Source organism: Mucilaginibacter calamicampi, from assembly GCF_042676765.1.
In the GTDB taxonomy this organism is placed as follows: Bacteria; Bacteroidota; Bacteroidia; order Sphingobacteriales; family Sphingobacteriaceae; genus Mucilaginibacter; species Mucilaginibacter calamicampi.
Window position 1 is genome coordinate 57672 of sequence record NZ_JBHTHU010000001.1, and the last position, 230686, is coordinate 288357.

Below are 230686 nucleotides of genomic sequence, written 5' to 3' on the forward strand. Positions count from 1 at the left end.
TCCTAATTCCCGTAAGGGCTTCTATATGGCTAAAAGATCCGTTAATAAGGACACCGAAATTCCGGCTTCAACACCTGCTAAAACTACCAAGCCTAAAGCAACTAAAACAATAAAGGAAATGCTGCCCGAGCAGCAACAGCCATTATCAGCCGTTGAACCTTACAGCCGTTTTACTGATTTTGATGTTTCGCTTTTTCAGTCGGGTAAGCATTATAAGCTGTATGAAAAATTTGGCTCGCATGTGGTAGAGCATAAAGGTGTTGTGGGGACTTACTTTGCTGTATGGGCACCTAACGCGCAATACATTTCTGTTATAGCAAACTTTAACGGGTGGAATAAGGGGTCGCATCCTTTATATGTCCGTTGGGATGGCTCGGGCATTTGGGAGGGTTTTATCCCGAATGTGGGCAATGGAGAGGTTTATAAATATTTTATTAAGTCATCAAGCGGGGAAGAACTGGAAAAGAGCGACCCATACGCTTTGCGTTGGGAAGTAGCGCCGCTTACCGGCTCAATAGTTGCCGATACCTATTATGAGTGGAATGACTCGTTATGGATGTACACCCGCCATAAGCATAATAATCTGGCCCAGCCTTATTCGGTTTACGAAGTGCATATTGGCTCCTGGGCGCGCAATATAGAAAGCCCTGACGATTTTTACACATACGAGCAGTTAGCAGACAGGCTGGTGCCTTACGTTAAAGAAATGGGCTTTACGCATGTAGAGTTTATGCCTATAGCAGAGCATCCTTATTACCCAAGCTGGGGTTACCAGGTGAGCGGATATTTTGCTGCATCATCACGTTACGGTACACCTCAGCAGTTGATGGAGCTGATAGAACGTTTTCACCAGGAAGGCATAGGCGTTATTTTAGATTGGGTGCCTTCACACTTCCCCGGTGACGCGCATGCATTGTACCGTTTTGATGGTACGCATTTATATGAACATGCCGACGTTCGCAAGGGCTTTCATCCCGACTGGAAATCGTATATATTCAATTACGGCCGTAACGAAGTACGTTCATTTTTAATAAGCAATGCTATTTTTTGGTTGGATAGGTACCATATAGATGGTTTACGCGTTGATGCCGTGGCATCCATGCTATACCTGGATTACTCGCGCAAGCATGGCGAGTGGGAACCCAACATGTTTGGCGGGAATGAAAACCTGGAAGCGATATCCTTTTTAAAGGAATTCAACGAGGCCTGTTACAGCCACTATCCTGATATACAAACTATTGCCGAAGAGTCAACCTCTTTCAGCGGGGTTAGCAGACCGGTGTTTTTAGGTGGTTTAGGTTTCGGTATGAAATGGATGATGGGCTGGATGCATGACACCATTAAATATTTTGGCGAAGATCCTATCAACAGAAAATATCACCACAACCAGTTAACTTTTAGTTTGATATACGCCTTTACTGAAAACTTTATGCTGCCTTTCTCGCATGATGAGGTGGTTTATGGCAAAGGTTCCATGCTGCGTAAAATGCCCGGCGATGAATGGCAGCAGTTTGCCAATTTGCGCTTAGTATATAGCTACATGTTTACCCATCCGGGCGCTAAACTCATGTTTATGGGCAGCGAATTTGGCCAGGGCACAGAATGGAGCTATCAGCATTCGCTGCCATGGCATGTACTGGAGTATCCTAATCACGTGGGTATAAAAGAAACTGTAAAAGCGCTTAATGCGCTTTATAAAAGTGAACCGGCCTTGTACGAAAGGCAGTTTGAAGGTGATGGGTTTGAATGGATAGATGGCGGCAACGCGACCGACTCAATAATGATTTTTGGCCGTAAAGGAAATGATGCAGCTAATGATCTGGTAATTGTTTTGAACATGACACCTGTTACGCGCCATAATTTCAGGGTAGGCGTGCCGTATGCAGGTAACTGGAAAGAAATATTCAACTCTGATGCTACCGGTTTTTGGGGTAGCGATGTAAAGAACAGCATAGCTGTAAAAAGCGAAGGCGTAAACTGGCACGGGAGGGAAAATAGTATTAGCGTAACTGTTCCGCCTTTGGCTGCTACTGTGTTTAAAAGAATAAAGTAATAAAAAAGCGTGCTGTCATCCTGAGCTTGTCGAAGGATATACGGGGGGCTCTGTACTCAACCCTTCGGCAAGCTCAGGATGACACCCGTCGCGCGCTATTTATTCACTCTTAATCAGGCACCGATACCTGTTCGTCTTTTTTTGAAAGTTCTTCGCGTTTAAAGCCGCGGATGATAAGCCGCGTACCACCGTTATTGCTAAAATAGCTACCTACCCAGTTAATAAATACAACAATTTTATTACGAAAACCCAGTAACGATATAAGGTGAACGAACATCCATATCAGCCAGGCAAAAAAGCCTTGAAATTTGAGTTTCCCTAAATCTGCAATAGCCTTGTTGCGCCCTATAGTGGCTAATGATCCTTTATCATTATACTCAAACACTTCGGTAGGCTGACCTTTTAAAATATGCAATATATTTTTAGCGGCATGCTGGCCTTGTTGTATGGCCACTTGCGCCACGCCGGGATGGCCCTTGGGTGTTTTATCTGTTATCATTGCCGCCACATCCCCAATGGCAAATATGTTATTGTAGCCGTTAAGGCGTAATGAACCGTCTGTACGTATCCTGTTGCCTCGCTCTAAATTATCTTTACTTAAACCTTCAGGAACAACCCCCATCACACCGGCAGACCATATCACGTTCCTGGTTTTAATGCTCTTCCCGCCTTCAAACTTTATCTCTTTACCGTCATAGCTTTCCACTTTCATATTCAACAGCACTTCAACTCCCATGCCTGTTAAAAATTCTTTGGCTGCGTTTGATCCTTCGTCAGAGAATGGCCCTAAAACTTTCGGCAAAAAGTCAACCAGGTAAACTTTCATTTCTTCTTTTTGCAGTTCGGGGTAGTCTTTCGTTAAAATATGGTTTCTAAGCTCTGCAAGCGATCCGGCCAGTTCCACGCCTGTAGGGCCTGCTCCAACCAAAACAAACGAAAGCAGGGCAGCTCTATCATCTTTATTGGTAGTTCTTACGGCCTCCTCCAGGTTTTGCAAAATCAGGTACCTAAGGTTAAGTGCTTCGGGTATTGACTTCATTGGCATGGCAAACCGTTCAATTTCCTTGTTGCCAAAAAAGTTGGTTGTTGATCCCGTAGCTATAATTAAATAATCATATGCTATGGGGCCTATTGTAGTATCCAGTAAATTATTTTCGCTATCAATGGCTGATACTTCGGCAATGCGGAATCTGAAGTTTTTTTGCCCGCTGAAGTTTTTCCGAAGAGAGAAGGCTATAGATTCTGCTTCTAAGCTGCCTGTAGCAACCTGATATAACAGCGGTTGAAAAGTGTGATAATTATGCTTATCAAGCATTAATACTTCTACAGGGGCATCAGCCAGTTTTTTAGCTACCTCAAGGCCGCCAAAACCGCCGCCGATGATAACCACTAAAGGGAATTTTGATGTGTTATCCATGGTAAGGAATTATGTAATTATAGTATAACAAAAAAGGCTCCAAATATTCTTCGGAGCCTTTTTTGTTGTTAACTGATTGTCAGTTTATCTCAGGTCTTTCTTTCCGAAGTCAACTATAACCGGGGTAGCTACACAAATAGACGAGTAGGTACCGAATATTATACCGATCAATAACGCGAAAGAGAAGCCACGAATAACGTCACCACCAAATATGAATAATATTATCAGCACAAATAGTACTGTTAAAGCGGTAATAATGGTACGGCTTAACGTGCTGTTAATTGCTGTATTAATAACTTCTTCCGGCTTATCAGCTTTTGAGTGATGTAAATGCAGGTGCTCGCGGATACGGTCAAACACAACCACAGTATCGTTAATTGAATAACCAATAACTGTCAATACGGCAGCTATAAATGCCTGGTCTATTTCTAAGAATGGAATTACATTTCTGAATATTGAGAAGAATGAAAGTACCATCAGCGCATCATGAGCCGTAGCTATCATTGCAGCCACACTGAAATGCCATTTACGGAAACGTAACAGAATGTACGCGGCGATAATTAATATGGCGAATAACACCGTCCACACAGCTGATTTTTTCAAACCGTCTGCAACAGTTGCCTGCACTTTTTGTGAGCTCAAAATGTCTTTTTTAGACATTTGTGTTACAGCTTTTTTATTTAAGGCTTCAATTAACGTTTGCTCTACCTTCGTGTCGGTAGCGGTTGTGTTTTCTTCTATCAGGTAGTTGGTTGTGATGCTGAACTTATCTGTTCCGTAAGTTTTAACCTGCGTACCACGACCTAATACATCTTCAACAGCGCCACGTACATCTTCATCCGTTACATTTTTGTTTTCGAAATGAACAACGTAGCTGCGGCCACCCTGAAAATCTACACCATAGTTAAAGCCTTGTGTAAACATGGATACAAAGCCTGCTGCAATAAACAAACCTGAGAAAATGTAGAACTTGCTACGATTTTTTACGAATGCGTAGTTAGCATTTTTAAAGGTATGTGAGCTCCATGGATTTGAGAATTTGATATCGCCGCCTTTATCAAGCAGCCATTCAAACATCAGCCTTGAAATTAATAGTGAGCAGAACAATGAAGTAACAATACCGATCATTAACGTTGTTGCAAAACCCTGGATAGGGCCGCTACCAAAAATGAACAGGATAAGTCCTGTAAGGAAGGTACTGATGTTAGAGTCCAAAATGGATGAAAGCGCGTGTTTAAAACCATCGCTTACTGCAAGGCGTAAAGATTTGCCTAAAGCGAGTTCTTCCCGCACGCGTTCGTATATCAACACGTTAGCATCAACAGCCATACCCAATGTAAGTACTATACCTGCAACACCGGGCACTGTTAGTACCGCGTGTAAGCTGGTTAGAACGCCCATCAGAAAAAATACGTTTATGATAACCGCAATTACGGCAATGGTACCCGCACGATTGTAATAGGCAATCATAAATACCAACACCACAATGAAACCCAGCAAACATGATAGTAAGCTGTCCTGAATTGATTGCGCGCCTAATGAAGGGCCCACTACGTCTTCCCCAATAATACGGGCAGGAGCATCTAACCTACCTGCTTTTAATACGTTGGCCAAATCTTTTGTATCATCAACAGTAAAGCTTCCCGAAATAGAAGATATACCACCTGATATTTCGTTTTGTACGGTTGGGGCAGAGTAAACATTATCATCTAAGACAATAGCGATAGATTTTTTTGGAGTTGTCGCGGCAGCTTCGGCAGTTATAACACGCCACTTTTGGGCACCTGTAGAGTTCATGGTCATCTCCACTTCAGGATTACCACGTTGGTCGGTAACACTACGGGCATCATTAATAACATCGCCTGCTAAAACAGGTCCGTTTTCAGCACCGGTCAATTTAATTGCGTACAGTTCAAATGTTTTGCTTTTTTCGCGTGGTTTAACTCCCCACAAAAGCTTCATATTACGCGGAATGATATTTTTAACTTCAGGGCTGTTAAGTAAATCATTTATTTTAGAGATGTCCTTTTGCTCAGCCAGTCCCGCTATTGCTCCCGGCGCTAATTGCTGCTGACCGTTGGCATCAGCATAAACAGGTGGCACAAGCATACTAAATAAAGGGTGATCGCTTGCCATTTTTGACCTTAAAGCGCTTGCTGAAGTGTCTTTGGCATTTTTCTGAACTTTATTTAATAACGCAAGTCCGTCTTTTTTGGTAGTATCAGTAGCAGTAACTGCTTTTGCTGTGTCTTTTGCGTTTGCTTTGTTCTTTGCTGCTAATAAATTATCAATGCTGCTAAGTAACGGATAAACTTCCTGGCTTTGGAAAGTTTCATAGAACTCCAATTTAGCAGTTCCGGATAATAACTTACGTACACGGGCAGGATCTTTAACGCCCGGAAGCTCAATTAAAATGCGGTTTGTCGCTTTCTCTCTTGAGATGTTTGGCTGTGTAACACCAAACTGGTCAATACGGGTATTTAATACTGTATATGATTGTTGTACAGCAGTTTCTGATTCTGATTTAAGATATTTTTCAACTTCGCTGTTAGATGCGTTGTATTTTAAGTTAGCCTGATTATCCTTTGTTGAAAATATAGCCGCCAACTTACCATTAGGGGCAAGTTTCTCGTACTCTTTTACAAACAGCGTTACATAATCAGTCTGGCTGGTTTTCATCGCCGCTGTTGCGTTTACAAGCGCCTGGTTGAATACCGGATCAGGATTTTTATTAGATAGCGCTCTAACCACTTCTTCAAGTGATATCTGCATGGTAACATTCATGCCGCCTTTAAGGTCCAAACCAAGCGCAAGTTCGTTTTCCAAACAATATTGATAAGTATGCCCAAGCACCGGATAAACGGGCTGAGTTGAAATTGAATCCAGATAGGCTTTTTCAACGGCAGTATCACCCTTGGCGTATATATGGGCATCGTTTTCAACCTTATGTGCCACCCACGTAAACGAAAGCTGATATATACAGGCCAAAGCCAGTATTATAGCAAAAAATTTAATAACCCCTTTTCCTTGCATTGTGGTATTTTATATAAATTAATTAGTTTATAGCTGTTTATAGCATTTTTAACAAGACGGCAAATCTAACAAAATTTTATTAGCATGAAATTTTAAATTAAAACAAAATAATGACAGTAGCTGTTACCTCCGCTCCATGGTAACGAAAGAGTAAGGGAGCTTGTTTTTTTCGTCGGGCTGGTAATCTTCGCGCTCAATTTCAATCCAGGTATTTTCTTCTATATCAGGGAAATAAGTATCTCCGTCAAAATTTTGGTGTATTATGGTAAGATATATTTTATTAGTTACTGCCATAGCCTGCCGGTAAATTTCGGCACCGCCTACAATAAACACTTCTTCTTCTGTTTTACACAAAGCCAGCGCATCCTCCAATGAATTTACCACCTCGCAACCCGCTATATCCATTTGCTGCCTTGTGATAACAATATTGCGGCGATTAGGCAATGGTTTGCCCACAGAATCGTAAGTTTTTCTGCCCATAATAATGGTGTGCCCGCTGGTTATGGTTTTAAAATGCTTTAAGTCGTTTGGCAGGTACCACAAAAGCTGGTTATCCTTGCCAATCGCATGGTTTTGGGCTATGGCTACTACTATGGAGATGGTCATTTGATTTTGACATTGATTATGTAAGTCATTGCAGGTGCGAAGCAATTGCTACTATGCATGCGGGCTTTCTACCTGCGATTACTTCTTACCCGGCAATGACAAGTAAATATTAAACTGCAACCGCACCCTTTATATGCGGCCACGGATCATAATTTTCCAAGGTAAAATCCTCAAACTTAAAATCGAAAATATCCTTTACTTCCGGATTGATCTTCATGTTGGGCAATGCCCGCGGGTCCCTGCTTAATTGCAGGCGGGTTTGTTCTAAATGGTTATTATAGAGGTGCGCATCGCCAAAAGTGTGTATAAAATCGCCTGGTTGCAGGTTGCAAACCTGTGCCACCATCATGGTAAGCAATGCATATGATGCTATATTGAATGGTACGCCCAAAAATATATCGGCACTACGTTGATACAACTGGCAAGACAACTTCCCATCCGCCACATAAAACTGAAAAAGCGAGTGGCAGGGCGGTAATGCCATTTGGTTAACATCGGCCACATTCCATGCCGATACTATTATGCGTCGCGAATCAGGATTGTTTTTTATTTGATGGATGATCTGCTTTATCTGGTCGATGCTTCCGCCATCAGGCGTGGGCCATGATCGCCATTGATAGCCATAAACCGGCCCCAGGTTGCCATCAGTATCGGCCCACTCATCCCAAATGCGAACGCCGTTATCTTTTAAGTATTTAATATTTGTATCGCCCTGCAAAAACCATATCAGTTCGTGAATGATGGATTTAAGGTGCAGTTTCTTAGTTGTAACCAACGGAAAGCCATCCTGCAGGTTAAAGCGCATCTGATAGCCAAAAACGCTGATGGTGCCCGTTCCGGTACGGTCATGCTTTTGTGTGCCGGTTTCCATTACATGGCGCATTAGGTCGAGATACTGCTTCATAGCTTAATTTTGAATGATTGAATTAGTGATTGAGTGAATGTTTATTTCGCGCAATTCTATTTCTGCACTACAAATAAAAATAAACTAATTTTGGTATCCTACGGATGTTTAAAAATAGGCACCGTGTTTACCATTTTATGATATTATTCCCAAACGCTAAAATTAACATCGGCCTTAACATAACCGAACGCCGCGCCGACGGTTACCATAACCTTGAAACTATTTTTTATCCCATAAAAATAAATGACGTGCTGGAAGTTATTGAAGCCGATAGTTTAAGTTTCACCTCATCAGGATTGGATATTCCCGGCAGGATGGAGGACAACCTTTGCGTTAAGGGCTATCATCTTTTAAAAAAGGATTTTAACATACCTCCGGTAAGTATTCATCTGCATAAACACATCCCAATTGGTGCGGGTTTGGGGGGCGGATCATCTGACGCGGCGTTTTTTATTAAGCTGATGAATGGCAAGTTTAATTTAGGCCTGAACATAGAGCAGCAGCAAGATTATGCCCGCACACTTGGCGCCGACTGCGCTTTCTTCATCGAAAATAAACCAGTATTTGCTTTTGACAGGGGCGATGAGTTTGAGCCTATAAAGCTCGACCTTTCTGCCTACCATATAGCGTTGGTGATGCCGCCGGTACATGTATCAACTTCGGAGGCTTTCAGAGGGATACAGCCCGCGCCGGTAAAAGATTCATTATACGACCTGATCTACGAACCTGTGCGCGAATGGAAAAAATACATCAAAAACGACTTTGAAGCCAACATCTTCAAAAACCACATAGAGATACGTTGGGTAAAGGCTGCCCTGTACGAGGCCGGCGCGCTATACGCCGCTATGAGCGGCAGCGGGGCATCGGTGTTTGGGATATTTGAGACGAAACCGGATCTGAGTGCTCTGGAAACTGATAACCAGGTATTTTACGGCGTCTGATTATAGCAACTCATTAGCCAGGTTAGCCAGCTCGCTGCGTTCACCTTTTTGCAGGGTGATGTGCGCGTAAAGGGGGTGGCCCTTAGCTTTGTCAATTAAGTAAGACAGGCCATTGCTCTCTGCATCCAAATAAGGCGTATCTATCTGGTAAATATCACCGGTGAACACGAACTTACTGTTCTCGCCCGCGCGGGATATGATGGTCTTCACCTCATGCGGGGTAAGGTTCTGTGCCTCGTCAACAATGAAGAAGATCTTACTCAGCGTGCGTCCCCGGATAAAGGCCAGTGGCGCTACCGAGATCTTTTCGTTAACCACCAATTCGTCCAGCTTGGCTTGCATCTTGTCGTCATCGGCAAACTGGTCTTTAATGAACTTCAGGTTATCCCATATAGGGGCCATGTAAGGGTCGACCTTTGACTTTACATCGCCGGGGAGGAAACCGATATCCTTGTTGCTTAGCGGCACTATGGGGCGGGTAACAAAGATCTGCCGGTAGTTTTTGCGCTGCTCCAGCGCTCCGGCCAGCGCCAGCAGCGTTTTGCCCGTACCGGCGTTGCCCTGTATGGTTACCAGTTTAATATCCGGGTTTAGCAGGGCATGGATGGCAAACGCCTGCTCGGGATTTTTGGGGAAGATGTTAAATATAGGCTGATCAGTTATACGCTCCAACTGCTGCTGCTGACTGTTGTAGAAAGCGGCGGCACTGCTCTTCTTGCTTTGCAGCAGGTAAAAGTGGTTGCCGCTGTAGTTTAGCGGTACGGCACCGGCGGGTAGCACATCCTGCTTGTTTAGTTGGGAGATCAGCTTGTCGGTAACGGATATGCCGGTTTTGCCGCTGTATAGCTCCTCTACGTTCTTCACCTTGCCGGTTTCGTAGTCTTCGGCGTGCAGGTTAAGGGATTTGGCTTTGAGGCGCAGGCAGATATCTTTAGATACCAGCACCACCTTTTTATCCGGGTACTCCTGCTGCAGGCCCAGGGCGGCGTTCAGTATGCGGTGGTCGGCTTTGTCTGAGTTGAAGATGGTAATGGCATCGTTAGCCAGGTTGGGCGGATCAAGCACCACTTTAAAACTGCCCTTGTTATGGCCGTTTAGCGGTTGCCACTGGTTAATGAGGTCCTTACGCGAGATCTCGTCTATCATGCGGATAAAGCTGCGCGCCTCGAAGTTGCGGGTATCGTTGCCGCTTTTCTTGTCGTCCAGCTCCTCCAGTACCTGTATGGGTATGGCTACGTCGTGCTCCTGGAAGTTCTCGAAAGCGCTATGGTCATACAATATAACCGAAGTATCCAGTACAAAGATCTTCTTCCTGCCGTTGGCCCTGCCTTTATCGTCCTTTTGCATAATTGCTAAGGTAGTGAGTTTAGTTGATTAGTATGGCTTGATTAGCGATTAGTTGCTGTTTTGTCCCGCGTGAGTGTGAGACAAAGTGAGACAGGGTGGGACAGAATTTTTAGTAAGAAGTTGGTAGTGAGCAGTTTGAAGTTTTGGGTTGGGACAAAGTGAGACTACTTATTCGTCAGGAAGTTTAGCTGTGAATTTTGGTTAATTAATTGATAATCAGATGTGATATGAAATAATGATTTTTTTGTCCCATTTCATAATTTTTCAGGCGCGTAAATAAATGCTTTTGCCGGTCGCTGGGTGAGGCGTTTACGCGCTTGGCTTGCCCCGCTATGGCCGCGGAGGCCTTAGTTCTTTTTTCTTGATAAAAAAGAACCAAAAAATCAAGTCAGCAGAGAGGCTTCTTTGCCGCACGTGGCCTTTGCGCCGCAAAGCAGGAAAACCACGGGCTGTAAAATTTTGCCCTGCTGTCGCTCGCACAGGCCATACGCTTCAGCAAAAAATTACTATGCCCCTCCCGCGCACGGGCCATCAGTTTTTCCTGCTTTCACCCGAAGCTTATCTGCTGACGAATTTCGTTTCAATAATAATCCTGGTTCAGACAATTGCGCGGAGTTTCTTACGCGCCTGGCTTGCCCCGCTAGGGCCGCGGAGGCCTTTGTTCTTTTTCTTGATAAAAAGAACCAAAAATCAAGTCAGCAGAGAGGCTTCTTTGCCGCACAGGGCCTTTGCCCGGCAAATCAGGTAAAACCGCGGGCTGTAAAATTTTGCCCCGCTGTCGCTCCCACCTGGCCTACGCTTCAGCAAAAAATTACTATGCCCCTGCCCACGCAAGGGCCATCAGTTTTTCCTGCTTTCATCCGAAGCTTATCTGCTGACGTTCCGATCCAAACGATAATATTGCAAAATTAAAGGAAGCGTAAAGGCCCGCCAAGGTGCGCGGCCGGGAGTCTGGCCTGTGTAGTGGCAGCGATCAGCTTGGCTTGATCTTTTGGTTACTTTTGGATCAAGCCAAAAGTAACAGCCACCGCGGCAAATGAGCGGGGCAAGCCAAGCGCGTAATTGCCTGCCGATGCAGGTAACCAAGCGACAATAGAAGCACAACTCCCTGATAACCAAATACTGACAAAACACTGTCACCACTTCCCACAAAAAACCTCCGTACCTTGTAACCATCCCAGTCACAACCTAAATCCCGCAACCTACAACTTACAACCTACAACCCACAACTTTCAACTCAAAAAAATGAACTACGACCAACTCACCAATCACCGCCCTGCCGAGATAGAACTTATTCGCGATATGGCCCGCGGCGCCTTAAGCGCCAAACAGAAAAAGAAGATGGAACAGGAAATAGAGCGTCCGCCCGATACCCGCGAGGCCTTTATCATCAAACCCGCATCGCAATGGCTGCAAAGCGACGAGCAACCGCACGACAACCAATGCCTGTTTGGCGACTTTTGGTACCGCGATGAACTCTGCATCCTGTTTGCCGATACCAACGTGGGCAAATCCATCCTGGCCGTGCAAATTGGCGATGCCCTAAGCAAGGGCGAACCTTTGCTGCATCCCTTTGAAACCCCGCCCCAGGCGCAAAAGGTGTTGTATTTTGATTTTGAGCTGAGCGCCCAGCAGTTCGAAAAACGGTACAGCACCCGGCATAGCCGCTATGTTTTTAGTGATAATTTTTACCGGCTGGTGTTTAACCCCCACGCCACCGGGCAAAAGCGCTTTAACAGCTATGCCGAGTACATGAACAACGCTATAGAAAATGTGCTGGTAAGCACCGGCGCGCGCACGCTCATTATTGATAACATTACCTGCCTGCGCACCGGTACCGAAGCCACCGCCGGGGCCGTAAGCCTGATGCGCAACCTGCAAACCATTAAGCAAAAATATGGCCTCAGCATTTTGGTGCTGGCCCACACCCCCAAGCGCAACCCCGCCCGGCCCATTACCCGTAACGATTTGCAGGGCAGTAAAATGCTCATCAACTTTGCTGATAGCGCCTTTGCCATTGGCGAAAGCCAAACCCAGGCCGGCCTGCGCTATTTAAAGCAGATAAAGCAGCGCAGCGGGCAGCAGCTGTATGGCACCGCCAACGTGTGCCTGTTCCGCGTAGTTAAGCCGCTTAACTTTTTAAAAATGGAGTTTATTGATAACGCCGCCGAAGCCGCCCACCTGATGGCCTATACCGAGCAGCACCGCCGCGATACCGAACGGCACATTCAACTGCTGCACAGCCAGGGCCGTAGCATCCGTTTTATTGCGGATGAAATGGGTGTATCGCGCATGGCGGTGCATAGGGTGGTGAAGAGGCTAGGGGAGGAGATGTAAAAATAAAAATATTATATATACACTATTGTATATATGCAAAAATGTATATATTTGTATTAAATTATTTTTCATGAACAACATTACTGGTCCTCCTGTAGAAGGGGATAATTTTTATGGACGAGAACCGGAAATTGATTACGCCTGGGGGAGAATTTCTACTGGTAACAATCTAATTTTACCGTCTCCAAGGCGCGTTGGGAAAACTTCTTTTGCCCTCAAGTTGTTGGATATCGCAAAAAGAGAAGGGTGGGATACTATTTCAATTAACTTAGAAAGAATTACTTCAGAACAAGCCTTTATTGAAAGGTTTGTAGAAGAGTTAAGAAAACTATCTTGGTGGGACCAAGCTTCAACCCAAATAATCAATTTTTTATCACTATTTAAGCAGCTTAAGCCATCATTCAAATATGGAGATGTTGAAATGGAGTTAAGTTGGGAGGAAAACAAAATAGATATTTACAAGCAACTTGCAGATATACTTGATCACCGCAAACCGACGCTTATATTTTTTGACGAATTGACCGTTTTGCTCAACGTAATATTAAATGCAGATGAAAATGGCAAAAGAAACGTATCTGCTTTTTTGCATTGGCTGAGAAGTCTGAGAATTGTTGGACGTTCTCGAATAAAATGGATTTATTGTAGTTCGGTAGGAATAGAAAATTTTACACATCAACATGGTATTAGTGACACAATGAATGACATCAGTGATTACCGTTTAAAATCATTCTCGCATAATGAAAGTATAGGTATGTTGCTTAATCTGGGAAGATCAAATAATTTAGATGTTACTAAAGAAATAGCTAAAGATGTTGTGGGATTATTAGATTACTGCCTCCCTTTCTTTTTACAAATCATGTTTGACAAGTTAAATTATTTGGTCAATATAGAGAATGTACCTATTGATAGAAAAATTTCTCAGTATGCTTATGCTCAAATAATAACGGAAAATCATTTCAATACGTGGATTGAGCGTATCGAAAATCAGTATGGTTATCAAAAGAAATACGTTTTCGCTTTATTAAAATTAACTTGTCAGGATAAAAGTGGCGTTTCTAGGGCTAATCTAATTAATGCAACAACGGCATCTGGACTTGATATAGACGATGCTGAAGAAATTGTGCGTAAGCTAATTTATATGTTAAAAAATGATGGGTATTTGGTTGAGGATAATGGATTATACCGGTTTCGCTCACCATTACTTAGAGATTTTTGGTTCGAAAGATTTGTAAGATGAAAGTATTACACCCACTTAATAAAATAGGCTTTTTTAACCCAGGTAGATTATCTGACCGTGAAATTGAAGATATATTTGTCGCACGCATACCTTTTTTTAATCTGCTGTTAAAAAAAATAGTTTCAGAAACACCTGATTCTATTCCGCAACATTATTTAATAATAGGGCAGCGTGGCATGGGTAAATCGTCATTGCTTAGCAGACTTGCTGCTGAAATACGTAAACCATCTTATCAAAATAATTTCATTCCCTTATCTTTTCCTGAGGAGCAATATAATATTGACCGATTATCGAAATTTTGGTTGAATTGTCTAGACGCACTTGCTGATGCTTTAGATAAAGAAAGAAAGACAAATCAATTAGTAGAATTAGATAACGATATTAGTGTATTGTCAAGAGACCCCCACTTGGATCAAGAGATCGCCTATAAGATGTTTGACGATTGGGCAAGAAAAATTGGCCGGAGGCCTGTTTTGTTAGTCGACAATCTTGATCTGATTTTTTCGAAAATAACGAAGGAAGATCAACACCAACTGCGAGCTATACTTATGAGCAAAGGCGCTCCAATTCTTGTAAGCGCAAGTTCATCTACTGTAGACGCCACTGTAGACTACCAAGCGCCTTTTTATGATGCCTTTCAAATTAGTTATCTAAAAAAGTTGACATTTGAAGAAAGTCTTGACGTGTTATCTAACCTCGCTAGGTTGACAGGTAATGAAAAAATATTAAAGGAGATTTTTCAAAAAAAGGCACGCCTACACGCACTTTATCAACTCACAGGAGGAACTCCAAGGACTCTAGCAATTTTGTTTCCGTTAATACAAAGTGGTTTTAGCGATGAACTGCAAAACGATCTTGATGCCTTATTGGATTTGGTAACCCCACTTTATAAAGCACGCTTTGATGAGTTGTCTCCACAATTGCAAGTGGTTCTCGACGCAGTCGCTCTAAATTGGGACCCTATGACATTAAAGAAACTTCGTGAAGCAACTATGCTTGATAACCCACAATTATCGCCCCAGACTAAAAGGTTGATCGAGATAGGTTGGTTACAAAAAATAGATGCATATAAATCAAAAGGTGGTGCCTTAGAAGTAAGCGAACGTTTTTTTAATATTTGGTATTTAATGCGACGCAGTAGTCGGCGCCAAAAAAGAGAGCTTTATTGTCTAACAAAATTTTTAGAGTCCTTTTATGGAAGTGACCTGAAGGAATTGGCGCTGTCGCGCATGTCTTGTAAAAGCAGGAATGCAGACCATATTGCTTTGGATTTAGCACTTGCTGACGCAATGAACGATACCGATCTGCGTTCTAAATTGAGGAGAAAAGGCTTTAACGAGCTATTTGAAATGTCATTACACGACAAGAATTTATTGAATGAATTCTCAATTCCGGAAGACATAACCTTAGAGCTTTTTAACGAGTTGAATACGTCCTTAAAAAATCAGCAAGCTGATAATGCGCAGGCCGTATTACAAAAATTGTTAAGAATAAATGATCAGAACATTTCTTTATGGATAACATTTGGTCAATTGCAATTTTATATTAAAGGAGACTTAATAGAAAGTGAAAAAGCTTTTAGGAAAGTATTGACTATTGATCCGGATAATGCACTAGCATGGAGTGGAATAGGAGAAATTTTGTACGAGCAAGAAGACTTGGAAAGCGCACAAATTGCATTGAAGAAGGCGATAAGTTATAATAAGGAGTTAACTAACGCGTTGAGTTCTTTAGCAAACATTTATATTGATAAAGAAGAAAACCTGGAGGAGGCCGAAAATCTCCTAAAGCGCGCAATAGAAATTGAACCTGACGAAGGTAATTACTATACAGATCTTGGGCGGTTATACCAGTATTGTCTTAATGCTTTTGACAAAAGCGAGGTTGTATTTAAAAAGGCAATTGAAATTAACGATGATGACTATATTAATTGGTATCATTTGGGTATACTTTACAGATACCGAAAGAATTTTACTTTATCTGAGGACGCTTTTATTAAAGCTCTTAAATTGTCTAAAGATACATGGAGCATATATCTACAATTGGGTTTGCTTTACATGTATGATTTGAAAGTTTATAAAAAGGCAGAAAGCATCATAAAAAAAGGCCTTAAGCTGGTTCCTCAACAGACTGAGTTAATGACTTCGCTTGGTTATTTATATTTATATTTTTTGCCGGATGCTCAAAAAGCGGAAGATCTGTTCAAGAAAGGGATTGCCTTGCATCCTAAGTATGCATATAATTATATCGGAATGGGTGAGCTAAAATCAAAAGATTCTAATGCGACAATAGAAGCAGAAGATTTCTTTCAAAAAGCTGTGCAACTTGACTCTAAATCCGCAAGCGCCTGGAACAATTTTGGTGTATTTTATGTCTTAAGAAATCGGTATCAAGACGCTGAGCAAGCATTTCTAAAAGCTGTGGAGCTAAATAAAAACAATGCAGATGCTTGGAGAAATTTAGGATATTTATATGCCGAAAGTTTGGGTCTATATGATAAAGCAAAACACGCATTGACATCCGCGGTAAAATTGGACCCGGAAGATCTGAAATTATGGATAACGTTGGGTAACATTTATATGAATAATATAGGAGATTATTTACAAGCAGCAGACTGTTTCAATAAAGCGTTGAAAATTTCTCCGAACAATTGTACACTTTTGAATATTGTCGGCAATCTAAATAGTGACTATCTCAAAGATTATCAACTGGCAAGGAAATCGTATCAAAAAGCTATTGAGATCGATTCAGTTGATGAAATAGCAAATTATAATCTTGTCTTTCTGTTGCGAGACAAGATGGATAATTTGGAGGAAGCGAAAGAATTATTCAAAAGACTAAAAGAAGGAAGAGAATTAAGAGATAGTTACCTTTTGAATAAGGCGTTATTTGCATATTATGATAAAAATCAGGGCATAGCAGAGAAATATCTAATTGAAGCATTAGAATTTGTCGATGAAACTATTCCTGCTCAAACAATTGACGATTGGTATAGAGCGGTAGCAGTAATTATTAAATTAAATTACGGTGAGGGTTTATTAAATATCTTTCAAAAAACAGGTTATGACATTACTTTTAAGCCCTTATATGTTGCAATTCAAGCAATCGTTATTTATAATGATGCTAACTTTTTGAATAGTGTAGCAGTTGAGGTCCGCGAACCAGCTGAAAAGATATGGAAGGCAATTCAAAATCATATGAGTTAATTCTAAAGCCCGCTGTCGTATTGAGAGAAATTGACGGCGGGTATATTATGAACTATTTTGCGTAAAGGATTAAAGCGGATACCGGCCTGCGCCTAAGGCCTGCAGGCGTATGAGCGGAAAGCCTGACCCGCAGGGAAACGCCCATCTTGTTTGGACTATATTTTTAAGATAATTACGAGATACGCAACAAAAGGGCCTGCCCGCTATGGTTCGACAGGCTCACCATGACAACCCACCTGCTGTCACAGCACCTTCAAAGTCGCGCTGCCGATTGTAAAACCCGCCACGATGAATTGTTAGCAAAACAAACCTTTTATTTCCCCAGTTCTTTAAGTTCTGTTATATTTGTTTAATTATTAATAAAAAACTTAAACCTCCGTATGAAATTCGGCATACTACTTACCGCCTTTATAATATTTGGCCTTTCGGGCTGTAAAAAGGATGGCAACTCTAACTCATACAAAAAAATAAGATCTATTACCGGCTACATGGTACCTGCTGAAGGGCCATCGTACGGACAAAGGTTTATTGCTGATGAGGAGGTTTTTGACGAGGAGGGGAGATTGATAAGTTCGGTAAAAGGAGCGTTAATATACAACCAGTCCAATTATTTTAATCCCAAAACCTACACTTACCAGGATGGCCGTTTAATTGAAACCAAGGATGCGGGCGAAACGCGGAACGAATATAAATACACCAATAATTTATTAACGCAGGTTGATATTTATTATGGTGATAATTACATGGTAAAATCGTTAGCAGGAAAGGAAGTATACTTTTACGATAGCCAGAACCGCAAAATAAAGGCGACGTTTTTTAGCTACAGGCCGGGCTATGGACGCAACCCGCCTCCGCCAAACCCCAACGGCTACACCTATACCTATGAGTATAATGCCGCCAACTTACTGACTAAAGAAACAGACGAGGGTGGATCGGTTAACGCCTATGAGTACGACGCGCATAAAAACCTTACCAAAATTACTTATAGTAATACTTATACGCCCGGTACCGTTTACGTAAACGAAACCCATACCTATAAATACGATTTTAAAGACCGGGTAATAGAAGATATACAAACTGACTACCTGGGCGCTTCAGTTAAGATAGAAACCGTATTTGATTTTGACGGAAGGATACAAACCAAAAACGTTTTTAAAAGCTTTAGCGGCCAATACTACCTGGCAAGCGCCATAACCTACGAATACAAGTATTATTGATAATAACATTACCGCGCCGGTGCAGGTAAGTAGGGAGGGATAGTGTGCAATTACTACTTGTGCTGCGTAAGCTGCAGGTATCAGATCGCTTCGAAAAGATTTCTCTTTCGCGCCGCCGCTTAAGCTCTCCAGGCTCTATCGAAATGACAAAAATGGTTGGGTTGGTACGGATTACTCGGCTACCTTTTCTTTCACTACCACAAAAACATCCTCATTGTCTTTGCGCATAAGGTATTTTTCGCGGGCAAATTTTTCAAGTTGCTGGGGGTTTGAGGTAAGCTCGTCAAGGTCTTTACTTACTTTGTCGGTCTCGGTTTTGTAGAAATCGCGTTCCTGCTCCAGCTTGCTTACCTGTTGCTGATATTGGTATTGAGACAGCAGATCGTTTTTATCAAAAAATGTCATCCACACAACAAAGGCAACTGTAACCAGGAAGAATTTATTTTTAAAAAGATCTATCAGGCGTTTCATTGTTGGTATGTATATTTCGATATAAAATTATTTAATAAAATTGATTGCTGCAAGCGTTGTTTTACTCACATATTAACATGGCAGATAAATAATACTATCCAATTTGTCATTTAGAGCGGCAGCGAGAAATCTATACAGCTATATTGCGTGGTGCTTAGCATGTGTATAGATCTCTCCTTAGGTCGAGATGACAATAATCTTTAATTACAAGTACCTTCTTTTCAGCACAGCGTAAAACTTGGCTACGGTATCTGCCTTGCTTTCCCAGTTATTTTTGGCGATATAATTTTTGCTTAAAAAGCGTTCAGCATCTGCAAAAGAGCCAAGCCGGTTCAATATCTCAATGGCTTCGCTATAGGCCAGGTTATAGCCGTTAAATAGGTCTTTTATATAAAGCAGCTTATCATTTAAACTGATGGCCTGCTTAAGGTCGGTTACCGGCTGTCCGGCAGGCTGGTCTGTAACGCCGCCCTTGTTTAACTGTGCAGACATGCGCTGATTAATGGTCAGCACTTCGTCTTTATCTTTAGGCTGCTCTGCGGGTGGCGCGGCAGGCTCCGGCGTTGGTTTTACCGGCTCGGGCAATGCTGCAACCGGCTCAACTACTTCTGGTTCTGCATCGGCAGGTAAAATTTCTTCCTCCTCGATAGTTATTTCCTCTATCGGTTCCTCTTCAATTGCCGTTTCTTCCTCGTCCCAATCGGGTATTTCTTCAACATCAAGTTCGTGGCGTATAATTTCAGGTTCTTCATCAGCAATTAGTTCTGCCGATGGTTCGATCTCAAAATTTACTACAGGCAGTTCCTCTGCCTTGTTATTTGCCGCGCTTTGTTTTTTTGAAGGCTGGCGCACTACGGGTTCAAAATATTTTTCTTCGGATATTGGTTCTTCCTTTTTAGGCTCTTCCTTTTTAAGTTCCTCTTTCTTCGGCTCTTCTTTGGCAGGGGGCAGCGCTGGTTTAGTGTTAATTATTTGCAGGTTGAGTTTATTGAGTATTTCGGCATGGTCTGTCAAAAAATGAGCATTGGCAACAAAAAGTTCCAGCTCAAGGCTGTTCATGTCATCCGGATTAACCTCAAGGTATTTGTACTGGTCGTTAAGCTCTTTTAAAATTACTCCTATTTTATTGAATACGTCCTTTTGCCTCATAGCGTGTATTGTGGAAAATCTATCAAAATTAAGCATTAAATTCTGATATTAGGCCCACACAAACCATTGGAATGCAGCTTAGCGACGAGATTTTTAGCAGGAAGAACGAATCAGGAGGGGGGATTGAGGTGATATGCGGCTCTATGTTTTCTGGGAAAACGGAAGAGCTAATCCGCCGCATAAACCGTGCGCGCTACGCCCGCCTGAGCGTAAAGGTTTTTAAACCCCTGCTTGATGTCAGGTACGATGAGAACGACGTAGTATCTCATAATGCCGTAGCTGCGGCCTCAACCCCTGTTGATAAGGCCGAGAAAATATTATTATTGGTGGGCCATGCCCAGGTGGTTGGTATTGACGAGGCGCAGTTTTTTGATGCCGGCCTGCCCGAGGTTTGCACCTCATTGGCCAACAAAGGTGTAAGGGTTATAGCAGCCGGCCTTGATATGGATTTTAAGGGCCGCCCCTTTGGCCCCATGCCTGCGCTGATGGCCATTGCCGAGACTGTAACTAAAGTACACGCCGTATGTGTTAAATGCGGTAATCCCGCGCTGTACTCCTACAGGCTGGTGCCGGGCCGCGAAAGGGTGTTGCTGGGCGAAAAGGAAAGCTACGAGCCGCGTTGCCGTTTTTGCTATAATAACAAAGGCTAAATTTTAGCATAATCAAAAACAATTTTCTGCTGTAAAGGGTTATTCAATTAATACCGTTGATACCCCGAAACAAACGTGTATTAGGCTTAAACTACTATGGCGAAGAAAATTTTAGTTATTGAGGATGATAGAGACATCAGAGAAGCTATCCAGTATGCGTTGGAGGAAGGCGGTTATGATGTTACAACTTCTGAAGATTCCAGGATACTTAAATCGTTTAGCAAGATAGCGCCCGATATGGTGCTGCTGGATAACTGGCTTACCGAATGGAAAAGCGATGTTAACGGTCAGCAGATAAGCCGGGAGTTAAAAAGCAATGCCGATACCAGCCACATCCCGGTAATTATTATATCAGCGGTAAGCAACATAAAGGAGATTGCCGAGGCTGGCCTTGCCGACGGCTACCTGCACAAGCCTTTTGACCTTGAAGTGCTTTTGGCACTGGTTAAAAAGCATGTGGGCGAGTAAGCCATTGCTGGTCGCCAATTAATTATTTTTCTTTTCTTGAAAATAACTTAATAAAGTAAATAACTTTAAACCAGTTGTTTACATAAATAGGTGCTATAAATGCTATTTTTTTAATGTTTAAACGCAGTTTTTTTATTTTATCAAATAAAATTATTTGTAGATTTATAAAATAACACTCTGTTATTAAACTATATTAAAGCCTTACGCAATGAAGACAAGACAACACCATTTTGTTGGCAATAGCTGGAAGGATTTTCCTTCAGATCTGGATGCCGGAAAGAGCCAGTTGGTTTTAGTGTTTGGATCATCTGATACGATAAAAAAGCCTGAGATCTATGGTCATTTAAAATCGGCCTATCCAAATGCTGATATTGTGTTTTCTTCAACAGCCGGCGAGATATTAGACAATGCCGTTTATGATGATAGCGCGGTAGTTACTGCTATTCAGTTTGAAAAAACCACTATAAGTTCTGTTAAAACAAACATTAAGCACCATGCTAACAGCTTTGATACGGGTGTGTTTTTAATGGACAAGCTCTCTGGTGCTGATCTGAGCTGCGTGTTCATTATATCTGATGGTACTTTTATAAACGGCAGCGAACTGGTTGCGGGTTTAAATAAAGACAACAAACACCAGGTGCCAATTACCGGCGGTTTGGCCGGCGATGCCGCCAGGTTTGAAAAAACCTATACAGGCATTAACCAGGTGCCTTCGCAGGGTAACGTAATTGCTATAGGCTTTTACGGTAAAAATATTAAGGTGGGGCATGGGTCTGTTGGCGGCTGGGACGAGTTTGGCCCTGAGCGTACCATCACCAAATCAAGTCAGAATATTTTATTTGAGATTGATGGCGATAACGCGCTTGACCTGTATAAAAAATACCTGGGCGATTATGTGAAAGAATTGCCGGGCTCTGCCTTGTTGTTCCCTTTATCATTGCGGATGAACGGCGATGATAAAAATGTGGTAAGAACGATTTTAAGCATAGATGAGGAGCAAAAATCTATGACTTTTGCCGGTAACCTGCCTGAAGGGAGCAAGGTAAGACTGATGAAGGCTAATTTTGATAAGATAATTGAGGCATCATCCAAAGCGGCAAACAACGCGTTTGCTGACATAGAGAACAGCAAGCCCGAGCTGGCTATTTTGGTAAGTTGCGTGGGACGTAAACTCATATTACAGGAGAGAACGGATGAAGAGCTGGATGCTGCCAAAGAAATTTTGGGACAAAACGCAACCATTACCGGGTTTTATAGCTATGGCGAGATCTCGCCGTTTAATGAGAGCGTGCAATGCGAACTGCATAATCAAACTATGACAGTTACTACCTTTACCGAAGTTTAACCTGATCTGAATTTTACAGCGCCGCACCGGGATGGAATACCATAATATATTAAGCAAACAGATAAAAAAATTCATACCTGATCATGATCTGAATGATGAGGCTTTGCAGAAATTTCTGGAAAGTGTAAGTAACTCGTATAACTCCTTTGAGAAATCAAAAAAGCTGTCTGAGCATGCATTCACGGTTAGCGAGCGCGAGTACCAGGAGGTTAATAGCTTTTTGCTTAAAGAGAATGAGATAAAGCATAAATCCATATCCGAAATTAAAAAGGCCATAAGCGCGCTTACGCCTGATGCTGTTGCCGATGTGCACCAATCAGACGATGACCTGATAACCATTATCAAGTTTTTGCAGTTGCAGATAGAAAAGGCAAAGGAGCTGGAAGCGCAACTGATAGAGTCAAAGGACGTCGCCGAAAAAGCTGCCATGACCAAAGCGCAGTTTCTGTCTACCATGAGCCATGAGATACGCACGCCCATGAACGCGGTGATAGGCTTTACGCATTTGTTGCAGCAACTGAATCCTCGCGAAGATCAGATGGAGTATATAAAAATGCTCAAATTTTCGGCAGAGAACCTTTTGGTGCTGATAAACGATATTCTGGATTTTAGTAAGATAGAGGCAGGACGGATAGAATTTGAAGAGGCGGATTTTAATTTGAAAGAGCTCATCAGCAATATCAGATTGGCCCTGCTGCAAAAGGCATCTGAAAAAGATATCCAGATAAAACTGTTCATAGACGAAGATCTGCCCACTGCTATTAAGGGTGACCCGGTAAGGTTGGGGCAGATACTCACCAATCTGATAAGTAACGCGGTTAAATTTACTAAAGCGGGTAAGGTGACAATTACAGCCTCGCTTACCAGTAAAACAGATAGTATTACTACTATTGATTTTGAGGTTACCGATACCGGCATTGGAATTGAGCCTGAAAAAATTGACCATATATTTGAGAGCTTTACACAAGCCAGCTCGGCAACTACCCGCAAATTTGGCGGAACAGGCTTGGGCCTTACCATAACCAGGCGTTTGCTGGAGTTAATGGGGAGCCAGATCAAGGTGAGGAGCGAATTTGGACGCGGGTCTACTTTTTACTTTAGCCTGGATATGAAGAACAGCGAAAAGAACTTTGCTGATCATAAAAACAATGAGTATAACGTTGAGACCAAAAGCCTTAAAGGTGTTAAGCTGCTGATAGCCGAAGATAACCAGATAAACGTTATACTGGCTAAACAGTACATGAGATTGTGGGACATTGAGTGCGACGTTGCCGAGAATGGCGAGATAGCACTTATGCTGGTGCAGAACAGCGACTATGACATGGTATTAATGGACCTGCAGATGCCCGAAATGGACGGCTATCAAACAACAACCGCCATAAGGAACCTGCCCGATGAAAAATATAAAAAGCTGCCTATAGTTGCACTTACAGCTTCTGCAATGCTTGACATTAAAGACCAGGCATTTATTGTAGGCATGAACGATTATATAAGCAAGCCCTTTAACCCGGACGAGTTATATCGAAAGATAGCGCAATACACAAGAGGAGCAGAGGTATAGGTGGGGGTTCGTGGTGAGCCATTCCAGAATTGTCATCTCGAACGATAGTGAGAGATCTATACATATTTTATTCCGCCATGCTAGCGCGTGTATAGATCTCTCCTTAGGTCGAGATGACATGAGCTAAATATCGGGTTTATGAATTCCAACTACAGCCATCCTTTACAACGTACTCATATCAATAACAAAGCGATATTTAACATCAGCTGCTAATGTACGCTCGTATGCTTCGTTAATTTGGTCCATGCTTATCACTTCAACGTCTGATGTAATATTGTGTTTGGCACAGTAATCCAGCATTTCCTGGGTCTCTTTTAAACCACCTACTAATGACCCTACCAGGCTTCTGCGTTCCATAAGCAAAGGGAAGGCAGACACAGGGATAGGTTTTGCGGGGGCACCCAACAAAATCATTACGCCATCAGACTTGAGCAGGTTAAGGTATTCATTATAATCATGATCGGCAGATACCGTATCAATTATAAAATTGAATGTTCTGCCCACCGTAGCCATTTGGTCCTTATCGGTGGTTAAAACAAAATGTTTGGCCCCAAGTTCGGCAGCATCCTGCCTTTTGCTTTCAGAGCGGCTTAGCATAGTAACTTCGGCACCAAATGAAGCCGCCAGTTTAACGGCCATGTGGCCCAATCCGCCTAGACCTACTACGGCCACTTTATCGCCCGCTTTAACGCCCCAGTGTTTCATGGGCGAGTAGGTTGTAATACCTGCGCATAATAAGGGTGCTACGTTGGCTAATGGTAGTTTATCAGAAATATTTAGTACAAAGTGTTCCCGCACAACTATGTGGCTGCTATAGCCGCCCTTGGTAATGGTTTTCTTATCCTGACTGGGGGCGTTGTAGGTTTGTGTGTTGCCGTTTTCGCAATACTGTTCCAGGTCGCCCTCGCAGTTGGAGCAATGCATGCACGAATCTACAAAACAACCAACGCCAACAGTTTGCCCAACTTTAAAACGCGTTACATCAGCGCCTGTACGGGTTACTGTGCCTACAATTTCGTGGCCGGGTACAGCCGGGTATACGGTACCGCCCCATTCGTTGCGTGCCGTATGAATGTCTGAGTGGCAAACGCCACAATACAATATTTTTATTTCCACATCATCGGGGCCGGGTTCGCGGCGTTCAAACGAGTAGGGAGCAAGTGCTTGATCTGCGGCTTGCGCCGCGTAGGCTTTAACAAGTGTCATAAACAGATGGTTAGTTTTTTTACAAAAGTGCCAAACAGCCATCACAATATTTATCGCTATTACTATAATTATTTAGTTAGCGTTAGTGTGATTAATTAAAGCTGTTGATATTGAGGGGTTATCACATCAGACATCTGATGCAAGTCGTTAAAGTAAATTTCAGCCAGGTGCTCCCATTTAAAATTTGAACTAAAATTGAGGCTCTCTTCTGCAAATTGTCGCCTTAGCGCTACGCTTTGCAATAGCATTTTTATTTTCTCTATGTAGTCTGAAGCATCGTGCGGGATGCACTTAAAGCCATTCTCTCCGTGTGTTATAAAATCGCGCGCGCCGCCACCATCGGCCACAATGCAAGGCAGGCCTGAGGCCATGGCTTCCAGCACTACATTGCCGTATGTTTCTGATACGGACGGAAACAAAAATAGATCAGCAGAGGCATAAAGAACCGATAATGTCTCGTGGTCAACCTTGCCGGTAAAAACAGCATCGGGCATGCTTTGTACGCACGCGCTTTTGGCAATACCATCGCCAACTATTAAAAAGTTAACCTTTAATGCAATATGCCGGGCGTGGTTATAAATGGCAATAAGGGTTTCCAGGTTTTTTTCCCAAACCAGCCGGCTTGCAAATATAATAGTGGGGTAGGTGTTTCCCGTAACTCCGTAAAGCAAAGCCGTATCGCGTTTCGCAGGCGAAAATAAACGGGTGTCTATCCCCCGTTTCCATATCGTCATCCGGTGCGCCTCAACACCCAACGCTATAAGTTCGGTTTTTATAGTTTCGGCCGGCACATATATTTTATCGCAGTTATTATAAAACGCCCGTTGTCCGCCGGCGGTTAAGGATTTTGCCGCCTTGATAAGGAACGGCGCATGTTTTAAATAATAATCAATGTAGGCTATAAAGTGCGTGTGATAAATGGAAATAACGGGTATTGCGCGTTGGGCAGCGTACTTAGCCGCAAAACTGCCCAGCAGTGATGGGGTAGCAATATGTATTACATCAGGATTAAATGCTTCCAGCTTGTATTTCAGTTTGTAATAATACAGGCCGGGCAAGGCCATGGAGTAGCCTGAGTTGATAGGTAAATTTACTGTAGGTATTTTAAAGCATTCAAAGCCATATAATTCATCGGGACCTACACCGCAAATAAATAAAAACTCAAAGCGGCGCGGGTCTATCCGCTTTATCAACTGAAACATGGTGCGTGTTGCACCGTCCAGGTCCTTTTCTAATATTTCGGCAAAAAATGCGACTCTTATCCTTTTCATTAGCCGTTGTTAAGGAACATTTAATTGAGGGCAATTTACCGCCTCTATTTGTAGATGAGGTTAGCAAAGCATGAAAAAAAGGGCACTTATATTATGTTTCTGTTAATATGGCGACTGCATTCGTTAGGTCAGAAATAATATAAACGTGTTTGGTAAGACGCTGTTTTTAATTGTTAAGGCCTGTTAATGCCAGGAATTTTTTGCCTATCTGCAGCAACAAGCCACGGTCGTCTTTGGCTTCGTCAAAATTTTCTTTTAATAGCTGATCTACAGCTTCGTTATTTAATTTTGAACCAGTAAGCCGCAACATTTGAAAGGATGTAGCTTCAATACTTTCGATATTTTGAAGGTAAAATATCAGTGAAAGATCGCAAAGTGGTTTATCAACTTTATGTGTGTCTATACCCTCAAACATCTCCTGTAACAAGGCGGTCATGCCAACGCAACCTTCATCATTGCGTTCAAGCTTCAGCAAGGCATATATCTCGTTCATTCTGTCTATCTGGTTGCGTACATCGTCGCGCAACTCTAAAATAGCCAGTTTAAGGTCGTTAAAGTGGGCTTGGTTGGCAAGGGCGGGCAAGCTATCAACCAAGTGTTGTTTGCCACAGTAAATGCGGTCTAAATGGTCGGCGAAAAATTTAAGCAGGGCGGTTTGGGAAGTGTTACTCATGGGCAAAATTTACACCATAACAGCAGGCCCACGTTTTTTGTTTATAATTAGTATAGGTATATAAGTAAAAATGCCCCTGGTTGGGGCATTTTATTAATAACTGTTGATATTAGCATCCATCCACGCAACCCGCTGCGTCATAAACGCCTTATAGTATTGCACTTCCTTATCATATGTACCCAGCCACACCACATTTGGCCATACGTATTGATCAAGAGTGGGCCATTTTTTAAAGTTTTGCGCTGCAGATAATTGAAGATATTTTGAATAATAATCTATATCTGAAAATATCTGCGAGGTTGCTTTGGGGCGTTCTTCTGCCCATTTGGCCCGCCATTTAAAGTTCCAGGCCGGATCTTGCGCTAAGCGTATCATCCACAGGCCATTCCGGGTATACCAGTCTATAAAGTACTGACTCGGAGAATAATTGCAATTACCGCCGCTCAGGTCAAAATCCCAAACCGGGCCCATGCTTAATTTACCGTTTACATTCTTGTAATAAAATACACTGCTAAAATCCCACGAATCCTGATTTTTTACCGTTTCGTTCACCATGTACCAGCGCATAAACGATTCGGCATCTATATACTTCGCGTAGCCAATATTGGGATCTTTCCAGTCGGCAGAATATAGCGCTGCCTCGGTTTTGTTCATGTAATCCTTTATATAAGCTAACTGAGGGGCGGTGATTTCCTCAGGCTCTTTAATGGTCATTGGCAGGTTTTTTAAAGTGGTTCTAAACCAGTTGGTTTCATCCAGTTTGCTGTCTATTTCAACCAGGTAACCACCTGTTATATCCGTTGATGCCGCTTTAAGTTCAGTTATATTAACCCTGTTTTCTTGTACTTCTACCTGGCTGGTTAGTAAATAATTTCCTAAAAACTCGCCATTCATTACCACCTCTACAAAGCGGCTTTGTGGTGCAAAATCTGATTTTATACGCCGGGCATATTCAAATGCAATTTTTGTACGCATTAACGTTTTGTCGTCATAATTAGCTAACAAAACCCAGTTTTTGGCGGCAGGCATACCCAAAAAGGCAGCTTTGGCATCAAACTTTAAACGGTAGGGTTTTTTAGGAAACAGCACCCAGGTTGAATTACCGCGGCCTTTTATTTGTAATGATATATGATTAATGGGTTGCTCCACATCAACATTAGGGTCAATATCGATCTTGCCTTTAACATAGGTGTCTTTTGAAACTACAGGGCCTGTGGTAGTTAAATAGAGTACAGGTAAACCTGTAAAAACCCTTAGTTTAACGGTATAATTTTTAACCGCGCCGGTGGCTGATGTAAGCGAATAAATTACCGGCCTTGAAAAATCGGTAACTGTTGTGCCGCTGGTTTGTAAAGTATCATTAACCTTTACAACAGTGCCCGTTTTTTTTGTGTCAAAAGTAACTACCCATTTGTTATTCTGGGTCATTTCCGGAACAATAGCTATTATGGAGTCGCCGGTAACGGTGCAATTTAAATCAGCTGCAATTTTGCCGCTGTTGTTTTTTGCCTCAATTTTAAACGAAGCGAAACCTGCGCTATCAACAGCTGTAGGGGTAGGAGTAGGTGTTACTTTATCTTCAGGACCGTTTTTTGAACATGACCATACACACATGGCTATTAGCAACAGTAACAATAATTGTTTTCTCATTCTCATCTAAATAATAGCCACAAAGATAATTATTTTACTCTCAGGTAATTGCAAAAAACAAATTACTTCATTAGGTTAATAAAATCATCAAACAGGTAGCGGCTGTCATGCGGTCCCGGAGATGACTCAGGGTGATATTGTACCGAGAATGCTTTTTTACCTTTAACGCGTATCCCTTCTATTGACTGGTCGTTCAGGTTAACATGGGTTATCTCCACTTTATCAGATGCACGTACAGCATCAGGCACCACGCCAAAGCCGTGGTTTTGCGATGTTACTTCGCAATGGTTAATTATGATGTTTTTAACCGGGTGGTTCAAACCACGATGACCGTTAAACATTTTTTTAGTTGGAATGCCGTTAGCCAGTGCCAGCAACTGGTGACCCAAACAAATACCGAACAGGGGTTTGTCAGCATCTAATATCTCTTTTACGGTATCTACCGCGTAAGGCATAGCAGCCGGGTCGCCGGGACCGTTTGATATAAAGTAACCGTTAGGTGCAAAGTCTTTTTCCATTTCGCCGAAAGTGGTTTTCGCGGGATAAACTTTGGCATACACCTCGCGACTGTCAAAGTTGCGGAGGATATTCTTTTTTACACCCAGGTCAAGCACAGCAACACGGTAAGGTGCTTTTTCATTGCCTATGGTGTAAGTTTGGGTTGTGCTTACTTTAGATGAAAGTTCCAACCCATCCATTGATGGTACCTCGGCCAGTTTAACCTTAAGTTCCTCGATATCCAGTATCTCTGATGAGATGATGGCATTCATAGCTCCCTTATCGCGGATATGGCGCACCAGTTGACGGGTATCAATATCAGAAATACCTACAATGTTTTGCTCCTGAAAATAATCCTGTATAGACTCGTCGGCCTGTTTGCGGCTGTAGGCTATGTTGTAATTTTTACAAACCAAACCGGCTATCTGGATATTGCCGGATTCAACTTCCTCATTGGCTATGCCATAGTTACCAATATGCGCGTTGGTAGTTACCATTATCTGCCCAAAGTAGGATGGGTCTGTAAAAACCTCCTGGTAGCCGGTCATGCCGGTATTAAAACATATTTCGCCGGCGGTTGTACCAATTTTGCCTGCGGCTTTTCCATAAAAAACAGTACCGTCAGCCAATAATAATATGGCCGGTAATTTGGTGAAATAAGTCATTTATTAAGTAAATTGAATGGTTAAAAACGCGGCTTATCCGGTGCGGTGCGCCGTGAAAATAGGATGGGAAAACGGTGTTGTTAAGTCCCTTGTTCACGCCGCAAAAGTAGTGATTTATTTCGGATTTCGGAGGTTGGATTTCGGATTTTTTCAACACTACTAATTACAGCGCTTATGCTACATTTTGCGCTCCAGGTCTGATATAAGTTTAATTAGCGTTTCGCGGCTTTTTGCCGCTTTCATCCAATCAGGTAATTTTTCAACCATCGGCAAGCCTGCAAAAAGGAAATAAATCCGAAATCGAACATTCGAAATTCGAAATCAAATTATCCCTACATTTGCCAATTCAAAACTGATCAACCATGTCGGTAAATAAAGAAATAAAAAGGGTAACCACGCATACCCTCCAGGATATGAAAGGCCGGGGCGAGAAGATAAGCATGCTTACCGCTTACGATTACTCTATGGCAACCATTGTAGATGCAGGGGGAACCGATGTAATATTGGTTGGCGACTCGGCATCAAATGTTATGGCGGGCCATGAAACTACGTTGCCTATTACGTTGGATCAAATGATCTATCATGCGTCGTCTGTAGTCCGTGCAGCCAAGCGCGCGCTTATTGTTGTTGATCTTCCTTTTGGTACCTACCAGGGTAACTCAAAGGAGGCTTTGAACTCGGCCATCCGCATTATGAAAGAGAGCGGCGCACATGCTGTAAAACTGGAGGGCGGTGTAGAAATAGCCGAATCAATTACGCGCATTCTTACCGCGGGCATTCCGGTTATGGGGCATTTGGGTTTAACGCCGCAATCTATTTATAAATTCGGCACTTATACCGTACGTGCTAAGGAAGAAGCAGAAGCTGCAAAATTGAAGCAGGATGCTTTAAAGCTGCAGGAATTGGGCTGTTTTGGTATTGTGATAGAAAAGATCCCGGCTCAATTGGGGAAAGAAGTGTCTGAAAGTTTGAGCATTCCAACAATAGGTATTGGTGCCGGGCAGCATTGCGACGGACAGGTGCTGGTTATACATGATATGCTTGGCCTGAACAAAGGGTTTAAACCACGTTTTTTACGCCAATACGCTAATTTGTATGAAGATATGAACAAAGCCATACAAAATTATGTTAGCGATGTAAAGGGAGGCAGTTTCCCTAACGAGAAGGAACAATATTAATTGGGGTCGATAGTCGATGGCCCATAGTCCATAGCAGAAAGCTAATACTATGGTCCATGGACTATGGTCTATCGACTAATTATGAAGCAGCAATTTACCTACATCCCAAAAGAGATAACCGATGCCGATGTGCTGTATGAGGATAACCACCTTATTGCGGTTAACAAGCGTGCGGGTGATATTGTGCAGGTTGATGAAACCGGGGATGAGCCACTGGACGAGAAAGTTAAAAAATACATTGCTCAAAAATACAATAAGCCCAACGGCGCTTTTTTAGGCGTTGTGCACCGGCTTGACAGGCCGGTAAGCGGCGTAATTTTGTTTGCCAAAACCAGTAAGGCATTAGAGCGGATAAACAATATGTTTAAAGCGCGGGAAATGCATAAAACCTACTATGCAGTGGTGCGCCAGCGCCCTAACCCCATAAGCGGCACCCTTGTACACTGGCTGCTAAAAAACCCTCAGAAAAACGTTACCAAAGCGCATGATAAGGAAGTAAAGGGAAGTCAACGCTCTGAGCTGCATTACAAACTGGTTGGCGAGCTGGATGGATATTACTTGATTGAAGTAGATCCGATAACCGGCCGGCCACATCAAATACGGGTGCAACTATCAACCTTAGGTTGCCCAATAGTTGGCGATAATAAATATGGTTATCCGCGTGGCAGTTTGCGTAAAAGTATTTGTTTACATGCCCGGCGGTTACAATTCATGCATCCCGTTAAAAACGAACCTGTGTTAATAACAGCCCCTGTACCTAAAGATGGTTTTTGGGAAAGGTTTGAGGCGATGATGGGGTAGATTTATTCTCCTTGGTGTATCCAGATATATTTTTTACCGTTCCAATAAATTAATCCGCCGGCAGTCTGCGAGCCATCTTCAACATCATGTACATATATTGCCGGTCTTACAAGCTGAATTTTCTTACTGCCTAATATATCACCATCTTTACTAAAAGTAGTTTCGTATGCGGTTTTATCTTTAAACAAACTCCAGCCTCGCATCCATTTAAAGTCGTCAGATCCACTACCAAATTTATTTCCTGCGCCAAAAACAAAGTATTGATTACTGCCACCATGTATCAGCAAAACTCCACGCTTTTTAGTTGTTTTTTTAATTATCAAAGCAGCCATATCTTTAATGCCGTCTTTGTTAAAATCAGATTGTAAGTATGAGGTCTTTAAAAAGGCAACGGGTTGATATTTTACAGATAAATTCAATCTTTTAAAAGCGCTGTCGAACTCCTTTGGAAGCTTGGATTGGCCAGCCACAAGGTTCGAGATAAAAATCATGAAATATGTGATGCAAGCGGTTTTCATATTTTAGGGTTTAATTTGTTTAAAGGGCTCTCACCTCCTCCCAAATCTTTTCATCCACTAAAACACCCTCATCTAAACTTTTAGCACGGGTTTTCAATGTGTTTTCTCCGGGATATAATACCGGCTCATTCGCTCTGGCAGATGGGCTGCTTTTTGTAAATGCAATAATTTGGTTTACAATAGATTCCGTTTGCTCATTATCACCGGGTTTTATGGCGATGAACAACTGCGATACTCCGGCCTCGGTTTTCTCCTCGGTCATGTCTTTTACAGCCCTTCCCTCGCTTAAAACAGCAACCAGCAGATCAAGCATCATAGATAGGCCCGATCCTTTCCAAAAGCCAATGGGCAATAAACGCATGGATGCTGCAACCGCCTCCGAGTCGGTAGTCAGCACACCTTCACTATCATATCCGCCCTGAAACGGCAGCGGTTGGTTATAACTTTTATACTGTAATACTTTACCGTATGAGTATTGCGATACCGCCATATCCAAAACAACATGCCCTTCTTGGCGCGGCACTGCAATAACCAGCGGGTTGTTTCCCAAAGTAGAGGTGGTACCACCCCATGGTACAGTGGTAGCTGTGGCGTTAGTAATACAAATACCAATAAGCCCCGCCTCGGCCGCCTGCCAGCCGTATGACCCGCCGCGCATCCAATGGTTGGTATTTTTTAAAGCTACACAGGCAATGCCGTTCTGTTGGGCCAGCGTTATAGCGCGGTCCATACAAAAACGGGCATTAATAACACCTGGTCCCCAATTGCCATCCCAGCGTTCAAGCGCGCCCAAACCATTAACCAGGGTGGGCATGGCATCGCGGTTTATCTCGCCCGCTTTAATAGATTTAACAAATTTCGGGAAGCGATTTAACCCGTGCGTGTAAACACCATCGCGGCTGTTCTCTGCAAAAGCAAGCGCGCATAGGTCGGCTTTTTCTTCAGCGAAGCCAAGTTGCAGCAAAATTCGCTTAAATTCAGCTACCAGTTGTTCAAAAGGAATCCGCATAATGGCAAATATAACAGCATAGCTGCAGGCTGCTAAAATAATAGTAAATAAAAACAGTTATTATTACGGTCCGTTAACTTGTCATTAAATATGGATTTATATTTTTGTTGCATCTGATGAAGAATATACCGTTCCTGTTTATTTTATGCCTGGTAGGGCTTAGTGTGCTTTGTAACTCTTGTAAAAAGGTAAATCAGAGCTCAATAGAGAGCCTGTTCTCTCAGGGTAGCTGGGAACTTGCCACTGTAGTGGTAACTGTTTCAGTAGGCACCAACCGCGAATCTGAAGATACCCTTAACACCATGTGCGATAAGAAACAGATCTTTACTTTCAATTCAGCAAGTCATACCTGTTCCTACACCAATTTCCAATGTAAAGATCAACCGGTGGCCTCGGGAACATGGTCGCTGTCGCAAGATCAGCTTTATTTAAAATCTGACATAGTTTGCCAGGATACTTCTAAGCTGGGCACGGGTACTTTAATGCCTTTTGAAAATGCGCAGATACAAACCCTGGGGCAATACGCTATGGTATTGGTAACGGGCGATATACAAAACTATTCGGCAACACAACGCAGAACGGTAAGGCGGTATGGTTTTGTTAGGCAAAAAGTTGCTACGCGATAAAAACAAAGCGTTAAAAATTTATATTTGACAAGTAATCAATCAAATTACCTGTGATTTTGAAAAAACGAATAGCCATTTTTGCGTCCGGATCGGGATCAAATGCTCAAAAAATAATGGAGTATTTTAAACGAAGTCCCGACGCTGAGATTGTACTGATACTCACCAATAATCCGCAGGCATACGTGCTGCAACGCGCCGACAACTTTGAAGTTCCATCGCATATATTTAACCGGCAGGAGTTTTATCAAACCGACGAGGTGATAAGAATATTAAAAACCCTGCAGGTTGATCTGATAGTACTGGCGGGCTTTTTATGGCTGGTACCGGCATCATTACTAAGTGCTTTCCCCAATAAAATAATTAACCTGCACCCGGCACTGCTACCAAAATATGGCGGCAAAGGCATGTATGGCGATAATGTACATAAAGCGATATTGGAAGCCGGGGAAGAAGAATCTGGCATTACCATTCATTTTGTTAACGCTGAGTTTGACGAAGGCGAGATCATTCATCAGTCGCGCTTTAAAATAGATGCTTCGGATACCCTGGAGATGGTAAAATTTAAAGGCCAGCAACTGGAACATCAGCATTTTCCTAAAGTGATAGAAAGTTTGCTTAAAAAAATGAAGAGTTGATGGTTAGAGATCAGTTAATTAGTGATTAGCGATTAGTTACTTTTAACCTGCCCGCTGCCTGCAACAGTTAATTTAAAAAAAAACTTAAAAAAACCAATCACTAATCAACAAATCTCTAATCTCTAATCCCTACCTTTGCGGCTCAAAATTTCCCATATAAATGAGTCAGCCTGTTACGATAAAAAATGCCTTAATTTCAGTTTATTACAAAGATAACCTGGAGCCTATTATTCAAGAGTTAAACCGCCTTGGTGTGAATATTTATTCAACCGGCGGGACGGAAACTTTTATACGCAGCCTTGGCGTTGACGTGATTGCGGTTGAAGATCTTACTTCGTACCCATCTATATTAGGCGGACGCGTAAAAACCCTGCACCCTAAAATCTTTGGTGGTATTTTAAATCGTCGTAATTCAGACAGCGATCAGCAGCAAATAGCGCAGTACGAAATACCTGAGATAGACCTGGTGATAGTTGATCTTTATCCGTTTGAAGAAACGGTAGAATCAGGAGCAGGGCATGATGATGTTATTGAAAAAATTGACATTGGCGGTATCTCACTTATCCGCGCGGCGGCTAAAAACTTTAAAGATGTTGTAATTGTCGCTTCAAAGGATGATTATGTTGAATTGGATGGATTGCTGAAAACTCAAAACGGCGCTACTACCATTGATCAGCGCAAGCGTTTTGCCCAAAAGGCTTTCAATATCACTTCAAATTACGATACGGCCATCTTCCAATACTTTAACCGCGACGAGCCAATGCCTGTATTTAAGCAGAGCATTTTAACCAGTCAGGTTTTGCGTTATGGCGAAAACCCGCATCAAAAAGGTGTATTTTATGGTAACCTGGATGCTATGTTCAATAAATTGAACGGCAAAGAATTATCTTATAACAACCTGGTTGATGTGGACGCCGCTGTTGCGCTGATAGATGAGTTTACCAATGAGCCTACAATAGCTATACTTAAACATACCAATGCCTGTGGTATTGCCAGTCGTCATACTATTAAAGATGCATGGTTAGATGCATTGGCCTGCGATCCGGTTTCGGCATTTGGTGGTGTTATTATTGCTAATGATGAAATATGCGCTGCAACGGCTACAGAGATTGACAAATTGTTTTACGAGGTGTTAATTGCCCCGGCTTATTCTGACGAGGCTGTGCAAATATTAACTGCTAAAAAGAACCGCATAGTGCTGGTTAGGCAACCGGTTGAACTGCCCGCAAAGCAATTTAAAACATTATTAAACGGCGTTATTGAGCAGGATAAAGACAATACTGTTGAGGGACCCGATCAAATGAAAACGGTAACCAACGCGCAGCCAACCGCGCAGGAGTTGAAAGACCTGTTCTTTGCCAACAAAGTAGTAAAGCATACCAAATCAAACACCATCATATTCGCTAAAAATAATCAACTGATGTCAAGCGGCGTGGGCCAGACCTCACGGGTTGATTCATTAAAGCAAGCGGTGAATAAGGCACACAGCTTTGGCTTTGACCTTAATGGAGCGGTTATGGCGTCTGACGCGTTTTTCCCTTTCCCTGATTGTGTTGAACTGGCTGCAGAGGCAGGCATTACAGCTGTTTTACAACCCGGCGGATCAATAAAAGATCAGGACTCTATTGATATGTGTAACCAAAAGAACATTGCTATGGTTACCACAGGAGTGCGCCATTTTAAGCATTAGTGGGCAGTAATTGGTTGATTAGTGGATTGGCGATTAGTTAAAATTTTTTACAATAAAAATCTAACTAACAAGTTAACATAATCAACTTAATAGACTAATTTTATAAAATTCATAAAATATCTGGAGCCGTAGTAAAATGAGCTTATTTAATTTTTTCACACAAGAAATCGCCATAGATCTGGGTACTGCAAATACCCTTATTATACATAATGATAAAGTTGTTGTTGATGAACCGTCTATAGTAGCTTTTGACCGCTCAACCAACAAAGTTATTGCCATAGGTAAGCAGGCCATGCAAATGGAAGGCAAAACCCACGATAATATTCGAACGGTACGTCCGCTTAAAGATGGTGTAATTGCCGACTTTAACGCTGCCGAACATATGATACGGGGTATGATAAAAATGATAAACCAGGGCAAAGGCTGGTTTTTCCCTTCATTGCGTATGGTTATCTGTATCCCGTCAGGCATAACAGAGGTAGAGAAACGTGCTGTGCGCGACTCGGCCGAGATTGCCGGTGCTAAAGAGGTTTACCTGATACACGAGCCAATGGCCGCAGCAGTAGGTATTGGTATTGACGTGGAGGAACCTATGGGCAACATGATCATTGATATTGGTGGTGGTACTACCGAGATCGCAGTTATCGCTTTATCAGGTATTGTTTGCGACCAATCCATTCGTGTTGCTGGTGATAACTTTGATTCTGATATCGTACAATACATCCGCCGTCAGCATAACATAATGATTGGCGACCGTACTGCCGAAAAAATAAAAATTGAAGTAGGTTCGGCCTTGCCTGAACTTTCTGATCCACCGGCTGATTTTGCTGTGCAGGGCCGCGACCTGATGACAGGCGTTCCGAAACAGATCATGGTATCATATACAGAGATAGCGCATTGTTTAGATAAATCAATTTCAAAAATTGAAGAAGCGATACTAAAAGCGTTGGAGATAACGCCACCAGAGCTATCTGCTGATATTTACCAAACCGGTATTTATTTAACCGGCGGTGGCGCATTGCTTCGTGGGCTTGATCGCCGCGTATCGGCCAAAACCAAACTACCGGTTCACGTTGCCGAAGATCCGCTGCGCGCCGTTGTTAGAGGTACCGGTACAGCACTGAAGAATATTGGTAATTTTAAATTCCTGATGCAGTAATCTTATTTACGATTTACGATTTTAGATTTACGAATGTTGATCTGAATCGTAAATCGTAATCCTAAAATCGTAAATCCAGATGCGTAACCTGTTAATTTTCATCAGCAAGTACAACGCATTTTTCCTTTTCGTTATTTTTGAAGTAGCGGCCATTGTTATCTACATAAAATACAACTCTTTTCAAAAGGCCAGCTTTATAAACAGCACTAACCAGGTTGTAGGCAGCTTGTATGCCCGCGTTGATGGGTTTAAAGGATACTTAACACTCAGAGAAGTTAATGATAGCCTTGCAAAAGAAAATGCGCGGTTACGCAATCGGCTTAAAAGCTCATTCTACATTGATAGCGTGGCTAAAGGGAAGGTAATTGATACAGTATATAAGCAGCAGTACGAATACATAACAGCTAAGGTTATTAATAACGCTGTTAACCGGCCCGATAACATTATTACTATAAACGCAGGTTCTAGCGCGGGTATAAAAAAAGGCATGGGGGTGATAAGTGACAAAGGCGTTGTGGGTAAAGTTTTACGTGTGAGTGAACACTTTTCTGTTATTCAATCGCTTTTACACTCAGAAACGATTATAAGTGCCATGCTGGCTGATTCACGGCAAATTGGTACATTTTCATGGGAATCAGATCTTAATCCACACAGGGGTTTGCTGTATGATGTTACCAATGACGCTTCACCCAGAGTAGGCGAACAGGTTGTTACTTCAGACCATTCACTTTATCCTACGGGTATAACTATAGGTAAACTGATCAACCTGCGCGCAAAAAACGCCAAGGGATCGTTTTTAAGTATGGATGTTGCCTTAGCGGTAGATTTTAGTAAACTGCAATATGTTTATGTAGTAGTTAATGAGTTTGCAACAGAACAAACGGGACTGGAGGCTCAGGTGAAGAAAGATGAGTAGGACTATTTTATATAACCTGATACGGTTTGTAGTACTGGTTTTTGTTCAGGTATTTTTATTAAAGAACATTACATTATATAATATATCTACGCCGTATCCTTATATACTGTTTGTGCTTTTGCTTCCGTTTGAAACGCCAAACGTTTTGCTGTTTCCATTCGCTTTTTTATTGGGCTTAACGGTTGATTCTTTTTATGATACACCCGGCCTGCATGCTGCCGCCTGTGTGCTATTGGCATTGGTTAGGGTATTGTTTATAAGCATTACCGTACAAAAAGACGGCTTTGACAATGAACCCGAGCCCACTTTAAGCATAATGGGTTTCAGATGGTTTTTTACCTACGCTATTATACTTACCCTCGTACATCATACGTTTCTTTTTCTACTGGAAGCCTTTAGTTTTTTAGACTTTACATTTATACTGCAGCGGGTGCTAACCAGTACAATTTTTACAGTGATTTTGATGTTGATAACCGGCTTATTGTTTTTCAGAAAAAGAGAGCGTAAATGAATACTTTTTTTCAACGGCGTTATGTCATTGCAGGGGTATTTATAACCCTGATACTGATTTTGCTGGTCCGTTTATTTTATATGCAGGTAATTGACGACCGGTATCTGCAAATTGCCAACAGCAACGTCATTCGCCAGTTTGTGCAGTATCCCGCACGCGGTACAATTTATGACAGGAACAAGCATATTTTAGTACAAAATAAACTGGTTTATGATGTATCTGTAATACCACGCCAGGTTAAAGCTTTTGATACTGTTGAATTTTGCCGGCTTTTGGAAATAACCCGCGAGGATTTTGATAAACGGTTTAAAAAAGCCGTGGGGTACTCCAGGGCATTGCCATCTAAATTTGACAAGCAAATATCTACCGAGCTTTATGCTTCATTGCAGGAGCGCATGTCTGAGTTTCCCGGTTTTTTTGTTGAGCCGCATCCCGTTCGCATTTATCCTGACTCGGCCGCGGCCCATTTTTTAGGCTATATCAGCGAGGTGCGCCAGTATGATATCGAGAAGTCGGGCGGTTATTATCGTCCGGGAGATTACATCGGAAAATCAGGAGTAGAAAAATCTTATGAAACGATTTTGCGGGGACAGCGCGGTATAAAAAACATGTTGGTTGATTCGCGCGGTATACAAAAAGAATCATACGCCAATGGTGCCTTTGATACGCTTCCTGTTCCCGGTGAGCGGTTAATATCAGCCCTTGACATACGCATACAAAAGCTGGGCGAAAAATTAATGCATAACAAGGTAGGAAGCATTGTAGCAATAGAACCTTCAACGGGCGAAATATTGTGTTTTATCAGCAGCCCTACCTATGATCCTAATTTAATGGTAATTGGCCCCGACAGGGGAAGAAATGCAGTTGCGCTTGACAAGGATCCGTACAAACCATTTTTGGTAAGGCCAATTACCGGCCGGTATCCGCCGGGATCATCTTTTAAGCCCTTAAGTGCGCTTATAGCACTGCAGGAAGGCATTATAACACCACAAACAACTTACAATTGCCCGGGCTATTATGTATCTGGCAACAGGAAGGTTAAATGTACGCACGTGCACGGAACAGTAAACTTAAGCAGCGCAATTGGCGGGTCGTGTAATGGCTACTTTTCAATGGTATTTGAAAAACTGATCAACAGGCAAGGCGCTAAAAAGACCGAAGCAAGTTTTACGGATTGGAGAACGAATGTGGTTAAATTTGGCTTGGGCCAAAAGTTAGGCATTGATTTGCCGGATGAGAAAGCAGGCAGTATGCCACAACCCAGTTTATACGATAAATGGTATCACAAAGGCGGCTGGCGCTCAAGTACCATTTTATCATTAGCCATAGGGCAGGGCGAAGTGGAAGCCACCCCGTTGCAGTTAGCAAATATCGAATGTATTATAGCCAATCATGGTTACTATTATTTGCCGCATATGATAAAATCAACCGGCAATAACAGCGCCACAGAAAAAATATACACAGAGCGGCATGAAGTAGGAATTAACGCTCAGTATTTTGAAGCCGTTATTGATGGTATGCAAAGTGTGGTTGATTATGGTACAGCGCATGGATCAAAAATACCCGGTATAAATATGGTGGGTAAAACCGGTACTGCACAGAACAGGCACGGTAAAGACCACTCCGTTTTTGTGGCTTTTGCCCCGCGCGAAAATCCTAAGATCGCCATTGCCGCTATCGTAGAAAATTCCGGAGATGGGGGTACATGGGCTGCGCCTATTGCCAGCTTTATTGTAGAGAAATATTTGCGCGATACTATATTGCCTCGCCCCACCATACGGCCTGATTATTATATGAATTCCAATCTGCTGCCACAGTTGAATATAAAGAAAAAGCCAATGCGGGCCGACAGCGCTAAAATAAAAGCCGGTGCTGTACCACCTGTAAAATCAGCCGGTGCCGCGCAGAAACCGGGTAAAAACATCATTGCTAATGTTGTAAACAAACCAAACGCAAGATGAACAACCAAAGAAGCTTCTTTTTTAATGTAGACTGGCTTACGGTATTTGTGTACCTGGCCTTGTGCACCATTGGTTTATTAAGCATTCACTCGGCCGTATTTAATCCTGACCACCCGGGACTGATTGACCTGCAAACCAATTATGGCAAGCAATTTATATTTATAATCGTTTCCATTATAGTAGCAGTGGTTATATTGCTACTGGAGAGCCGTTTCCTGTCGGCGCTATCTCCGGCAATTTATGTGGTTACTACGTGCATGCTTGTACTTGTATTGGTAGTGGGGCGTAATGTGGGGGGTAACCAGGCCTGGATAGATATTGGCGGCGGCTTCAGGCTGCAGCCCTCAGAGTTTGCTAAAATTGGCACTTGTTTACTGCTGGCACGTTACTTAAGCGGGGTTAATATCAAATTAACAGAGGTACGCTCGTTCGCGGTGGCGGCAGCTATCATCTTTGTGCCTATGACGCTTATTTTGTTGCAGCCGGATGCCGGCTCAACGCTGGTGTTCAGTTCGTTACTGTTTGTGCTATACCGCGAAGGGCTTTCGCCCTATTTTTTAATCCTTGAGGGCTTATTTATACTTTTGTTTGTGCTTACCCTAAAGCTGGATAATATGCTTTGGGTAGTAGGCGGGGTAGTAGGTGTTGCGGTTTTAATAATGTGGCTTTACAGGCGTAACCGTAAGTTGTTAATTACGGTAGCGGCAGGCGCAGTTATCTGCGTTGCATTTATATTCAGCATAAAATTTATTTATACCAGTGTTTTAAAGCCGCATCAAAAGGGGCGTATTGATATTGTTTTAGGCATAACCAAAGATCTGCGCGGCAAAGGGTATAACGTAAACCAATCAAAAATTGCTATTGGCTCGGGTAAGTTTTTGGGTAAGGGCTACATGGAAGGTACGCAAACCAAATATTCGTTTGTGCCCGAGCAAAGTACCGACTTTATTTTTTGCACCGTAGGCGAGGAGTTTGGCTTTGTGGGCTCAATAGTTGTACTGGGGCTTTATTTGCTGCTGGTACTGCGTATTATATTGATTGCCGAGCGGCAGCGATCGCCATTTTCTCGTATTTATGCTTATGGGGTAGCATCGGTAATATTCTTCCACGTATTCATCAATATTGGTATGACGATAGGTATCGTGCCATCAATAGGCATACCTCTGCCATTCATCAGCTATGGCGGGTCTTCGCTTATCGGCTTTACCGTTATGCTGTTTATCCTGCTTAAGCTGGATTCTAACAGGATGGGAATTATTTAGTAATAGTTATAATTATGTTGTCATTCTGAGCGACAGCGAAGAATCTTATACGCTTTGCAACTAAGCGCTTTGCATTGCATCGTTTATAAGATTCTTCGCTGTCGCTCAGAATGACAATGTTTGTTAACAAAAAAAGCGATGAGCCAAAACCCACCGCTTTATTTTTCTTAAATCCGAAATCGAAAATCCGATATTCGAAATTATTCTGCTACTACTGAGAAAGGAACCTGAACCTTAACTTCTTTGTGCAGGTTAACGTTAGCAACATAATCACCAACAAATTTTGGTTCCTGATCAAACGTGATGCGACGACGGTCAACATCAAAACCTTCTTTCTTCAAAGCATCAGCTACCTGAATGGTATTGATAGCGCCGAAAATTTTACCGGTTTCGCCTGCTTTTGCACCAATAGTTAGTTTTACACCTTCTAAACGGGCAGCAATAGCGTCAGCATCTTTGCGTATTTTTTCTTGTTTAAATGCAGCTTGTTTAAGGTTTTCTGCCAAAACTTTGCGTGCACTCTCTGTAGCTAATATAGCATAACCTTTAGGGAACAAAAAGTTACGACCGTAGCCCGGTTTTACCGTTACTATATCGTCCTTATCGCCCAGGTTTTTAATATCTTGTTTTAAAATAACTTCCATTGTTTATACCTCCCGATTATTTTAATGAGTCTGTAACATAAGGTAATAAACCAATGTGGCGCGCGCGTTTAACAGCTTGTGCCACTTTGCGCTGAAATTTTAATGAAGTACCGGTTAAACGGCGAGGTAAAACTTTACCCTGATCATTAATAAACTTTAATAAAAAGTTAGCGTCTTTGTAGTCAATATATTTAATACCGTTCTTTTTAAAGCGGCAGTATTTTTTACGGTTGTCCTCTACTTTAGGGGCAGTTACGTATTTAATTTGTTCGTTAGCCATTAGTTTGCTTCCTCCACTTTAGCTGCAGGTTTTTTGTTAAAAGCACCGCTGCGTTTTTTGTCGTTGTAAGCAACGGCATGTTTATCCAAAGCAATTGTAAGGAAACGCAAAACACGCTCATCGCGCCTTAACTCAACCTCCAATTTGTTAATTAATTCACCCGGAGCCTTAAATTCAGTTAAGTGATAGTACCCTGTAGTCTTTTTTTGAATAGGGTACGCTAGTTTTCTCAAACCCCAATTATCCTCCTGGACAATTTCGGCTCCGCCATCGGTTAGAGTTTTGCTGTATTTGGCAATAGCCTCTTTAGCAGTCTCTACTGAAAGCAACGGGGTTAGAACGATCACGATTTCGTACTGTTGCATTTTTGTACTTTGATTTTTAATTATTTAACCCGACAATTCGGGGCTGCAAATATAGGTAATAATTTAACGTTTTCAAATTGAAGATTTAAAATAAAAATTATAATTTAAATGCGCTAACCTTGGCGTTATCAAATTTTATGAAATACATCATACTTAGTGTTTTAGCGCTTTTTTGCAGCGCTGCCCGCAGTCAAACTGTTGTTAAATTGGGCCCTACTGAACAGAAAGTTAACGACGCGATTTGCGAGTGTTTAACCAATCAGGATTTGTCTAAGATTACTACCAGAGAGGATGCAGCCAGTATGCTTAATGGTTGCATACTACAGAAGCCCCAATTGATTGTAGATCTGGCGGCAGAACGCAAGATAGATCTAAATGATGTGAAGGCTATGACCACCCTGGGCGAGGAGGTAGGGGAAAACCTGGTATTACAAGGATGCCTGGCCGCAAAGCAATTATTCATTAAAATAAGCGGCGGGGCGTCGGATAATACTAAGGTGGTAAAGCATACAGGTCAGGATAGTATCTATGCAGTAAAAGTAAAGCAAGATGCGGAAAAGATTGTAAAGGGAATATTCAACGGCGATTTTGAAACCGCGCTTAAGTATACATATCCTGAGGCGCTTAAAATGGCTGGTGGTAAGAACATGATGATAGAAACTATTAAGAAAACTATGGATGAATTCAAAAGTAAGGGTATCACCTTTAAAAATGGCGTAATTGGCGAGCCGGGTGAATTTATAAAGGCGAAAGGAAAGATTTTTTCTATTGTGCCCGAAGAGATCTATTTGAACGTGAATGGTAAAACACTTTATAGCAAATCCGCGCTGTTAGCAATAAGTTTAGATAATGGCCTTAATTGGTATTTTATTGACGCGGCAGGATTAACTGATGAAAAAGTGCACGATTTGTTTCCGGAAGCTAATCATAAACTGATACTGCCCAAAAAAAATCAGCCGGTTTTGCTTGATTAAAAGTGTTGTTGAATTTTCAACTTCTGTCAATAAAAATAACACCCATTTAACATTCAGTATAAAACATTCAGGTAAGTTCGTTTGTCTTTTAAACGTTGTCTTATTTATAACAATTAATCATTACCGCCATGGATTTTAAACACCTTGAAAGCCAATCAGTAAGTCAAACATCCTTTATGTATGATACCATTTATTTTCAGTCGCCTGATGTATATAGCCGTGGTGATGAAGATGATGAATGGGAGGATAATGAAACAGATGAAGAAGACGAAGATTTTGATGATACCGCTGCCGATTTAGATGATCTGAACAGTATACGCGCAGGTGATGATCTGGATACAAGCGACGATGCTTACGATATAACCAATCCTGATCCGGATGATGACCATTTACCGGATGATGATCTGCAATAAGTAATAACTATTCCTGTCATTCTGAGCGATAGCGAAGAATCTTGTACGCCCGGCAAGTGCACGCGTGCAAGTCGCTTTTACAAGATTCTTCACTACGTTCAGAATGACAATCCCAATGAAAATTCCCCCCGTCGTTATTTTATCCACAATCCCTTTTCCTATTTTCAGGTAAGGTAAATTCTGTTTACCTTAGTAGCAGTGGATAATTTTATCGTTTCGGCACGCAAATACCGCCCGGCTACTTTTGATACCGTTGTTGGTCAGCAACATATAACCAACACCTTAAAAAACGCTATTAAAAATAACCAGTTGGCGCAGGCATTTTTGTTCTGCGGGCCGCGGGGTGTTGGCAAAACCACCTGCGCGCGTATACTGGCTAAAACCATTAATTGTACCAATTTACAACCCAATGGCGAGGCCTGCGGGCAGTGCGCATCGTGCGCTTCTTTCCAAAACGGTAACTCCTTCAATATTCACGAGCTGGATGCGGCATCAAACAACTCTGTTGACGACATACGCAGCCTGATAGAGCAGGTACGCATACCGCCACAAGGTGCCCGTTACAAGGTTTATATTATTGATGAGGTGCACATGTTGTCGCAGGCGGCCTTTAACGCCTTTCTGAAAACGCTGGAAGAGCCACCGCATTACGCTATTTTTATTTTAGCTACTACAGAGAAACATAAAATACTGCCCACCATACTTTCGCGCTGCCAGATATTTGACTTTAACCGCATAGGGGTTGAGGATATGAGCGCGCACCTGGAAGGCATTGCAAAAAAGGAAAGCGTGGCTTACGAGCCGGATGGCCTGCACATTATCGCTCAAAAGGCTGACGGCGGCCTGCGCGACGCGCTATCTATGTTTGACCAGATAGTTAGCTTTTCTGGCAGCAACGTTACTTACCGCGCGGTAATTGACAATCTTAACATACTTGATTACGACTACTACTTTAATATAACCGGGAGCCTGTTAGGCGAAGAAACGGCTAAAACCCTTTTGTTTTTTGATGAGATACTGCAAAAAGGATTTGACGGCGCTCACTTTATTTCCGGCCTTTCTGAGCATTTCCGTAACCTGCTGGTAAGTAAAGATGCCTCAACATTAAAGTTACTGGAAGTTAGCGAAGGCATAAAAGCTAAATACCTGCAGCAATCGCAGGCGGCCAGTGTATCGTTTTTACTATCGGCGCTGGGTATAGCTAATCAATGCGATATTAATTACAAGCTGAGCAAGAATCAGCGATTGCAGGTTGAGCTGGCGCTGCTAAAAATGTGTCACCTGCAATCGGTGTTTAACATAGCATCCGGAAACAGTGCAATGCCCGATAACAACGGGCAATTAAAAAAAAAACCTGATACCCCATCAAGCGTAGCTGCCCCGGCGGAAGGTGAAATAAGGAACCAGGTTGCAGTTTTAAGCGATGCGCCTGCTGTTTATAACACAGCTAAACCGGTGCCGCCGCCTGCTGCTCCGGCTCAAACACCTGCTACAGAAGCCGCTGAGAAGCCAAAAGTGTTTGTACCTAACGCAAGTACGTCTTCTGTAAAAATACCTTCACTTAAAGGGCTGGATGCCGCTACAGAAATAATTGAAGAAGAAGACCCATATTTAAAGGGAGATAGCCGAGAGGCATTTAGCCCCGAGCAGTTTTTGCACTACTGGAACATTTATGCCGAAAAAGCAAAGGCCGAAGGCAAAGCTACATTATCAACCATTTTTGCAGGCAAGCCTACAATGTTAAGCCCCGTGTTGTATGAGGTTATTGTTGAAACTAAGGCACAGGATGCTGTATTGCGAGACGAAAGACCCAGCTTACTTAACTTTTTGCGGTCAAGCCTTAAAAACTTTGACCTGGATATCGCGTCGCGTGTTGACGAGATAAAAGTTAACCGCAAACCATACGGAGCTAAAGAAATTTACCAATACATGGCAGCTAAAAACCCTCAGTTGGCAGAGCTGCGCAAAATGTTCAATCTTGATTTTGACTAACAAAAATCTGAGCAACATAATTTTGTTTTTTATAGGTAAAAAGGCTAAATTACGTTCAGCAATTATCACATTACGTTGAGGCAAAAATTACCTTCCGCACACTTCATTTTTATTATATGCCTGTTGGCAATGGCTTGTAAAAAGGATGTACCCCTTTATCCCGGCGACCCCGGTTTTGTGCCCTATAAAGGCACCGCAAGTACAACCAACACATCAACAACAATTGATGAAACACTTTTAACAGGCAACTGGGAAATTATAAGCACACGTACAGAAGTTTATAGCGCTACAAACACGGTTCTAACCAGTTTCCCGGCAGATATTAACCCATTTATATCTATCCAGCTAAACAATTTTTCAAAAGGTTTTTTGGCAGAGGGCGCGGTAACTAACCCATTAGGCAGCTATACACTATCTAAAAGCGGAACAAAAACCTATATGCAGCTGTCTGTTGACCCTTTTAACAGACTTACAAATGAAAAGATTTTGATTGTAAGCCTTACCGCAACCGCAATGACCTGGATAGCCTATGGTTCAGCACCGGAAAGTGCAGGCACTAAATCCGGTGCTAAAATTGTTTTTATAAAAAAGCCTTAATTAAACCGTGGCTTTTTATTTAGGCGTGTCATTTTTAGGATAGCCCTCTTCGTCAAGGTCATCACGGTCATCCTCCGGCGTGTGTCCTAAAACCTCATCTATAGGGTCCAGATCAACTATGCTGCCGGTGCTGTCAATATGCATGCCTAATTTGTCAACGTCCATCTCCAGGTTTTCATTAGGAATATATTCATCAACCGCGTAGGGGTTTGATTCATCGTAAGTTGATATAGCATCTTCCCCGTTTTTAGCCGAAGTATTATAAGGGTCGGGATGATCGTAGTCAGGATCATCGCTTTTAACATCAAATTCGTAGCTATTATCGTCGGCGTTAAAGCTCAGTTGTTCGTTATTAACAGTTTCGCCAAGCTCATTCTTTAGGGTTAGATCCCTGTCAGAATTTTCGTTTTTAAATTTATCGGTGCTCATATAGGTTAAGTTTTACTATATAGATACAGTAAAAACCTTGCCAAAAATTGCGCCTGCTAAATATTAATACTTAATTGCTTTACGGTAGGAGGTAATACCGCCAATGCCAAATTTCACACCAATAGAAACCTGATCATACACATCGTTCTGGCTGTTACCAGTTTCAAAACCATCCAGATCATCGCCCAATACATAATTAAATTGATAGCCAAGATCAATTTTAACAGAAGGCTGGTTGTATTTGTTGAAAATTTTAAACTCGTAACCTATACGCGCCGGTATAAGTACCTGGTTGCTGTGGTTACGCCCCGGGGTGTAATACCCCAGATCATCCGGTATTCTTAAGTTGGGATCTATATCGAGTTTGTTAACCACAAAACCTATCCCGGTTGAAAAATAGAAATTTTTAAGGCCATTCATTATTCTGCTGTCCGAGTATTTAATAAACTCGCCGGCTTGTATTTGCGCCCTGAACATAGCGGCCGTGTACTGGTTTTCAAAATACCGCTTTGAACGCGAGGTATAAGATCCGCCTTTTAAAATACCGCCCTGAACCTCAACAACATAGTTTATATATGGAGTTAGATTGTAAGCGAAATTAACGTAACCTGTTGGTGCAAAGGTTACAACCTCGGCGTCACTGCCAATAACCCTGCTTGCGGCTGCCCCAAAACCAATATCATACTGCGCGTATTCATATCCAAGCTGCGCCTTGGCGGTTAAACATAAAAAACATATAAGTAAAGTTGCTACCGGCGCTTTAAAAAAACGTTGGCTCATAATATTCTTGGGGGCATATAATTTCAAAACCAGGTTATAAGTTTAATGGTTCAGTATAATCAGAGGTGATAAAAATACAACTAAGTTTTATAAAACAACAACACAACGCAATTATCTGTACAATGTTCGTTGCAAATTGCCAATTAATTAACGGGTAAACTCAATTTTCTTATATTTGCGGCCTAAATAATCAATAGCATCTGGTATGGCAAAAATTAAAGTAGACAATCCTGTAGTTGAGCTGGATGGTGATGAAATGACCCGCATCATCTGGAAATTTATTAAAGACAAACTGATCATCCCTTATTTGGATCTGGATATTAAATATTATGATCTGGGCCTGGAGTATCGCGATGAAACAAATGACCAGGTAACTATTGATGCCGCCAATGCTATTAAACAATATGGCGTAGGTATTAAATGTGCCACCATTACGCCTGATGAGGCCCGCGTTGAAGAGTTTGGCTTAAAGCAAATGTGGAAATCGCCAAACGGCACTATCCGTAACATATTGGATGGTACCGTGTTCCGCGAGCCTATTGTAATGAGTAACGTACCACGTTTGGTACCTAACTGGACAGCGCCTATCTGCATCGGCCGTCATGCTTTCGGCGACCAGTACCGTGCTACTGATTTTTTAACCAAAGGTAAAGGTAAGCTAACTATCACCTTTACACCAGAGGATGGTGGCGAAACGCAATCATTTGAAGTATTTAACTTTAAAGGTGATGGCGTAGCGTTAGCTATGTATAATACTGATGAGTCTATCCGCGGTTTTGCCCATGCCTGCTTTAACCAGGCAATAATGAAGGGATGGCCATTATACCTGTCTACCAAAAACACCATCCTTAAAAAATATGATGGCCGTTTTAAAGATATTTTTGAAGAGATATACCAAAGCGACTATAAAGCGAAATTTGCTGAGTTAGGTATAGTTTATGAGCACCGTTTAATTGACGACATGGTTGCATCTGCCCTTAAATGGAACGGTAACTTTGTTTGGGCTTGTAAAAACTATGATGGCGACGTACAAAGCGATACAGTTGCACAAGGTTTTGGCTCATTAGGATTAATGACCTCTACTTTAGTTACTCCGGATGGAACTGTTATGGAAACAGAAGCTGCACACGGTACTGTAACCCGCCACTACCGCGAGCACCAGGCAGGCCGCCCAACATCAACCAACCCCATCGCATCTATATTTGCATGGACACGTGGTTTGGAGTTCCGTGGCATACTGGATGGTAACCAACCATTAATAGACTTCTGCAAAACTTTAGAGCAGGTTTGTATTGAAACGGTTGAAAGCGGTAAAATGACGAAGGACCTTGCTATCACCATAAAACCTAAAGTAGCACACGGTACAGATTATCTGTATACCGAAGAGTTTTTAGAAGCGATTAACGAGAATTTAAAAGCTAAGTTGGTTTAGTAAACAAACACTTGCTAAATGCAAATGCCCATCTTTTTTTAAGGATGGGCATTTTTTATTTAAAATAGTGTGTATTTTTATAAAACCCAATTAAATAATACCTGAGCCATGGAAAATTACTACATCATTTTTATCGTATTTTATTTTTACTTCGCAACGCGGTTTGCAGTTCAATGCAGCTTTAAATATGCCGGCGTATATCAATTTAAACATTTTTTGATAGTGGTGCTGATACCTTTTGCAGGTTATTTTATCGCTGTTAATTTGCTGAATAAAAAGTTAGAATTACAAAGCTAACCGCGATATAAACCAACAAAAAAGACCGCACTTGCGCGCGGCCCTTCTCAATTATAAACTAAACGTAAACTAAAATTAACTGTTTTGGGTTTCAATTTTGGTGATCTTCCAATCTTCACCTTGTTGTTTGATGGTAATGGTGCTTGTACGCACGTAGCCTTCGTATTTCATATCTAATCTTAACACCATGGTTTTATCAACGTCAGATAAAATTGATGTGGTGTATTGGCAGCTTTGTTCAATGTTCTCAGAAGCTTTAAACGAATCAATCAAAGCTTGTTTGTTCAATTTAAAAGTTTTGGTACCGCGGTAGATGGTGTATTCAACATCCTTAGCCAAAGCCTGCTCTAAATTTTGCAGGTTGCCGTGAATAACAGCGTTGGTGAATACAGATACCACGTCGTTTTTTGACAGGAAGTTGGCATTATTGGGTTTTGCGTTTGCTACGCTGGTAGCTACTAATAAAGCAGCACCGAAAAGTATAGATTTTAAAGTTTTCATAATAATATGGTATTAAAGGTTATTAATTTAATTTTATACCCATATGACAACGTCAGGGGATGTTTCGTTACAAGGCATTTGAATTTTATTTTCGTTTTAACTAAAATTTAACATTTCAACCCAAACCGGCATCAATGATCGAGTTCAGTACTATTATTCTTCAGTTTGAGTCGCAGGGTGAAAAAACCGGGTGGACATATATTGAGATCCCCGCGGATATTGCTCAACAGTTAAAACCCGGCAATAAAAAATCATTCCGGGTAAAAGGTATGTTAGATGGCCTTGCAGTTGCAGGTATGGCCCTGATGCCTATGGGCAGCGGCAATTTTATTTTAGCGCTTAAGGCAGATGTGCGCAAGGCTATCCGTAAAAATGCTGGTGCCGTACTAACAGTTAAACTGGAAGAAGATAAAGACTACAAAGTAGAGGTTCCGGCTGATCTGCAGGAGTGTTTTGATTTTGAGCCGGAGGCTTTGCAGCAGTTTAACACACTGCCAAAATCTCACCGCGATTATTTTATAAAATGGATAGAAAGCGCAAAAACCAACGAGACGCGGGCTAAGCGCATAATAAACACCGTAAATGCCATGCTGCGCAAATGGGATTATAACACGATGATAAGGGAGATGAGGAAGGAATTGTAGATATGCGGATATGCGGATGTGTAGATATGCAGATGCGCAAATAGGTAATTATTTAGCTATTGCTATCACCACCCTAAAACCGTCAGGATCAACCACGGTAACTCCATTTTCTTCCCAGTAAGGATTTTTAGGCTTAACTGTCTCAATGTTATTAGCTGCTATCCTTTCTGTAATAACTTTATATTCTTCAGGCGATACATAAAACACCAGCAGATCGTCATCATCGCTTTTGTTCGAAGGTGCTTCGGTTGACTCAGTAAACTCCAGATGCCAGCCGGTATTTCTACCACCAATAAAAACACCGTTGTAGCCACCGTGATTTTTAAAATCGCCAATAACTTCTAAATCCAAAATGGTGGTATAAAAGCTGATAAGTGGAGTTAATTGGGTGGTGTGGCGGGCTACTCTTAGTTTCATAAACTAAATATAGATGTAAACACTGTTTATATCCCCCAAAGTGTTTATAAAATCTGCATATCTGCATATCAACACATCTGCACATTCCCTTATATTTACCCATCCAAATTTTTTGTTACGAATGAGTGAAGAGCTGAACGACAATACATCTGCCAACGAAGAAAAATTACATAACATCACCTCACTTGACGGCTTGTACGAGAACTGGTTTCTTGATTACGCGTCGTACGTAATTCTGGACCGTGCCGTTCCGCATATTAACGACGGTTTAAAGCCCGTACAGCGCCGCATACTGCACTCGCTTAAAGAGATGGACGACGGGCGCTTTAACAAAGCAGCCAACGTTATAGGCAACACCATGAAGTATCACCCGCATGGCGATGCTTCTATAGGCGATGCGATGGTGCAAATAGGGCAGAAGGACCTGCTGATTGATTGCCAGGGCAACTGGGGCGACCCTGTAACCGGCGACTCGGCCGCAGCACCGCGTTACATTGAGGCCCGTTTATCTAAGTTTGCGCTGGACGTAGTTTTTAACCCCGATACTACTGTTTGGCAGGCGAGTTATGACGGGCGTAACAAAGAGCCTATAACGCTGCCCGTTAAGTTTCCATTATTGCTTGCACAGGGTGCCGAGGGTATTGCCGTCGGCTTGGCTACTAAGATACTGCCGCACAACTTTATTGAATTGCTGGATGCATCCATAGCTGTATTAAAAAACGAGCCAATAAATTTATTGCCCGATTTCCCGACAGGTGGTATGGCTGATGCTTCGGCTTATAACGAGGGGCAACGGGGCGGACGCATAAGGGTGCGCGCCAAAATTAGCGAGCGCGATAAAAAAACACTGGTTATAACCGAAATCCCTTTTTCAACCACCACCGGCAGTTTAATTGATAGTGTTGTTGCTGCCAATGATAAGGGTAAGATCAAGATCAAGAAGATAGAGGACAACACCGCTAAGGATGTTGAAATAGTGATACACCTGGCACCGGGGATATCGCCGGACGTTACCATTGACGCGCTGTATGCCTTTACGGATTGCGAAGTGTCCATATCGCCCAATACCTGCGTTATACAGAACGACAGGCCGCGCTTTATAAGCGTAAACGACATGCTGACAGAAAGTACGCATAAAACCCGCGATCTGTTAAAGCAAGAGTTAGAAATAAAGCTTAGGGAGTTGATGGAGAAGATATTTTTCAGTTCGTTACTGAAAATATTTATCCAGGAGGGTATGTACAAACACCCTGATTACGAAACATCTGCCAATTTTGAAGACGTACTGGTAGTGTTAAACCGTTTGTTTGAACCTTTCTTTCCGCAGTTTTACCGCGAAATATTGCCCGAGGATTACAAGAAGCTGATTGATAAACCTATGAGCAGCATTACCCGTTTTGATGTTAAAAAAACGGACGAGCAGATAAAAGGCTTAGAGAGCGAGATAAAACAGGTTAAGCAGCACCTAAAACATCTAACAGATTATGCTATAGACTGGTTTGTCAGGCTTAAAGAGAAATATGGCAAAGATCGCGGACGTAAAACAGAACTGCGCACCTTTGATAAAGTAGAGGCAACACAAGTGGCCCTGGCTAACTTAAAGTTATATGTTAACAAAACAGACGGTTTTATAGGTTCGGGGCTTAAGCGCGATGACAATGTTGAGCTGGCAGGCGAATGTTCTGATATTGATGAGATAATAGTTTTCCGCGAAGACGGACGCTGCCTGATCACCAAAATTCAGGAAAAGGTATTTGTTGGTAAGGATATCATTCACGTTGCCGTGTTTAAAAAGAATGATGAGCGCACGGTTTATAACCTGATCTATAAAGACGGGCAAAGTGGCGTAAGCTATATTAAACGTTTTGCCGTTACCGGTGTAACACGCGACAAGGAGTACGACCTGACCAAGGGCAGCAAAGGCTCAAAAGTGTTATACTTCTCGGCCAACCCTAATGGCGAGGCGGAGATAATTAACATACAGCTTAAGCCACATGCTAAATTAAAGAAGCTGCAATTTGACGAGGATTTTGCTGCTATAACCATTAAGGGCCGCAACTCTATGGGTAATATAGTTACCAAGTATCCGGTTAAAAAGATAGTGCTTAAAAGCAAGGGCATATCAACACTGTCCGGTCGTAAAATATGGTACGATGAAATATTGAAGCGCCTTAATGTTGACAGTCGGGGCAAATATTTGGGTGAGTTTGATGGTGATGATCGTATTTTAATTGTATTGAGCAATGGTATTTACGAATTGACAGGCTTTGACCTAACCAACCATTTTGATGATAAAATGGTGTTGATAGAAAAGTACAATCCTGAGAAGATTTACTCGGTAGTGCATTTTGACGGAAAATCAAAAAACTACATGGTGAAACGCTTCCTTTTTGAAAACATTGCCATAGGTAAGCAAACCAGCCTGATAAGCGAGGAAAGCGGATCAAAAATGCTATTGATATCCGGCGCCGCGCAAGCTGTTGTAAAGGTAGAGCAATTAAAAGGGGCCACTAAAACGCCCGAAACTGTTGAGTTAAACCTGGCCGATCTGATAGATGTTAAAGGGATGAAAGCCATGGGTAACCGTTTATCGGCGCACGTGGTGCAAACCGTTACGCTGATGACCGAGCATGACGACGCCGAGGATGTACCCGACCCACAGCCCGATTCTGTTGAGGATACCGAAATAACTATTACACCTGAAGACAAAACGGTGGCTGATGTGGCGCCACCGGCTGATGTTGAGGTTAATACGGATGTGTCGCCGGTGCCTTATGAACCGGCTGAAGACATTGCTGCTGAACCGGAGAAACCTTCGGTCGCGCCAATTGAATCGGCAGGCCAATCAGAAAAACCATCAATACAACCGGTGGAATCCTCTGAAAAATCAGTGGAATCACCTACAAAGAAAGTAGATTTTGAGATAACCAATCCTGATGATATTGATATAGACGACAGAGGGCAATTGGGGCTGTTTTAACAGCCGCTGTTACGATGGGTAATAAAAAAAATTATTGTGGCGAAAGATATAATTATGCCGTATTTTGTTAAACTTAAAAACAGGTTGTAATTGTATAACGGCTTGGCAAAAAAACCACCTTATTACCCACTTATGATAGCAAGTAGACAGACAGTTTTTGTATCGGCAGTTGTATTTACAGTTGCTGCAATGTTATACAGCTGCAAGGAAAAGTACTTTCCCGAACTTAAGGAAGCCAACATTAACTACCTGGTAGTTGAAGGTTTGATCAACACCGGTACAGATTCAACAATATATACGCTTACCCGTACCTACAAACTGGATGGTAAAGCTGTTACCGCCCCGGAGCGGAATGCTTTAGTGCAGGTTGAAAGCAATGGCGGCGAGGTTTACCAGCTATCCGCACTATTAAAGCCGGGCAGATACGGACGGCCATCATTTGGTGCTGATCCAACAAAAAAATACAGGTTAAGAATAGTAACTGCTAATAAACGTGAATATCTTTCAGATTTTGTAGAAAGCAAAACATCGCAGCCATTTGATTTTAAGTATGATTTTGATAACGAGGCTTTAAACTTTCATATAACCACTCATGATCCATCCGGAAAGAGTATTTACTACCAACACAGCTTTGTAGAAACGTGGGAGTATGAAACTTTATTAAATCGCAGAGGGCCATACGGCAGGTGCTGGCATGTTGTACCTTCGCCCAATATTTTACTATCATCAACAGCTAATCTTTCCGAAGATCGTATAAACGATAAGCTTATTCTTTCGGTACCGGGCCTTTCACCTAAGTTAGATGTTGAGTACAGCGTTTTGATAAGGCAAACTGCGCTTACACGTGAGGGCTTTGATTTTTTTGAAACGCTGAGGAAGAACACAGAAGCCGTAGGAACTATTTTTGATGCGCAACCATCGCAGCTACCAGGCAATATTAGATGTATCACAAACCCTGCGGAACCGGTAGTAGGTTTTATAAGCAGCGGTACCGTTACCGAAAAGCGTTTTTTGATTCAATTAGCCGATTTGCCAACAAAATGGTTTTCTATTCCGGATGCCTCTGAGTGTACAGAACCGCCAAACCCACCACCTTTCTGTACAGATTGCCGGGTACAAGGAGGAACCATCCAAATGCCGTCTTATTGGAAATAATACCCTTAGCACGGTTATTTACAGCATGCTGTAATTTTTTTATATTTGACTACAATACAACCTTATAATGTATTCTCTATTCGGCAACTGGTATTATATCCCACTTATTTTACAGGGGCTGTGCCTTATCCACAGCTTTCGCAACGGTACCCAGCAAAAATGGCTTTGGATAATTGTTTTCCTGCCGGTTATAGGCAGCCTTATTTATTTATACCAGGAGATATTAAGCAACCGCAGGATAAAGATAAATGCACCCGATATAAGCGCGGTGTTTGATCCTGGTGTAAAACTAAAACGACTGGAGAACGAGGTTAAGTTTACAGATACCTTTGCTAACCGCATAAAGCTTGCCGATGCCTATCTGGATGCCGGATATGTAGATAAAGCAGTTGAAATATACACCACCAGCCTTACCGGCGCTTTTGCCGAAAATGAGCATGTGCTGGCGCAACTGATTGTAGCTTACGATAGGCAAGGCCGTTACCAGGAAATAATCCCTATTGCCCGCAAACTGTACAAATTGCCACAGTTTGCCCGCTCGCGTATACATGTATTATATGCTAAGGCACTTGAACATACAGGCGATATTGCCGCTGCCGAGGAAGAGTTTAAAAACATGAAAGGCCGCTACTCTTATTTTGAGAACCGGTTTGAGTATGGGTTGTTTTTGATCCGTCAGGATAGGATTGAGGATGCCCAAACTATATTCATGGATATAATAGAAGAACAGCCCCACTTAAGCCCGGTTGAGCGTAACAGCAATAAGGTATGGTTTGCAAAAGCCAAAACCGAGTTAAAAAAAATAACCGCTTAATTATTCCGCACTGATAAAATAGGCTGCTTCAAAAACGTGCCCCACTTTTAGCTCCTGTATCGCTTCTTTTTTACTGATATCGGTAGGTTTGCCTTCCGTATCGGCGCAGCCCAGCCACGGTTCTATACAAACAAAATCAGCACCGGGTTTTGCCCATATGCCTAAGTAATTAAAGTGAGGGAATTCAACCGTTAGACTAAGGCCGTGCAGTTTGCTTTTTATGCTTACCTCGCGCGAGCGTAATTTTTTAAATACCAGCGCGTCTTTCTCAAAAAGGTCGCGGGTTAAAAACAGCATTTTTTCACGGGTAGGTACAGGGCGTGTTTCGCCGGTAAAGAAACCATCTGCCGATAGCTGGTGCGTTTCTAACTTTTCATCCAGTTCAAACTCCAGGTAATAATCCTCGTACTTTTCGCCTTTGTGAAAAGGGACGTTAAAAGCCGGATGCCCCCCAACCGAAAAATAGATAGGCTTTCTATCGTGGTTAATTAACTTATAGGTTATACGCAGTGCGGTATCAATCAGATCATAATGAATTTGAAAATCAAATTTATAAGGATAAATGGCCAGCGTTTTTTCGCAATTGGGTAATGAGAATTTTGCAGATACCGGGCTGCTTTCTATCAATAATAATTCAGATGTACGGGTAAAGCCGTGGCGCGGCATGTTGTAGGTTTTTCCGTCAACCGTCAGCTCATTATTGATTAAGCCGCCAACTACCGGGAAAAGGTTAGGCGCATGCCATGGCCATACCGAGGCATCAGCTTGCCAAACATGTTCAACACCGGTTGATTTGTTGTAAAACGAAGTAAGCTCGCCGCCCTGGTTACGGATGGCTACTTTGTAAAGGTCATTCTCAATGATGGTCATATTGGTTTATTTGTGTTCGGCTGATTATTCAATATTTATAACGTAAAAGCGCTTTATCCTGTTTCCCTTTTTTACTATAAACTTACTCGGTAACCTTAATAATGGCGCGTAATACAGAATCCTTTTGCGCCGAATTAAGCTTTTGGTTGCCAAAAAAAGCATTTTCAAAATCGCCGTAAGTGGGGTTAGGTATCACAATGTACTTATTGCCAAAATACTTTTTTAAACGCTCTGTAGCAGCCGCCCGGCTATCCTGCAGCGGCTTGTTATCATAAGCCGAATCAAAATCAGGCAAATTATCCCCGCAGTATAAAACAACATTGTATTTTTTTAAGATCTCCTGCCGCCGCGCTTCTTTGCTTGATGTTGTTTGCTTTAAAATAATGTGTGCTTTATCCGCATTAGGCAGGTCATACAATTTAAGGTTTCTGGTAGTCCCGTCGCGCTCGTCCTCATCGCGGTTGGTAACATAAAAAACGGTAACACCTTTTGAGGCCGCGTATTTAAAAAACGATGGCGCGCCCGGCACGGTATCGGCTATGCCTTTTGCCGTCCATGCTTTCCAGCCTGCCAGGTCAAAGTCTTTGTTTTTAACCGCCCGCGCTGCATCATACGGACTATTATCCAACACAGTCTCGTCAACATCAGTAATAACCGCTAAAGGCTTTTTGCCTTTATGTTTTAATGCATCGTCCAACCGCAGGCGTGCAATATTGTAGGCCTGAAAGCAAAGTGCCTTATACTCGGCCGCGCGCTGCTGATATAGTGATGCCCAAACCTTGCCCCCGTTAACAATTGATAGCTTACCCGCATCCTGCGCGTTGGCGGTAACGGTAATTACAATCATCAGTAAACCAATCGACAGTAATTTTTTCATTTGTATTACTAGTAGGTTCCGGGCCTCAATTTATCCTGAAACTCTTTAACAAACTTATTAAGCTTGGGTTGTATCACAAAGGCACAATAAGGCTTATTGGAGTTATCATTAAAGTAATTATGATGATATTTTTCGGCAGGATAAAACTCAGTAGCAGCAGTAACTTCCGTTACTATTGGATCGTCAAAAAGCTGCTTATCGGTAAGCGTTTTAATGGTTTCCAAAGCCTTTTGCTTTTGCTCTTCGGTATGATAAAATATACCCGAGCGGTATTGCGGCCCCACGTCGTTTCCCTGGCGGTTAAGCGTGGTTGGGTCATGTGTTTTGAAGAAGATGAGCAGCAATTCATCTAAATTAAGTTCATCGGCGTCATACTCCAATTCAATGGCCTCGGCATGGCCGGTAGCGCCTGTGCATACCTGCTCATACGTAGGATTTTTTACATGCCCGCTAATATATCCGGATGTAACACTTTTTACACCTTTTAGTGTTTGGAATATAGCTTCGGTGCACCAAAAGCAACCGTTAGCTAAAGTTATTTTTTGTATATCCATAAGTTTCTTTAACAAAGTTAAGATTAAACGTTATGAAAACAGCAACATTAATAGCCCGCGTTTTGTTAGGCCTTATTTTTCTCTTATTCGGCCTTAATTTCTTTTTTCCGTTTATACCCATGGCGCAGCCTAAAATGAGCGATGCTGCCACAGCTTTCTCCGGCGGCTTGTTTGGGTCAGGTTATTTCTTCCAGTATATGAAGGTATTGGAAATTTTAAGTGGTTTGGCCTTATTGGTTAACAGGTTTACCGCATTCTTTTTGCTGGTATTGCTGCCTATCAGCCTAAATATTTTTCTGTTCCACGCTGTGCTTGCACCTTCAGGTGTTCCAATTGGTGCTGGTGTAATTTTGTTGAACCTGTTTTTGTGCGTTGCTTACTTTAAGTATTACAAGCAGGTTTTTACGTTTGAACCGAAAATTTAATTCCCATTAATCAATGTGTATAAGTTAAAGATAAATTAGGTCAGTATGATTGTAAACCGCTGATATAATATTAAAACAGGTTATATTTGATTTTATGAGACAATACCTGTTGCTCATCTTTACCTGTTTTACGCTCTCATTGCAACTGAATACCTATGCCCAGCACCAAACGGTAGCGCCTGGTCAAACTACGGGTGTTTTTGCATTGCCGGCCGGGGCTTGCGCGCGTAAGTACGCCTGGACCAATGATCACCCCGAAATTGGCTTAGCTGCATTTGGTAACGTTACTATACCGGCGTTTGTAGCAATAAATACTACCGGAAAGGATATAACTGCAACCATTAGAGCAGTGCCCGCGGGCACTGCCTATATTGGTAGCCCCAATAATACTGAATTCACCGTAATTGATCTGGCTACTTTTGAGCGCATAACAACTGTTAATACGGGTAAAACCGCCAACAGGCAAATTGTAAGCCCCGATGGCAAGCATGTTTATGCCGTTAGCAATGCATCTAACGCGTTAATAGTAATAAATACCGCCAATTATAGTGTCGCCACTGTTGATGTAGGGGCTCCACCGGACGATTTGGCCATAAGCCCTGACGGCAGCCGCGTTTACGTTACCAGCTTTGGTCAAGGTACCATAAAGGTTTTTAATACCGCCGACAATTCATTAATAACATCAATATCAGCGCCTACAGTAAGTAGTATAGTGCAAAGCCCTGATGGTACAAAATTATATGCTGCGGCTTATAACAAGGTATATGAAATAAATACTACTACGTTTGCCCAAACAGATTATCCGTTAAATGTGCAGAGCGCCAGTAATGGTATGCTCATCAGCCCCGATGGAAAGGAAATTTACATTGCTACAGTTAACAATTTGTGTATATTCAATACCCAAACAAAAACTGTAGTTACATTTATTTACGTAGAAGGTGTTGCTACAGATATGGCCCTGAGTAAAGATGGCAGCACGCTTTACAGTACTAATTCAATAAACAAGGCAATTACTACAATAGATGTGTTGGCAAGAACTGTAAAGTTTATCACTACTGTAACCTACAGCCCTACCGGTATTGATCTATCGAATGACGGCAGCAGGCTTTATGTTACCGACGGGAACAATAGTGTTTATGCCTATAATACCGTTAATAATGCTTTCATAAGCAGAATAGACGCGGGCAATGCGCCAACAGCTATTGGATCTTTCGTTGTTCCGGGCACATGCGAGGTGGTTAATTATACGATAACAGTAACCGCATCTACAACAGCGCCAGGTATCAATATTATAGGGGCACCCGCTGCTTTAAGTACAACATACGGTGTAGCATCATCTTTAACAAGCGTTGGTATTTCAGCAACCAACTTAAGCTCCGTTTTGCAACTTGCAGCACCATTAGGATTTGAGCTGAGCACTGATAGAATAACATATAACCGCAACCTGGTTATTCCGAATAGCAACGGGAGGGCAGATGTGGAGGTTTATATTAGATTAGCTGCCAATGTGCCCGCGCGAAATTACAATGGAACCCTCACTATAAACGCAACCGGGCTGATTGAACGGTCAGTGCCTATACCCACCGGTGTAGTTGCAGGAGCACCTATTACCATTGTATTGGATAATGTAGAAAAGCCTTATGGAAACGTACTTGGCAGCTTAGCAACAACAAGCGGGTTTAAAGTTCTGGCCGGATTGATGAACGGCGAAACAATTACCGGCATAACCAGGGTTTATAGCACCGGAGCTGCAGCGGCAGATAAGGTAGGTGTTTACCCAAAATCAGTAGACGCAAATACTCCCACGGGAAGCAACGGCTTTGATGCGGGCAATTATATAGTAACTACGCAACGCGGGGACATTGTGGTGGTTAAAACAATGTTGAAAGTAACTGCTAACAACAAAAGTAGGGTTTTGGGGGAAGATAACCCATCACTAACTTACCTCATAACCGGCTTTGTAAATAACGAAACATCTGCCGTATTAAGCAAGCAACCTACCATAACCACCACGGCCGACATTACGTCGCCGCTGGGGAGGTATCCTATTGTTGCAGATGGCGCGGAAGCAGACAATTACAGCTTTAATTACATACCAGGCACACTCACCATTACTACCTATTCAACAGCTGCAATTACAGCGCCCAGTGCCTTTACACCCAATGGCGATGGTATCAACGATACGTGGCTAATAAAGAATATAGAAAGCGCCCCTAAATGCACTGTTGATATTTTTAATCGCAACGGGCAAAAGGTATTCGCCTCAATTGGCTATGGCACACAATGGGATGGAAGCTATAAAAATATACATGCCCCTGCCGGGGCCTACTATTATATTATAGATCCGCGCAATGGCGGGGCTAAACTATCGGGCACTGTTATAGTTATTCGTTAGCAGGCCGCTCGCTGGGACGAAAAAATAAAGGGAGGCAACTATGTGCCTCCCGGGGTATATTATTATATCAGTAGCTGTTACCAGATAGTTTTATTGATATTGAATATATATTGGGTTAGGTGTTTTTTTCAACACTTCCTCAGGCGTCATCATGTGATGAGGGGCCTTTTTTAAATCGTTTTTATAGAAAAGTTTAAAGCCTGTAAATTGCACGGGCTCATTTTGGATAAAATAGCGCCATGTGCCGCCCTTTAATTCAGGCTCGCCCCAGCCATCCATATCCATAACTACCTGTACCTCGGGGCGCAGTTTTATATTTTGGTAATTAGTTACCATCTTTTTAGTAAAGCGGTGTACTATTAAAACTTTTGGAGGCAGGTTGTATTTTTTAACTATTCCGGCCAGGTAACCGGTTACGTAGTTTATATCAGCAGCATCATAAGTGCCAATTTTTTTGCCCGGTTTTGAACCATCTTTCATAGAAAACTCAGGGTCCATGCCAAAGTGCACATGCGGCATGGCCAAATATTTTTCAAACAGCGGTAATTCTGCCTGTATGTTGCTTAAAGCTACCTGCACATCTAAAAATACCAAACCGTTTACCCTTTTAGCTAAGGTTAATACGCTGTCAATCTGTTGAAAAGGCATGCGGTAACGATATTTTCCATCTTTACCACCATCGCCCTGCGCAACTACGGCGATGTAATGCAGGGCAGGTTGAACAGGTGTTTTAGGATCAGCTTTTTCCCAGGCCTTAACTTCTGCTTTCAACTTTGCCAGCATTTCTTTTGGCGGTAATTCGCCTAAAATGCCCATTTTTTTCGAGTACAGGTTGCCGTAATAAGCAACTACACGTTTGTAAGGAAAAACAGCTCCGGCCAAAGGGTACGGGGCATTTTTAACAGGCCATTTGCCCGTGGTATCGCCATGCGACAGGCGTTTCATCAGCGAGTCGTATTGTGCTTTATCAATAGGAGGGTAGTTGCGGGTAATAGTAGTTGTGTCTGGTGCCTCGGTATTGGCGGTTGCGGCTTTCACTTTGGTAGTATCACCGGTTTTGCTTCCGCTGCTTTGTGTGCAGTTACTAAATAGTGTTAAAGAGCCTATTACTAATGCGAACGATAGAAAAATTTTCCTCATAGGTTAGATTTTATTTACAGACGCAAAATAGCATCTTTTTGTTTACCAAAAACAACAATTTTATCAACAGATTACCTGTGTTTGCAAAACTTGCCAAACACGCCAAGTGGCAACTTTATGCCCGATGTAGCCTGTAAATAAAGTTCGCCTATTTCCAGGTTTTCAACCTTGGGGTAAGCCCCGCGGATAAGATTTTCAACTATCACGGATGAGAAACCCAGAGAGTAGGTATTAAGAATAAGAAAATGCTCATCAGGGTGAAGCAACTGTGTAACTTCGGCCATCATTTCGTTTATCTGGTCCTCCAGTTTCCACTTTTCGCCGTTAGGCCCATGGCCGTAAGCCGGTGGGTCTAATATAATACCGTTGTACTTTTTACCTCGTTTAAGTTCTCGCTTTACAAATTTTAAAGCGTCCTCAACCACCCAGCGGATATCTTTTAAGCCGGATAACTCCTGATTCTCGTTTCCCCAGGTAACTACCTGCCGTATAGAATCAACGTGCGTAGTATCAGCACCGGCGGCGCGGGCTATTAATGATGCCCCACCTGTATAGGCGAAAAGATTAAGCACCTTCGGATCGGGCGTTTTAAATTTTTTAACGTTTTGCGATATATAATCCCAATTAACAGCCTGCTCGGGGAATATACCTACATGCTTAAAAGAAGTAAGCGCCAGGCGGAATTTAATAGCCGCCTCGGGGTTTTTGTATTCAACATGCCAACGGTCGGGGGTTGCAGGGTTTTTCTTAACCCACTCGCCCGATGTTGCCGAACGGCCCTTAAACCTGATGTTATGCAGGCGCTGCCACTCGCTTTGTGGTAAAGCCTTGCTCCAAACAGCCTGCGGCTCTGGGCGAATCAGCACAACATTCCCAAAGCGCTCCAACTTCTCAAAATCGCCGCAATCAATTAGTTCGTAGTCTTTCCAGTGGGTGGGCGTAAGCAGTTGGATCATTTTTTTATGTTATGCCTGGTACGTTTTGCGTAATAGGTTGTATTTGTGCAAAATTAAGATAAAAAATTATATGCAGCCATGTACAACTAAGCATCTTTATAACTAAATTAGTAGTTGTAAATTATTATGAGGAAATTCCTTTGTTTATTGTTGATTATTACTTGTATTGGTGTAGCCAAAGGCCAGTCTGTCTATAATGTAACCGGTATAGTTACCGATGGAAAAGATATCCCCATTCCGGGTGCTACAGTTTTTATAACAGACTCGCGCATGGTTACTGCTGCTAACGCCGATGGGAAATTTGCTTTAAGGCAAGTGCGAGCGGGTAAGTATACTCTGGTTGTTAAAATGATGGGCTATGTTGCCTCTACACATGCATTTGTACTGCAAAATAATGATATGCGGTTTAGGGTAAAGCTGCAGGAGGACAATATTGAACTTAGAACGGCTAATATATCAGCGATGTCTCTTGCTGAGCGGAAGCGACACCTGGCAACATTTATACGCTGTTTTTTAGGCATATCAACAAATGCTAAACAATGTAAGATCCTGAATACAGATATTTTGGTATTTAAGTTTGATAAAAAGAAGAACATCCTTTCGGCCAACACTGACGACTTTTTGGTGATTGAAAACCGGGCGCTAGGTTACCGGCTAAAATATTTGCTAAATAGTTTTGTTTATGACCAGTCTGGTTTAGAGGCTATCTTATCTTTTGACGGGAGCGTATTTTTTGAAGATATGGAAGGAAATGCGCGGCAGAAGAAAATGTGGCAACAGCAAAGGGTTGATGCGTATCTGGGTTCGTCAATGCATTTTTTTAGATCGTTGTTTAGTAATAAAGTGGAAAGGAATGGATTTACTGTTTACAACATGTTTAACCGTTTGGCTTTAGAAGCGCGTATAAAAGAGAAGAAAACAATACCTATTAAATATTTTACCTCAATTAAGCTGTTCAGAAAATATACTAATGTGGCAGATAGCAACTCAAGAGGGTTTAATCTGGGTCTGTTTAAAAAAGATTCGACAGAGTTATATGTAGTGTATAGACGTAATGAAGAGCCCCGCGAGTTTTTAGATGGGGGTACTGTAATAAAAAATACTTTTAACATGCCCGAGGGTCAAAAATCCATTATTACCCCTTTGAGCGATAAGGTATACATCAATAAAAACGGAAGCGTTAGTCCTATTGGTCATACACAGTTAGCCGGCTTTTGGATGTGGGGGAAAATGTCATGGGCGCTGCCTTTTGATTATGAGGTACCACCAGGAATGGAGCCTTCTAAAATAGAGGATGAGGGTGACACTGTTGACGATGAAACAGATAGCAATGGCATTAACAACCCTGATCTGAAAAAATGAGAAAGTTATTTTGTTTCCTTTTTCTTTTAGTTTGTTTAAGTACAGTTAATGCGCAGTCTGCTTATGATATAACAGGCGTAATTACCGACGAGAAAGATATGCCCATTCCCGGGGCTACAATTTTTTTAGGCGATTCGCGCAAGGCCACCGCGAGCGATGCTGACGGTAAATTTATACTGCGCCAGGTGCAGCCCGGTAAATATAACGTGGTTGTTAAAATGCTGGGGTACGCAGTAACCACCCATGAGTTTATACTGCAAAACAAAGACGTAAAATTCAGGTTTAAACTCGCCGAGAATAATCTGTTGCTTAATACGGCTAATATCTCTGCCATATCCCGCAGTGACAGGGAGTGGTATCTGGATATCTTTACACGCTGTTTTTTTGGCGTGTCTAATAGTGCCCGCGATTGCAAAATAGAAAATCCCGATATAATACGGTTTCATTACGATAAACAAAACAGTGTGCTAACAGCGAGTACCGACGATTTTTTAATTATCGAAAATAAAGCGCTTGGATACCGGATAAAATACCTGTTGACCAATTTTAGTTATGATAATGGCCATGCAGGTGGGGTTGTAGCTTTTACCGGGCGCCTTTTTTTTGAAGATATGCAGGGTGACGGCCAGCAGCTTAAAAAATGGGAGCAAGCCAGGGCAGATGTTTACCTGGGTTCTATTACGCATTTCTTTCGTGCCCTTTTTAACAGCAAAACAGATGAAAATAAATTCGTGATTTACCAGGTACCCGATGAACGGTTGTTAAATGCATACGCTAAAAAGCATAAGCAAATCCCTCAGCGGTATTATAAGCCTGTCAAATTGCTTGACAAATTTATTACTACAACGAATAATGGCTTTAAACTATTTGATCTGCGGCCATTAATAGCGGACTCTACGGAACTATATGTTCTCTATACGCCCAAACGCGAACCAAAGGATTTTATGGCGCATGGTGTTGAAATAACAAGGGGTTTTAAAATGCCCTTAGGGCAACTATCCTTCCTTCGCCCCGTGCGCGATAGCATTTTAATAAACAAAAACGGCGATGTAAGCCCGGCTGCTAATTTAATAAAAGGCGGCTTCTGGACATGGGGACAGATGGCCGCATTTGTACCGTCGGATTATCAACTGCCGCCAGAGTTTGAACCGGCGAGATTAAAACGGTTTGGTCGCGGTGAGGCCAGGCGTAATAATCAGAACGAATGATAAATACACGCCATTGCTTATTTTATGAGAAAACTGCTTTGTTTCATAATCCTCTTTATTTGTATTGGCGCGGTCAGTGCCCAGCAAACTTATACCATAACCGGTATAGTAACAGATGATAAAGACGCGCCCATCCCCGGAGCCACCGTTTTTATTGGCGACTCGAGAAAAGTTACTGCAAGCGACAGCGAAGGGCGCTTTACTTTTACGCAGATGCGGCCGGGCAACTATAACGTGGTGGTAAAAATGATAGGTTATGAAATTTTACAGCATGCCTTTATGCTGCAAAATAAGGATGCAAAATTTAGATTTAAGCTGCAGGAAAGCAATGAAATGCTTAATACAGTTGAAATTAATGCGATGTCGCTTGCGGAAAGGAAGCGGCTGCTTGCCATATTTATGGAGTGTTTTTTGGGCAGATCAAAAAATGCCGCGCAATGCAAAATTTTAAATACCGACGATATAAAACTGCGGTTTGATAAAAAGAACAATATACTCACTGCCAATTCAAGTGAGTTTTTGATAATAGAAAATAAGGCATTGGGATATCGTATGAAATACTTGCTGAATAACTTTTTATATGATCGCTCAATAGGTAATAACCTGATATTTTTTGACGGGACTTTGTTTTTTGAGGATATGAAGGGTAATCCGCGACAGCAAAAAAAATGGGATGTGGAACGGGTTACTACTTATTTAGGTTCTGTTCCACATTATTATCGCTCATTATTCAGCAACACATTAGAAGAAAACGGGTTTCTTACTTATGTAGTTCCAAACCCTAAATCTTTTAATAGTAAGGCGATATTAAACCCCGACATGCTTTTAAAATATTTCATGCCTGTTGGCGACCTGAAACGATATATCAAAGATGTAGACGATAATTTTAAATCCTTCAACCTGGGTTTGCTCACTAAAGATTCTACGGAACTGTATGTTTTGTATACGCCTAAAAATGAGCCGGCAGATTTTAAGGAGCGTGGTAATGTGGTATACCGGGCATTTAAAATGCCTGCCGGGCAGTTGTCTATCATCCGGCCAACCGCCGATAGTCTTTTAATAAGCCGGAGTGGCGATATAACCCCGGTTAACAGCATTTTATTTGTTGGCTTTTGGGGATGGGGGCAGGCCGCTGCTTTTTTGCCGTCAGACTACATGATCCCGGCAGGAATGGAGCCGCCTAAAATCCCGAAAAAAGCGGAGGCAACAGTAGGGCCGCTACCAAAAGTCGGTAATTGATGATTACAATTTAGACTTTGCTGCCTGCATAAACTTGCTGGCAAATACAAAGTCATTAAGCTCTTTGTTATCCGTATGGGCAATGTCTTTGTTTGATCCTTCCCACCATTTTTGCCCCTGGTTTAAAAATAGAATATGATCGCCAATACCCATAACCGAGTTCATATCATGCGTAACAATAACGGTTGTTATCTTGTACTCTTCGGTAATTTCATTGATAAGATTATCAATAAGAATAGAGGTTTGCGGATCAAGGCCAGAGTTGGGCTCGTCAACAAAAAGATATTTGGGCTGCATGGATATGGCGCGGGCAATACCCACCCGTTTTTTCATACCGCCAGACAGCTCAGATGGATATAGTTTATTTTTACCCTCCAGATTTACCCTTTCCAAACAAAAATTGGCACGGTCTAATTTTTCGGACCGGGATTTTTCTGTGAATAAATTAAGCGGGAACATAATGTTTTCCTCTACCGTCATAGAGTCAAACAGGGCCGAATTTTGAAACAGCATGCCTATTTCTGTGCGGATGGGTACCCGTTGCTCAAAACTCATTTCAGTAAAATTCTCACCATTAAACAGTACCTGTCCTTTAGTAGGTTCGTGCAGGCCAACAATACATTTAAGCAAGGTTGTTTTGCCTGATCCTGACCCGCCTATGATGAGATGGTTTTTACCCGGTTCAAATTTGGCGCTTATGCCTTTTAGTACCTCGTTTTCGCCGAATGTTTTATAAATATCCTTTATCTCTATCATAAAAACATACTTGAAACAATAAGGTCGGCAAAAAGCACAAATATACAGCTGTAAACCACGCCACGGGTGGCAGACTGACCAACCTCTAATGCGCCGCCCTCAGTATAAAAACCATTGTAGCAGCAAATTGAAGTAATTAAAAAACCATATACAATTGACTTTACAGCGCACACCGTAACAATTACCGGATTAAAGCCATCCTGCAAGCCGCTAACAAAATCGGCAGGAGAAATATCGCGGGTAATAACGCAGGCCAGGTAACCACCGCATAAACCTAAACCCACAGAAACAATGGTTAACAGCGGAATCATAGAAATGCCGGCAATAACTTTCGGCGCTATCAGAAAACCGGGCGCGTTTACGCCCATAATTTCCAGCGCGTCTATCTGTTCAGTTACACGCATGGTGCCTATCTGCGATGCCATGCTTGAGCCTACACGCCCTGCAAGCACCAAAGCTGAAATGGTTGGACTAAATTCTAATATTGTTGAATCGCGCGATATACCACCTGCAATGCTCATAGGCACCAGCGGGCTTGATAATTGGAATGCCACCTGTATGGTAGCTACCGCGCCAATAAAAACAGATATAATACAAATAATACCTAAAGAGCCGATACCTACTGATACCATTTCGCGCATTACCTCGGTCCAGTATACACTGAATTTCTCGGGTTTTTTAAAACTTAATCGTAATAAGAGGATATATCTGCCTAAACTATAGAACATATTATAAGTATAATGCCGGTTAAAAATACATTTTTTACCTTGAGCTCCCGCATGGGGCAGATATTAATTGTAGGTTAACCGTATTGTAAACGGAAATTATTAAAGATTGTTTAAACTTTGGTTTGTGTAAAGCTTCTATTTTTATCTTATTGTTTAGTGGTTGGTAAAATTCGCCTACATTTAATACCATGAAGAACGCACTGATAACCGGCGCTACCAAAGGTATGGGCCGCGCCATAGCCATAGCTTTTGCAAAAGAAAATACTAACCTGGCCATTTGCGCCCGCAACGCCGATGACCTGGCCGCGTTTAAAACTGAACTCCAAAATATAAACCCAAATATCGAAGTAATAACCGTTGTTGCCGATGGTAGTAACCGCGAAGAGTTGTTGCATTTTGCCGAAACGGCTCAACAAAAATTAGGTTATATCCATATCATTGTTAACAGTTTAGGCATGTATGTGGCTTCAAGTATATTGGATGACGAAAAAAACTTATTCCTAAAAGTTGTAAACACTAATCTCATGCCTTCCTATGAACTATACCGTTTTTTCGGTAAAACCATGGTTTCTGTCGGTGAAGGTCACATCTTCAATATTTGCTCCATCGCGGCGCTTGATCCTATACCCGAAGCCGGGATTTATAGCGTAACAAAGGCCGCGTTGTTATGTCTTAATGATGTAATGAGGCTTGAAATGGAAAAGCACGGCGTTAAAGTAACTGCAGTAATACCCGGCTCAACATTAACAGACTCATGGAAGGGCATAGCCGTTGATAAAGACAAAATGGTGCTGCCCGAAGACATAGCTTCGGCCATAATAAACATTTATAAAATGAGCGCCGGTGCCAATGTTGATCAGATTATAATAAAGCCTGTGTACGGACAGGTGTAAACTAAACAACAAACTAAAAAAAAAATTAAGATCATGGAAAAGAAATTATATAGAGACGAGCTAAACAAAAAGGTTGCAGGTGTTTGCGCCGGTATAGCCGACTATTTGAATGTTGATGTAACCTTAGTCCGCGTAATATTTGCGCTGGCACTTGTTGCAAAAGGCGGAGGCGCCCTCCTTTATTTTGTATTGTGGGCGGTATTACCTAAAAAGCCATACCACTTAAACAACCCGAATGTAGATTATACAGTTCCGCCGGTAAATGAGCCTTTTAATCCCTTCAGGGGCGGAACGCCACCTTTTAACCCTGGTAGTGTGCCTCCGTTTGCTATGAAGCCTAAAAAAGAATCGAACGCCGGGTTAGTAGTAGGTATCCCACTGGTGTTGTTAGGTTCGTTCTTTTTGTTAAACCAGTTTGATATTATCCCCTTTATAAGGTTTCATGATGTTTGGCCGGTTGTACTCATTATAATTGGTATTATGGTTGTAATATCGGGTATGGAGAAAAAACCTAAAGCCGTTGAAAAAGAAAAGTGGGACGGCGCGGAGGGACAACCCGAAGACGCGGCTCCTGCCGGTGATAATGCATCTGATAACACTTTAAACCAACAATAAAATTTTACAACACTGATATTAAATATACAAGATCATGAAAAGTAATAAATTATTCCCCGGCGTTGTATTAATACTAATAGGTTTAATGTTCATGTTACGTAACTACGGTTTCCTGCACTTTCACTTCTGGAACCTGTTTTACCTGTGGCCAATTATAATTGTTATTATAGGCATCAACCTTATTTTTGCCAACAACAGATCTACCTGGGCCACAGTATTAAAATTGGGCGTTATAGTTGTTGGTTTCGGATTACTGTTTTTCGGTAACTTTTCAAACCATAACCCGTTTTGGGGTCGCTACTCTTATCATGTAGATGACGACGATGATGATGACGACAATTACAGCGAGGGCAGAAGGATAACCAAATTAGAAGGCGCTTCAGTTTTTACAGAAAACTATACTGATAGCATTAGGGTAGCACAGCTTAACATAAGCGGCGGGGCTACAACCTATAAGTTAAATGATACCACTAACCAATTATTTAGCGCCAATACGCAAGAGTATTTTGGCAACTATCAGTTAACAACTAATAAAAATGATTCGTTATACGTATTGAACTTTAAAATGCGCGATAACAGCAAGGGCCGGTTTGATTGGAACGATGGCCATAAAAAATCTAACATTGCAATGTTTAAACTTAACGTAAACCCTGAATGGGATATTAACATTGCCACAGGCGCAACCGACCTTGATTTTGACCTGTCAAAATATAAAGTGCGTAAGCTTGATCTGGCAGGTGGTGCAGGCGCTTTCAAGATCAAATTTGGTCAGCCTTTAACTACTACTAATGTTGACATTTCAACCGGCGCGTCAGATGTTGACATTGATATACCCAATACTGCAGCTTGCCGTATAACAAGGAGCAGCGCGTTTTCATCAAGCGATTTTGAAGGCTTTACTAAAGTGGGCGATGGCGCTTATGAAACCCCGGGCTTTGCAAATGCCACCAATAAAATATACATTAAAATTAAAGGCGGAATGTCGTCTTTTAGTGTAAAAAGGTATTAGTACACCTTTAAATAAAAATAGCGATGGGTTTTAAACCCATCGCTATTTTTATTTAATTGGTTTTTACTACGTAAGTTTTCGCCAGGCTGTCATACCAGTTCTGGCGATGCTCGTTAAAAAGCATGGTTAAAAAGGGTACCCATAACATTATTGACATTACCACGCCTAGATTGCGGCCTAATGATTGAAGTATTGACGGAGCGCTGCCATTAATATCCACCACAACCAGCTTACATATTTTTTTGCCTATTGTAGCTTTAATGGGCGATGACTCAATTATTGCTCTGTAAAGTAAAAACAAGACCGAAAAGCCCAGGTTGAATAAAATTATAGACTGAGGAAAGGGTTTATTAAGAGTTAAGTCGGTTGGTAGCTTTATAAAGCCTGTATTTACGGCCACTAACTCTAATACTATGTAGAGCGGAAAGTAATCTATAATAAAGGCCACCGCTCTCGTTCCAAAGTTGGCCAGGTTATCGCCGGTAGGAAAGTAAATACCTTTTGATTGAAAATAATCGTAAAATTCCGGCATTTCTGATGCAAATTGCAGCTTATCGTTCATTGAAGTTGATAACTGCGTGTTTACATCAAGTCCGTTTTGCACTAACTCGTGGTAGGTAAAGGGTCCTGTTTTCTCGTAACCATCCAGCAGATAATACTCTTTTTCCATATTGCCCGAAGGTAGATATTTAACAGCGTTTTTAAAAGCGCATCACCCCGTACGTTTATATGCTATTGCCCTTATAAAATCGTGAAAAAAGGCTTTTGAATGAACGGGGGTATAATGACGCTTGCTGAAAAGATTTTTTACTTCAGGCAATCGCGATGCTTCTATACTGCATAAAAGCTTAAAGAACAAATGCATGGTTTTAAGCAGTGTTTTTTGCCATAATCTGTCTTTCGGCTCAAAATCAGCATACAGCCATAATCCATTAGGTTTTAGCGCTGAGTTTAAATGATCAAATACTTTTTGAGCAGTTTGCTCACTAAAATTATCAAACAGAAAAGGCGTAATTACAACATCAAAATTGGCATCTAAAAACACATCCTCAATAGCTGAATTGATATAAGTTACCTTGTTTGCACCTGTATCTTTTTGCTGCGATAGGGCCATCATTTTAGGCGATAACTCCACATAGGTTATGTGCAATCCGGTGGGGTGAAGCCTTGTCAGTTCATCCAGGATCCAACCGGTGCCGCCGCCTGCTATCAGAATATTTGTAGCCGGGGGCACAAATTGAAGCAGATATACCTGCGCGTTCACCAGCGCCCTGCCAAACACCAGTCGAGATAGTTTGTCGTAAAACGGGGCCGCGTTATCGTAGTTATTGGCCAACTATGTTGTCAGGCTAAAGAGTAATAAAAAAATATATTGCAGTATCAGTACCCCGTCCAGATAAAAAAAGTAGTAGTACTCATTCTTTTGCCAGTTAGATTTAAAGATCAGCCAACCCGTTAACAAGGCCACAACAGTCAGTGCCCAAAAATTGGCATTAAAACCGTTATTGTGAAACAGGAATAACAGCACAATATATCCGCCTAACAAAAACTGGCAAAACAAGTAAGCTTTGCGCTCGCCCCAAACAACAGGTATGGTACGCAGGTTGGTTTTGCGGTCCTCAAACAGATCGCGAATATCAAACGGAACAGTAAGGGCTGCAATAAACAGGAAACGTTTAGCCAGAAGTATAAAACTGTCTCGCATAGAGATATCAATGTTATCTATATCCTGTGCTTCTAAAATTGGCAGCAGAACAATGCTCAATGTCCAAACAAGGGTAATTAAAAATGGCTTCAGGCCGGGGATGTTGCGTAATCCAAATTTATGATCGCCTACTGAGAACAAGGGCAAACCATACGCAAAGGAGAGCACCCCTAAAAATATAAGCAGCAGCCTTGATTGTACCGATATTAAAAAGAACAATGGCACCAGGCAAAGCAAACACACTATAGTAATGGTAACCATTAAGCGATGATGCGCATAAAACCAACGAATACGGATGTAGGGCGATTGCTGTGGGTTGTTCTTTTTATCAATAAGAATGCAGAAGTTATAAATGCCAAGCGTAGACGCGAAGAGCAAACCTAACACCGTATAAATAGGGGCCGTTTGCAGTAAATGGAACGTAACCAGCGCTTGCGCTACTGCGCACAATGCCATAAAAACATTGCTGAACAGCAAGAAATCCAAAACAGATTGGAAGATTTTTTTCATCCGAGGCTGAAAAGCTACCGGCAATTAGGCTTTATTTAGAGATGGGTCGGCGGCTGATCGTAGTTCAAATATCGTAATCTCGGGCAAAATTCCAACCCTCCCCGGAAAACCAAGGAAGCCATAGCCTACATTTACATATAATTGCTGATTAGCCTCCCTGTAAAAGCCAGCCCACTCCTGATAAACATATTTAACCGGACTCCATTGAAAATGCTCTGTCCGCACACCAAATTGCATCCCGTGCGTATGGCCGGAGAACATTACGTCTATATCCGGATATTTCTGTAACACCTGTGCCCGCCAATGCGATGGATCATGTGATAGAAGCAGTTTAACAGGCAGGTCTTCTGTACCTTTAACTGCGAGGTCCATACGCCCCCGTTTTGGAAACCTACTTAAAGAGCCCCAGTTTTCTACACCCAAAATGCCAATTTCTTCACCGCCAACTTTTAACTTTCTGTGCGTATTCATCAACAGATCCCAGCCCATATTTTTGTGGGTGGCTATCAGGTCTTCCAGATTTTTTTGCTTAGCGGTCATTGAGGGCCAGGAGTTGTAATCGCCATAATCATGATTACCCAGCGTAGAATAGACACCCAGGGGAGCTTTTACCTTATTAAAAATATCCTGATAATCGCGCATCTCGCTAGCTACGTCATTAACCAAATCGCCGGTAAAAAATATAACGTCTGGTTTTTCAGCCAATAGCATTTCAACGCCCCCCAATACCGCTTTTTTATTGTAGAAACTGCCGGAATGGATGTCTGATATCTGTGCGATGGTCATTCCCTCAAATTGCTTAGGGAGATTGGGCAGATAAAGTTTGCGCCGCAGTATTTTGTAGTCGTAAACGTTCGAAACTGATTTAACTCCCATTGCAACCAGTGGTATTGTACCGGCCAGCAACCCGGCTTTCATTAAAAACTCTGAGCGGGGAATTTCTTTTATTTGTGGGTTTGCATTAGGTTTTTTCTTTTTTGAAATAAAGTACCTACGAATATCGTCGGCTAAAACAAAGAATAGAAAAATGAACTTAACAACAATCTGTATAAAGAAGAGACCAAGCACGCCTGCTCTGATGCCCACAGGTAGCTTAATGTAAATGCTTGCAAACAAACCCACAATAAGAAACACCGATAAGCTAAGCATAAGCCACTTAAAGGTTTTACCGTGTATAAACTTCCATTTGGGAAATGCGCCTTTTAAACCGCTTAATAGATACAGGTCTGCAGGCAAAAGCAACAGGCTTACCAAAAGTTTTATCAATCCGCTTCCGAACATATTTAAATCTTAATAACGGTCATCATCTAAATCCAGATCGTCATCATCCGGCTGTAAATTGAAAAGACTGTTAAACATGTCTGAGAACGCGAAGCCATTGTCAAGAAAACCTTTGCTGAGTTGCGAGAATTCGGCAAGACCGTGTAATATAAATTCCATTAACAACAGTTGCTGATTTTCGGTCAGGCTTGGATGGAATTTTTTGATGAGGGCTTTTAAACCCGGTACACTATTTAAAGCATTTTTATAGGCAACTGCCGACAGATCGTCTAAAACGGAAAGCGTATTGCCATCGGCAAACCACGCAACAATTTCTGAATATGGATTGGGTGCTTTACTTTTCTTGGCCTTTTCAGGATCAGGGAAATATTTAAGTAATAAAGTTTTAATGGCTTTGCCGATAAGGATATTGGCAACCTTTGCTGGGCCTTCCAGTTCACCTTCATAAACTAGCTCTATTTTACCGGTAATGGCAGGGATAACGCCTAAAAAGTCTGATACCCTAACGAAAGTATTACTCTCGTGGTTAATGATCATGCGGCGCTCTGCATTGCTTATCAGGTTCTCGTAAGCGGCGATGGTTAAGCGTGCAGACACCCCTGATTTTTTATCAATATATTCTGAGTTGCGCGCCTCAAAAGCAATTTGTTCTACCAGATCTTTTACTAGGCCATCTGCTTCCACTGCAACCTTTTGCTCAGGTGTAAGCGATGCTTCCTGCTGGGTGATCTTGCGCGAGATCTCAACCGAGCGGGGATAATGTGTTAATATCTGGCTCTCTATCCGGTCTTTTAACGGCGTAACTATTGAGCCACGGTTGGTATAATCTTCGGGGTTGGCGGTAAACACAAATTGTATATCCAATGGCAGGCGTAGTTTAAAGCCACGGATCTGTATATCGCGTTCCTGTAAAATATTGAATAATGATACCTGTATGCGTGCCTGCAAGTCGGGTAGCTCGTTAATAACAAAAATACCCCTGTGCGCACGCGGTATCAAACCAAAGTGGATAACCCGCTCGTCAGAATACGTTAACTTCATGGTGGCGGCCTTAATTGGGTCAACATCGCCAATCAGGTCGGCTACGGTAACATCGGGCGTTGCCAATTTTTCAGTATAGCGCTCACTGCGGTGGATCCAGGCTATGGGGGTATCATCGCCTTTTTCCTGAACAATGTTATGCCCAAACCAGGAGATAGGATTCAATGGATCATCAAACAATTCTGATTCTTCAATATAAGGAACATACTCGTCTAACAAATTAACCAGCAAACGCGCTATGCGTGTTTTTGCCTGCCCGCGTAAACCCAGCAGTAAAATGTTGTGACGGGAGAGGATAGCGGTTTGCAGATCAGGAATTACAGTATCTTCAAATCCGATGATACCTTCAAAGCCACCTTCTTCTTTCTTTTTAAGCTGGGTAATAAGGTTACGGCGCAGTTCATCTTTTACCGATTCACTTTTGTAGCCGCTGGCTTTTAGTTGGCCTAATGTTGTTATATTTTGTATGTTACTCATAAGTCTTTAAGCATTCTGTCATATCAAGCGATAGCGAGAGATCCATACATTGATTTGCCGCTTGCTTAGCGTGTGTATAGATTCCTCCTTAGGTCGGAATGACAATCATTCAATAATTATTTGCACATCTGCACATTCGCACATCTGCATATCTACCGCACATTTTTCCTTCTGTTCCGCGCATAGTCCTCAAAAATATACTCACCCAAATTATTCAGCGAGCTGTAAAAGGCCTTGCCGCCGTTTGTCTCGGTAAATTTACGCACAAACTGCTGCAGATAGGGGTCGTTAGCTATCATAAATGTGGTGATAGGTATTTTTAAGCGCTTGCACTGCGCTGCCATGTTAAGTGTTTTATTAACTACTTTACGGTCAAGGCCTATGCTGTTTTTATAATATTTGGTACCTTCCTTTAGGCAAGTAGGTTTACCATCAGTGATCATAAATATTTGTTTGTTGGATGTTTTCCTTCTACGCAGCAGATCTGTTGCCAACTCCAAACCCGCGTAAGTATTGGTATGATAGGGCCCAACCTGTAAATAGGGCAGATCTCGCAGGGTAACGGGCCAGGCATCGTTGCCAAAAACAACAATATCCAAGGTGTCTTTAGGGTATTTGGTACGGATCAGTTCGGCCAGTGCCATGGCTACTTTTTTGGCCGGTGTTATCCTGTCCTCGCCATAGAGTATCATGGAGTGCGATATATCTATCATCAGCACAGTTGAGGTTAGGGTTTTGTAGTCCTTTTCCTCAACTTCCAAATCGCGCTCGGTCATTCTAAAATCGCCTATACCGTGGTTAACCTGCGCGTTGTGGATAGACTGCGTCATGTCTATCTGATCCAGGCTGTCGCCAAATTCAAATTCGCGCCGCTCCGCGTTCTTTTCATCGCCCTGACCGCTTTGCGGCGAACGGTGATTGCCTTTGCCCGATTTTTTTAACTTCCCGAAGATCTCCTCCAACGCCGATTGACGAATGCTTTGTTCGGCTTTGGCAGTAATTTTAAAGCCGCCGCCTTCGCGGTCGTCATCCAGATAACCCTTTTGTTTAAGCTCGTCAATAAAATCGCCCATACCATACTCATCGTTGGTGAGGCCGTACTGTTTATCCAACTCGTTCATCCAGGCCAAAGCTTCGCCGGCATCGCCCGATGTGTAATTGAGCAACTCCAAAAATAATTTCAGTAATTCGTCAAATCCGCCTTTGGGTAGTTCAGTTGGCGTAAACTTTGAAAATCCGTAACCGCGCATAGTGTGCCTTTCAGTTATAAATTAACGCAATATTTCTCTCAATAGTTTGATAAAGTGGAATTGTTAGGATGGTATGACAATAAGCGCTATCAGATTTATAAAACCCATTTGTAAATAGATGGTTTATTAAAAATACTTTCCTAAATTTAAATTATGCCATACACCAACCTGCCATTAGTTAACAATGCCGAAAATCATAATTTTGAGATGTTTGTTAACGGCCACCGGGCTTTTATTGATTATCAGCTGCGTGGAGATAAAATGTTTTTAATACATACCGAAGTACCCGTTGAACTGGAAGGACAGGGTGTTGCGCCCGCACTGGTTGAAAAGGTGTTTCAGTATGTTGACGAACGCCAGCTAAAAGTAGTGCCGTATTGTGCCTATATTAAGATCTGGCTAAAGCGCCATCCGGATTGGGAGCGACTGGTTGCCTAAACCTACCAGGTTTCCATCAACTCTGTTACACCTTCAACATAACGTGGGTTGGCACCGCGTTTACCGGCCACAAATCCGCCTACTGCGCATGAGCGTTTTAGAATATCGGTCATTGGTAAATTGTCAAGCAAACCCTTAACAAAGGTAGCCAGAAAGGCGTCGCCCGCGCCAACGGTATCAACCACCTTTACCGGATAGCCGGCGTGCTCATAAAATTCATGGTCGTGCCAAACTACCGCGCCTCTTTCTGCAAGTGTAACGCATATGGTTTTAACGTGGTATTTTATATGAAACTCTGTTATCCTGTCTTTCAAACTGCCTTTTTTACTTGACAAAAGCAGGTTGGCTTCCTCCTCATTCATCTTTACCACATCGGCATGGGCAGCCAGCGTTTCAATGGTAGTCTGCGTATAATGTGGTGAACGCAGGTTAACGTCAAACACCTTTAATGCTTTTGTATCACTTAAAAGGTTCAATAAAGTATCTCTTGATACCTTATCGCGGCAAACCAGGCTGCCAAACACAATAGCGGCAGATTTTGCAACTTGTTGTGTCAGTTTTTTATCCGGAAGGATCTGGTCCCACGATACCGGCTGAGGAATTACATATATGGCTTGCTGTTTATCATCCAGCTTAACAGCAACCTGGCAGGTGGGCAAATTTCTGCTGCTTTGAACAAGCGGACCGAACAGGTTGTTATCTTTTAAAAACTCAAGCAACTCTGCCCCGGGCTTATCATTACCCACGCTGCTTACAAAGCAAACCGGTGCACCCTGCTGCATTAAATGGAAAGCAACATTCATTGTTGCTCCGCCCGGCTGTTTGCCGTCGGCAAAGGTGTCCCATAAAATTTCGCCAAAACAAAGTATAGTTTTATTCATATCGTTTTTTTAAGTAGAGGTGTTGCTAAGCACGCGGCTAAAGTTAAGGCCTTTTTTGTAGCTACAGTGTTAAATTATTGTTAGCTGTATGTTTAGTTTAGCTACAGGCACAGCGCGCTATAAAAAGATAAATGTATATTTAAGTATGAAAAAACTTTTGCTGATATGCGTTTTTACGTTAACCGCGCATACAATGTTTGCCCAGGATAGTAAGAATATAATTGCCGTAATGAACAAGCAGATGGCTGCCTGGAACAGCGGCGATCTGGAGGGTTTTATGCAGGGCTACTGGAAGTCTGACTCGTTGCTGTTTGTGAGCAGTAAGCCTACGCACGGCTGGCAGGCCACGCTGAACAATTATAAACGCGGCTACCCTGATAAAGCCGCGATGGGCAAATTGTCTTTTGATATTATTAAGGTTGATGTTTTGGATGATAAAAACGCCTTTGTGTATGGCGCCTGGCATTTAAAGCGCGAAAAGGATAACCCAGGGGGATACTTTACGCTGTTATTTAAAAAGATAAAAGGGGAGTGGAAGGTAGTGGTTGATCATACGTCGTAGAGGATTTTTGTCATTGCAATCATGTAACGCTGAATTAAGAAATCCAGGGCCTACAAGGGGGAATGACAAAGAGCGGTGTCATCCTGAGCCTGTCGAAGGATATGCGGGCGGGCCTTTGCGCTCACCTTTCGACAGGCTCAGGATGACAGCCCACGGGCGAATTCGTAACACGTCATGCTGAGCTTGTTTCAGCACCCCACACGCTAAGCAAGGTTCATGTCCTGTGGGGTGCCGAAATAAATTCGGCATGACTAAGTGAACTAAAGCATTCAAATAAATTAATACGGTCTGCCCTTTGCCAAAGCTTTATCAGCACGTTTAACAGCCACGCGCTCCCTGTACTTAGCATAGTCACCTTTGAACGCCATTTTAAGCGCGCTATCCAATCCGCCTTTTATAGCCAGGTTGTACAAGCTGGCCGCTTTACGGGTTAGGGATGCATCCCAGGCACGCAGGCTTAAAGAATAGCCACCATCCAGGTACTTCATCCAATGCCAATAACCTGTAGGCATAAACAGGGTATCGCCATGCTCTAAAAATACTTCAATACCCTTTACACCTTCCAACGCAGGGAATTTTTTGGTATCCGGGTTAGCTACGTCATAATCTTCTAACGCGTAGGTGGCGTTGGGTAGGCAGTACAAGCGCTCTTTCCATTTATTCTCAAACAGAATGATATGCTTATTGCCATGAAAGTGGGTATGGAAAATGTGCGGCAGGTCAATATCATAATGTAGAAACGTAACCGAGTTTGATCCGCCAAAAAACATAGCGGGCATACTTTCTATAAAACCACCCATCAAGTCTTTCGGTAATATCAGATCATTTAAAAGTTCAGGAGCGTGTTTAAATATATTGAAGAAGAATATCCGCAGCTCTGTAGGCTGCGCCATTATCAAATCAATATAGTCATCAAAGGGCATTTGTGCCGCTGCCGAGTTAATAGGTTTTGATGGATCAGCTTTTGAATTATCATAAAGCGGAACCACCTTTTGGCCCACCACTTTCTTTAAATATTCAGGCGTCCATTTATTTATGGCGGGCCAGTTGCCGGTTAATCCTTTTATTACCAGCGGACGGCGCGGGTCCAGATAATTTTTTTTGAAGGTTGCCGCATCAATTGTGTCAACAGTATCAATAGCGCTAAGTATAAAGCCCATTTTAAATAACAAGGGGATGAGTTACCGGGTTAGCTTACGTAAGCTTTGCCGCAAAACTTCAAATTAACGGCAGGGGTATTAGGTTAATGATAAGACAGGGTTAAGTTTATATGTAATGAACTATTTATTGCATCTAACTTAATTGTCATTCTGAGCAACAGCGAAGAATCTTATAAACTCTGCAAAGCAAAGCGCTTGGTTACGAGGTGTACAAGATTCTTCGCTGTTGCTCAGAATGACAGACTGTTTTTTTGACTAAACAAAAAAAGCCCCCCGAAAGATCGGGGAGCCTGATATTTAAGTTTACGAATTGTCTTTTTTAGTCGGCAGATAGCGCTGCTGCACCGCTTACAATCTCGGTAAGCTCTGTAGTAATAGCTGCCTGGCGCGCCTGGTTGTACGAAAGCTTAAGGGCTTTCAACAGTTCGCCTGCGTTTTCAGTCGCTTTATCCATCGCTGTCATACGGGCACCATGCTCAGACGCTACCGAATCTAACACGCCGCGATACAATTGAATTTTGATGTTCTTAGGGATCAATTGCTCAACTATTTCCTCTTTTGAAGGCTCCAATATGTAGTCTACTTGCGCATTGATTTCGCCTTTAGCCGCTGTAGCTTCTGTTTTTTCAGCTTTAGGTACCGGCAACAATTGCTCGGTAATTAAAAACTGCATAGCAGCATTTCTAAAGTGGTTATAAACAATCTCCACACGGTCATACTTACCTTTCAGGAAACCATCCATAATGCTATCGGTAATGGCAGATACAGTGGTAAAGCTAAGGTTGTTATAAACCTCGTTATTGTTGCCGATAACGTTGTATTTACGACGCTCGTAATACTCCTGTGATTTTTTACCTATCGCTACAATAGAAACATTACCCGCTTTATGCTGCTCGCTGTATTTCTCAGCAATCAGGTTATTGGTAGTTTTAATAACGTTGGCGTTAAATGCGCCTGCAAGGCCACGGTTTGATGTAATGGCTACTATCAAAACACGTGTTGGCTCGCGCTGCTGTAAAAACGGCGACGCGCCATCTTCCAGGCTCGAAGACAAATTAGCCAGCAGCTCCTTTAGCTTGTTGGCATAAGGGCGCAGCTCAACTATAGCATTGGTGGCCCGTTTCAACTTGGCAGCCGAAACCATTTTCATGGCTTTGGTTATCTGCTGGGTTGAGTTTACAGAACCTATCCTGTTTCTTACTTCTTTTAAATTAGCCATTTGTTTGGGTTATAGGTTGTAAGTTATAAGTTGTAAGTTAACACCTACAACTTATAACCTGCAACACACAACATTAATAATTTGCTGCAACTTCTTTCGCAACTCTCTCTAACACGCTTGTTAACGAGTCATCAAACTTACCGGCTTTAAGACCTGCAAGCACTTCAGGGTGACGCATTTCTAATTGCGTAGTAAACTCGCTTTCGAAAGCGCGGATCTTGTTTACAGGCACACTACGCATCAGGTTTTTAGTACCTAAGTAAATAATGGCAACCTGTTTTTCAACAGTTACAGGCGAGAATTGACCTTGCTTCAATACTTCAACGTTACGGGCACCTTTGTCCAGTACGTTTTTAGTTGAAGCATCAAGATCTGAACCAAATTTAGAGAAAGCCTCTAACTCGCGGAACTGAGCCTGGTCAAGTTTTAAAGTACCTGCTACTTTCTTCATTGATTTGATCTGCGCGTTACCACCTACACGAGATACCGAGATACCTACGTTAATAGCCGGACGAACACCCGCGTTAAACAGGTTAGACTCCAGGAAGATCTGACCATCAGTAATAGAAATTACGTTGGTTGGGATATAAGCTGATACGTCGCCCGCTTGTGTTTCAATGATTGGAAGAGCTGTTAATGAACCACCACCTTTAACAATGCCACGGATAGACTCCGGAAGGTCATTCATCTGGGCGGCTATAGAATCGTTAACGTTGATCTTAGCGGCACGCTCTAATAAACGGCTGTGCAGGTAAAACACGTCACCCGGATAAGCCTCACGGCCCGGTGGACGACGCAATAGCAAAGATACCTCACGGTAAGCAACGGCTTGTTTAGACAAGTCATCATAAACAATTAATCCCGGTCTGCCGGTATCGCGGAAATACTCGCCGATAGCTGCACCAGCTAAAGGAGCAAAGTACTGCATAGTAGCAGAGTCTGATGCGTTTGCAGCGACTACGATAGAATAAGGCATAGCACCTTTTTCTTCCAGCGCGCGAACGATGTTAGCTACGGTAGAAGCTTTCTGGCCGCAGGCAACGTATATACAGATTACAGGCTGGCCTGCATCATAAAATTCTTTTTGGTTGATGATGGTATCAATACAAACCGCGGTTTTACCGGTCTGACGGTCGCCAATAACCAACTCACGCTGGCCACGGCCGATAGGGATCATCGCGTCAATAGCTTTGATACCGGTTTGCAAAGGCTCGGTAACCGGCTGGCGGTAGATAACGCCCGGTGCTTTACGCTCCAAAGGCATCTCATAAGTTTGGCCAACAATTGGTCCTTTACCATCAATAGGCTGGCCCAATGTATCAACAACGCGGCCAAGCATGCCTTCGCCTACGTTGATAGAAGCGATCTTGTTAGTACGTTTTACTGTATCACCTTCTCTGATCTCGTCGCTCTTGCCTAATAATACAACACCAACGTTATCTTCTTCAAGGTTCAATACAATGCCTTGCAGGCCTGTGCCAAATTCAACCAGCTCACCTGATTGTACTTTGGTTAAACCATAAACGCGCGCAATACCATCTCCAACCTGAAGTACGGTACCAACTTCTTCTAATTCAGATTCTGACTTGAAGCCTGCTAATTGCTGACGCAAAATTGCTGATACTTCATCGGGTCTTACCTCTACCATTGTTTTATTTTGATTTTAATGATTTTTACTTAACAATGCCCTGGGCAAAGTCTTTTTTTAACTTTTTTAAATTGCTTGCTATACTGGTATCAATCTGCCTGTCGCCAACAGTTAATACAAAACCGCCAATAAGTGACGGATCAATTTTGGTATCCAATATGATCTCGCCGCCTATAGCCGCTTTAACGTCAGCCAGCAATACAGCTTTATTTGCTTCTGACAGCGGCGTGGCCGATGTAACAGTTGCCTTGGTAATATGCTTTTTTGCGTTATACAGATTAATAAATTCCTGAGCGGTTGCATAAAGCACCAACCCACGACCTTTATTGATCATTATCTTAAAAAAAGCGATAGATACTGCACTTACTTTTGATGCGAATACATCAGTTAAAACGCCAAGCTTTTTTGAATGCGAGATAATGGGATTGCTTAATACCGCGTTTAACTGCGTATTAGCTTTCAATGTTTTCAGGAAAAACACCATGTCGCCATTAACAGCTTCCAAAGCATTCTGCTCTTCAGAAAGATCTATTAATGATTTTGCGTACCTGGATGCTACCGTTAGTTCTGACATTTTTTATCTGTTGAATGTTGCAGGTTGTAAGTTGTAAGTATTGCAGCGTACCTGCAACTTTCAACTTATAACTCACAACTAATTACAATTTCACTTCTTTCAATAACTGGCTTACCAGTTCGTCTTGTTTTTGCTGATCTTCAAATTGTTTTCTAAGGATCTTCTCAGCAATCTCTAATGACAATGATGCAACCTGATTTTTAACATCGGCCATCGCGATAGCTTTTTGGTTGCTGATCTCTATACGGGCAAGCTCTATCTGGCGTGCACCTTCAGTGTGTGCAGCTTCTTTAGCTTCGCTGATGATCTGATCTTTTACCTTTTTAGCTTCGGCTAATATGGCATCGCGCTCAACACGAGCTTGCTTTAACAAAGCTTCGTTCTCGTTAGTTAAACGAGACATTTCATCTTTAGCAGCTTCTGCTTTGCGTAATGATTCTTCAATGAAGGTTTCGCGTTCGCTAATTGCTCCTAAAATTGGTTTCCATGCAAATTTACCCAATAAGAACAAAAGGATAAAAAAGGAGAGCGCTGTCCAAACAACTAAACCTATCTCCGGGGTAACTAATTCCATATTATATAATAGTAATGTTAATTCAATTTAATGCTTAAAACATTGCCCGGAGCCAACCGCTCCGGGATTAATGTTCTTTTCTTTTTGCGTGAAACTAAAATTACAGCAACGCAACAACCACCGCGAATAATGCAACACCTTCTACAAGTGCAGCAGCAATGATCATGTTGATTTGAATTTTAGATGCAGCTTCCGGCTGACGTGCAATACCTTCAACGGCTTTACCACCAATTTGGCCAATGCCGATACCAGCACCAATAACCGCTAAACCTGCACCAATCACAGAAATACTTCCAACCATTTTGTTAAATTTAAAAGTGTATATATAATTATAATTAATTCAATTAGTGATGATGCTCTTCAACCGCCGCGCCTATAAACAGGGCAGATAGCATCGTGAAAATAAAAGCCTGTAAAAATGCCACCAGCAATTCAATAGTATCTATAAATACCACAAATATTACTGATACAGGCGCAATAGCCAAACTGTTAAATATAAATATCAGTGATATTAAGCTTAATACAATAATGTGCCCCGCGGTAATGTTAGCAAACAAACGGATCATCAAAGCGAAAGGCTTAGATATAATACCGATCATCTCTACCGGAACCATGATAGGATATAACCACCACGGAATATCAGGCATGAAAATGTGTTTCCAGTAATATTTGTTGCCGCTAACGTTAATAACTATCAATACAATAAATGCCAGGGTAAGTGTTACCGCTATATTACCGGTCAGGTTATAAGCACCCGGGAATACCGGCAGCAAACCAAATAGGTTATTGATCAATATAAAGAAGAAAATGGTAAGCAATAAAGGCATGTATCTGGCATGCTTTACGCCAATGTTAGGGATAGCCACATCATCGCGAACAAAAACGATCAACGGCTCAAGGAATGATTGTAAACCTTTTGGGGCCTTACCCGTGCGTGTTTTATAAGCAGATGATACGCTCATGAAAATTACCAGTAATAGAATTATGGTCATCCACATGCTTATTATGTTGCGGGTAATAGAAAAATCTATTAAAGTACCGTGTATTTTAGCAAGGTTTGCACCCGGCAATAGCTCACCACCGGCGCCAACAATATTTACCTTATCCTTTATTAAACGATAGGTGTAATATTTGCCGGTATAGTCAGCATGGCCGTGCTCAAAATGTGCAGATGAAAACACTTCCATACCCTTATCGGTGTATAAAATAACCGGTAGCGGGATAGAAATTTCTTTTACAAAAGGTAAAGCAACATGCCATGAATGCGAATCGCCGATGTGTTCGAAAATTAACTCCTTTGTATTGAATTTTTCTTCGGATTTATGTTCAGTTTCCTGACCGAAAGTGATTGCCGGAATGAGTGATGCGATTGCAAAAACGGCGTAAATGAGGAAGTTCTTAAAATTTTTTGAGTTCAAAATCAACTTATTATTCATCAAAATGAAGTTTTCTACCTTAAATTTTGGTTGCGCAAGTTACGCAACAAACAGTAAATTTCAAAGACCGTATTTAATAAATAAATAACAAAAAAGTTAGACACAAAAATGTACTTATCCGGCTTTACTTTTAACAGGAATATAAGGGTAAAAACAAGGCAGGCAAGTATCTTAAATGTGGTTGCAGCCAGAAACATTTGAGTGCCTCTTTCGCCATTTACTTCTTGGCCGGCAATTACAGTCATTATTACAATAAGGGTAAGGCCGAAATGAAAAAAGAAGACCAGCCAAAAACGCGAAACCAGCAAATTACCATAGCCATAATAATTTAATAACAATGCAGGCAAGGCTATTACTATGCTGAATAATATAAAGTAGGATAAGTAACGAAGTGATTTCAATTTTTTAATGATCTGATAACAAGATATAGTGAGCTAAAAACACCAATCAGGGAAAGTATGGCTGTTACCCATTTGGTTTGATGATGAGCAGAGGCGTCTATTTTATAACCAACAAAAGTAAACACGCCTATAATAGCTATCATTTGAAAGCCCATAGCACTAAACTTAATATAATTGTTTATGGGTTTGTCGTTTTGTTCATTTTCTGCCATGCGCAAATTTATTAATCCTGTTGTATACTATTTACTAAATTAGCCATGCTTTTTAAACACGGGGTTGATATTTTGAGTTGTACACATAAATTTACAATAATTAAGCGCATTATTTTTTTATTGACCGGTCTGCTATTTATAGTTGCAGGCTGCTCCCTGCAAAAAAAATCAACCGTAAACCGTGTGCTGCAAAACCTTACCGCGCATTATAACCTGCTTTTTAACGCCAACGAACTATTAAAGCAAAAGCAACTTGACTATGCCGCCGGCTTTGTTGATGATTACCAGCAAATGCTTGCCGTTTATCCGGATACCATAGGGGCAACTGACGCTATAGATAAAGATCTTGAAAGCGCCATAGCCAAAGCCAACAAAATTATAAGCGAAAAAGAACAGAGCAAATACCAGGGAGATGCTTACCTGGTAATTGGCAAGGCAAACTATTTAGCCGGCAATTATTTTAACGCGGTTGAGTTTTTTAATTACATCATCCGGTCGTTCCCAAAGCGGGCTGATCTGAAGCAGGAAGCTTTGACATGGAAGGCCCGTGCGTTGTTATATCAAAACAATACGGAGGAGGCTGACATAGCGCTTGATTCTGCCTTTGCCAATATCAATACAAAAAAGCGAAACCCTGCTAACGTTTATGCCGCGCAACTACAATATTATATTGATGTACAGGATTATGAAGCCGGAGAAGAAATGGCGAAGAAAGCCATTGATGCCGTAAAACAAAAGCAGCTTAAATTGCGCTGGACCTATATATTGGGCCAGCTGCAGGAACTGAATAATAAAAATACCGACGCCATTGTCAGTTACACCCGTATAGTAAAAAGTAACGCGCCCTTTGATATGGCCTTTAACGCCAGTTTAAACCGCATACGTATTCAGGATATGCGCGACGGCATTAAACAGGACCGCGTGGCGCTGCTTTTAAAACTCCTTAAAAACAATAACAATGCTGATTTTAAAGATCAGATATATTACCAGGTGGCCGAGATCTACCGTGCAGGGCGCGATCTGCCTACGGCCATGAAATACTATAACCTATCCATTAAAAACAGTACCAAAAACCGCACACAAAAGGGCTTATCCTATTTAAGTATAGCCGACAGTAAATTTAAAAATGATGCGGATTACGTTAGTGCGAAAAGTTATTACGATAGTGTACTAACCAATCTTTCGCCTTATTACCCCGGCTACAGGCAAATAAAACTAAAAAGCAATAACCTGCAATTGTTAGTAGATAAATTAAAGCTAATAGCTTTTGAAGATACCCTACAAATGCTGGCTAAGCTGGATGAGGACACCCGCCTTGCAAAAATTGACGCTATGGTTAGCGCTGAGATCCAACGCGGGCAAGCTGTAACTAATAACATTACACAAGCCAATACAGGCGGCGGTTCTACGCTCACAGCCCCAACAAACCCGGTTATAGCAAGTACGGGCAGCAACTTTTACTTTTATAATAATACAGCGGTAAGCAGAGGGGTTAATGATTTTAAGGTAAAATGGGGCAACCGCAAATTGGAAGATGGCTGGCGTACCAGTCAGCGGTCTGTTGCCAGCCCCACCGCGGCGCAGCCATTGGGTATCACGGGCGGCGATCCGGATGTGTTGCCGGGCAATCCAACCAAAAATGATCTGGTGGCACCTGCTGCTGCGTACCGGCAAAGCTTAATGCAAAACCTGCCGCTTACCCCGCCTTTAATGGCACAATCAAACCAGCATATCTATGCCGCATATATGGACATGGCTAACTTTTACCGCGATATACTGGACGATAAAAAAGAGGCCATTGCAAATTATTTATTGCTGCTTAACCGGTATCCGGATAATGAAGGCAATGCAGCGGTATACTATAATTTATACCGTTTATATGCCGATAGTAATAAGCAGCTTTCTGATCTGTATAAAAACAAACTGCTCAGCACCTTTCCACAAACGGTTTTCGCAAGGGTTATTATGGACCCTGATTATGCCGGTAAGTTGAACGATAAGGACACGCAGTTTAAAACGGCTTATAATGATCTGTTTAGTTTATATCAGCGTAAAAAATTTGCACAGGTAGTTACAGGTGCCGATAGTTTGCAAGCTATTTACCAGGACAACGTGTTTTTGCCCCAATTGCGTTACCTGCGCGCTGTCGCGGCCGGGCACCAGGAAAAACTGGAACCGTTTGAGCAATCAATGCAGGATATAGTAAAAGCCTATCCGCAGGATAAATTGATAACACCATTGGTGCAGCAGCACATTGAATATATAAATGCTAACAGGTTAACGTTGGCAGCTATGCCCGTTGTTTTAACCAATGATGAGGTGGACGAACTGATATTTTCGTCGCCCATTGCCAATAAAAAAGAAACGCCTAACAACCGTAACCGCGTTGCCCCGGTAGTGGTACAAACCCGTGGCGAGCCAATTATACCAAAAACGGTTACACCTGCGCCGGCCGTGCAGCAAGCAACAGCCGCACCTGCGCCTGTTGTAAAAGTAACCCCACCGGTTATTAAGCAGCCAACTGTTGCCCCACCTGCTGCAAATGATGCTGTAGTTGCTGTTGCCGCTCCTCCGGTAGTTCAGCCTGCGGCTGATACTGCGCTTAAGCGCGATAGTATAATAACACAGCAATCGGCCCCCGTTGTAAATAATGCGGTGGTAGCGGTGCCTGTTAAACCAAAGTTTGTATCAAACCTGTTTAATGAACGTGATAGCACCAACTACTATTTTGTACTAAACATAAGCTCCGGAACAACAGATATGTCCTCTTCCCGTTTTGGTATAGGGCAGTTTAACCGGGTTACTTATAAACTAAACAGCATTGTTCACCGTTTAAAGTTTGCCGGGCCCAATAATCAGTTAATATCTGTGGGCTCATTTAACAGCCTGGCTGCTGTTAAGGCTTATACCAACGCTATAACGCCTTTGCTGCCCCAGATTATGAAGGTGCCTAAAGATAAATACAGCTTTTTTATCATAACACAGGAAAATCTGAATAAATTAGCCGACAAAAATTTATTAGATAGTTACGTTAACTATTATGAACAGACCTTCTAAGAAGAACGATCAACTTACGCAACAGGATATACGCAGGTACAATGGCTACATCTGGAAATTTGTAGCTACTTGTTTTGTTATAGTTGTATTGTTAATATTATCAACTTCTTTAGGCTTATTTGGCCCATTGCCGTCGCTACGCGAACTGGAAAATCCCAAAAGCAGCCAGGCATCCTCAATATTAGCGGCTGATAATAGCATTATTGGAAAATATTACGAAGGCGAGAACAGAACAATAGTCCCTTATAGTAAAATTTCGCCAAACGTTGTTAATGCCCTGGTAGCTACAGAGGACAATCATTTTTATGATCATTCGGGTATTGATTTTTGGCGATCATTCTCCATTATAGCTTATAACCTTGTTGGCAGCAGGCAAGGCGGCAGTACAATTACGCAGCAATTGGCCCGTAACCTTTTTTCTGACGAAGAGCGAGCCAAAGGTTTTTTTGCACGTGGTTTTCAAAAGCTCAAAGAACTGATAATTGCAGTGCGTTTAGAAAAGCACTACACCAAACAGGAAATTATTACCATGTATTTAAATACCGTTGATTATGGTAGTCATAGCAACGGTGTAAGCGCTGCCGCCAGTACATTTTTTAATACCACGCCCGATAAATTAACGCCTGATCAGGCTGCGCTATTAGTTGCTGTTGTGAATGCACCCAGCTATTATGCACCTGTAAGGCACCAGGAACGTGCGTTAAGCAGGCGTAATTTTGTTTTGGCCCGTATGGCCGATGAAAAATTTTTAAGCGATAATGAGGTTAAGGAACTACAGCAAAAACCCTTAGGTATTGATTACCATCCGGTAAGCCACACGGAGGGACTGGCACCTTATTTCAGGGAAGAATTACGGAAAACAGTTAAATCAATATTAGCCAGCGGTAATTTTGTTAAGAGCGATGGCACACCCTACGATCTGAACCACGATGGGTTAAAAATTTATACCACTATTGATGCTACCATGCAGCAATATGCTGAGGATGCGCAGCGCGAATGGATGCGTAAACTGCAGCATCAGTTTAATATGGAGTGGAAAGGGGTTAAATTATCGGCCAAAGTAAATAATTACGACCTGCGGATAAAACAGGGTATGCGCGAGTCTGAGCGCTACCGGCAATTAAAAACAGATGGTTTGACGGATGAGGATATCGTGAAAAATTTTTACACGCCCGACCAGCTTAACATATTTACCTGGAAGGGGAGCCTGGATACTTTAATGAAACCGATCGATTCGGTTGCGTACGCTCAAATGTTGTTGCGTAACTCATTAATGAGCATGGACCCCACTACCGGTTATGTAAAGGCTTGGGTAGGCGGTATAAATTTTGAACATTATAAAAGCGACCAGGTAAAAGTTGGCGCAAGGCAGGTGGGTTCAACAGCCAAGCCTTTTACGTATGCTACCGCAATAAAAAACGGGTATTCGCCTTGTATGAGCTTACCCAATACGCCTATTACTATTACCAGCCCGGGTGCGCCTGATTGGACGCCACGTTCAGCCGGGAAACCCATCCCTGGTCCGCTAACCTTAAAAAGCGCGCTTGCTTTTTCGCAGAACTGGGTTACCGCGCGCTTGATGAACGAAGTTACTCCGCAACCTGTGGCAGAGATGATAAAAAGTTTGGGTATAAAAGAACCTGTTCCGGAAGTGCCGAGTATTTGCCTGGGTGTATTTGACGCGACGGTTATGGAGATGACTGCGGCCTATTCGGCTTTTGTTAACCATGGCGTGTGGACAGAGCCTACGTACTTATTGCGTATAGAGGATAAAAATGGTACGCCTATATACACCAATACCCCGAAGGTTAAACAGGTGATGGATGAAGAGGTGGCGTATAAAATGGTAGATATGCTGCAGGGTGTGGTTGATATTAAAGGCGGCACAGGTAACCGCGTGCGCTGGATGTTTGACTTGACCGGTCCGATAGGTGGTAAAACAGGTACAACGAATGATAACTCTGACGGTTGGTTTATTGGCGTAACGCCCAAACTGGTTACCGGTATATGGACAGGCTGCGAGAAGCGCGATTTCCACTTCCGCTCGCTTAATAACGGCGAGGGTGCTAATTCTGCCTTGCCTATATTTGGTTTATATATGCAAAAGGTGTATGCTAACCAGGCCTTAGGCATACAAAAAGGCATTGTGTTTGATCCGCCTAAAAATCCGCTTACCAGTCCGTTAGATTGCAGCGCGTATAACCAGGAAGTTCAGGGGACGGGGGAAGTAGAGAAAAAGTTGGGGTTTTAACAGAGAATGAGCCAGTTTGATTACAAGGAAGCATTAAAAAAAATACCTCACAAGGCCGGCGTTTACCAGTACTGGAATGCCGAGAATGAACTGATATACATAGGTAAGGCAAAAGACCTGCGCAATCGCGTAGGTTCCTATTTTAATAAGGACCTTAACGTTAATGCCAAAACGCGTGTATTGGTATCGCGCATCCGTAATATCACCTTTACTATTGTTGATACTGAGGTTGATGCCTGGCTGCTGGAAAACAGCCTGATAAAAAAGCACCAGCCGCGCTATAATGTAATGCTCAAGGATGATAAGACCTATCCCTGGATCATTATCAAGAACGAGAATTTCCCCCGCATATTCTGGACACGCCGCATAGTTAAAGATGGCTCTAAATACCTGGGGCCGTATGCATCGGTAAGTATGATGCACGCCATACTGAGCCTTATAAAGGATACTTACCCTTTGCGTACCTGCAATTTGGCGCTAACCCGGCCAAATATTGACGCCGGTAAATTTAAGGTATGTTTAGAGTATCAGTTGGGCAACTGCAAGGGCCCATGCCAGAACTATCAAACCGAAGGCGATTACGATCATAACATAGAAGAGATAACCAACATTCTGAACGGGAAGATTGGATCTGTTTTGCGTACGATGAAAGCCGAGATGGATGAGGCAATTTCGGCCATGAACTATGAACATGCGCACCGCCTAAAACGGAAGTTTGATCTGTTGGAAAACTACCAGAGCAAATCAACAGTGGTTAATTCATCCATTACCGAGGTGGATGTATTCAGCATTGCCAGCGAGGAGAAATACGCTTTTGTGAATTACCTGAAAGTGATGAACGGTACCATCATCCAAACGCAAACTATTGAACTTAAAAAACGCCTGGATGAAAGCGACGAAGAATTACTGGAGTTAGCCATAAGCGAGTTTCGCACCCGGTATAACAGTACATCAAAAGAGATAATAGTTCCTTTTGATATAAACATTGAAGACAGTGCCATAAAGTTTACGGTGCCCAAATTGGGCGAGAAAAGGAAACTGCTGGACCTGTCGCAAAAAAATGTGTCGTTCTTTAAAAAGGAGCGCATAGACCAATATGAAAAGCTGAACCCGGAGGTACGCACAGAGCGCCTGCTTACGCAAATGATGAAGGACCTGCGTATGAACCAGCTGCCACGGCATATTGAGTGTTTTGATAACTCTAACTTTCAGGGTAAATATCCGGTATCTGCTATTGTAGTTTTTAGGGATGGCAAACCATCAAAAAAGGATTACCGCCACTTTAATGTAAAAACAGTAGAAGGGCCAGACGACTTTGCTACCATGGAAGAGGCTGTTTTGCGCCGCTACCGCAGGGTTTTAGACGAAGATACCGGCTTGCCACAATTGATTGTGATTGATGGGGGCAAGGGGCAGTTATCATCAGCCATGAAAAGCCTTAAACTATTAGGCATTGATAAGCAGGTTACCGTTATTGGTATTGCCAAGCGGCTTGAAGAATTGTATTACCCCGGCGACCAGTATCCGCTATACCTTGATAAAAAGTCGGAAACGCTGAAAGTGATACAACAACTGCGTGATGAGGCCCACCGTTTTGGCATAACCTTTCACCGCAAAAAACGCGACAAGGGTACGCTGGTTACCGAACTGGAGTTGATTGAAGGAATAGGAAAGACCACTGCTGAAAAGCTGTTGAAATACTTTAAATCGGTAAAAAAGATAAGAGAAGCAGACGAAACCTTGTTGTTAGAAGTGGTAAACACCAAACAGGCCAAAGCTATTTTGGGCTATTTTAACGGAAGTGAATAGCGGTTTATAAGTCAAAATTTGGGACAAACTTTGTCCCATTTTAAGCCAAAAGTGGGACAAAAAAGGGCCTTTTTTTTATTCAATTGAAAATCAATTACTTGCAAGTATTTTACAGCTAATTTTCCTGACTTAAAAGTTGTCTCACTTTGTCCCACGTGAAAATACAAGTTGTTAATTGTCAATTGTTTACTAAAAAACTTGTCCCAGGTTGTCCCACAATTTTATATATGATAGTGGGACAAGCGGAAGTGACTAATTCCTGCCAAACCGGTAAGCCATTGCTATTGAGCCCCACTGATGGGCCAGCGCGCTGCTGCCACTCCCAACCTCCCGCGAACGAAGAAACGCCGTGTAAGATGCGGAAAACCTGCGTGACGCGAATTGTAAACCTAATTGCTGCGTAAAAATCAGCGGTATGGCATCAAAGTGAACCGGGCCTTTATCTTTAATAAACATGCCGCCCTGTATGGTAGCGTTATAGGCCACGTAGCTCAACTGCGGTATGGCGAAGAGGTAAAACTCCGTTTTTTGGTGGTCCCCGCCCAGGCTTACTTTGCTGTTTGTACTGGCAGATTGGTATAACTTATCTAATGCCCCAACACGTAGCTGTATTGCCGCTGTGGCATTGCTAAAAGTGTTACCCAAACGCACAGATGGAATGGCTGCCACATCAAACCAGTTGTTACTGCTGCGGTATAACAAGCGGGTATACTGGCCTTCAACATTAAGCCCAGCCTCGTTGTTTAGCTGGTATTGCCAGCCCTCCGGGTCCTTTAAATCAAACGCGTGATGAAACGCTTTTTGCACCCGCTCCGCCAGCGATGCCGGCCCGATGGTGCCCACCTGAGCGGTAATTTTTAAAGAACTCTCATCGTCATATAACAGGTTGAGCGCTGCGCCCGCATATAGATAGCCGGTGTAGGGCCGGTCTTGCAAAGTTGGATCCCGCGCCCATGAGGCAAATGGGCCATATATTTGCTGTCCGACTTCTATCTCCAGCGTTTTTTTAACAACGGTGGTACCAAAAAGCCCCGCGCAATCTTTACTGGTGTTCAATACCGTAGTGAAGTTGATAAACTGACCTGCCAGATAATAGCGGTCGTGATAGGGATTTATATACTGATCATTATCAAGCCGGTCGCCTATTTGGTTACGGTAACCAGACTGGGCGTTAACCTTAAAAATGAACAATACATTAAATAACAGAACGTAAATAGCGTACTTCATTGTGATGCGGGTTCCGATCGCGCTTAAATAATCAGGACGCGAAAATATCTATTATTTTGATCTTTTACAAAGAGGGTTCAATAACCGGTGATTTATACTTTATCAACCAGGGCAAGGTAGTAACTCAGCTTTTGCCGGATTAGTTCAATATTCAGATCTACGTTGGGATCGATCTGAATAGATTCGTATTTGTCCTTTGGCTTAACATCAGAGTTCATTTCCACCTGCAATTGTTTGTCTACACAGAAGCCAAGCATCAGCTTTTTGCCATTGAGCCATAGGTAGCCCAGTTTTTTGTCTTTATAAGTAAAAAAGGGAATCTGGTATTTGCGAACATGAAAAATTGCAGGGTTAACACTTAGAATAATGTCCCTTAAAGCCAGCAGGCAGCTTTGGTAGGGTTCGGGTTTTGAGAGATAGTACTCCTCAAGTGTTTTTGGCTGGCGTGTCATTAAATTACGGGCACTGTTTTATATCTGACAGCAAATAAATATCAGAAAAAATAAAAAAACGTAAACGTGCTAACAAAATTTGTCTTTAAATGTCGGGTTACGATCGTTGCACGTTAGTGTTTGATGTGATTAAAATTGATATTTTTACTGCATGTCAGAGCATAATACAGAAATAGAGTTACTACGAAAAGTTTTAGGATCTGCCGGTATGAAACCGGAGGCATTTGATTTATCATTACCGCACTGGAAATTAAAACAATATAAAAAAGGCGAGTTTTATAACGAATACAAAAATGTATGTAAACATCTTGGGTTCGTTATAAACGGTGTATTCAGGATCTACCGCGTAAACAACAATACAGGCGAAGAAAAGAACATGCTGTTTTTTACTGATAATCAATTTGTAGCATCCTATAAAAGCTTTTTGGCTCAGGCAGCCTGTGATTATTATACCGAAGCGATGGTTGATTCGCTTATCCTCTACATACACATCGATCATCTGAACGAGCTTTATGGGCAGTCGCATCAATGGGAGCGTTTTGGAAGAATAGTTGCCGAAACGGCTTTTCACGAGGTTATGGTTAATACAGAAGGATTTCTGTTTAAAACGCCGGAAGACCGTTACCGGGAAATGATGGAAAAACATCCGAACATTTTTAACGCCGTACCGTTGTATCACATTGCCTCTTACCTGGGTATACAAGGGCCGTCACTAAGCCGCATCCGTAAAAGGATGGTTAAAAAGTAATAATTCTCATCCTTTTTGGCAGGGCCTGAATTGCTGAAAATCCTCTAAAAAATTTTTTTCTATATGATTTTCGATTTTAACCTGGGTTAAAATTATTGCGACGGCATAGCCCGATGTTTGTGATGTCCTAAACAATTAGGCATTAAACAAATATGAAAACAGCAATAATAATGATGGCAATGAGTGTAATAGGTTTTACTGCTCAGGCGCAAAAAACAACCAACAAAAATTCTAAAACAATTGTACTGGTTCACGGAGCATGGTCAGATGCATCATCGTGGGATGCAGTTACACCATTGTTAAAAGCCCAGGGCGACGAAGTGATAAACGTTAACCTGGCCGGTCACGGAAAAGATACTACATCATTTGCAGGAATCAGCTTTAAAACTTATGTCGATCAGGTTAAGGCGGCTATCGGTACCCGTACTAATGTAGTTTTAGTGGGCCATAGTTTTGCCGGACTGGTGATAAGCCAGGTTGCAGAAGATGTTCCTGCACAAATTAAAGAACTTATCTTCCTGGCAGCAGCGTTGCCGCACAATGGCGACAGCCTTTTATCAATGGCAAAGCAAGACCCTGCATCTCATATCGGTAAATCACTTACTATTGACCAGGCACACGGCGCGGCAATTATATCGAAGGATGCAGTAGGCGATATTTTTGCAGCCGATGCACCTCTGCAAGTTCAGGAATATATAGCCGCCAACATTAAAGCAGAGCCGCTGGCACCATTAGCCACACCTGTACATTTGAGTGAGAAAAACTTTGGCAGCGTTAAAAAGGTCTACATCCATACGGTTAATGATAATGCCATTAGCTACCCCGCACAACAGTATATGGTGAAAAATACCAAAGTGGCTAAAGTATATACGCTGCCAAGCAGCCACACCCCATTCATTTCTATGCCCGACAAATTGGCTGCTATCCTGATAGCCGAAACCAAATAATTACTAAACATCAAACAATAAATTTCACACCATAAAACATCAAAATATCATGAAACGTATAGCAAAAGCACATTGGAACGGCACTTTACAAGAAGGTAAAGGCGAGATAAGCACACAAAGCACCGTGCTTAACCAAACGCAATATTCATTTAAAACCCGCTTTGCCGATGGCGCAGGTACTAATCCGGAAGAACTGATCGCTGCTGCGCATGCAGGGTGCTTTTCTATGGCTCTTAGCGTAACATTAGCGCATCATAACTTTACTGCCGGCGATATTTTTACTACAGTAACGGTAGATCTGGATATGCAGGCATTAAGCATTACGGGTATCCATTTAGCTTTGCAGGCCACTGTAATTGACGGTGTAGATGAAGCAACCTTTAATGAAATTGCCGAAGGTGCAAAGGCACATTGCATTATATCAAAAGCATTGAGTGTGCCAATTACATTAAGTGTTGTTTACGCTTAACAAATAGTATAACATATAAAACCCCCCTTTAGAAAATTTCTAAAGGGGGTTAAACTCGTTAGGATTAGGACGATTATATTTTACTTATTCTCAATTTATAAATTAGAGCTATATTAAGACGTCGAACCCTTTTATCAAATTGAAATGACCTATCTAAGATTTGCTCTCGCAGCTTTAATTGTTTGCCTGTTAGGATGTAATGAAACCGGTAACCCAAAAACAGCTAAAAAGATAGCTAAGCTTGCTTTGAAAGATAATGATTTCGCAATATCGGACACCAGCAAGTATAAATCAGAGATTCAAAAACTCATGCGCAGCTTGCTTGTATGGGCAGAAGATGGTAAAAGCGTTCCAGACTTGCTCCCTTTTGTGATAAACCGGAAGGATAGTACAGTTACAGGTTTTGATCTGAGCAAACTTAAGGCAATTGATGATAGTTTAAAAAATACAGGATTTTTTTCCAAAGAGTTCATCAATAACTATAATCAAATTATTCAATTGCTGGATAAAAGAATGAAAAGTAAAGAAATTGAGCCTTTCTCAACAGGAGAAATACCCCCCTTTGGTTTTAATACGGATGCCGACCCCTGGTGCGATTGCCAGGATGTACCCTATGACGGCGAGAATGCATTTAGCGTAGGGGCTAATTTAGTTGAGGTGCATATTATTGAATTAAAGAACGAAAGCGGTAAAATGTACTGGACCTGGGGTAATTTGCCTAAAGATGTATCACCAGATTGGAGAACGGTTACATACAAATTTAACGTAAAAAAGGAGGGCGGCAAATGGAAAATATCTTATTTACAGGGTTTTGATATTAAAAGAGCTTAGCAAGTGAAACGAAAAAAAGCCTTTAGCTTTATACTAAAGGCTTTTTGCTTTTCTTTTTGTGGTGCCAGCTGGAATCGAACCAGCGACACAAGGATTTTCAGTCCTTTGCTCTACCAACTGAGCTATGGCACCCCCTGTTTGGGGTCTGCAAATGTAGCGTGTTTTTTCGTTTATGAAAATTTTATTTGAAATAATTTATAGACGTAATCTTATAAAACTATAAATCACCGTGTTGCATTAAAACTTTTTATATGCGGATAGTATTTTCTACTTTAGTTTAATAACCATGGTGGGCCAGATCGTATTTTTTATTGTTTTAGTTGCCGCTGCATTTGTGTTCAGCCGGAATGTGGGCCGCATTCGCCGCAACATTTTGTTAGGCAGGGATATTAATCGCACAAATCGCCCTGCCGACCGCTGGAAAACCATGGCGTTAGTAGCCCTTGGCCAAACAAAAATGGTTAAACGCCCCGTAGCCGCGGTAATGCATTTTTTTATTTACGTGGGCTTCATTGTTATCAATATAGAGGTGCTGGAGATATTGATAGACGGACTTTTCGGCTCGCACCGCATATTTTCAAAACCATTAGGCAGCTTATATGGCTTGCTAATAGGTAGCTTTGAAATATTGGCCCTGCTGGTGCTAACGGCCTGTGTAGTGTTTTTAGGCCGGCGTAATATAATCCGCTTAAAGCGTTTTAGCGGCGTGGAGATGAAAGTCTGGCCCAAATCTGACGCCAACTACATCCTTGTTATCGAGATATGCCTGATGACGGCCTTTTTAACAATGAATGCCGCCGACTATAAACTGCAGGCTTTGCATTTTACGCATTATGTGGCTGCGGGTAGGTTCCCGGTAAGCAGTTTGCTGGCTCCGTTGTTACCCGCCCAAGCCCATACCTTGGTTATTGTAGAGCGTGTTTGCTGGTGGTTCCATATTATAGGCATACTGGCGTTTCTAAATTATCTACCTTACTCCAAGCATTTCCATATCCTATTAGCTTTCCCTAATACGTGGTATTCTAATCTGGAGCCTAAGGGTGAGTTTGCTAATATGGCATCTGTAACTAATGAGGTTAAGGCCATGCTTGATCCATCCTTCGTGCCGGAAAATGCGGAGCCTGGTCGCTTCGGTGCAAAGGACGCTACCGACCTGACGTGGAAAAACCTGATGGATGCCTATACCTGTACCGAATGTGGAAGATGCACATCCGTTTGCCCGGCTAATATAACGGGTAAGCTATTATCGCCGCGAAAAATTATGATGGATACCCGTGACAGGATAACCGAAATAGGAAAAAATATCGACCTATACGGCAAGGATCATCAGGATGATAAAGCATTGCTGGATAACTACATAACCCGCGAAGAACTTTGGGCCTGCACCACCTGTAACGCCTGTGTAGAGGCATGCCCCGTAAATATTGATCCGTTGAATATTATTATGCAAATGCGTCAGTACGTAGTGATGGAAGAATCGGCAGCACCGGCAAGCTTAAACAATATGCTTGGCAATGTTGAAAATAATGGCGCGCCGTGGAAGTATAGCAACGCGGATAGATTAAATTGGGCGGAGCAGCAGTAGGCAGTTTTCAGTTGGCAGTAGATATGGAAGATCAAAACAAATCCGAAATCGTAAATCCGAAATCCGAAATAAAGGTGCCAACAATGGCTCAAATGGCTGCCGAAGGTAAACAGCCGGATATATTATTCTGGGTGGGATGCGCGGGCAGTTTTGATGAGCGGGCGCAAAAAATAACACGCGACATTTGCAAAATACTGCATCACGTAGGCATTAGCTACGCTGTATTAGGTACTGAGGAAAGCTGTACCGGCGACCCGGCCAAACGGGCGGGTAACGAATTTTTGTTCCAGATGCAGGCCATGACCAATATTGAGGTGCTGAATGGTTATAATATTAAAAAGATAGTAACCGGCTGCCCGCATTGTTTTAATACTATCAAAAACGAATACCCTAATCTGGGCGGTAATTACGAGGTGATACACCATTCGCAGTTGATACAGCAATTAATTGACGAGGGTAAACTAAAAGCCGAAGGCGGCGAGAGTTTCAAAGGAAAGCGCATTACTTACCACGATCCATGCTATTTAGGTCGCGGTAACGGCGTTTACGAGGCCCCACGCAAAGCTTTAGAGATACTGGATACCGAACTGGTTGAAATGAAACGTTGTCGCAGCAACGGCCTTTGTTGCGGTGCAGGTGGCGCGCAGATGTTTAAAGAACCTGAGCCGGGTAATAAGGACATCAATATGGAACGCATTGATGAAGTAGTTGCCATTAACGCGCATGTGGTAGCAGCCGCATGTCCGTTTTGTATGACGATGCTGAGCGACGGCGTAAAACACCGCGATAAGGAGCAGGAAATTAAGGTATTGGATATTGCGGAGATAACCGTCAGAGCAAACGCATTATAATCAAAAGCTCCGATTGAAGCTTTTACTAAATTCCTCTAAATCTAATGCTTCGTTAAAGTACGCTTTAAACTTATTAGAAAGATCCTCATCTCTAAATTTGACAATGGTGTAGCCGCTATCTACACAAATAATCTCAATCATTGCATTTGGATGCTGAATATTACCGTTTTTCCATATCAGGGGATTTTGTTCAGAATAAGGTAGATTTTCTTCATCCACATTTATCAATTTGCCATCGGAGAAGCCAAGCAATACACCCCAAATAATCTGCGGATCAGCGTTAACTAACTGCTGAAATTGAATAGAGGATAGTATAAAATAATCGTAATCAAAATTGATGGGCAAGTCCTCTGTATTAGAGATATATTCAACATCGGATACCAGCCAGTTCCAATCCTTTACTTCATCATAAATTGGCTTAAGCAAACCATTCAAATGAGTATGAGAAAGCAGTTTATTGCTTTCTCTTATTATCCAATTCATAAAGCTTTTCCCTTAAAATAATTCAAAGCTCGCTGCAAGCTATCCAAACGCTCATGCTCTATATTTTTCAAGGGGATATCCAAAGTGGTTGCCATAGTATCGATGTTGCCCTTACGGTCGTTATAGGTTTGAACGATCACATCATCGTCTTTAGTTTTAAGCCGGAGGGTGCCTTTAATGTTGTTGCCTAAATAACTCAGGTCATCTAATTGCTGCAACTGCAGCGAAAAGTATTCCTGTTTGCCGTTTTGGAAAGTTTTGCGCAGACGAAGGAAAGAATCTTCGGTTAAATTGATCTCAAACTTCTTTAATTTAACATCGGCAGTTGCATCGTATGATGTTGTAAGGCACTGATTGCTCCAGCTAAGCCAATCCTGGTCTATAACAAAGCAAAGGCTTGCTGCACTAAAAAGTGCGATCAACGCTGCAAGAAACCGCTTTTTAATTTTAGGGATAATTGATGTTATCATTACAATAATACAACGTGCCGAAGTTAATAAATTGATATTTAGATGCAAATAAATATGCCGAGGTTTAAGTTGATGATGCTGTTATGACAACAACCGGTTTTAACACCATTGATAAATTAATACCTTTGCGCATGCAGTTTTCTGAAAATTCAAGAGTGTGGATCTATCAGTCGGACATACAACTTACCGGCGAGCAAACATCACAAATTCAAGAACATCTTGATGCGTTCACAACACAGTGGACAGCACACAACAATCAGCTTAAAGCCAAAGCCGAGGTGCGTTATAACCGCTTTTTAATTCTGATTGTAGACGAAGCACAGGCAGGTGCAAGCGGGTGCTCTATTGACAAATCGGTGCATTTTATGCAGCAGATAGAGCAGAAGTTTGGCATTAATTTGTTTGACCGTTTTAACCTGGCTTATAGAGATGGGAACGAAATACTATCGTTGCCGCGTAATGCGTTTGAGGAAAAACTAAAAAAAGGCGAGATCAATAGCAACACTATCGTATTCAATAACCTGGTTCAAAACGTGAAGGAATTGGAAACCAAATGGGAGGTGCCGTTTAAAGATAGCTGGCACGCACAGCTTTTTGGTAGTTTGGTAACAGCATAGTATAAAACTGCGCTGTTGTTATTGCGTTTTATTAATTTCTTTCCACTTTTCGCTTTCTGCTACCTGCTTAATCACTAGGTTACGTTGTGTAAGCAGGCTGGTCATATAAGCTTTTAAGGTGATGATATTAAATAGCTTCCCCAGCGCACCATACGGCGATTCAAACACAAAAACATCCCGCATTACAGTACCGCCATCTACCTCAAAAAAGTAATGCTCATGTCTGAAGCTTTTAAAGGCTCCGCTTACCATTTCATCGGCAAAAAAATGCGGCGAGTTAAACTCCGTTATTTTAGTAGTAAGGTTTTGCCAGATAAAGAAGTGTTTAGCGCGCCAGGTAACCGTCTCGCCCAACTCGATCAATCCGCTGGTTCTGCCCGCAATGGCCTGTTCACCGGTGTGTTTGGTCGATATTAAATGCAGGTCAATACTGCGCGACAGATCAAAGCACCGTTTAACGGGAGCGTGGATGGTAGTATTGAGTTCAATTGTCGGCATAGCTTTTATGATTTCACCGATTGCCAGATGATTACACTGATTTATTGAAGTAATCGGTGTAATCGTCAAAAATCAGTGTAATCATAAACTATTAAAACTCCGCGTTCTTAGGGAACCTTGGGAAAGGTATCACATCCCTGATATTGCCCATGCCGGTAACAAACAGCACCAAACGCTCAAAGCCCAAACCAAAACCGGCATGCGGGCACGCGCCGAAACGACGGGTGTCTAAATACCACCAAAGCTCATCTTTTGGTATGCCTATCTCGTCCATGCGTTGTTCCAGCTTATCTAACCGCTCTTCACGCTGCGATCCGCCAATGATCTCGCCGATGCCGGGGAAAAGAATATCCATAGCGGCAACGGTTTTGCCGTCGTCGTTTTGGCGCATGTAGAAGGATTTTATCTCTTTAGGATAGTTGGTTAAAATAACCGGTTTTTTAAAGTGTTTTTCTACCAAATAACGCTCATGCTCTGATTGCAGATCGGTTCCCCAGCCCTCAACCTGGTACTGAAATTTCTTTTTCTTATTAGGGGTTGATTCTCTTAAGATTTCAATCGCCTCGGTATAAGTCAATCGCTCAAAATCGTTATCTAAACAAAACTGCAGCTTCTCTAACAAACTCATTTCAGAGCGCTCGTTCTGTGGCTTTTGCTTTTCTTCTTCGGTTAAACGTTGCGTTAAAAATTCAATATCCTCTTTGTTGTTATCCAAAGCGTATTTAATAACATATTTCAGCATGGCCTCGGCAAGGTCCATGTTATCTACAATATCATAAAAAGCCATTTCAGGCTCTATCATCCAAAACTCAGCTAAGTGGCGGGTTGTATTAGAGTTTTCTGCACGGAATGTTGGTCCGAACGTATAAATATCGCTCAAAGCCATCGCGCCCAATTCGCCTTCTAACTGGCCCGATACGGTAAGGTTAGTAGCGCGGCCAAAAAAGTCTTGCTTGTAATCTATTTCGCCGGTATCCGTTTTCGGTGGGTTAGCAATATCAAAGTTGGTAACGTGGAAAGTTTCCCCCGCGCCTTCGGCATCTGATGCTGTGATGATAGGCGTGTGCAGGTATACAAAACCCCGCTCCTGAAAAAACTGGTGCACCGCGAATGCCAGGCTGTTACGCACACGGAAAATAGCGCCAAAAGTATTGGTGCGGAAACGCAGGTGAGCTATTTCGCGCAAAAACTCCAGGCTATGTTTTTTAGGTTGCAGCGGATATTTTTCCGGATCGCTATCGCCTAAAATTTTAATTTCTTTCGCTTTAACTTCCACGGTCTGGCCCTTGCCTAAGGATTGTACCAACTCGCCAACCACGCTAATGGCTGCGCCGGTGGTGATGCGTTTTAATAAAGCAGCATCTGTATTTTCAAAGTCAACTACTATCTGTATGTTGCTGTTAGTAGAGCCATCATTCAAAGCAATGAACTGATTATTACGGAAGGTACGTACCCATCCTTTTACAGTTACATCCTTACCGGTTTCGGTGCTTGCTAATAATGCTTTGATCTTGATCCGCTGACTCATTTTTGTATATAAATTTTAAGAGCGGCTAAATTACAATTATTTGATTTAACTCACTTAACAGTCATGCCGAATTATTAATCAACCTGTCATTTCGAACTAGCGGGTGGGGACCGCGGGGTTGCGAGAGAGAAATCTTTTCGAACTATGCATAGCCCGTCGCTTTGAAAGGATTTCTCTTTCGCCCTACCTCGCCATGCTTTAGCAATGCTCTATCGAAATGACACGTGAGATTGTTTACTTTTGCATTTCCTATGAATCCAAAATTAAGCCTCGCGTTGGGTATAGTCTGCATTTCGCTCTCGCCCATATTTGTAAAGCTGGCCGAAGCATCGCCTGTGGTGTGCGCATTTTACCGGATATTTTTTGGGTTGATATTTCTTGTTCCTTATTGTCTTATTAAACAAAACCTAAAAGTAAAACGTAAGGACCTGGTACTGGCTTTAATTGGCGGACTTGTTTTTGCGACTGACATCACCCTCTGGAACCTTTCGCTTAAAATGATCAGTGCCACAGTTTCAACCTTGCTGGCCAACCTTGCGCCGGTATGGGTGGGGTTGATAAGTTATTTCCTGTTCAGAAAAAAGGTTGAAAAATTATTCTGGATAGGCACAGGCGCTGCTGTCGTAGGCATGCTGATATTAGTGGGGCTGCGCGAAGTACTGCACCTACAGTTTGGGCTGGGTTTTTTGTTCGCGGTGGTGGCAAGTATGTTGTATGCTATTTATATCCTTATCACCAAAGACATATTGGCACGCATGGGCACTGTTACTTTTATGTTTTACAACATGCTGGCTGCATTGGTATTTCTGTTTATAATTTGTTTGATAAATAATGACACCCTGATCAATTACCCAGCGGCAGATTGGCTCTATTTTGCCGGCATGGGTATAATTTGCCAGTTGCTGGGCTGGCTGTTAATTAATTATGCTATCAGGTATATTGAATCAACCAAAGTAGCTATAACCCTTTTGAGCCAAACGGTGGTAGCTGCCGTGCTGGCGGCGTTAATGTTGAGCGAGAAATTAAGTACGCACGAAGTTATAGGTAGCTTAATAGTATTGGCGGGGATAGGTATTACATTTTTAGAGTCAAAAAATAATACGGCGTAAAGTTTTCTATTAGTAAACTTTTGTATATTTGTTTAATGAATATCATTACCAGGCGGACTATTCTTTTTTACATTGACAAGTACCCGCTTGCTGCAAATTCTCTTAAAACTTGGTATAGCGAGTTGTCAAACGCGGAATACCAAAGCTTTAATGATTTGAAAAATATTTATGGCAATGCAAGTATAGTTGCAAATAACAGAGTGATATTTAATATTAAGGGAAACGCTTTTAGATTAATTGTTTCCATAAATTTTAAAAAGCAAGCTGTATATGTTATTTGGTTTGGTACTCATGAGGAGTATGACGACATAGATGCAGCAACTATTCCTTTTGTAGGAAAATAATTTAAATAAAAAGCGGTGCAGCTTTTAAAACTCTGCCTAAGCAATGGAAAAGTTGTTAAAAATTTTGAAGACTGAAGCGGCTTATAACGCCGCATTAGCTAGAACAATTGAAATATTTCATGCAGAGGAAGGAACGCCGGAAAGCGATGAATTAGATGTTTTGTTGCTTCTTTTGAAAGATTATGAAGACCGTCATTACTATATTCCTGACCCTGACCCAATAGAAGTTATTAAATTAAAGTTGGAGGAGAAGGGCTTAAAACAAAAAGACCTTGAACCCATTATAGGTTCAAAAGGTTATGTATCCCAAGTTTTATCAGGTAAGAAGGAGCTTACCTTAAAAATGGTAAGAGGCTTACACCAGTTTTTAGGCATATCGGCGGACATACTTTTAGCTGAGAGTAAATAAATCATGATCCTAAAATCCACCGTTGACCGTATTATGGAAGCCACCGACATTGTGGAGGTGATAGGTGAGTTTGTGCAATTAAAAAAGCGTGGGGCGAACTACGTGGGGCTATCGCCATTTGCTAATGAGCGTACGCCATCTTTTACGGTATCGCCGGCCAAGGGTATTTTTAAAGATTTCTCATCGGGCAAAGGCGGCAGCGCGGTTACTTTTTTAATGGAGCTGGAAAAGTTTACCTATCCGGAGGCGTTAAAATGGCTGGCCAAAAAGTATGGTATTGAGGTAGAGGAAACCAAGGAAGCTCCCGAAGACCGGGAAGCGGATAACCGCCGCGAAAGCCTGATGATCGTATCGGGCTATGCGGCAAAGTTCTTTCACGAAAGTTTGCTGGATACAGATGAGGGCCAAAGCATAGGATTAAGTTATTTTAAAGAGCGCGGTTTCAGTACGGAAACGATAAAGAAATTTGAACTGGGTTACTCGCCGGATCAATGGGAAGCGTTTACCGGGCAAGCCATAAAAGAAGGCTACCAGCCCGAGTTTTTAGTGGAAAGTGGTTTATCTGTTAAGCGGGACAACGGCAACCTGTACGACCGCTACCGTGGCCGAGTGATGTTCCCCATACATAGCTTTACCGGCCGAGTTATTGCCTTTGGCGGGCGTACACTAAAAACGGATAAGAATGTACCCAAATACGTTAACTCGCCCGAGTCTGAGATCTACCATAAATCGAGTGTTTTATACGGGCTTTATTTTGCCAAAAAATCCATTCGCGAAGACGATAACTGTTATCTGGTAGAAGGTTACGCCGATGTTATATCCGTGCACCAGGCGGGGATAGAGAATGTGGTGGCCTCATCCGGAACATCATTAACATCAGAGCAGATAAGGCTTATCGGTCGCCTTACAAAGAATATTACCATTTTATATGATGGCGACGCCGCGGGTATAAAAGCATCGCTACGCGGCCTGGATATGATATTGGAGGAGGGCCTTAATGTTAAGGTGGTTCTTTTCCCTGATGGGCATGACCCGGATTCGTATGTCCGGTTGGTTGGTACATCAGCCTTTAAAAAGCATATTGAAGACAATAAAAAAGACTTTATACTGTATAAAACCAACCTGCTGCTTAAAGAGGCAGGTAATGACCCGATAAGGAAAGCGGAAGTAATACGGGATATTGTTGAGAGCATTGCCAAAATACCTGATTCTATCAAGGCGTCGGTATTTATTAAGGAGTGCAGCCATATATTACAGATAGATGAGCGGGCGCTGCTATCTGAGTTGAATAAAATGCGCCAGGCCAAGGCCAAAAAAGACGGAGAGCGGCAGCAACCCCGCCATGAAGCCGAGCCACCTGAAGACCTGTGGGCAGACCCTGTTATTGAAGGAAAACAAGAGGATGAAGCTACGCAGGAAAGGGAGATCATTCGCCTGCTTTTACTATACGGCAACAAAATGATTGACTGGGACGGCATTGCCAATACCTATATTGGTCCGTTTATGATAGCGGAGCTGAATGATGTTGATTTTGAGCAGCCAACCTGCAAAAGCTTTGTCGAGATTTACGGCAAACAGGTAGAAGATGGTGTGCTGCCAGAGGAGCAATTTTTTATCCATTACCCGGATAAGGATATTGTTGATCTTACTGTTACACTAATTGCCACCAAATATACGTTAAGCGATAACTGGTACGAGATGCATCGCATTTTAGTACCCGATGAACAGGCTAATATGAAAGCCACAATTTTAGGCGCTATATTTCATTTAAAAATGCATAAGGTGGGTAAACTGCTTGAAAACCTGCGTAAGGAGCTTCAGGTTGCCCAAACTGCCGAAGAACAGGATATTTTGCTTAGCCAGTACATGCGGATGAAGAAAGTAGAAAAGTCCATATCTGATTACTTAGGCTCCGTGATATTGAAATAAATGGCAAAACACCTTGACCTTGGCCGCAAAGGCGAATTGATGGCAAAGCAGCACTTGGAGCAACATGGTTATGAGATATTAGATGAGAATTGGTGCCACGGCAAAGCTGAAATTGACCTTATTGCCTATAAAGACAAAGTAATTATATTTACCGAGGTTAAAACGCGCAGCGGCAACGGATTTGGCGAGCCGGAGGATTTTGTTGACAACCGTAAGCAGCGTTTGCTTGCCGATGCTGCCGATGAATATATTTACCTGATGAACCACCAGGGCGAGGTGCGTTTTGACATTATTGCCATATTATTTAAAAACGAAGAGAACTATAAATTAAACCATATTGAGGATGCCTTTTGGCCATCCGCCACTTAATATCATGAAAAGAATACCCGCGCTATATTTAGCTGCCGCACTGCTCATTATTTTTGCCTGTAATTTTGGATGCAACGAAGAAAAACCTAAAGGGCAGGATATAACAATTTCGCCTGATGCCGGCACTACGGTTAAAGCGGGCACAGATGTTACCGTTAAAGTAAAATATCCCGCTGAAATGGTGCCCGATTCTATTGTATATCTGCTGGAATCAACTACCATTGCATCAAAAAAAGATGCATTGCCTGTTATAATTAAAACTGACACCATTCCTATGGGCCCCAAGGCTATCACCGCTAAAGTTTACAAGCAGGGGGTAAGTCAGGATGTATCAACCAACATCGTTGTGCTGGCTGCTAAAGCGCCCGAGCAGCTTACCTTTAAAGTAGAGAAAGTATTCCCGCATGATGTTGAATCTTACACAGAGGGTTTGCAATACGTAGATGGTTACTTGTATGAAAGTGATGGTGGCTACCTGGACCCACCCCCCAACGAAAGCATAGTAGGGCCGTCAAGCTTGCGCAAGGTTGATGTTGCTACAGGTAAAGTTTTACTGTCGGTGCAAAACGACCCCAAAGTATTTGCTGAGGGCTTAGCTGTTGTTGGTGATAAAATTATTCAGCTTACCTGGAAAGAAAAAATAGGTTATGTGTATGATAAGAATACATTCAAACTGCTAAACACCTTTAATAATAACGTTGGGGTTGAGGGCTGGGGGATGACCCTTGACGGCGAAAAGCTGTATATGGACGACAGCACCAATCGTATTTGGTTTTTGGATAAAGAAACCTATCAGCAAAAAGGCTTTATTGATGTTTACGATGATAAAGGGCCTGTAGATGATATAAACGAGTTGGAATATGTTGATGGTAAAATATATGCTAACGTTTTTCAAAAAGACACCATAATTGTAATTGACCCTAAAACAGGCGCGGTGTTGCAAATAGCAAATATGGCCGGCTTATACCCTAAACGTAACAAAGAAGCCGACGTATTAAACGGTATTGCCTGGGATGCTAAAGGCAAACGCATGTTTATTACCGGAAAGTTTTGGGATAAATTGTTCCAGGTTTCCTTCTCCAGGAAATAGCAGTTATTGCTTCGTACCTCAACAATGACAACATAAAAAGCGCCGTTCATTTATTTATTGAACGGCGCTTTTTTATAATTAGTGCTCCCCCTTTAGGGGGTTAGGGGGGCTGGGCTTATCGCCAGGCCTTATACTGATTGATCAAACCATTGGTTGATGAATCATGCGATGATATCTCATCGTTGTTTTTTAACTCAGGTAATATTTTACCTGCCAGTTGCTTGCCTAATTCAACACCCCATTGGTCAAAGCTGTATATGTTCCAAATGATACCTTGCACAAATATTTTGTGCTCGTACATAGCTAAAAGCGATCCTAAGCTACGTGGTGTTATTTTCTTAACCAATATTGAGTTGGTAGGGCGGTTACCCTCAAATACCTTGAACTGCGCCAGTTTTTCAATTTCATCTTCTGATTTGCCGGCAGCTTTTAATTCAGCAACAACTTCCTCTTCAGTTTTGCCATTCATTAATGCTTCTGTTTGGGCAAAGAAGTTTGACAGCAGCATGTTATGGTGTTCGCCCAGCGGATTGTGTGATTGTGCCGGAGCAATAAAATCGCAAGGAATTAATTTGGTTCCCTGGTGTATCAGTTGATAAAAAGCGTGCTGCCCGTTGGTGCCCGGCTCACCCCAAATGATAGGGCCGGTAGAATAATCTACAGGCTCGCCGTTGCGGTCAACATATTTGCCGTTGCTCTCCATATCACCTTGCTGGAAATAAGCCGCAAAACGGTGCATGTACTGATCGTAAGGTAAAATGGCTTGCGTTTCGGCATCAAAGAAGTTATTGTACCAAACGCCTAAAAGGGCAAGTATTACAGGTAGATTTTCGTTAGCCTCGGTTGTTTTAAAATGGTTATCCATGGCGTGCGCGCCGGCCAGCAGTTCTTTAAAATTATCAAAGCCTATGCTTAATGAAATGGATAAGCCAATGGCGCTCCACAAAGAGTAACGGCCACCTACCCAATCCCAAAACTCAAACATGTTTTTGGTATCAATACCAAATTTTGAAACACCCTCGGCGTTGGTTGAAAGTGCCGCGAAATGTTTGGCCACATCGCCATCGCTACCGCCGCTTTTAATAAACCAATCGCGGGCGCTGTTGGCGTTGGCCATGGTTTCTTGCGTGGTAAACGTTTTAGATGCCACCAAAAATAAAGTGGTTTCTGCATTTAGTCCTTTAAGTGTTTCTGCAATGTGCGTGCCGTCAACATTAGATACAAAGTGCAGGGTAAGATGATTTTTATAAGCTTTTAATGCCTCGGTAACCATAACCGGCCCCAGGTCAGATCCACCAATGCCTATGTTTACCACATCAGTAATAGCTTTGCCGGTATATCCCTTCCAGCCGCCAGAAATTACTGCTTCGCTAAACTCCTTCATATGCGCCAATACAGCATTTACATCGGGCATAACATCTTTGCCATCAACAATAACAGGGGTGTTGCTCTGGTTGCGTAAAGCAGTGTGCAGTACCTGTCTGCCTTCGGTGGCGTTAATAACTTCGCCGTTAAACATGGCGGCAATTGCATCATTTAACCTACACTCGTTGGCTAATTGTAGCAATAGCGCTAACGTTTCATCATTAACGCGGTTTTTTGAATAATCAAGCAAAATATCCTCAAACTGAAGAGAGAATTTGGCAAATCTTTGATTATCAGCACTGAAAAGGTCTTTCATGCTTGCGGCAGCCATATCAATATAATGATCTGTAAGATATTTATAGGCGGTTGTGGTGGTAAAGTTGATGTTTGGCAACATTTTGGTTAAAGTTTAATAGAAGCAAAATTAAAATTTAAAATTTAGCGTAAGGGCTAAATTTTATTTAATAGCCAATTATAATACGAACACGTTTTCTGAAATTGATAATTCACCTTTCAAAACTCATTTTTATGTTTGAAAAACTATTTACCCTTGTTAAAAATAACGCCGGGACGGCTGTTATAAACAATCCCTTAATTTCTGCCGAGCATCACGAAGCAATTATTACAGAAGCGTCGAGCTGTATTATAGAAGTGTTAAAGGGGCAGATAGAAACGGGTAAATTAAAAGATATGATCAAATATTTTCAATTCCCGGGCATTTATAGCAGCAATCCGCTTATTGGCACTACGGTAAACAAGTTTGCTAATAAGCTGAATAACTATTATGGTTTAGAGCCCGCGGATGCGCTTAAAACTGCTAATACATTAATTCCGCAGGTTATGCAGCAACTTATTGATAAATCGCAAAACGAAAGTGACAAAGATTTTTCGCTGAAGCATCTGTTAGAGTTAATAGGTGGAAACGGTATAAACGCTGTATTGAAACAGCTTGCAGCCGCCTAAAATATAATTTACCTATGAAGGAAAGCCTGCCTGTGTAAAACGGGTAGGTTTTTTTATAGGTAATGTTATTGGCATAACGGCATAAAACATTTTTTATATTTGCCACATGACTAAAGAACAGATCCAGGATTTAAGGGATAGACTAATTTCCCTGAGGAGGCATCTTTGACATCGATAAGAAACTCGATGCGCTAAAAGAAGAACAGGAAATAACCATTGGCCCCCATTTTTGGGATCATCCTAAAGAAGCCGAAAAAGTTTTAGCCTCAATAAAATTAAAGAAAGTTTGGACAGACGAATACCATAAAGTAGCATCAGTAATTGATGATACTGGTGTTATGTTGGATTTTTTTAAAAGTGGAGATGCAACCGAAGCTGAATTTAAAGAACAGTATGATCTGGCTATTAAAGTAGTTGAAGAGCTTGAGTTTAAAAACATGCTCTCGGCTGATGAAGATCAATTGAATGCTGTATTACAAATTACCGCGGGCGCAGGTGGCACAGAAAGCTGTGATTGGGCAGGTATGCTAATGCGGATGTACATTATGTGGGGCGAAAAGAATGGCTATAAGGTAACAGAGCAGGATTTTCAGGAAGGTGAATCGGCAGGCGTTAAAACGGTTACGTTACAGCTGGAAGGCGAATTTGCATATGGTTATTTAAAAGGCGAAAATGGGGTACACCGTTTGGTGCGCATCTCTCCGTTTGACTCTAATGCCAAACGCCACACTTCTTTTGCATCAGTATACGTTTATCCTTTGGTTGATGACACTATTGAAATTGAAGTAAACCCCGCTGATATAGAGTTTGAAACATTTAGGGCAGGGGGTGCCGGAGGACAAAATGTAAACAAGGTAGAAACTGCCGTCCGTTTATATCATAAACCATCGGGTATTATTATAAAAAACCAGGAGTCGCGCTCACAATTGCAGAATAAGGATAATGCCATCCGCTTATTAAAATCGCAATTGTACGAAATAGAGATGCGTAAACGCCAGGAAGCATCAAACAAAATTGAGGGTAATAAAAAGAAGATAGAGTGGGGCTCGCAAATACGCAACTATGTTTTGCATCCTTATAAACTGGTAAAAGATCTTCGTACAGATCATGAAACCTCAAACGCGCAAGCGGTGTTAGACGGCGAACTGAACGATTTTTTAAAAGCTTACTTAATGGAGTTTGGCGGAAATAAATAACGTCATGAAGGATGTTAAACAGTGTTCCATACAAAACATTAGTTGTAAGTTAGGGTTATCATTTTAACTCACACTAAGCTTTATAATCATGAATATCAAAAAAGTACTTATAGGTATTGATAGCAGTAAAATAGCCGAGCACGCTGCAGAATATGGGTTTGAATTAGCCCGGGTATTCAAAGGGCATGTTGGCCTGGTTCATGTTATTGAACCGGCTATGCCGCTAACCGGTAATGTTGACCCTATGCTTGGTGGAACAATGCAGGATATGGGTGCCACCGATTTGGAGCTTCTTGATATACAAAGCCACGCTTCTAAAAAGACAGTTGATAACATAGTCGAAAAATTCGGCAAGGACATATCAATAACTCATTTTACCGAATTTGGCGATACTGCCGATGGTATAATAGAAGCAAGTAAAGAGTTTAATGCCGACGTTATTGTTGTGGGTACACATAGCCGCAGCGGGCTGGATAGGTTGCTAATGGGCAGTGTTGCCGAACATGTTGTCAGGCATGCCACAGTGCCTGTATTTGTAGTACCGCTACCGCATCATAATGAATAATAAAAGTTCAGATCGCTAATAAAGCAATCTGAACTTTATTGTATGCTCAATAGCTTTTAGTTCGTTTAATATCTGCGGGTCGTAACCTGTGTTTACATCCGTTATTACGTAGCCTATTTGTGGGTTAGTTACCAAAAACTCGCCTACTATGTTAATATTGTGGCGTGCAAATACCTCGTTTATTTTAGCCAAAATGCCCGGCACGTTTTTATGGATGTGTATTAACCTATGCGCATTGCTGCTCCGCGGTGGTTGCAGATCAGGAAAATTGCAGCTTGTGTGCGTTTTGCCTTCATTCATAAAAGCTATAACACGTTTAGGCAAAAAGTCGTCGCTACGCGGATTGTGTTTCGGATCGTCAAAAACAACTATGCCATTGTCGCAGGCAGCTTCAGCCAGTCTGCGCCCAACTTTACCAAAGCAACCTATTACTTTCAGGCGTCCCGCTCCGGCAACCTGCTCAGATGTGGGCTGGTTAGCCTCGTCGCAAAGTAAAACACCGGCCTCCTCTAAATATTTATCTTCTATTTTATCGCGCTGGCGTATGTTGTAACCCTCTTTACGCATTTGCGCCAGTGCTTCTTCTTCAATGTCGCCAACAACAAGGCATTTTATGCGGTTTTTAGGATATGATATGGCACGCGGTAGTTTATTGATATATAAAAACTCATCAAAACTAGGCGTAACATGGTCTGCCTTTTCAGCTACTGATTTTCTTTCAATATTCTCTGTAAAGGCGAAGAACTTTTTGATCATGCCCGATTCTTTCAATTGAAAATCAGAATATCCGTCGCCAATTCCGTAAATATCACCTTCCAATTTAAGTTCCTTAAGCAGCTTTACTTTACCGCCCTCCTGCGATAGGGGATTTTCACGATCGTAACCTACAATATTACCTTCATCGTCAAACACAAAGGTGTTGGCGTAAATATTTTCTTTTTTAATATGATATTCGGTAACTACAGGGATGATAAACTCCTTAAATCCGCCGGATACAATAAGCACCTCGTCCTGATGATTTTTAAAGAAGATAGTATTGCGCGAAAAAGATGTAGATACCTTTTTTTTCAAGTGGCTTATCAGTAGTTTCAAATGTTCGCGGTTGGCTTGCAAAAGTTTAACGCGGTTCTCTAAGCTTTGACTGAAAGACAAGCGGCCTTCCATTGAAGCATTAGTAAGGTCCTCTATCTGCTGATATATGTTTTCCCTGTCGGGATGGTTTTTTAAGGATATTCTGGCAAGTTCGTCCAGCGCTTCAACTTGAGTAAATGTGCTGTCGAAATCTATTATAAAATACTGGCTCATTTGTTTTGGGATATGCAAAGGTGCAATTTTTGAGCGACGTTTTTTAATGATTGTGGTTAAACTTATATAAATGTTCAGTTACACTTAAACCTTTGCCTGTTCAAACGTCTAATTAACTTATAAAATAAGGATATATAACGATGAAAAAAATGATGTTTTTTGCAGTAGCAATGGTTGCTTTATCAGCATGTTCAACACGTTATAACTATTACGTGGCAGGCCTTAACCGCACAAATCTTAGTGCTTACCGAACGTTTGCCTGGATGCGTCCGGACGAGAGCACGGCATCACAAAATAATTTTGTAGCTGATGCAAAAATAAAGGATGCCGCTACGCAGGCTTTAACCCAGAAAGGGATAGCGTTGCAACAGCGCGATCCTGACCTGTTGGTGAGCTACACAAGTGTAGTGGGGCGCGGCAGCCGCACTAATTATTATCCAATGTATGCCGGTGGTGGCATGTATCCCGGCTATAGCGCTTTCGGATACGGCGGTTTAGGCTGGAATAGTTGGTACAGGCCATACTATTACGCATATGGTGCACCGTTTAGCTACTACGTAGGCACATCTGTAGAACGCGAACATTACAAAGAAGGTACGCTGATAATAGACCTGGTAGACAGGCGTTCAAAACAAGTAGTTTGGCGTGGCTTCGGGGTTGGCGAAGTGCATAAAGACTATCAAAAAGACGTAGAAGATCTGCCTAAGGTTGTAGCCGGGATATTTGAACAGCTTAGTTTGGCTCCTTCATCTGCCCCACCTGCCGGGGGTAGCGGGGTGCGGTATCGCGCAGATCGCGCCAGATAATGATAGAAATAGAGTAAAAAAAAAGGGATGCTATAAAAAAGCTTCCTTTTTTTGTTTATTGTGTAAATACCATGTAGCTAATATTAACCCGCCAATAACTAAAATTATCAGCCAGTTATCTAAAGGCACGTTTGCGCAACCGTTTGGGTCATATCCCGGATCGTCAGGGTCGCCGGAGCAAGGTATTGGGTCTCCTGCAAATGCCGTTAGGTTTGCAAATACCAAACAGCTAAACAGAAGTAGTACTTTTCGAATTTTTTGCATGCGATTAATTATTGTTTAATGAATTTTGCGGACGCAAGCCTTTTGTTGCTTCCATTATCAATTAACTCTACGGTGTAGGGGCCCGGCAATAATGACGACACGTTTTCTTGCCCCGTTTTAGAACTATGCGAAGATGACCTTACTATGCGGCCCACAGAATTATAAATGGACATAGTTATAGTACCTTTCACATTTTCCTTTATTTCAAATTTTAGAATATCGTTAACCGGATTTGGATAAACACTGAATACAGATCCTCCCGTTTGTTGTTCCACTATAACTATAGTAGAGTAGGTAACCACATCATAGATATCAGTTTGTTTAAGGCGATAATAAACTACCGGGGCAGTTGAAACATCAGTAAAAGTGTAATTTCCGGTTGACGATGAAAGTGAGTTGTTAACGCCCTCAAAAGTTTTATTATCTAAACTTCTCTCTAATTCAAAATAGGTATAGTCGTATTCGTTTTGAGTACTCCATTTTAATACATTATCCCCGATAGAATTTTTTTGTCCGTTAAAAGCTATCAATTTGTATGGAGGCAGTGCCTTTACACTTATAACAACCTCAAAACGGCTGTCTCCAAAAGTTGCAGCATTATTTTTATCAATGTTAAAGTTGTAAGTGCTGTTGGCTCTCAGGTCCAAAGAGTCTTTTTTGTAATTATCTTTCAGCCACACATCGTATTTTTCAGGAATATTATCCAGGCTTATTTTATTTAATGTGAAGAGTCCGCTTGCGTTATCATTAACGCTTAAAGAAACAGATGTTCTTTTCTTATTTAAAGGTTGCGATGCTGTTCCAACCAACTTTTTATCGGCTGTCATTGCGCCTAAAAACACGGTCTGGCCGTTTGCGCTTAAATCGTCGGCGTCTTCGGTGTTCAGGTAGTTTTCGTTATAATCGTTTGAGAAACGTAACAACGTAACGTCATAATTAGCGCTGTCCTGCACCATTTGCAATTGTATGGCACCTTCTTGTTGAGCTATTGGCGAAGTACTCATCAATAATGCTGGTTGGGTCGGAGTTTTCATCGCCTCCGTAAAATTCACATTTCCCGCAACATTAGCTTTGAAGAAAAAGCCCTGCCCACTTGATAGGCTTATACTGGTAACCCCTGGGCCCATGCTGTTACCACTTGGGCTATAAAGATAAAAGAAACCACTGTTGGTCCCGGCAGAAAGTGCTGAGGTTGTAACAGTAATAGCCGAGGGATAGGGATTGCCTAAAAGATTATACCCTGTACCGGTAGCTGTTACCGCATAACTAAAGTTTTGTTGGTTAATATTACCCGTTTGTAAACCCACCACTCCTGCTTCCGGTGTAGCGAAGTTTCCGCTCGTGCGAACGAGTTTACTAAGCGCGCTGGTATTATTCCCCCTAAAATAAAAATAGAATCCCTGCCCGGCCTTACTGGTAGTGGACCCAAATGTAGTAGGTATAGTGAAACTACCGGCACCAGTATTGCTGTAAAATAAAATAGTTGGGCCGTTAGCTGTATAGCCACCTGGTTGATCCCAACCGCTTCCGCTTCCGCCGGCACCTGTTATTATCAAATTGGTTTTTAAACTGGTAAAGTCTGATACTGTACTGCTGGTCGGCGGAACAGCAGTTCCGGCGGTGTTTACAGGGAAACTCATTAATCGCCACCCTCTGTTGCTTAAAGCGCCCCCGGTAAAATAGCGCTCAACTGTTACGTTGCCGGTTACCCTTGCAGCCGCACCCGTCGCGATTTGAGCGATAGATGCCGTTCCGCTGGCGTCTGATTTAAGGGTAAGTTTACCCGCGGCAGCTAATATGGCCGTTCCTGCTAAAGTTACAACCCCGCTGCTCTTAATATTAAATGTACCGGCACCACCCAAAGTTTTGGTGCCCGACGTACTGACGGTTAAATTATTAAACGTAACCGGCGTTGTGGTGTTGGCGTTACTGATGGCTTGATTGCCGCCCGCCGTAAAATTAACTGCTCCGCCGGTTGCTGTATACGTTGCCGAAGCACCATTGGAAAAGCTATTCGGAAAATTTATTGTGCCACCTGAAGGGGAAGATGTACCGCTGTTGGTAAAAGTGCTGGCAAAGTTTACAGTTCCGCCACTGGGTGAAAATGTGCCGCTGTTGGTAAATGCGGCAGTAACATTAAGTGTACCGCTTGAAGTTTGGATTATTCCTGTTGAGCTGTTTGTAAGCGTACCTGTAAAAGTAGTTGTACCGGAACTTGTATTATTAAAGGTACCCGTGTTGTTAAGAGTACTGGAAAACGTACTTGCCCCTGTTCCTGTCTGATTAATTGTTCCTGAATTCGTAGCACCATTAGTTACTGATAAGGTGCCTGCATTACTCAGGATACTCGCGTTAGAAAACGCTCCGCCATTGGTAATATTTAAAGTGGAACCGGAAGGAATAGTTGAGGTGCCGCCAGATATAATAACATCACTATTACTGTTGCCGCCGGTTATAACACCTGTAGTGCTGTTTGAAACCGTAATGCCACCTGAAATGGTTAGGGTTCTGGCGTTGCTCAATGTTATCGTCGGCGAATTGTTTGATCCGAACCAGAGCTTGCTAATGCTGGTATTAGAACCAATAGTTGGCTGGGCAGATGCCTGCTGATAAGCAACTACGCCAACCCGAAGCTGGTCATACTGGCCGGGAGTGGTAGACACAGTTCCATTATTTAAATTTCTGTAATTACTGGTGGTAGTAAAGGAATTGTCGGTTATACCAACCCAGTCGTACGTAAGCCCTACGTTAAATACCTGTCCATCTGTAACATTATTAGGGCTTGAGGTTCCGCCACCCGTATACCTAATAGAAGCATTCGTTGGCGAGGTAGAGAATCCGTATTTAATTGTACCGCTTGCCGAGGCATTGACGTTATTGTAATCGCCCACTAAAAAATAGTAATAGGTAGTTGGTGTTAAATTGGTGCTAAATGATTCACTTACAGTAGCACTTACGTAAGCAGGTTGCCAACTTAATGCTGCGGTATTTACTACCGTTGAAGTGCCAATTGAAAAATTAGGTACGGTAGACCGGTAAAGTGTTCCGCCGGTATTAAAAAATGTATTGGCGGTTCCGGTACTCGGGATGTTAAACTCTGAAATAGTGGTGGTGCCGGTTACATCAAGTTTAAAGCCGAAAAGAACAATGCCTGTTTGCCCGTATTGTAAGGCGCCTTGCGTAATGCCGTTAGCAACAGAATTATTACCTGTTAATACAAATGTAGGTGGCGGCACAGCAAACGAATAATAGTATTGATATATGTTTTGGCTCATTGATGTACTGGTAGTTACATTCGTCAGAACCGGCTGGAAATTTCCGGAAGTGCCGTAGTATATATCATCTACAGCCAAAAAATAGGACCGGGTAGTGTTTGAAAACGAGTCGTTTATCCCCGTAACCACAATATTACTACCCGAAAAATTGACAGTACCTACCTGTGTAAGTGTACCTGTATAACTGTTGGTTGAGCTTTTATATAGCTTTGCATTGGCAAATACACTAGCCAATGCAGTTGGGACACCATTTGCAGCTATAGTAATACTATTTACTGTGGTGGCTCCTGTAACAGCTACATCTAAACCATAAACCGGCAATGATGTTTGACCGTGAACAAGTGCGCTGTTATTGGCAGTTAAACCATTTGTATTACTGGCTACATTAACAACAGGTTGCGTAATATTGAAAGTATTACCACTTATATTAAAAGTATTAAAGGTTAACGCAGGGGTTGTTTGTGTTAAAGCAACGGAAGCCTGGCTTGCGGTAAAATTAAATGCCGTGCTATTGGTACCACCACCAGAATAGGTAACATCAACAACTAAAAAATAATATTTTGCTGTGTTGGTAATTGATTCGCTTAAACTGGTAAAGTTGATGAACGCACCGCTTACACTACCGCTACCTAACAGGGTTAATGAACCTGTAGTATAATTATTTGTAGTACTTCTGTAAAGCTTAGCACCGCCGTAATAGGTAGATAAGCTTGAATTATTACTGTTTATATTTATTTGATTAATTGTAGCAGCACCAACGGTTGCAGACAAACCAAAACCAAACACGGCTTTACCCGTTTCGCCCGGATAAACAGTTGCTCCGGCCAAGCCATTTTGCTCAGAGGTCATAGCAAGCGCTGCGCTGTTAACGTTGTACGTATAGCCAGATGCTGTGAAATTGTTATAGTTAGTTGGTGTACTGGTTGTTACCGCGTTGCTGCTTTGATTATAGGCAAAATTAAATTGTACATTAACAGGGAGCGAGCCCGAAACAGAACAATCTGCTACCAGCCAATAATACTTACTGTTACCCGACGTAATAGTTTGGTTTAGCCCTGTAAAATTAACATAGCTACCGCTTGCTGATACCGTACCCAGAGAGGTACTGCCGGTAAAAGTATTTGAAGTGTTTGTATATAGCGTAAAATTTGTAAAGTAATTAGACAATGTGGCCAGGTTACTGTTTATGCGGAAGGCAGTATAAGTTGAACTAGCTGCAGAAGTATTTTTAACGCTAAACGCAAATAACTTTAACGCTGTTGTGTTGTTTGTTATCACCGTAGATGACGGTGTTAGATCCGTCGTTTCATTAGCAATTACAACCGGGTAGGGTGAACCACCGTTATAGTTGTACCCTTGACCGCTATAAAATTGGGTGTTATAATTATTCCCGTTTATATCTGTAGCCAAAGCTGAACCGTATGGTATAACTACCTGCATGTAAGTATTAGGTGCACTTATAGCGTCAGCAACTAAATAATAGTAGTTGGTTGTATTGGTTATAGTTTCGGTAAAGTTATTTATGGTAATTGTGGTGCCGTTAAAAATTACGTTGCCAACTGGTGTTCCTGGTGTACCCGAAGAAAATGTAGCGGTAGGGCTTCTGTATAATATACCGTTGCCCAGGTAAGAGTTACTGGAGTTATCGCTCGTCAGGTTGTACTGTTTGAACGTAACGCTACCCCCACTTACTTGTACGTTAAAACCAAATACCGCAACATGCGATCCTGAAACAATTGGGTTAGTAGAGGTTAAACCGCCGCCAAATGCAGAAAGTGTTACCGTTTGTGCTACTACAACATTGGCGCAACACAAGCATCCAAAAAAAAGGGCTACGGCAGAAAAATTTAATAGTAGTTTTTTTATCATAAACGGTATTGACCGTTAAAAATAGCAAAAATAATGCTGGCATAGTTTTTAGTTCCAAAAAACCACCTGTTGTTGTTGTATTTACAACAGCAAGGTAAAAGTTTACCTATAAAGCACATTTTAAGGGTTTTTTGCACAATTGTGTTAAACGAAAATAAATATGAAAACGCTTGGCGCAATGGGTATTTTTTTACCCAAATTGCGTTATTTATTCCCCGGAAATAGCTACTATTTAAGTGTTATAAAATTTCTTAATCTGGCTAAAAATGCAGAAACTTGTTAATTACCGTTTAATTAGATTTGCGGTTAACGAGTTGTATGATTAAATGTTATGTTGGGCTTTGCCTTTTTATTTGTTGTGTTTTATTTAAGCCGGCAATGGCCCAGCGAGCGCTTGTGACAGAAGCCGCCAGACTGCAACTTAACGGGATTGCTGCCGATGCCGGTAACAAGTTTTTGGTGCAAAAACAACGTGCATTAGCGCTGGCACCAAACAGGGGATGGGCAGTTACCCGGCAGATTCCAAACGGCGGCTTAGTTTCCCTTCAGGGCGTTGATTCATTAGGATTTCCGATATATCTGATTACGCATAACAATACCATTGCGGCGGCTACAACCGGAACCAATCAGGTGCAGCCAGGTGGGGCATTGGGTTTAAACTTAAGCGGATCAAGCGCTTTTTTAAATAATAAATGGGCCATTTGGGATGGTGGACGGTTTTTAAGTACCCACCAGGAGTTTGCCGGAAAAACCATCACATTTGGTGATAACGGATCGGTCATAGATCATGCAACGCATGTGGCAGGCATGCTGATGGCCAAAGGTGTTTACGCGCCGGCGCGCGGTATGGCCTTTAATGCCAACACTATTTCGTCATACGATTTTGATAACGATGTTGCTGAAATGAGTGCTGCAGCGCCCAATTTGCTGTTATCCAATCACTCCTACGGAGAAATTGTGGGCTGGAACTATAATTCTACAGATCTGAGATGGGAATGGAACGGTTTACCGGGAGATAATGTTGATTACAAATTTGGTTTTTACAGCACGCGCACGCGCGATTTTGATAAGATAGCCTACAACGCCCCGTATTATTTAATTGTAGAATCGGCCGGTAATAGCCGCGATGAGAACGGGCCCGCAGTTGGCCAAACCTATTACGGATATGCAAGTGCTAGCAACCAAAGCTTTGTAAATAAAGGGCCGCGCCCGGCATCAATAAGTAGCAACAACGGCTATGATATTGTAAGTACTACTGCAACCGCCAAGAACATACTCACTATAGGTGCCATTAACCCATTACCGTTTGGCCCAACAACAAGCAGTGACATAAGCATAGCAAGTTTTAGCAGCTGGGGCCCAACGGATGACGGGCGTATAAAACCCGATCTGGTTGGTGATGGCGTAAATGTTACCTCAACCAGCAGCAATAGCGTAACATCGTATAGCCCCCTGTCGGGCACCTCTTTCTCGGCACCTAATGTAACCGGGTCGTTGTATTTACTGCAAGAGTATTATGCCCAGAAAAATGCGGGTAATTTTATGCGGGCCGCTACTTTAAAAGGCTTGGCATGCCATACCGCGTTTGATGCAGGTAACGCCGGCCCGGATTATGTTTATGGCTGGGGCCTGTTGAATATGCCCAAAGCCGCGCAGGCAATTACAGACAATGGCGTTAAAAGCAACATAAGCGAGCAAACGCTTGCGCAAGGGCAGCAACAAACGTTTACAGTAACCGCGTCGGGCAATGGTGTATTGATGGCAACAATCTCATGGACAGATGTTCAGGGTACACCAACAGCCGATGGGACGATCAATAGTCGTACACCTAAATTGGTAAATGACCTGGATATTCGCATTACTGATGGCACAACGGTATTTCGCCCATGGGTACTTGATCCCTCGCAGCCTGCTTTAGCCGCAACATCCGGAGATAACGTAGTTGATAATATTGAGCAGATCTATATACCCGGAGCGCGGCCAGGTAAAACTTACACCATAACCGTATCGCATAAAGGAACGCTGCAAGGCGCGCAGCCATATTCAATAATAATTACAGGTATTGGCGGTACCGCTTATTGCGCTTCGGCACCCGCTTCATCTGCGGATTCGCGTGTTAACCAGCTAACCTTATCTAACGTAAATTATACCGCGGCTTCGGGATGCACATCCTACACAGATAATACGGCATTAACTGTACAGTTAGAGCGTGGCAAAACTTATCCGTTAAATTTAACGCTGGGTACTTGTGGCAATAATTTTAACAAAGCCGCCAAAGTTTTTATTGACTGGAACGGCAACGGTGTTTTTGAAACTGATGAGTTGGCAGCTACAAGTAGTATTATTAACGGTACAGCCACTTTTAATGGTACTATCACCGTACCCGGCACCGTAATACCCGGCAACTATAGTTTAATGCGCATCGTGTTGGTAGAAACTAACGACGCATCATCCATACAAGCCTGTGGCACATATGCAAAGGGCGAAACACAGGACTACCGCGTTCAATTTTTACAAACAGGTATTGACGCAGGTATAACATCCATCGTAAACCCTCAAACATCGGGCACGTGTAATGGTACAACGCTTGTAACTGTAAAGATCAAAAACTTTGGAGGTACAGCAGCCAGTAATATCCCGGTTACGGTAACCGTTAAAGACGCGAACAATGTTACAACTACCTTTAACGAAACCTATCCCGGCACGCTGGCGCCCCTGGCCGAAGATAATTTTACGCTCAACAGCACTTTTAACGCCGCATCGGGCGGAACTTATACCATTACAGCTTCAACAAGCTTAGCCAATGACATTATTTTAGCTAATAACAGCGCGTCTGTGGTTACACAAACACTTGTTTCTCCGCCGCCAACCGCTCTTTCGGCAGTGTATTGTATAGATACGAAGAAGTATTTGTTAAACGGTGCCGGAAACGGGCAGCTGTTTTGGTATTTAAATGTAAATGATGCCGTACCATTTGCTTACGGGCAAAATGTTAGTACCGGTCAGGTGCCGGTAAATGGCACTTATTACGCGGGTTTAAATGATTTTAAAGCTTCTGTAGGCCCCGCTACAAAAAATGTATTTTCAGGAGGCGGTTATAATCAGTTTACGCCATCTGTTTATGTAACTACGGCTGTACCGGTTATAATACAAAGCGCACGCTTATACGTAGGTAACTCAGGTTTAATAACCTTTAATGTAAGCAATAGTAACGGGCAAATAGTATCTACTAAAACCATAAATGCTGCTGCTACACGAAACAACCCCGCGCCGGGTGAGTTAGCTAATGACCCCAACGATCAGGGCAGGGTTTACAACCTTAACCTTTCCTTGCCTGCTGCCGGTAAATATACTGTAAGCGTTGTTTTTGATGCGAACGCAACGCTATTCCGTAATAATAGCGGCGTTACAGGCTATCCTTTCAAAGTAGGCTCAATATTTAGCATATCGGGTAATGATGTCACACCTCCATCGGGTAGCGATACAACGTACTATAAGAACTTCTACTATTATTTCTACGATATGCAGGTGCAAAGTATCGGCTGCGCGTCTGATCAGCGTGTTGCCGTTGGTTTATCTAAACCTGTTATAACACAAACGTCCACCACAACATTAAGTTCAAGTGCGGCTACAGGAAACCAATGGTATTTAGATGGAAAACTAATAGACGGCGCTACTGCTAAAACATTTAACCCTGTTCAAAGCGGTAATTATACCGTTAGTGTGGTGTTAAACAGCGGATGTACTACATTATCTGACAATTTTGCATTTGCATTGAAGGCGATAAATCCTGACAAGAATACCGAGATTGGATTGGCCACTTTCCCGGTGCCGGCAAGCAAATTTTTAAATGTTTTATTTGAATCAAAAACGCCTGAGCAACTTAATCTATACCTGATAAACAGCGCCGGAAAGATTGTTTTTACTGACACCAAAACTATAGCTGCCGGTAGTTTCAGCACTACAATAGATGTATCACACCAGGCGCCCGGCACTTATACAGTAAGGGTAGTGCTTGGGCAAAAGGATTACAGCCACAAGGTGATTATAGCACGTTAAGGATTTCGGATTTCGAATGTTCGATTTCGGATTTATAAATAAAGTAAAAGAATAAAGAGTTACAATAAAATGCGCCAGACCAGTAATTCAGAATCCGAAATCGAACATTCGAAATCCGAAATTAGAAGGTGTATTTTACTCCTAACCCGGGTGCGATGTCAAAAAATGGCCCCCTGGCTAATTCAACCCGCGGATTAAGATCAAGACTAACCGCTATCGGCGATTTTGGAATAACATACTCCAAACCTAATACACCATCTGCGCCTACCAACAAACTGGCATCGTAATATTTATGGTTTGTGCCGGCAAAAAACGTACTTTGGCCTCGTCCAACAGAGCCAAAGTGCGCACCAAAGCCGTAATAAAATTTAAGCTTGTCTAAATTGAAAGCAGGTTGATGGATCTCATAAAGGCCTGTAACTACCACGCCACTGTTGCGAAAACCCACTATACCCTCAAGGGCAACATTGCTCTGCATAAAATACTTGCCTGATACGCCGCTCTCATACCCTCCAAATTTTAAGCCCGCGGCCCATTTGTAATCCTGGGCGCTGCCGCGCTTACTTGTAACTAAAAACGAAATGAAAATTGCTAAAAAGTAAATTGTTTTTTTCATGTGTATTATAACGGCTCTTTGTGTAATTTATGCTTTGCTCTAAAAAAATAAATCGACGCGTGTTAACGCGTTGCTTTTACGGGGCGATGTTAAAACGGCGCATTTTCGATAAAAATACTTACCATTGCAATACGCAAATTGTATTATTTATAATGGCCGGTAACATCAGACAGCACGAAACTATTGATTATTTATTGAAGATTGTTTGGCAAACTATGGCCAATAAATACAACCTTATTGTTGCTGATTTTGGTATAACCCAGTCAATAGGTTATTTGCTGATCAACATTGATGAGCACGAAGGTACAACTGTATCTCAGGCTGCCGCCCTGCTTGGTTTAAAATCAACCAGCCTTTCGCGAATGCTGAATCAATTAGAACAGAACGGACTTATTTACCGCGAGCTGAACAAGGGCGACAGGCGATCGGTAAAAATTTATTTAACCCCTCTGGGTATTGAAAAGCGCAAACAGGCGCGTGTAGTGGTAAAGCAGTTCAATAATTATCTGAACAAGCATATTAATGAGGGCGACAGGGAATACCTGATGAATATGCTGAAAAAGATAAATAAGCTTACGTTGAATTATAAGCCCGAAGATCTGTTATAATAGTAACATAGTACAGATTTATGCGTTATTACTGCTGGTAAATGTTAAAAAGTGTTAACCCGCGGTTTTTGCGATATAAAAGAATAAATTTGCACTCTGGAAAATTGAGATGAACAGGCTGGCAATAATAATATTGGTATTGTTTTTTTGCTTCACTGCCTGCAAAAAATCTGACGTGGGTTCTGCTGCAGAAAAAGCGCAGGCTGCTATTGATGATAAGATAATAAGTGACTACCTGGCAGCTAATCCGGGTCTGGCGGCTAAAAAAATTGATACTACCGGTGTTTACTACATTGTAAATGACCCTGGTACAATTAATGTTATTTTTACCACCTCGACCAGAATTACAGTTGGATATACCGGCAGGCTTTTAACCACCGGAGAAAAATTTGCCGAGTCGGGTGCGTTTAATCCCACTTTTGCGCTTGGCGAGGTAATACGTGGCTGGAAGGTGGGGATCCCGCAGATAAAAAAAGGCGGATCGATACGATTGCTTTTACCTTCGCGGTATGCTTATGGCCCGTATGCGCAGCCTCAGTTAGGTATAGCCTTCGGTTTAAAAGAGGGCCTGCCGGGCAATTCAGTGCTTGATTTTGATATCAGCCTGTACGATGCTGTAAATTGATAATACTAATGAACGGAACCCGGAGCGATATGCTCAATGGGGGCCGGTAATAATAACAAATGAAAAAAATAATTCTCTCGCTTTTAATTGCAGTTGTTGCGGGCTTCGTGTCTTGCCGCAAAACAGACACCGATGTGGATATTAACCAATACGACGACGAACAAATACAAGCTTATATTAAGACTAACGGTATAACCGGTATGCAAAAAGACGCATCCGGGGTGTATTATAAAGTGTTAAAGACGGGCACAGGAAGCCGCTTTCAGTATTCAGACAGCGTAGGCTTTGTTTATACGCTGCATAGTTTTGACGGGCAATATGCATCGGTAGATACTATCGCTAACCATTATACAGGCTATCTTGGTCATATTTCAGAAGCTACGTATCCTTTATCCCTGCAGACGGCTATTTATGAGCTTGTTAAAAATTACGGAGGTAAGATCAGATTGCTAATACCATCGCACCTTGCTTATGGAGCAAAAGGTATAGGAACCGGTAGTAGTACTACGGTTAACGTCAGGATAGCCGGCAATCAATGCCTTGATTATTATATTAACGTTATGAATAATCAACCGGGAGACAATCAAAATACCTATGATGATCTGGTGATAAAAAATTATTTGGCGGCTAAGGGGCTCACCGGCTATCAGAGAACATCGTCCGGTTTGTACTATCTTATTACAAGGCCCGGCGTTGGTACTACACCTGTTACAAACAACTCTTATGTAAACTGTTTTTATACAACCGGGCTACTAAACGGCTTAATGGTTGACCAGAACAACGATGCCCCCGGCGCTCAATTAGAAGTTCCTGAAGTAATTACGGGTATAAGGGAGGCTTTTAAAAGCCTGGCCACTACCGGCGCAAAAATGACCATTATCATGCCATCATCATTAGCGTATGGACAGATGGGGGTAAAAGCAAACAATATACCGGGTAACAGCTGTTTACGATTTGATGTACAAGTTTTAAACGTTACGCCATAATTATTTACTTAGCGCGGTTTTAAAAGCTTTAAGGCAGCGCTCGCGTGCAAAAGCATGATCAATAATGGGTTTTGGATATTTGCTGAAGTCGGCATATTCCGGAACCCATTTTTTTATGTATTTTAAATCCGGATCAAATTTTTTTGTTTGCGCATCGGGGCTGAATATCCTGAAGTAGGGTGCCGCATCAGTACCGCATCCGGCGGCCCATTGCCAGCCGCCCACGTTGCTGGCCATTTCGTAATCCAATAGTTTTTCGGCAAAATAGCGCTCTCCCCAGCGCCAGTCTATCAGCAGGTGCTTTGATAAAAAGCTGGCAGTAAGCATGCGGATGCGGTTGTGCATAAAGCCCGTTGCATTCAATTCGCGCATGCCGGCATCAACCAAAGGGTAGCCGGTTTGGCCGTTGCACCAGGCTTCAAACTGATCTTCGTTATTTATCCATATTATCCTGTCATATTCCGGCCTAAAGGCATGGTTAATAGTATGCGGAAAATGATGCAATATCATCATATAAAATTCCCTCCAAATCAACTCATTCAGCCAGGTTTTCTCGGTAGTGCTATTTGCATCGGCTACCAATTGCCTTATGCTAACAGTACCAAAACGCAGGTGAATGCCAATATGCGATGTGCCTTTTAAGGCCGGGAAATCCCTTGTTTCTGCGTAATCTTCAATAATATTCCGATAGGTCTTTGCCGGAATGGATTGATCATTCTTTGCAAAACCCAGCGACTTTAACGACGGGAGCGGTAAAGCTTTAGTTTGATGCAGGTTTTTAAGGTATCTGTTTGTGGGGTAGGATTTGAGGTAAAAATCATTCAACTTATCTTTCCATTTACGGCTATAAGGTGTAAATACCGTGTAGGGTTTTCCATCATCCTTTGTCACCTCTCCCTTTTCAAAAATTACCTGATCTTTAAAAGTTTTAAAGGCTACCTTATGTTTGGCCAGGAGAGCCGCGATATCTTCATCACGTTTTTTTGCATAGGGTTCGTAATCATGGTTAGCGTAAACTTCCTTTACGTCGTATTTTGCCAGCACCTGTTCCCATGCTCTTGCCGGAGTGTTATGCAGCACCAGCAGACTGCTGTGGTGTTTTTGCAGTTCATCGTTCAGATGGTCGATAGTATCATATATAAATCCTACACGCGCATCCTTTTTATCGCTTAATTTATCTAAAATCTCGTTGTCAAAAATAAAAAGGCACAAAACAGGATATTCGCTTTTTAAAGCATGATATAAACCCGCGTTATCATCTAAACGCAGGTCGCGTCGAAACCAGAAGATATTTATTTTTTCTTTTGTCATTGATTTAAAGAGGGGGGCTCAAGTCTGGCGTGAACCCCCAAGAGCCCTGTGAGCCCCCGTGAGCCCCCGTGAGCCACCTGTAATATTTACTTTCTATAAATATCTTTTAATGCCCCTGTTAACTCCGGGTAGCTAAAGCTATAACCTGCCGCCTTAATTTTTTTTGCCGATGCGTTTGTACTGCCCAAAACAATGGTTGCCATTTCGCCTAAAGCCAGTTTTAAAGCAAAAGCGGGTACATTAGGTAACCAGAATGGCCTGCTCAGTACTTTAGTTATAGCTTTTGTAAATTGCTTATTAGTAACCGGTTCGGGTGCTACCATATTGAAAACGCCGCTTAGTTCTTCATGGTCAATAGCAAAACGGTACATGTAAACCACATCCTGCTCGTGTATCCAGGGCATCCACTGTTTGCCGCTGCCCAGCGCTGCACCAACACCAAACTTTACAGGCGCGGCTATTTTGGGTAATGCACCGCCTACTTTGCTCAATACCACACCTGTTCTGAATTTTACCACGCGCAAACCCAGTTTTTCGCCTTCGGCAACGGCGTTTTCCCACGCTACGCAGCAGGTACCCATAAAATCATGCGCCGGCGCGCAGGTTTCGGTCATTACATCATTGCCGCGGTCGCTGTAATAACCTACTCCTGATGCTGATACAACCGTTTTAACATTATGCGGATTCTTCTTCAATACCTCATAAACCAAAGCGATGGATTTAGTACGGCTTTCTATGATCTCTTTCTTGCGCTCTTCCGTCCAGCGTTCATCAGCAATGCCGTTGCCGGCCAGGTGGACGATGGTATCTACACCATCAATACAATGCTCATCTATCTCCCCTTTTTTAACATCCCACAAATAAGTGGCAACACGGGCATCAGTACCGGGTTTTCTGCTTAAATGGCTAACAGTGTAACCCTTGCTCAGTAAATACTCAGTTAGTTGTTTACCAACAAGGCCCGTACCGCCGGTTATTAACACGTGTTTGCTCATAAAACATTTTTCAATAAAGATAACAAGAAAGAGGCGATGGTGTTTGGCGTTACGCTTTGCGGTTGTTGAGTTTTTACCCCAATATCTCCTTAATATCTTCCGCCGTAAGCGATTTAATAAAACTATCCTCTGTGGTGATCAGCGCGCGGGCTACACTTAGTTTGCGCTGTTGCAAGGCCAGTATCTTTTCCTCAACGGTATCTTTGGTGATGAACTTATAGATAAACACGTTTTTGGTTTGGCCAATGCGGTGCGTGCGGTCAATGGCTTGTTGTTCCACTGCCGGGTTCCACCATGGGTCAAGAATAAACACGTAATCAGCTTCGGTTAAGTTAAGGCCAACACCCCCCGCTTTTATAGAGATTAGAAAAACACGGGTGTTTTTATCTTCCTGAAATTGTTTTACCACATCGCCCCGGTTTTGCGTAGCGCCATCCAGATACACGTAAGCAATTTTTTGTTCCTCCATGTAATTGCGGTATATGTTAAGCTGCTTAACAAACTGCGAGAAGATCAAAACCTTGTGCCCACCATTAAGCACTGTTGAAAGCGTATGCGTTACGTTCTCAAACTTGCCCGAGTCGCCTTCGTAATCCTGGTCAATCATTGACGGATGGTTGGCTATCTGGCGCAGCTTGGTTAAACCCTGTAATACCTGTATCTGCGTTTTGGCGAAGGTGCCATCTTCCAAGCTTTTAAGCAACTCGTTGCGATATTCTGATTTTACCTGCTCATAAACCGACGACTGTTCATCGCTCATCTGGCAGTAGAACAAGTTTTCTGTTTTGGGTGGTAGCTCTGTTGCAACCTGCTCCTTAGTGCGGCGCATAACAAAAGGCTTTATCAGCGTTTGTAGTTTGCGGGCCTTGTCCTCGTCTTTTTTCTTTTCAATAGCCGTTACAAACTCATTCTGAAAATACTGTTGCGAACCCAATAATCCCGGGTTGATGAACGACATCTGCGTCCACAGATCATTAACCGAATTTTCAACAGGCGTACCGCTCAATATCAGTTTATACCGCGATTTTAACAATTTGACTGCCTGAAAGGATTTGGACGATGCGTTTTTAATATTCTGGCTTTCGTCTAATATAATGTAGTCGAAGAAATATTCTTTAAGCAAGTCTATGTCTATACGGGTAATGCCATAAGTGGTTATTACCACATCGTAATTAGCAAACACCTCTGCCGATTTATAGCGAAACGTGCCCGTATGCACCATAATACGCAACTGCGGCGCGAATTTTTTTGCTTCGTTAAGCCAATTGTAAATAAGGGAGGTAGGCATTATTATCAGAGATGCGCTTTTACTACTCCCTCGAGCTTCCGCCGCACTTTGGGTTTCAGCATCTTCCTTGTGTTTTTGCAGCAGGGCCAGGGTTTGTATGGTTTTGCCCAGGCCCATATCATCAGCCAGGCAGCCACCAAAATGGTAGTTCTTTAAAAAATGGAACCAGTTGTAACCTGCCTGTTGGTAGTGCCGTAATTGCCCGTTAAAATGCTGTGGCAAGGGCACATCATCCAGTTGCTCAAAGTCTGTTAGCTTTTGCAGCTTGCGGCTCATGGTTACTTCGGCCATTTCGCCTTCGGCAAGGCTGTTTACCAAGCCTATGTGGTGGCGGCGCAATTTTAATTCGCTTTTTCCTTCGCTAAAGTGCAGCAGGTTACCGTATTGCGAGAACCAACTTTCCGGTATAACAGCAATTTCGCCTGATGGCAGCGTAAACTCCTTTTTATGGTTAAGAATATGGTTGCGCAGTTGTATAAACGGAATTTGGTAAGGACCGAAATGCACTACCGCGTGGATATCAAACCAGTCGTTATTTTCCTGCACCTGCAAATCAATTTTGCTTGAGCCAAATACGTAGCGCTTTTGCCCTTCGGGCTGGTCTATTTCAAAACCTTCGTTTACCAATTGCTGATGGTGCTGGTTAAGCCACTCAAATACAGAAAAGGATTGATCATCATCGTCTCTGGCTGATGCCACCTCCAGATTTTGAAACAGCGACGATGCTGTTTTTAATCCTAAGGATTCCAATAGTTGTAATTTGCCCTTTTCCCAGCTTACCGACCGTTTAATGCGATGAAAAGTGTAATCATCCTCCTTACGCTCTATCCGTACGGAAATGTGCCTGCCATCGCCGTAAGGGAAAACATAGCCGGCGTATTTAAAATACAGTTGTAGTTGCGATATGCCACCCTCTATATAAATAGGCTTAAGCACAGGCCGCGCATCATACTTTTCGGTGTTGATGGTAAAGCCTTCGGCATAAACGTTGTGCTTTTCAATAAGTGGGGCCACAAACTTTTCAAAATACGATTGCTCTGAAGATCTGGGTATAGCTATATAACGTTTATTTAAAAACGGCTGCAGTTTTTTCCCCTCTATCTCTTTATCAAAATAATAAAGGGTATCGTCCATCAGCATCCATGCAGGCTGATTGCAGATGATCTCGGCATTTTTGAACATGAATTCAATGCGCATGCCCTTGTATTTAATAGTAGGGAAGTAGCGTATCTCTTCTTCGTTGCGCCTAAAATGGAACAATACCGAGGCCGGTTCTTCCGCAATCTGCAGCTTGCGTTCGGCGGGGTAGCCTTCTTTACTCATCAGGTAAATTTCTTTACCATTCATCAGGTTAAAGGCTTCGGCAAGGCGTTTTTCTATTTTGGGCCTTATGGTCTCAAAAAGCTGTTCGGTAAATACTTTAGCAAAAAATTCAGATGGGCGAATCAGTTTTTTATAGTAGCGCTTTATAACGCTGCCCTGCTCTATTTCTTCCAGCAGTTTGATCAGCTTCAGGTCTGTATCAGCCAGGCAATGACTAAATTCTGTTGCTGTGTTGGAGAATAAACGCTGGTGGGTTAAAGAGAATTCGCCGTTGGGATTAAGTTGAACAATGTGTGGTTCAATAACATAGCCTAAGTATTCATGCTTTGCAATGGCATAAATAATCTGACAAGGTTTTGAACTATCAACACGTAACATAGGCTTCCAACAAAAAATATTTAGAAGCTACATCAACAAAAAATTCAAACGTACTTAGAATTTGGGGGATTTAAAAGTGATTTGAGTTAAATAATTGTTAATAGTAAGGTAAAAGGTAAAAGCTGAAAGGTAAAAGGTAGTTTGGGTAATTAACAGCAATAATGTAACCTTTTGCCTTTTACCTTTCGCCTTTTACCTCAATTTCCACTTCCCCCTCAAAAACCAACTTAGCAGGCCCTTCTAAAAAGATATCAGTAAATGCTTTACCATCATAATCAAAGCGGATGTTCAGATCGCCGCCCAATACTTTAACAGGTGTTTCAATGGTGCCGGTTTGGTTGTTGTGCTGTGCCATGGCTAATGCAACCGCGGTAACTCCGGTACCGCAAGCGTAGGTTTCGTCTTCAACGCCGCGCTCAAAGGTGCGCACAAAGTAGCCCTTGCCTGTGGGTTCAACAAAATTTACATTAATGCCCTTAGCTTTATATGTTTCGTTATTGCGTATGGCGTAACCATCGGTATAAACATCTTTATCTTTCAAACCATCAGCCAGCGTTACATAATGTGGCGAGCCGGTGTTCAATACATAAGCGTCACCATCGCGATTAACAGTATCAACATCAATCATTTGCAGGCTCACCCAATCGCCGCCCGCTGAAATTTTGGCATGGTGCGGGCCATCTACTGCCAAAAAATCGGTTTCCGTGTCAATCACCCCTAAAAATTTTGCAAAGGCCACAATACAGCGCCCGCCGTTGCCGCACATGCTGCTTGGCCGGCCATCGGCATTGTAATAAACCATCTCAAAATCGTAGCCTTCAATATTCTGCAAAAACATCATGCCGTCACCACCAATGCCAAAACGCCTGTCGCATAAATGCGAAATTAACTGAGGATCAGCATGGTTTATCCGTTTATCGCGGTTGTCAACCAAAATAAAATCGTTTCCTGCACCCTGGTATTTATAAAACTGTATTTTCACAATAGTAAAGTTAGTAATGGCGGCGTGTAAACAAGTATTTAAAATGTCAGATTAAATTTTAACATTTTTTAACAAAAGTTACTATAACTTATTGTTGCATTTGCCGTCTATATGGTATTAAATTTGAAGTAAAATTTAAGCAAAGCTAAAAAATATAAAGAGAGTAAATAATATGAAAAAGATAGGTTTAACATTATTGACCGCGTTTGTTGGCGGTGCAATGGCGCTGGGCACTTATAAAGTGTTTGAAAGTAAGTATGCCGATAACATGAGTTTAGAGGAAAAGCAAAATGTATATTTTGCAAACAATAAAGCGTTTGCGGGTATCACATCATCTGCAGGCGAAACAGATTTTACACAGGCTGCGGCGGCGGCAACACCTGCGGTGGTTTACATCCGCACCACGTATGCTGCCAGCACGGATAGCCGCGGCGGTTCTCAGCAGGACATGATGGACCGCATGTTTGGAGATATGTTTGGTCAGCGTGGTGGGCAGCCGCGCCAAAGTAAGCCACGCCAGGCTTCAGGCTCGGGTGTTATTATCTCGCCTGACGGTTATATCGTTACCAACAACCACGTTGTAGCTAAGGCAGATAAAATTGATATCACCCTGAATGATCACCGTGTGTTTACAGCAAAAGTTATCGGTACCGACCCGAATACTGATCTGGCCCTGATAAAGATTGAAGGCACCAACCTTCCGGTTGTTAAATTTGGTAACTCTGACGATGTTAGGGTAGGCGAGTGGGTGTTGGCAGTTGGTAACCCATTTAACTTAACATCAACCGTTACTGCCGGTATAGTGAGTGCTAAGGGCCGCGGTATTGGTATATTAGACCAACAGGGTGATGATGACGATGATGATATGGGTGGTGGTAATCCGTTTGGTATGCGTATGCAAGGTCAGAGCCAGGCTAAAGTTAAACGGGGTATCGAGTCGTTCATTCAGACTGACGCGGCCATTAACCCGGGTAATAGCGGTGGTGCCTTAGTTAATACAAAAGGCGAACTGATAGGCATTAACTCTGCAATCGCTTCGCACACAGGTTCATACGAAGGTTATGGCTTTGCCATCCCAGTTAACATGGCTAAAAAGATTTTAGGTGATATCCAAAAATTCGGTGCTGTTAAACGTGGTTACGTAGGCGTTCAGTTTACTGAGCTTACCGCAGACAATGCAGAATCGCTTAAGGCCAGCAAAACCGTAGGTTTATATGTACAGGAAGTTCTGCCCGGAAGTGGTGGCGAAGCAGCCGGCCTTAAACAAGGCGATATTATCAGCAAAGTTGAAGGTAACACTGTTTACGAATCATCTGATCTTCAGGAAAGAGTTGCACGTTTAGCGCCCGGCGATAAGATAAAACTTACCGTATTACGCGACGGTGCCGCCAAAGACTTTGTTGTAACGCTTAAAGGCGAAGCGCCGGTAGCTAAAAAGACCGAGGTTTCAAAAACCGCAACCGAACTTTATAATAAGTTAGGTGCAAGCTTTACGCCGCTATCTGCAGAGCAAAGAGCTAAATTTAAAGTAAACGGTGGCGTTACAGTAACACAGGTGCGCCGTGGTGGTGTATTTGATGAGTTTGAAGTACCTGTAGGCTCTATTGTTACTAAAATTAACCAGCAGCCTATTAACAGTACGCAAGATATTGATAAGGCTATAACCAATCTTAGAAATGGTAATGTTGTTATAAGCGGATTCTATCCTGATGGTGGTTCATTCACCAACAGCTTTATGGTAGGCCAATAATTATTGATTAGTATAAAATGAGGTAACAGGCTCTCCGGTTTCGGGGGGCCTGTTTGTTGTTTAACCCTTTTAAACTCTTCCGGTAGAGAGAATTTTTATCACGATTTTCGAAAAAGTGAAAGAAAGCTTTAGACGGTGTGTTTTTCCCTCTTGAGCGTTATAGCCCATTATTTTACAAGACGTAGATCATCGTTCGCCTATTGACCAACCCGGCAACGCTACGCTGGTCAACCCTCTCTTTGCCTGTGGCGGAAACAGGCTGAACTTATCGATGTTATTAGCAATTTAGGTGTTTTCTTGTCTGGTGAGACAAAAAAAAGCTCAATTTGCAAGTAACTGAATTTGAGATTATTATGTTAATGTTACAGCTAATTTTCCTGACGAATAAGTAGTCTCACTTTGTCCCAAACGAAAACAACAAGCAGTTAATTATCAGCTTTTTATAAAAAAAACTGTCCCACCCTGTCTCACTTTGTCTCACACCCGCGCGGGACAAACAGTTTAGAACGGATAACCTATAGCAAGGTTAAACACCAGATTCTGACTGCGCCAGGTGCTGTTGCCAAAGTCGATCTGGTTGATCACCCAGCGTTGTCCGTCAGGCAACCAGGGCTTGCGCAGCGGAAAACCCAGATCGGTACGCAACACCAGAACGGTAGCATCAAACCTTAAACCAACACCGGCATCTACCGCTATTTCCTTTAAGAAGGTCTTACCAAATGCTCCACCCGGCAAACCGGCATGCGGCCTTACATTCCAAATATTTCCGGCATCAACAAACACGGCCCCCTGCACTATGCTGAATAATTTGGGCCGCCACTCTACATTCGCCTCTAACTTAATATCACCCGATGCATCAGGCAAAAAACCGGATTTTGAGCGCTGCGCCTCGTCGTAATAATACGTACCCGGCCCAAAGGAGCGCGCCCTAAAGCCACGCAGACTATTGGTACCGGCAATAAAAAACTGCTGGCTGTAAGGCATTATAGTGGAGTTGCCGTAGGGCAAACCGGCGCTAGCTATAAACCGGGCTGCTATAGAGCCTTTGGGGCCCGTTTTATGGTAGAAGCGTAGTTCGTTCTCCAGTTTTACATACTGGTTAAAGGGGGTGCCAAAAATGGTGCTAACCTTACCGGCCAGGGTATCTGCACCGGTTATTAAACCCAGCAAATTAGCCGACAAGCTGATCTTAGTATTAAAATACCATGTATTAGTGCGGTTAGTCTCCATGGTATTAGTATAGGTATAACTATAGCTGGGGCCAAACGTAAGCTGCGGGTCTATAACATGGCCCAGGGTAGGGTTACCTGTTTTATTTATGCTATCGCGATATTGTTTTGTTACATTTTCTGGGCGTACGTAGTTGATGTTGGTAAGGTTAAGATCATGCTGGCGGTGAGCATCTGATTTCCATGAGTACCCAAATGCGCCGTTAAAAGAACTTAATGTATACAGGTTGGTGCGGTTAACCAAGGTGTAGCCCAAAGTTAGATTGGTACGCGGTATATAAGCATTATCGTTCTTTGGATCTTTAGGGCTTATAAAGCGCGGCCATGATAGGGTAGCGGTACCACCTAATTGGTAAACGTTATATCCGCTGTTCTGCCCTGAAAACTGCACATCCGAGCTACCAAAGGCGGTTAGGGTAAGTGTTTCGGCACCTTTAAAGGCGTTACGGTTTTTCCAGTTTACGCTTACCTGTGTACCTGTATAATTGGCAGATGTAGTGCGCCCAAGTACATCAAGCTGGAGTGATTTCTTAGGGTATTTAGTTAAAAAGTAAAATACATCCAGTTTAGACGAATCAGCCGAGACATCCTCAAACCTGTTTTTTACAGACCTGAACGGCCCAAGGTTAATAAAACGGTTGAGGCTGTTAGTGTGCTCGGTGCGATTATAAACTTCGCCGGGCTGCATCAGCACAGTATTTTTAAATGCATAAGGTACAACTGTTTTGGCCGTATCTATTACGTAATACCAACGGTATTTTTCAGCTTTGTTCAGTTTGAGAGATGTATCGCGAAGCGAATAGCTGGGATAGACATATAAATTGTTGATGGTATAAACACGGCGATCCCTATCGGGAGTTGTAGGTTTTACTATCACAAACATATCAACCTGATGGTTTTTTCGGGAGCTGTCAACGCGTGTTTTCAGGTCTTCAGCCTTAAAGTAAAAGAACCCTTTTTCTTTAAGCCTCGCATCAATACGCAGGAACTCTGTTTTTATTACATCCAGGTTGTATTTTTCGCCGGGTTTAAGCAGGGTCTCATCGGCAGTGGAGGCTACCGCGGTATCTAATATGGCGCCTTCCAGCGGAAATGTTACTTTTCTGATCTTATATCCCGGCCCTGGTTGCACTTTGTAAATAGCTTTAGCGGATTGCCCTTTGCTTACTGTATCGCCATTAACAGTTGCCTGGAAGTAACTTACATTCTGTAACCGGCTTTGTAAAATGCTGCTGTTCTTTTCCAAATCAACCTGACTAACCAGTACCGGCGGCTCGCCAAATTTGGTATTTAGCCAGTGCTTTATTCCTGATACTTTGTTGGTACGGGTTTTATTATAGATCCACAATTTAACGCGCAAACCAAATATTGATGCGTTGGGTTTTGGCCTGAGCAAAGATTTAAGATTATCGGTTAGCACTGTGCGTTCGTTTTTGGTTGTATTACTATCTGCAACAATATCCACTTTGGCCCCGGTATACAATTTTTCGTTTTTGGGCAAATACTTGGTATTGCTGCAGGCGTGCAGTGCCAGCGCGAAAATTAAAAAGTATCTTAATTTTTTTATCATAGATCAAACCATCCTTTTACGCCTTACGGCCTGCATGCGGTATTAATTCACTTTCACCGAATCCATTTTTATAGGTTGCGACTCGGCCTTTTTATTTTGTATATCCTCTTTACGCTCTTTCTCTTCGTCCTTACGTTTTTCCTGTTCTTTATATCGTTTTTGCGCTTCTCTATCTTCCCTGCTTCTTCTAAAAATCCGCGAAAATTTATTATAATCTACAGTAAGGGTAAAGCCAACGCCGGTCTCAATTATCTGGCCCTGTATCACTACATATTGCTCGCGGCGGTATGCGCGTAACGTGTACCGGCCATCCTTACTTAACTTGTAATTTACCGAAAGGTTTCCGGCGATGTTGGTAGTTTTTTCGCCTTGCTGCGCACCCTCCAGGTTAAAGTTATTGCCTACCGAAACCGTCAGCCTGTCGTCAAGGAAACGTTTGGACAGCCCTACATTCAGGTCCGTTCGGTTAGTGGCTGTGCCTGATGCGTAGTCTTCGCCCGAGGTGAGGCCGAAATCAAGGGCGACACCTTGTATAAGGTCGCCGGCCAGTTTATTCAACTGGTCAGATAAAAGGCCGCTTACGCTATTGCGTACCACACTACTAACAGTAGTGCTACCTCCCTGGCTCGCAAGCGGATTATCGCCAATAAAGTGGCCAAGCACCAGCACGCCCAATACCTGTTTATTCAGCTCATTTGGATCCTGCCTGATCTGACTAAGCCGGGAATTAACCGTAGTAACCACTGTTGGAGAAACTGTGTAAGTACTATCGGGCAATACTATATCAAAACTGATATCAGGCTTCATCAATTCGTTCTTTAAACTAAGGTTCACATTAAATGGAAGCTTCTGTTTATACTGTACCTGGTTCTCTGAGCCTCCTAACTGATCGGCCACCAAATCAATAGGAGGTACGTTGGCTACGTAAACGGCTGTCAGATCAATGTTGGCGCTGGTTGGGTCTCCCGTCCACGTAATGGTACTGCCTTTTTTGAAAGTGAATGTGCGTTTTACCGTTGCATAAGATAACGCGTATGATCCCTGTTCCACTTCGTAAGTGCCCGTAAGACTTATTTTTCCGCTTTTATCTATACCACCGTTAAGATTAGCTGAACCACGCAGATGAACAACATCGCCGTTGCGCTCATCAATAACTATGTTAAAGTTTGCTTCTTTTTTAATGATGATTGTAGCAGTAACATCCATGCCTGTAAGCTCAGATTGTTTAAGCGAATCCAGTTGACGCGCTATCAAAATAGAATCCAGATTTTCCGAACTCTCGTCAAAAAACTCAACTACGCCTTCCCTGTCCTCTACCCCCGGATCATTTGTTGGCAGCACAACGGTAAGGTCTGTTTTTTCATTTACGGTAAGCCGGGCATCAACTACCGGCAAAGATTGCGTGCCGCGAATCCGGATATCGCTATCTAAATAAAGCTTGCCGTAATAAAGCTTGTTATCGGCGCGTGTAGAGTTCATCACCCTAAAATTTCTTGAAGTGATATCCAGGCCGAAGCGGAAATCGGTATACGTTTTAGTGAAAAGTTTTCCGCTAATTACCGCCTTATTATTAGTTGAATCTACCAGCGTAAATTCATTAAATACTATACCCTCCTCGTTAAAAGTTATACTTTCGCGCGGCATGGTAAAATAGGAGTTAAGCATGGCCACATTAAAACCAACATTATTAAAATTAACGTCGCCGCGTATGGCAGGTGCTGCAGTAGTCCCCGTTATTCGTAATGTGCCGGTTATATCGCCTTTGGCATTGCGTATAGCACCAAAGCTAAAACCCTCAACACTCTTTACATTGAGCTTAACTATATTGAGGGTCATCTCCAATTTGCCTGATGGCTCGGTGTAGTAGAGACCATTCAGATCAACCTGGTTGCCTTTACCTGTAATGCTTACGTTTGTGGCTATAGCGTTGGCGGTTTGGTTATTGGCTTTAATTGCTATGTTGCCAACTGTATCGCCTTTAAAACTAAAATCGGCAATGTTTAGTGCCGCTGTAAACTCTGGCGTTGATTGAAAATTTGCTACCCGTGCCTCGCCGTTTATAACGCCGCCAACCTGTAACGAATCTTGCTGGGCGATGGTAGTAAGGGTTTCGATATGAAAGTTGCGGAAATTAACCGTAATGGGCGAATTCATTTCAACCGAACTGCTGTTAACGCTCAATACCTGATCTGCATTGGTAAGGTTTAAATTGCGGGCATTTATGCCGTTGTTCCCAAACAGCAACGCATTATCGGCATTTACGGCCCAGGCTACATAATTAAGCAGCAATCCGTTCTGAGCAAAACTAAACTGGTACTGGTTGGGTAATACATTTAAAGCCCCGGCTATGCGGTAGCGCTCTTTTTTATTAATATCCCGCACCTGCAAACTAACATTTAATTTATTGTTTTGCGCTAAACCCGTAACACTGGTATTCAAAAGATCAATTGATGATGACGCTTTTATTTCATCGGCGGTTAGACTGTAATTAAGGGCATTGTTGGCTGTATTAATATTAAGTTTAGTGTTATTAATAACATTACTGCCGTACACAACTTTAGGTATGTTACCATTAACTACTAATTCGCCGGTAGCGCTATTAAATCTACCGGTGATATTAATCGGGTCAAGCTGCTTTAGGTCCGGTGCAAACTGCTCAAGCAACGGTGTTTTTACCACACGTATGCTAAACCTGGCCTGTTGCGGTTGGTACCCCGGCTTAGCGGCAATAACAGTTGGTGTGCCGGTAGTTGCCAAACCGGTATCAAAATATTTGTTGATCACATCCTGCACAGCAGTGCCTATTTGCGTAAGCTGATATTTGCCGCTCATGTTGATTGATACTATAGACGATTTAAGCGCGAGCGTGCTGCTGTCTGCAGTGGCGGTAGATACCAGGGTGATGGTATCCATCCTGATACGCTGGTCCTTGTTCACTACCAACAGGTCAGTTGCTTTTATAGTGGCATTCAGATAATCCGGATCGGCAGTTGGCACGTCTGCTATTATTTTACCGTGGATGCGCATTACATCTTTTGTAAAGCCCAGCTTTTGCAAATCAAGGCTATCAATCAGGAATGTGCCGCTAACAGCAGGATATTTTTTGCTCATGTTAGCTTTGGCATCCAGCGCGAATGATATGTTCGGATCGCGCATGGTTGCTTTGGCGGTATAACTACCGTTGGTGCCGGTGGCTTTTAAATTGAGGTTTTTGTAAGTGTAGCCCTTAACATATGCTGATGCCACATTTCCATCAAGATCAATACTGGCGGTTTTTGGATCGAGACCGCGGCCTTTAACTTTTGCCGTCATGGTAACCATGCCTACGGTTTGGGTTTGTTTGGTAAGCGCCCCAATGTTGAGCTGATTGGCTTTAATATCGGCAGCGTAAGTTGCATTTTTCTTGCTGTTGCCGTTTTTAAGTGATCCCACCAGATCAACCGCCCCATAACTTGAGCGCAAGTTTAGTTTAGTGTTGAAACTATTCATGCTGCCCTTAAAAGTTCCTTTCAGATTCATGGCAGCGGGAATACTTACATTGGATGGTATGGTACCAGCAGGAACGAGTTTAGCAATATCACTACTTGTGGTTCTAAAATCGGCTATGTTTACATCAAAGTAAGCCTTGTTCATATTGGGTAAACCCTTAAGCCTTGCTGATGCTTTTATATATGTATTACCCAATCCGCGTATCTCCAGTTGCGGAATATTAAGATTATCAACCCGGCCTGCCATTCGCCCGTCAATCCGTATAACCGCGTTTGGCGAACTCTTGAAGGGTTCCATGGTACGCATGGTCGGCATCAGCAATAAAACATCGCGCAGGGCCAGCTTGCTGCCGTTCAGGTTGGCATTAATGTACAGCTGACCAATATTTTTGGTGATGGCTTCGATAGATGGATAAGTAACCTGCACCTGTTTTTGTATAACCGTTTGCGGGGTTTCAAAAAGCAGATCATTCATATAACCGCTCTTGGGGCCATATAAAAATGCGGTATGGAAGTTTTTAACTATCAATCCGCTTTGCTCATTAAAAGTCACGTGGTTAACCTTACCTGCTATCGTATCCGGACTGTAAGCCAGATCGGTTAAATTAACGTTCAGATTGCGCAGGTGCATGTGTGCGAAATCAACGCCCTTTCGCAGTGGGGCCTGTGCATCGTTATCAAATTTAATATCATTATCAACCAAACTAATTTTACCCAAAGATGCACGCCATGCCGATTTGTTGGGGTTGGATGCAAGTGTATCCAGCTTTTTAACCACCTGCTCTACAGCTTTTGTTACGGTTTTAGGTTTGGCAAAACGCAATGCCGCGCTTGAGGTATTCAGTTCGATATTTTTAACTACAACGTTTTGGTTTTTCAGGTCGATCTTATCCATCTCAACCAAAAACTGCCCCAGATCAACGCTGGCATCCATTTCGGCACCACGGTAGTCTACTTTTATCTTTTTCAGATCAATTATCCCTAAACTCAGATCAAGATTTAGCGGCGTTACAGCAGTATCAACTTTTGCAACTTGCCCTATGGTTGACCCTGCAGGCGTTTGTATTATTGTAGCGTTTACGTTGGTAAGGTTAATGCGCGGTACACTGAACTTCATTTTATCCAGGTCGAACTCTTTTACACGCGTATCAAAATGGCCCAGAATAAATTTCACATCGTTACCTGTAGTAAGATCCTTGTATGATACATTGATACGATCTAATATCACCTTATCAACAGAAAATTTCATGGTAGAGGTTGTGTCTTCCGGCTTAGGCTCCTTCTTTTGCTCGCCGGCAAAGGCTTTAATAATGTAGTCGAAATTAAAAACGCTGTCCCTACCCCGGTATATTTTGGTGGTGATGCCTTCCAGATTGATCTCGTTTATCTCAACCTGGTTGTTTAGCAGCTTAAGCATGCTAATGTCAACCTTAAGTTTATCGCCCGCTATAAGGGTGTCTTTTTTTTGATCTTCGAAGTAAACATCTTCTAATACCAATAATTTAGGAAGCCCAAGGCTAATGTGCCCTATCTCTACTTTGGTGTGAATTTTATTTTCAAGAAAAGTTACCGCTTTGTTTTTTACAAAGTTTTGTACGGCGGGAACCTGTATTAAAACAACTACAAGCAATATCAAAATAACGACACTTGCAATTATCCAAAGAATGGTTTTTAAAGCTATACGTCCAAATCGTCCCAATTTTGTGGCTATTTATAAGGATTAAGTAATACCTGTTTGTTATAAACAAATAGTATGCAAAAAGTTTGGTGTATTTATGCTCAAATTAAGGAAATTGGTGCCAATGTCGAAATGAGTTCAATTCAAGCCATCGTAAGCACAAGTGATAGTCAATTTCCATTAGTTTAATATTTATAGTTTAGCTTAAGTATTTATAAACTCAAAACTAATAAATCAATTAACCGTTTTGCTTTTGGTGATTTACTGATAACTTAACACAAAAATTGAATAGCATGTCTGAAGCATTATATCCTTTAAAATTTAAAACCATTTACAAAGACAAGATCTGGGGCGGCCAAAAGATAAAAAATTATCTGCATAAGGATTTTGGTAACCTGCCCAACTGTGGCGAAACCTGGGAAATATCGGGTGTGAAAAGTGATGTATCTGTGGTAGATGGCGGCGCGCTGGACGGAGAGTCGCTGCCTGACCTGTTAGAGCAATATGGTGCCGAACTGGTAGGGAAGAAGGTGTATGATCATTTTGGCAATATATTTCCGCTGCTGGTAAAGTTTATTGATGCTAACGAGGATCTTTCGATACAGGTACACCCTGATGATAAGTTGGCTAAAGAGCGCCATAACTCGTTCGGGAAAACAGAGATGTGGTATGTTATTGAAGCGGACCCGGGTTCTACGCTAATTGCCGGATTTAACCAGGAGCTGACGCAGGAGAAATATCTGGAAGTTTTTAACAGCGGCCATTTAATGGATGTGCTGAACAAGGAGGATGTAAGTGCTGGCGATGTTTTCTTTTTACCTGCAGGCCGTGTACATACCATTGGTAAGGGCTTGCTGATAGCCGAGATACAACAGACATCTGATATCACCTATCGCATTTATGATTTTGACCGTGTTGACGATAAAGGCAACAAGCGCGAGTTGCATGTTGAGGAGGCTTTAGCTGCAATCGACTACAAGTTATATCCGGAGTATAAAACAAAATACCAGCCTGAAAAAAACGAGACGGTGCATTTAGTTACCTGCCCGTATTTTACTACTAATATCTTAGATTTTACAGAGAACACTAATAAAGATTACAGCGGACTTGATTCGTTTGTAATACACGTTTGCGTAGAGGGGGCTTATACCATTAAACACAACGGCGAGGCTTACCCTGTTAAAATGGGCGAGTGTATATTGCTGCCGAAAACTATTGATAAAATAGAAATAGCAACTACTTCAGGGTTTAAGATATTAGAGAGTTATATTGAATAAGCCCCACCCAACCCTCTCCGGAAGGGAGGGCTTTTAAAACCCGGAAATAAAGTCTCCCCTTCCGGGGGAGATTTAGAGGGGCTGTCTACTTATACTTCCAATGTCTTGATTTTCCTTCGGTAAGCCATTCAATGGCGGTCAACATGCGTTTTTCGCGGGTGGCTTCTGTTTTGGCTTCGGTTATCCATTCAAGGTATTCTCTTTTGTGGGAGGCGCTAAAATTTTCAAAGGCGGCCAGTGCTTTGGGTTCGTTTGCCAACACTTGCGCAAAGTAATCGGGCATGGGTATTTCGGCCTTTGGTTTAGCTGTGGTAGTCTTTAGATTGCCCTTAACGCCGTTTTCGTTTAGCGCTACGGCTTGGGTGATAAAATCTACTAAAACCTCATCAGAAGGCAGTTCTGCAAGCGAAGTAATACGGCCAAAGCTGCCTGCGGCAGCTTGCTCGCCGGCATTGATTATACCCTTGGGGTCATTTAATGCCGAAGCTTTCCAAAAGCCAAACGCTGCATGTTGTTTAAACGAGGCCATTTGGCAAACCGGGCCCTTATAATCAAAAAAGGGCATGCCCCATTTTACGGTTTCTGTTATCTGCGGGGCGGCACCATGCACCAGTTGACGGATATGCAACAGGATAGGTTTGGCAAAGTCGGCTGCTTTTTCAATGTAAGCATCTATGCGCGGATCGTATTTTTCCATAATACCAAGATAGTGTTTTTGGAAAAAGAAAGAAAACATGCGAAAACGTAAACTTTATCGAGTCAATTGCAATAGCTTATTGTCCCACGCGGATGTGAGACAAAATGGGACAAGTGGGACAGAATTTTACTTTAAGTGGCTGTAAGTTAACATTTTGATGTTTTTCGTTGGGACAAGTTGAGACAACTTATTCGTCAGGAAATTTAGCTGTAAAATGTAGGTAAATTATTGTAATTCAGTATGTTGTAAAATGTGAAAAATTTACACTTTTTTGGGACAAAAACGGGACAAGAAATGTGGTAAATTTTAGCAAGCATAGCCGCCTCAATCTCCCGTTTAATGGTACTCTTTCTGCGTTATCAAAAAACTGGCCCGCTCTTCTTTGTGTAAAGGCACGTCCCAGTTGCCCTGGTAGCTGATCTTAGCCGGCAGCAGCTTATCGCGAAAGGGGACAAGCTCAATATTCATCTTCACATCAAAATCAAACAGCAGGTTGCTGTATTTCATATCCACGTAACGACCCAATATTTTAAAATCGCGCACATCAAATATGGTGGTAAGCTCGTTTATCATCACGTCACCATCCGCAATACTGGGCTTACGGATCACTTTAAAACGATAAACAGGGATGGAATCTAAATAGGTACCGCGTGCAAACTGATAAAAATAGAATTGGCGCATATCCTTACCAAAGATCTCCGTCTTTTTACTCAAAAAAGGTATCCCGCTTATTTTACGCCCCGGCTGAAAGATGAGCATTTTCAGCTTGTCTTTATAAGAACCATTTTTGCCGTCGGTAGAAGGCAATCGTTCGCCGCTGGTAAAATCAGACTTATACGCGTTATCAAAAATATAGTCAAACATCTCTAAGGTGTACAGATCATATTTACCGTTCTTTTTATACAACTTACCCTTATCCTGTTTTACAAGGTATTCTACTTTTGATTTATTGCCGGTCATGGTGCGGCGCACCTTGCGGTAGATCTCACCTTCAATTTTATTCTTTTTATCGTAAGTATAAAGGTGATTTTCGGCCACAAAACTATATCGTTTCATATCGCGGAACGCTTTGTAAAAACCGGTATCGGCTACTACAGCATCGATAAAATCCTGTTCTGTAAGTTTATGCGCCCTGATGTTGACTACCGCCGTGTCTATAACAATAGTAAGCGTAGTATCGGGGTTATAACGCTGAGCTTTTGAGCTGTCGGAAGCTGAAAGCAAAAAGACTAAAGCTAAAAGCAGCTTTATACAGACCATAGTCCGTGGTCCATAGTATAAGGACTTCATACTAATTACCCAACTGTTTTACGGCAAGGTACGCCATAAGGCCAACGCTGGTTTCTAAGGCAGTTTCTTCTATATCAAAAGTTGGTGTGTGTACAGATGAAGTAATTCCCCTGCTTTCGTTACGGGTACCCAGGCGATAAAAGCAGGAATCGGCCACTTGCGAGTAATAGGCAAAATCCTCGGCAGCCATCCATATATCAAGGTCAAGTACGTTCTCTTTACCCAAATAATCTTCGGCAAAGCCACGCACGTTATTGGTCAACACAGGTTCGTTTATGAGATAGGGATAACCTTTAACTATGTTAAAATAAACAGTACCGCCCATGCTTTCTACCAAACCTTCGGCCATTTTTTTCATTTTAATATGCGCCTCTTTACGCCAGTCTTCATCCATTGTACGGAAGGTACCTTCCAGGTAAACCTCATTAGGGATAACGTTAGTGGCACCGTTGGCAATTACTTTACCGAATGATAACACGCATGGGCTTTTAGGATCAGAAAAACGGCTAACTATCTGCTGCAACGCGGTTAACATCTGCGCTGTAATAATTACCGGGTCAATATTTTGCTGCGGCTGCGCGCCGTGGCCGCCTTTACCTTTTACAGTAACATACAATTCATCAGTAGATGCCATGTATTTGCCCGCGCGGAAACCTACTTTACCGGCATCAATCAAAGGCATTACATGCTGACCAATTACTGCAGATGGTTTTGGATTTTCCAGAACGCCCTCCTTTATCATTAAGCTGGCACCTCCGGGTAATTTTTCTTCAGCCGGTTGAAATATAAGTTTTATGGTACCACCAAATTCGCTTTTAAGCTCAGTTAATATGGTTGCTACGCCTAATAACGATGATGTGTGTACATCATGCCCGCAAGCGTGCATAACACCCACATTTTTTGATTTGTAGGGTACATCATTGGCTTCAGTAATGGGTAATGCATCCATATCCGCGCGCAGCGCAATTACCTGGTCAGATGGTTTTTCGCCTTTTAAAAGTGCTACTAAGCCATTATCCGCCATACGCTCATACGTTAAACCTAATCCATCCAGATGTTTTGCAACAAAAGCAGAGGTTTGCACCTCGCTAAAAGATAATTCAGGATGGCTGTGCAAATGGCGGCGATTAGCCACTACATCATTAAAAATACTCTTCGCTATCTGTTGTATCTTCTCTTTCATCATTGTATCTCTGCTTTTGGCGGGTTAATTTTTGCCGCCGTTATGTAAAGGCCTGTGTACCGGTATTTCATATCCTGTACCTGTTTTTCGGCCTCGAGGCGGGTCCTGAAGTCGCCGACATGAAGTTTAAAATCAGGTGTTTTGTAAGATATATAAGTGCGTATACCCGGATATTCTGCCTGAAACCGCGCCTGTATGTTATACGCTTCCTTTCGGTTGGCGCCGCTAAATATCTGAATGCGATATCCCTGCGACGAAAACTTGCCACCACCGCCTTTAACACTTTTAAGCCCGTTACGGTGCGCAATTAAGCTGTCAATACGTGCATCTTTAAAAACCTTTACTGTGCCCCGTGTTTGCGCGGTACAAAACGCCGGTATAAAAATACATATAAATAAAAAGCATCTGATCATAAGGCTAAACTTTGCTTTATAAACAGATGCTTTTTTCATTTGTTATACTTAATGTGTCATTGCGAGGTACGAAGCAATCGCAAGCATGCAAGCGTTCATGCAAAGTTCGCGATTGCTTCATACCTCGCAATGACAGTTGATTACTAAAGGCTTACGCCATACCTACACCGTGGCAGTTTTTATATTTTTTTCCGCTTCCGCAAGGGCAAGGGTCATTACGCCCTATTTTCTGCTCTACCCTAACCGGTGCCGCTTTTTGTATTTCGCGCAACTCATCAGGCAGACCACCACCGTCACCCTCGCCAACCAGTTCGGGTTTTGAAGTGCGCATGTTACGCATATCAGTTTTAGGCTGAGGCTTTGCTTCCTGTATTTGCTCCGGTTCCTGCTGGCTGGCAATGCCACCTCTGAAAAGGAAGCTCACTATCTCTTTATTAACAGTGGCCAGCATCTGGCGGAACAGCTCAAATGCTTCAAACTTATAAACCAGTAAAGGGTCCTTTTGTTCGTAAACGGCGTTCTGCACAGATTGCTTTAACTCGTCCATTTCACGCAGGTGCTCTTTCCAGGCATCATCTATCAGGAAGAGGGTAACGTTTTTCTCGAATGATTTTACCACTTCAACACCACCATTATCTACCGCCTTTTTAAGCGGAACCGCTACCTGTAAACCATGCACACCATCTGTAAACGGTACCATTATATTTTCTATAACACTTCCGCGCGATGTATAAACATCTTTTAATACCGGGTAAGCCTGTTGCGCTATCGCTTCAGACTTGCGTTTGTAGAAATCTGATACCTCTGCAAATACCTTATCAACTAATTTGCTTAGTGTTGTTCCTGTAAAATCCTCCTGGCTGATCTCTGTATCTACAGAGAACAAGCGGATGAGTTCTAAGGTAAAGCCTTCAAAGTTGTTTTGTTCTTTATACTCGGTTACTACATCCTCAACTACATCAAAAATGGTGTTGTTAAGGTCAACATCCAGGCGCTCGCCAAACAAAGCGTTTTTACGTTTAGAATAAACAACGGTACGCTGCGAGTTCATTACGTCGTCATACTCCAGCAAGCGTTTACGTATACCAAAGTTGTTCTCTTCTACCTTTTTCTGTGCCCGCTCAATTGAGTTGGAGATCATAGAGTGTTGTATCACTTCACCCTCCTCAATACCCATACGCACCATCAGGTTAGAGATCCTTTCTGAGCCGAACAAACGCATCAGGTTATCCTCTAACGATACAAAGAACTGAGATGAACCCGGGTCGCCCTGGCGGCCTGAACGACCACGTAACTGGCGGTCAACACGGCGGCTCTCATGGCGCTCAGTACCCACAATGGCTAAACCACCGGCTTCTTTTACACCCTCGCCTAATTTTATATCCGTACCACGGCCAGCCATGTTGGTAGCAATGGTTACCGTACTGGCTTTACCGGCCTCTGCAACAATATCGGCCTCTTTCTGGTGCATTTTGGCATTCAAAACATTGTGTTTTATGCCACGCAGCTTAAGCATACGGCTCAATAATTCAGATATCTCAACAGATGTTGTACCCACTAATACCGGGCGACCCTCTGTAGTTAATTTAACTATTTCATCGGCAACGGCATTGTATTTTTCGCGAATGGTACGATAAACCAGATCCTGCATATCTGCACGGCTGGTTGGCGTGTTGGTTGGTATTTCAACCACATCGAGTTTATAGATCTGCCAAAACTCTCCTGCTTCGGTAACAGCGGTACCCGTCATGCCGCAAAGCTTGTGGTACATCCTGAAATAGTTTTGCAGGGTAATGGTTGCAAAAGTTTGTGAAGCATCTTCTACTTTCACATTCTCTTTAGCCTCAATAGCCTGGTGCAAACCATCAGAGTATCTGCGGCCATCCAACACACGGCCGGTTTGCTCATCAACTATCTTTACTTTGCCTTCATCAAGAATATACTCGGTATCTTTTTCAAATAAGGTATAAGCTTTCAATAACTGATTAACCGAGTGGATACGTTCAGATTTGATAGAAAAATCGCGCATCAGCGCATCTTTAGTTGCCAGTTTTTCTTCGGCAGAAAGGCCTGATTTTTCAATCTCAGCTATCTCTGTACCTACATCAGGCATCACAAAGAAAGACGGGTCTTCGCCTGAAGCGGTGATCAATTCTATACCTTTTTCAGTTAATTCAACCTGATTGTTCTTTTCATCTATAACAAAAAACAGTTCAGCATCAGCTTTAGGCATTTCCTTATTTTGGTCCTGCATGTAATAACCTTCTGTTTTTTGCAGTAAGCTGCGGTTCCCGCCCTCGCTCAAATATTTTATTAAGGCTTTATTTTTAGGTAAACCACGGTGGGCGCGTAATAAAGCTAAACCGCCTTCTTCAACACCTGTATTACCGCTGGCAATCGCTTTTTTAGCTTCGTTTAATACGCCGGTTATATAATTACGCTGGGCATTAACCAAACGCTCAATGCGCGGTTTTAATTCGTAAAACTCATGCTCGTCACCACGCGGTACAGGTCCCGAAATGATCAACGGAGTACGGGCATCATCAATTAATACCGAGTCAACCTCATCCACCATTGCGTAGTGTAGCTTGCGCTGTACCAGTTCTTCCGGGCTGCGTGTCATATTGTCACGCAGGTAATCAAAACCAAACTCGTTATTGGTACCAAAAGTAATATCAGCTAAATAAGCTTTGCGCCGCTCTTCGCCGTTAGGTTGGTGTTTATCAATACAATCAACTGATAAGCCGTGGAATTCATACAAGGGCCCCATCCATTCAGAGTCACGGCGTGCCAGATAGTCATTCACGGTTACAATATGCACACCCTGACCGGCCAGCGCGTTAAGGTAAGCAGGCAAAGTAGCCACCAAAGTTTTACCCTCGCCTGTAGCCATTTCTGATATTTTACCCTGGTGTAATACAACACCCCCTATTAGCTGTACATCATAATGTACCATGTTCCAGGTAACCTCATTACCTGCAGCCAGCCATTTGTTATGGTGAATAGCCTTATCGCCTTTTATTATAACGTTTTGTTTTTTTGCGGCCAGCTCGCGGTCAAAATCGGTAGCGGTAACTTCAATGGTTTCATTTTCTTTAAGCCTGCGGGCGGTTTCTTTAACCACCGCAAAAGCCTGCGGAAGAATTTCCATCAATATTACTTCCAGTTCTTTATCCCTGTCTTTCTGTAACTTATCTAATAAGGTGTACAGCTCAATTTTTTCGCTTACTTCCAGTTTAAGATCCTCTTCGCTGCGGGTTTTCGCGTCCAGTATCTCAGCATCTATTTTTGCCAGACCTTCCTTTATAGTTTCTTTAAAATATATGGTTTTGGCCCGCAGTTCATCGTTACTCAACTGATCAAGCTTGGCAAACTCAGCCTTTATTTTCTCTACTATAGGCGTAATAGCTTTTACGTCCCGTTCTGATTTGCTTCCGAAAAGCTTACTGATAAAATTTAACATAATATTTGGTTGTTGCAGCAGCTAACTCAATAACTGCGCCATTGGTAATCAAAAAGTCATAATGGCAGGCAAAGATAGAATTAATGTGCAAATATGCAGATGTGCGTACGTGCAAATGCCCGTCAATTCTTTAATTTTAATGTTGAGCTATTATTGACCAAAGGGTAACGGTATTTTTCAAATTTTCTTATTTCGCATCTTCATATTTGCATATCTGCTTATTAAAAATCCGCACATCTGCACATTCGCACATCTGCCCATCAAATATTATCTTTGCCCGCATGAATATTCTTATCATCGGTTCGGGCGGTCGCGAAAGCGCCTTTGCCTGGAAACTAAGCCAAAGCCCTAAATGCAGTCAACTTTTTATTGCTCCCGGTAATGCCGGTACCGGGCAGTATGGCACCAATGTTAATATTGCCGTTACTGATTTTGAAGGCCATAAACAGTTTGCCTTGGCTAATGCTATTGATATGGTTTTAGTTGGCCCGGAAGAACCTTTGGTTAAAGGGATCCACGATTTTTTTCTGAACGATGAACAGGTAAAACATATCCCGGTGATAGGCCCGCAAAGCGAAGGTGCCCAGTTAGAGGGGAGTAAAGATTTCTCCAAGCAGTTTATGACGAGGCACAATATCCCGGCTGCAGCTTCAAAAACCTTTACGCAGGATACTTTACAGGATGGCCTGGCCTACGTCGCCACAATTGGCTTGCCTGTTGTTTTAAAAGCCGATGGCTTGGCCGCGGGTAAAGGAGTATTGATATGCACTACCGTTGAAGAAGCACAATTGGAACTGGTTGAAATGCTTACCAATGCCAAGTTTGGCGCTGCAAGCGCTAAGGTGGTTGTTGAGCAGTTTTTGCAGGGTATTGAGCTGTCTGTTTTTGTTTTAACGGATGGCAACAATTATAAAATATTACCATCAGCTAAAGATTATAAACGCATTGGCGAGGGTGATACGGGTTTGAACACAGGTGGTATGGGTTCTATTTCGCCGGTGCCGTTTGCAGATGAGGAATTTATAAAAAAGGTAGAGGACAGAGTGATCATACCGACCATTGAAGGTTTGAAAAAGGACTGCATACCTTATAAAGGATTTATTTTTATCGGCCTGATGAATTGCGATGGCGATCCGTACATGATAGAATATAACTGCCGCATGGGCGATCCGGAAACAGAAAGCGTATTGTTGCGTGTGGAAACGGATCTTCTTGATCTTTTATCAGGCGTAGCCGAAGGTAACCTTAACGAAAAAGAGCTAGCCATATCTGATAAAGTTGCTGTTACCATAGTATGCGTTGCGGGTGGCTATCCCGGTGAATATTTGAAAAATAAAGTGATAACAGGTATTGAGAATGTGCGCGGTTCGCAGGTATTCCACGCCGGAACTTCCTTAAATGCCGAAGGGGAGGTAATAGCTACCGGTGGTAGGGTATTGGCCATCACTACCTTGCAGGACAATCTGTTCAATGCCTTACAGCAGGCAACTGCAGATGCCAGCCGTATATATTATGATGGCGTATACTTTAGGAAAGACATAGGGTTTGATCTGATATAAATTTTAAATTGTCATTTCAAGGTACGAAGCAATCGCACGGAAAAAAGCCTTGTGCTCAGTTCGCGATCGCTTCATGCCTCGTAATGACAAAAACTATGCAGAAACCTGTTTAGCAGCTTTTTTCTTTCTGAAAACAATTACACCATACGTAACTGCTGCTATTGCAATAATGAAGGGCCAAAGGTGCAAAACACCTATAACAAACTCAGTAAAATAAAACCATCCTGTTGAAAGTGCCAGGCCTATCCGTTTAGTTAATGGCAGACTGTAGGTGCTCAGATCTTCGTTAGCCAAAACTTCTGCTTTAACAATATTATTTTCGGAAAGCTTTAAAGTTAATGTGCTGTAGTTAGCGGCTTGCTCCGTACGGAGGTTGGCTACTTTCCTGTCTACAATGTTATCAGCTACGGCTAAAATGCTATCCGCAGTTGTATTGGTTGTGGGTTTAATTTTTTCGCGTAGCTTTACAGATTTTTCCCTGTTGTTGGTCTTTAAAACTTCTGCAACGTAGTCGATAGTATGGTCTTCAACATCCATGGTGCGTGTATCAACGTACGTGCTTAAATGATTTATTGAATCCATAAACGCTTCAATAAAATTGGACGGAACCTTAACCGTCATATCAGCATAGGTATTAAAAACAGTGAGTTTCTTTATAGAATCGTCGCTTAATTTAATCTCACGGCTGCTTACTATTTCCGATCGCATATTGTGGTGCATCACCATACCCTCTTTCTGACTAACCAGCTTTGATATTTTTTCGGCAGCCAACTGAACGTTTTTAACTTTTAACTGCATATCCGCGGTTTTAACCAGCATGGTATCCTGCATCAGGCTGTCAATATCCATAGCTGCTTTTTCTTCATAACCTTTGCATGCGGCGAGCATGGCGATGCCGGCCAGCATCACTAATAATTTTGCTTTCATAATGTTTAAAGATTTTAAATCAGGTTTAAAATCCCCTTGGTACCGGCCGGTGTTTGTGGGGTTGTTTTCGTTTTTTAATTGATACCAAAAAGCAATAAAAAGTAACCCTATAAGCAATAAATAAATTCTGATACAACAAAAAAGGCCTCCACATGGGAAGCCTCTTTGTTTCATTAGGTAGATAGAATAATTTACTTAGGCATTAATACGGTATTAACTACGTGTATTACACCATTACTTTGAAAAACGTCAGCAATGGTTACCCAAGATTTTCCGCCTTTTTCGTCAACCAAGTATACTTTGCCGCCTTCTTCTTTAGCCCAAAGTTTACCACCCTGCACTGTAGTAATTTCAAAAGAACCTTTACCTGCTTTTATTTTTGCAGCAATTTCAGCAGCGCTCCATTTACCGGCAACTACGTGGTAAGTTAAAATTTTGGTTAGCGTTGCTTTGTTCTCTGGTTTTACCAATGTTTCAACGGTACCTTTTGGAAGTTTATTAAATGCTTCGTTGGTAGGTGCAAAAACGGTGAATGGGCCTTTACCTTTTAAAGTTTCTACCAAACCTGCGGCTTTAACTGCAGCAACCAATGTGGTATGATCTTTAGAGTTTACGGCATTATCAACAATATCTTTTGTTGGATACATGGCCGCGCCGCCTACCATTTTGGTTTGAGCAAAAGTTTTTGGGCTAATTGCAATAGCTGCTAAAGCAAACGCCGCGATAAATAATTTTTTCATAGGTTTTTAAAATTTCTTGTTGTTTGATAGCAGATACGACGGGCTGTCCCCGGTCGGTTTTTTTTGTAGGAAGGTTTCTAAGAGCGGCAGGTTTTAGGTATTTTTAAACCAAACACCCTGTAATTGCGTAGGTACGCGCCAATTATCAATGCGCTGATAAACAGTATTTTATCAAAAAAACAAGTCGGCTGCTATGGCGTCGGCGTAGAGTTTTCCGGTTGGGGTGAGGTAAATAATATTTTCTTTTTTCGTTATCCACCCGCGGTCGAAATAAGAGTCGGCGGCTTTTAGCAGCACATTTGCCGATGCCGGTGCAATCGCGTTCAGCTTATCCAGGTCAAGCCCCCACTTGGTGCGTAATGAGGTCATAATATATTCATTTAAACGGTTGCCTTCTGTCAATTCTTCCACCTCGGCAGGAATAGTATTGTTTTGAAGGGACTGGATATACTTCGCGTTATTGGCAACATTCCATTGCCGCGTATCACCATTAAAAGCGTGCGCTGATGGCCCGATACCCAGGTATTTTACGCCCCGCCAATAGTTAGCATTGTGCCGCGAGTATTGCCCGGGCTTGCAAAAGTTAGATATCTCATAATGTTCAAAGCCATGTGTAGCCATTGCATCGGTAAGTTGTTCAAACTGACGGGCGCTTTGTTGATCATTAAGCGGCGGGTAAACTTTTTTGTTGATAAAGGAAGCCAATGCCGTTCTGGGTTCCACCGTCATGGAGTAGGCCGATACATGCTGTACCTCCAACTCAAACGCTTTGGCCATATTGTGCTTCCATTTTTGTTCAGTAAGCAGCGGATAACCATAGATAAGGTCTATGGTAATATTTTCAAATCCCGCATCCTGTGCACGTTTTACTGATGCCTCTGCCTCGCCGCCGCGATGAACCCTGTTCATCCATTGTAGATCATCATCAAAAAAAGACTGTATCCCAATACTAAAACGGTTAACAGGCGTTTGCCGCAGTGCATTAACTTTAGCCTTATCCAGATCATCGGGATTAGCCTCCAGTGTTATTTCTGCATTGGCTGCTACCGTGTGGTTGTTATGTATAGCCTCAAGCAGGTGGTTCAACTCACTTTCATTCAGTATTGAAGGGGTGCCGCCGCCAAAGTAAATGGTTTCAATAGTTTCGCCCTGCAGATAGTTTTTTTGGAGCGATATCTCTTTAATAAGCGCCTGCAAAAGCTCGTCTTTGTATTTTAAAGAAGTGCTGAAATGAAAATCGCAATAATAGCACGCCTGCTTGCAAAATGGAATGTGTAGGTAGATACCGGCCATTGGGGACAAAGATAGGATAATGTGCAGATGTGCAAATATGCAGCTATGCAAATGGTTAGGTTATTAAAAATATATGCCCTGATGAAAATACCTCGATCGTAAAAAAACTTGTTCTATCTTAGTTGATATTAATTACCTGTTAGTACGTAAAAGGAGCTTCGGTCAATGAAAATTTTAAAATTTATTAGTGTTTTAGCGATTCTTGTAATCCTTGTTTTTTCATTTTGGATCTATAGATCTTTAAATGCGCCTTATTCGCACAATAAGAATAACCAATACATACAAATTCCACAAGGCTCATCACCCGGACAAATACTCGTTAAGCTTACTTCAGAAGGCATTATTTCCTCTCCAATTCCGTTGAAAATATATCTGAAAATTACAGGTACGGGCAAAGAGATGCAGGCGGGAGAATATCTGTTCAACTCGCCAATTACACCGCTTGAGGTATTGAGCGAGCTTAAAAGTGGAAAACTGCGAACTGTTAAATTAACCATTCCCGAAGGTTTTACCCGCTTTGACATTGCTAAAAGAATAACCGGGCAATTCCCTCAAAATCAAGCTGCCGGTGAAGATGCTGTATTGAAACTTACGGAGGATATTTCGCTTATTAAAGATATAGCTCCGCAAGCTAAAAATCTGGAGGGTTATATGTACCCTAATACTTATAATTTTCCGCGCGCTGTTACTACTCAGGCTATCATAAAACAAATGGTTGAGGAGTTTAAAAAGGTGTGGAAGCCTGAGTATGCAGATAGAGCGTCTGAACTGAAACTTAAACCGCACCAGATAATTACCATTGCTTCTCTTGTTGAAACAGAATCGCGGTTGGACGAAGAACGACCCGTTATAGCCTCGGTAATCTATAATCGCCTTAAAAAAGGGATGCCGCTTGGGATAGACCAGACGGCTGTTTACATAGCCAAGATGGAAAACCGTTGGGATGGGGTAATAAATAAAAGCGACCTGGAGTCAAATTCCCCGTACAATACCAGAAAAATTATCGGTCTTCCTCCGGGGCCGATTTCGTCAGTTTCTGAAAGTTCCATCAAAGCAGCCCTTTATCCTGCCACTACAAACTATATTTATTACGTTTTAAATGTTGACAAGGAGGATAAATCGCATAGATTTTATTCAACAGCGGCAGAATTTGAACGCGGAAAAGCAGCCTATCAAACGTGGTTGAAAAAGGAGCGGAAATAAAATATGGGCATACAGATGTGCAGTTGTTGAGTTGATAAAGCGGATATTGTATAAAAGCGCTTTCTGATAAGTGTATAATTTAGGTACTTTTGCTGCAATTGCTTATGCAGGCTTATAAATGCGCATAATTCTCCTTTTTCTGTTGTTAACCGTAACTGCATCTGCAACATTTGCTCAGCGCGACTCGCTGCCCAGGCGCAGAACCTACAGAAATCTGATAGCGGATACAGGAAAACTTTCAGTGCTCGACTCGATGGTATTGGCCAGCGAGGCCAGGGCGAAGCTAATTGCCGACTCAATTGCCCTGCAATACGTACGGCTTCCCGACGAGAATACAACCAACAGGTACATAGCCGAGTATGTAAATGAGCACCTATACCATGGGCGCAATTTTTTAGACATACCCTACAAAAGCAAAAGCATGTTCGGCAATGGTCATATTCGTTACTCGCGAGACAAATGGGTAATAATAGTTTTGCTGGCCCTGTTGCTTTACGCGGCATTGCTTAACTTAATATGGAATGCCGAAATTAAGCAGGTGTTCCGGTCATTTTACAGCAAACGTAGTCTGTCGCAATTAAGTGGTAAAGAAGAAAGTACCATAAGCGCCGGCGCCTTTATTGGCTTATTTGCTTTGTTTGGATTAACGTTTGGTTTGTTTTTATACCAGCTGGCCAGTTACAAAAATGTTTATTACAGCATTAGCGGTTTGGGCTTATTTTTGTGGCTGGCAACCGTTATAGTAGTATTATTTGCCGCCAAATTTTTGGTATTGAAGATGTTGGGATTTATTTTTGATGCAAAGAATGTGGTAAAGGAATATATCTCATTACTTTATCTTACTTATTTTAACGCGGCCTTTGTTTTTTTACCTGTAACGCTGTGTTTCAGCCTATTAAGTGCTGTTTTTATCCCTACTTTACTAGCAGTGGTTTTTATATTATTGATTGTGGTTTTTGCCTGGCTTTACCTGCGAAGCAGCATGAATATTATTTCGAATATTCGATTTCATAAATTTTATTTATTTATCTATCTTTGTGCCCTCGAAATTTGCCCTATTTTAATTTTGATCAAGGCGCTGAAATATAATATTTAAGTTTATACAGAGAAAGAATTGGAAGAGAGAAAGAAAAAGGTAAAAAGCATATTGGTTACATTATCAAAACCCGAAAATGATAAAAACCCTTATGCCGAGCTTGCAAAAAAGCACAATCTGAAAATTGATTTCAGATCTTTCATACATGTGGAAGGCGTACCGGCTAAAGACTTTAGAAAAGACAAGATCAATCTTGCCGATTTTACTGCTGTAATTTTTACCAGTCGTAATTCGGCCGATCATTTTTTCCGCATTTGCGAAGAAATGCGTTTTGAAGTGCCGGTTGATATGAAGTATTTCTGCCTTTCAGAAACCATTGCGCTATATCTTCAAAAATATATCCAGTACCGCAAACGAAAAATATTTTTCGGTAAGCAAACCGCCAGCGACCTGGCCGAAGTGCTGAAAAAGCATTCCGGCGAGAAATTTTTATACCCTTGCTCTGATGTGGCCGCCGAGGAAACCCAGAAGTTTTTGTTAGAAAATGGGTATGACTTTACTCCGGCCGTGCTTTTCCGTACCGTTTGCAGTGATCTGTCAGACCTTGCTGAGGTTTTTTATGACGTTATCGCGTTTTTCAGTCCGTCAAGTATCCAATCGCTTTATAAAAACTTTCCAGATTTTAAGCAAAACAACACGCGTATTGCAGCTTTTGGCGCTACAACGCATAAAGCTGTTTTAGAGGCGGGTTTAATATTGGATATACCAGCCCCAACACCCGCTGCTCCATCAATGACCATGGCGATAGAGCAATATGTTAAACAGGTAAACAAATAATTTCCGCTTATTTCATACATTGCACAAACTTTTTAGGCCGTTTTCCCGTATAAAGAGGAAGTAATATTGCCTAAATAGTTGGTAATGAGTTTAATCAGTATTTTGTTTTAATGTTTTAAGCAAAAACTTATTTATGTGCTAAAAAGATAAATTATGTTATTTTAGCAACGTTTTTGCGTTTGAGTAAACTTATTTAATATATTAGAGGAGCCAATAGCAATAAAGGTTGCTATTCACAGGTTTTATTTGTTAGAAATGAAGCACATTTATTTTTTGATTGCTGTTTTATCTGCAGGAGTATTAGCCGGTTGCGGCAGTTCGGCAGATCGGGGTGAAGTGGTCGGGGTCCCGGCAAGGGCCTTTAGGGCCGAGGTTCCATATGGCATGGTGTATGTGCCGAGTGGCAGTTTTTTAATGGGTCAAACAGATCAGGATGTTACGTTTGCTCAAATTGCCCAAACAAAGCAGGTTACTATACCTGCCTTTTTTATGGACCAAACCGAAATTACAAATAGTCAATATCGTCAATTTGTTAACTGGGTGAGAGATTCTATTGCCATTGTTAATTATCTTAATGATCCTAAATATTACATTACGCCTAAAGGGGCGACCGCGCCTACAGTAAGCGCCGGAGGCAAACAATACATTAATTGGGAATATGTGCGCCGTAACCCTATTTGGTCTGCTGCACGCAAGGGACAGCAGGATAATCGCCAAAAACTACAGGCAATGTATTACCAGGGCGACGATAGGGTTTTTGATCGCGACGAGATAGATGTAAGGCTGATAAAATATAACTACTCTGTAATGGAACTGCGCGAAGCAGCCAACAATAAATACGATAAGACAAAAAAACGTTCAGACTTTATAATGCGGGACACGGTAGCTATTTACCCTGATACGCTGGTTTGGCTGAGCGATTTCTCTTACGCGGCAAACGAGCCAATGGTAGAAGGTTATTTTTCTCACCCATCTTTCCGTGATTATCCGGTTGTGGGTGTAACCTGGCGCCAGGCAAAGGCATTTACCGTATGGCGTACACGTTATAACGAAGCTTATAAAGACTCCAGGCGTTTGGCCAAAAGGGCACCTTACGATCTGCCAACAGAAGAAGAGTTTGAATATGCCGCGCGTGGTGGCAGGATAGGTACAGATTACCCGTGGGGCGGCCCATATATTAAAAATGCAAAAGGTTGCCTGTTAGCCAACTTTAAACCTGGTCGCGGTAATTACTCTGATGATGGTGGCACGTATACTGTAAAGGTGCGGTCTTATTTTCCTAATGATTTTGGCTTATATAACATGGCAGGTAATGTAGCCGAGTGGACCTCATCAGCCTACGATGCATCGGCCTCAACATTTGTAAACGATCTGGCTCCAACTTTCCACTATGATGCTAAAGCTAAAGACCCTGAGGTTATGAAGCGTAAAGTAGTAAGAGGCGGTTCCTGGAAAGATATAGGTTACTTCCTTCAAAACTCATCTCGTGCCTACGAATATCAGGATACTGCAAAATCTTATATCGGATTCCGTTGTGTAACTAAATTCCAGGGCCGCGACCTTCTGGACAGACGCTAATCGATCAAAAAAACAATTATAAATTATTACTCACTCTTCAGAAATTTATGGCTGGCAAAAAGAAATTTAAAGTTGAAATAGGTAACATTATTTCATGGGGCGCTACTGTAGTTATTATAGGCCTTCTATTCAAAATACAGCACTGGCCTTACAGCGAAATATTTATTACAGTAGGTTTGGGAGCAGAAGCAATATTATTTGCAATACTTGGGTTTCAGCGCCAACCATCAGAAGTTGATTGGGCACGTGTTTATCCTGAACTTGATGAGGAATATGATGGTGTATTGCCCAAAGCATCTGTTAAGACTGTAACCGCCGGAGATAATTTTTCAAACACAGCTGCCTTAGATAAAATGCTTGCTGATGCAAAAATTGGCCCCGAACTAATTGGTAGCCTAAGCGAAGGACTGCGTACTTTTGGCGACAAAGTTAATGCGATATCAAAAGTAACTGACGCAGGCGAAGCTACTATAGCATTTACCGAGAAAGTGAAATCAGCCGGAGCCAGCTATGATAAACTAAGCGTAGCATTTGAAAAAGCATCTGGTAATTTATCAGAACTTGCAGATTCAAGTGTTGATTCAAAAGCTTATCATGAGCAGGTAAATAATTTAGCTAAAAATCTTTCTGCCCTGAACGCGGTATATGAACTGGAATTGCAGGATTCAAGCGCTCATCTAAAATCAATGAATAAATTTTATCAAAATCTTTCATTGACGATGAACAACTTTAATGAGTCATTAGACGATTCAAAACAGTTTAAGGATGAAGTTGGCAGGTTGGCAAAAAATCTGTCATCGCTAAACGCTATTTACGGCAATATGCTTACGGCCATGAATCAACCACGTGTTAATTAAATAATTGACCCTCACTATTTAATTAGATTATAAAACATGGCGGGAGGCAGAGAAACCCCAAGGCAGCGAATGATAGGTATCCTTTATCTGGTACTTTTAGGCTTAATAGCTTTAAGTATACCCGATAATTTGATGGATGCCTTCAAAAATATAAGCGATAGCTTAAGCGCTTCAAAAAAGAATGTTCAAACCGGCATTGATAACACCTACACGGCTTTTGAGAAAACCAAAATGGTTGAACAAGCCGAGCGCGCCAAACCAATTTACGCGAGAGCAAAACAGGCTACTAAACTGGCTGATGAGTTGACGAATTACGTTGAGTCTATTAAAACAGAACTGCAAGACAAAACGGGCGGCTTTGATGAAGCTATAAACGATTATAAAGGCAGAGAGAATACCGACGTACCGGTACACATTTTGGTTGACGGAAAAAAAGCTTACGACCTGCATAAAAAAATTGACGAAACAAGAGAGAAGCTGCTTGCCCTATTGAACGATAAGGAACGCAACGGTATAAATCTGGCACTACGTGCAGACGCTCCTGCCGAAAGAAAAGGCTTTCCAAACAGAGATTGGGAAAACGCCAATTTTGGGCAAGGTATACCAATGGGCGCGGCTATGACCGCTCTGGTTAAAGTTCAGGCTGATACGAAGAATGCCGAGAACGAAGTTGTTAAAAAGATTTTAGGCGAAGTTGACCAGGCAGTAGTAAATCTGGATCAGTTTTCGGCAGTTGCTGTGGCTCCAAGCAGCTATGTGCTGGTTGGGCAGCCTTACACAGCTGAGGTGTTTTTAACGGCGTCTGATTCTAAATCGTCACCTGATATTAGTGTTGGCGGATCAAACCTGCCTACCGAAGCCGGAAGAGGAAAATACTCAGGTAGCACAAGCGCCGAGGGGGTTCATACCTGGATAGGTACCATTAAGGTTAAACAAAACGACGGCAGTATAAAAACATATACAACCCAGCCGCAAACCTATACAGTAGCACGTCCGTCAGCGGTAGTATCGCCTGATAAAATGAACGTATTGTACATAGGTGTACCTAACCCGGTATCGGTATCTGCGCCGGGAATAGCTAAAGATAAGTTAAGACTGAGCATAAGCAGCGGCAACATTAGTGGTGCAAATGGGCAGTATACGGTTAACGTAACTAGTCCGGGAACAGCTACCGTTAGTGTATCCGGCGAGTTGGCTCCGGGAAAAACGTCGGTATTAGGATCAACCTTGTTCCGTGTTAAACGTATCCCACCGCCTAAAGCTCAGTTTGCCGGTAAATCTGGCGGAACAATCAGCTCAGCCAATATAAAGGCGCAAGATTACGTGATAGCTAAATTGGATGGCTTTGATTTTGACGCTAAGTTTAGGGTTACGCGTTTTACCTTGTTGATTCTAAAGCCGAGGCAAGACGTAGTAAGGTTGGTAGCCAATGGCGATGAATTAACGCCGGCAATGCACCAGATAATGAATACTGTTACACCTAACACCACCGTAGTATTTACGGATATAATAGGGGTAGGGCCAGACGGCGTACAAAATGCATTGGATCCGATAGTTATAAATGCAAATTAAAAAGCATATGAGAAAGACGTTATTAATAGGAGGATTGTGTTTAGCTTTTGTAACATCATTTGCTCAAACAAGAAACAGGGCTGCAAAGCCGGCTCCTAAAAAAAACACACCTGCCAGGGTGGCTGCAGGTGCATCGCAACGCGATAATACCATTGCACCACTTGATACTACACCTAAAGTAGCTATTGCGCCTGTAACAGCAGAAGCCCCTAAACCTTTTGACCGCCCGCAGGACGGTTATTATAAAAAGGAAAGCTTTGCGCAGGCCAAGGCAACCCCTTACGCTAATTTAAGGGAAAGTGATGTAGCTTTTGCCAAACGGGTATGGCGCGAAATTGATGTACGCGAAAAAATGAACCAATATCTGGCTTCGCCGAAGGCAAGGCTGATAGACGTTTTAATGGATGCCATAAAAGCGGGCGAACTTACTGCATATTCTCCTATCCCTACCAAGGAAGACCCTAATGGCGATAGTTTTTCTGTGCCATTGACCCCGGAAAAAGCTTATGCAACAATGGCCGATAGCAGTTTGGTGGAAAAAAGAGATAGAGACGGCAATATAACAAGCTCATCAATGGTAGCGGGGCAGTTTAACCCTGATAGTGTAGTTAGGTTCAGAATTAAGGAAGATTGGGTATTTGATAAGCAACGGGGTGTTATGGAACCACGCATTATAGGGCTTGCACCTATGATAAAAGAGAGAACAGGTGGCGTTAACATTAACTTAGATTATCAACCTGCTTTTTGGGTATACTTCCCGGCGGCACGCCATATATTGGTAACCAAGGAGGCCTTTAATCGTAATAACGATGCTACCAGCCTGAGCTTTGATGATATGTTTGTTAAACGCATTTTCAGCAGCGTTATAGTTAAAGTATCAAATGACAGGGATGAGCGTATAAAGGATTACGCCCAGGGTATTGACCGCCTATACGAGTCTGAACGCCTTAAAAAGGAGCTTTTTGATTGGGAGCTTAACTTGTGGCAGTACTAATTTTAGTTGGTTATTGACCGGTTGACCGGTTTAACATATTTGAAAAAGCGACGGTTTAAAACCGTCGCTTTTTTTGTTTAAAGGTGTTGCAGAAATATAGGCAACACTTTGCAACACTTGCAACAGTTGTTTTTTTATGTAATTGATTATAAGTGTTTTATAACTATTACGTGTTTTAACATGCAACACTTTGCAACACACTTATTCGTCAGTAGTTTTAGCTGTAAAATTTAAATAACTATTTATTTATCAGATAGTTATAAATGGTGTTTTTTGCCCGTTTTTTGCAACGCCTTTGCAACAGTGAATAGCCGTCCTTAATCAGGTGACTTATTTCAATTCCGTAATATTTACAACGTCCATATCGCTGTAGTCCTGGTTCTCGCCGGCCATACCCCATATAAAAGCGTAATTGCTTGTGCCGCAGCCAGAATGGATAGACCACGGCGGACTAATAATTGCCTGATGATTATGAACGGTAATGTGTCGTGTTTCCTGCGGTTGCCCCATAAAATGAAATACGGTTTGTCCTTTAGGTACATCAAAATAAAAATACGCTTCCATACGGCGGTCGTGTGTGTGGGCGGGCATGGTGTTCCAAACACTGCCCGTATTTAAAACAGTTAAACCCATCACCAACTGACTGCTTTTTATACCATCAGCAAAAATATATTTGTAAACCGTGCGGTGGTTAGATGTTTCTACAGATCCGATTGTCATGGGGCTGGCATCCTCCGCTTTTAATAAGCTGGTGGGGTAGGCCACATGTGCAGGTGTAGAAAGCATGTAAAAAACCGCCGGTTCATCAGCCAAAACCGATGAAAAATTTACTTCTTTACTTCCGCGGCCCAGGTACAGGCAATCTTTTTTTTCCAGGTTATAAAGAACGCCGTCAACCGTTATTGTGCCCGGTCCTCCCACATTAATAACACCCATTTCGCGGCGCTCTAAAAAATAGTCCGCTTTAAGCATCGCCATGTTTTTGAGGGGTAGCTCTTCGGCTTCCGGCACAGCGCCGCCAATAATTATCCTGTCGTAATGGCTGTAAGTAAAGCACATCTTGCCGGGTTTCATCATTTCCTCAATCAGAAAATGCTCACGTAGGTCGGCAGTATTCATGCCTTTTACTTCGTTACTGCTGTGGTGGTATCGCTGTTGCATGGCTAAATAGGTTAGATGGTTTATTTGGATGGAAGACACTCAAAAATAATCATTTTGTCTCTAACAAATCGCCAGGGTTTAATAATCATAAATATGCGCTATCTAACATTTTTAAAATCTATTGCTAAAGCTTCGCTTGGGTAAGGTTATTAGAGTGACGATTTTGCTAACGAATAAAAGGCGATAAAATGCTGAAAACTAGCGTAATGAAAAAAATACTTTTTACTATTTGGATTTAATCTAAATAAAAACTTACTTTGTCATATGAAACTAATGCTCACCCCAACATAAAATTTCAACCTACAAAAAAGCCGGTGATCCGTCGCCAAACATCACACCGGCCCTCGACAACAGATCAATCCAATCCATTCATCAATTAATCAAAACTATGAAATCTTTATTACTATGCAGTAATACTTTTACATCAACCTATCTACCAAAAAAAATATTTTCGCTTATAACAATTATCTTTTTAGCATTCGCTTTCACTGCAGCTAATGCACAGCAAAATGGTAGTATAAGCGGCGTTGTAAAAACTACAGACGGTGCGCCTGTTGAAATGGCCACTGTATCAATACCCGCCCTTAAATTAAGCACAGCCACCAACGAGAACGGCGAGTTCACTATTAGCCGCGTGCCGGCAGGTACCCACACGGTTGAAGCCAGGTTTTTAAGTTTGGCACCGCAGCAAACACAGGTTACGGTAACAGCCGGTCGCAGAAACGCGGTGAGCCTGGTTTTATCGCAAACCTCTGAGCAATTGCAGGAAGTAAGCATCACATCAGATATAGCTAACAAATTCGCGCGTAAAAAAAGTGAACAGGTGGCACGCATGCCGCTGGAAAACTTAGAGAATCCGCAGGTTTATACCAGCGTAAGTAAAGAGCTGATAGCAGAACAACAAATAGTTGATATTAAAGAGATACTGCGTAACTCGCCGGGCGTTATACCCAATAACAATCCTGCGGGCGGCTCAGGCGGTACAATCAGGGGCTTTAATGCTACCACTACTGTTAGAAACGGTATGGCGGTTCAATCTTACCAAAGCGATCCGATCAATTTAGAGCGTGTTGAGATTATAAAAGGCCCCGCAGCTACCTTATTTGGCTCAAGCATTGTTGGTTTTGGCGGTTTGGTTAACCAAGTAACAAAAAAACCGTTTGAAACCTTTAAAGGCGAGGTAGGGGTATCATTAGGCAGCTATCAGCTTAGCCGTTTTACCGCGGATGTAAACACGCCTTTAAACAAAGAAAAAACCGCTTTGCTGCGTATTAACGCTGCATCGCACAAAGAAAATACTTTTCAAAACTTCGGCCATAAAAACATGACCACTTTTGCGCCAAGCTTTTTATACAAAGTAAGCGACAGGTTGACGTTCTTGTTAGAGGCTGAGTTTAGTAAAACAGATAGGTCTACCGTTGCCTACCACCAAACTTTAGCGCGTTCAACTTATAGAAATTTCAACGATATCCCTATCGATTTCAACGTTTCTTTAACCGGGGCAAATTTGGGTGCTGCGCTTACAGCTGTTAACTATTATGGCGAGGCTAAATATAAAATGTCTGACAACTGGACATCAACCACCAGTTTTTCATTTGGCGAGAATCGCATAGAGCACAGTCACCAGGTATATCTGCAATGGAATGCTACTCCGGTTAACTCGCTTAACCGTTCGGTATTTAGCTATGGTCCCCGTAATTTTTCTTCTATCAACCTTCAGCAAAACTTTAACGGTGATTTTAAGATTGGCAGCTTGCGTAATCGCATGGTGGCCGGGGTTAATTTTTACTCATTCCGCAGCTTTTTGCGCTTTAGCAATGCAGGTACTTATGATGTGTTAACCCCTGTTCGGGGCGTTCCGATTCCGGGTATTAACCTTGAAAAGCTGGACAACCTTAACGCGGCTGCTACCCAAACGCAAAGTGAAGGCAACCAGCGGTCTTACAGCGCATACGTGTCTGACGTGTTGAATGTAACAGATCGTTTAGCTGCAATGGTAAGCTTACGTGTTGACCGTTTTGAAAACGACATACCCAGAAATAATCCTGTACCTGCCACATCAGGCAATTACAATCAAACCGCGTTCTCGCCAAAATTGGGCCTAACGTACCAGGTTGTTAAAGATCAGGTTACCCTTTTTGGTAATTATATGAATGGTTTTCAAAATGTGCAACCCGCAACACAGCCAAATGGTTCGGTAAGCGTATTTAAGCCACGCCAGGCAAATCAGTTAGAAGGTGGTGTTAAAGCTGAGCTTTTCAACAAGATGTTAAGCGCTACCTTGAGCTACTATGATATTAAGATAAATAACGACACCAGAACTGTAGATGGTTTTGCTGTTCAGGATGGAAACTCAAGAAGCAAAGGGTTAGAAGCAGAGATTATTGCCAACCCGCTGCCGGGCCTGAACATTATTGCCGGTTATGCTACAAACGAGTATAAAATAACAAAGGCTACTTTTAATGCCAACCCGGTACTGTTTCTGGAAGGTAAATACCAGTTACAGGTACCTACCAAATACGGTAACCTTTGGGCAAGCTACAAATTTCCAGATGGAGCATTAAAAGGCTTTGGTTTAGGTTTTGGCGGCAACTATGTATCACAAAATTTCTTTGATGCTGAAAACCTGATTGTTATACCTGCTTACACTGTTGTAAATGGTTCACTGTTTTATGATCAGCCTAAATGGCGCTTTGGTTTAAAAGGCAATAACCTAAGCAATCAGCGTTATTGGACAAACTACGGTATCCCCGAAACAACCCGCCAGGTAATAGGCACTTTAACATTCAAATTCTAAATCAATAATATGGCTCATCTCTGCCAATGGGATGAGCCTTTAAAATAAATAGCATGCTTTCAACCGAACCAAGATCGTCAGCTAAGAAAAAATCTACCTTCCGCCGGGTATCAGAATGGCTGCACCTTTGGCTGGGCCTGTTTTCGGGCATCATAGTTTTTGTGGTTTGCTTAACCGGTGGTATATGGGCAACCCGTTATGAGGTGTGGTATTTTACCGAACCCTACCAGCGGGTAGAGGTACAGCACAAGGAATACCTGAAACCCTCGGAGCTTGTTGCGCTTTCGCGCAAATATCTGAAGGCAAAACATGAAAACGCTGATACTTTAGAAAGTGTTGTTATAGGTAAGCCTGGAAAATCTGCTATTTGCACATTCGATTTAGGCGGCGGGCGTGATGCAGCTATTTACCTGAACCCTTATACCGGTTATGTTGTTTACGATAAGCGCGAAAGGTCTGCCGCCGATGATTTTTTCATTTTTGTGCGGGCTGGGCACCGCTTTTTTTGGCTGCCGCAAAAAATAGGAAGCCCTGTAGTTGGGTCTGCATGTATCATTTTTATAATTACACTTATTACGGGTATAATTTGGTGGTTCCCGGTAAAATGGAATAGGAAAGCGCGTGAAAAAGCTTTTAAAGTAAAATGGAGTGCCAACTGGAAACGGCTTAACATTGATTTGCATAACGTTTTTGGATTTTATGCTATGTTATTTGTTTTGGCAATGACGGTAACCGGCGTGGTGTTTACATTTGAATGGTTTGAAAAAGGAATTTATACCAGCCTAACCTGGAAGAAGATGGAGGAACCAAAACAACCTCAACCTTTTTCGGATACTACTTTGGTGGGCAGTATACAGCACGTAAATGATGAAGACTTTATATGGAACCACGCCATTGCCAGGCATCCTGATTTTGCAAAAGTAACTATACTTTTCCCGGCCAATACAAAGGCAGCCTATCAGTCATTTGTTCAGTTTGGCGATGGTACACTTAATTATAACCGGGCAATTTATTATTTTGACAGGTACACGTTAAAGCCGCTTGCACCTACCAATCCCTCGGCTTTGCCTTATGCGGAAGCCTCTCTTGGCGAAAAGGTGTTCCGCATGAATTTTGATATCCACACCGGCCAGATATTGGGCCTGCCTACCAAAATACTGGCCGAATTTGCCTGCCTTATTGGCGCCAGTTTACCCGTAACCGGTTTTATAATATGGTATAATCGTAAATGGGGTAAAAAGAAAACCAGGCGTAAAAAGAGAGCAAAAGGCGATGCCGCCCCTCAATTGGTTTGATATAAAATTACCTGCATCTATAAAAATTAAACGCCCCGCACTAGAGAACTGCGGGGCGTTTTAGGTTGTATGCACTTTAAAACAATGACACTAATTAAATAATTGTTTGCAACACGTAATGCAACGCTGTGTCGTGCAAATGTCGTGCATTTGTAACTGGATTGGCAACGGATATATGATGTTATTTGTGCACTTTACAGTATGAAAACAGGAGAGTTTATTAGAGAACTGCGGTTAAAAAAAGGAATGACGCAGGAAGACTTAGCCGCCAAAACGGATGTAAGCGCCCGCACCATTCAACGTATAGAAAATTCTGAAGTTGATGCACGGGCCTATACTTTACAGAGTATAGCCGCAGCACTGGAAGTTGATTTTGAAACGCTGAATAGCGTAGGTAATACCTGCGCCCCCCAACCCCAAATTAACAAGGGGCGTATTTGGCTGCCGTTATTGCATTTAAGTGGTTTAGGTAATCTGTTGGTACCGCCATTGCTTATTTGGGTAGTAAAGAGGAACAGTGTAGATAAAATGCGGGAGCATGGCACCGCTGTTCTCAATTTCCAACTAAGCATTTTGCTTTATGAGATGTTGGCGGTAACTCCAGCAATTTTTATTCCCTCGGTAATTTTTATAAAAGTAACGCTGCTACTTATCATTCTCAACCTATTTAGTGCAGCTGTAATATTGATTAATACGTTAAAGGTTATTAACGGGCAGCATTATAAATATCCGCTAAGTATTAACATTCTTAAATCAACTTAAATACTAAAATGAAGCCAGGCCTGTATTTCATTACCCTATTAGTTGCAATAATATTTGCAACACATTCATCGGCACACGCGCAAGCAAATAATAATTATTTAACTGATTCGGCTTTTGTAAAATGGGCTACGCTTAACGCGGTAAAATTGGATAAAGCCAATCTGTCACAAATAAACAATACAGTTGGCGATGCCCGCATTGTAGCTTTAGGAGAACCGGCGCACGGCTTGCACGAAATGCTTGCTTTACGTAACGCAATTTTTAAATATCTGGTTGAAAAGAAAGGTTTTACCACCATAGTATTGGAGGCTAATTTTGCCAAATGCAGGGTTGTGAGCGATTATATTGCCGGCGGAACAGGCAATATTGCACAAATTGCCGGGGCTTTAACCATAGCAAAGCCCACCATTGATGATATTGCATTGATCAATTGGATACGGCAATATAACCAGCAGCCTGCACATAAAAATAAGCTAAAGTTTTACGGCATGGATGTGCAAATGGTAGGATTTCCGGGCGACACCACCCCATCGCACCCGGCAATTGACGCGGTGTTGGCGTATCTGAAAAAAGTTGATCCTGCTGAGGCAAGGCGTTTTGAAAAAATGCTGGCTCCGTTTCTGCCGCGCATGTCAGTAGCAAATTATCCGAAGTTGCCTAAGGTTGAGGGAGACCGGTTGAGCAGAATTTTAGATGAGCTGATAGGTACAATTAAAAATCACCAGGCAAATTATATAAAAGCGGGTACGGCACAAGGCTATCAATTGGCTTTACAAACTGCTGTAGTAGCCCGTCAAACAGATCAGGTTGTTAGCGTATCACCGCCTGAGACCTCTGCAAAAATACCTCCCGATGCATGGCGTGCTATAACTGCAAGGGATTCGTCAATGGCCGAGAATGTTCGTTGGATAGCCGCCAGGGAAAAGAAGGTATTTGTTTATTCACACAATGGCCATGTTAAAAATGCACCCACAACCGGCGGCGATTGGGATGTGTTAAGCAAGGCCCCCAAGGTAACCGGTCAGTTCCTCAGAGATTTTTACGGCAATAAATTAGTCATCTTCGGCATCAGTTTGCCTTCTACGTATGGCATAACCCAGCCCAACAGCCTTGAAAGTGCACTGACAAAGGTAGGCCGCGCCAACTTCTTGCTTAACTTAAAATCTGCTGCAACTAACCCAGGGGCCGCACAATGGTTGTCAGAGTTACGCCCCATGCAGGCTAACCTGGTAAGTTTTATTAATCTGCGCCTCAATATAGCTTTCGACGCTATAATTTATATGGAAAAGGCAACACCGGTCGAGCGGGTTACTGTGAATTAGCGGTCATTTCTCCACCAACGTATATTCGCCCCATAATTCAGTTTTATGGTCCTGGTAATCCATATCAGCATCACGCATGGGTAAACCGGCCCTTGTAGGGGGAGGGCCTGATTTAACCTCCATAGACGGCATTGAGGCTAATCTTTCTGACATTATACTCTCCCGTGGCTTGGTTGGGTCAAATGGCGGTATATCAAGTTTAATACTATAGCTAAAGTTTTTGTTGTTTATAAAATCCAAACCTAAATATTTTAAGGGTACAGCAATTTCAAAAATGGGCTGCACGCCTTGCAGCTTACCTGCAGCCACTATGTCTTTATCATTATAAATAGGTAACGTACTTTCTGATATTCCCTTTAAGCCCGATACGCCTATTTGTTTAAGTACTGTTGTTAACCGTTTTCCGGCTATGGTTCGTATAGAGTCAATCTCGCGGTGGTGTGCTGTGGTATCGCCTTTAAACTGTCTTAAGCTAAGCATGGGCATAACCACACTCATCATATCACTATTGTTAAGCGAAACCGGAAAGGTGACAATTGCGTTGTCGGCCGCTTTTGCACGCGCCTTTTTATCTAATGTATGGCTGATAGTGAAAGCGATGCCTCCGTTAAGCACCTTGGTAGTTACAGGTGCGCCTTCGCCACGGATAGCCAAATAAAGGTTTACATCGTCATTAGCTACTAAATAATAAATGCGGTTAGTTTCATTATAGGCCCAGGGCATGTTAGTCCATTCCGTTAACCTGCCATCTGCCTTTGCATTTTGCGGAGCGCGGGCGTTTGCCTGCTGTATCAGGGGGAGCTTTTGAGCATTGGCTACTGCAAAAAGGCATATTTGAAATACTATTCCGATTAAGGTGCTCAATTTCTTCACAGATCTAAGTTAATAGGAATAAATGAAAACTATAATTTTAGTTTAATGATGTGCGTATAAGGTTATCATACATAGGTGGGTTAAGTAATAGCATAAATTCAATCCCCAATTTTGCCCCAAAAACCGTATTTTTGCGGTAATATGAGTATTGCTAAAACCTATTCGCCAAAACAAGCCGAAGAAAAATGGTACAGTTACTGGCTGCAACATAAATTTTTTAAGTCCGTGCCTGATGGGCGCGAACCCTACACCATTGTAATGCCTCCGCCCAACGTTACGGGGGTGCTGCACATGGGCCACATGCTAAACAATACCATACAGGATGTTTTAATACGCCGCGCGCGCATGAAAGGCAAAAACGCCTGCTGGGTGCCGGGTACAGACCATGCCAGTATTGCTACCGAGGCTAAGGTTGTTGCTATGTTGAAGGAAAAAGGCATCAGCAAAAAAGACCTTACCCGCGATGAGTTTTTAGCATACGCCTGGGAGTGGAAAGAAAAATACGGCGGTATTATACTGGAGCAATTAAAAAAATTAGGCGCATCATGCGATTGGGACCGCACCCGTTTTACTATGGACCCGGACCTGAGCGACGCGGTGTTAGATACCTTTATACATCTGTACAAAAAGGGCCTTATTTACCGCGGCATCCGCATGGTAAACTGGGACCCACAGGGTAAAACCGCTGTAAGTGATGAGGAGGTTATACGTAAGGAAGTTAATCAGAAGCTTTATTATATTAAGTATCAGGTAGCCGGTACTAAGTCTCAGGATGATAAGCAAAAGTCGGGCGACCTAACTATCGCTACCACCCGCCCTGAAACCATTATGGCTGATGCTGCTATTTGCATTAATCCTAATGATGAGCGTTATAAGCATCTGCACGGGCAATCGGTACTTATTCCATTGATCAACCGCGAGATCCCTGTTATATTGGATGATTATGTAGAAATGGATTTTGGTACAGGTTGCTTAAAAGTTACCCCCGCGCATGATCTGAACGACTATGAATTGGGCCAAAAGCACAAGCTGCCTGTTATTGATATTTTAAATGATGACGGTACGCTGAATGATAAAGCACAAATACTGGTAGGCGAGGACCGCTTTGCCGCGCGTAAAAAAATTGCGGTTATGCTGGAAGAAGCCGGCGCGTTAGAGAAGGTGGAAGAATACAAATCACAGGTGGGTTTTTCTGAACGTACCAACGCGGTTATTGAGCCAAAGCTATCTATGCAATGGTTTTGCAAAATGGGCGAAATGGCTAAACCTGCGCTTGATTACGTATTAAACGGCGAAGTTAAGCTGATACCCGAAAAATTTGGTAACACCTACCGCCACTGGATGGAGAACGTACAGGATTGGTGCATCAGCCGCCAGTTATGGTGGGGGCAGCAAATTCCGGCGTGGTACTTACCTAACGGAGAATATGTAATTGCGAAGACAGCCGAAGAGGCATTAGAGGAAGCAAAAAAACTCACAACTCACAACTCACAACTCACAACTGATGATCTGGTACAAGAGGAAGACGTAGTAGATACCTGGTTCTCATCGTGGTTATGGCCCATCTCGGTGTTTGATGGCTTTAAAGATCCGGAGAATGCGGATATTAAATATTACTACCCCACTAATGACCTGGTTACGGCGCCAGAGATATTGTTCTTCTGGGTTGCGCGTATGATAATGGCCGGACATGAGTTTAGGGGCGATCTGCCATTCAGGAACGTTTACCTTACCGGTATTGTGCGTGATAAGCAGGGGAGGAAGATGTCAAAATCATTAGGCAACTCGCCTGATCCTTTGGACCTGATAGATCTGTACGGCGCTGATGGTGTTCGGGTAGGCATGCTTTTAGGCTCACCTGCAGGTAATGACATCATGTTTGATGAGAAGGATTGTTTACAAGGCCGTAACTTCTTTAATAAGGTTTGGAACGCTTTCCTACTTATAAAAGGCTGGCAGGTTGATGATGCCTTGGAAAACCCCAACGCGGTAGCTATCAACTGGTTCGAAAGCCGGTTTAATCAGGGACTGCAGGAAATTGAGGATGATTTTGAACAATACCGTTTATCAGAAGCGCTAATGGCCACTTATAAGCTGGTTTGGGACGATTTCTGCGCTTGGTATCTGGAAATGATAAAGCCTGCCTATCTGCAGCCTATTGACAGGGAAACTTACAATAAAACAGTTAGCTTTTTTGAGAATATACTCAAGTTATTGCATCCGTTTATGCCTTTTATAACCGAAGAATTATGGCACGATGACCTGTTTATTGAACGCGCCGACGATGATTGTTGCATCGTTGCTCAATTACCAACAATTGGGGAAATTAATTCCCGGCTTTTGGCTGATGTTGAACTTGTAAAACAAATAATAGCGCAAATCAGAAATATTCGTCAAAATAAACAAATATCGCCTAAAGAAACTTTGCAGCTTTTGGTAAAGCCAAACTCCGGTGTTGATTATAGCGTGTATAAAGCGCTGATTGTTAAGCTGAGTAATTTAAGCGAATTGTCGTTCGTAAATGATAAAGTGAGTGATGCAGTGGGCTTTTTAGTATCAACAGACGAGTTTTTTATCCCCATGCAACAAACTATTGATGTTGAAGCAGAGCGTGATCGCCTGGAAAAAGAGAAAAGTTACCTGGAGGGTTTCCTTAAATCTGTTAACGCGAAATTAGGTAACGAACGCTTTATGAATAACGCTAAACCTGACGTAGTTGAGAACGAACTAAAGAAAAAAGCCGATGCAGAAGCTAAGTTAAAAATAGCTGAAGAGAACCTGCGCGGATTGGCAGGCTAATTGCTTTTGGTTAGCCGCTATACTTTCTATTATTAATAAGTATAAATTTATTAATTTTAGAAACAAAAATTATAGCGCAAGCTAAGCTGTTGAAAATGAGCAATACCGCCAGTTTTTTTAACTTTTCTATAAATCGCATATTGTCTGGCAAGCAGTCTACCCTTGATACTGCCCGCATTAAGCTATTATATTACGGTTTGGCGCTGTCATTCTTTACCTCGTTAACCTTGTTTTTCGAGGTGCTTAACAACCGGTATTTCCTTATAGGTATTATTACGGGGACTTTAACAGTGCTGTCTGCGCTTTTATTTAAATATCTAACTTACCGGCCCCATTATCGTACTATTTCGCATATCGCCCTAATTGTAGGCACATTTGCCTATTTAGTAAATATTTACGTAGCCAAGCAAGGTGTTGATGCTGTAAGCGTAAGCGTTATAGTGCTTATTATGTTGTTTAGCTTTAATATGCTTGGCCAAAAAATGGGCTATGTTTATTCGGCTTTAAATATTGTACCAACCTTGCTGTTACTGTTATTACAAAATGGTAATAGTTTTTTGATAACGCTTAAACCCGAAAAAGTTGATGAGTCAACTTTTATAATAAGTCTGTCCGCTTGTTTGGTGCTTATATTATTTGTTTACAGCCACTTTTATAATTCGTTCATAAAGGCGTTATCGCAACTTTCTGCAACTACAGAGCTGCAAACATCGTTAACTACCCAATTTGAAAATGCTATAGAAAAGGCACATAAATCATCAGAGGCTAAGTCGGAGTTTCTTTCAACTATGTCGCACGAGATACGTACACCGCTTAACGCTGTTATCGGTATGACGGATCTGTTAATGATGGGTGGCCCGCGGCCCGATCAGAAAGAAAACCTTGAGGTACTTAAATTTTCTGCAGGTAATCTGCTTTCTATTGTTAATGATGTACTTGACTTTAACAAGATCGAATCGGGCAAACTGATATTTGAAAAAACACGTCTGAATCTTCACGATCTGATGCATAGCATCTGTGGCGGCCCGTCAATAACAGCGCGGCAAAAAGGCCTCGGTTTTACGCTCGAGGTTGAAAATGCACTGCAAAGGAAAGCGTTGTTTGGCGACCCTACCCGCATTACACAGATAGTTTTTAACCTGGTAAGTAACGCCATTAAATTTACTACAAAGGGCGATATTTTAGTTAAAGTATCCTGCATTGAAGACAGGCATGACAGGTTAACCGTTAATTTTAGGGTAAAAGATACCGGGATTGGTATACCCAGCGAACGATTGGACCTTATTTTCGAACCATTCGTTCAAGAGTCTGTAAGTACCACAAGGCAATATGGCGGTACAGGTTTAGGCCTGGCCATTGTAAGGCGTCTGCTTGAATTACAGGGCTTAAAGATCAATGTAAATAGTACGGTAAACAAGGGCTCTGAGTTCTCTTTTAATATGGAGTTCCCGGTTGCTACCGAAAAGCAGATCGTTATCAACAAAAAAACACCGCTTACTATACAAACAGAAGCAGAGGCTTTTGGTTCTATCCGGCTATTAATTGCCGAGGATAACCCGGTTAACGTAATGCTAATGAAAAAGCTATTATCTAAATGGAACATTACACCATTTATTGCAGAGAATGGTGAGCGTGCCGTTGAGTTTGTGCAGTATGGTAACTTTGATATTATTTTAATGGACCTGCAAATGCCGGTAATGAACGGCTTTGATGCAGCTATTGAAATACGTAAAATGGCCGACCCTAAAAAAGCCAATATTCCTATTATAGCTTTAACAGCTTCGGCTTTGTTTGATATAAAAGAGCGTGTATACAACTCAGGTATGAACGCTTACGTTTCCAAGCCGTTTAAACCTGATGACCTTTACGAGAAGATATTAAACCTGGTACCACAGATGCCCGAGGCTAAATACCCGCATATACCGGCAGTTGTGTAATAAACCGGTAACTCTCATCCTCAAAATTAATAACGCAAAAATAATGTTGTAGTCCGTTGGTAACTGCCAGCAACTCAATTTTATGCACCATATTATAACGGGCTATCTGGTCAAATACCTTTTGGTTAATGGCTACTCCGGGGGCCTTGCATTCTACCATTAAAATTTTACGCCCTTCTTTATTAAACACTATAATGTCAGATCGTTTTGCCATGCCGTGCAGCTTATGGCCACCTTCCAGCTTAATTAACGTTTTTGGATATTTTTTTTCTTTAATAAGGTATTGAACAAAGTGCTGGCGCACCCATTCCTCGGGTGTTATAACAATGGTTTTCTTTCTTATCTCATCAAACAGCGTTAATTGTCCGTTAACCTCGGTTATTTTAAAAGGGTGAGGCGGAAGATTAAGCGGCTGTAGCTGGTTCATTTATTAATTCAAAATTCAAAAGTAAAAATTCAAAAGCTAATATCATTTTAAATTTACTTGGGCTAAAAGCGGCTTTTTGACTTTTAACTTTTTACTTTTGATTTTAGATGACTGCTGTAGATATCCTCAAAGACCTAAAAAACCGAAAGTACAAACCTGTATATCTATTGCACGGCGACGAGCCTTATTTTATTGACCAGGTAAGCAATTTTGTTGAGCATCAACTACTGCCAGAAGCTGAGCGGGGCTTTAACCAAACTGTGTTGTATGGTAAGGATACTGATGTGATGACGGTGCTTAACGCCGCCAAACGCTACCCCATGATGGCCGACTACCAGGTGGTTTTGATAAAAGAGGCGCAGGATATGAAGTGGGGTAATGACGGCGACGATAAAAAAGGCATTAATCCGTTTTTCAGTTATCTGGAAAATCCGCTGCCAAGCACTATTCTGGTTTTCTGCTACAAATACGGAAAATTTGATAAGCGTAAGAAAACCTACAAGGCCATTGAAAAGAACGGACTCGTTTTTGAATCGGCAGCGCTGTATGATAATAAAATACCTGCCTGGGTAGAAGATTACTTGAAAGATGCAGGTTACCGCATAGGGCAGCAAGCGGCGTTGATGGTAGCTGAATATTTAGGCAACGACCTATCGAAAATTGCCAATGAACTGGATAAGCTGATGTTGAATGTGGCTAAAGGGCAAGAAATCACGCTGAAACATATTCAGGATAATATAGGCATTAGCAAAGAATATAATGTATTTGAACTGCAAACGGCGCTGGCAAAGAAAGATATTTTTAAAGCCAACCAGATAGTTAACTATTTTGCTGCAAATCCAAAAAACAATCCAATTGTATTGGTGTTAGGTAATCTTAATAATTATTTTACCAAGGTATTAATGTACCATTACGTACGCGATAAATCGCCGCAGAACGTAGCCAAAGAAATAGGAGTGAACCCGTTTTTTGTAAAAGATTACGAGCAGGCGGCCCGGAGCTTTAACTATGCAAAATCTATACAGATAATTGGTTATCTGCGAGATTATGATTTGAAAAGCAAAGGCGTTGATTCATTAGCAGGTCATGGCGAACTGTTAAAGGAGTTAATGTTTAAAATTCTGCACTGATCTTGCGTAAAATCCAGTAACGGCAGAATCATTCTGTATTGCGTGCTATTGGTTTATTTATAAAATAAAATTTGTACTATTACTTAAATTTCCACTCACAAACCTTAAAATGCCTACAGACATTTCAAAGATCCTCAGGAAGCAGCAGGCTGCCATCCTTGAGCGCTGGATGACCAACCAGCTTGCCGACGCGGGCTTACGCGATGACCTTATGAGCAACGAAGACCTTCGCATAGAGTCTGAGGAACTTGTAGCCGGTTTGGTCAACAGTTTAAACAATAATAATATAGACAATGCTGAGTCTGGCGATTTTGACCATGTACTGGAAATATTGGGCGGAATTTCAATTTCGAGGGCAAGGCAGGGTTATAGTCCTAAAGAAACCGGCCTGTTTATTTTAAGCCTTAAGGAGGCCATACTTGAGTTATTGCAAGATGAAATTAAGGATATCAAAGAGCTTTATCCATTAACAGTAAAGGTAAACCGCTTGATAGACCAATTTTCAATTGTAACTTTTGAAACCTTTATAAAGGGTCGCGAAGAGGTGATTTTGCGCCAAACGGACGAAATAACCGAAATATCAACGCCTGTTATCCGTGTGTGGGACGGTATTTTAGCGCTGCCTATTATTGGTACGTTAGATAGCGCACGTACGCAGGTAGTTATGGAAAGCCTGCTTACCGAAATAGTTGAAACAGGCAGCAGTGTTGCCATTCTTGATATTTCGGGTGTACCTACTGTCGACTCGCTGGTTGCTCAGCACCTGCTTAAAACAGTTAGCGCTACGCGCCTTATGGGTGCTGATTGTATCATCAGCGGCATCAGGCCGGAAATTGCGCAAACAATTGTGCATTTGGGTATTGATCTGTCAGACATTATTACCAAGGCCAGTTTAGCCAGCGCATTGCAATACGCGTTCAGATCAATGAGGTTAGAGGTAAGAAAGGCAGGTACATCTGCCGTTAAATATTAATACGCATGGATAGAATTCCTATTCTTCGGATGGGGCAATTTTTGTTGGTGACCATCCAGGTTGATCTGTATGACAGGCTTGCGCTTGACCTTGAAGCCGACATTGTTAAAATGGTAAACAAAACCGGTGCCCGGGGTATATTGATAGATATATCAGCCGTAAGTATCGTAGATTCATTTATGGGGCGTATTATTGGCAACATAGGTGTAATGTCAAAACTTTTGGATGCCGAGACGGTTGTTGTTGGTATGCAACCCGCGGTGGCCATTACATTAGTTGAACTGGGCCTTCCGCTTAAGGGTGTTTTTACTGCACTGAACGTTGAAAAAGGCATGGATCTGCTGAAAGACAAAATTCAGGTTGAAATAGACACAACAGAACCTGATGATGACGACGATCTCGCTGAATAAGGACAATATGCCGGTTACGCGCGAGCAAGATGTAGTGCCTTTTCGAAGCAGGGTGAAAGAGTACGCGGTAAAAATAAAAATGGGCCTGGTAAATCAAACCAAATTAATAACCGCCGCCAGCGAACTGGTGCGTAATATGCTGCGTTATGGCAACGGTGGCGAGGTTTTGATAGAGGTAGTATCGCGCGGGCGCGATAATGGTATCCGTTTAACTTTCAGCGATAACGGCCCCGGTATACCGGATATAGCTTTAGCTTTAAAAGATGGTTTCTCTACAGGTAAAAGCCTGGGGCTGGGTTTACCCGGTACCAAACGGCTGGTGAATGAATTTGATATTAAAAGCGAAGTAGGCAAAGGTACCAAAGTTACCATTTTAAAATGGGCCAATGGTTGATGCTACCCACACTGTTTTTAATGCTTCGGACAGAAGTTATTACGCAGTTTTAAAAAAAGAGATACACGCCATTGCCATCCAGGCAGGTTTTGATGAGAAACGCACGGCAGAGCTGGATATAATTGTAGCAGAGCTAACATCTAATTTGCATAAGTATGCTAACGGCGGCGAGTTATTGGTTGGCTGTTTTGATACCCCCGGTGAGGAATATATTGAACTGATAAGTTTAGATCATGGCCCTGGTATGGCCGACCTGCAACGTGTAATGACAGACGGGTATTCGTCATCAAATACTATGGGGCATGGTTTGGGCAGTATTAAACGCCTTTCAGACGAGTTTGATATATACTCATTAAAAGGTTGGGGAACTATTGTATTAAGCCGCGTTTATAAAACAAGGCGATCTGCCAAAGTTAGGGCTAAGGTGGATATACAAATAAAACCCCTGGTAATAAAAAAGCCGGGCGAGGTTACCAGTGGTGATGGATGCTATTATAAAATTACAGAGGGTTTTGTTAAATTGCTGGTTGCCGACGGTTTAGGCCATGGACCCGAAGCTAATTTAGCGGTTAACGAGGCGGTAAGATCATTCAAACTATGCCCTTATGATTCCCCGGTTGAAGTTATAAGATATTTACATGCAGATATCAGAAAAACACGTGGTATGGTAGGCACTGTTGCTGTTTATGATATGAATGCTAAAGTGTTAAAAATCGCGGGCGTTGGTAATATATCAACCAAACTTGTGGGCCGCGTTAACAGTAAAAATGTTTTGTCGTACAATGGTATTATAGGGCATAACATTCCTAATACGATGAACGACCAGCGTGTAGAGTTTGCAGATTATCAGCAAATGATGTTTTGTTCGGATGGCATAAAAAGCCGTTGGGATACACTAAAATATGTGGGTATAAACCGCTGTGATAGTGCTATATTAGCTACTGCTATATACAAAGATTTTGCCCGGCAAACAGATGATATGTCAGTAATAATTGCAAAAGTTAGTTAAAACAAGATGACAGGAATAGTAGCAATATCGCTTGAAAATGAAATGGACCTTATATTGGCTTATAAGAAATCCATTAAAACCGGCGAATTGTTAGGGCTCTCTATATCTACCCAAACATCCTTCGCTACGGCGGTATCTGAAGTTTGCCGCGAGGTGATAGATAAAACGTTTGATGGCCATGCCGTTATAGGCGTTATTGCCGAAGGTGACAGATTTTTTTTAGCAGCCGATATCACTTTTAAAGAAGATGATAACCTGAAAAAGGTAAAAGAAGGTTTTGAATACGCACGCAAGCTGGTACCCACTTTTGATGTGGAAACCAATGACAAAGAAGTAAAGGTTACGCTCAAAATCGCTATCCCCAGAACCGCAAAGGTTACCCGGGCTAAAGTTAGCAGTGTAAAGCGCCATTTTGAAGAGGCGGAACCTATAAGCGCGTATGAGGAAATTAAGCAACGCAATGATGAGCTTTTTAAGCTGAACGAGCAGCAGGAAATAGCGTTACTCGCCGCAAAATATTTAAATGAGCAAAAAGACGAGTTTTTATCGGTTGCCAGCCACGAGTTAAAAACACCTTTAACCATTTTGCGGTCGTTTGCGCAACTGGCTATTAAAACCGAAGGAGGCAATAACCAGCAATTGCAAGTTTATTTAAAAAAGATAGAAGCGCAATCAACCAAAATGAATACGCTGATACAGCAGTTGCTTGATATATCAAAAATTGAGGTTGGCAGAGCAGAGTATCAAATGGAGGAAGTTGGGCTGAACGAATTTCTTACCAATTGCATCGAGCTGATGAGCTTGGTACTTCCGTCCAACCAAATTTCAATAGCTTTTGACAATAATGTAAACGTAGCGCTTGACCGTTTGCGCATTGAGCAGGTATTGAATAACATTATTGGCAACGCGGCCAAATACTCTACATCAGGCAGCGCTATAGCATTAAAGACGCGAATAGACGGTAATAAGGTATCGGTTATTATTGAAGATCAGGGCATCGGCATGTCTGATGAAACCCTTAACCAGGTTTTCAATAAGTTTTACCGTAGCGAGCAGGTAATTAAAAAATACAATGGCCTGGGCATGGGTTTGTACATAGCATCGCGCATAATAGCCGACCATAAAGGCGAGATAACTGTATTAAGTGCAGAAGGCAAGGGCTCAACGTTTTGTTTTACACTGCCGGTTGTTGCCAACTGATAATTAACCTGACTCAAAAGCCGGGCTTATGCCTTGAACACAAGCTTTCCAAACTGAGGCGATGATCCCATTTTCTGTATAACTTCTCCTGCCGTATTCAACGGAAATACATCATCAATAACAGGTACAATTTTATGTATCTTCATTAATTGGAGCATGCCTTCAAAATCGGCCTTAGTACCCATGGTGGTGCCTAATATCTGCAGCTGTTTCCAATATACCTTACGGCCCGGAATGGCCGGCATATCGCCCGCGGTTGCGCCAAAGTAAACTATGCGGCCGCCGGGTTTGGCCAGGTCTGCAAATTTGGCAAAACCTGCGCCAAGCGCGCTGTCTATAATCACATCAAATCCGCCAGAAAGATGCTGCAATTCTTCTGCCCAGTCTTGCGCTTTATAACAAACACCCGCTGAAGCACCTGTTTGTTTTGCCTTTTCAATTTTATCGCCGCTGCCTGATGTTACAAACACCTTGCAGCCCAGCGCCACCGCCCATTGCAATGCAAAAGTACCTGTGCCGCCGCCTACGCCTGATATTAATACTGTGTCTCCTTTTTTTGCGCGGCCTTTAGTTACAAGTGCCCGGTAAGCAGTTAGGCCCGCTAATGGGAAAGCTGCTGCCTCTTCCCAGCTTAGGTGGCTGGGTTTTTCAAACAGATACTCAGCTTTTACTTTTACATATTCGGCAAAGGTTCCTTCATCAGGAAGGCCCAGAATTTTAAAATCTTTACCCTGATAGTTATCATCATTGCCCCAGTTGTGGCTTGGGTTTATAACAACCTCTTTATTAAGCCAGGTCTCGTCAACATTGGCTCCAATTTCAGTAACTATCCCGGCACCGTCTGAACCTAAAATTGATGGATATTGTAAACTGGCATATTTGCCAATACTTATCCAATAGTCGCGACGGTTAAGTGCCGCAGCTTTTATTTTAACCAAAACTTCGCCGGGGCCGGGAGCAGGGGTTTCAACCTCTTTCCAAACCATGGGTTTATCAGCTGATTCTAAAACGTTTGCTTTCATAAATACAGTAGTTAACAAAAACGGCGGCTATAAGCCGCCGTTTCAAATTTATAAATCCGAAATCGAAAATCCGATATCCGAAATTAAGCTATCGCTTTCGCGTATAACTCAGCAACATGGGCCCAGTTAACGGTGTTCCATATAGCTGCTAAGTAATCAGGGCGACGGTTTTGATATTTTAAGTAGTAAGCATGTTCCCAAACATCAATACCTAAAATTGGCGTGCCTTTTACTTCGGCAATATCCATTAATGGATTATCCTGGTTAGGGGTTGAGGTTACAGCCAGTTTTTTATCAGCACCAACAATTAACCAGGCCCAGCCAGAACCAAAACGGGTTGCACCGGCGTCAGATAATTTGGTTTTTAACTCAGCAAACGAACCGAAAGTGCTTTTAATTGCATCAGCTAACGCGCCGGTTGGCTCGCCGCCACCGTTTGGAGATAATAATGTCCAGAATAAAGTGTGGTTAAAGTGGCCACCGCCATTGTTACGTACAGCAGGCGGAAATTTAGAAATGTTTTTTATGATGTCTTCAATTTTGCCATCAGCTTCCGGCTTGCCTTCTAACGCTTTGTTTAGGTTAGTTACGTAAGCCTGGTGGTGTTTGCCATGGTGAATTTCCATGGTTGTTTTATCAATGTGCGGTTCCAATGCATCAGTAGCGTAGGATAACGCCGGTAGTGTAAATGCCATAAAATTTTGTTTAAAGTTTAATGATCGTACAGCAAATATAAGTTGTAAACTTAAAATTTGTTCTAATAAAATCTTAAATTTTGCCTTTTAAAAGTCATAAAAAGATGGGTAAATATTTTGAGAATTTACTTTTAGCGCTAACCCGAGTCTCAAGCGATCACAGTTACTTAAGAGTTATGGGTGTAATTTTATTTATAACTTAATATTGTAACTTAAAGAATAATTTGCACTTTTGAAATAATACTCACAACTATCTATGCAAAATCAGTCAATTGATCTAAGCAATTGCGATAATGAACCAATACATATTCCGGGACAAATACAATCTCACGGATTCCTTATCGCTATAGATCAAAATTTAAATATTACTCATCACAGCGAAAATATCCACGATTTTTTAAAAGGTCTTCCGGATGATTTGCTTGGGCGATCAATAAGGGAAATAGAGTCTGTTATCGGACAAAACGAACCGCCCGATTTCATCAATCAAATTATAACTTTCGGCAAAATAAATGGCTTTGATCAAACCAATCCATTTCATACCGATATTCAGGGCGAGAGCTTTTATTTAGTCATTTCGCAATCAGCAACATCTTATTTACTGGAGTTTGAGCCTACACTGTCTGACCTGAAAACAGATGTTCAGAAAATGATAGGTCGTTCTATATCAGAGATGCTGGCGGATAAGGATATCAACAATCTGTTGGTTAATACAGCCAGCCAAATAAAAACAGTTATTGGTTATGATAGGGTGATGATATACCGCTTTGCTGCAGATGGCCACGGCGAGGTGGTATCTGAAGCCAAAAACGATGAGTTGGAACCCTGGCTGGGTTTGCATTACCCGGCATCTGATATACCCAAGCAGGCGCGGGAGTTATACAAACTCAACTTAACCCGGCTAATAGCTGATGTTTATACAACGCCATCAAAAATAGTTTCTACTCGCCAGTATAGCCAGCAGCCGCTTGATCTTACGCATTCGCAATTGCGCGCGGTATCGCCCATACATATTGAATACCTTAAAAATATGGGGGTGCATTCCAGCTTTAGTATATCACTAATGTACAAAGGCGAATTGTGGGGGTTGGTGGCCTGTCACAATTACTCACCTCGATTTATTGATTATAAAGCAAGGGAGTCATCAAAGCTGATTGGACAGATCCTTTCATCTGCGCTGGAGTTTAGACAGGATGAGGCTAATAAACATCTGCAGGAGCGTTTCACAGCTAATGTGGATGCGCTTTCTAAACTTATGCTTAAATACAACAGTATTGAAGAAGCGCTGACCGAACAAAATATAACTATAATAGATGCTGTTGATGCCAGGGGCGCAGTATTAACCTACGAAGGTCATACCGCTAAATTGGGCACAACTCCGGATGATGATCAGATAAAGCAATTGCTAAGTTGGATAAAGATTAATGTTACTGAAACATTTTATTGCACCAACGAGCTACCCGATGTATACCCTGAAGCTGCTGCATTTAAACATGTAGCAAGTGGCGTTATGGTGCTCACCTTGTCGCATGAGCTGTCTGAATACATAATTTGGTTTAAGCCTGAGCATATTGAGACAATTACCTGGGCGGGCAACCCCGAAAAGGCTGCTGAAGTTAGTGCAGACGGAACAATGAAGATCTCCCCCCGTAAATCTTTTGAAGCCTGGTCGCAACAGGTGTCGAGTAAATCGCAACCGTGGTTAGATGAAGAGATCAAATCGGCCATGCGACTGAAGGCAGAGGTTTCCTACGCCATTAACCAGAAGGCCGGGGCCATCAGGATGCTTAACGAACGGCTTAAACAAGCTTATGAGGAGCTGGATACATTTAGTTTTACCATTTCACATGATCTGAAGAATCCGCTTTCAACTATAAAAGGTTACGCGCAGATGCTTACCCGCGATAGCTCGATGCAACCGCGTGCGCTTGAAACGTTAAATCGTATAAGCAACCGTGTTGACAAAATGAATTCGATGATAAATGAGGTGCTTGACTATTCGCGCATTGGAAGGCAGGATATTGTACCCGTTGAAGTGGACTTGAGTACTATTATTAACGAGCATATTAGAGACCTTAAAATAGGATATAATGCTGATAATTTAAAAGTGCACATTGGCAAAATGCCGGTTGTGCAGGGCGACCCGGTAATGCTGTCGCAGGTATTTGCCAATCTGCTAAGTAATGCCATTAAATATAGTATGGAACAGCCTCAGCCCGCTATACATATTGAAGGCAGAGAGGAAGAAACAGAGGTAATTTACAGCATAAAAGATAATGGGGTAGGTATTGACATAAAACAACTGCCGCGCATATTTGAGCTTTTTAAACGGATGGATAACGTGCAGCATATTGAGGGCAGCGGTGTTGGCCTTGCCATTGTAAAACGTATTGTTGAAAAACACAATGGCAAAATTTGGGTAGACAGCAGTTTGGGTAAAGGCTCTACGTTTTTTGTGGCGTTGAAGAAGTGATTTTTAAGATTGGTTATTGAAGATTAAAGATTAGGGTTTGATTCGTTAAACTTACATTTCTTACAAATCGAAATTGAATATCGTACTAATTGTCTGACCTATCTTCAATCTTTAATATCTAATCTTTATACTCCAGCCAATCTCTAAATTTTGCAAATGTGTCGTTAGCGGCGGCTATTACTGCATCTTCGCGCTCGGGGCTCATGCCTATGTTATTCAGCGCCTGTTGAAAAGCGGACCATTTTTTACCGGTATCATCGCCGTATCCATCAAAAAAAGAAAGACCCTTTCCGTCTGTTATCCCCAAATGCTGCTGCACCATTTTACTGATTATCTTTCCGCCCAGTGTAGAGCCTTCAATTACATATAACGCACCGAAAGCCTGTAGTTCGTTTTCAATGGTTGGTAACTCGCCACCTTCGGCCTTGCGGGGTAAGGTTTCTCCAAGCGCTTCAATATCAGTAGCTAAAGCAGCTGTTTTGCGGCGCCCGGCATAGTCGCTTAAGTTGTTCGCGTCAATGTATTGATCTACCCGCTGTTCCAGTCCGCCAAAGTAGCCGTAGAATAATTTAAGGATAGCGCTGTAGTCATTGAGCGAGCGCATGCTTTTCATTTTCCCTATCAGTATTTTCTCTGTTTCCTGGTGATATTGCAGGGTCGCTGTTTTAATTTTTTCAGTTAGCATGAATGTTATTTGGTATTTTAACAGAGGTGATAACGTATTGTTAACTTAAATGTTCCTGTCATACAGAATTTTATTATCTGTTCCTCAACTCGCGTAAGGCATCATTTGCTATCCATTTTGCAGGTTTGCTGTTCTGTTGTAAAATGCGTTCGGCGGTTGCAATGGCCAGCGGCTTCAATGTGTTGTTGCGCTTGCCAATTTGCCGCAATGCCCAGTTAACGGCTTTCTTTACAAAATTCCGTTCATCCCACGCTTCACGCTCTATAATGGGGAAGAACTGAATAAACACCAGGTCGTCAGCCTTTTTATCATGTACCGCTAATTCGGCCATTAAAACAAAACCGGCACGTTTAACAAACTCTTCTTCGCGGGCGCTATAGTCCAGGGCTTTTTCTATGGCAAAGGGTGTTTGGTCAAATAAATTGCCGCAGGCCTGGTCGCATACGTCCCAGGTTTCAAAATCAAGCACCCATTTATCAAATTGTTTTTCAGTTACCTGTTTCGGATCTGCTATCATGGTGGCAAGTAACCGTGCTTCATGTATTTCGGTTTCCCAAAGCTGTTGCGCCAATTGATGGTCTTTCTTTATTTCTTTGGCCAATTTGCGCAATGCCGGTACTTTTACGCCTAACGCTTTACTGTTTTCTATGCCAAAGCGAAGCATTCCTTCGCGGTAAACCGGCGAAGATATTTCTTTTAGCTTTTCTATAACGGTTGATGCATTCATAATACGGGCACAATTATGTTAAAATTAAGCGAACTTTGTCGCGTTAAGATCGTTATTCCCCCAGAAAACGAATGTCTATGCTAAAAACTTTATTTTTTTCGTCGATAGTGATGTGGAGTGTAACGGTAAACGCGCAATCACCAACGGATACCGCTGTTACAAAGTCGCCCATACGCACATTAACCCGCCAGCAATACGATGCCTATTTAAAAGGCAATGCAGGCAACGAAATGGCAGCCGCCGGCGAATTAAATCATTACCCCATGCCTGATAAGGTTTTAAATTTGAGTAACCAGCTTGACCTTAGCGCCGTGCAGATAAAAAAGATAACAGAAATTAGTACCCTTATGCACCGGCGCAGGCTACAAATAGGTGGCTCCATCATCAGCAATGAAAAAATGCTGGACAGTTTATTTAAGTACAGAAAAGTGAGCGAGGGCAACCTGATATTTTACACCAACCGCCACGGCCTGTACCAGGGCGAATTGAAAAACGCCGTTTTACAGGCCTGCCTGGCTACAGAAAAACTGCTATCGCAGCAGCAAATAGCAAAATTAGAAACTTTGCAAAAAAAATAGATTGCTGTTAAGCTACCATCATTAGATTATTAAGATGGAAATTGCCGTTTGATTTGTTTATTTTAGCGCCCTCAATAAAAGGTATGAAAGTAACGTTTGATTTTGAAAAGCCTTTGGCAGAGCTGGAGCAGCAGATAGAAAAGGTGAAGCAGATGGAAGACAAGAACAAGCTGGATATGTCTGCCACCATTAACGAACTGCAAACCAAACTGGACGAGGCGCGCATACAGATATATGGTAACCTTAACGGTTGGCAAAAAGTACAAATTTCACGTCACCCCGAGCGGCCTTATACGTTACAGTATCTGGAGCTAATGTGCGATGATTTTATTGAACTCCACGGCGACCGTACAGTGGGTGATGATAAAGCAATTATAGGTGGTTTTGGTACGCTTAACGGGCAAACCGTTATGTTTATAGGCCATCAAAAGGGGCGCAACACCAAAGAGCGCCAATACCGCAATTTTGGCATGGCTAACCCTGAAGGTTATCGCAAGGCCTTAAGACTGATGCGCTTAGCCGAAAAATTTAACAAACCCGTTGTTACGCTAATAGATACGCCGGGAGCATTTCCGGGTTTGGAAGCAGAAGAGCGGGGGCAAGGTGAGGCGATTGCGCGTAACCTGTTAGAAATGTCAATACTAAAAGTACCTATTATTTGCGTTGTTATTGGCGAAGGTGCTTCTGGTGGTGCATTGGGTATTGGCATAGGCGATAAGGTAATGATGCTGGATAACTCATGGTATTCTGTTATATCTCCGGAGAATTGCTCAACCATTCTATTTAAAACCTGGGAGCAGAAAGAACGTGCTGCCGAGATGCTGAAGCTTACATCAACAGAAATGCTGAAGAATAAGCTGATAGACGGCGTTATAAAAGAACCACTGGGTGGCGCTCATCAAGACCCTGTTGCTATGGCTGCTACCTTAAAGAAGCAGTTATTAAAAGATCTGAAAGTTTTAACAGAACGTAATATCGATGAACTGGTAGCCGAGCGTATTGAGAAATTCTGCTCAATGGGAGTGGTTGTAGAGTAAATAAGCCTCCTTTAGATCTCCCCCGGTAAGGGAGACTTTATTTTCCTGATAAAATTTTAATATCCATAAATAGAAAAAGCGAAGCGACCTGTGTCACTTCGCTTTTTCCATTTATGGATATTAAGCTCTTAGCTACATCCCCAAACCAAACTTCCGCGAGAAGTCTTTAACCTGTGCTTCGTATTTGGCGCTCAAACCGGTTTTGCTACCGCTTTTGGCAACGCCTACCATGCCGTTAATTAAAGACAGGCCTAACTGGATGTCATCATTATCTAATCCTGTTTTGCCGTCTTTGTACAAGCCGTAATTAAAATTCAAAAGGTTAACAAGGTAATCATCTACAGTGGTAAGCAGTTTATCGCCCGTAGCTGTTTCACCTAATTTGTAAGCAGCATCAGCAAGATAAAACTTTCTGATAGCAGCTTCCTGCACAGGTATAAAATTAGGCAGGTCCGTCATGTACTTATTTAAAGCCAATTTAGCTTCTGCTGTTTTACCCTGTTTCATAAGCCCGTCTATAACATCTACATAAATACGACTCATTAACGGATAGAACATGGTTAACGATTCATGATCCAGGTATTTGGCAGTCTTCAGGTTACCCCATTTAAACTTGGTCATCATGTTGTTATACATAACAGACGCGTTAACGTTAGTTGCAACACTTGCACCCGAATCTGGTTTTAACGGCATTAACCTCATAGCAAAACCCTCGTTGTACAAATACTTGTCTAGCCCCATCATTACCCTGTTGGGCGAAGTTACAGTAAAGTATATAGGACGTTTCCAGTTATTATGTACAAGGATATCCATAAGCGCCAGATTATCTTTAGCTAAATAACCACCGGGATAAGTAAATGTCATGGTATCAGTTAAACGGTTTTGCATATCAGCCGGAACGGTATTCGCTTTTAATACATCATCTTTATTTACCGTTATTTTAAAGTTCTTGGTAGGCAGATAATTAGTTTCATCACCATTCTGATACTGCAATTTGGTCTCTTTTCTGTCAGACAGCATAAAGTCAAATACTTCCTTCAACTCAACCGCACCTGCAATTTTTTCATCATTATAATAAAGCACATCACGTACACCGCTTTTAAACTGTTCGTTAGACATGGTTATAGGCAACGGTGCCGATTCGTTCATTTTTTCCTTCATTTGGCGGATGTACCAATCAGTACCTAAAAGGCTCAGGTTAACTATGCGCACGTCAGGGCGTACATTTTCCACTTCCTGTATGTACCATAGCGGATAAGTATCGTTATCGCCATAGGTAAACAAAATGGCGTTTGGCGCACACGAGTTAAGGTAGTTATAAGCCATATCGTGCGGGGTAAGTTTGGTTGAACGATCGTGGTCGTCCCATTCCTGATTAGCCATTAATATTGGTCCAACGGCCAAACAAACAACTGTAGCCAGGATTGCCGCGTTCTTTGTGGCAGCTTTTCTGCTCACCAGCTCAACAATGGCCGGTACAGCCAAACCTATCCATATAGCAAAGGCATAAAACGAACCTGCATAAGCGTAATCACGCTCGCGCGGCTGTAGGGGATCCTGGTTAAGGTAAAGCAAAATAGCGAACCCCGTAAAAAAGAACAACACGCCAACAACGCCTGCGTCGCGCTGATTACGTTTAAAGTGGTAATAAGCGCCCAGCAAACCTAAAATAAGCGGTAAAAAGAACAGGCGATTATAAGACTTACTCTGCGTAACTGAGTAGGGCAGATCCTTGCTAAAGTTCCATCCGCTTATCCAGTCGCCGTCAATGCCGCCCGCTTGTCCGTCCATCTCATTGGTGCGGCCTACAAAGTTCCATAAAAAGTAACGGGTATACATTTGGTTAACCTGCCAGGTAAGGAAAAAGCCCAGGTTAGTGGCAAAGGTAGGCTGCTGCCCCTCGGCCAAATGCGACCAACTGCGGTAAAACTCGGGGTGATTTTCTTTGTCGCTAAACATGCGCGGAAAGATGGTATTGCGATCATATTCGGTTTTTAATTTTTTTCCGGCAACTTCGTATTTCGTCAATCCACGTCTGTAAAGTGTGGCACCTTCGGTTTGGTCAGTAGGTTTTGAATCAAAAAACTGGCCGTACATCAATGGCGTATCACCATACTGATCGCGGTTAAGGTAACCGTTAAGGGCAAAAGCATCCTGCGGATCGCTGTTATTTAAGTTGGTACCCGCTTTGGCTCTTATTACTATCATTACAAACGAGCTGTAACCAAAAAGTATAAATGCTGTACAAACTAAAAATGTGTTAAGCGCAAAACGCTTTTCGCGAATTTTAACAACATACTCCAGCAGGGCAACAATCAGGGCACCCACAATAAATCCTATTATACCGGCACTGATAGTAAGCGCAAGCACAAAGGACACAGCAGCAGCTATTATTGCAGGCTTTGAAGGTTTTATGGTATAATAAATACCTGCCACAAGGGTTGCGGTAACCAGCAAAAAGAATACAACTGCGCCGCTGCCGAAGCCCATGCCAAGGGTGTTCACAAAAAGCAGATCAGAAAATGCCGCGCCCTTTACCGTAAACTGGATAATACCCCATAATACCGTACCAACTATAACCACGCCCAATAAAAACGACCACACAACACCACTTGTAGTAATGTTTTTTGATCTGCGGAAATAAATAACCAATGCTATGGCCGGTATAACAAGCAGGTTTAACAGGTGAATACCTATAGAAAGGCCCATTACATAGGCTATAAATATTATCCATTTATCCGCGCCGGCTTCGTCAGCGTTGGCATCCCATTTTAAAATGGCCCAGAAAACTACGGCCGTACATAATGATGATAGCGCGTAAACCTCAGACTCAACTGCCGAGAACCAAAACGTATCAGAAAAGGTGTAGGCCAAAGCGCCAACCAAGCCGGCGCCTATTATAGTTATTAAGTTAACAAGTGTAACTTCTTCTCCTTTTTTAACCAGTATTTTTTTAACGATCGCCGTTATTGTCCAAAACAGAAACAATATAGTAGCGGCACTTGCCAGGCCCGAACTCATATTTGTCCAATAGGCAACTTTGGTGTTATCCCCCAATGATAAAAGCGAAAAAACCTTACCTATCATGGTAAAAAGCGGCGCACCAGGCTGGTGGGCAACCTCTAAACGGTAAATACAGGCAATAAACTCGCCGCAATCCCAAAAGCTGGTTGAGGGCTCTAAAGTTAAAGTGTAGGTTATGGCGGCTACAACGAAGGCAAGCCAGCCAAAAATGTTGTTGATTTTATTATAATGCATTGCAGGAATTTACAATTGATAACGATTTAACGAGCCGAAAATAATAAAACTATTAGGATGTTTTGCCCTAATCAATCTACTTTAACATAATTTCACATTTAAGCCAATTGCAAAGCGGCACATAGGGATTGTAAAGTTTAATACATTATGTAGCATAATACATTGATAGGATTGCCTCTGTTATTTTAAAAATCAACTTGTTAAAATCAATTTGCTGGGTCAGTTTTTAATAAACAATTATTAACTTTATGGCAATATTATCTTATTATCATTGTAAAATATTTATTTTTGGGAGTAAATTCTTTAAATACTTATATTTTACGAAAACCTCAACTGCTAAGCATGCTTTTTAATTCGCTCGAGTTTGCCATATTTTTCATTTTAGTTACCACCCTTTATTTCCTTTTGCCTTATAAATACCGTTGGATGCTATTGCTGGTTAGCAGCTGCTATTTTTATATGGCGTTTGTGCCGGTATATATTGTAATATTGGGTGTTACCATAGTAATTGACTATTACGCCGGTATTTTATTAGAGAAAACAGAAGGTAAAAAAAGGAAATTGTATTTAATTATTAGCTTAATAGCCAACATAGGTGTTTTGGCAATATTCAAGTATTATAATTTTATTACAATTAACATAAACGAGGCGCTGCATTCTTTTAATAGTTCAAGCTCTCTTCCGTTATTAAACATATTACTTCCCATCGGCCTCTCGTTTCACACGTTCCAGGCTATGAGCTATACAATTGAAGTTTACCGGAAAAATCAAAAGGCAGAACGGAACTTTGGCATATACGCGCTGTATGTAATGTTTTACCCTCAGTTGGTTGCAGGGCCCATAGAACGCCCGCAAAATATACTTTATCAATTTTATGAGAAGTACGATTTTGATTACCAACGTGTTACAGATGGTTTAAAATTAATGTTATGGGGCTTATTTAAAAAAGTGGTTATTGCAGACAGGCTTTCTGTAGTGGTAGACGCAGTTTACAATAACCCCCACGGCAGCTCGAGCTTTAGTATCATTGTAGCGACGATATTTTTCGCGTTTCAAATATTTTGCGACTTTTCGGGCTATACAGATATAGCAATAGGGGCTGCTAAAGTAATGGGCTTTAAGCTGATGACTAACTTTAACAGACCATATCATTCAAAAAGCGTAAGTGAATTTTGGAAACGGTGGCACATTTCGCTGTCAACCTGGTTCCGCGATTACCTGTATATATCCTTAGGCGGAAACAGGGTGTCTGTGCCGCGTTGGTATTTTAATTTGTTTTTTGTGTTTTTAATAAGTGGTTTATGGCATGGCGCCAATTGGACCTATATTATATGGGGCGCGCTGCACGGCATTTACCTGGTTTTTGGGTTAATTACCGGCGAAGGGCGTAACAACCTGATGAAAAAACTAAGCGTGCCAACAGGGGTGAATATTTTCTTGCAAGTTATCGTCACCTTTTGCCTTGTTGATTTTGCCTGGATATTTTTTAGAGCCAATACTTTAACCGATGCTTTTTATATTATAAAAACGGCTGTTGGGGGCTTTCCAAATGATGTTTCCCAACTGCTTACGCACCATCAACTTAATTTAAACCTTGGCGTAAGTACAGGAAACCTGCTTGGTTGTGTGGCTTTAATTTTATTGTTAGAAGTTGTGCATATAGTGCAAAAGCATGGCACTATTGTAGAATGGATTAATGCTAAACCCTTAATACAGCGCTGGGCTATTTATTACGCTGCAGTACTTATGATTATAGTTTTAGGCGTACAAACAGACAAGCAATTTATTTATTTCCAATTTTAGCAGATGGGGCTATTTTTTCGTAAGGCAAGCCTTTTTATTTTGCCGTTCTTTATTTTAGGGTTGATTTACATAGCGATAGACCCCTATAAGAAAGTATGGAGTTATAAAAATTATAATTCAACACTGGTAATGTTAAACCGGGGCGATGTATCAACAATGGTATATCTGAAAAACAGATCACATTACCAGTACAACTCATTTATTTTTGGAAGTTCCAGGTCCACATCATTTACCAGCCGCGAATGGGGCAAATATTTGCCTAAGGGATCATTGGCCTATTCATACGGGTCATGGAACGAACCTATTGAAGGTATTTACGCTAAAGTTGCGCTCCTTGATTCTTTACATGCCCCTTTAAAAAACGCGCTGATTATTGTTGACGTTGATCGTACATTTCCAAAATTAGATTTTAACCCTATTGTAAACGATCATTACTTAGTTTCAAAGAAAAGTAAGTTCGACTATCATTTGTCTGGTTTGTTAAGTTTTTACAAGAGCCCTGTACTTGTTTTAAGTAGCCTGGATTATAGCATCTTTCATAAAAAAAGAGGTTACATGAACGGGTTTATCGGCCAACCCTCGGCAGAGTTAGATTCTGTAAATAACGACTGGGCTCCTGATTCTGAAATTGGTATTGAAAAGGATCTGAAATATTACTACAGCCACCCCATTAATAAATTTTATAAACGGTCTGGCAAGCAACGGGTAGCAGAAAAATCTATTTCGGCAGAGAAGCAGCAATGTCTCGAAAAAATAAAAGCCATATTCAAAAAGAATGGCACTAATTGTAAAATAATCGTGTCGCCATTGTATGATCAGATTAAACTTAATCCGGAGGATAGGGTCACTTTAAACAAGATTTTTGGGGCGGAAAATATTTATGATTATTCTGGTGTAAATAGCGTTACCAACGACGTTTACAACTTTAGTAATGACGTAATTCATTATCGAAAAAAAGCCGCGAACATAATACTGAAGGAGATCTATACGCCTAAAGCGCAATAATGCCAAGCAGCAGCCTGGCGACTTTTACCTTATTTATACCCAAAAAGTGAGATGTTGAAGCGATGTGATAAACATTGCAAACTTGTTTTTTTTGTGTATAAATAATCTGCTGCGGTACGGATTTAGTTGGTACATAAAAGGTTAACTAAAGACAAAATATTTGTTAATAAGACACACTTTTATTTTTCAAAAAATACTTTTTGAAGTTAAAAATTTCGTCTTATATTTGCATTCCTTTTCAGGACGTATGTTTTGAAGGTGGAGATTGCCTGATAGTATAATGGTAGTACGACGGTTTTTGGTACCGTTTGTCTAGGTTCGAATCCTGGTCGGGCAACATTTCAATTTCGGATTTCGGATTTTCGATGTCGGATTTAGGTCTGATAGAAAAATGGAATCCGAAATTATTTTTTATAGCATAGCCATAAAGTAAATTCGAAATCGAAAATTCGACATTCGAAATAAAAAAAAATGCCACAGCACTCCAATCCGGTTAAGTTGTTTTCAGGTTCAGGCTCAATAGCCTTAGCCGAAAAAATTGCCGATGCTTATGGTAAGGATCTTGGCGATTATTCACTGTCGCGTTTTAGCGATGGCGAATTTCAACCTCATTTTAACGAGTCTGTTCGTGGAAGTGATCTTTTTCTGATCCAGTCTACCCATCAACCTACCGATAATTTAATGGAGTTACTAATGATGGTAGATGCCGCACGCCGTGCATCAGCTCATTATGTAAATGCTGTTATACCTTATTTTGGTTTGGCACGGCAAGACAGGAAAGACCAACCGCGTGTGGCTATAGGGGCAAAGCTGGTTGCTAATTTATTGGTTGCATCAGGCATTAACCGTATAATGACCATGGACCTGCACGCAGCGCAGATACAGGGCTTTTTTGATGTACCGGTTGATCACCTGGATGGATCAATAATATTTGTACCTTATATAAAAAGCCTTGGGCTTAGCAATTTAACCATTGCCTCGCCGGATATGGGTGGCTCCTACCGCGCCCGCAGCTTCGCTAAGTTTTTTAACGCTGAAGTTGTAATATGCGATAAGCGCCGTAAACGCGCTAACGAAATAGAATCAATGACTATTATAGGCGATGTTACCGATCAGGACATTGTATTAATAGATGATATATGCGATACTGCACGCACCTTAGCTAAAGCAGCAGCTTTAATTATGGAGCGTGGTGCCCGTAGCGTTAGGGCAGTATGTACGCATCCGGTTTTGTCGGGTGATGCTTACGAAACTGTTGAAAACTCTGCATTAACAGAGCTGATAGTAACAGATACTATCCCGTTAAAGCGCCAGAGTGATAAAATAAGAGTGCTGTCAACCGGTGATTTATTTGCTAAAGCCATAACTAACGTTAATGAGTATGGCTCAATAAGTCAGTTATTTAAGGTGTAGTTTTTGGTCCATGGTCGATAGTCCATGGTCGATAGTTCTTTAAAAAGCAAACGATCTATGGTCCATGGTCTATTGACTATGGTCGATAGTTTTTTTAAAAAGCAAACAATCTATGGTCCATGGTCTATTGACTATGGTCTGTATAACACAAATAAATTAAAACAAATAAAAAATGAAATCAATTGCTATTAGCGGTTCTCCAAGAGAGAACGTAGGGAAACGCGACGCTAAAGAACTGCGTTATGACGGCAAAGTGCCTGCAGTACTTTATGGTGGGGCTACTCAAACCCACTTTGCAGTGTCCGCAGCTGATTTGAAACCCGTAGTTTACACTCCGGATGTTCATTTCATCGACATTGACGTTGCTGGTGTTAAATCACAAGCTATTATCCAGGACATACAGTTTCATCCATTAACTGAAAAGATCATTCACATTGACTTTTTAGCTTTGGATGCGAACAAACCTATCGCTATCGAGATTCCTGTAAAATTAACCGGTACATCTCCTGGTGTTAAAATGGGTGGTAAATTAGTTCAAAAATTAAGAAAACTGCGTGTTAAAGGCTTGCCTAAAGATCATTTAGACAATGTTGAAGTTAGCATTGAAGGTTTAGAAGTTGGTAAATCTGTACGCGTTGGCGAGATCAAATTGCCTAACCTGGTAATTACCAATGCTGCCGAAGATACTGTTGTATCTGTAACTACTTCACGTGCGTTACGTCAGGCTGAGCAGGAAGCTGCTTCAGGTAAAAAATAAGCCCCCTAACCCCCTGAAGGGGGAATGATAGAGGATTTAAACGGCCCCACATTATTGTGGGGCCGTTTTTTGTTTATAGCACCACTTAATCTATTTTACTATTTTCGCAGAAAATAAAAAAAGTTCCCCCTTCAGGGGGCGGAGGGGATATGAAATATCTGATAGTAGGTTTAGGAAATATAGGGCCTGAGTATGCCGATACGCGGCACAACATCGGCTTCATGATATTGGACGAATTGGCTAAACGCGAGGGTGCTAAATTCAGCAACATGCGGTTGGCATACTATACTGAAGTATCATACAAAGGCCGCATGCTTTGTTTAATAAAACCCACAACCTACATGAATTTAAGCGGTAAGGCGCTCAATCATTGGATGAAGGATCTGAAAATTCCTGTTGAGAACGTTTTGGTTTTGGTTGATGACCTGGCGCTGCCATTGGGCACATTACGCTTAAAACCACAGGGCAGCGCGGCCGGCCATAACGGGCTTAAACATATAGAAGAAACTTTAGGTAATAACAAATATGCCCGCCTGCGTTTCGGTATCAGCGACAACTACCCAAAGGGCCGCCAGGTTGATTATGTTTTAAGTGGATTTGACGATGATGAACAACCTGAATTACCTGCTCTGATTGATCGTTCTATCGACATGATTAAAAGTTTTGCCACCATTGGTACCGAGCTTACCATGACAAAGTTTAATAAATAATGAAAAAGGATTTCATAGATCATGTCCACCAATCATTTAGCTTATTAAGCAAACATTGTGATTTAAGTATCGCAAAGGAAATAAACGAGAATGATTATTATTTAATCGAATACAACTTTTCTAAGTTTGTTATTGAAGTTGAAAAATATCATAGAGAATTTTACACGACTATATATAAAACGGACAAAGATAGGGATGGCATAAATCTTTTCAATCTTGTGGATTACTTAACACAACAGCCCTTAAATAAAACCATATCTAATTATTTTTCAAAGGAAAACATAGAGGATAGTTACAGAATGCAGATAACTTATATAATTGCTGTAATTTCTGATCATTATACATTGATCAAGGATTTTTTTGAAGATGGCAACTACCAGTCAAACTTTGACGTTTTCGACAAATATTGGAGAGAAAAACATCCCCATTTTTATAACCAACACTAATATTCTTGCACAACCTAATGTGATTCTACTCTGATTAGGTGCTTATAATGAATAAGGGTGTGTTAAATGTTGTTAAACCGCGTTAAATAACTGTTAAATGTTCGTTTCTGTGTAACGGTATAGGCACATTTGAGTCTTATACCCGAACATATTCTTATGAAAAAACATCTACTGATCCTTATTTCACTTTGCTTTTCTATTTCGCTATCGGCACAAAACACCCCTAAAATAATTACTGTTAAGGGGTTAACTATTGATTCTGCAACCAACAAGGCATTAGATTTTGTGACCGTTGCTTTGGTTGATCCTCAAACCAAAGCCGCTGTTAAAAGTATGCTAACCAAAGAGGACGGAAGTTTTGAACTTTCGGCACCGGCAGGCAAAACCTACCAGTTAGCATTGGCTTTTATGGGCTATGCGTCAAAGGTTATCATTATCACAAATTCAACAACTGATACAGATGCAGGTAAGATACTGCTATCGCCAAGTATAAGTACGCTAAATGAGGTCTCTATTACCGGCCTTAAGCCGCTGGTTAAGCGCGAAGTTGACCGTATTGCCTACAACGTACAATCAGACCCGGAGAGCAAAGCCATAACCGCGCTGGATATGATGCGTAAAGTTCCCATGCTCTCGGTGGACGCTAATGATAATATTAAACTCCGCGGAAACGGCAGCTATAAAATATTGATCAATAATAAAGAGTCGGCATTGCTTGCTCGTAACCCGTCAGATATTTTAAAAGCGATGCCCGCGAGTAATATTTTAAAAATAGAAGTTATTACCACGCCACCGGCTAAGTATGATGCAGAAGGATTAGCAGGTATTATCAACATCATCACAAAAAAGGATGCAGACCAGGGTTATAATGGTTCTATCAATACCGGGTACAATACTGTTTGGGGCTATCGCTCTAATTTAAACCTTACTGTTAAGCAAGGCAAGTTTGGTTATACCGGATACGTTGGTTTTAACAGGCGCAGGGCCCAAACCAATCCATTTGAGAATAACTCTACATTCTTTGAAAAAGGCACAGAAAAAATTAGCGGTACATTAACGCAGAACGGCACACGCAGTAACAGCAACCGGAACACTTATACAGGTAACGAGCTAAGCTTTGAATTAGATACCCTTAACCTGTTTACCGGAACCTTTAACTATTACAGAGGCGGTAACAACAGCAGCAATATGCAATCAACCATTCAGCGTAAAGCCAATGGAAGCATAGATATGGACTATTTAACTCAAAATACCGGTGTTAGCACATGGGGCGGTATGGATGCCGGCATAAATTATCAGCATAGTTTTAAGCGTAACAAGGAACAACTTTTAACGCTTTCATACAAATACAGCAACGCCGCGCCAAACTCGCAGGAAAATTATATCACTTCAAACCATGGTTTGGGTTATACCGTTCCTGATTATACGCAGTATAACAATAACGGCACTAAGGAATACACTACGCAGTTAGATTATATCCACCCTATGAAAGTGCTTACTGTTGAGGCCGGTGGTAAAATGATATTGCGTAATAGTTTTAGTACCTCGCCGGCAACAGTAGTGCAGAAGGCTAATGATTTTATTTATCATCAGGATGTTTATGGCCTGTACAATTCTTATTTGTTAAAGTATACAAAATGGACCTACAAAGCTGGTTTGCGTTTTGAGCGCACTAACGTAAGAACAGATGGAGGCGGTGTAGACCAGGCATATAATAATATAGTGCCAACGTTTTCAATGCAAAGGTTGTTAGATAGCGTGAGCAGCCTTACGTTTGGTTTTACACAACGCATTCAGCGCCCAAGCATTTACCAGCTTAATCCATTTACTAATACATCCAACCAGCAATATGTAACCAGCGGAAATCCGGACCTGCGCCCGTCTGTTAATAACAATTTTGAGCTGGCTTATTCTAAAACCGGCAAGGGATCGCTCAATATCACTGCAAGTTACTCTTTCGCCAATAACACCATAGAAAACGTTGCCAATATTAGTACTGTTACGTCCGGCACCACAAATACTATTGTAACCACTACAACTTTTGCTAACGTGGGGCAAAACCGCAGATTGGGTATCAATGCAGATCTGAATTATCCCATCACAAAAAAACTTAATGTAAATATCAATGCTCAATTAATGCGTGTATGGCTAAGGGGTACTTACAATGGCGCGTTTTACAGCAATAGCGGCCAACAGGGATATATTTTTACCAACACCAGCTACAAGTTTAATAATGGTTTAAGAATTGGCACCAACCTTGGCTTTGACAGCCGGTATGTAATGCTGCAGGGCACAGATAATTATTGGATAGACTACTCTTTCAGTATGCAGAAAGAATTTTTTAAAGGAAAGTTAAACGTTTCGGTGTCGGCGAATGATCCCTTTAAGAAATTTATCAGACTTGATTTTTCAACCAGAACCCCCGATTTTGAGAGCTATAACGTGAACTACAACTTTTACAGAACATTCAATTTCGGCCTTAATTATAAGTTTGGCGGTTTAAACGCATCCATAAAAAAGAATCAGCGTGGTATAAGTAATGATGATACCAGCAGCGGCGGCAGAAGTCAATAATAAAATTAAGTATAACGCGCCTTTACAACCGGAGCATTATACTTAATTTTGCAGTATGAAAGTATACGGAATACCCAATTGTGATACAGTTAAAAAAGCGCTGAATTGGTTTAAAGCCAATAATGTGATGTATGAGTTTTATGATTTTAGAAAACTGGGCCTCCCGGTAGAGAAACTTGCAGAGTGGGATAGCAAAGCAGGTTATGAGAGTTTTTTAAACAAAAAGTCTACTACCTGGAAAGAGTTGGATGAGCACATAAAAGACAACATAAAAACTAATGTTGATGCCATACAATTACTTCAGCAAAAAACAAGCATCATAAAACGGCCCGTTATTGAGGATGGCAAATTCCTGCATTTTGGCTTTGACGAAAAGGTTTATACCGAACATTTTAATAATAAATAAAAAAAGATGCAATTAAGACACCAAAACGGTGTCTTTTGTGTTTTAAGGTTTATATTATACGTATAATTCCTAATTTAGAACTTTTTATAAAAAACATTAACTGATGAGAATGAAACTAATTGCCGGGTTAAGCCTGGCTGTTTTTGGCGTTACTACCGCCAATGCTCAGCGCCCAACGCTGCAACCCCCTGACCCGAATGCTCCGCCAACCAAGTATGACTACCACGAAACTTTTGGCCCCAACTTTTATACAAAGAACGGAAATGAGTATCGTGCCGCAACGGGCGAACCCGGAGCTAAATACTGGCAAAACCGTGCCGACTATCAATTAGACGTTAAGCTTGACGAGAGCAAAAATGAGATAAGCGGCAGTGTGATACTATCGTATACAAACAACAGCCCGCAAAAGCTGGATTTTGTTTGGATGCAACTTGATCAAAATCTTTTTAAACAAGACTCAAGAGGTACAGATATTGTGCCCTTACAGAATGGTGTTCCTGTTAGCCGCAACTGGGGCAGGGGGCAGGCTTTTGATGCCGGCTATAAGATCAAATCTGTAAAAATGCTTACCGGTGCTAAAGATGAAAAGGCCGTTGATGTTAAGTATCTGATAAGTGATACGCGTATGCAGGTGTTTCTTCCTGCGGCTGTTGCTCCATCGGGCGGTAAGCTTAAGCTAAAAATTGAATACTCCTTTATATCACCCGATTTTGGTTCAGACCGTATGGGAGTTATGGACAGCAAGAACGGAAAGATATTTACCATAGCCCAATGGTACCCACGCATGTGTGTATTTGATGATGTAATGGGATGGAATACGCTGCCTTACACTGGTCCGGGCGAGTTTTACCTGGAGTACGGAACCTTTAACGTTAATATTACCGCGCCTGCAAAAATTATTGTGGTTTGCTCCGGCCAACTGCTAAACCCAACGGAAGTATGGACCGCTACGCAACAAAAACGTTGGGCACAGGCTGCCACAAGCGATAGGACCGTAATTATACGTTCGGCTGAGGAAGTAAACGATCCATTATCTCGTCCGGCAGGAAAAACTACCCTTACCTGGAAATATAAAATTGAGAACGCGCGCGACGTAGCCTGGGGCGCATCATCATCCTTTATTATTGATGCCGCTAAAATGAATATGCCGAGCGGTAAAAAAGGACTGGCTATTTCAGCTTACCCCGTTGAAAGCGATGGCGTTGGTGCCTGGGGGCGTTCAACCGAGTATGTAAAAAAATCAATTGAATATAACTCTGCCAAATGGTTTGAGTATCCGTACCCGAATGCTACGGCGGTTGCCGGTGTTGTTGGCGGTATGGAGTATCCGGGAATTGTTTTTTGTAACGCAACATCTAAAGGGCAAAGACTTTGGGCTGTTCACGATCATGAGTTTGGTCATACCTGGTTCCCGATGATTGTTGGATCTAACGAACGTATGTACGGCTGGATGGATGAAGGATTTAATACCTTTATTAACGGCCTATCAACAGCTAACTTCAATAACGGCGAGTATAAACCCGCAGCGCCTGTAGATTTTGAGGCGACCGCCAAAACAAATACGCGCCCGGATCTTGAGCCTATATTGAGTCAGCCTGCTAACCTGAAAGAGCCTAACACAGGTACATTATTATACAGCAAGCCGGGTGCCGGACTTAATTTGCTGCGCGACCAAATATTAGGTCCCGAGCGATTTGATTATGCTTTTAAAACTTACATTAAGCGCTGGGCGTTTAAACACCCTACGCCTGATGACTTTTTCCGCACTATAGAAAACGCTGCCGGAGAGAACCTGCAATGGTTTTGGCGCGGCTGGTTTGTAAATAACTGGAGATTAGATGTTGGGGTGCGCGATGTAAAGTATGTTGACAACAAACCTGCTAAAGGTGCTATTATAACAATAGATAACCTGGAGAAAATGGCTATGCCTGTTGTACTGGAAATAAAAACCAAAAGCGGCAAAACCGACCGCGTTAAATTACCTGTTGAGATATGGGAACGCGCTGTAAGCTGGCAGTTTATATACCCATCAACAGAGGAGATTGAATCTGTAACTTATAATCCCGATAAACAACTGCCCGATTATAATGGGGGAAATAATATTTGGAAGAAGTAAGTTTTCAATTTATAAATTAAGGCCACCGGGAACGGTGGCCTTTTTTGTCGGCTAATTTTTTTGATAGCCAATTTAGTAACGTAACAACTCGCTTGCTAATTGCATTAATCGCCCCTAAATTTTACCTTCGCAACAATAAACAATCAATAAAAACCTCCATTATGAAAAATCTGTCAAAAATTTGTTTGTCTGCACTGTTCGCTGTTGCTGCGGTAACAGCTAGCGCCCAGCATAAAGTTGAAAAATTATGGGAAACCGAGCCACTAATAAAAGTGCCTGAATCGGCGTTGTTTACCAAAAGCGGTATTTACGTTTCTATAATAGATGGTCAGCCCTGGGAGGCCGATGGAAAAGGTGGGATAGGTAAAGTAGGGGCAAACGGTAAAATTATTAACGCTGATTGGATAACCGGTTTAAATGCGCCTAAGGGCATGGCCATTGTAGGCGACCTGTTATACGTTGCTGATATACACGATGTGGTTGCTATAAGCATAAGCAAAGGAAAAATCGATCATAAAATTGCTGTTCCCGAATCAGGTGGTTTTAATGATGTTACCGCTGATAAAAATGGTACTGTTTGGGTAACCGACTCGCAGAAGGGGGCCATATACAAAGTTCAGGGTAAAACAGCAACCTTGTTTATGGATAACCTGCGCGGCATTAACGGCATAAAAGCAATTGATGATAAGCTGTATGTTTTAACCGGCAAAGAAATGTTTGTTACAGATGCATCAAAAAACAAAACCACAATTGTTGCGCTTGAGCAAGGCGGCGATGGAATTGAACCTGTTGGCAACGGCGATTTTATAGTAACTGCATGGTCTGGCTATATGTATTATGTAAATACCGCAAAAGGCACTAAAGATCTGTTATTAGATACGCATACCGGCAATAGCAAAACCGCAGATATTGGTTATGACCCTGCTACAAAAACAATTTATGTGCCTACGTTTTCTGCAAACTCAATAGCGGCGTATAAGTTGCAGTAGTTAATTGCAATAAAATATTGAAAGCCTTTCGATAACCGGAAGGCTTTTTTTGTTTTCCATGTCTCAGCCTTGAGTCATGCCGAATTTATTTCGGCACCCCACGCATAGGGTAGCTAAGTGGCCCGGCGGGTGAGATGCTGAAATATATTCAGTATTACATCTCTCAAATCATCTTAAAACTGCCAACTTTTTCCACCCTAACCTCATTTTCTGACGTAATTTCCACTACTTACTATGCAAGCATAAAAAACATACCGAATACCGTTTTGCACTTTGGTATAGTTTGTTGAACTTTTTATTTTTATATTTAGTTATAAAACGGTATTTATAATATGTTTTAAAGTTTTAATCAGAATTATATTTTAAATTGAAAATTTTGATTTTAACTATTGCCTGTTTATAAGGCTATCCCTATCTTACAATAACAGAAATACAAAGGGCGTAAACCCAAACCTAAAGAGAATAAAACTTAATAAAAAATGAGTTCATCTAACATCAGTAACGGAGTAGAATTGAATAAGTATAGCAAAACGTTTACCCAGGATCCAACACAACCTGCGGCTCAGGCTATGCTTTACGGCATTGGTTTAACTGATGAAGATATGCAGAAAGCCCAGGTTGGCGTTGCTAGCATGGGGTATGATGGTAACACCTGTAACATGCACTTGAATGATCTGGCTAAGATTGTTAAGCAAGGCATTTGGGCCGAGGATCTGGTTGGATTGATCTTTCACACCATCGGCGTTAGCGATGGTATGAGCAACGGTACCGAAGGTATGCGTTATTCGTTGGTTAGCAGGGATGTTATTGCGGATTCAATTGAAGCTGTTACCGGCGCGCAATATTATGATGGTTTAATTACCCTGCCTGGTTGCGATAAAAACATGCCGGGTTCTGTTATGGCTATGGCGCGCTTAAACCGTCCATCTATAATGGTATACGGTGGTACTATTAAACCCGGTCATTGGAAAGGCGAGGACCTGAACATTGTATCAGCGTTTGAAGCTTTAGGTAAAAAAATAGCGGGCGACATTTCTCCCGAAGATTTTATAGGTGTAATTAAAAATGCCTGCCCAAGCGCCGGTGCCTGCGGTGGTGTTTACACTGCCAATACCATGGCTGCAGCTATTGAAGCTTTGGGCATGAGCTTGCCTTATTCATCAAGCAATCCCGCATTAAGCGAAGAGAAGAAGGCAGAGTGCTTAGCTGCGGGTAAAGCCATCAAAATACTGTTAGAAAAAGATATAAAACCAAGCGATATAATGACCCGCAAGGCATTTGAGAATGCAATGGTGGTAATTATGGTGTTAGGCGGAAGTACCAACGCGGTATTGCACATGATCGCCATGGCAAAAGCTATCGACGTAAAGTTAACGCAGGACGATTTTCAGGCAGTAAGTAACCGCATACCTGTGTTGGCTGATATGAAGCCAAGCGGTAAATACATGATGGAGGATCTGCATAATGTTGGCGGTGTACCTGCTGTAATGAAATATTGCCTTGCACAAGGCTGGTTACACGGCGATTGTATGACAGTTACCGGTAAAACCATTGCAGAGAACCTTGCAGAAGTACCTGAACTATCATTTGATACACAAAAAATTATATGGCCGGTTGAAGCGCCTGTTAAGGCTACCGGTCACTTGCAGATACTGTACGGAAACATTGCTACCGGTGGTAGCGTAGCCAAAATAAGCGGTAAAGAGGGTACTCATTTTGAAGGCCCTGCCCGCGTATTTGATGGCGAGTTTGAACTGATTGCAGGCATATCAAGCGGCCGAGTCAAAAAAGGTGATGTGGTGGTTATCCGCAACGTGGGCCCTAAAGGCGCGCCGGGTATGCCCGAAATGCTTAAGCCAACATCAGCCATATTTGGCGCGGGTTTGGGCAGTTCGGTAGCACTAATTACCGATGGCAGATTTAGCGGCGGAACACATGGGTTTGTGGTAGGCCACATCACCCCCGAGGCATACGACGGTGGGGCGATAGGTTTAATAAAAGACGAGGATAAGATCATTATTGACGCGACAACCAATCAGATCAACGTGATACTATCTGACGAAGAAATGGCCGCCCGTAAAGCTGCATGGCAGCAACCGGAACTTAAAGTGAGCAAAGGCTTGCTTTACAGATATGCCAAAACCGTAAAATCAGCAGCCGAAGGTTGCGTTACGGATGAGTTTTAGCCCCCCCGGCCCCCTAAAGGGGGAGTATGGAGGCTAATAGAGAAATAAATATTTTACACTTAAAATTCCCCCTTTAGGGGGTTAGGGGGCAATATGGAAGTTGCACAACAGGAAATACTAAACACACCGGCTAAAGAGACTGTAAATATTACAGGATCGGCAGCGGTATTAGAAGCATTGATAGCCGAAGGAGTTGATACCATTTTTGGTTATCCGGGCGGGGCAATTATGCCTATTTATGATGCTTTATATGATTATAATGATAAACTGAACCACATACTGGTTCGCCATGAGCAAGGCGGGATACATGCCGGTCAGGGTTATGCGCGCACATCTGGTAAAGTAGGTGTGGTGTTTGCTACCAGCGGCCCGGGTGCTACTAATTTAGTAACCGGTTTAGCGGATGCGCAGATAGACAGCACCCCATTAGTATGCGTAACCGGACAGGTGTTCGCGCACTTATTAGGTACGGATGCTTTCCAGGAGACTGACGTGATCAACATCACCACGCCTGTAACAAAATGGAACTACCAGGTTACTGACGCTACCGAGATCCCGGAGGTTATGGCTAAAGCTTTTTATATAGCCAGAAGCGGCAGGCCGGGCCCGGTATTGATAGACATTACCAAAAACGCGCAGATACAGCTTTTTGATTACGAAGGTTATACACCGTGTAATCATATCCGTAGCTACAGGCCTAAGCCAATCGTTCGCCCGCAGTATATTGAGCAGGCAGCAGCTTTGATCAATCAGGCTAAAAAACCATTCATATTATTTGGTCAGGGTGTTATTTTGGGTGGAGCAGAGCAGGAGTTTAAGGCTTTTGTTGAAAAAAGCGGTATCCCTGCAGCGTGGACGGTTTTAGGCGCTGGTGCCATCCCAACTTCGCATCCGCTAAATGTGGGTATGTTGGGTATGCACGGTAACTACGGCCCTAACGTTTTAACTAACGATTGCGATGTATTGATCGCCATAGGCATGCGTTTTGACGACCGCGTAACCGGCCGTTTAGATAAATACGCTAAACAAGCCCAGGTAGTGCATTTAGATATTGACCCTGCCGAAATTGACAAAAACGTTAAAGCAACCGTACCTGTTTGGGGCGATTGTAAAGAGACCCTGCCGTTGTTGACAGCTTTGGTTGAAGAAAGACAACATACCGACTGGGTTAATAAATTTCATGATTATACCCGCCAGGAAGTGGAAGCAGTCATTCATGATGAACTGAACCCAACTACCGAGCAAATGACAATGGGCGAGGTGATAAAACAACTGAACGAGCTTACAAAAGGCGAAGCTGTTTTAGTAACCGACGTGGGCCAGCACCAGATGGTAACCTGCCGTTACACACAGTTCAACAAATCGCGCAGTAACGTAACCAGCGGTGGTTTAGGTACCATGGGTTTTGCTTTGCCTGCTGCAATAGGCGCTAAATACGGTGCTCAGGATAGAACGGTTGTTGCTGTAATAGGCGATGGCGGTTTCCAGATGACCTGCCAGGAGCTGGGTACTATTATGCAGTGCGGTGTTGATGTTAAGATCATCATTCTAAATAACCACTTTTTAGGCATGGTGCGCCAGTGGCAGGAGTTGTTTAACCAGCGCCGTTACTCGTTTGTAGATATTGAAAGCCCTGATTTTGTGGCATTGGCCGCGGCTTACCGTATACCGGGCAAAAGCATATCAGCACGTGAGAATCTGGTAGATGCATTAAAAGAAATGCTCGACACAAAAGGTTCTTTCCTGTTAGAGGTTAACGTTACCAAAGAGAACAATGTGTTCCCGATGGTACCGCAAGGATGCAGTGTGTCAGAAATCAGGTTAAAATAATTAGGGAGGACGGATCATGAGCAATCAAGACATAGAAAGAAAAGAGTTTACCATAACCATTTACACTGAAAATCAGGTAGGGTTATTAAACCGTATAGCTATTATATTTACACGCCGTAAAATCAATATTGACAGTTTAAATACTTCACCATCAGAGGTTGATAGTATTCACCGCTTTAATATTGTTATTACAGAATCTGAAGAAGTTGTACGTAAGTTAAGCCGTCAGATAGAGAAACAGGTAGAGGTTTTAAAGGTATATTACCATACTAACGAAGACATCATTTGGCAGGAAATGGCACTTTACAAGGTATCAACGGATGTTATTGCCGAAAAGGTTAGCGTTGAGCGTTTGCTGCGCGAGAATGGTGCCCGTGCGGTGGTTATCCGTAAAGATTATACCGTATTTGAAACAACCGGCCATCGCGAAGAAACAGACAACCTGATAAGCATTTTACAGCCTTATGGCCTGATAGAGTTTGTACGCAGCGCGCGTGTTGCCATTATTAAAAACAGCGATGGTTTTAATACCAAAATACGCGAGTTTGAACGTTTGGAGCCGGGAGAAGAAGTGATGGAGAACGAGTATTTAAACAAAGGGCAAAAAGTGTTTACAATGTAATGCAATGGAGTTTTTACTTGAAATAGCTAAACATACCCGCTTAAACTTCATCAAACTGATGGATGGTTTAACCATTGAGCAGTTGAACGTTATTCCGCAGGGATATAACAACAATATTGCGTGGAACTTTGCGCACATTGTGGCTTCGCAGCAAACGCTTTGCTATGTAAAAGGTAACGCGCCAACCCGCATTCCGCTGGAAATGATCACCAAATATCAAAAAGGAACCAGTCCTGAAGGGTTTATTACCGAGGAAGAGCTTAACTATTATAAAGACAAAGCCTTTACCTTGCTTGATGATATGAAGGCTGATGTAAATGCCGGAATATTTGGTAAGTACGATGAAATAACCACCTCGTTTGGTGTAACGCTAAGCAGCGTTAATGATGGTTTAACCTACTTTGTAACGCATGATAATTTGCATTATGGCTATGCCTTATCATTACGAAGAGCTGTTTTAGCGGAATTAAATACTGAACAAGTTTAAGACAACAGAATCACAACTAACAATAAATAACAATAAAATAAAAATCGGTGGCATCACCCCTAAATCGGTGAAATCACAATAAAACAATAAAAACAAAAAACAATGGCAAAATTAAATTTCGGCGGTACTGAAGAAAATGTAGTTACCCGCGAGGAGTTCCCTTTAGCAAAAGCACAGGACATCCTTAAAAACGAAACTGTAGCAGTTATTGGTTACGGTGTTCAAGGTCCTGGTCAGGCGCTAAATCAAAAAGACAACGGTATCAACGTAATTGTTGGTCAACGTAAAAATTCAAAAACATGGGATAAAGCTATCGCTGATGGATTTGTACCGGGAGAAACCCTTTTTGAAATTGAAGAAGCTTTAGAAAGAGGAACTATAATTTGCTACCTGTTGAGCGACGCTGCACAAATTGCATTATGGCCAACAGTTAAAAAACACTTAACCCCGGGTAAAGCATTATACTTCTCTCATGGTTTCGGTATCACTTTCAACGAGCAAACAGGCATTATTCCTCCTGCTGATGTTGACGTGTTTTTGGTTGCTCCAAAAGGATCAGGTACTTCATTGCGCCGTATGTTCCTGCAAGGCCGTGGCTTAAACTCAAGCTACGCTATCTTCCAGGATGCTTCAGGTAAAGCATTTGACCGCGTTATCGCTTTAGGTATTGCTGTAGGTAGCGGTTACCTGTTTGAAACTAACTTCAAAAAAGAAGTATACAGCGATTTAACCGGCGAGCGTGGTACGCTGATGGGTTGTATCCAGGGTATCTTCGCTGCTCAATACGAAGTATTACGTGCCAATGGTCACTCACCATCTGAGTCATTCAATGAAACGGTTGAAGAGTTAACCCAATCATTAATGCCATTAGTTGCAGAGAATGGTATGGACTGGATGTATGCTAATTGCTCAACTACTGCTCAACGTGGTGCTTTAGATTGGTGGAAACCTTTCCGCGACGCTACTAAACCTGTTTTTGAAGAATTGTACAACAGCGTAGCTACCGGCAAAGAGTCACAACGTTCTATCGACTCAAACAGCAAGCCTGATTACCGCGAGAAACTGGATGCTGAATTAGCAGAATTACGCGAAAGCGAATTATGGCAGGCAGGTAAAACAGTACGTAGCTTACGTCCTGAGAACCAGACTGTAGAAGCATAGGCTTTAAAGCCGAGATGCAAGAATCAAGAGTTAAGACTTTGTTTAGCCTTATTCTGAATCTTAAATAATAATTATCAGATAATAGGTGCAAGTCTTAACTCTTGCATCTATTATCTTAAATCTTGATGCGTGATGGATCAAACAGTTAATAAACATATTGAACGAGGTCCGGAAGCTAATGAAATTTTCGACGCGCGTAGTCTGGACAATGATTACGCAAAGTTAAAAAGCCTGTTAAAACCAGGTATGCATGTTTTAGATGTTGGCTGCGGAACAGGAGCGATATCAAAAGGCATAGCTAAACAGGTAGGGCCGCAAGGGCACGTTACCGGAATTGACAATACAGAAAGCTTCATCAGCAGTGGAAAATTGATTTATGCGGATGTTGAGAATTTAGACCTGATACATACAGATCTGTTTGAATTTGAAACTGAACAGAAGTTTGATCTGATTGTAGCAGCCAGAACTATACAGTGGTTAAGCAACCCTGTAGAAGCTTTGGTTAAGATGAAGAGTATGCTTAAGCCGGGAGGGTGGTTATCTATTTTAGATTATAACCATACTGCCATTGAATGGCAACCGGAACCACCGCAGAGCATGCAGCTATTTTACGCTGCTTTTTTAAAGTGGCGCAGTGATGCGGGTATGAATAACCAGGTTGCAGAGGATGCGGCTGATTATTTTGAGCAGATAGGTATGAGGAATATCGAGGTGCTTGATAATACAGAGAATTACAATAAAGGCCGGGATACTTTTAAAAGTAAACTTGGCGTGTGGTTAAAAGTGGCCGCGTCAACACAAATGGTTGACGAAGGTTATATTACCAACCAGGAGCGGTTAAAGGCTATTGAAGATTACAGTAATTGGATAGAAACCGATGCCGAACAAATGGTAATGAAATTAAAAGAGACAAGAGGCCAGGCTTAAACGCCTGTTAGTATAAAGGAAATTAGATAAAATAATATGTTACACGATCCCAACCGAGTCTACGTTTTTGATACCACGCTACGCGATGGCGAGCAGGTACCGGGTTGCCAGTTGACAACCCCCGAGAAAATAGAAATTGCCCGAGAACTGGAGGCGCTGGGCGTGGACATTATAGAAGCGGGCTTCCCTATATCAAGCCCGGGCGATTTTCAGAGCGTGGTAGAAATATCAAAAGCTGTTAAAAACCCAACCGTATGCGCGCTTACCCGCGCAAACAAAGGCGACATTGACGCCGCCGTTGCAGCCTTGCAATATGCCAAACATCCCCGCATACATACCGGTATAGGCTCATCAGACATGCACATCAAACACAAATTTAACAGCACCCGCGAAGAGATCCTGGAGCGCGCTGTTGAGGCTGTGAAGTATGCAAAAAAATCAGTAGAAGATATTGAATTTTATGCCGAAGATGCCGGGCGTGCCGATGTTGTTTTCCTGGCACAAATGGTTGAGGCTGTAATTGCAGCAGGAGCAACGGTAGTTAACATTCCGGATACGAATGGCTACTGCCTGCCTGACCAATACGGCAGCAAAATAAAGTTCCTTAAAGAGAACGTTAAAAATATTGATAAAGCCATTATCTCGGTTCATTGCCATAATGACCTGGGTTTAGCTACTGCGAACTCTGTAGCGGGTTTACAGAACGGTGCCCGCCAGATTGAAGGCACCATTAACGGTATTGGCGAACGCGCAGGTAATACTTCTATTGAGGAGGTAGTGATGATCTTAAAAACGCATCAATCGCTTGGCCTGCATACCAATATCAACAGCAAGAATTTTTACGAGATTAGCCGCATGGTAAGTACGCAAATGCGTATGCCGGTACAACCCAATAAAGCCATTGTTGGCAGCAATGCCTTTGCACATAGCTCAGGTATTCACCAGGATGGCTTCTTGAAAAACAGGGAAAATTACGAGATCATCCGTCCGGAAGATGTTGGTTTCCCAAGCGCTACAATTGTGTTGACCGCCCGCAGCGGAAGACATGCGCTAAAATATCATCTTGACCGTTTAGGTTACAACCTGAGCAAAGAAGAATTGGCCGACGCTTATCATCGCTTTTTAACCTTAGCCGATGGCAAACTGGATATTAATGATGACGATCTGGTTGGCTTAATGGCAAGCGAGAAGGTAAGTAATTAAATTTGAACAAAACACAAGTGATAAGGTAATAAGGGACACCAATCTCTGATTAACAAATCACTAATTAACTATAACAAAATGAGCAGTACATTATTTGATAAGGTGTGGGACAGTCACGTGATCCGCAAGATTGAAGGCGGCCCGAGTGTGGTTTTTATAGATCGCCACCTTATTCACGAAGTTACCAGTCCGGTAGCGTTTTTAGGTTTAAAAAGCCGTGGTATAAAGGTTTTATATCCTGAGCGTACATTCGCAACGGCAGACCACAACACGCCAACCATTAATCAGCATTTACCGGTACAAGATCCGCTTTCTGCAAACCAGCTAAAAGCGCTTGAATCAAACACTGCCGAGTATGGCATTAGCCACTGGGGTTTGGGTCACCAAAAAAACGGTATTGTTCACGTAGTTGGTCCGGAGTATGGTATTACCCAACCTGGTTCAACCATAGTTTGCGGCGACTCGCATACATCTACGCACGGTGCTTTTGGCGCAATCGCGTTTGGTATCGGTACGTCTGAAGTTGAAATGGTATTGGCATCGCAATGTATTATGCAGCCAAAGCCTAAAAAAATGCGCATTAACGTTAATGGCAAATTAGGTATTGGGGTTACACCTAAAGATGTTGCCTTGTTCATTATATCTCAGTTAACAACATCGGGCGCAACAGGCTATTTTGTTGAGTACGCAGGAGATGTTTTTGAGAACATGACCATGGAAGGCCGTATGACGGTTTGTAACCTGAGTATTGAAATGGGCGCACGCGGTGGCATGATAGCTCCTGACGAAACCACCATTAACTATGTAAAAGGCCGTGAGTTTAGCCCTAAAGGTGAAGCCTGGGATAAAGCGGAAGCTTACTACAGAACATTGAAAACAGATGCCGACGCGGTGTTTGACAAAGAATATAATTTTGATGGTTCAACCATTGAGCCGATGATAACCTACGGTACCAACCCGGGTATGGGTATGGGTATATCGCATGATATTCCGGATGCTGCACATGTTGAAGGCGGTGCTGCTACTTACGAGAAATCATTAGGATACATGGGCTTCCACGAAGGTGAGCACATGATAGGTAAACAGGTTGACTATGTATTTGTGGGCAGCTGTACCAATGGCCGTATCGAGGATTTCCGCGCTTTTGCATCGTTGGTAAAGGGGCGTCATAAAGCAGATAACGTTACCGCATGGCTGGTGCCGGGATCGCACATTGTAGAGAGCCAGATAAAACAAGAGGGTATACTGGATATTTTAACCGAAGCAGGTTTCACGCTTCGTCAGCCCGGCTGCTCCGCTTGTTTAGCTATGAATGATGACAAAGTACCTGCCGGCAAATACGCAGTAAGTACATCAAACAGGAACTTTGAAGGGCGCCAGGGCCCAGGTGCGCGCACTATGCTGGCCAGCCCGCTGGTAGCAGCGGCAGCAGCGGTTACCGGTGTAGTAACAGATCCGAGGACATTATTAACAGAAGAATACGCGTAATTCAGTCCATAGACCATAGTTGATAGTCCATAGCAAAAGCTATCTATCGACCATGGACTATAGACCATCGACTTAAAAAATATGGCATACGATAAATTTACAGTATTGAGAAGCACGGCAGTGCCGCTTCCGATAGAGAATATAGATACCGACCAGATCATCCCGGCCCGCTTTTTAAAGGCTACAGAGCGTGTTGGTTTTGGCGATAACCTGTTCCGTGACTGGCGCTACAATCCGGATAACAGCCCTAAGCAGGATTTTGTATTGAACAACCCTACTTACAGTGGTAAGATACTGGTTGGTGGTAAAAACTTTGGTTCGGGTTCATCGCGCGAGCATGCTGCCTGGGCTGTTTACGATTACGGTTTCCGTTGTGTGGTATCCAGCTTTTTTGCAGATATTTTTAAAGGCAACTGCTTAAACATTGGTGTATTGCCGGTACAGGTGAGCCCTGAGTTTGCCGATAAAATATTTTCGGCTATTCACGCCGACCCGAATACGGAGTTGGAGATCAGCCTGCCAGAACAAACCATTACCTTATTGGCAACAGGCGAAAAGGAATCATTCGACATCAACTCCTACAAAAAGAACAACATGTTGAATGGCTTTGATGATATTGATTATCTGTTAAGCCTTAAATCTGATATTGAGACTTTTGCCGAGGCGAAAGAGTTTTAAAAAAGAGTAATGTCATGCTGAACTCGTTTCAGCATCCCACGGACTGGTCTGCGACTTTTCTGATGAGGTGCCGAAACAAGTTCGGCATGACTTTTATATATTTCGCTTCACAACGAGCCCTTTTACGTTATAAACCCAGCAATGGAAAAAAGAAGAATAGAGATAATGGATACCACACTCCGCGATGGGGAACAAACATCGGGGGTGTCGTTTTCTGTATCCGAAAAACTGACCATAGCGCAGCTGCTGCTGGAAGAACTGAAGGTTGATAGGGTAGAAGTTGCTTCCGCGCGCGTTTCTGATGGCGAATTCCAATCGGTTAAAACCATCGCCGCCTGGGCTACAGAGAACGGCTATTCAAACAATATTGAGGTACTCTCCTTTGTTGATAACGGCGTATCTGTAGATTGGATGTTGAGGGCCGGTGTAAAGGTGCAAAACCTGCTTACCAAAGGTTCGCTTAACCATTTAACGCATCAGCTTAAAAAAACACCCGAGCAACACTTTGCAGAGATAGCGCATGTAATACAACTGGCTGCAAGCAATGGTATTGCTACTAATGTGTATCTGGAAGACTGGAGTAACGGCATGCGCAATTCGCCGGATTACGTTTTTCAGTACCTGGACTTTTTAACACAGCAACCTGTTAAAAGGATAATGCTGCCTGATACGCTGGGCGTTTTAACTCCGCTGGAAACTTTCCTTTTCATCAGCAAAACTAAAGAGCGTTATCCGACGATTCACTTTGATTTTCATGCCCATAACGACTATGATCTGGGTACAGCGAATGTACTGGAAGCGGTAAAAGCCGGCATAAACGGCTTGCATTTAACGGTAAACGGGATGGGCGAGCGCGCGGGCAACGCGCCATTGGCCAGTGCCATTGCCGTATTGCACGACTTTGTTCCTGATGTTGTCGCGCAGATCTCAGAAACGTCTATTTATACCGTTAGTAAATTGGTCGAGACCTTTTCGGGCGTGCGTATACCATCTAACAAACCAATTGTTGGCGATAATGTGTTTACGCAAACAGCTGGCATCCACGCCGATGGCGATAATAAGAACAACCTCTATTTTAACGATCTGCTGCCTGAACGTTTTGGCCGTAAGCGCGAGTACGCCTTAGGTAAAACATCGGGCAAAGCCAATATCGAGAAAAACCTGCAGGAGTTGGGCCTGAAGCTGAATGATGCCGACCTGAAAAAAGTTACCCAGCGTGTTATTGAGTTGGGTGATAAAAAAGAGACGGTTACAAAAGAAGATCTGCCCTACATTATCTCTGACGTATTAGACAGTAGTCTGTATGAAGATAAGGTAAAGATCGACTCGTACGTTTTAATGCATGCTATGGGGCTGAGGCCTTCGGCAACACTTTCTATGGTAATCGATGGCGAAAGCTTTGAAGAAAACGCGCAGGGCGACGGACAATTTGATGCTTTTATGAACGCGTTAACAAAAGTTTATCATAAAAAAAACAGGGAATTGCCAAGACTTATAGATTATGCAGTACGTATAGCGCCGGGCAGTAGCTCCGACGCGTTGTGCGAAACTATCATCACCTGGGAAACCAGCGACCGCAAGTTTATAACCCGCGGCCTGGATTCAGATCAAACGGTATGCGCCATTAAAGCAACGCAGAAGATGCTGAACATAATTTAGTAAATATAGATCACGTCATGCTGAACTTGTTTCAGCATCCCACGGACAGGTCGCCGACTTTTCTAATGAGGTGCCGAAACAAGTTCGGCATGACAGTTAAATTGAACATCACATTAAAACTATACAATGAAATTAAACATCGCCCTTTTAGCAGGAGACGGAATTGGTCCTGAGGTTATAGATCAGGCAGTAAAAGTATCAAACGCGGTGGCCGCAAAATTCGGTCATGAAATTGCCTGGACATCAGGTTTAACAGGCGCTGCCGCTATTGACGCGGTGGGTGAGCCGTACCCTGACTCAACCCACGAAATTTGTATGGCTGCTGACGCTGTACTGTTCGGCGCTATTGGTCACCCACGTTTTGATAACGATCCGACCGCAAAAGTGCGCCCTGAACAAGGTTTGTTAAAAATGCGCAAAGCATTGGGCCTGTATGCTAACGTACGCCCAACGTTTACCTTCCCATCATTAATTGATAACTCACCGTTAAAGCGTGAGCGCATTGAAGGTACTGACCTTATTATTTTGCGCGAGCTTACCGGCGGCATTTATTTTGGCGCACGCGGTCGTTCAGAAGATGGCAATACAGCATATGATACCTGTACGTATACTAAAGATGAAGTAACCCGTTTAGCCAAGTTAGGCTTTGAACTGGCCATGACACGCGGTAAAAAATTGTGTTGTGTAGATAAAGCTAACGTATTGGAAACATCCCGCCTTTGGAGGCAAACCGTACAGGCCATGGAAAAAGATTATCCTGAAGTTACCGTAAGCTATGAGTTTGTTGACGCTGTTGCAATGCGTTTGGTACAATGGCCAAACAGCTATGATGTATTAATTACAGAAAACCTTTTTGGTGATATTTTGACCGATGAGGCATCAGTTATTTCCGGATCAATGGGATTAATGCCGTCGGCATCAAAAGGTGTTCATACCTCATTATATGAGCCTATACACGGTTCTTATCCGCAAGCTGCAGGCAAAGACATTGCTAACCCTTTAGCAACGGTATTATCAGCTGCTATGATGTTTGAGGATGCGTTTGGTTTGACAGAGGAAGCAGAAGCTATCCGTGTGGTAGTTAACAAATCATTAGCTGATGGTATTGTTACTGAAGACTTAGCAGGCAAAAACAAAGCTTACAAAACCAGCGAAGTTGGCGATTGGCTGGCGGAAAATTTATAGTGATTTGTTGATTGGTGATTAGAGATTAGTTCCCAATAGAAAAAAGTCATGCCGAACTTGTTTCAGCATCCCATAGACAGGTGAACGCCTGCTTAGCATGTGGGATGCTGAAACAAGTTCAGCATGACTTTCATTTTTAATATATTTACCCTCATGCATGATAAATTAAACTCAAAAGCGGCGGAGCAAAGGTTAAAAGGTATAGCCAAGCATACGCCGCTTATTTATCATCCCAAACTATCCGCTAAATACCAGGCCGAAATTTATTTAAAGCGCGAGGACCTGCAAGTGGTCCGCTCGTACAAACTGCGTGGGGCTTATAATATGATCAGCCAGCTTAGCGCTGATGAGTTAAATAGAGGTGTAGTTTGTGCCAGCGCGGGTAACCACGCACAAGGTGTGGCATTCTCGTGCAAAAAACTCGATATAAAAGGCGTAATTTTTATGCCCGAGATAACTCCCCGTCAAAAAGTGAAGCAAACAGAAATGTTTGGCGATGGCAATGTAGAGATCATCCTGGTTGGCGATACCTTTGATGATTGCCTGGCCGAAGCACTTAAATATACCGCTGAGCATAGCATGACCTTCGTTCCTCCATTTGATAACCTAAGCGTTATTGAAGGCCAGGGAACTGTTGGCGTTGAAATATTAGAAGATCTGCCCGGCGTGGAAGTTGTTATTATGCCCGTAGGTGGTGGTGGCCTTTCGGCAGGAGTGGGAACTTTTTTGAAGAATCAAAATGCCGGCATACAAATAATTGGTGTTGAACCCGATGGCGCACCATCGATGTTAAAAGCCATAGAAAATAAAGGGCCTGTTGCGCTGGATACAATTAACCGTTTTGTAGATGGTGCCGCGGTTAAACGTGTGGGCGATATAACCTATTCCATTTGTAAACAGGTATTAGATGATATGCTGACGGTTGCAGAAGGCAAAGTCTGCACTACAATACTGACATTATATAATGAGGATGCAATAGTTGTTGAACCCGCCGGGGCACTTTCTGTAGCGGCGTTGGATGCCTGCGCTGAGAAAATTCGCGGTAAGAAAGTGGTTTGCGTTATCAGTGGCGGTAATAATGACATTGACCGCATGGCGGAGATAAAGGAAAAGTCGTTATTATACGAGGGCCTAAAACATTATTTCATCGTCCGCTTTCCCCAACGTCCTGGAGCTTTAAAGCTTTTTGTTAACAATGTATTGGGCCATCATGATGATATTACCCGCTTTGAATTCATCAAAAAAACAGAAAAGGAGCAGGGCCCGGCATTGATAGGTATTGAACTAACTAACCGCGAAGACTATGAGGGGCTGCTGAAACGCATGAAGGATTACCGCTTTGATATTATAGAGCTTAACCGCGATCAAACTTTGTTTGAATACCTGGTATAGCGTTATTTCTTTAACCCTTGTAAATAAGCGATGCTTAGCGGAACCTGGGTTAAAGATGAACTGCTTTCATCTTCAATATAATAGTGCTTGATACCGGCTTTTTTGGCGGCCTTTATTACAGCGGGAATATCTATCTGCCCGGTGCCTAACACCACATCATTTTCTACAGATGTTCCGCCTGACAGGTTTCCCTGCACGCCTTTACGAAGATCCTTTAAATGCAAGGTTTTGTAGCGTTTAGGGTAATGTTTTATAAGTTCGGCGGGGTTCTGCCCGGGAAAAAATGCCCAGAGTATGTCTAACTCAAAGCTTACATAACGTTTGTCTGTGTTTTTAACAATGTAATCGTATAAAGTTCCGTCTTCATATGGCTCAAACTCAAAACCGTGGTTATGGTAAATAAAGGTAAGGCCGTACTTTTCTTTCAGCGTTTTACCAACGCAGTTAAACGTTTCTACAGCGCCTTTGGCATCTGCTAATGTAAATTTGCCTTTATGTGGTATAGCTGCAACCCGCACGTATATGGCACCTAGTTTTTTAGCATTGGCTGCTACAACTTCAGTTTTTTCAACGGCGTCCTCATAGTTTACACCGAATGATGAGCATTTTATTCCGCGCTCGTCCAATAATTTTCTGATATCATCAGCCGTGCGGCCAAAAAGATTAGAAAATTCAATATCGGTAATACCATTTTGTTTAACAATATCTAAGGTAGACGCCATATCCTTTTGAAAATCTTTCCGGTAGGTATACGATACAATGCCCGGAGCTTCAGGAAAAAGCGGTTTGCTTTTTTGAGCATGTACGGTCAATGAACCAAGCGTAAATAATGTTATTAAAAAGGTTTTTAAGGATGATCTCATAAAAAATAAATGGCAATGCTAATTTTTATTATGTAGTGTAGCCGTATACAGCTATACACTCCAGTATTTTTTGTATACAGTTATTTTAAGTTGCTGATTATTAGACATTAAAATTAACCAGATTGTTAAAAATAACCAAAAACAACCTGTAGTTGTATACGCCTTATTGTCCCGTCAAACTGCTTTGTTTGCGTTGTTCAGGCGTAAGCGCCTTATACCTTATATACGAATCGTTAATATAAGCTGCCAGTGTAGGGCCGCTGGTGCGTTGTATAAAATCATAAGTGGGCCGGTACATAGCCATAAACGTTTGCAGCTCATTGCCTCTTATCGGTATAAGGCTACTTACGTAAGCTATGCTAAAGGCGCGGTCAATTTCTCGTTCCTTTTCTTCCTGTGCAAAATATTTTTTCAGGCGACGGGCGTTCTTTGCTTCTTTAGAAAAAATGGTGCTTGGCGAAAGTATGTACACTTTGCTTTTGGTATAGATCTCCGGGTATTCTGTATGCGGATCAAAACTTTTTGACGAATTGATATTTACTTCTTTTAAAAGAGCAGGATTAACTTTTAGCCGGATGTTGAGGGACTGCGCATCAATAACCACCAATGTATCCGAAAGATAACCTGAGGATGAAAATATAAGCAGGTTGCCCACCGAGCCCTGAATTTCAAACTTGCCATCTGCTTCTGAAATGGTGATTTTATTTTTGGTTACGTTTTTTATAAATACGTCGCTCAAGCCCTTATCCGTGCCGGAATCTATCACTTTACCTTTTAAATAATCCTGGGCGTAGGCAGCGCTTACACTCAATAAAAGCAGCAGAGCGCCAATAAAAAATTTCGATCTCATAGGGCAGACGAATTATACGGTGAAATTAAGTATTATTTTGATGGCATGCCATCAGTAGTAAAAATTTAACAAAGGTGGTGCCAATATCCCATTTGACCTGTTGCTCATAATGACAAAAAAAAGCCTTTCCGATTCCGGAAAGGCTTTAAGATTTTAAACTCCCCCTTTAGGGGGCCGGGGGGCTTATTTATGCTCTATCCCTTCGGCTAAAACAACCACTTTATTGTTTGATGCTTCAACAACGCCGCCTTTAATAAAAAAAACGTCCTCCTGTTTACCCGCACCGCGAACGGTTAACTTACCATCCTTTAAAGTAGATATAATAGGAGCGTGGTGATTCAATATCTCAAAAAAACCCACAGTGCCCGGTAAAGTTACCGAAGTAGCTTCGCCTTCAAACACTTTTTTATCGGGAGTAAGAATTTCTAATGTCATTTTATAAGTTGTATGTTATAAGTTGTATGTTGTAGGTTAAAAGTCATACAACTTATAACCTACAACTTACAAAAAACTTATGCGTTTGCTTCAGCTAACAATTTCTTACCTTTTTCAATAGCATCTTCAATGCTGCCTACAAGGTTAAATGCTGCTTCAGGATATTCGTCAACCTGGCCATCCATAATCATGTTAAAGCCACGGATAGTTTCTTTAATATCAACCAATACACCTTTTAAGCCGGTAAACTGCTCGGCAACGTGGAACGGCTGAGAAAGGAAACGCTGAACACGGCGTGCGCGTGATACAACCAGTTTATCCTCTTCAGAAAGCTCGTCCATACCTAAAATGGCGATGATATCCTGTAACTCTTTGTAACGTTGTAAAATTTCTTTAACACGCTGAGCTGTGTTGTAGTGCTCATCACCTAATACAGCAGGGCTAAGGATACGTGAAGTTGAATCCAGTGGATCCACCGCTGGGTAAATACCTAACTCGGCAATTTTACGTGAAAGTACAGTAGTAGCATCTAAGTGGGCGAAGGTTGTGGCCGGCGCAGGGTCGGTCAAGTCATCCGCAGGTACGTATACCGCTTGTACTGATGTAATAGAGCCACGTTTGGTTGAAGTGATACGCTCCTGCATCACACCCATCTCTGTAGCTAATGTTGGCTGATAACCTACCGCTGATGGCATACGGCCTAACAACGCTGATACTTCAGATCCGGCTTGTGTAAAGCGGAAGATGTTATCAATAAAGAATAATATATCACGGCCTTTACCGTCAGCATCACCATCGCGGAAGTACTCAGCAATAGTTAATCCTGAAAGCGCCACACGTGCACGTGCACCGGGAGGCTCGTTCATTTGTCCGAAAACGAATGTTGCTTTTGATTCTTTTAAAGCAGCGGTGTCTACCTTAGATAGGTCCCAGCCGCCTTCTTCCATTGAGTGCATAAATGCATCGCCGTATTTGATAATGCCAGACTCAAGCATCTCGCGCAAAAGGTCATTACCTTCACGTGTACGCTCGCCTACACCTGCAAATACAGACAGACCATCATATGCTTTCGCAATATTGTTGATCAGTTCCTGGATCAATACGGTTTTACCTACACCGGCACCACCAAACAATCCAATTTTACCACCTTTAGAGTATGGCTCTAAAAGGTCAATTACTTTAATACCGGTAAACAATACCTCAGCCTCTGTTGATAGGTCCTCAAAACGAGGTGGCTCATTGTGAATAGGGCGACCGTTAGATTTATCCAGATCAGGGATACCGTCAATAGCATCACCAACCACGTTAAATACACGACCTTTAATATCATCGCCGACAGGCATTTTGATAGCTGTACCTAAGTCAATAACGTCCATACCGCGCAGTAAACCGTCGGTTGAATCCATTGCGATAGCGCGAACACGATCTTCGCCCAAATGCTGCTGAACCTCAAGAATTATCTTTTGGCCTGTTGATTTGGTGATCTCTAACGCGTTATAAATTCTGGGAAGGTGAGCATCAGCAAAGCTGACATCGACTACCGGACCGATGATCCGTGATATTTTTCCAATGTTTGGCATATATTACCTGGTAATTTTTAAATAAACTTTTTAAAAATAGAATAGCATCAACTATCCGCTATTTCAGGGCGCAAAGTTAAGATTTTTAACAAGATTTAAAATAGCTATTTAGAGATTTTTTTGGGATTGATAAACAAATATTAATAATTGAACGGAAGGGCGCAATTAACACTTCTATTGAGGTTCAAAATTTTAATTAGTCGTGTCCGAAAGAATGGTTACCATCAAAACTGCTTCCCCGGGGAAGGGTGGGGTGGGTTGTGAAATGGCGGGTAGGGGTTGTTGTGCAAATATAAAATGTTCTGTTAACCCCTTCCTCCTCCTCCCCCAAGGAAGGAATCGCACCGCCCAACGCTTCTTTTAAATCTTCCAAACACGCTTAATTTAAATTTAGGTGCTGCAATTTATTTTTTAGATTTTTTTTTCTCCTAAAAACTCGCATCTTTAAAAACCATTATAACCAATGCCTGATAAATCCCCATTTATAAAAATTACCTCATGGGTAATAATAGCTGTTTCTGTGGCTTCAATAGCCGGCTGGCTGTTTGATATTGAGTTGCTTAAAACCGCCCTGCCGGGTTTTCCCAGCATGAAAGTTAATACCGCCATTTGCCTTTTACTTTGCGGCACGGTAGCGTTATTTTTTATTGATGATGCTGAGAAGCACTTTAATATCATCATTCCACTTAACCTTATAGCCTTTGTGTTATCGGCACTTACTTTGTTTGAGTATGCCTTTGATGTGAATTTACGAATAGATGAATTTCTGGTTAAAGAAAGCGCGGCCGATGTCGCTCCGGGTAGAATGGCCTTAACATCGGCATCGTGCCTGGCCATGCTAACTATGGGCTTTGCTTTTGTTACCGCACAGGCACCAAAAATGTTTAACATGACGGCTCAGCTATTTTTTATGATCGTAGCATTTTTAGCAATTTTGGCTATAACCGGTTACATTTTTGATATGCCTTTTCTGCATAACCTATCCATGTCTAAATCTATGGCATTATTAACCGCGGGTTTATTGCTGCCGCAGTCTTTGGTGTACATGGCGCTGTTACGTAATAGTATTACCGATGATAACAGTAACTCACGGCGGTAATCTTCAATCTGCTAATTAAAATTCAAGCACTATCTTTCCCATGTGTTCGCTGCTTTCCATTAAGCTGTGGGCGGCTGCAGCCTGCGCGGCAGGGAAAGCTTTAAAAATAACGGGCTTTATTTTGCCCGATATTAAAAAGGGCCATACCTTTTCTTCAAGTTGACGCGCAACCGCGCTTTTAAAAGCAGTATCCCTAGGGCGCAGCATTGATCCTGTTATCAGCAGTCGCTTACGCATTACCAACGAAAGATCAATTGCTGCATTTTTACCTTTAACCGCGTTGATGATAACAAGCCGCCCTTCTTCTGCCAACGATTGTAAATTGAGCGGAGTATAATCGCCGCCAATGCTGTCCAGTATTAAATCAATTCCCCGGCCATTGGTAAGCTGTTTTACAACATCAGCAAAGTTTTCAGTTTTATAATTAATGGCCCTGTCGGCTCCCAGGCTTTCACAAAAGGCGCATTTATCAGCAGAGCCGGCCGTGGTGTAAACTGTAATGCCTAAAGCCTTTGCTATTTGTATGGCTGTGCTGCCAATGCCGCCCGAACCGCCGTGTACCAGCATACTATCCCCGGCCTTCAAAAAATCATCATTAAAAACATTGCTCCAAACGGTAAAGAAAGTTTCGGGCAATGATGCTGCTTCTGTAAAACTTAAATTTTCAGGAATTGGTAAACATTGCCCTTCGGGTACGTTACAATATTCGGCATAACCACCACAACTAACTAATGAGCAAACTTTATCGCCAACCTGCCAGCGACTTACTTTGCTGCCAATTGCAGCTATGGTACCGGCAATTTCCAGTCCGGGAATATCTGCAGGTGCACCATTGGGTGGAGGATAGTTACCTTTACGCTGAAAAATATCCGGGCGGTTTATGCCTGCGGCAGCAACTTTTATCAGTACCTCATTTTCGCCATACGCCGGAACAGGGCGTTCTTCAATTTGTAAAACTTCCGGTCCGCCGGGTTGGGTGATGATGATGGCTTGCATTTTTAAATATCACAAAAAATTATAAATCGGCGTCATTGCGAGGAACGAAGCAATCCCGAACTAGACAGGACGTGCATTATGCCGGTCATTTGGCGAGTTCTTAGCGCATGGCTTGTCGCGTGGTGCCGCTCATTGCCGCTAAGGCTAGTAGTTTTTCGCATATTGTTTTTATTTCTAAGGTGCTCAAGAAGGCTTCGCCGTTTACCTTAGATGCAAAGTAACCAAACATCAAGCCGAAAAAATCCTTCCCCGCTCAGGGCTTTTACCCGTGGCCCGCGTTTTTCGGCAGGCCTTTGCGCTCGCTCGTTACTTAGGTTGATATATTATATGTGTTAAATAAAACGATTATACATGTTTACAAAACTTTACATTATTGCGCAAAAATTCACACTTTTGCACTCAAAGTATAGTAGTACACTATATTAAATAGATATTTTGATAATGACCGCTAACGAGATACGCCAGGCTTTTCTTGATTTTTTTGCATCCAAAGGGCACACCATTGTACCCTCTGCACCCATAGTTGTTAAAAACGACCCTACGCTGATGTTCACCAATGCCGGAATGAATCAGTTTAAGGATATATTTTTAGGCGAAGCGCCTGCTAAATCGGCGCGTGTGGCAGATACACAACGTTGTTTGCGTGTATCCGGCAAGCATAACGACCTGGAGGAAGTAGGTATTGATACCTACCACCATACGATGTTTGAAATGCTGGGCAACTGGAGCTTTGGCGACTATTTTAAAAAGGAAGCCATTGAGTGGAGCTGGGAACTTTTAACCAAAGTTTACGGTATTGATAAAGACCGCCTGTACGTTACCATTTTTGAAGGTGATGAAAAGCAAAACCTGCCTAAAGACCAGGAAGCTTATGACTTTTGGAAGCAACAGGGCGTACCCGAAAGCCACATTTTGTTAGGCAATAAGAAAGATAACTTTTGGGAAATGGGCGAGACAGGTCCGTGTGGGCCGTGTTCCGAAATTCACTACGATAACCGCTCTAACGAAGAGCGCGCAAAGGTTGACGGTGCTACCTTAGTTAATGCTGATGACCCGCAGGTTATTGAGATCTGGAACAACGTATTTATGCAGTTTAACCGTTTAAAGGATGGTTCGCTGCAGGAGCTGCCTGCACAGCATGTAGATACAGGGATGGGTTTTGAGCGTTTGGTGCGGGTGTTGCAAGGCAAATCATCTAACTATGATACAGATGTATTTACGCCGATAATTGATTTTATTGCTGGGAGATCAGGCATCAAATATAATGCTGCCGCCGAGCCCGGCGATGCAGATTGGGGCACCGCTGTAGCCATGCGGGTGCTGTCTGATCATATCCGTGCCGTTAGCTTTGCCATTGCAGATGGGCAGTTGCCATCTAATAATAAAGCAGGTTATGTTATCCGCAGGATATTACGCAGGGCAGTTAGATATTCCTATCAGAACTTAGGATTTAAGGAGCCATTTATCAATCAATTGGTGCCTTTGCTTGCCGAGCAGTTTAAGGGAGTATTTGATGAATTATATAGCCAGAGGGATTTTGTGCAGAAGGTGGTTTTGGAGGAAGAGTCATCGTTCCTTAGAACATTAGAAAAAGGCATTGCTTTGTTTGATAAAGCCGCATTGCTTGCAGGTTGGCAATTTGGAGATAAGCCTTTCGACCCAACTAAAACTCCGGACCCTATAGATGGCGGTTATGCTTTTGAGTTATCGGATACTTACGGTTTTCCGATCGACTTAACGGAACTTATGGCCAGAGAGCGTGGTATGAATGTCGATATGGAAGGATTCAATAAAGCCCTTGAAGCTCAAAAATCCCGCTCCCGCGCTGCATCAGCTGTTGATACCGGCGACTGGGTTGTTTTAAAAGAGGATGATACCGTTGAGTTTACCGGCTATGATGAAACGCAAACCATTGCCCATATTGTAAAATACCGCAAGGTAACCGCAAAGGGTAAAGACCAATACCAGATAGTATTAGATAAAACACCTTTTTATGCTGAAAGCGGCGGGCAGGTAGGGGACAAGGGCGAACTGGTTTTCCCGGATGGGGAGGTAGTTTACGTTACCGATACCAAAAAAGAGAACGGCCTGATTGTTCACTACGTGGATAAACTGCCCGAAGATATTGACGATGCCTTAACAGCCATTGTTGAAAAGAGCCTGCGCACCAGCATCATGAACAACCATAGCGCTACGCACCTGTTGCATGCTGCTATGAAAAACGTTTTGGGTACGCATGTAAACCAAAAAGGTTCATTGGTTAATGCGGAGTACCTGCGTTTTGACTTTTCGCACTTTGCCAAAGTTACCGACGAGGAACTGGCGCAGATAGAAGCGATAGTTAACGAAAAGATCCGTGCCAACATCGCCTTAAAAGAGGAGCGTAATGTACCTTATGATATTGCCATCAGCAGCGGCGTAACCGCCCTGTTTGGCGAAAAATATGGCGATTATGTGCGGGTTATCACATTTGATGAAACCTTCAGCAAGGAGCTTTGCGGCGGTACCCACGTGCCGGCAACAGGAGCTATAGGTTACTTTAAAATCATATCAGAAAGCGCTGTTGCCGCCGGTGTTCGCCGTATAGAGGCTATTACCGGCATTGCTGCCGAGCAATATATCATTGCACAAAGCAAGTTGCTGAATGATCTGAAGGAATTATTGAAGAATCCAAAAGACATCAGCAAAAGTGTTGAAGGCTTAATAGATGAGAACAATCGCCTTAAAAAGGAAATAGAGAAAAGCATATTAGAGAAATCATCCGGATTAAAAGATGAATTGGCTAAAAAGGCGGAAAACATAAACGGCATTAATTTCATCGCCCAAAAAGTTGATCTGCCTAATGCCGACGCGGTAAAAAACCTGGCTTATCAGCTAAAAGATATTGTGTCTGACCTGTTCCTGGTGCTGGTTGCCGCCACAGATGGTAAACCCAGCATTACAGTGATGATTGCTGAAAACCTGGTAAGAGACAAAGGCCTTGATGCCGGCAAAATAGTACGCGAACTGGCCAAAGAGATCCAGGGCGGCGGCGGCGGTCAGCCATTTTTTGCCACCGCGGGTGGTAAAGATTTGAGTGGTTTGGACAGGGTGTT

Annotated in this window: 195 protein-coding genes and 2 tRNA genes (1 of these 197 running past the window's edge); 114 read left to right on the forward strand and 83 right to left on the reverse strand. The window is 42.2% G+C overall.

Annotated features, from left to right (window positions below; all coding sequences use genetic code 11):
- Nucleotides 1-118: 118 nt before the first annotated feature.
- Entirely contained in the window at nt 119-2053 is a 1935-nt protein-coding gene (glgB, locus tag ACFQZS_RS00270) for a 1,4-alpha-glucan branching protein GlgB (protein ID WP_377097545.1), read from the forward strand.
- 109 nt (nt 2054-2162) lie between these two features.
- Here glgB and ACFQZS_RS00275 read toward each other — a convergent pair whose 3' ends face one another.
- The 4 genes from ACFQZS_RS00275 to ACFQZS_RS00290 all read right to left on the reverse strand — a co-directional run bounded on the left by ACFQZS_RS00275 (nt 2163) and on the right by ACFQZS_RS00290 (nt 8013).
- Nucleotides 2163-3470 carry an NAD(P)/FAD-dependent oxidoreductase gene (locus ACFQZS_RS00275; RefSeq protein WP_377095933.1) on the reverse strand — a complete coding sequence of 436 codons (1308 nt, stop codon included), beginning with the start codon at nt 3468-3470 and terminating at the stop codon, nt 2163-2165.
- A gap of 84 nt (nt 3471-3554) precedes the next feature.
- Nucleotides 3555-6503 carry a protein translocase subunit SecDF gene (gene secDF, locus ACFQZS_RS00280; RefSeq protein ID WP_377095936.1) on the reverse strand — a complete coding sequence of 983 codons (2949 nt, stop codon included), beginning with the start codon at nt 6501-6503 and terminating at the stop codon, nt 3555-3557.
- A 123-nt stretch (nt 6504-6626) separates the two neighbouring features.
- Nucleotides 6627-7109 carry a dihydrofolate reductase gene (locus tag ACFQZS_RS00285; protein WP_377095939.1) on the reverse strand — a complete coding sequence of 161 codons (483 nt, stop codon included), beginning with the start codon at nt 7107-7109 and terminating at the stop codon, nt 6627-6629.
- Nucleotides 7110-7218: 109 nt separating this feature from the next.
- Nucleotides 7219-8013: a thymidylate synthase gene (locus ACFQZS_RS00290; protein WP_377095942.1), complete on the reverse strand. Its 795-nt coding sequence runs from the start codon at nt 8011-8013 to the stop codon at nt 7219-7221.
- A 137-nt stretch (nt 8014-8150) separates the two neighbouring features.
- On the opposite strand from ACFQZS_RS00290, the gene ispE reads away from it, so the two are divergent.
- Nucleotides 8151-8954, forward strand: a complete 804-nt coding sequence (gene ispE, locus ACFQZS_RS00295; RefSeq protein ID WP_377095945.1) for a 4-(cytidine 5'-diphospho)-2-C-methyl-D-erythritol kinase — start codon at nt 8151-8153, stop codon at nt 8952-8954.
- Here the strand turns inward: ispE and ACFQZS_RS00300 are convergent, their stop codons facing one another.
- The gene (locus ACFQZS_RS00300) at nt 8955-10301 is read right to left on the reverse strand and encodes a PhoH family protein (RefSeq protein ID WP_377095948.1); all 1347 of its coding nucleotides are present in this window, start codon (nt 10299-10301) and stop codon (nt 8955-8957) included.
- 1245 nt (nt 10302-11546) lie between these two features.
- Between ACFQZS_RS00300 and ACFQZS_RS00305 the strand changes: the two genes are divergently transcribed.
- The 4 genes from ACFQZS_RS00305 to ACFQZS_RS00320 all read left to right on the forward strand — a co-directional run bounded on the left by ACFQZS_RS00305 (nt 11547) and on the right by ACFQZS_RS00320 (nt 18298).
- Nucleotides 11547-12638 (forward strand): AAA family ATPase, encoded by a 1092-nt coding sequence (locus tag ACFQZS_RS00305; RefSeq protein WP_377095951.1) that lies wholly within the window; start codon nt 11547-11549, stop codon nt 12636-12638.
- A gap of 70 nt (nt 12639-12708) precedes the next feature.
- A complete protein-coding gene (locus tag ACFQZS_RS00310) occupies nt 12709-13875 on the forward strand; it encodes a hypothetical protein (protein ID WP_377095954.1) in 1167 nt (388 codons plus the stop codon).
- Nucleotides 13872-17081, forward strand: coding sequence for a tetratricopeptide repeat protein (locus tag ACFQZS_RS00315; protein ID WP_377095957.1), 3210 nt, complete (start codon nt 13872-13874; stop codon nt 17079-17081). Before ACFQZS_RS00310 ends, ACFQZS_RS00315 begins: the two co-directional genes overlap by 4 nt.
- A 380-nt stretch (nt 17082-17461) precedes the next feature.
- Nucleotides 17462-18298, forward strand: coding sequence for an RHS repeat domain-containing protein (locus tag ACFQZS_RS00320; protein WP_377095960.1), 837 nt, complete (start codon nt 17462-17464; stop codon nt 18296-18298).
- A 171-nt stretch (nt 18299-18469) separates the two neighbouring features.
- Here ACFQZS_RS00320 and ACFQZS_RS00325 read toward each other — a convergent pair whose 3' ends face one another.
- On the reverse strand, nt 18470-18769 hold the full coding sequence (locus ACFQZS_RS00325; protein ID WP_377095963.1) for an FtsB family cell division protein: 300 nt from the start codon (nt 18767-18769) through the stop codon (nt 18470-18472).
- A 204-nt stretch (nt 18770-18973) separates the two neighbouring features.
- Nucleotides 18974-19918 (reverse strand): hypothetical protein, encoded by a 945-nt coding sequence (locus ACFQZS_RS00330; protein WP_377095966.1) that lies wholly within the window; start codon nt 19916-19918, stop codon nt 18974-18976.
- Nucleotides 19919-19989: 71 nt separating this feature from the next.
- Between ACFQZS_RS00330 and ACFQZS_RS00335 the strand changes: the two genes are divergently transcribed.
- From ACFQZS_RS00335 to ACFQZS_RS00350, 4 genes are all read left to right on the forward strand, one after another.
- Nucleotides 19990-20568 (forward strand): thymidine kinase, encoded by a 579-nt coding sequence (locus ACFQZS_RS00335; protein ID WP_377095969.1) that lies wholly within the window; start codon nt 19990-19992, stop codon nt 20566-20568.
- Nucleotides 20569-20664: 96 nt separating this feature from the next.
- Entirely contained in the window at nt 20665-21036 is a 372-nt protein-coding gene (locus ACFQZS_RS00340; RefSeq protein ID WP_377095971.1) for a response regulator transcription factor, read from the forward strand.
- 208 nt (nt 21037-21244) lie between these two features.
- Nucleotides 21245-22381, forward strand: a complete 1137-nt coding sequence (locus ACFQZS_RS00345) for an FIST signal transduction protein (protein ID WP_377095974.1) — start codon at nt 21245-21247, stop codon at nt 22379-22381.
- 31 nt (nt 22382-22412) lie between these two features.
- Nucleotides 22413-23942, forward strand: a complete 1530-nt coding sequence (locus ACFQZS_RS00350; RefSeq protein ID WP_377095977.1) for an ATP-binding protein — start codon at nt 22413-22415, stop codon at nt 23940-23942.
- 162 nt (nt 23943-24104) lie between these two features.
- Here the strand turns inward: ACFQZS_RS00350 and ACFQZS_RS00355 are convergent, their stop codons facing one another.
- From ACFQZS_RS00355 to carA, 5 genes are all read right to left on the reverse strand, one after another.
- Nucleotides 24105-25148, reverse strand: a complete 1044-nt coding sequence (locus ACFQZS_RS00355) for an NAD(P)-dependent alcohol dehydrogenase (RefSeq protein ID WP_377095980.1) — start codon at nt 25146-25148, stop codon at nt 24105-24107.
- Nucleotides 25149-25243: 95 nt separating this feature from the next.
- On the reverse strand, nt 25244-26419 hold the full coding sequence (locus ACFQZS_RS00360) for a glycosyltransferase family 4 protein (RefSeq protein ID WP_377095983.1): 1176 nt from the start codon (nt 26417-26419) through the stop codon (nt 25244-25246).
- Nucleotides 26420-26585: 166 nt separating this feature from the next.
- Nucleotides 26586-27092, reverse strand: a complete 507-nt coding sequence (locus ACFQZS_RS00365; protein ID WP_377095986.1) for a DUF892 family protein — start codon at nt 27090-27092, stop codon at nt 26586-26588.
- Nucleotides 27093-27185: 93 nt separating this feature from the next.
- Nucleotides 27186-28742 carry a CotH kinase family protein gene (locus tag ACFQZS_RS00370; protein WP_377095989.1) on the reverse strand — a complete coding sequence of 519 codons (1557 nt, stop codon included), beginning with the start codon at nt 28740-28742 and terminating at the stop codon, nt 27186-27188.
- A 62-nt stretch (nt 28743-28804) separates the two neighbouring features.
- Nucleotides 28805-29905, reverse strand: a complete 1101-nt coding sequence (gene carA / locus ACFQZS_RS00375) for a glutamine-hydrolyzing carbamoyl-phosphate synthase small subunit (RefSeq protein ID WP_377095992.1) — start codon at nt 29903-29905, stop codon at nt 28805-28807.
- 362 nt (nt 29906-30267) lie between these two features.
- On the opposite strand from carA, the gene panB reads away from it, so the two are divergent.
- Together panB and ACFQZS_RS00385 are read left to right on the forward strand one after the other, a co-directional pair.
- On the forward strand, nt 30268-31083 hold the full coding sequence (gene panB / locus ACFQZS_RS00380; RefSeq protein WP_377095995.1) for a 3-methyl-2-oxobutanoate hydroxymethyltransferase: 816 nt from the start codon (nt 30268-30270) through the stop codon (nt 31081-31083).
- Between the two features lie 81 nt (nt 31084-31164).
- The gene (locus ACFQZS_RS00385; protein WP_377095997.1) at nt 31165-31884 is read left to right on the forward strand and encodes an RluA family pseudouridine synthase; all 720 of its coding nucleotides are present in this window, start codon (nt 31165-31167) and stop codon (nt 31882-31884) included.
- Nucleotides 31885-31886: 2 nt separating this feature from the next.
- On the opposite strand, the gene ACFQZS_RS00390 is transcribed toward ACFQZS_RS00385, so the two are convergent.
- Nucleotides 31887-32402: a hypothetical protein gene (locus ACFQZS_RS00390; RefSeq protein WP_377096000.1), complete on the reverse strand. Its 516-nt coding sequence runs from the start codon at nt 32400-32402 to the stop codon at nt 31887-31889.
- A gap of 19 nt (nt 32403-32421) precedes the next feature.
- Nucleotides 32422-33411 (reverse strand): 3-dehydro-L-gulonate 2-dehydrogenase, encoded by a 990-nt coding sequence (gene yiaK / locus ACFQZS_RS00395; protein ID WP_377096003.1) that lies wholly within the window; start codon nt 33409-33411, stop codon nt 32422-32424.
- A gap of 116 nt (nt 33412-33527) precedes the next feature.
- On the opposite strand from yiaK, the gene ACFQZS_RS00400 reads away from it, so the two are divergent.
- From ACFQZS_RS00400 to rodA, 8 genes are all read left to right on the forward strand, one after another.
- Entirely contained in the window at nt 33528-34037 is a 510-nt protein-coding gene (locus tag ACFQZS_RS00400; RefSeq protein WP_377096006.1) for a DUF5004 domain-containing protein, read from the forward strand.
- 56 nt (nt 34038-34093) lie between these two features.
- A complete protein-coding gene (gene purN / locus ACFQZS_RS00405) occupies nt 34094-34672 on the forward strand; it encodes a phosphoribosylglycinamide formyltransferase (RefSeq protein ID WP_377096008.1) in 579 nt (192 codons plus the stop codon).
- 160 nt (nt 34673-34832) lie between these two features.
- Nucleotides 34833-36362, forward strand: a complete 1530-nt coding sequence (purH, locus tag ACFQZS_RS00410; protein WP_377096011.1) for a bifunctional phosphoribosylaminoimidazolecarboxamide formyltransferase/IMP cyclohydrolase — start codon at nt 34833-34835, stop codon at nt 36360-36362.
- 136 nt (nt 36363-36498) lie between these two features.
- Complete coding sequence (locus ACFQZS_RS00415) at nt 36499-37521, forward strand: rod shape-determining protein (RefSeq protein ID WP_294789849.1); 1023 nt, start codon at nt 36499-36501, stop codon at nt 37519-37521.
- A gap of 79 nt (nt 37522-37600) precedes the next feature.
- Entirely contained in the window at nt 37601-38437 is an 837-nt protein-coding gene (mreC, locus tag ACFQZS_RS00420) for a rod shape-determining protein MreC (RefSeq protein WP_377096014.1), read from the forward strand.
- Complete coding sequence (locus ACFQZS_RS00425; protein ID WP_377096016.1) at nt 38430-38948, forward strand: rod shape-determining protein MreD; 519 nt, start codon at nt 38430-38432, stop codon at nt 38946-38948. The genes mreC and ACFQZS_RS00425 overlap by 8 nt, the downstream gene beginning before the upstream one ends.
- Entirely contained in the window at nt 38945-40909 is a 1965-nt protein-coding gene (gene mrdA / locus ACFQZS_RS00430; protein ID WP_377096019.1) for a penicillin-binding protein 2, read from the forward strand. Before ACFQZS_RS00425 ends, mrdA begins: the two co-directional genes overlap by 4 nt.
- A complete protein-coding gene (rodA, locus tag ACFQZS_RS00435) occupies nt 40906-42171 on the forward strand; it encodes a rod shape-determining protein RodA (protein WP_377096021.1) in 1266 nt (421 codons plus the stop codon). Before mrdA ends, rodA begins: the two co-directional genes overlap by 4 nt.
- Nucleotides 42172-42371: 200 nt before the next feature.
- On the opposite strand, the gene rplI is transcribed toward rodA, so the two are convergent.
- The 3 genes from rplI to rpsF are packed head-to-tail and all read right to left on the reverse strand — an operon-like array spanning nt 42372 to nt 43460.
- Complete coding sequence (rplI, locus tag ACFQZS_RS00440) at nt 42372-42815, reverse strand: 50S ribosomal protein L9 (RefSeq protein WP_377096024.1); 444 nt, start codon at nt 42813-42815, stop codon at nt 42372-42374.
- Nucleotides 42816-42831: 16 nt separating this feature from the next.
- The gene (gene rpsR / locus ACFQZS_RS00445) at nt 42832-43095 is read right to left on the reverse strand and encodes a 30S ribosomal protein S18 (protein WP_022833472.1); all 264 of its coding nucleotides are present in this window, start codon (nt 43093-43095) and stop codon (nt 42832-42834) included.
- Nucleotides 43095-43460 (reverse strand): 30S ribosomal protein S6, encoded by a 366-nt coding sequence (rpsF, locus tag ACFQZS_RS00450; RefSeq protein WP_377096027.1) that lies wholly within the window; start codon nt 43458-43460, stop codon nt 43095-43097. The genes rpsR and rpsF overlap by 1 nt, the downstream gene beginning before the upstream one ends.
- A 137-nt stretch (nt 43461-43597) precedes the next feature.
- Between rpsF and ACFQZS_RS00455 the strand changes: the two genes are divergently transcribed.
- From ACFQZS_RS00455 to ACFQZS_RS00470, 4 genes are all read left to right on the forward strand, one after another.
- Nucleotides 43598-44434, forward strand: a complete 837-nt coding sequence (locus tag ACFQZS_RS00455; RefSeq protein ID WP_377096030.1) for a hypothetical protein — start codon at nt 43598-43600, stop codon at nt 44432-44434.
- Between the two features lie 128 nt (nt 44435-44562).
- On the forward strand, nt 44563-44847 hold the full coding sequence (locus tag ACFQZS_RS00460) for a hypothetical protein (RefSeq protein ID WP_377096033.1): 285 nt from the start codon (nt 44563-44565) through the stop codon (nt 44845-44847).
- A 198-nt stretch (nt 44848-45045) separates the two neighbouring features.
- Nucleotides 45046-46839, forward strand: coding sequence for a DNA polymerase III subunit gamma/tau (locus ACFQZS_RS00465; RefSeq protein ID WP_377096036.1), 1794 nt, complete (start codon nt 45046-45048; stop codon nt 46837-46839).
- 129 nt (nt 46840-46968) lie between these two features.
- Complete coding sequence (locus tag ACFQZS_RS00470; protein ID WP_377096038.1) at nt 46969-47436, forward strand: hypothetical protein; 468 nt, start codon at nt 46969-46971, stop codon at nt 47434-47436.
- A gap of 15 nt (nt 47437-47451) precedes the next feature.
- Here ACFQZS_RS00470 and ACFQZS_RS00475 read toward each other — a convergent pair whose 3' ends face one another.
- Together ACFQZS_RS00475 and ACFQZS_RS00480 are read right to left on the reverse strand one after the other, a co-directional pair.
- A complete protein-coding gene (locus tag ACFQZS_RS00475; protein WP_377096041.1) occupies nt 47452-47865 on the reverse strand; it encodes a hypothetical protein in 414 nt (137 codons plus the stop codon).
- 63 nt (nt 47866-47928) lie between these two features.
- Nucleotides 47929-48645 carry a hypothetical protein gene (locus tag ACFQZS_RS00480; protein ID WP_377096043.1) on the reverse strand — a complete coding sequence of 239 codons (717 nt, stop codon included), beginning with the start codon at nt 48643-48645 and terminating at the stop codon, nt 47929-47931.
- A gap of 205 nt (nt 48646-48850) precedes the next feature.
- Between ACFQZS_RS00480 and ACFQZS_RS00485 the strand changes: the two genes are divergently transcribed.
- The gene (locus ACFQZS_RS00485) at nt 48851-50077 is read left to right on the forward strand and encodes an NADP-dependent isocitrate dehydrogenase (protein WP_377096046.1); all 1227 of its coding nucleotides are present in this window, start codon (nt 48851-48853) and stop codon (nt 50075-50077) included.
- 108 nt (nt 50078-50185) lie between these two features.
- The gene (locus tag ACFQZS_RS00490; protein ID WP_377096048.1) at nt 50186-50374 is read left to right on the forward strand and encodes a hypothetical protein; all 189 of its coding nucleotides are present in this window, start codon (nt 50186-50188) and stop codon (nt 50372-50374) included.
- 75 nt (nt 50375-50449) lie between these two features.
- Here the strand turns inward: ACFQZS_RS00490 and ACFQZS_RS00495 are convergent, their stop codons facing one another.
- Nucleotides 50450-50875 carry a hypothetical protein gene (locus tag ACFQZS_RS00495; RefSeq protein WP_377096051.1) on the reverse strand — a complete coding sequence of 142 codons (426 nt, stop codon included), beginning with the start codon at nt 50873-50875 and terminating at the stop codon, nt 50450-50452.
- 134 nt (nt 50876-51009) lie between these two features.
- Between ACFQZS_RS00495 and ACFQZS_RS00500 the strand changes: the two genes are divergently transcribed.
- Nucleotides 51010-51519, forward strand: a complete 510-nt coding sequence (locus tag ACFQZS_RS00500; RefSeq protein ID WP_377096054.1) for a YdeI/OmpD-associated family protein — start codon at nt 51010-51012, stop codon at nt 51517-51519.
- Nucleotides 51520-51567: 48 nt separating this feature from the next.
- Here ACFQZS_RS00500 and ACFQZS_RS00505 read toward each other — a convergent pair whose 3' ends face one another.
- Nucleotides 51568-51936, reverse strand: a complete 369-nt coding sequence (locus tag ACFQZS_RS00505; protein ID WP_377096057.1) for a VOC family protein — start codon at nt 51934-51936, stop codon at nt 51568-51570.
- A gap of 121 nt (nt 51937-52057) precedes the next feature.
- Here ACFQZS_RS00505 and ACFQZS_RS00510 point away from each other — a divergent pair, with 121 nt between their 5' ends.
- From ACFQZS_RS00510 to ACFQZS_RS00520, 3 genes are all read left to right on the forward strand, one after another.
- A complete protein-coding gene (locus ACFQZS_RS00510; RefSeq protein WP_377096060.1) occupies nt 52058-54916 on the forward strand; it encodes a DNA gyrase/topoisomerase IV subunit A in 2859 nt (952 codons plus the stop codon).
- Between the two features lie 132 nt (nt 54917-55048).
- Nucleotides 55049-56071, forward strand: a complete 1023-nt coding sequence (locus tag ACFQZS_RS00515; RefSeq protein ID WP_377096063.1) for a DUF4249 domain-containing protein — start codon at nt 55049-55051, stop codon at nt 56069-56071.
- A gap of 67 nt (nt 56072-56138) precedes the next feature.
- Nucleotides 56139-56885 (forward strand): hypothetical protein, encoded by a 747-nt coding sequence (locus tag ACFQZS_RS00520; RefSeq protein ID WP_377096066.1) that lies wholly within the window; start codon nt 56139-56141, stop codon nt 56883-56885.
- Here ACFQZS_RS00520 and ACFQZS_RS00525 read toward each other — a convergent pair whose 3' ends face one another.
- The 3 genes from ACFQZS_RS00525 to msrA all read right to left on the reverse strand — a co-directional run bounded on the left by ACFQZS_RS00525 (nt 56886) and on the right by msrA (nt 59186).
- Nucleotides 56886-57755: an aldose 1-epimerase family protein gene (locus ACFQZS_RS00525; protein WP_377096069.1), complete on the reverse strand. Its 870-nt coding sequence runs from the start codon at nt 57753-57755 to the stop codon at nt 56886-56888.
- An 82-nt stretch (nt 57756-57837) separates the two neighbouring features.
- On the reverse strand, nt 57838-58632 hold the full coding sequence (locus tag ACFQZS_RS00530; RefSeq protein ID WP_377096072.1) for a 5'-nucleotidase, lipoprotein e(P4) family: 795 nt from the start codon (nt 58630-58632) through the stop codon (nt 57838-57840).
- An 8-nt stretch (nt 58633-58640) separates the two neighbouring features.
- On the reverse strand, nt 58641-59186 hold the full coding sequence (msrA, locus tag ACFQZS_RS00535) for a peptide-methionine (S)-S-oxide reductase MsrA (protein ID WP_377096074.1): 546 nt from the start codon (nt 59184-59186) through the stop codon (nt 58641-58643).
- A 32-nt stretch (nt 59187-59218) separates the two neighbouring features.
- Here msrA and ACFQZS_RS00540 point away from each other — a divergent pair, with 32 nt between their 5' ends.
- Both ACFQZS_RS00540 and ACFQZS_RS00545 read left to right on the forward strand, forming a co-directional pair.
- A complete protein-coding gene (locus ACFQZS_RS00540) occupies nt 59219-59611 on the forward strand; it encodes a hypothetical protein (RefSeq protein WP_377096077.1) in 393 nt (130 codons plus the stop codon).
- 94 nt (nt 59612-59705) lie between these two features.
- Nucleotides 59706-62006 (forward strand): MBG domain-containing protein, encoded by a 2301-nt coding sequence (locus tag ACFQZS_RS00545; RefSeq protein WP_377096080.1) that lies wholly within the window; start codon nt 59706-59708, stop codon nt 62004-62006.
- A 90-nt stretch (nt 62007-62096) separates the two neighbouring features.
- On the opposite strand, the gene ACFQZS_RS00550 is transcribed toward ACFQZS_RS00545, so the two are convergent.
- On the reverse strand, nt 62097-63146 hold the full coding sequence (locus ACFQZS_RS00550) for a hypothetical protein (RefSeq protein WP_377096083.1): 1050 nt from the start codon (nt 63144-63146) through the stop codon (nt 62097-62099).
- Nucleotides 63147-63217: 71 nt separating this feature from the next.
- Entirely contained in the window at nt 63218-64102 is an 885-nt protein-coding gene (locus ACFQZS_RS00555; protein ID WP_377096086.1) for a class I SAM-dependent methyltransferase, read from the reverse strand.
- A 126-nt stretch (nt 64103-64228) separates the two neighbouring features.
- Between ACFQZS_RS00555 and ACFQZS_RS00560 the strand changes: the two genes are divergently transcribed.
- From ACFQZS_RS00560 to ACFQZS_RS00570, 3 genes are read left to right on the forward strand one after another with little or no spacing between them, the layout of a single operon-like run.
- Nucleotides 64229-65464 (forward strand): carboxypeptidase-like regulatory domain-containing protein, encoded by a 1236-nt coding sequence (locus tag ACFQZS_RS00560; protein ID WP_377096089.1) that lies wholly within the window; start codon nt 64229-64231, stop codon nt 65462-65464.
- Complete coding sequence (locus ACFQZS_RS00565) at nt 65461-66672, forward strand: carboxypeptidase-like regulatory domain-containing protein (protein WP_377096092.1); 1212 nt, start codon at nt 65461-65463, stop codon at nt 66670-66672. The genes ACFQZS_RS00560 and ACFQZS_RS00565 overlap by 4 nt, the downstream gene beginning before the upstream one ends.
- A gap of 24 nt (nt 66673-66696) precedes the next feature.
- The gene (locus tag ACFQZS_RS00570; protein ID WP_377096095.1) at nt 66697-67911 is read left to right on the forward strand and encodes a carboxypeptidase-like regulatory domain-containing protein; all 1215 of its coding nucleotides are present in this window, start codon (nt 66697-66699) and stop codon (nt 67909-67911) included.
- Nucleotides 67912-67914: 3 nt separating this feature from the next.
- Here the strand turns inward: ACFQZS_RS00570 and ACFQZS_RS00575 are convergent, their stop codons facing one another.
- Nucleotides 67915-68667, reverse strand: a complete 753-nt coding sequence (locus ACFQZS_RS00575; protein WP_377096098.1) for an ABC transporter ATP-binding protein — start codon at nt 68665-68667, stop codon at nt 67915-67917.
- Complete coding sequence (locus ACFQZS_RS00580) at nt 68664-69395, reverse strand: MlaE family ABC transporter permease (protein ID WP_377096101.1); 732 nt, start codon at nt 69393-69395, stop codon at nt 68664-68666. Before ACFQZS_RS00580 ends, ACFQZS_RS00575 begins: the two co-directional genes overlap by 4 nt.
- Nucleotides 69396-69583: 188 nt before the next feature.
- Here ACFQZS_RS00580 and ACFQZS_RS00585 point away from each other — a divergent pair, with 188 nt between their 5' ends.
- From ACFQZS_RS00585 to ACFQZS_RS00595, 3 genes are read left to right on the forward strand one after another with little or no spacing between them, the layout of a single operon-like run.
- On the forward strand, nt 69584-70288 hold the full coding sequence (locus ACFQZS_RS00585) for an SDR family NAD(P)-dependent oxidoreductase (protein WP_377096104.1): 705 nt from the start codon (nt 69584-69586) through the stop codon (nt 70286-70288).
- 33 nt (nt 70289-70321) lie between these two features.
- Nucleotides 70322-70903: a PspC domain-containing protein gene (locus ACFQZS_RS00590; protein WP_377096107.1), complete on the forward strand. Its 582-nt coding sequence runs from the start codon at nt 70322-70324 to the stop codon at nt 70901-70903.
- Between the two features lie 34 nt (nt 70904-70937).
- Nucleotides 70938-71912 carry a LiaI-LiaF-like domain-containing protein gene (locus ACFQZS_RS00595; protein WP_377096110.1) on the forward strand — a complete coding sequence of 325 codons (975 nt, stop codon included), beginning with the start codon at nt 70938-70940 and terminating at the stop codon, nt 71910-71912.
- Between the two features lie 52 nt (nt 71913-71964).
- Here the strand turns inward: ACFQZS_RS00595 and ACFQZS_RS00600 are convergent, their stop codons facing one another.
- The 6 genes from ACFQZS_RS00600 to ACFQZS_RS00625 form a co-directional block, all read right to left on the reverse strand.
- Nucleotides 71965-72582, reverse strand: coding sequence for an RDD family protein (locus ACFQZS_RS00600; RefSeq protein ID WP_377096112.1), 618 nt, complete (start codon nt 72580-72582; stop codon nt 71965-71967).
- A gap of 42 nt (nt 72583-72624) precedes the next feature.
- Nucleotides 72625-73248, reverse strand: coding sequence for a class I SAM-dependent methyltransferase (locus ACFQZS_RS00605; RefSeq protein ID WP_377096115.1), 624 nt, complete (start codon nt 73246-73248; stop codon nt 72625-72627).
- Nucleotides 73249-74127: a UbiA family prenyltransferase gene (locus tag ACFQZS_RS00610; RefSeq protein WP_377096117.1), complete on the reverse strand. Its 879-nt coding sequence runs from the start codon at nt 74125-74127 to the stop codon at nt 73249-73251.
- Between the two features lie 24 nt (nt 74128-74151).
- Nucleotides 74152-75408 carry a metallophosphoesterase gene (locus tag ACFQZS_RS00615; protein ID WP_377096120.1) on the reverse strand — a complete coding sequence of 419 codons (1257 nt, stop codon included), beginning with the start codon at nt 75406-75408 and terminating at the stop codon, nt 74152-74154.
- Between the two features lie 9 nt (nt 75409-75417).
- A complete protein-coding gene (locus ACFQZS_RS00620; protein ID WP_377096123.1) occupies nt 75418-76926 on the reverse strand; it encodes a sigma 54-interacting transcriptional regulator in 1509 nt (502 codons plus the stop codon).
- Nucleotides 76927-77078: 152 nt separating this feature from the next.
- On the reverse strand, nt 77079-78176 hold the full coding sequence (locus tag ACFQZS_RS00625; RefSeq protein ID WP_377096126.1) for a vWA domain-containing protein: 1098 nt from the start codon (nt 78174-78176) through the stop codon (nt 77079-77081).
- 153 nt (nt 78177-78329) lie between these two features.
- On the opposite strand from ACFQZS_RS00625, the gene ACFQZS_RS00630 reads away from it, so the two are divergent.
- Nucleotides 78330-78614 (forward strand): GNAT family N-acetyltransferase, encoded by a 285-nt coding sequence (locus ACFQZS_RS00630; RefSeq protein WP_377096129.1) that lies wholly within the window; start codon nt 78330-78332, stop codon nt 78612-78614.
- 2 nt (nt 78615-78616) lie between these two features.
- Here the strand turns inward: ACFQZS_RS00630 and ACFQZS_RS00635 are convergent, their stop codons facing one another.
- Nucleotides 78617-79495, reverse strand: a complete 879-nt coding sequence (locus ACFQZS_RS00635) for a carbohydrate kinase family protein (protein ID WP_377096132.1) — start codon at nt 79493-79495, stop codon at nt 78617-78619.
- Between the two features lie 145 nt (nt 79496-79640).
- On the opposite strand from ACFQZS_RS00635, the gene ACFQZS_RS00640 reads away from it, so the two are divergent.
- On the forward strand, nt 79641-80057 hold the full coding sequence (locus ACFQZS_RS00640; protein ID WP_377096135.1) for a YybH family protein: 417 nt from the start codon (nt 79641-79643) through the stop codon (nt 80055-80057).
- A gap of 278 nt (nt 80058-80335) precedes the next feature.
- On the opposite strand, the gene ACFQZS_RS00645 is transcribed toward ACFQZS_RS00640, so the two are convergent.
- From ACFQZS_RS00645 to ACFQZS_RS00685, 9 genes are all read right to left on the reverse strand, one after another.
- Nucleotides 80336-81217: a cupin-like domain-containing protein gene (locus ACFQZS_RS00645; RefSeq protein ID WP_377096138.1), complete on the reverse strand. Its 882-nt coding sequence runs from the start codon at nt 81215-81217 to the stop codon at nt 80336-80338.
- A 319-nt stretch (nt 81218-81536) separates the two neighbouring features.
- Complete coding sequence (gene atpG / locus ACFQZS_RS00650) at nt 81537-82436, reverse strand: ATP synthase F1 subunit gamma (protein ID WP_377096141.1); 900 nt, start codon at nt 82434-82436, stop codon at nt 81537-81539.
- 73 nt (nt 82437-82509) lie between these two features.
- Nucleotides 82510-84084: a F0F1 ATP synthase subunit alpha gene (gene atpA, locus ACFQZS_RS00655; protein WP_377096144.1), complete on the reverse strand. Its 1575-nt coding sequence runs from the start codon at nt 84082-84084 to the stop codon at nt 82510-82512.
- A gap of 25 nt (nt 84085-84109) precedes the next feature.
- A complete protein-coding gene (atpH, locus tag ACFQZS_RS00660) occupies nt 84110-84658 on the reverse strand; it encodes an ATP synthase F1 subunit delta (protein ID WP_377096147.1) in 549 nt (182 codons plus the stop codon).
- 82 nt (nt 84659-84740) lie between these two features.
- Complete coding sequence (atpF, locus tag ACFQZS_RS00665; protein ID WP_377096150.1) at nt 84741-85232, reverse strand: F0F1 ATP synthase subunit B; 492 nt, start codon at nt 85230-85232, stop codon at nt 84741-84743.
- 100 nt (nt 85233-85332) lie between these two features.
- A complete protein-coding gene (gene atpE / locus ACFQZS_RS00670) occupies nt 85333-85533 on the reverse strand; it encodes an ATP synthase F0 subunit C (protein WP_377096153.1) in 201 nt (66 codons plus the stop codon).
- 43 nt (nt 85534-85576) lie between these two features.
- Nucleotides 85577-86668 (reverse strand): F0F1 ATP synthase subunit A, encoded by a 1092-nt coding sequence (gene atpB, locus ACFQZS_RS00675; protein WP_377096156.1) that lies wholly within the window; start codon nt 86666-86668, stop codon nt 85577-85579.
- 14 nt (nt 86669-86682) lie between these two features.
- Complete coding sequence (locus tag ACFQZS_RS00680) at nt 86683-87069, reverse strand: hypothetical protein (RefSeq protein WP_377096158.1); 387 nt, start codon at nt 87067-87069, stop codon at nt 86683-86685.
- Nucleotides 87066-87281 carry an AtpZ/AtpI family protein gene (locus ACFQZS_RS00685; RefSeq protein WP_377096161.1) on the reverse strand — a complete coding sequence of 72 codons (216 nt, stop codon included), beginning with the start codon at nt 87279-87281 and terminating at the stop codon, nt 87066-87068. Before ACFQZS_RS00685 ends, ACFQZS_RS00680 begins: the two co-directional genes overlap by 4 nt.
- 120 nt (nt 87282-87401) lie before the next feature.
- On the opposite strand from ACFQZS_RS00685, the gene porW reads away from it, so the two are divergent.
- From porW to uvrC, 3 genes are read left to right on the forward strand one after another with little or no spacing between them, the layout of a single operon-like run.
- A complete protein-coding gene (porW, locus tag ACFQZS_RS00690; protein WP_377096164.1) occupies nt 87402-90338 on the forward strand; it encodes a type IX secretion system periplasmic lipoprotein PorW/SprE in 2937 nt (978 codons plus the stop codon).
- The gene (locus tag ACFQZS_RS00695; RefSeq protein WP_377096167.1) at nt 90322-92589 is read left to right on the forward strand and encodes a penicillin-binding protein 1A; all 2268 of its coding nucleotides are present in this window, start codon (nt 90322-90324) and stop codon (nt 92587-92589) included. Before porW ends, ACFQZS_RS00695 begins: the two co-directional genes overlap by 17 nt.
- Nucleotides 92590-92595: 6 nt before the next feature.
- Nucleotides 92596-94398, forward strand: a complete 1803-nt coding sequence (gene uvrC / locus ACFQZS_RS00700) for an excinuclease ABC subunit UvrC (RefSeq protein ID WP_377096169.1) — start codon at nt 92596-92598, stop codon at nt 94396-94398.
- A 252-nt stretch (nt 94399-94650) separates the two neighbouring features.
- Here uvrC and ACFQZS_RS00705 read toward each other — a convergent pair whose 3' ends face one another.
- The gene (locus tag ACFQZS_RS00705; protein ID WP_377096172.1) at nt 94651-95625 is read right to left on the reverse strand and encodes a lipid A deacylase LpxR family protein; all 975 of its coding nucleotides are present in this window, start codon (nt 95623-95625) and stop codon (nt 94651-94653) included.
- A 92-nt stretch (nt 95626-95717) separates the two neighbouring features.
- On the reverse strand, nt 95718-96077 hold the full coding sequence (locus ACFQZS_RS00710; RefSeq protein WP_377096175.1) for a DUF1801 domain-containing protein: 360 nt from the start codon (nt 96075-96077) through the stop codon (nt 95718-95720).
- Between the two features lie 151 nt (nt 96078-96228).
- On the opposite strand from ACFQZS_RS00710, the gene ACFQZS_RS00715 reads away from it, so the two are divergent.
- The 4 genes from ACFQZS_RS00715 (at nt 96229) to ACFQZS_RS00730 (ending at nt 99072) form a co-directional block, all read left to right on the forward strand.
- The gene (locus ACFQZS_RS00715; RefSeq protein ID WP_377096177.1) at nt 96229-96825 is read left to right on the forward strand and encodes a Crp/Fnr family transcriptional regulator; all 597 of its coding nucleotides are present in this window, start codon (nt 96229-96231) and stop codon (nt 96823-96825) included.
- A gap of 152 nt (nt 96826-96977) precedes the next feature.
- Nucleotides 96978-97772: an alpha/beta fold hydrolase gene (locus ACFQZS_RS00720; protein WP_377096179.1), complete on the forward strand. Its 795-nt coding sequence runs from the start codon at nt 96978-96980 to the stop codon at nt 97770-97772.
- Nucleotides 97773-97821: 49 nt separating this feature from the next.
- Entirely contained in the window at nt 97822-98241 is a 420-nt protein-coding gene (locus ACFQZS_RS00725) for an OsmC family protein (protein ID WP_377096182.1), read from the forward strand.
- Nucleotides 98242-98385: 144 nt separating this feature from the next.
- The gene (locus ACFQZS_RS00730; protein WP_377096185.1) at nt 98386-99072 is read left to right on the forward strand and encodes a hypothetical protein; all 687 of its coding nucleotides are present in this window, start codon (nt 98386-98388) and stop codon (nt 99070-99072) included.
- 59 nt (nt 99073-99131) lie between these two features.
- Here the strand turns inward: ACFQZS_RS00730 and ACFQZS_RS00735 are convergent.
- Nucleotides 99132-99204 (reverse strand) — tRNA-Phe (locus tag ACFQZS_RS00735).
- A 154-nt stretch (nt 99205-99358) separates the two neighbouring features.
- Here ACFQZS_RS00735 and ACFQZS_RS00740 point away from each other — a divergent pair.
- Together ACFQZS_RS00740 and ACFQZS_RS00745 are read left to right on the forward strand one after the other, a co-directional pair.
- Nucleotides 99359-100657 carry a 4Fe-4S dicluster domain-containing protein gene (locus ACFQZS_RS00740; RefSeq protein WP_377096188.1) on the forward strand — a complete coding sequence of 433 codons (1299 nt, stop codon included), beginning with the start codon at nt 99359-99361 and terminating at the stop codon, nt 100655-100657.
- 23 nt (nt 100658-100680) lie between these two features.
- Entirely contained in the window at nt 100681-101508 is an 828-nt protein-coding gene (locus ACFQZS_RS00745) for a (Fe-S)-binding protein (RefSeq protein ID WP_377096191.1), read from the forward strand.
- Here the strand turns inward: ACFQZS_RS00745 and ACFQZS_RS00750 are convergent, their stop codons facing one another.
- Both ACFQZS_RS00750 and ACFQZS_RS00755 read right to left on the reverse strand, forming a co-directional pair.
- The gene (locus ACFQZS_RS00750) at nt 101509-101991 is read right to left on the reverse strand and encodes a hypothetical protein (RefSeq protein ID WP_377096194.1); all 483 of its coding nucleotides are present in this window, start codon (nt 101989-101991) and stop codon (nt 101509-101511) included.
- A complete protein-coding gene (locus tag ACFQZS_RS00755) occupies nt 101988-102461 on the reverse strand; it encodes a hypothetical protein (protein WP_377096197.1) in 474 nt (157 codons plus the stop codon). The genes ACFQZS_RS00750 and ACFQZS_RS00755 overlap by 4 nt, the downstream gene beginning before the upstream one ends.
- Nucleotides 102462-102544: 83 nt before the next feature.
- On the opposite strand from ACFQZS_RS00755, the gene ACFQZS_RS00760 reads away from it, so the two are divergent.
- Nucleotides 102545-103078 carry an ABC transporter ATPase gene (locus ACFQZS_RS00760; RefSeq protein ID WP_377096200.1) on the forward strand — a complete coding sequence of 178 codons (534 nt, stop codon included), beginning with the start codon at nt 102545-102547 and terminating at the stop codon, nt 103076-103078.
- A gap of 18 nt (nt 103079-103096) precedes the next feature.
- On the opposite strand, the gene ACFQZS_RS00765 is transcribed toward ACFQZS_RS00760, so the two are convergent.
- Entirely contained in the window at nt 103097-103576 is a 480-nt protein-coding gene (locus ACFQZS_RS00765; RefSeq protein WP_377096203.1) for an SRPBCC family protein, read from the reverse strand.
- A 91-nt stretch (nt 103577-103667) separates the two neighbouring features.
- Complete coding sequence (gene asnS / locus ACFQZS_RS00770; protein WP_377096206.1) at nt 103668-105104, reverse strand: asparagine--tRNA ligase; 1437 nt, start codon at nt 105102-105104, stop codon at nt 103668-103670.
- Between the two features lie 251 nt (nt 105105-105355).
- Here asnS and ACFQZS_RS00775 point away from each other — a divergent pair, with 251 nt between their 5' ends.
- Genes ACFQZS_RS00775 through ACFQZS_RS00800 form a run of 6 tightly spaced genes read left to right on the forward strand, consistent with a single transcriptional unit; the run spans nt 105356 to nt 110354 of the window.
- A complete protein-coding gene (locus tag ACFQZS_RS00775; protein WP_377096209.1) occupies nt 105356-106213 on the forward strand; it encodes a DMT family transporter in 858 nt (285 codons plus the stop codon).
- A gap of 35 nt (nt 106214-106248) precedes the next feature.
- Complete coding sequence (locus tag ACFQZS_RS00780; RefSeq protein WP_377096212.1) at nt 106249-106557, forward strand: type II toxin-antitoxin system HigB family toxin; 309 nt, start codon at nt 106249-106251, stop codon at nt 106555-106557.
- A gap of 43 nt (nt 106558-106600) precedes the next feature.
- Entirely contained in the window at nt 106601-106966 is a 366-nt protein-coding gene (locus ACFQZS_RS00785) for a helix-turn-helix domain-containing protein (RefSeq protein WP_377096214.1), read from the forward strand.
- Nucleotides 106967-106969: 3 nt separating this feature from the next.
- Nucleotides 106970-108895 carry a DNA primase gene (dnaG, locus tag ACFQZS_RS00790; protein WP_377096217.1) on the forward strand — a complete coding sequence of 642 codons (1926 nt, stop codon included), beginning with the start codon at nt 106970-106972 and terminating at the stop codon, nt 108893-108895.
- Nucleotides 108896-109264, forward strand: a complete 369-nt coding sequence (locus tag ACFQZS_RS00795) for a YraN family protein (protein ID WP_377096220.1) — start codon at nt 108896-108898, stop codon at nt 109262-109264.
- Nucleotides 109265-109268: 4 nt separating this feature from the next.
- Nucleotides 109269-110354, forward strand: coding sequence for a glutaminyl-peptide cyclotransferase (locus ACFQZS_RS00800; RefSeq protein WP_377096223.1), 1086 nt, complete (start codon nt 109269-109271; stop codon nt 110352-110354).
- 115 nt (nt 110355-110469) lie between these two features.
- Here ACFQZS_RS00800 and pgi read toward each other — a convergent pair whose 3' ends face one another.
- Nucleotides 110470-112116 (reverse strand): glucose-6-phosphate isomerase, encoded by a 1647-nt coding sequence (pgi, locus tag ACFQZS_RS00805; protein WP_377096226.1) that lies wholly within the window; start codon nt 112114-112116, stop codon nt 110470-110472.
- A 131-nt stretch (nt 112117-112247) separates the two neighbouring features.
- Here pgi and ACFQZS_RS00810 point away from each other — a divergent pair, with 131 nt between their 5' ends.
- From ACFQZS_RS00810 to ACFQZS_RS00820, 3 genes are all read left to right on the forward strand, one after another.
- On the forward strand, nt 112248-112682 hold the full coding sequence (locus tag ACFQZS_RS00810; RefSeq protein ID WP_377096229.1) for a hypothetical protein: 435 nt from the start codon (nt 112248-112250) through the stop codon (nt 112680-112682).
- 106 nt (nt 112683-112788) lie between these two features.
- A protein-coding gene (gene prfB, locus ACFQZS_RS00815) for a peptide chain release factor 2 (protein ID WP_377096232.1) occupies nt 112789-113878 on the forward strand; the annotation gives its coding sequence in 2 pieces (ribosomal slippage) (nt 112789-112848 and nt 112850-113878; 1089 coding nt in all).
- Between the two features lie 88 nt (nt 113879-113966).
- Nucleotides 113967-114443, forward strand: coding sequence for a universal stress protein (locus tag ACFQZS_RS00820; protein ID WP_377096235.1), 477 nt, complete (start codon nt 113967-113969; stop codon nt 114441-114443).
- A 15-nt stretch (nt 114444-114458) separates the two neighbouring features.
- On the opposite strand, the gene ACFQZS_RS00825 is transcribed toward ACFQZS_RS00820, so the two are convergent.
- Entirely contained in the window at nt 114459-115748 is a 1290-nt protein-coding gene (locus ACFQZS_RS00825) for an HAD-IB family phosphatase (protein ID WP_377096238.1), read from the reverse strand.
- Nucleotides 115749-115888: 140 nt separating this feature from the next.
- Here ACFQZS_RS00825 and ACFQZS_RS00830 point away from each other — a divergent pair, with 140 nt between their 5' ends.
- Complete coding sequence (locus ACFQZS_RS00830) at nt 115889-116554, forward strand: DUF4136 domain-containing protein (protein ID WP_377096240.1); 666 nt, start codon at nt 115889-115891, stop codon at nt 116552-116554.
- Between the two features lie 30 nt (nt 116555-116584).
- On the opposite strand, the gene ACFQZS_RS00835 is transcribed toward ACFQZS_RS00830, so the two are convergent.
- Both ACFQZS_RS00835 and ACFQZS_RS00840 read right to left on the reverse strand, forming a co-directional pair.
- Nucleotides 116585-116818, reverse strand: coding sequence for a hypothetical protein (locus tag ACFQZS_RS00835; protein WP_377096242.1), 234 nt, complete (start codon nt 116816-116818; stop codon nt 116585-116587).
- Between the two features lie 8 nt (nt 116819-116826).
- Entirely contained in the window at nt 116827-121962 is a 5136-nt protein-coding gene (locus ACFQZS_RS00840; protein ID WP_377096245.1) for a T9SS type A sorting domain-containing protein, read from the reverse strand.
- Nucleotides 121963-122340: 378 nt separating this feature from the next.
- Between ACFQZS_RS00840 and ACFQZS_RS00845 the strand changes: the two genes are divergently transcribed.
- Nucleotides 122341-126021, forward strand: coding sequence for a S8 family serine peptidase (locus ACFQZS_RS00845; protein ID WP_377096247.1), 3681 nt, complete (start codon nt 122341-122343; stop codon nt 126019-126021).
- A gap of 121 nt (nt 126022-126142) precedes the next feature.
- On the opposite strand, the gene ACFQZS_RS00850 is transcribed toward ACFQZS_RS00845, so the two are convergent.
- Nucleotides 126143-126637: a hypothetical protein gene (locus ACFQZS_RS00850; RefSeq protein WP_377096250.1), complete on the reverse strand. Its 495-nt coding sequence runs from the start codon at nt 126635-126637 to the stop codon at nt 126143-126145.
- Between the two features lie 152 nt (nt 126638-126789).
- On the opposite strand from ACFQZS_RS00850, the gene ACFQZS_RS00855 reads away from it, so the two are divergent.
- The 3 genes from ACFQZS_RS00855 (at nt 126790) to ACFQZS_RS00865 (ending at nt 128856) form a co-directional block, all read left to right on the forward strand.
- Nucleotides 126790-127245: a MarR family winged helix-turn-helix transcriptional regulator gene (locus tag ACFQZS_RS00855; protein WP_377096253.1), complete on the forward strand. Its 456-nt coding sequence runs from the start codon at nt 126790-126792 to the stop codon at nt 127243-127245.
- 109 nt (nt 127246-127354) lie between these two features.
- On the forward strand, nt 127355-127870 hold the full coding sequence (locus ACFQZS_RS00860) for an FKBP-type peptidyl-prolyl cis-trans isomerase (RefSeq protein ID WP_377096255.1): 516 nt from the start codon (nt 127355-127357) through the stop codon (nt 127868-127870).
- A 59-nt stretch (nt 127871-127929) separates the two neighbouring features.
- A complete protein-coding gene (locus ACFQZS_RS00865; RefSeq protein WP_377096257.1) occupies nt 127930-128856 on the forward strand; it encodes an FKBP-type peptidyl-prolyl cis-trans isomerase in 927 nt (308 codons plus the stop codon).
- Here ACFQZS_RS00865 and ACFQZS_RS00870 read toward each other — a convergent pair whose 3' ends face one another.
- From ACFQZS_RS00870 to dapF, 4 genes are all read right to left on the reverse strand, one after another.
- On the reverse strand, nt 128857-130167 hold the full coding sequence (locus ACFQZS_RS00870; protein WP_377096260.1) for a cryptochrome/photolyase family protein: 1311 nt from the start codon (nt 130165-130167) through the stop codon (nt 128857-128859). It abuts the gene before it with no gap.
- A gap of 86 nt (nt 130168-130253) precedes the next feature.
- Complete coding sequence (locus ACFQZS_RS00875; RefSeq protein WP_377096263.1) at nt 130254-131162, reverse strand: TIGR01777 family oxidoreductase; 909 nt, start codon at nt 131160-131162, stop codon at nt 130254-130256.
- A gap of 73 nt (nt 131163-131235) precedes the next feature.
- Nucleotides 131236-134151 (reverse strand): DEAD/DEAH box helicase, encoded by a 2916-nt coding sequence (locus ACFQZS_RS00880; protein ID WP_377096266.1) that lies wholly within the window; start codon nt 134149-134151, stop codon nt 131236-131238.
- Nucleotides 134152-134329: 178 nt separating this feature from the next.
- The gene (gene dapF, locus ACFQZS_RS00885) at nt 134330-135133 is read right to left on the reverse strand and encodes a diaminopimelate epimerase (protein WP_377096269.1); all 804 of its coding nucleotides are present in this window, start codon (nt 135131-135133) and stop codon (nt 134330-134332) included.
- A gap of 172 nt (nt 135134-135305) precedes the next feature.
- On the opposite strand from dapF, the gene ACFQZS_RS00890 reads away from it, so the two are divergent.
- A complete protein-coding gene (locus ACFQZS_RS00890) occupies nt 135306-136883 on the forward strand; it encodes a trypsin-like peptidase domain-containing protein (RefSeq protein ID WP_377096272.1) in 1578 nt (525 codons plus the stop codon).
- Between the two features lie 501 nt (nt 136884-137384).
- Here ACFQZS_RS00890 and tamL read toward each other — a convergent pair.
- Together tamL and ACFQZS_RS00900 are read right to left on the reverse strand one after the other, a co-directional pair.
- Nucleotides 137385-139682, reverse strand: a complete 2298-nt coding sequence (tamL, locus tag ACFQZS_RS00895; RefSeq protein ID WP_377096275.1) for a translocation and assembly module lipoprotein TamL — start codon at nt 139680-139682, stop codon at nt 137385-137387.
- 42 nt (nt 139683-139724) lie between these two features.
- Nucleotides 139725-144869: a translocation/assembly module TamB domain-containing protein gene (locus ACFQZS_RS00900; protein WP_377096278.1), complete on the reverse strand. Its 5145-nt coding sequence runs from the start codon at nt 144867-144869 to the stop codon at nt 139725-139727.
- Between the two features lie 272 nt (nt 144870-145141).
- On the opposite strand from ACFQZS_RS00900, the gene ACFQZS_RS00905 reads away from it, so the two are divergent.
- The gene (locus tag ACFQZS_RS00905) at nt 145142-146125 is read left to right on the forward strand and encodes a type I phosphomannose isomerase catalytic subunit (RefSeq protein WP_377096281.1); all 984 of its coding nucleotides are present in this window, start codon (nt 145142-145144) and stop codon (nt 146123-146125) included.
- 85 nt (nt 146126-146210) lie between these two features.
- Here the strand turns inward: ACFQZS_RS00905 and ACFQZS_RS00910 are convergent, their stop codons facing one another.
- The 5 genes from ACFQZS_RS00910 to secA form a co-directional block, all read right to left on the reverse strand.
- Nucleotides 146211-146822 (reverse strand): YdeI/OmpD-associated family protein, encoded by a 612-nt coding sequence (locus ACFQZS_RS00910; protein WP_377096284.1) that lies wholly within the window; start codon nt 146820-146822, stop codon nt 146211-146213.
- A 336-nt stretch (nt 146823-147158) separates the two neighbouring features.
- A complete protein-coding gene (locus ACFQZS_RS00915) occupies nt 147159-148082 on the reverse strand; it encodes a hypothetical protein (protein WP_377096287.1) in 924 nt (307 codons plus the stop codon).
- A 31-nt stretch (nt 148083-148113) separates the two neighbouring features.
- Complete coding sequence (locus ACFQZS_RS00920) at nt 148114-149298, reverse strand: M20 metallopeptidase family protein (protein ID WP_377096289.1); 1185 nt, start codon at nt 149296-149298, stop codon at nt 148114-148116.
- Nucleotides 149295-149747 carry an SPOR domain-containing protein gene (locus ACFQZS_RS00925; RefSeq protein WP_377096292.1) on the reverse strand — a complete coding sequence of 151 codons (453 nt, stop codon included), beginning with the start codon at nt 149745-149747 and terminating at the stop codon, nt 149295-149297. Before ACFQZS_RS00925 ends, ACFQZS_RS00920 begins: the two co-directional genes overlap by 4 nt.
- A 112-nt stretch (nt 149748-149859) precedes the next feature.
- The gene (secA, locus tag ACFQZS_RS00930) at nt 149860-153171 is read right to left on the reverse strand and encodes a preprotein translocase subunit SecA (protein WP_377096295.1); all 3312 of its coding nucleotides are present in this window, start codon (nt 153169-153171) and stop codon (nt 149860-149862) included.
- 281 nt (nt 153172-153452) lie between these two features.
- Between secA and purD the strand changes: the two genes are divergently transcribed.
- The gene (gene purD, locus ACFQZS_RS00935; protein ID WP_377096297.1) at nt 153453-154730 is read left to right on the forward strand and encodes a phosphoribosylamine--glycine ligase; all 1278 of its coding nucleotides are present in this window, start codon (nt 153453-153455) and stop codon (nt 154728-154730) included.
- A 93-nt stretch (nt 154731-154823) separates the two neighbouring features.
- Here purD and ACFQZS_RS00940 read toward each other — a convergent pair whose 3' ends face one another.
- The 3 genes from ACFQZS_RS00940 to hemW form a co-directional block, all read right to left on the reverse strand.
- The gene (locus tag ACFQZS_RS00940) at nt 154824-155657 is read right to left on the reverse strand and encodes a DUF4349 domain-containing protein (protein WP_377096300.1); all 834 of its coding nucleotides are present in this window, start codon (nt 155655-155657) and stop codon (nt 154824-154826) included.
- Between the two features lie 191 nt (nt 155658-155848).
- Nucleotides 155849-156397, reverse strand: a complete 549-nt coding sequence (locus ACFQZS_RS00945; protein ID WP_377096303.1) for a fasciclin domain-containing protein — start codon at nt 156395-156397, stop codon at nt 155849-155851.
- Between the two features lie 171 nt (nt 156398-156568).
- Entirely contained in the window at nt 156569-157690 is a 1122-nt protein-coding gene (hemW, locus tag ACFQZS_RS00950) for a radical SAM family heme chaperone HemW (protein ID WP_377096306.1), read from the reverse strand.
- 165 nt (nt 157691-157855) lie between these two features.
- Between hemW and mltG the strand changes: the two genes are divergently transcribed.
- The 7 genes from mltG to porN all read left to right on the forward strand — a co-directional run bounded on the left by mltG (nt 157856) and on the right by porN (nt 165767).
- A complete protein-coding gene (mltG, locus tag ACFQZS_RS00955) occupies nt 157856-158893 on the forward strand; it encodes an endolytic transglycosylase MltG (protein ID WP_377096309.1) in 1038 nt (345 codons plus the stop codon).
- A 118-nt stretch (nt 158894-159011) separates the two neighbouring features.
- Nucleotides 159012-159989: a DUF4271 domain-containing protein gene (locus tag ACFQZS_RS00960; RefSeq protein ID WP_377096311.1), complete on the forward strand. Its 978-nt coding sequence runs from the start codon at nt 159012-159014 to the stop codon at nt 159987-159989.
- A gap of 18 nt (nt 159990-160007) precedes the next feature.
- On the forward strand, nt 160008-160766 hold the full coding sequence (locus ACFQZS_RS00965; RefSeq protein ID WP_377096314.1) for a uroporphyrinogen-III synthase: 759 nt from the start codon (nt 160008-160010) through the stop codon (nt 160764-160766).
- 255 nt (nt 160767-161021) lie between these two features.
- The gene (porK, locus tag ACFQZS_RS00970) at nt 161022-162344 is read left to right on the forward strand and encodes a T9SS ring complex lipoprotein PorK/GldK (RefSeq protein WP_377096317.1); all 1323 of its coding nucleotides are present in this window, start codon (nt 161022-161024) and stop codon (nt 162342-162344) included.
- 47 nt (nt 162345-162391) lie between these two features.
- Nucleotides 162392-163201: a type IX secretion system motor protein PorL/GldL gene (porL, locus tag ACFQZS_RS00975; RefSeq protein ID WP_377096320.1), complete on the forward strand. Its 810-nt coding sequence runs from the start codon at nt 162392-162394 to the stop codon at nt 163199-163201.
- 36 nt (nt 163202-163237) lie between these two features.
- Nucleotides 163238-164773, forward strand: coding sequence for a type IX secretion system motor protein PorM/GldM (porM, locus tag ACFQZS_RS00980; protein ID WP_377096322.1), 1536 nt, complete (start codon nt 163238-163240; stop codon nt 164771-164773).
- Between the two features lie 7 nt (nt 164774-164780).
- Complete coding sequence (porN, locus tag ACFQZS_RS00985) at nt 164781-165767, forward strand: type IX secretion system ring subunit PorN/GldN (RefSeq protein WP_377096325.1); 987 nt, start codon at nt 164781-164783, stop codon at nt 165765-165767.
- Between the two features lie 330 nt (nt 165768-166097).
- Here the strand turns inward: porN and kduI are convergent, their stop codons facing one another.
- On the reverse strand, nt 166098-166928 hold the full coding sequence (kduI, locus tag ACFQZS_RS00990) for a 5-dehydro-4-deoxy-D-glucuronate isomerase (protein WP_377096328.1): 831 nt from the start codon (nt 166926-166928) through the stop codon (nt 166098-166100).
- A 388-nt stretch (nt 166929-167316) separates the two neighbouring features.
- Between kduI and ACFQZS_RS00995 the strand changes: the two genes are divergently transcribed.
- The 4 genes from ACFQZS_RS00995 (at nt 167317) to ACFQZS_RS01010 (ending at nt 173104) form a co-directional block, all read left to right on the forward strand.
- On the forward strand, nt 167317-169725 hold the full coding sequence (locus ACFQZS_RS00995; RefSeq protein ID WP_377096331.1) for a TonB-dependent siderophore receptor: 2409 nt from the start codon (nt 167317-167319) through the stop codon (nt 169723-169725).
- A 53-nt stretch (nt 169726-169778) separates the two neighbouring features.
- Nucleotides 169779-171020, forward strand: coding sequence for a PepSY-associated TM helix domain-containing protein (locus ACFQZS_RS01000; RefSeq protein WP_377096334.1), 1242 nt, complete (start codon nt 169779-169781; stop codon nt 171018-171020).
- A 201-nt stretch (nt 171021-171221) separates the two neighbouring features.
- Nucleotides 171222-171782: a DUF4870 domain-containing protein gene (locus ACFQZS_RS01005; protein ID WP_377096336.1), complete on the forward strand. Its 561-nt coding sequence runs from the start codon at nt 171222-171224 to the stop codon at nt 171780-171782.
- Nucleotides 171783-171790: 8 nt separating this feature from the next.
- Complete coding sequence (locus ACFQZS_RS01010) at nt 171791-173104, forward strand: erythromycin esterase family protein (RefSeq protein ID WP_377096339.1); 1314 nt, start codon at nt 171791-171793, stop codon at nt 173102-173104.
- 3 nt (nt 173105-173107) lie between these two features.
- Here ACFQZS_RS01010 and ACFQZS_RS01015 read toward each other — a convergent pair whose 3' ends face one another.
- Nucleotides 173108-173968: a hypothetical protein gene (locus ACFQZS_RS01015; RefSeq protein WP_377096340.1), complete on the reverse strand. Its 861-nt coding sequence runs from the start codon at nt 173966-173968 to the stop codon at nt 173108-173110.
- Nucleotides 173969-174118: 150 nt separating this feature from the next.
- On the opposite strand from ACFQZS_RS01015, the gene ACFQZS_RS01020 reads away from it, so the two are divergent.
- Both ACFQZS_RS01020 and ACFQZS_RS01025 read left to right on the forward strand, forming a co-directional pair.
- Nucleotides 174119-176776: a valine--tRNA ligase gene (locus ACFQZS_RS01020; protein WP_377096343.1), complete on the forward strand. Its 2658-nt coding sequence runs from the start codon at nt 174119-174121 to the stop codon at nt 176774-176776.
- Between the two features lie 95 nt (nt 176777-176871).
- Nucleotides 176872-178713 carry an ATP-binding protein gene (locus ACFQZS_RS01025; protein WP_377096345.1) on the forward strand — a complete coding sequence of 614 codons (1842 nt, stop codon included), beginning with the start codon at nt 176872-176874 and terminating at the stop codon, nt 178711-178713.
- Here the strand turns inward: ACFQZS_RS01025 and ACFQZS_RS01030 are convergent.
- On the reverse strand, nt 178682-179140 hold the full coding sequence (locus tag ACFQZS_RS01030; RefSeq protein WP_377096348.1) for a type I restriction enzyme HsdR N-terminal domain-containing protein: 459 nt from the start codon (nt 179138-179140) through the stop codon (nt 178682-178684). The two genes, ACFQZS_RS01025 and ACFQZS_RS01030, sit on opposite strands and share 32 nt — an antisense overlap.
- Nucleotides 179141-179247: 107 nt before the next feature.
- Here ACFQZS_RS01030 and holA point away from each other — a divergent pair, with 107 nt between their 5' ends.
- From holA to ACFQZS_RS01060, 6 genes are all read left to right on the forward strand, one after another.
- Nucleotides 179248-180270, forward strand: a complete 1023-nt coding sequence (gene holA / locus ACFQZS_RS01035; protein ID WP_377096350.1) for a DNA polymerase III subunit delta — start codon at nt 179248-179250, stop codon at nt 180268-180270.
- A gap of 109 nt (nt 180271-180379) precedes the next feature.
- Nucleotides 180380-181243, forward strand: coding sequence for an STAS domain-containing protein (locus ACFQZS_RS01040; RefSeq protein WP_377096353.1), 864 nt, complete (start codon nt 180380-180382; stop codon nt 181241-181243).
- Between the two features lie 5 nt (nt 181244-181248).
- Nucleotides 181249-181653 carry an STAS domain-containing protein gene (locus tag ACFQZS_RS01045; protein WP_377096356.1) on the forward strand — a complete coding sequence of 135 codons (405 nt, stop codon included), beginning with the start codon at nt 181249-181251 and terminating at the stop codon, nt 181651-181653.
- Complete coding sequence (locus ACFQZS_RS01050) at nt 181628-182047, forward strand: anti-sigma regulatory factor (protein ID WP_377096359.1); 420 nt, start codon at nt 181628-181630, stop codon at nt 182045-182047. Before ACFQZS_RS01045 ends, ACFQZS_RS01050 begins: the two co-directional genes overlap by 26 nt.
- Nucleotides 182040-183056, forward strand: coding sequence for an ATP-binding SpoIIE family protein phosphatase (locus tag ACFQZS_RS01055; RefSeq protein WP_377096362.1), 1017 nt, complete (start codon nt 182040-182042; stop codon nt 183054-183056). The genes ACFQZS_RS01050 and ACFQZS_RS01055 overlap by 8 nt, the downstream gene beginning before the upstream one ends.
- A 6-nt stretch (nt 183057-183062) precedes the next feature.
- The gene (locus tag ACFQZS_RS01060) at nt 183063-184256 is read left to right on the forward strand and encodes a sensor histidine kinase (RefSeq protein ID WP_377096365.1); all 1194 of its coding nucleotides are present in this window, start codon (nt 183063-183065) and stop codon (nt 184254-184256) included.
- Between the two features lie 26 nt (nt 184257-184282).
- On the opposite strand, the gene ACFQZS_RS01065 is transcribed toward ACFQZS_RS01060, so the two are convergent.
- The gene (locus tag ACFQZS_RS01065) at nt 184283-185278 is read right to left on the reverse strand and encodes a zinc-binding dehydrogenase (RefSeq protein ID WP_377096367.1); all 996 of its coding nucleotides are present in this window, start codon (nt 185276-185278) and stop codon (nt 184283-184285) included.
- 83 nt (nt 185279-185361) lie between these two features.
- Entirely contained in the window at nt 185362-185973 is a 612-nt protein-coding gene (locus tag ACFQZS_RS01070; RefSeq protein ID WP_377096370.1) for a superoxide dismutase, read from the reverse strand.
- Between the two features lie 256 nt (nt 185974-186229).
- Here ACFQZS_RS01070 and ACFQZS_RS01075 point away from each other — a divergent pair, with 256 nt between their 5' ends.
- On the forward strand, nt 186230-188446 hold the full coding sequence (locus ACFQZS_RS01075; protein ID WP_377096373.1) for an ATP-binding protein: 2217 nt from the start codon (nt 186230-186232) through the stop codon (nt 188444-188446).
- 118 nt (nt 188447-188564) lie between these two features.
- Here ACFQZS_RS01075 and ACFQZS_RS01080 read toward each other — a convergent pair whose 3' ends face one another.
- A complete protein-coding gene (locus tag ACFQZS_RS01080; protein ID WP_377096376.1) occupies nt 188565-189131 on the reverse strand; it encodes a biliverdin-producing heme oxygenase in 567 nt (188 codons plus the stop codon).
- A 73-nt stretch (nt 189132-189204) separates the two neighbouring features.
- Nucleotides 189205-189858 (reverse strand): DNA alkylation repair protein, encoded by a 654-nt coding sequence (locus ACFQZS_RS01085; protein ID WP_377096379.1) that lies wholly within the window; start codon nt 189856-189858, stop codon nt 189205-189207.
- A gap of 77 nt (nt 189859-189935) precedes the next feature.
- On the opposite strand from ACFQZS_RS01085, the gene ACFQZS_RS01090 reads away from it, so the two are divergent.
- Together ACFQZS_RS01090 and ACFQZS_RS01095 are read left to right on the forward strand one after the other, a co-directional pair.
- The gene (locus ACFQZS_RS01090; RefSeq protein ID WP_377096382.1) at nt 189936-190436 is read left to right on the forward strand and encodes a hypothetical protein; all 501 of its coding nucleotides are present in this window, start codon (nt 189936-189938) and stop codon (nt 190434-190436) included.
- Nucleotides 190437-190519: 83 nt separating this feature from the next.
- A complete protein-coding gene (locus ACFQZS_RS01095; RefSeq protein ID WP_377096385.1) occupies nt 190520-191473 on the forward strand; it encodes an acetyl-CoA carboxylase carboxyltransferase subunit alpha in 954 nt (317 codons plus the stop codon).
- Between the two features lie 132 nt (nt 191474-191605).
- Here the strand turns inward: ACFQZS_RS01095 and ACFQZS_RS01100 are convergent, their stop codons facing one another.
- The gene (locus ACFQZS_RS01100; RefSeq protein ID WP_377096388.1) at nt 191606-194731 is read right to left on the reverse strand and encodes a protein O-mannosyl-transferase family; all 3126 of its coding nucleotides are present in this window, start codon (nt 194729-194731) and stop codon (nt 191606-191608) included.
- Between the two features lie 342 nt (nt 194732-195073).
- Between ACFQZS_RS01100 and ACFQZS_RS01105 the strand changes: the two genes are divergently transcribed.
- From ACFQZS_RS01105 to ilvA, 23 genes are all read left to right on the forward strand, one after another.
- Nucleotides 195074-196534: an MBOAT family O-acyltransferase gene (locus ACFQZS_RS01105; RefSeq protein ID WP_377096391.1), complete on the forward strand. Its 1461-nt coding sequence runs from the start codon at nt 195074-195076 to the stop codon at nt 196532-196534.
- Between the two features lie 3 nt (nt 196535-196537).
- On the forward strand, nt 196538-197539 hold the full coding sequence (locus ACFQZS_RS01110; RefSeq protein WP_377096394.1) for a hypothetical protein: 1002 nt from the start codon (nt 196538-196540) through the stop codon (nt 197537-197539).
- A 266-nt stretch (nt 197540-197805) separates the two neighbouring features.
- Nucleotides 197806-197876, forward strand: a tRNA-Gln gene (locus ACFQZS_RS01115).
- A 134-nt stretch (nt 197877-198010) separates the two neighbouring features.
- Nucleotides 198011-198952 (forward strand): ribose-phosphate pyrophosphokinase, encoded by a 942-nt coding sequence (locus ACFQZS_RS01120; protein ID WP_377096397.1) that lies wholly within the window; start codon nt 198011-198013, stop codon nt 198950-198952.
- A 172-nt stretch (nt 198953-199124) separates the two neighbouring features.
- A complete protein-coding gene (locus tag ACFQZS_RS01125; RefSeq protein ID WP_377096400.1) occupies nt 199125-199709 on the forward strand; it encodes a 50S ribosomal protein L25/general stress protein Ctc in 585 nt (194 codons plus the stop codon).
- A gap of 149 nt (nt 199710-199858) precedes the next feature.
- Nucleotides 199859-200419 carry an aminoacyl-tRNA hydrolase gene (gene pth, locus ACFQZS_RS01130; protein WP_377096403.1) on the forward strand — a complete coding sequence of 187 codons (561 nt, stop codon included), beginning with the start codon at nt 199859-199861 and terminating at the stop codon, nt 200417-200419.
- Entirely contained in the window at nt 200419-200865 is a 447-nt protein-coding gene (locus ACFQZS_RS01135) for a hypothetical protein (protein ID WP_377096406.1), read from the forward strand. The genes pth and ACFQZS_RS01135 overlap by 1 nt, the downstream gene beginning before the upstream one ends.
- A gap of 156 nt (nt 200866-201021) precedes the next feature.
- Nucleotides 201022-203439, forward strand: coding sequence for a TonB-dependent receptor domain-containing protein (locus ACFQZS_RS01140; RefSeq protein ID WP_377096409.1), 2418 nt, complete (start codon nt 201022-201024; stop codon nt 203437-203439).
- A gap of 55 nt (nt 203440-203494) precedes the next feature.
- Complete coding sequence (locus ACFQZS_RS01145; RefSeq protein ID WP_377096412.1) at nt 203495-203845, forward strand: Spx/MgsR family RNA polymerase-binding regulatory protein; 351 nt, start codon at nt 203495-203497, stop codon at nt 203843-203845.
- 103 nt (nt 203846-203948) lie between these two features.
- On the forward strand, nt 203949-205961 hold the full coding sequence (locus ACFQZS_RS01150) for a M1 family metallopeptidase (RefSeq protein WP_377096415.1): 2013 nt from the start codon (nt 203949-203951) through the stop codon (nt 205959-205961).
- A gap of 161 nt (nt 205962-206122) precedes the next feature.
- Nucleotides 206123-206950 carry an ATP-binding protein gene (locus tag ACFQZS_RS01155; RefSeq protein ID WP_377096418.1) on the forward strand — a complete coding sequence of 276 codons (828 nt, stop codon included), beginning with the start codon at nt 206123-206125 and terminating at the stop codon, nt 206948-206950.
- Between the two features lie 479 nt (nt 206951-207429).
- Entirely contained in the window at nt 207430-209136 is a 1707-nt protein-coding gene (gene ilvD, locus ACFQZS_RS01160; RefSeq protein WP_377096421.1) for a dihydroxy-acid dehydratase, read from the forward strand.
- Nucleotides 209137-209229: 93 nt separating this feature from the next.
- Nucleotides 209230-210966 carry a biosynthetic-type acetolactate synthase large subunit gene (gene ilvB / locus ACFQZS_RS01165; protein WP_377096424.1) on the forward strand — a complete coding sequence of 579 codons (1737 nt, stop codon included), beginning with the start codon at nt 209230-209232 and terminating at the stop codon, nt 210964-210966.
- 16 nt (nt 210967-210982) lie between these two features.
- Nucleotides 210983-211588, forward strand: a complete 606-nt coding sequence (gene ilvN, locus ACFQZS_RS01170; RefSeq protein WP_377096427.1) for an acetolactate synthase small subunit — start codon at nt 210983-210985, stop codon at nt 211586-211588.
- 4 nt (nt 211589-211592) lie between these two features.
- On the forward strand, nt 211593-212075 hold the full coding sequence (locus ACFQZS_RS01175) for a DinB family protein (protein WP_377096430.1): 483 nt from the start codon (nt 211593-211595) through the stop codon (nt 212073-212075).
- Nucleotides 212076-212177: 102 nt separating this feature from the next.
- Nucleotides 212178-213236, forward strand: a complete 1059-nt coding sequence (gene ilvC / locus ACFQZS_RS01180; protein WP_377096433.1) for a ketol-acid reductoisomerase — start codon at nt 212178-212180, stop codon at nt 213234-213236.
- Between the two features lie 132 nt (nt 213237-213368).
- Nucleotides 213369-214163, forward strand: coding sequence for a class I SAM-dependent methyltransferase (locus ACFQZS_RS01185; RefSeq protein ID WP_377096436.1), 795 nt, complete (start codon nt 213369-213371; stop codon nt 214161-214163).
- Between the two features lie 36 nt (nt 214164-214199).
- A complete protein-coding gene (locus ACFQZS_RS01190) occupies nt 214200-215366 on the forward strand; it encodes a 2-isopropylmalate synthase (protein ID WP_377096439.1) in 1167 nt (388 codons plus the stop codon).
- A 78-nt stretch (nt 215367-215444) separates the two neighbouring features.
- Nucleotides 215445-216854 (forward strand): 3-isopropylmalate dehydratase large subunit, encoded by a 1410-nt coding sequence (gene leuC, locus ACFQZS_RS01195; protein WP_377096442.1) that lies wholly within the window; start codon nt 215445-215447, stop codon nt 216852-216854.
- Nucleotides 216855-216935: 81 nt separating this feature from the next.
- Nucleotides 216936-217532, forward strand: a complete 597-nt coding sequence (leuD, locus tag ACFQZS_RS01200; RefSeq protein WP_377096445.1) for a 3-isopropylmalate dehydratase small subunit — start codon at nt 216936-216938, stop codon at nt 217530-217532.
- 141 nt (nt 217533-217673) lie between these two features.
- Nucleotides 217674-219191, forward strand: a complete 1518-nt coding sequence (locus tag ACFQZS_RS01205) for an alpha-isopropylmalate synthase regulatory domain-containing protein (protein WP_377096448.1) — start codon at nt 217674-217676, stop codon at nt 219189-219191.
- Between the two features lie 126 nt (nt 219192-219317).
- On the forward strand, nt 219318-220376 hold the full coding sequence (gene leuB / locus ACFQZS_RS01210; protein WP_377096451.1) for a 3-isopropylmalate dehydrogenase: 1059 nt from the start codon (nt 219318-219320) through the stop codon (nt 220374-220376).
- A gap of 153 nt (nt 220377-220529) precedes the next feature.
- Nucleotides 220530-221768 carry a threonine ammonia-lyase IlvA gene (ilvA, locus tag ACFQZS_RS01215; RefSeq protein ID WP_377096454.1) on the forward strand — a complete coding sequence of 413 codons (1239 nt, stop codon included), beginning with the start codon at nt 220530-220532 and terminating at the stop codon, nt 221766-221768.
- Between the two features lie 2 nt (nt 221769-221770).
- On the opposite strand, the gene ACFQZS_RS01220 is transcribed toward ilvA, so the two are convergent.
- The 4 genes from ACFQZS_RS01220 to atpD form a co-directional block, all read right to left on the reverse strand.
- Nucleotides 221771-222631, reverse strand: coding sequence for a sugar phosphate isomerase/epimerase family protein (locus ACFQZS_RS01220; RefSeq protein WP_377096457.1), 861 nt, complete (start codon nt 222629-222631; stop codon nt 221771-221773).
- 163 nt (nt 222632-222794) lie between these two features.
- On the reverse strand, nt 222795-223481 hold the full coding sequence (locus ACFQZS_RS01225; protein WP_377096459.1) for a hypothetical protein: 687 nt from the start codon (nt 223479-223481) through the stop codon (nt 222795-222797).
- A 183-nt stretch (nt 223482-223664) separates the two neighbouring features.
- Entirely contained in the window at nt 223665-223916 is a 252-nt protein-coding gene (gene atpC, locus ACFQZS_RS01230) for an ATP synthase F1 subunit epsilon (protein WP_377096462.1), read from the reverse strand.
- A 77-nt stretch (nt 223917-223993) separates the two neighbouring features.
- Nucleotides 223994-225496 (reverse strand): F0F1 ATP synthase subunit beta, encoded by a 1503-nt coding sequence (gene atpD, locus ACFQZS_RS01235; RefSeq protein ID WP_377096465.1) that lies wholly within the window; start codon nt 225494-225496, stop codon nt 223994-223996.
- 463 nt (nt 225497-225959) lie between these two features.
- On the opposite strand from atpD, the gene ACFQZS_RS01240 reads away from it, so the two are divergent.
- Nucleotides 225960-226595: a hypothetical protein gene (locus ACFQZS_RS01240; protein WP_377096468.1), complete on the forward strand. Its 636-nt coding sequence runs from the start codon at nt 225960-225962 to the stop codon at nt 226593-226595.
- 15 nt (nt 226596-226610) lie between these two features.
- Here ACFQZS_RS01240 and ACFQZS_RS01245 read toward each other — a convergent pair whose 3' ends face one another.
- A complete protein-coding gene (locus ACFQZS_RS01245) occupies nt 226611-227591 on the reverse strand; it encodes an NAD(P)H-quinone oxidoreductase (RefSeq protein WP_377096471.1) in 981 nt (326 codons plus the stop codon).
- Nucleotides 227592-228032: 441 nt separating this feature from the next.
- Here ACFQZS_RS01245 and alaS point away from each other — a divergent pair, with 441 nt between their 5' ends.
- On the forward strand, nt 228033-230686 hold the 5' portion of the coding sequence (gene alaS, locus ACFQZS_RS01250; protein ID WP_377096474.1) for an alanine--tRNA ligase. 28 nt of this gene lie beyond the right edge of the window; 2654 of the gene's 2682 nt are visible here — the first part of the coding sequence; the start codon lies at nt 228033-228035; its stop codon lies off the right edge, out of view.

Bases quoted from the DNA above. Each gene is read 5' to 3' on its own strand.
- glgB (WP_377097545.1), top strand. From the start codon at position 119: ATGCTGCCCGAGCAGCAACAGCCATTATCAGCCGTTGAACCTTACAGC.
- ACFQZS_RS00275 (WP_377095933.1), bottom strand. From the start codon at position 3,470: ATGGATAACACATCAAAATTCCCTTTAGTGGTTATCATCGGCGGCGGT.
- secDF (WP_377095936.1), bottom strand. From the start codon at position 6,503: ATGCAAGGAAAAGGGGTTATTAAATTTTTTGCTATAATACTGGCTTTG.
- ACFQZS_RS00285 (WP_377095939.1), bottom strand. From the start codon at position 7,109: ATGACCATCTCCATAGTAGTAGCCATAGCCCAAAACCATGCGATTGGC.
- ACFQZS_RS00290 (WP_377095942.1), bottom strand. From the start codon at position 8,013: ATGAAGCAGTATCTCGACCTAATGCGCCATGTAATGGAAACCGGCACA.
- ispE (WP_377095945.1), top strand. From the start codon at position 8,151: ATGATATTATTCCCAAACGCTAAAATTAACATCGGCCTTAACATAACC.
- ACFQZS_RS00300 (WP_377095948.1), bottom strand. From the start codon at position 10,301: ATGCAAAAGGACGATAAAGGCAGGGCCAACGGCAGGAAGAAGATCTTT.
- ACFQZS_RS00305 (WP_377095951.1), top strand. From the start codon at position 11,547: ATGAACTACGACCAACTCACCAATCACCGCCCTGCCGAGATAGAACTT.
- ACFQZS_RS00310 (WP_377095954.1), top strand. From the start codon at position 12,709: ATGAACAACATTACTGGTCCTCCTGTAGAAGGGGATAATTTTTATGGA.
- ACFQZS_RS00315 (WP_377095957.1), top strand. From the start codon at position 13,872: ATGAAAGTATTACACCCACTTAATAAAATAGGCTTTTTTAACCCAGGT.
- ACFQZS_RS00320 (WP_377095960.1), top strand. From the start codon at position 17,462: ATGAAATTCGGCATACTACTTACCGCCTTTATAATATTTGGCCTTTCG.
- ACFQZS_RS00325 (WP_377095963.1), bottom strand. From the start codon at position 18,769: ATGAAACGCCTGATAGATCTTTTTAAAAATAAATTCTTCCTGGTTACA.
- ACFQZS_RS00330 (WP_377095966.1), bottom strand. From the start codon at position 19,918: ATGAGGCAAAAGGACGTATTCAATAAAATAGGAGTAATTTTAAAAGAG.
- ACFQZS_RS00335 (WP_377095969.1), top strand. From the start codon at position 19,990: ATGCAGCTTAGCGACGAGATTTTTAGCAGGAAGAACGAATCAGGAGGG.
- ACFQZS_RS00340 (WP_377095971.1), top strand. From the start codon at position 20,665: ATGGCGAAGAAAATTTTAGTTATTGAGGATGATAGAGACATCAGAGAA.
- ACFQZS_RS00345 (WP_377095974.1), top strand. From the start codon at position 21,245: ATGAAGACAAGACAACACCATTTTGTTGGCAATAGCTGGAAGGATTTT.
- ACFQZS_RS00350 (WP_377095977.1), top strand. From the start codon at position 22,413: ATGGAATACCATAATATATTAAGCAAACAGATAAAAAAATTCATACCT.
- ACFQZS_RS00355 (WP_377095980.1), bottom strand. From the start codon at position 25,148: ATGACACTTGTTAAAGCCTACGCGGCGCAAGCCGCAGATCAAGCACTT.
- ACFQZS_RS00360 (WP_377095983.1), bottom strand. From the start codon at position 26,419: ATGAAAAGGATAAGAGTCGCATTTTTTGCCGAAATATTAGAAAAGGAC.
- ACFQZS_RS00365 (WP_377095986.1), bottom strand. From the start codon at position 27,092: ATGAGTAACACTTCCCAAACCGCCCTGCTTAAATTTTTCGCCGACCAT.
- ACFQZS_RS00370 (WP_377095989.1), bottom strand. From the start codon at position 28,742: ATGAGAAAACAATTATTGTTACTGTTGCTAATAGCCATGTGTGTATGG.
- carA (WP_377095992.1), bottom strand. From the start codon at position 29,905: ATGACTTATTTCACCAAATTACCGGCCATATTATTATTGGCTGACGGT.
- panB (WP_377095995.1), top strand. From the start codon at position 30,268: ATGTCGGTAAATAAAGAAATAAAAAGGGTAACCACGCATACCCTCCAG.
- ACFQZS_RS00385 (WP_377095997.1), top strand. From the start codon at position 31,165: ATGAAGCAGCAATTTACCTACATCCCAAAAGAGATAACCGATGCCGAT.
- ACFQZS_RS00390 (WP_377096000.1), bottom strand. From the start codon at position 32,402: ATGAAAACCGCTTGCATCACATATTTCATGATTTTTATCTCGAACCTT.
- yiaK (WP_377096003.1), bottom strand. From the start codon at position 33,411: ATGCGGATTCCTTTTGAACAACTGGTAGCTGAATTTAAGCGAATTTTG.
- ACFQZS_RS00400 (WP_377096006.1), top strand. From the start codon at position 33,528: ATGAAGAATATACCGTTCCTGTTTATTTTATGCCTGGTAGGGCTTAGT.
- purH (WP_377096011.1), top strand. From the start codon at position 34,833: ATGAGTCAGCCTGTTACGATAAAAAATGCCTTAATTTCAGTTTATTAC.
- ACFQZS_RS00415 (WP_294789849.1), top strand. From the start codon at position 36,499: ATGAGCTTATTTAATTTTTTCACACAAGAAATCGCCATAGATCTGGGT.
- mreC (WP_377096014.1), top strand. From the start codon at position 37,601: ATGCGTAACCTGTTAATTTTCATCAGCAAGTACAACGCATTTTTCCTT.
- ACFQZS_RS00425 (WP_377096016.1), top strand. From the start codon at position 38,430: ATGAGTAGGACTATTTTATATAACCTGATACGGTTTGTAGTACTGGTT.
- mrdA (WP_377096019.1), top strand. From the start codon at position 38,945: ATGAATACTTTTTTTCAACGGCGTTATGTCATTGCAGGGGTATTTATA.
- rodA (WP_377096021.1), top strand. From the start codon at position 40,906: ATGAACAACCAAAGAAGCTTCTTTTTTAATGTAGACTGGCTTACGGTA.
- rplI (WP_377096024.1), bottom strand. From the start codon at position 42,815: ATGGAAGTTATTTTAAAACAAGATATTAAAAACCTGGGCGATAAGGAC.
- rpsR (WP_022833472.1), bottom strand. From the start codon at position 43,095: ATGGCTAACGAACAAATTAAATACGTAACTGCCCCTAAAGTAGAGGAC.
- rpsF (WP_377096027.1), bottom strand. From the start codon at position 43,460: ATGCAACAGTACGAAATCGTGATCGTTCTAACCCCGTTGCTTTCAGTA.
- ACFQZS_RS00455 (WP_377096030.1), top strand. From the start codon at position 43,598: ATGAAATACATCATACTTAGTGTTTTAGCGCTTTTTTGCAGCGCTGCC.
- ACFQZS_RS00460 (WP_377096033.1), top strand. From the start codon at position 44,563: ATGGATTTTAAACACCTTGAAAGCCAATCAGTAAGTCAAACATCCTTT.
- ACFQZS_RS00470 (WP_377096038.1), top strand. From the start codon at position 46,969: ATGGCTTGTAAAAAGGATGTACCCCTTTATCCCGGCGACCCCGGTTTT.
- ACFQZS_RS00475 (WP_377096041.1), bottom strand. From the start codon at position 47,865: ATGAGCACCGATAAATTTAAAAACGAAAATTCTGACAGGGATCTAACC.
- ACFQZS_RS00480 (WP_377096043.1), bottom strand. From the start codon at position 48,645: ATGAGCCAACGTTTTTTTAAAGCGCCGGTAGCAACTTTACTTATATGT.
- ACFQZS_RS00485 (WP_377096046.1), top strand. From the start codon at position 48,851: ATGGCAAAAATTAAAGTAGACAATCCTGTAGTTGAGCTGGATGGTGAT.
- ACFQZS_RS00490 (WP_377096048.1), top strand. From the start codon at position 50,186: ATGGAAAATTACTACATCATTTTTATCGTATTTTATTTTTACTTCGCA.
- ACFQZS_RS00495 (WP_377096051.1), bottom strand. From the start codon at position 50,875: ATGAAAACTTTAAAATCTATACTTTTCGGTGCTGCTTTATTAGTAGCT.
- ACFQZS_RS00500 (WP_377096054.1), top strand. From the start codon at position 51,010: ATGATCGAGTTCAGTACTATTATTCTTCAGTTTGAGTCGCAGGGTGAA.
- ACFQZS_RS00505 (WP_377096057.1), bottom strand. From the start codon at position 51,936: ATGAAACTAAGAGTAGCCCGCCACACCACCCAATTAACTCCACTTATC.
- ACFQZS_RS00510 (WP_377096060.1), top strand. From the start codon at position 52,058: ATGAGTGAAGAGCTGAACGACAATACATCTGCCAACGAAGAAAAATTA.
- ACFQZS_RS00515 (WP_377096063.1), top strand. From the start codon at position 55,049: ATGATAGCAAGTAGACAGACAGTTTTTGTATCGGCAGTTGTATTTACA.
- ACFQZS_RS00520 (WP_377096066.1), top strand. From the start codon at position 56,139: ATGTATTCTCTATTCGGCAACTGGTATTATATCCCACTTATTTTACAG.
- ACFQZS_RS00525 (WP_377096069.1), bottom strand. From the start codon at position 57,755: ATGACCATCATTGAGAATGACCTTTACAAAGTAGCCATCCGTAACCAG.
- ACFQZS_RS00530 (WP_377096072.1), bottom strand. From the start codon at position 58,632: ATGAAAAAATTACTGTCGATTGGTTTACTGATGATTGTAATTACCGTT.
- msrA (WP_377096074.1), bottom strand. From the start codon at position 59,186: ATGGATATACAAAAAATAACTTTAGCTAACGGTTGCTTTTGGTGCACC.
- ACFQZS_RS00540 (WP_377096077.1), top strand. From the start codon at position 59,219: ATGAAAACAGCAACATTAATAGCCCGCGTTTTGTTAGGCCTTATTTTT.
- ACFQZS_RS00545 (WP_377096080.1), top strand. From the start codon at position 59,706: ATGAGACAATACCTGTTGCTCATCTTTACCTGTTTTACGCTCTCATTG.
- ACFQZS_RS00550 (WP_377096083.1), bottom strand. From the start codon at position 63,146: ATGAGGAAAATTTTTCTATCGTTCGCATTAGTAATAGGCTCTTTAACA.
- ACFQZS_RS00555 (WP_377096086.1), bottom strand. From the start codon at position 64,102: ATGATCCAACTGCTTACGCCCACCCACTGGAAAGACTACGAACTAATT.
- ACFQZS_RS00560 (WP_377096089.1), top strand. From the start codon at position 64,229: ATGAGGAAATTCCTTTGTTTATTGTTGATTATTACTTGTATTGGTGTA.
- ACFQZS_RS00565 (WP_377096092.1), top strand. From the start codon at position 65,461: ATGAGAAAGTTATTTTGTTTCCTTTTTCTTTTAGTTTGTTTAAGTACA.
- ACFQZS_RS00570 (WP_377096095.1), top strand. From the start codon at position 66,697: ATGAGAAAACTGCTTTGTTTCATAATCCTCTTTATTTGTATTGGCGCG.
- ACFQZS_RS00575 (WP_377096098.1), bottom strand. From the start codon at position 68,667: ATGATAGAGATAAAGGATATTTATAAAACATTCGGCGAAAACGAGGTA.
- ACFQZS_RS00580 (WP_377096101.1), bottom strand. From the start codon at position 69,395: ATGTTCTATAGTTTAGGCAGATATATCCTCTTATTACGATTAAGTTTT.
- ACFQZS_RS00585 (WP_377096104.1), top strand. From the start codon at position 69,584: ATGAAGAACGCACTGATAACCGGCGCTACCAAAGGTATGGGCCGCGCC.
- ACFQZS_RS00590 (WP_377096107.1), top strand. From the start codon at position 70,322: ATGGAAAAGAAATTATATAGAGACGAGCTAAACAAAAAGGTTGCAGGT.
- ACFQZS_RS00595 (WP_377096110.1), top strand. From the start codon at position 70,938: ATGAAAAGTAATAAATTATTCCCCGGCGTTGTATTAATACTAATAGGT.
- ACFQZS_RS00600 (WP_377096112.1), bottom strand. From the start codon at position 72,582: ATGGAAAAAGAGTATTATCTGCTGGATGGTTACGAGAAAACAGGACCC.
- ACFQZS_RS00610 (WP_377096117.1), bottom strand. From the start codon at position 74,127: ATGAAAAAAATCTTCCAATCTGTTTTGGATTTCTTGCTGTTCAGCAAT.
- ACFQZS_RS00615 (WP_377096120.1), bottom strand. From the start codon at position 75,408: ATGTTCGGAAGCGGATTGATAAAACTTTTGGTAAGCCTGTTGCTTTTG.
- ACFQZS_RS00620 (WP_377096123.1), bottom strand. From the start codon at position 76,926: ATGAGTAACATACAAAATATAACAACATTAGGCCAACTAAAAGCCAGC.
- ACFQZS_RS00625 (WP_377096126.1), bottom strand. From the start codon at position 78,176: ATGCGCGGTTACGGATTTTCAAAGTTTACGCCAACTGAACTACCCAAA.
- ACFQZS_RS00630 (WP_377096129.1), top strand. From the start codon at position 78,330: ATGCCATACACCAACCTGCCATTAGTTAACAATGCCGAAAATCATAAT.
- ACFQZS_RS00635 (WP_377096132.1), bottom strand. From the start codon at position 79,495: ATGAATAAAACTATACTTTGTTTTGGCGAAATTTTATGGGACACCTTT.
- ACFQZS_RS00640 (WP_377096135.1), top strand. From the start codon at position 79,641: ATGAAAAAACTTTTGCTGATATGCGTTTTTACGTTAACCGCGCATACA.
- ACFQZS_RS00645 (WP_377096138.1), bottom strand. From the start codon at position 81,217: ATGGGCTTTATACTTAGCGCTATTGATACTGTTGACACAATTGATGCG.
- atpG (WP_377096141.1), bottom strand. From the start codon at position 82,436: ATGGCTAATTTAAAAGAAGTAAGAAACAGGATAGGTTCTGTAAACTCA.
- atpA (WP_377096144.1), bottom strand. From the start codon at position 84,084: ATGGTAGAGGTAAGACCCGATGAAGTATCAGCAATTTTGCGTCAGCAA.
- atpH (WP_377096147.1), bottom strand. From the start codon at position 84,658: ATGTCAGAACTAACGGTAGCATCCAGGTACGCAAAATCATTAATAGAT.
- atpF (WP_377096150.1), bottom strand. From the start codon at position 85,232: ATGGAATTAGTTACCCCGGAGATAGGTTTAGTTGTTTGGACAGCGCTC.
- atpE (WP_377096153.1), bottom strand. From the start codon at position 85,533: ATGGTTGGAAGTATTTCTGTGATTGGTGCAGGTTTAGCGGTTATTGGT.
- atpB (WP_377096156.1), bottom strand. From the start codon at position 86,668: ATGAATAATAAGTTGATTTTGAACTCAAAAAATTTTAAGAACTTCCTC.
- ACFQZS_RS00685 (WP_377096161.1), bottom strand. From the start codon at position 87,281: ATGGCAGAAAATGAACAAAACGACAAACCCATAAACAATTATATTAAG.
- ACFQZS_RS00695 (WP_377096167.1), top strand. From the start codon at position 90,322: ATGAACAGACCTTCTAAGAAGAACGATCAACTTACGCAACAGGATATA.
- uvrC (WP_377096169.1), top strand. From the start codon at position 92,596: ATGAGCCAGTTTGATTACAAGGAAGCATTAAAAAAAATACCTCACAAG.
- ACFQZS_RS00705 (WP_377096172.1), bottom strand. From the start codon at position 95,625: ATGAAGTACGCTATTTACGTTCTGTTATTTAATGTATTGTTCATTTTT.
- ACFQZS_RS00710 (WP_377096175.1), bottom strand. From the start codon at position 96,077: ATGACACGCCAGCCAAAAACACTTGAGGAGTACTATCTCTCAAAACCC.
- ACFQZS_RS00715 (WP_377096177.1), top strand. From the start codon at position 96,229: ATGTCAGAGCATAATACAGAAATAGAGTTACTACGAAAAGTTTTAGGA.
- ACFQZS_RS00720 (WP_377096179.1), top strand. From the start codon at position 96,978: ATGAAAACAGCAATAATAATGATGGCAATGAGTGTAATAGGTTTTACT.
- ACFQZS_RS00725 (WP_377096182.1), top strand. From the start codon at position 97,822: ATGAAACGTATAGCAAAAGCACATTGGAACGGCACTTTACAAGAAGGT.
- ACFQZS_RS00730 (WP_377096185.1), top strand. From the start codon at position 98,386: ATGACCTATCTAAGATTTGCTCTCGCAGCTTTAATTGTTTGCCTGTTA.
- ACFQZS_RS00740 (WP_377096188.1), top strand. From the start codon at position 99,359: ATGGTGGGCCAGATCGTATTTTTTATTGTTTTAGTTGCCGCTGCATTT.
- ACFQZS_RS00745 (WP_377096191.1), top strand. From the start codon at position 100,681: ATGGAAGATCAAAACAAATCCGAAATCGTAAATCCGAAATCCGAAATA.
- ACFQZS_RS00750 (WP_377096194.1), bottom strand. From the start codon at position 101,991: ATGAATTGGATAATAAGAGAAAGCAATAAACTGCTTTCTCATACTCAT.
- ACFQZS_RS00755 (WP_377096197.1), bottom strand. From the start codon at position 102,461: ATGATAACATCAATTATCCCTAAAATTAAAAAGCGGTTTCTTGCAGCG.
- ACFQZS_RS00760 (WP_377096200.1), top strand. From the start codon at position 102,545: ATGACAACAACCGGTTTTAACACCATTGATAAATTAATACCTTTGCGC.
- ACFQZS_RS00765 (WP_377096203.1), bottom strand. From the start codon at position 103,576: ATGCCGACAATTGAACTCAATACTACCATCCACGCTCCCGTTAAACGG.
- asnS (WP_377096206.1), bottom strand. From the start codon at position 105,104: ATGAGTCAGCGGATCAAGATCAAAGCATTATTAGCAAGCACCGAAACC.
- ACFQZS_RS00775 (WP_377096209.1), top strand. From the start codon at position 105,356: ATGAATCCAAAATTAAGCCTCGCGTTGGGTATAGTCTGCATTTCGCTC.
- ACFQZS_RS00780 (WP_377096212.1), top strand. From the start codon at position 106,249: ATGAATATCATTACCAGGCGGACTATTCTTTTTTACATTGACAAGTAC.
- ACFQZS_RS00785 (WP_377096214.1), top strand. From the start codon at position 106,601: ATGGAAAAGTTGTTAAAAATTTTGAAGACTGAAGCGGCTTATAACGCC.
- dnaG (WP_377096217.1), top strand. From the start codon at position 106,970: ATGATCCTAAAATCCACCGTTGACCGTATTATGGAAGCCACCGACATT.
- ACFQZS_RS00795 (WP_377096220.1), top strand. From the start codon at position 108,896: ATGGCAAAACACCTTGACCTTGGCCGCAAAGGCGAATTGATGGCAAAG.
- ACFQZS_RS00800 (WP_377096223.1), top strand. From the start codon at position 109,269: ATGAAAAGAATACCCGCGCTATATTTAGCTGCCGCACTGCTCATTATT.
- pgi (WP_377096226.1), bottom strand. From the start codon at position 112,116: ATGTTGCCAAACATCAACTTTACCACCACAACCGCCTATAAATATCTT.
- ACFQZS_RS00810 (WP_377096229.1), top strand. From the start codon at position 112,248: ATGTTTGAAAAACTATTTACCCTTGTTAAAAATAACGCCGGGACGGCT.
- ACFQZS_RS00820 (WP_377096235.1), top strand. From the start codon at position 113,967: ATGAATATCAAAAAAGTACTTATAGGTATTGATAGCAGTAAAATAGCC.
- ACFQZS_RS00825 (WP_377096238.1), bottom strand. From the start codon at position 115,748: ATGAGCCAGTATTTTATAATAGATTTCGACAGCACATTTACTCAAGTT.
- ACFQZS_RS00830 (WP_377096240.1), top strand. From the start codon at position 115,889: ATGAAAAAAATGATGTTTTTTGCAGTAGCAATGGTTGCTTTATCAGCA.
- ACFQZS_RS00835 (WP_377096242.1), bottom strand. From the start codon at position 116,818: ATGCAAAAAATTCGAAAAGTACTACTTCTGTTTAGCTGTTTGGTATTT.
- ACFQZS_RS00840 (WP_377096245.1), bottom strand. From the start codon at position 121,962: ATGATAAAAAAACTACTATTAAATTTTTCTGCCGTAGCCCTTTTTTTT.
- ACFQZS_RS00845 (WP_377096247.1), top strand. From the start codon at position 122,341: ATGGCCCAGCGAGCGCTTGTGACAGAAGCCGCCAGACTGCAACTTAAC.
- ACFQZS_RS00850 (WP_377096250.1), bottom strand. From the start codon at position 126,637: ATGAAAAAAACAATTTACTTTTTAGCAATTTTCATTTCGTTTTTAGTT.
- ACFQZS_RS00855 (WP_377096253.1), top strand. From the start codon at position 126,790: ATGGCCGGTAACATCAGACAGCACGAAACTATTGATTATTTATTGAAG.
- ACFQZS_RS00860 (WP_377096255.1), top strand. From the start codon at position 127,355: ATGAACAGGCTGGCAATAATAATATTGGTATTGTTTTTTTGCTTCACT.
- ACFQZS_RS00865 (WP_377096257.1), top strand. From the start codon at position 127,930: ATGAAAAAAATAATTCTCTCGCTTTTAATTGCAGTTGTTGCGGGCTTC.
- ACFQZS_RS00870 (WP_377096260.1), bottom strand. From the start codon at position 130,167: ATGACAAAAGAAAAAATAAATATCTTCTGGTTTCGACGCGACCTGCGT.
- ACFQZS_RS00875 (WP_377096263.1), bottom strand. From the start codon at position 131,162: ATGAGCAAACACGTGTTAATAACCGGCGGTACGGGCCTTGTTGGTAAA.
- ACFQZS_RS00880 (WP_377096266.1), bottom strand. From the start codon at position 134,151: ATGTTACGTGTTGATAGTTCAAAACCTTGTCAGATTATTTATGCCATT.
- ACFQZS_RS00890 (WP_377096272.1), top strand. From the start codon at position 135,306: ATGAAAAAGATAGGTTTAACATTATTGACCGCGTTTGTTGGCGGTGCA.
- tamL (WP_377096275.1), bottom strand. From the start codon at position 139,682: ATGATAAAAAAATTAAGATACTTTTTAATTTTCGCGCTGGCACTGCAC.
- ACFQZS_RS00905 (WP_377096281.1), top strand. From the start codon at position 145,142: ATGTCTGAAGCATTATATCCTTTAAAATTTAAAACCATTTACAAAGAC.
- ACFQZS_RS00910 (WP_377096284.1), bottom strand. From the start codon at position 146,822: ATGGAAAAATACGATCCGCGCATAGATGCTTACATTGAAAAAGCAGCC.
- ACFQZS_RS00915 (WP_377096287.1), bottom strand. From the start codon at position 148,082: ATGGTCTGTATAAAGCTGCTTTTAGCTTTAGTCTTTTTGCTTTCAGCT.
- ACFQZS_RS00920 (WP_377096289.1), bottom strand. From the start codon at position 149,298: ATGATGAAAGAGAAGATACAACAGATAGCGAAGAGTATTTTTAATGAT.
- ACFQZS_RS00925 (WP_377096292.1), bottom strand. From the start codon at position 149,747: ATGAAAAAAGCATCTGTTTATAAAGCAAAGTTTAGCCTTATGATCAGA.
- secA (WP_377096295.1), bottom strand. From the start codon at position 153,171: ATGTTAAATTTTATCAGTAAGCTTTTCGGAAGCAAATCAGAACGGGAC.
- purD (WP_377096297.1), top strand. From the start codon at position 153,453: ATGAATATTCTTATCATCGGTTCGGGCGGTCGCGAAAGCGCCTTTGCC.
- ACFQZS_RS00940 (WP_377096300.1), bottom strand. From the start codon at position 155,657: ATGAAAGCAAAATTATTAGTGATGCTGGCCGGCATCGCCATGCTCGCC.
- ACFQZS_RS00945 (WP_377096303.1), bottom strand. From the start codon at position 156,397: ATGAAAAAATTATTTATCGCGGCGTTTGCTTTAGCAGCTATTGCAATT.
- hemW (WP_377096306.1), bottom strand. From the start codon at position 157,690: ATGGCCGGTATCTACCTACACATTCCATTTTGCAAGCAGGCGTGCTAT.
- mltG (WP_377096309.1), top strand. From the start codon at position 157,856: ATGAAAATTTTAAAATTTATTAGTGTTTTAGCGATTCTTGTAATCCTT.
- ACFQZS_RS00960 (WP_377096311.1), top strand. From the start codon at position 159,012: ATGCGCATAATTCTCCTTTTTCTGTTGTTAACCGTAACTGCATCTGCA.
- porK (WP_377096317.1), top strand. From the start codon at position 161,022: ATGAAGCACATTTATTTTTTGATTGCTGTTTTATCTGCAGGAGTATTA.
- porL (WP_377096320.1), top strand. From the start codon at position 162,392: ATGGCTGGCAAAAAGAAATTTAAAGTTGAAATAGGTAACATTATTTCA.
- porM (WP_377096322.1), top strand. From the start codon at position 163,238: ATGGCGGGAGGCAGAGAAACCCCAAGGCAGCGAATGATAGGTATCCTT.
- porN (WP_377096325.1), top strand. From the start codon at position 164,781: ATGAGAAAGACGTTATTAATAGGAGGATTGTGTTTAGCTTTTGTAACA.
- kduI (WP_377096328.1), bottom strand. From the start codon at position 166,928: ATGCAACAGCGATACCACCACAGCAGTAACGAAGTAAAAGGCATGAAT.
- ACFQZS_RS00995 (WP_377096331.1), top strand. From the start codon at position 167,317: ATGAAATCTTTATTACTATGCAGTAATACTTTTACATCAACCTATCTA.
- ACFQZS_RS01000 (WP_377096334.1), top strand. From the start codon at position 169,779: ATGCTTTCAACCGAACCAAGATCGTCAGCTAAGAAAAAATCTACCTTC.
- ACFQZS_RS01005 (WP_377096336.1), top strand. From the start codon at position 171,222: ATGAAAACAGGAGAGTTTATTAGAGAACTGCGGTTAAAAAAAGGAATG.
- ACFQZS_RS01010 (WP_377096339.1), top strand. From the start codon at position 171,791: ATGAAGCCAGGCCTGTATTTCATTACCCTATTAGTTGCAATAATATTT.
- ACFQZS_RS01020 (WP_377096343.1), top strand. From the start codon at position 174,119: ATGAGTATTGCTAAAACCTATTCGCCAAAACAAGCCGAAGAAAAATGG.
- ACFQZS_RS01025 (WP_377096345.1), top strand. From the start codon at position 176,872: ATGAGCAATACCGCCAGTTTTTTTAACTTTTCTATAAATCGCATATTG.
- ACFQZS_RS01030 (WP_377096348.1), bottom strand. From the start codon at position 179,140: ATGAACCAGCTACAGCCGCTTAATCTTCCGCCTCACCCTTTTAAAATA.
- holA (WP_377096350.1), top strand. From the start codon at position 179,248: ATGACTGCTGTAGATATCCTCAAAGACCTAAAAAACCGAAAGTACAAA.
- ACFQZS_RS01040 (WP_377096353.1), top strand. From the start codon at position 180,380: ATGCCTACAGACATTTCAAAGATCCTCAGGAAGCAGCAGGCTGCCATC.
- ACFQZS_RS01045 (WP_377096356.1), top strand. From the start codon at position 181,249: ATGGATAGAATTCCTATTCTTCGGATGGGGCAATTTTTGTTGGTGACC.
- ACFQZS_RS01050 (WP_377096359.1), top strand. From the start codon at position 181,628: ATGATGACGACGATCTCGCTGAATAAGGACAATATGCCGGTTACGCGC.
- ACFQZS_RS01055 (WP_377096362.1), top strand. From the start codon at position 182,040: ATGGTTGATGCTACCCACACTGTTTTTAATGCTTCGGACAGAAGTTAT.
- ACFQZS_RS01060 (WP_377096365.1), top strand. From the start codon at position 183,063: ATGACAGGAATAGTAGCAATATCGCTTGAAAATGAAATGGACCTTATA.
- ACFQZS_RS01065 (WP_377096367.1), bottom strand. From the start codon at position 185,278: ATGAAAGCAAACGTTTTAGAATCAGCTGATAAACCCATGGTTTGGAAA.
- ACFQZS_RS01070 (WP_377096370.1), bottom strand. From the start codon at position 185,973: ATGGCATTTACACTACCGGCGTTATCCTACGCTACTGATGCATTGGAA.
- ACFQZS_RS01075 (WP_377096373.1), top strand. From the start codon at position 186,230: ATGCAAAATCAGTCAATTGATCTAAGCAATTGCGATAATGAACCAATA.
- ACFQZS_RS01080 (WP_377096376.1), bottom strand. From the start codon at position 189,131: ATGCTAACTGAAAAAATTAAAACAGCGACCCTGCAATATCACCAGGAA.
- ACFQZS_RS01085 (WP_377096379.1), bottom strand. From the start codon at position 189,858: ATGAATGCATCAACCGTTATAGAAAAGCTAAAAGAAATATCTTCGCCG.
- ACFQZS_RS01090 (WP_377096382.1), top strand. From the start codon at position 189,936: ATGCTAAAAACTTTATTTTTTTCGTCGATAGTGATGTGGAGTGTAACG.
- ACFQZS_RS01095 (WP_377096385.1), top strand. From the start codon at position 190,520: ATGAAAGTAACGTTTGATTTTGAAAAGCCTTTGGCAGAGCTGGAGCAG.
- ACFQZS_RS01100 (WP_377096388.1), bottom strand. From the start codon at position 194,731: ATGCATTATAATAAAATCAACAACATTTTTGGCTGGCTTGCCTTCGTT.
- ACFQZS_RS01105 (WP_377096391.1), top strand. From the start codon at position 195,074: ATGCTTTTTAATTCGCTCGAGTTTGCCATATTTTTCATTTTAGTTACC.
- ACFQZS_RS01110 (WP_377096394.1), top strand. From the start codon at position 196,538: ATGGGGCTATTTTTTCGTAAGGCAAGCCTTTTTATTTTGCCGTTCTTT.
- ACFQZS_RS01120 (WP_377096397.1), top strand. From the start codon at position 198,011: ATGCCACAGCACTCCAATCCGGTTAAGTTGTTTTCAGGTTCAGGCTCA.
- ACFQZS_RS01125 (WP_377096400.1), top strand. From the start codon at position 199,125: ATGAAATCAATTGCTATTAGCGGTTCTCCAAGAGAGAACGTAGGGAAA.
- pth (WP_377096403.1), top strand. From the start codon at position 199,859: ATGAAATATCTGATAGTAGGTTTAGGAAATATAGGGCCTGAGTATGCC.
- ACFQZS_RS01135 (WP_377096406.1), top strand. From the start codon at position 200,419: ATGAAAAAGGATTTCATAGATCATGTCCACCAATCATTTAGCTTATTA.
- ACFQZS_RS01140 (WP_377096409.1), top strand. From the start codon at position 201,022: ATGAAAAAACATCTACTGATCCTTATTTCACTTTGCTTTTCTATTTCG.
- ACFQZS_RS01145 (WP_377096412.1), top strand. From the start codon at position 203,495: ATGAAAGTATACGGAATACCCAATTGTGATACAGTTAAAAAAGCGCTG.
- ACFQZS_RS01150 (WP_377096415.1), top strand. From the start codon at position 203,949: ATGAGAATGAAACTAATTGCCGGGTTAAGCCTGGCTGTTTTTGGCGTT.
- ACFQZS_RS01155 (WP_377096418.1), top strand. From the start codon at position 206,123: ATGAAAAATCTGTCAAAAATTTGTTTGTCTGCACTGTTCGCTGTTGCT.
- ilvD (WP_377096421.1), top strand. From the start codon at position 207,430: ATGAGTTCATCTAACATCAGTAACGGAGTAGAATTGAATAAGTATAGC.
- ilvB (WP_377096424.1), top strand. From the start codon at position 209,230: ATGGAAGTTGCACAACAGGAAATACTAAACACACCGGCTAAAGAGACT.
- ilvN (WP_377096427.1), top strand. From the start codon at position 210,983: ATGAGCAATCAAGACATAGAAAGAAAAGAGTTTACCATAACCATTTAC.
- ACFQZS_RS01175 (WP_377096430.1), top strand. From the start codon at position 211,593: ATGGAGTTTTTACTTGAAATAGCTAAACATACCCGCTTAAACTTCATC.
- ilvC (WP_377096433.1), top strand. From the start codon at position 212,178: ATGGCAAAATTAAATTTCGGCGGTACTGAAGAAAATGTAGTTACCCGC.
- ACFQZS_RS01185 (WP_377096436.1), top strand. From the start codon at position 213,369: ATGGATCAAACAGTTAATAAACATATTGAACGAGGTCCGGAAGCTAAT.
- ACFQZS_RS01190 (WP_377096439.1), top strand. From the start codon at position 214,200: ATGTTACACGATCCCAACCGAGTCTACGTTTTTGATACCACGCTACGC.
- leuC (WP_377096442.1), top strand. From the start codon at position 215,445: ATGAGCAGTACATTATTTGATAAGGTGTGGGACAGTCACGTGATCCGC.
- leuD (WP_377096445.1), top strand. From the start codon at position 216,936: ATGGCATACGATAAATTTACAGTATTGAGAAGCACGGCAGTGCCGCTT.
- ACFQZS_RS01205 (WP_377096448.1), top strand. From the start codon at position 217,674: ATGGAAAAAAGAAGAATAGAGATAATGGATACCACACTCCGCGATGGG.
- leuB (WP_377096451.1), top strand. From the start codon at position 219,318: ATGAAATTAAACATCGCCCTTTTAGCAGGAGACGGAATTGGTCCTGAG.
- ilvA (WP_377096454.1), top strand. From the start codon at position 220,530: ATGCATGATAAATTAAACTCAAAAGCGGCGGAGCAAAGGTTAAAAGGT.
- ACFQZS_RS01220 (WP_377096457.1), bottom strand. From the start codon at position 222,631: ATGAGATCATCCTTAAAAACCTTTTTAATAACATTATTTACGCTTGGT.
- ACFQZS_RS01225 (WP_377096459.1), bottom strand. From the start codon at position 223,481: ATGAGATCGAAATTTTTTATTGGCGCTCTGCTGCTTTTATTGAGTGTA.
- atpC (WP_377096462.1), bottom strand. From the start codon at position 223,916: ATGACATTAGAAATTCTTACTCCCGATAAAAAAGTGTTTGAAGGCGAA.
- atpD (WP_377096465.1), bottom strand. From the start codon at position 225,496: ATGCCAAACATTGGAAAAATATCACGGATCATCGGTCCGGTAGTCGAT.
- ACFQZS_RS01240 (WP_377096468.1), top strand. From the start codon at position 225,960: ATGCCTGATAAATCCCCATTTATAAAAATTACCTCATGGGTAATAATA.
- ACFQZS_RS01245 (WP_377096471.1), bottom strand. From the start codon at position 227,591: ATGCAAGCCATCATCATCACCCAACCCGGCGGACCGGAAGTTTTACAA.